The organism is Burkholderia sp. CCA53 (genome assembly GCF_001685525.1).
Classification (GTDB): Bacteria; Pseudomonadota; Gammaproteobacteria; order Burkholderiales; family Burkholderiaceae; genus Burkholderia; species Burkholderia multivorans.
This window is the reverse complement of sequence record NZ_BDDJ01000002.1, coordinates 746,986-977,671: the sequence shown is the minus strand read 5'-3', so window position 1 is coordinate 977,671 and position 230,686 is coordinate 746,986. Positions and strand designations below refer to the sequence as shown.

Genomic DNA, 230,686 nt, shown 5'->3' with positions numbered 1-230,686 from the left:
ATCTCGGCCGCGCAAAGCGCGTCGAGGTGCGCAAGGACGACACGATCATCATCGACGGCGCGGGCGATCCGGCGCGCATCGACGCGCGCGTGAAGGCGATCCGCGTGCAGATCGACGAAGCGACGAGCGACTACGATCGCGAGAAGCTGCAGGAGCGCGTCGCGAAGCTCGCGGGCGGCGTCGCGGTGATCAAGGTCGGCGCGGCCACCGAAGTCGAGATGAAGGAGAAGAAGGATCGCGTCGACGATGCGCTGCACGCGACGCGCGCGGCCGTCGAGGAAGGGATCGTGCCGGGCGGCGGCGTCGCGCTGTTGCGCGCACGCGCGGCGCTCGCCGACCTCAAGGGCGCGAATGCCGACCAGGATGCCGGCATCCGGATCGTGCTGCGCGCGCTCGAAGCGCCGCTGCGCGTGATCGTGTCGAACGCGGGCGAAGAGCCGTCGGTCGTGATCGCGAAGGTGCTCGAAGGCAAGGGCAACTTCGGCTACAACGCGGCGACCGGCGAGTATGGCGATCTCGTCGAAGCGGGTGTCGTGGATCCGACCAAGGTCACGCGCACCGCGCTGCAGAACGCCGCGTCGATCGCCGGCCTGATCCTGACGACGGACGCGACCGTCGCCGACGCGCCGAAGGACGAAAGCCCGGCGCCGGCGCCGTCGCCCGCCCTCGACTACTGAGCGGCGGTCTTACCGCCCGGTCTCGGCCCGCCGGCCTGTCGCCGGCCGGCGCGGCTCCCGTTCGGCGCACGCGGCGTCACACCCGCGCTGCGCCGTTTTTTTTCGTCTCGCGTCGCATCGATATCTCACACGTCGTGCCGCGACGCGGGCGCGCCGGCCGGCACGTCCGCCGCGCGATCCGCGAGCCGTTCGAACTCGGAAGGATCGTGGCTGCTGAACACCAGCACGCCGTTGCGGCGCTGCGCGAGCGCGCGCAACGCAGCCTGATTCGCGAGCCGCGCGCGGCGGTCCTTCTCCAGCATCCACTGATACATCCGCAAGCCGACATGGCATTGCGGATTCGCGTTCATCTCGCGCGCGTCGAAGTACGCGTCGGCCGCGTTCAGCAGCCAGCCGTGCGCGGTCTCGATCGCAATGCCGGCATGCCCGAGTGTATGGCCGCGCAGCGGCACGAGCAGGATCGACGGCGGCAGGCCCGCGAGCGCCTTCACGCCAGCGAAGCCCTGCCATGTCTCGCCGCCGTCCGGATAGGTGCGCCACTTGCCGGACGTCGACCACTGCTGCGGACGGAAGCGCTGCCGATCCATCCACGTACGCTGCGCGGCCGCATACGCGCGCTCGGTTTCGAGCAGATGCACGGTCGCCTCGGGGAAATCGTCGAGTCCGCCCGCGTGATCGAAGTCGAGATGGCTTAGCACGATATGGCGGACGTCGCGCGGATCGTAGCCGAGCCGTTCGATCTGCCGGATCGCGGTCATTTCCTCGCGAAACGCGGGACTCACGAGCCCGAGAAAGAACCGGCTAAGCCGCGAACGCGGATCGGCGACGTCGCGCAAGCCGAAGCCGGTATCGACGAGCACCAGCGAGTCGCGCGTCTCGATCAGCACGCAGTGGCATGCGAGCGAGCCGCGTTCGAAGATGCCGTGGCGGCTGCCGTTCATCAGGCGCCCGCACAGCGGGCACGTCGAGATGCAGTTCAGGTGATGGATCACCATGACGGGAGGCTCCGCGCCGGATGCCGGCGGACGGCCGAGCGCGCGGGCCGTCCGCCTCGGCGCACGTGTCAGCTGCGGTCGGGCTCGTCGGCGTCCGGCGACCGCTCGACCGGCGCGCCGGCGCCGAGCTCGGCACCGGTCGTCGGGTCGCAGTTCGGTTCCGAACGAAGCCGCTGCGCGAGCGCGTCGATCGCCTCCGCCTGCTGCGCTTCGAGCATGCCCTCCGCGATGCCGGTGCCGCCGTCCACCGCCGGCTCGGCCGGCCGCACTTCCAGATCGCCGCCGTGGTTCCACGGTCCAATCAGCGGTTCGACGTCCGGTTGCATCCGGAAGTACACGCGATCGTACGGCTCCATCGGCGGCAGCTTGCCGGGCGGGAAGTTCGCATCGATCGCATACAGCGCCTTCTCGAACGACTTCTGGTGCGACACTTCGCGCGTCATCAGGAAACCGAGCGCATCGCGCACGTTCGGATCGTCGGTCACGTTGATCAGTCGCTCGTAGATGATCTTCGCGCGCGCCTCGGCCGCGATGTTCGAGCGCAGGTCGGCGGTCGGCTCGCCGATCGTGTCGATGTAGGCCGCGCTCCACGGCACCGCGCCCGAGTTCGTCAGCGGCGAACCGGCACCATACAGCAGCTGCGTCACGTGACTGTCGTTGCCCGCACCGTTCAGCTTGCGGTACAGCTCGGCCTGCTCGTCGACCGCTTCCGCGAGCTCGCCCTTCGCGCCGCGGTTCAGCATCGCGACGAGCGATCCGATCACTTCGAGGTGGCTCAGCTCCTCGGTAGCGATATCCAGCAGCATGTCCTTGCGGCCCGGATCTTCCTCGGTGATCGCCTGCGTGAAGTAGCGCATCGCGGCGGCGAGTTCGCCCTGCGGCCCGCCGAACTGTTCGAGCAGCAGGTTGGCGAGACCGGGGTTCGGTGCGTCGACACGCACCGTGTACTGCAGTCGGGTGTTGTGAATGAACATGGCATCTCCGTGTGAGTGGTCCACGCGTTTCGCGACGCCGATGCAGCACGAAGCGGTCCCGTTGCGAGCGGGCATACGGAATGCTCGCGTGACAACGATGCGCCGACCCGGGCTCGGGCAGCAGTCGTCACCGCTGCCGAACCGTATCGGAGCGCGGCGCACGGTGCGTCGCGGGCGGAAGTCGCGAGGGGCGAATGCCGCTGCTTTACGACCCCCGTCGATGTGCGTCGCGCGGCACTGCCGTCGCTACGTCGTCGTCGTGCTGTCGTGCCTTTCGCGGCGGATTTTTCAAGTGCCTTGCATTTCCGGCGCATCGTCAGTTCCCGTTCGCGGCCGCCGCGTGCCGCCACCCATTCCCGCAGGAGGGACGATGTCGACTGTCGGCCGTAATCCACTGACCGAGCGCACTGCGTCGGGCATCCGCGACGTGTTCGCCGGCAGGCGGCGCGGCCCCGGCACGCTGTTCCTGTTCGCGGGGCCGGCCGTGATCGCGTCGGTCGCGTATATGGACCCCGGCAATTTCGCGACCAACATTCGTGCGGGCGCGCAGTTCGGCTATGCGCTGCTATGGGTCGTGCTGCTCGCGAACGTGATCGCGATGCTGTTTCAGTCGCTGTCGGCGAAGCTTGGCATCGTGACGGGCCGCAACCTCGCGGAGCTGTGCGCCGAGCATTTCCCGCGGCCGATCGTCTATGCGATGTGGATCGTCAGCGAACTGGCGGCGATGGCGACCGATCTCGCGGAATTCCTCGGCGGCGCGATCGCGCTCGCGCTGCTGTTCGAGCTGCCGCTGATCGTCGGGATGTTCGTCGTCGCAGTCGTCACGTACGCGATCCTGCTGTTGGACCGGAACGGTTTTCGGCCGATGGAGATCATGGTCGGCGTGCTGGTCGGCCTGATCGGACTCTGCTATCTCGCGGAGATGTTTATCGCGCCGGTGGACTGGGGGCAGGTCGCGATGCACGCGGTCATGCCGCAGATGCCGCGCGGCGACGCGCTGCTCGTGTCGGTCGGGATCGTCGGCGCGACGGTGATGCCGCACGCGCTTTATCTGCACTCGGGGCTCACGCAGCGCCGCGTGCCGGGGCTCGATGCGGCGCAGCGCCGGCTGCTGGTGCGCTATTCGAACCTCGAGGTGATCGTCGCGCTGTCGCTGGCCGGCGCGATCAACATGGCGATGGTGATCATGGCGAGCGCCGCGTTTCATGCGGGCTTCAGCGACGTCGCGGAGATCGAGACCGCGTATCACACGCTGACGCCGCTGCTCGGCACGACGGCCGCCGCATTCTTTCTCGTGTCGCTGATGAGCTCCGGCATTTCAAGTTCGGCGGTTGGCACGCTCGCCGGACAGATGATCATGCAGGGCTTCGTCGGCTTCCGGATGCCGGTGTGGCTGCGGCGGCTCGTGACGATGGTGCCCGCCTTCATCGTCGTCGGGCTCGGTGTCGACGCGACGCAGGCGTTGCTGATCAGTCAGGTCGTGCTGTCGTTCGTGCTGCCGGTGCCGATGGCCGCGCTCGTCTACTTCACCGCGCGCCGCGACATCATGGGCGAGTTCGTCACGCGTCCGGCGATGCGCTGGACCGCAATCGCGGCCGCGGTCGTCATCGCCGTGTTGAATCTCGGCTTGGGTGTCGCGATGGTGCAAAACGCGACGTCGACGGACGCGGCCGCACCTGCTGCTGCGCACGGCGGCGCGTCGTCCTGATGGCGGGATGAAGCGGAGTCGGTGCGGCGTGCACGCCGCGTGACGACCGACCTCGGCGGCGTGCTCAGTGCACGCCGGCCGGCGCGATCGCGCGCACGGTGTCGGTGATGCGCATGCAATGCGACAGCCCGAAATTCTCGGCTTCGCGGCGTTCCGGTTCGCTGCTCGCGAGGGCGGCGGCACGCTCGGGCGGCACGCCGAGGGCCTGCAGCGCGACGTCGAACGGATGCTGGTTCGCGGCGCGATCGGGCTGATCCGCGTCGCTGACCACGACCGAGAAGCGGTCGAGATTCGCACGCCCGAACTGACCTTCGAACATGTCGCTGAGTCGCGCGGCCGGCAGCGTCGTGACGAGCCCGAGCCGATAGCCGTGCTCCGATGCACTGTCGAGCCACTGGATGATGGCATCGCGCTGATGACGCGCTTCGCGCGAATCGGGTGTCGCTTCGATTTGTTCGAATGCGGCGTCGAGTCGGGTGACGATGGCTTCGATGACCACGATGATTCCTCTCCAGAGACGTGACGGTCCGTTCGCTGACGGGAATGCCGAACACCTTAGCGTCGAACCGAAACGCCCAACCAATTAATCTTTTTACCCGACTCATAGGGTTCGGCTAATGAATGCCGGGCAAACGCAATGCCCGCGTGCCATGCGGCCGAATCGCGTGTGCGACCGCGCCGTGCCTCGCATTGACGGGGTTCAATGTGATGCACGCGAATCGTGCATGGCAACGGGGTGGGGAATTCGCCATGCGAAAAAAAGGCGGCGTACCGTGCGACAGTCGCGGTACGCCGCTTTTTTCGCATCGCGCACGTCGGCGCCTCAGTGCAGCTTGATCGACGGCTGATTGCGGCTTTGCAGCCAGTGGCTCAGCGACTGGAACAGTGCGCGCTTGATGCCGTACACGCTGAACAGGTGCATGCGATACAGGAACTTGTACAGCCCGATCGCGGCGAGCCCGTCGACGATCAGCGAACGCGAGCGCACGCCGAGTTCGGCCTGATAGACGGCGCCTGCATGTCCGAGCGACACGACCGTGCCGGCATCGCGGAATGTGAAGCCGGCGACCGGCTTGCCGGCGATGCGGCGCGCGAACGCCTGGCTCAGATAGACGGCCTGCTGATGCGCAACCTGCGCGCGCGGCGGCAGACAGCCGCTTGCGCCGTTCGACGGACACGCGGCGCAGTCGCCGAACGCATACACGTGCGGATCGTCGGGCGTTTGCAGCGTATCGGTGACGATCACCTGATTCGACCGGTTGAGTGCGATGCCGTCGAGTTCGCGCAGGATCGCCGGCCCCGCGACGCCGGCGGCCCAGATCGTGATGTCGCTCGCGAGCCGTTCGCCGCTCGCGATCGTCACCGCATCGGCGCCGACTTCGGCGACGCGCGTATCGGTCAGCACGTCGACGTTCAGCGCGCGCAGCTGCGCGTGCATCTTGTCCGACAGCCGTGCGTCGAGCGCCGGCAGAACGCGCGGCGCGCCTTCGATCAGGCGGATACGCACGTCGCGCGCGGCGTCGAGCGCCTTGAACCGATACGTCGTCAGCTGCTGGACCGCGTGACGCAGCGCGGCCGCGAGTTCGACGCCCGTCGCGCCCGCGCCGATCACGCTGATGCTGACCGGCGCGGCAGGCTGCGCCGGCTGCTGCTCGGCGCGATGGTTCGCCTTCGTGCAGGCCGCGAGAAATTTGCGGCGGAAGTCCTCGGCCTGATCGAGGTTTTCGAGCGGCAGCGCATGGCGCGCGGCGCCCGGCACGCCGAAGAAGTTCGTGACGCTGCCGACCGCGAGCACCAGATCGTCGTAGGCGAGCGTGCGCGCCGGCAGGATTTCGGTGCCGTCCGCGTCGTGCACCGCGCCGATCGTCGCGATGCGCACCGCGCGATCGACGCGTTGCAGCGCGCCCTGCACGAAGCGGAAGCCGTGCCGCTTCGCCTGCGCCGCATATTCGATCGTGTGCGACGCCGGATCGCGATGGCCCGATGCCGCTTCGTGCAGCAGCGGCTTCCAGAAGTGCGTCGGATAGCGGTCGACGAGTACGACTTCGGCGTGGCCGCGGCGGCCGATCGTGTCGCCGAGGCGCGTCGCGAGATGCAGGCCGCCGGCGCCGCCGCCGACGATGACGATGCGCGGCACACGCGGTGCGGCGGGCGCGGCAACGAGAGGCGTGGTGTTGTCCATGTTCGGGCTCCTGCCGATGACGAATATCGGGATGACATTGCTCAGGAACCGACGATATAGTTTGGCAACCCATCGAACAATTCAATGTTTATAAGCGACTCATATGTATTCACTTATAGGAAAGACCGCGACGTTCCGGCAGCTGAAGGCGCTCGACATGATTGCGCGGCTCGGCAGCGTGTCGCGCGCGGCCGAAGAACTGAACCTCACGCAGCCGGCCGTGTCGCTGCAGGTGCGGCTGCTCGAGGAGGCGGTCGGCGCCGCCTTGCTGCAGCGCGTGGGGCGCGGTGTGCAGCTGACGGCGGCCGGCGAGATCGTCGCGCGCTATGCACGCGAGATCCTGCATCTGTGGAGCGAAGCCGGCGACGAAGTCGCCGCGCTGACCGGCGATCTAGGCGGCACGCTGCGGATCGGCGCGATCACGACGGCTGAATACCTGATTCCGCCGTTGCTCGTGAAATTCACTGCGACGCGGCCGCACGTGAAGACGTACTTCAAGGTCGGCAACCGCGACGACATCATCCGGATGCTCGCGACGCATGAAATCGATCTGGCGGTGATGGGCAGCGCGCCGAAGGAGCTGCGCACGCATGCGGTCGAATTCGCGAAGCATCCGATGGTGTTCGTCGCGGCGCCCGATCATCCGCTGATGCAGCGCAAGCGCGTCGCGCTGAAGGATCTCGAATCGGCGCACCTGCTCGTGCGCGAGCGTGGCGCGGGCACGCGCTCGACGGTCGAGAGCCTGTTCAAGACCTCCGGCTACCGCTTCCATGTGGGCTCCGAACTGTCGAGCAACGAAGCGATCAAGCAGATGGCCGAGGCGGGCCTCGGCGTCGCGTTCCTGTCGCTGCATGCATGCGCGCTCGAACTGCGTACGGGGCTGCTCAAGCAGTTGCCGTTTCCGGGCAACCCGATCGAGCGCGAGTGGTACGTGGTCACGGTTGCCGATCGCCGCATCTCGCAGGTGACAGGGCTGTTCCGCGATTTCCTGATCCGGCAGGGCGCGCCGGTGATCGACGGCGCGACGAGCGCGTCGCACGAGCGGCGACGCAAATGACGGGCGGGCGGCGGCGCGGGTTCCGTGTCAGCCGAGGCCGAAGTCGTCGTTGCTATCGGGGATCGATGCAAGCAGCCGTTCGAGCCGATGCCAGCCGACGACGCGCGCACACCATTTACCGATCCCCGCAAGCGGGCCGCCGATGCGCGGCGCGGCGGCGCGCGATCGTGTCGCACAGGCGGCGCGGGACAGGCAACATTCACGCATGACGCTCTCCTTGGATGCCGGATGCCGGATGCCGGATGCCGGATGCCGGATGCCGCGATCGTAAGCGGCACCGCGCGCGCTCGCGCGCACGCGTGGATGCTCCGAGCAGAAACGGATGATTTTTTTCGGCGCGCGCCGAGCGGGCCGTGCAGGCCCGGCACGCGTTCCGAAAACGCGTCACAATGCGCGATCGACATCCGTTCCCGGGAGAGCCGCCATGAGCGACCCGATCCACACGGCAGCGCCGGACGACGGCGTGCCGGTCAGCCTGCGCTCGAGCCGCGGCCGCGGCTGGCGCGGTTTCGGCGCCGCGCTGCTCGGCATTCGCGCGGGCACGTACCGGATTCCGGCGGCGGATCATCACCGGATCGGCGTGCATGTCGGCGCACCGGTGCGCGCGGACTGCGCGTGCGACGGTCAGCGCATGTCGCGCATTCAGGCGCACGGCGACATCGACGTGATTCCGGCCGGGCTGCCCGGCCGGTGGACGGACAGCGCCGACTGCCGGATCCTGCACATCACGCTCGACGACGCGTTCGTGCGCCGCACGGCCGAGCAGCTCGAACTGACGCCGTCGCGCGCGCAGATCCGCCGCCGGATGCAGGTGCGCGATCCGCGGCTACAGCACATCGCGTGGGCCATGGCGGCTGAACTCGAAGCGGAAGATGCGTCGGATCCGCTGTACGCGGAGAGCCTGTGCACTGCGCTCGTCGCGCGGCTGATCGATGCGCAGCCGCAGTTTCGCGAGCGGCGCCGGATGCTGTCGCCGCAGGCGGCCGCACGTGTCATCGACTATGTCGACGCGCATCTGGACCGTCGTCTGACACTGACCGAACTCGCGGCGCTCGTGTCGATCAGCGTGCCGCACTTCAAGGTGCTGTTTCGCGAGACGATCGGGATGCCCGTGCATCAGTACGTGGTGCGCCGGCGCGTCGAGCGCGCGAAGGCGCTGCTGCTCGAAGGGCGGCTCACCCTCAGCCAGATCGCGCTCGAGGCCGGCTTTGCGCATCAGAGCCATATGGCGAACTGGATGAACCGCGTGCTCGGCGCGACGCCCGCGGAAATCGCGCGATCGGGCGTGCGCGCGACGACGTTGCGGCTCGTCGGCGATCGCGGCGGCGAAGAAGCCGCAGAAGCGAACGCGCCGCAACGGTAGCGTTCGGCGCGGCCGGCGGTTGGCTTCGGGCTTCGCCGCCGCGCCGCCCGCTGCGACGATCCGCATCCGACATCGTCATCCTTTCCTGTCGCGATCATCCGTTCATGCGCGCCACGCGCGCCACGCGGCCCGACAATCGCCGCATCTTCTCGCGACAGGAGCGAAACATGTTCGTGATCTTCGGTGCATCGGGCCATGTCGGCCAGGCGACGGTAACGGCGCTGCGGGCGGCCGGCCATCCGGTGCGTGCGGTGCTGCGCGATTCGCGCGACCGCGAGCGCTTCGCGCAACTCGGCTGCGATGTCGCGATCGCGGATCTCGCCGATCCGCGCGCGGTGGCCGCCGCGCTCGACGGTGCGCATGCGGTGCAGATGCTGTGTCCGGTGCCGACGCGCGACGCCGATCCGGCCGCGACGATGGCGCGCACGATCGAGGTCGCCGTGGAGGCGCTCGGCGCGCATCCGCCCGACGTGCTGCTGGCACTGTCCGACTATGGCGCGGAACTCGAGGGCAACACCGGCATCACGCGCGTGTTCCGCGATTTCGAGGCGCGACTGAAAACGGTTCCGACGCAACTGACGCTGCTGCGCTCGGCCGAGCATCTGCAGAACTGGGCGCGCATGCTGCCGCTGGCGCTCGCGACCGGCGCGCTGCCGAGCCTGCATCATCCGGTCGATCGCATGTTTCCGGCGGTCTGGGCACCGGACGTCGGCGAGATCGCCGCGCAATTGCTGACCGAACATGTCGAGCGGGCGAGCACGCTGCGCATCGTCAGCGTCGAAGGGCCGTGCCGCGTCAGTGTGCGTGACATCGCGGCGGCGCTCGGCGCGGCGGCCGCACGCGACATCGCCGCGCATCCGCTACCGCGCGACGCTTGGACGCCGACGCTGTTGCGCGCGGGGCTCAGCGCGCGTCATGCGGAACTGATCGTCGATTTATACGACGTGCACAACGCGGGCCGGATCGACGTCGAACGCGGTTCGGAGCGGCGCTTCGGCACGACGATGCTGGCCGATGCGCTCGCGGCGCTGCTGCATATGCATGCGCGAGCGCAGGCAGCGCGCACGTAAGGCAACCCGTGCCGCCCGTATCGATGCGGCGGCGCGGGCCTATCGGCGCATGCGGTTCAGCACCGCATACGACAGCGAGCCGATCACGATCCCCCAGAACGCGGAGCCGAGCCCGAGCCACGTCATCCCTGACGCCGTCGCGAGAAATGTGATCAGCGATGCCTCGCGATGGCTTTCGTCCTCGAAGATGCCGTGCACGTTCGCGCCGATCGCACCGATCAGCGCAAGCCCGGCGAGAATCGCGACGAACGCCTTCGGCAGCGCGAAGAACATCGCGACGATCGAGCCCGCGAAAATCCCGGCGATCAGATAGATCACGCCGTTCGCGATGCCGGCGACGTAGCGGCGGTCCGGATCCTCGTGCGCGTCCTTGCCGGTGCACAGTGCGGCCGTGATCGCCGCGACGACGATCGTGATGCCGCCGAAGCACGCGACGACGAGCGACATGATGCTCGTCGCGGTGATGATCGGGCGAGCGGGCGTCCGATAGCCGGACACGCGCAGGATCGTCATCCCCGGCAGGAACTGGCCCGTCAGGCTCACGACGACGAGCGGCAGCGCGAGGCTCAGCGTCGTGCCGAGCGTCCATTCGGGCGCGATGAATATGGGCCGCGCGATGCTCGGCGACCCGAGCGTAGGATGCGTCATCCCGAGCAGCATCGCGAGCGCGGCGCCCGTCAGCAGCACGAGCACGATGCTGTAGCGCGGCAGCAGCCGCTTGAAGATCACGTACGCGGCGATCATCCCGAACGCGAGCACCGGCTGCGCGGAGGCCGCCGCGAACGCGTGCATGCCGAACGGCAACAGGATGCCGGCCATCATGCCGCACGCGATGCCGCGCGGGATGTGGCGCACGAGCCGGTCGAAGTAGCCGCTGATGCCGATCAGCAGGATGATCAGCGCGGCCGTGATGTACGCGCCGACCGCCTGATTCAGCGTCAGCTGCGGAAATAGCCCGACGAGCAGCGCCGTGCCCGGTGCCGACCACGCGGTGACGACCGGTACTTTCAGCTTCCAGCTCGCGAACAGCCCCGACACACCTGCGCCGATCGAGATCGCCCATACCCACGACGTGACCATCGCGTCGGACGCATGTGCGGCCTGCGCCGCCTGAAAGAAGATCGCGAGCGGGCCCGCGTACGAGATCAGTACCGCGAGAAAGCCGGCGGTCACGGCGGAAACGGACCAGTCCTGGCCGATCGCGCGCGGCGCGCTGGTCGGGGTATTCGGTTGCATTGTCGTCGGGGAAATGGCGGCTCGGCGCGTGGAAGGCGATCGGACCGATCGTGGCGGGTGCGACGAGGTGCCGTCATTCTGGGCGCTGCCGCCGAAATTGACAATTCCCGACTGCGCTTACGTGCTGATCTGCAGATACCCGTCGACGGCCGCGATTCGGGCGCCACTGCCCGTCGACAGCGACGCCGTGCCCTGATCGAACGGATGGACCGGCGCATCGGTCGGCCGCCACGCGTGGCGCAGCAACAGTTCGGCATAGCCGCGGCGGATCACGAATCCGTCACACTTTTGCCGGTACGCGTCGCGCCGCATCCGGTAGGCGTGCGGCAGGTCGTACCACGGCAGCGCCGGCAGATCGTGATGGACGAGATGGTAGTTGTTGTTCAGGTACAGCAGCCGCATCGCGAAACCGGCCTCGTTGATCGCGATGCGCGCCTTCGGATTGCGCGCGGCGCGATGCTCGTAGAGCGAGCGGATCATCGCGAGCGACTGCGCGGGCCACGTGACCGCAACCAGGTAGTACCACCACGGCACGCCGATCGTGCGGTCGAGCCAGACGAGAAGTGCCGCGACGCATGCGACGTGGGTCGCCCACATCGGCAGGTCGCGCCATTCGCCGCGCCGAAACGCGGCGCACGCGTCGCCCAGCATCGCCGCGACGCTCGTCGGCGGCCCGACCAGCAGCCTGCCGGCGAACGTATTGCGTGCGCTCGACAGCACGCGGCGCCAGCGCGGCAACCGCGCCCAGCACGCGCGCGACACGTAGTTCGTTTCGGGGTCGATGCCCGGCACGGTGAGATCGTCGTCGCGATGATGACGCAGATGCGTCTCGCGATAGACCGTATACGGATACCAGACCGTGAGCGGCGGATAGCCGAGCAGTTTGTTCACATGGATCGAACGCGTCGGATGGCCGTGCAGCAGTTCGTGCTGCAGCGACAGATGCCATGCGCCGAGCAGGATCAGCGGCGGCGTCGCGGCCGCGAGCGACAGCGCGTGCGCGCGCACGGCGAGCAGCACCGCGAGCCAGCCGCCGTAGACGGCCACGATCAGCAGCCAGGTCGGCCATTCCGTGCGGGCAGTGAAACGTGTGCGGAGCGCGGCAATCGCGCGCGCGTGGTCGACGTCGAAATATTCGGCCATGGTGCTGAAGCGCAGCGGCCGCGAAGCCGGCTGCGCGCGATGGCGCGGCCCGGGCGGCCGAACGAAATCATCGGAAGGACGGAACGGGACAACGTCGTCGTGCACCGCCGTGGTGCGCGAGCGCGCGTCCGCAAGGTTCCGAACGTAACGCGGCGAACGTTGCGTGGCCAACCAATCGATTTGCATTTGCTTATCGCGGCAAGCGCGCAAAGCTTCGCACCGCGGCCGCGCTCCGCGCGCGGGATGCACCTGCAAATGCACCCCGTGCATCGAAATTCGGGATCGCACGTAGTCTCGCGACGTATCGGTGTGCGTAGAATGCCCGCATGAGCCAATGGACCGCCGCACTGCCGATGTATAACGTGACGCCACACCACGCTGCGCTGTGGCTTGCATTGCTGCGCGATGCGCTCGACGCCTTCGCGAAGGCCGGTGGCCCGGCCGACGTCCGCGTGCTGCACGAACCGTTCGGCGATCTGCTCGCGCTATGGCGGCGCGGCGATCTGCTGCTGTCGCAGACTTGCGGGTTTCCCTATCGGATGCTCGGGCTGCGCGACGCGGTGCAACTGATCGCGACGCCCGCTTTCGACGCCGACGGCTGCAGCGGCGCCGAGTATCGCAGCGTGCTCGTCGTGTCGGCGCGCGTACATGCCGGCGGCGTGACGACGCTCGCCGCGTGTCGCGGCCTGCGTGCGGCGTGCAACGGAGCGGATTCGCACAGCGGGATGAACGCGTTCCGACACGCGGTGGCACCGCATGCGCACGACGGCCGGTTCTTCGGTTCGGTCACGTCGTTCGGTTCGCATCTGAACGTGCTGCGTGCGCTCGGCGCCGGCGAAGCCGATTGCGCGGCGATCGACTGCGTGACGTTCGCCTATGTGCGCGATGCGCTGCCGGCGCTGTTGAACGACGTGCGCGTGATCGACATGACGGCATCCGCGCCGGGGTTGCCGTTCATCGCGTCGCGCGCGCTCGGCGAAGCGCAGGCCGACGCGTTGCGCGACGCGCTCGCGAGTGCGGTGAAGGCCGATGCCGCGCGGGCGCGTGCATTGCGGCTGCGCGGTTTCGAACGGTTGTCGCCGGGCGATTACGACGTGATCCAGCGCTTCGCGCAGGACGCGGCCGTGCACGGCTATCCGGCGCTCGCCTGAGCGCCGGCCGCGCGGGCGGCGCGGCGCTTACTCGTCCATCAGTCTGACTTTCACGCGCTTGCCCTTGATCTTCCCCGCATTGAGCTTGCGCAGCGCGTCATGGGCGATACCGCGCTCGACTGCGACGTAGGTCGAGAACTCGGTCACGTTGATCTTGCCGATCTGCTTGCCGTCGAATCCCGCATCGCCGGTCAGCGCGCCGAGCACGTCGCCGGGACGGATCTTGTCCTTGCGTCCGCCGAGAATCTGCAGCGTCTCCATCGGCGGCAGCAGCGGCGCGTCGCTGGCGGGCGTCAGCTCGGACAGCGGCCGCCATTCGACGTCGCGCTTCTGCGCCTGCTCGATCGCGCCGACGCGGCCCATCTCGTCCATGCTCGCAAGGCTCAGCGCCCAGCCTGCCTGATCGGCGCGGCCCGTGCGGCCGATCCGGTGCACGTGCACCTCGGGGTCGGGCGTCACGTCGACGTTGATCACCGCTTCGAGCTGCGCGATGTCGAGCCCGCGCGCGGCGACGTCGGTCGCGACGAGCACCGAGCAGCTGCGGTTCGCGAACTGGATCAGCACCTGGTCGCGTTCGCGCTGTTCGAGCTCGCCGTGCAGTGCCAGCGCGTGGAAGCCCTGCGCGTGCAGCACGTCGATCAGGTCGCGGCATTGCTGCTTGGTATTGCAGAACGCGATCGTGCTGACCGGCCGGTAATGGTTCAGCAACATGCCGACCGCATGCAGCCGCTCGGTTTCGGTCACTTCGTAAAAGCGCTGACGGATCTTGCTGTCGTCGTGGCGCTCTTCGAGCTTCACTTCCTTCGGGTTGCGCAGGAACTGCTGGCTCAGTTTCGCGATGCCTTCCGGGTAGGTTGCCGAGAACAGCAGCGTCTGCCGCGTCGGCGGACATTGGCGCGCGACCTTGGCGATGTCGTCGAAGAAGCCCATGTCGAGCATGCGGTCCGCTTCGTCGAGCACGAGCGTGTTCAGCGCATCGAGGTGCAGATTGCCGCGATCGAGGTGATCCATGATGCGGCCCGGCGTGCCGACCACGATATGCGCGCCGTGCTCGAGGCTTTGCGCCTGCGGACGCATCGGCGTCCCGCCGCAGAGCGTCAGCACCTTCACGTTTTCCTCTGCGCGTGCGAGGCGGCGCACCTCCTGCGCGACCTGGTCCGCGAGTTCGCGCGTCGGGCACAGGATCATCGCCTGCACGTCGAAACGGCGGGCATCGAGGCGCGACAGCAGCGCGAGCGAGAACGCGGCGGTCTTGCCGCTGCCCGTTTTCGCCTGCGCGATCAGGTCGTGGCCGGCGAGCGCGATCGGCAGGCTCGCAGCCTGGATCGGCGTCATGTCGACATAGCCGAGCTGCTCGAGATTGGCCAGCATGGCGGGCGTCAGCGGCAGCGCGCTGAACGGCGTGGCGGTCGGTTGCGTCAAGACAGGTCTCCGAGGTAGGGGCGGCCTTCCATTTGCTCGTAGACGACATTGCCTTCGTCGTCTTCGAAGCGTTCGACATAGTTGCGGGCGCCGCACAGCGGGCAGCGGAACAGCAGGCCCTGGCCTTCGTCCTTGATCACGACGTCGGACGTCTCCCACTGCGTGCCGCAGCTCTGGTTTCGGCAGGTAAACACGGTCTTTCTCCAGCTGAATTCGGTTGAGGGCGCCCGGGCGGGCGTGGCAGCGAAGCGCGGCACTCGCGCGGCTCGGGCGCGGGCCGCACCGGCGGTCGCGCGGACCGCGTCGATGCAGAGGGTGGATCGGGTGGCGACGGTGTCGCACGTGCCCGCAATTCTAGCGGATGCCGGGGGCGGTAGCGGGGGAACGGTGCCTCACGAGCGCGCGGGGACGATCGGTCGTGTGCGGCCGAGGACCGGCGAATCGTCGCGGGCGGCGGGCTTTCCGCTTCGTGCCGTCGTTCGGCACGATCGCGCGGATCCGCTGCTGCTGTTCAGGCTGTTGCCTCGGAGAAGGGCATCGCGCGCCGCGACGACCCGGCGCAGTGCGTCGAGCGACGAGCCGGCAGCCTCGGAGGCGCCCGGCGGGCCGCGATGACGCGATCCGCCGGACGTCCGCTATTACAGCTTCGACTTGCCCGTTGCAGCGGCGGCCTGCTGCGCAGCGGTGGCCGGATCGAGCGTGGCGAGCGTCTGCTCGGTGAATTTCTCGTACAGCCAGTCCATGCGCATGCTGTCGATGCCGGCGATGCCGCCGAGCGCGTACGATGCCGACACCTTGAAGCGGTCGACCGGACGATTGTCGGCATCGGCGAGCGTCACGGTGCCGTTCACATGATCGTTGCCGGCCATGAAGCCGAACATGACCGCGGAAAAGCTCGACCGCACGCGAATGCCGGTGACTTCGACGTTCAGGTGCATCGCATCGGGCGAATCGGCTTTGGCGAGCAGCTTGCGCGCGTCCAGGGCGGTTTCGAGTTTCTCCTGCAGCTTTTTCGCGTCGAACTTCAGGTTGTCTTTGAGTTCTTCCCGCGCGGTGTCGTCGAGCGTGACGTTCACGATCACGGGTTTCGTACCGAAGTGCGCCGTCGACGCGGTGACGGGCGCCGTGGCCGAGCTGCTCGCGTCGCGCGTCACGCTGCTTGCGCAGCCCGACAGGAAGCCGATCGTTATCCATGCCAGCGCGGCATGACGGAAAAGGGTTTTCATCGTTTGGTCTTCTGGTCTTGTGATTGGGATTGTTTGAACAGGCTGGGTAGCCGGAACTGAACCTAACACGCCGCGATTCGATTCAATTCGTCGAAAAGACGGGGAAGTTCGGCGCTGGATTCGGCATTCGCTTATCGCGGTGCGAATGTGCTGCGCGTTCGGCAGTGACGATAGGACGACGTTCCGCGGCTCGACGGCGATCGGCTCGCAGGCCGGGCAGACCGCCGCGCAGATCGGTGCCGGGCTTGTCGCGCAGTGGACGAAGCGCGGCAGTATGTATGCGGCGGTCAGCTACCTGACGAACCTCGGCGGCGAGCACCGGCGCACGATCATCAGGCATGCGGGCGTGCGATGGACGTGGTGATGCCGGGCCCGTCGCTCACGGGCGGGCGCTCGACGCTCGCATGAGGCAGCGTCGGCAGACGCCGGCAAGCGATGCGCGCAGCAGCGCATGCGCCCGCGCCGATGCGGGGAAAAATAGCCGCGCCGCCGGCCATCGTCGCCCGTCCGCATCTGAGCCGGCGCGCGGCGATCGCGCTTTCGAGGGGATCGCCGCACGCCTCTCGGACGGGACCGGAGCCTGCCGGCGGGCGCGTGTCCGCCGCAGCGACTGCCCGTTCAACCGAGCGGCCAGTTCAGGATCGCGATCCCGTCGTTGTAGTCGCCGTCCGTGCCGTCTTCCGAAGCGACCAGTCCGAAGTACGCCTTCTTGAAGATGTCGACCTGGCGCGAGCCGATCTTCGACGGCTTGCCGTTCACCGTGACCACCACGCGCACCTTGCCGTTGCCCGAGTTCACGATCTGCGTGTTCAGGTTCGTGTTATGCGTGCCGGCGCCCTGGAATGTCGCGGCTGGCTTCGGGTCGTCGTCGTCGAAGACCTCGATCGTCTGCTGTGCGGACGAGTTGACCAGCGCGGTCACGCCGAATGCGATGTTCGGCGGCAGATTGAACACGCCGTCGCGTTCGCCGCCGCCGGCGGTCGCGGTATCCGGCTGCGCGGGTTGCGGCTGCGGCGTCGCTTTCGAGAAATAGTTGACTACCGCGCCGACGCCGAACTTCGCCGCTGCGCCCGGCAGCACGCCGGGCGCGCCGGCCCACGTGACTGTGTATGCGACCACCTGTCCGGCCGCGTCGGTCTTCACCTTGTTCTGCCAGCTGCCGACGTCGAAGCTGTACGGAACGGTCGCGATGTCGACGAACACGTCGTACTGCGGCAGCTTCTCGACGAGCTGCGCGGTCATGAACTGGCGCATCCGGTCGAGCACCGCCTGGTCGCCGTTCGCTTGCACGGCCTTGGCATCGTTGCCGGCGAGTTGCAGTAGCGCGTAAAGATCGTCATGGGTAAACGGTTGTTGCATGTCGTTCTCGTCTTGATGGTCTCGATGGAATGTCGGTGTGCATGCGGATGTCACATGCACGATTGCTGCGCCGCGTGCGCGCAGGTGCGCAGGATGCAGGAGAAGCTGCGTGGAATCCGGCTTCGCTGCGCTCGGCCCGGTCGCGACGGCGATGCCGGCGGCCGGCTCGTCAGCCGATCGGCCACTGCAGCACGACGATGCCGTCGTTGTAGTCGCTGTCGTGGCCGTCCTCCGACACGACGATCCCGAAGTTGACCGTGTACGGCGAGCCGTCCGATTTCTTGCCGGTGATCGGCGCGAGCCGCGCGTCGGTGGCCGATGCCTTTCCGTTGACCGTCACCTCGAAGCGCAGCTTGCCGTTGCCCGAATTCAGCGTGGCCTCGCGCGGGCCGTCGCGCGTGGTGAGCTTGTAATACGCGGCCGGTTCGTTGCTGTCGCCGATGAACAGCTTGATGTGCTGCTGTTCGGCCGCATTCGCGAAGAAAATCGCGCGGAAATCGGTGTTCGGCGGGATCGAGAATTCGCCGCCACGATTCGAGGACGTTTGAGAGTCGGCCATGCTTTCCTCCTGGAGATCGATGAATGAGATGTTTCACCGTGTTGCGCAAACGTTTGCCTTTTGAAACACGGTTAAATCAGCATGGCAAAAAATAAATAAGAAAATATTTGGCCGGGAATGGAAGTCATTCAGAAAATCGAAAACAGAAACGATCCGAATCAATAAACACATTTCAATTGGAATGACGCGATATATTCGAGAAACGATATCGTCGTGTGTCGCGCTTTCATCAACAATGAACGTACGCGTGAGCGGGAACAGCGCTACGCGTTCCGTCGGGCGTCAGGGCGCACTTGGGTTGATAAAGAGGCCGTCGCGCAGCCTGACGATCAGGTCGCCGCAGCGTCGCCGAGCGAGCGTGACGGGCGCTGGGTTATCGCGCTTGCCTTGCTGAATCTTGCGCGCGTCATCGCCCGTTAGAGCGAGTCCCGCAACACCGCGAAGGCGATCCGCGCGCAGGATTTCGGCCCGGCCAACGGTGCGTGGGTGCGGGCCCATCGATTGCGCCGCCGTCGCCGGCCGAAGCCGATCTGCAGACCGACTGTCCGGCCCGTGCGTTGCACGCCATGCCGCGCGACGCGTCTGCCCCCGTGTCCGTGCGCCGACGTGTATCACGCGCCGTCGCTGTCTCCGTCTGCGCCACCCCTGAACACATCCGCCGCCGCCTTCAAACAGTCGATCAACCTCAGCGCGGCCGGCGTCAGCAGCGCGTGCCGCCGCATCACGATCGCGACGGTCAGCGCCGGCAGCGGCTCGACGAGATCGAGCACGACGAGCCGGCGCGAGCCGCGCTCGACGTCCGCGAGCGGCCGCGCGAAGACGCCGAGTGCGTCCGTCCGCGACACGAGCCCGAGCGTCGCCGCGAACGACGGGCACTGCACGATCCGCTTCGGCATCTCGATCCCGCGCGGAACGAAGATCGACCGGATCAGATCGTCGCCGCCGTCCCCATAGCGCGGCACGCACCAGCGCGCGTCGCCGAGCTCGCGCAGCGAACGCGCGCGGGCCAGCCGATGCCGGCTGCGGGCGACCACGACGAACGCGGTGCGGAACAGCGGAATGCTCGCGAATTCGTCGGCGTCCGGCAGCGCGTCCGACAGCTGATGCGTGACGATGAAATCGAGCGAGCCGTCGCGCAGTCGCGCGAGGTCGGTCGCCGTCAGCGCGTCGTCGATATTGACCGCCGCGCCGGGCAGCGCGCGCGTGAACGCATCGAAGGCGTGCGGCAGGATCGTCAGCGCGACGGTCGGGCTGACTGCGATCGACACCGAGCCGGTCGTGCCGAGCCGCAACTGCTCGATTTCGTCGCGCGTGCGCTGGATCTCCTCGACGATGCGCCGCGCGCGGATCGCGAAGGCGCTGCCGTAATCGGTCAAGGCGACGCCCTTGACGCTGCGCATCACGAGCGGCACGCCGAGCTCGCCTTCGAGCTCGCGCACGATGCCGCTGACGGCCGGCTGCGTGACGCCGAGCGCGCGGGCGGCGCCGCGGATCGTGCGGTGCTCGGCGACGGCGAGGAATGCACTGAGCTGCTTGAGCTTCATCGGAGTGACAAGAAGAAGTTATCGTCTGCAAGAAAATCTTGGATTTTCCTTATCGGACCGAGTGTATATGCTCGGGGCTTTTCAGGAGCGACGGCGATGATGCGCGTCAACCGGCAACGACTGTGGGATTCGCTGATGGAGATGGCGACGATCGGCGCGACCGCGCGCGGCGGCAGCTGCCGGCTCGCGCTGAGCGACGACGAGGTGCGCGGCCGGCGCCGCTTCATCGCATGGTGCGAGGCGGCCGGCTGCGAGATCCGCATCGATCCGATCGGCAACCTGTTCGCGCGGCGGCCCGGCACGGAGCCGGATGCGCCGGCCGTGATGTGCGGCAGCCATCTCGACACGCAGCCGCTCGGCGGCCGCTTCGACGGCGTCTATGGCGTGCTCGCGGGCCTCGAGGCGATCCGCACGCTGAACGAGCACGGCATCGCGACGCGGCATCCGATCGACGTCGTCGCATGGACGAACGAAGAGGGTTCGCGCTTCACGCCCGGCATGATGGGTTCGGCCGTCTATGCGGGCAAGCTGGACCTCGACGACGCGCTCGCGCGGCCCTGCATGCACACCGGCGTGCGGCTCGGCGACGAGCTCGAACGCACGGGCTTCGCGGGCCCTGCGCGCGAGCGGCAGATGCCGAAGGCGTACTTCGAAGCGCATATCGAGCAGGGGCCCGTGCTCGAGAACGCGGGCGTGCCGATCGGCGTCGTGACCGGCGTGCAGGGCATCGTCGAGCTCGACGTCACGGTGACCGGTTTCGAGTCGCATGCCGGCACGACGCCGATGAGTGTGCGCAAGGACGCAATGGGCGTCGCGGCCGCGATGATCGCCGCGATCGTCGAGCACGGGCACGGCTTCGACGCCGATGCGCGCGTGACGGTCGGCCATCTCGCGTGCCAGCCGAACTCGCCGAGCACGATACCGGGGCAGGTGCGCTTCAGCGTCGACGTGCGTCATCCGTCGCGCTCGGCGCTGCAGCGGCTCGTCGCCGATATCGGCGCGATCTGCACGGAGCGCACCGCGCTGCGCGGCACGCACGTGGACGTGCAGCGCATCGCCGAGTACGACCCGATCGCGTTCGACGCGGCATGCATCGAACGTGTGCGGCAGGCAACGATCGCGGCCGGCTATCCGTATCTCGAGATGTTCAGCGGCGCCGGGCACGATGCGGTGAACCTGTCGTACGTCGCACCGAGCGCGATGGTGTTCGTCCCGTGCAAGGCCGGCCTCAGCCACAACGAGGCCGAGGACGCAGATCCCGTCCATCTCGCGCAAGGCGCGTCGGTGCTCGCGAACCTGCTCGTCGACTGCGCGCGCTAGCACGCGGCCGCATGCCGCCGGCGGCGGTGGCGAACGGGAGGTCGCGACGCGCACGAGAAAATGGCGGACAATCGTCGGCCGGCCGGCGCCATGCCGGCCGGTTCGTTCAACCGCTGCATTCCCGACGCTTGCGAGATCCCCATGTCGACGACACCCCCGCGGGAGCTGCTGAAGGCTGCCGACATCGCGAAGATGGAACCGACACGCGCGGTTCATCCGCTCAATCCCAATGCCGTACGGCTGCGCAAGGCGCTCGGCGATCTGACCGGCATCACACAGCTCGGCTTTCATCTGATCACGTTGATGCCGGGCCACGAGTCCGCCGAATATCACCGGCATCTGTACGAGGAAGAGTGCGTCTACGTGCTGTCCGGCAACGGCACCGTGACGATCGGCGAGCGCCGCGAAGCGGTCGGACCGGGCGATTTTCTCGGCTTCGCGCGCGGCGGCGAAGCGCATACGCTGCAGAACACCGGCGATACGCCGCTCGAACTGATCGTCGTCGGGCAGCGGCTCGAGCACGACGTATGCGAATACCCGCGGGTCGGCAAGCGGCTGTATGTCGCCGGGCCGCTCGAAGACTTCGTCGACTTGCCGACACAGCCGTAACGCGCTCGCGCGATGGCGGCGGCCGCACGATGTGCGATGCGCGCGCTGCCGCGATCGCGCGCAGGATTCGCGCGGCGGTGCGCGTCGCGCTTATGATGCGGAATCGCCATCCGCAGGGTTCCGCCATGGACACGCCCCACCCGCCGACGCACGCCCCGATCCCCGACACCGAACTCGAAGCCGAAGTCGACGCCGAAGTCGAAACCGCCATCGAGCCGCGCGCGTCGCGCGTGCATCGGCCGGTTGCGCTCGTCACCGGATCGACGTCGGGGATCGGCGCGGCGATTGCACGGCGCCTCGCCGCGGACGGTTACGCGGTGATCCTGCATTCGCGGCGGTCGGTCGAGACGGGGCGCGCGATGGCGAGCGAACTCGGCGCGGCATACGTGCAGGCCGATCTCGCCGACGATGCCGAACGCGTGAGGCTGATCCGCGATGCGCTCGCGGTGCACGGCCGCCTCGACGTGCTCGTCAATAACGCGGGCATCAGCCGCACGATCGCGCACGACGATCTGGCAGCCGCGACGCCTGAGGTATGGCGCGAGCTGTACGAGATCAACGCGATCGCGCCGTTTCGGCTCGTCGCCGAAGCGCAGCCCGCGCTGCTCGAAGCGGCGTCGCACGGCCGTGCCGGCTGCGTCGTGAACGTCAGTTCGCACGCCGGTGTGCGGCCGAAGGGCGCGTCGATTCCGTATGCGGCCGCGAAGGCGGCGCTCAACCACACGACGCGCCTGCTCGCGCGCACACTGGCGCCGGCGATCCGCGTCAATGCGGTTGCGCCCGGGCTCGTCGATACGCCGCTGACGGCCGACTGGACCGACGCGCAGCAGCTCTGGCGCGAGCGTGCACCGATGCGCCGCGCGGCGACGCCGGACGACGTCGCGCAGACGGTCGCGATGCTCGTCGCGTCCGACTACGTGACGGGCGAGATCGTCATGCTCGACGGCGGATTGAATCTGACGTAGCGGGGCGCCGCTGGCTGCCGGTCCGCTGATCGGGGGCGTAGCGCTGTCTGCTGCGGCCAGGATCGCCGGCTGCGTCTCGCTACGGTCGGTGAGCCCTCGCCCTCACCCTCGCCCGGCCGGCGACTCAGCCGATGCTCGAGCGCAGCCGCGCGAGCGCGTGATCATGCGTGCGTTCGAACTTCAGCGGCGTGACGGAAATGAAGCCTTCGCCGAGCGCGACCGTTTCCGAATCGGCGTCGTCGTCGCGCGGGGCGCGCGCGAGTTTCAGCCAGTGATACTCGATGTCGCGCGGATCGCGCCCCGACACGATTTCGACGCCCTGCAGCGTGCCGGCGCCCTGATTCGTCGCCTTCAGGCCGCGCACGTCCTGCGCGGGTCGCGCGGGGAAGTTCACGTTCAGGCACACGTCGCTGTCCCAGCCGGCCGCGACGAGCCGGCGGATGACGTCGGGCGCATGCGCAAGCGCGGTGTCCCACGGCACCGCGTGCCGATCGGTGAAGGCCTGGCTCAGTGCGATGGCCGGTACGCCGAGCAGCATGCTCGTCATCGCGGCGCCGACCGTGCCCGAGAACACGGTCTCGGTGCCGAGATTCGCGCCGCGATTGACGCCCGACAGCACCGCGTCGGGCCGCGCGTCCTTCATCAGATGGCTGACGGCGATCGCGACGCAGTCTCCGGGCGTGCCGCGCACCGCGAAGCGGCGTTCGTCCTTGCGATGCACGCGCAGCGGCTCGTGCAGGCTCAGCGAGTGCGACGTGCCGCTCTGGTCCTCGGCCGGCGCGACGATCCACACTTCGCGCGCGAGCTGCGCGGCGACGCGTTCGAGCACGGCGAGACCGGGGGCGTCGAATCCGTCGTCGTTGGTGAGCAGGACGCGATCGAACAGCGGGCGGGTTTCTTGCATCGGAACGTTCCTCGTGGAGATGGGGCTGCGGATATCGTCGCCGCGTGCGCGGGCGGCCGGCCGGGGCCGCGCGCCGCGCGCGCGGCGAAGCGACGGATTGCCGAAGAGTATGACGCAGCGCGCGCAGGTCCGGCGTGCGGCAACACGCAGCGCCTCGTTGCGCGCCGGGGCGCGCGCGTCTCGGCGCGCATTCGGCGCGATCTCGCCGATGTGAAAACGGGCGCTTGCGCGCCCGTCGTCGAATGGACCGCTGGACCGCTGCACCGCTGCACCGACGACCGGCCGCGGCGGGCCTGCGTTCGCTAGCCGAGCAGGTGCCGCAGCACGCCGGCCGACACGACGCCGATCGCGACGGTCGGGAGGATCGACAGGCGCGTGGCCGCGACGATCGTGATGGCGAGCGCGAGCAGATCGGCCGGACGCGTCGACACGAACGCGGGCGCGATCACCGAGATCAGCACGCAGCCCGGCACGTTCTCCATCACGGCGGCCATCCGCGGGCTCAGCGGGCGGTTGCGCAGCATCACGTAGCCGAGGATGCGCGACAGGTAAGTCGTCGACGCCATCAGCACGATCGTCGCGACGGTGCTGAAATCAGGCATCGCGCGGCTCCCACCACAGCGCGGCGATCAGCCCCGCGCACGCGCCGGCCGCGACGTACCAGGCGCCCGGCACGGCCAGATGCGTGGCCGCCGCGACGACGAGGCTCACGAACCACGGCCGGCTCGCGCGCAGGCCCTTCCACATCCCGCGCAGCAGCACGAGAAACACGGCCGTGAACGCCATGTCGAAGCCGTACTGTTCGACGTTGCCGATCGTCGGTCCGACGGCCGCGCCGAGCGTCGTCATCGAGATCCATGTCAGGTAGAGCCCGGCGCAGATCCCCGCGTAATACGGGACGCTGATGTGCGTGTCGGCGCGCGAGCGCGTATCGGCGAGCGACATCGCCCAGCTCTCGTCGCACATGAAGAACAGCGCGGCGAACGCGCGGCGGCGCGGCAGGCGCCGGATATACGGCGCGAACGCGGCGCCCATCAGGATGTGACGCGAATTGACGAGAAACGACATCGCGACGATCAGCGCGATGTGCGGCGGCGACGTCCACAGATGGATCGCCGCGAATTCCGAGCCGCCGCCGAAGTTCAGGCCCGTCATCATCGGGACCTCGAACAGGCTCAGCCCTTTTTGCGCGGCCTGCGCGCCCAGCACGAGCGCGAACGGCACGAAACCCAGCATGACGGGCAGCGCCGCGCGCAAGCCGCGGCCCATCTCGGCGACATAGGCGGGCCGCTCGCGCAGCCCGGACGACGTTGAAACGCTACTGCTCATTACTCCTCCTTCGGGGGAGGGATTGTCTGCTTTTTTGACTCGAATCGGGTTGCGTTGTCGCCATGTTTTTCGCAGAATTTGGCATCGAACGTGCAATACGCAAATTTTTTGGAATCGGGTGCCAATGAAGCTTGACGCAATCGACCGGCGGATCCTGACCGCGCTGCAGCGCGACGGCCGCATGCAGAACGTGGAACTCGCGCAGGAGGTCGGGCTGTCGCCGTCGCCGTGCCTGCGGCGCGTGCGGCTGCTCGAGGAAGCGGGCGTGATCGAGAAATACGTGGCCGTGCTGAACCCGGCGAAGGTCGGCAAGGGGCTGACGATCTTCACGCGCGTGTGGCTGAAGGGGCAGGATGCTGAGACGGTGAACCGCTTCGCGGAGGCGGTCCAGCAGATGCCGGAAGTCGTCGAATGTCATCTGATGGCGGGCGACTGCGACTTCCTGCTGCGCGTCGTCGCGGCCGACATCGACGACTACCGTCGCTTTCAGATGGAGTATCTGACGCGCATTCCGGGCGTGCTCAGCGTGAAGACCGACATTCCGATGCAGAAGATCAAGCTGACCTCGGCGCTGCCGACGTAGCGGCGCGCGGCGCGTTCACGGCAAGTGCGACGAACGCCCGATACACTGATGCAACGCGACGCCGCCGCGCCGATGCCGCGCCGATGCCGCGCAGGCGCCGCCCGGTAGCGAAACGCCCCTGCCTTTTCCTGTCGAGCGAAACATGCAGCCCGTCAACAGTCCGTGGAATTCGCTGGAAATCGTGAAGCTGGCGCTCGGCGTGCTGACGCCGCTGTCGGTGGCCGGCCTCGGCTGGCTGGTCGCGCGGCGGCTGAAGCGGCTCGAGCTCGTGCAGTGGACCAACCAGAAGCTGATCGAGAAGCGGCTTGCGCTGTACGACGTGGTCGCGCCGCAACTGAACGCGCTGCTGTGCTTCTACACCTGGATCGGCTACTGGAAGGACATCTCGCCCGACGACGTGATCCGCGCGAAGCGCGAGCTCGACCGCACGTTCCATCTGTATCGCTATCTGTTCGACGACGACGTGTACGACGCGTATCACGCGTACATCCACGCGCTGTTCGAGATGCATACGGGCGCGGGCCGCGATGCCTGGATCCGTTCGCTGATCCATGGGCCGGACGGCGATCGCAGCGTGCACGGCACGTACGACTGGAAGCCCGGATGGTCCGAGCGTTTCGCGACGGACAACGTCGAAGACAAGGCCGACGTGCTGCGGCACTACACGCGGCTGATGGAGCGCCTGCGGGTCGCGCTCGGTGCGAATCGCTGATCGGGATGGCGGTGCGCGGCAAGCGGCGATCGGTGCGCGGCGCGCGGCGAGTGGCGAGTGGCGAGTGGCGAGTGGCGAGTGGCGAGTGGCGAGTGGCGAGTGGCGCGGCCCGCGGCTCCGCACGGCACGCGCCGCGTTCCTGCGTTCCGGCCGCCGCAGTGCCGCGACGCCGCGTCGCTCAGCCCTTCGCGACGACGTCGATGCGCAGCGCTTCGCCGCCCGCGACGATTGCGAGCAGACGATCGACGTTCGGATGCGCGCCCGGGCGATTGCGTGCGTCGGCCGTATGTTCGGCGAATACCGCGAGCCCGTGCTCGGCCGCTTTCGCGTCGAGCGTGCCGAACGTCTGCTTCAGGTAGTGGTACACGGCGAGCGAGCCCTGCTTGCCCGGCTGGTTCTCGATGCTGGCCACCACGTCGCCGTTCGCGGCGACGAGATCGATGCGTGCGATGCCGTCGATGGCCGGCAATTGCGCGAGATTGTCCTTGAAGACTGCGGTCGGTTGAATCACTGAAACACTCCGTCGGTTCATGAGGGGCAACGCGGGCCGTATCTTATCCGATCGCACGCGACGCGCGCGCGGGCGCGCGGCCGCGGCCGGACGTGCGCCACGCGAGCGCCGCGCAGCCGAGCTGCACGATGCTGCCGGCGCCCATCGCGATCCGCAGGGCGGCTGCGCCGCCGCCGAACGCGTCGTACAGCGCGCCGAGCACGGCGACGCCGAGCACCGCGCCGATCATCCGCATGACGTTCATCAGCGAGGCGGCCGTGCCGGCGCGCTCGGCGTCGACCGCGCCGACGGCCGTCGCGGCCAGCGATCCGACCGCGAGCCCGAGCCCCGTGCCGGTCAGCACGAGCCCGCAAGCGGCCCACGCGAGCGTCGGCGCGTGCGCGTCGGTCGAGCCCGCCGCGCCGATGCCGATGACCGCGAGCCCGAGCCCCATCAGCGCGACGCCGCCTGCGCCGGCCGTGCGTGCACCGACGCGCGCCGCGACGGCGCCGGAGCCGAACGACACGAGCGCGAACGGCACCGACATCGGCAGCAGCGCCACGCCGGCACCGGCCGCATCGAGCACACGGTGGCTCTGCCATGCGAGCGGCAGCACGAACAGCATCCCGTAGCCGCCGAACGTCATCGCGCCGTTCGCGATCAGCATGCCGCGAAACGGACGGTTCGCGAGCAGGTCGAGCGGCACGAGCGCGGTCGTGCCGAGCCGCCGCTCGACACGCACGAACAGCGCGACGGCGACGCCGCTCGCCGCGACCAACAGCGCGGTGTGCAGCGGAGCGTGACGCGCATCGATCGTCGCGAACACGATGCCGCCGATCGCAAGCGCGCCGAGCACCTGTGCGACGACGTCGAAGCGGCGGCCCTGCGGATCGGCCGACTCGCGCACCGCGACTGCCGCGAGCACGACGGCCGCGGCGCCGAACGGAATCACGATCGCGAAGATGCTCGGCCAGCCGAACGCGCGAATCAGCACGCCGCCGAGCGTCGGCCCGACGATCATCGCGATGCCGCCGCATGCCGCCCAGATGCCGAGTGCCCGCGCGCGCTCGGCCGGATCGCGCCAGGTCACGCGCACGATCGCGAGCGACGCGGGAATCAGCAGCGCGGCCCCGGCGCCCGCGAGCGCGCGGCCGGCGATCAGCACGCCGAGCGTCGGCGCGAGCGCGCAGACGACCGACGCGCCGCTCAGCAACGCCGCACCGGCGACGAATGCGCGGCGCCGCCCGTAGAGGTCGCCGATCAGGCCGCCGGTGAGCAGCAGCACCGCATAGGCGAGGTTGTACGCATCGATCACCCATTGCAGTGCGCCGACGCGTGCGCCGAACGTCGCGCCGATCGCACCGGTCGCGAGATTGACGATCGCGGTGTCGATCTGCGCGATCAGCACCGCGATGCAGAGCGTCGGCAGCATGAGCCGGTGCCGCGCGGCCCGCGCCTCATCGGCAGCGTCGCGCGACGCCGCGCGGGTCGGACGCATCATCGCGGATCTCCCGGCAGGCTGCCGTCGTGCACGGCGTCGGCGGCGTGCAGCGCGTCGCGTGCGCGATCGATGTCGCGGCTGCGGTAGGCGCGTTCAGGAATGTCGGCGAGCCGCGACGGATGGACCTGCTGCGCGTCCAGTCCGTAGAACTTCTGGAAGCTCATGATCAGAGGCGACCATTTGTCGGGATCGATGCGATCCGGTTCCCCGTCGACCAGCAGATCGGGATGCACGTGCACGCGCTGCACGCGCACTTCGAACACGCGAATGCGGCCGCGCAGATCGGGCGCGTCGTCGCCGATGCCGTGTGTCGCGACGACGACCGCTTCCAGATGAACCGGACATTCGAGCGCACGCGGCGGCGCGACGGTGTGCGATGCGGTTTCGGTCAGTCCGGCCGTGCCGAACTTGTCGGCTTCGTACACGTAGCCCTTCGCGTGCTTCGATTCCGGCACGGGGTACGTGCCGGTCGTGCGCGCGATCCGATCGACCGCATGCGCCTGCGCGGGCGACGGCAGATTCAGTACGCATTCGCGCGTGCGCAGCAGATTCTGCGCGGTCTGCGAGCTGTTCGCGAGTCCGAGCACGCCGCGCCAGCCGAGCCAGAACGCGGACGACATCGGCGCGAGATTGGCGGTGCCGTCGGCGTTCAGCGTGCTGATCAGCACGACGGGCGTGCCGAAGTACAGGATGTTCGGTTCGGTGACGCGATGCGGCGCATGCATGGGCGGATTCCTCTCGACGATCAGCCTGCATGCTGCGCGCGCGGCGGCCGCACGGCGCTCCGGATCTTGCCGTGTCATCCGGCCGGCGGGCGCCGGCATCGGCGGGGCTTTTCCGCTACAGTAGGAAATCGCAGGTCGCGCAGCCCGGTATCCGGCGGCGCGACCAGGTTCGAGAATTGCTGACGAGGAACCCGATGCTCACTCCGCAACGCTATACCTCCAACGCGCCGACGCGCGCGGAAGTCGAAGCGCTGACCGGCGCGACCGTGATCGAATTCGGCGCCAACTGGTGCGGGATCTGCGCGGGCGCGCAGCCGTCGATCGTCGCGTCGCTCGCGGCGCATCCCGAGGTCCGCCATCTGAAGATCGAGGACGGCCCCGGCCGGCCGCTCGGCCGTTCGTTCGGCGTGAAGCTGTGGCCGACGCTCGTGTTTCTGCGCGACGGCGTCGAAGTCGCGCGCGTCGTGCGCCCGATCGACGCGCGGCAGATCGAAGCCGAAGGCTTCGCGGCGCTCGCCTGATCCGCACGGGACGACAAGCCATGCAACAGGCCATCCAGCACGTCGGCGTCGATACGCGAGGCCGCGGCCTCGTCGAGTTCACCGCGCGCGTGCGCGCGTTCGTCGATCAGCAGACGATCCGCACCGGGCTGCTGACCGTCTTCTGCCGGCACACGTCCGCGTCGCTGCTGATCCAGGAGAATGCCGATCCGTCGGTGCAGCGCGATCTCGAGCGCTACTTCGAGATGCTCGCGCCCGAGGATGCGACACGCTACGAGCACGACACCGAAGGCGCGGACGACATGCCGGCGCATCTGCGCACCGCGCTCACGCAGGTGCAGCTGTCGATTCCGGTCGAAAACGGACGGATGGTGCTCGGCACCTGGCAGGGCATCTATCTGTTCGAGCATCGCCGCGCCGCGCATCGGCGCGACGTCGTGCTGCATCTGATCGGCGAGTGAGCCGCACGCAGGCGCGCGTCGGCGGCGGGCGGCGTGCGATGGACGCGCGCGGCGGCGTCAGCCGAGCAGCCGTTCGATCGCCGCGCCGAGTTCGCGCAGATGCACGGGCTTCGGGACGTATTCGTCGAAGGCCTGCCGGTTCTCGCCGAGCGCCAGCGACTCGTACGCCGTGACGCCGAGGATCGCCGGACGCTGCGCGCCGGGCGCACGCGTCGAGCGCAGCCGGCGCGCAACGTCGACACCGCTGATGTCGGGCAGCTCCAGATCGAGTATCACGACGTCGTACGCGATCTCGGCCGCGCGCGCGAGGCCTTCGCGGCCGGTGCCGCACAGATCGGCGGCGATGCCGAGCGTCGTGAGCATCGCGCCGAGCGTTTCGCGCGCGTTGTCGTTGTCGTCGACGATCAGCGCGCGCGTGTCGCGCAGCGCGGCCGGCGCCGCACCGGCCGGCGCTTCGTGTGCGCTCTCTACCGCGTCCGGCACGTCGACCGGCACCGTCACGACGAACTCGCTGCCCTGGCCCGCGACGCTGTGCACGTCGACGCGCCCGCGCAGCGTCGTGACGATTTCGCGCACGACGGCGAGCCCCATCCCGATGCCGTCGACGCTGAGCCCGACCGCATCGTTCGCGCGATAGAACGGCTCGAAGATCTTCGACAGATGCGCCTTCGCGATGCCGACGCCGGTGTCGCGCACCGCGATCCTCAGCTGCGGGCCGGCCGGCGCGTCGGCGCGCGTGATCGACACGGCGATCGAGCCGCGGTGCGTGTACTTGACCGCGTTCTCGACGAGATTCGCGAGCACCTGCCGCAGCAGCTTCCGGTCGGAGCGCACGGCGAGATCGGTCGGTGCGACGTGCGACGAGAGCGCGAGCCCTTTCGCGTCGATTTTCGGGCGCAGCGGATCGAGCACGTCGGCGAGCAGCGACGCGATGCGGACCGTTTCCGCGTCGGCGAGCCGTTTCGTCGAGCGCAGCTTGATGTAGTCGGTCAGATCCTTGACGAGCGCTTCGAGCGACGCCGCCGAATTCTGCAGCCGCCGGATCGTCTTCAGGTTCGCGTCGGACTGCGGGCGCGCAAGGAGGATCTCGATCGACCCGCAGATCGCCTGCAGCGGCGTGCGCAGTTCGTGGCTGACCATGCCGAGAAACGCGTTTTTCGCCTCGATCATCTCGAACGCGCGATCGGAGGCTTGCCGCTCGGCGTCGAGTGCCGCGTTCTGCCGTTCGAGCAACGCATCGCGCGTGCGCATCGTGTAGAACAGCAGCGCGAACAGCGCGAACAGCGCGCACAGCAGCACGCCGAGCACACCGCCGAGCAGCAGGATCGTCCGCTGCTTCGCACGCAGCTGATGGAACGTGAAGTCGCGCTGTGCCATCTCGATCGCGCGGAAGTCGTTGGCGAGACCGTTGACGCGCGGCCAGTATGCGTCGACGTCGGCCAGCACGCGCGGTGCTTGCTGCGGCGCGTCGCGCAGCTTCGGCACGTCGCGCTTCAGCTGCGCCATGAAGGCGCCGAGCGTCGCGATCTCGTCGCGCGCGCTCGGGATGCGCAGCCAGTATTCGGACACTTCGGACGGCCGCTCGAGAAAGCCGAACGACACGGAGAGGCTGTCGAGCTGCATCTGCAGCTTGTCGAAATCGTCGTCCTGATGCGTTGCGTAGAGGATCAGCTGGCGGTTGAAGCGCGTATAGACGTTGCGGTATTGCGCGGCCGTCCAGAACACGCCCTCGCGCGGCCCTTCGAGCACGCCTTCGTTGACCGACGTCGCGAGCAGGTCCCACAGCAGGAACGCCCACGCGGCGAACCCCAGCAGCCAGACGGAGCCGAGAACGAGGATGACTTTCCGGTTACGCCATCGGCGGCGTGTCATTTCACCGTCAGCCCGACGACCTGCCACGCGAATTTCGCTTCGCCGAGCGGCGTCTTCAGCTCGTCCGGAAACTGGTCGCGCGGATACATGATCCACAGCGGCCCGTAGTTGTCGTTGCCGAGCACCTTGCCGTTCATCGTCCGCGCGAGGATCACGCCGTAACGATCGGCGTCGGATGCGGGAATCGTGAACGTGTATTCGTCGATGCAGCGGAATTCGATCTGCTCGCCGTGCGCGCCGACCGCCTTCAGCACGTCGGAGAGCCGCGGGCCCGTGAACGTCGAGACCGGCGTCCAGCTCGTCGAGGTGCGGATCGTATGCTGGGGCAGCGCCATCAGCGCCGCCTCGGAAAACACGTACGCGTGCCGGCCGGACTGGTTGCTCTTCGCGATCTTGCCGTCGACGGTGAACGTGAACGGCGCGGCCCAGCATGCGGCGGCGAGGCCGAGCAGATACACGGTGAGCACGCGCTTGAGCCAGAGAGTCGTAGCTTGCATGTGGTTGGTCTCGTTGGGGTGGCGACGATGCGCGGCGCTCAGGTCCCGGCCGGCGCGACGGGCGGCACGATCTTCAGTTCGCGCGCCACCTCGGCGAACAGGATCGGCAGGCGCACCGGCTTTTCCTCGCAGCGCGCGTTGTAATGCGACACGATGTGCGCGATTTCGTCCTCGCTTGCTTCGCCGGTCGAAATCTTGCCGGTCAGCAGGAAGATCGGCGCATCGCCGTTCTCGCTCGCGCGGATCCCGCGCACCAGATCGGCGGCCGTTTCGTCGCCGAGCATCCAGTCGAGGATGTAGCCGTCGAAGTCCTCGATCGCGAGCGCTTCGCGGAACGCGTGGCCGTCATGATACGGAATCGCGTGCACGCCCTTTTCGATGAAATACTCGCATACCGTTTCGGCGACGTCCGGCGAATCGTCGACGACGGCGATCCGCGCGGCATACGCGTTCGGCCGGCTCGAACGCAGCTCGATCAGCTCGACGGCATGCGTGCGGCCTTCGCGCGCGTGCCGGCGTTCGGTGACGATCCATTCGCCCTGCCACTGCAGCGCGACGAATTCGGTGTCGATCTGGCTGCTCGCCTTCGTCGAGATCGCGGCGCGGCAGCGAAAACGCCGCGATTCGATCACGAGCGTCGCGTCGATCATCTCGGCGTCGGCGGGCTGCGCGCCCTTGTCGTCGAGCAGGATCGCGGGCGGCACGCCGAAGTGCGTCGCGATGTCCTGCAGTTGCGACAGGTTCCAAGGAATCAGCCCCTTCATCTTGCGCGTGACGACCGAGAAGCTCAGGCCGAGCACGTTCGCGATCGTCGTGTTGTGGCTGCGCGGCGCGATGCCGTTCCGGTTCAGCAGATCGCGCACCTTGTTCGCGGTGATCAGATCGACGTTGGCCTGCTCGCTGTTGGACATCGTGGTGAGGTTTCCGGTAGTTGGCGACGGAGAGCATAGCAAAAGTGACGCGTCATGCAAGCTTACGATGAGCGGTCGCCTTGACATATGCTGTATCTCGATTATTATTGCGCACCACGTCACGATTGTTTGTCGCGTCATGTTTGCGCACGACGGCGACGACGTCGACACCGCCACCCACCGTGGGGCGATGCCGTAACGGAACGTTTCCGGCAGAGAACCTGAGAGAGCCCTGGACTGCGTGCCGGCGCCGGCGGATTGCGATTCGCCGCGCCGCACGCAAACCGGCCAAGCGCCGTCTGCCGGTCATGCCACGCGCGATTCGCGTTCCGTCTTCCCTATCCCGCGCGCCACCTTTCCGCACGCTATTGCCTCCATCGGCGCGATCACGAGATTCGCAAAGCAGCGCTATTACCGCTCGCCCAACCGCCGCGCGCGCTGCCGTTTGCATGCCATCTGCACGGCCGCGTTCGCCCGATCCCGCGATCGCGATTCGATGCGCGCGCCCTACGTCGTCCGTGCACGATGTATCGTTCAAGTCCGAACTAGGCTTTCCAGATAATCAGACGAGTACTAAACCGTTGATTCAGAACTGTTTTTCCCGGCGCCGTTTGGCATGATCGACCCGTTTTCGTTTTTGTACGGTTTCGTTCATGCGATGCACGGCGACCCGGAATGCGCGCATTCCAGGTGGCGTGCCGCCCGCGCTGTGTCATGCCTTACAGTTCGCTCCAATCGATTCGACGCTATCAGAACATTTCGATGTTCGGCGGCGGCATCGTCGTCACGGTCCTGATCCTGATCGCCTGTGCGCTCGGGATGGCGTCGATCGTCTACGGCTATCTCGACGGCGAGCGGCGCAATTACCTCGCGGGCTTCGTACAGACGCTGAACGAAATCAAGGTCAGCGAGACGTCGTTCCGCAACGGCGTATCGAACGCGCAGCTGATCTGGCGGGACATCGACCGCGCGCCGGACGGCGTCGTCGATGCGTTCTACTCGAGCGATCAGCAGATCGCGATTACGCCGTATCCGTCGGTCGTGTTCGGCGTGCCGGGGCAGACCGCCGACCGGCGCGAAGTCGCGCGCTACCTGTCGCTGTCGGTGCTGCTCGCGCGGATCTGCGCGGCGAGTTCGATCAATCGCGGCTATGCGCTGATCGGCTATCACTACAGCACGCGCACCGCGATGTTCGGGCTCGTGCCGAACTCGCGCGGCGACGGAGCCGGCCTCGCGACGCCGGACGAGCGGGCACGCACGCTGGACGCGCTGCGCATCGATTTCGGCGATGCACCGCCGAGCGCCGGCCACGGCCGTCCGCACGTGCGCTGGCTGCCGCCGTTCATCGATCCCGTGTCCGGCGAACGCCGCATCCGGATCGCCGCGCAGGCACAGGTCGACGGCGAGCCGTTCGCCGTGCTCGTGACCGAATACGCGCCCGATTACCTGCTGTCGTGGGTGCCGTCGAATGCAGCCGACGGCACGTTCTTCGTGACAACGGCCGACAACCGGCTCGTGACGGCCGGCCCCGGCGTCGCGCACGACGACGCGCGGATCGCCCGGCTGCTCGATCTCGACGTCGCGCGCGAGCCCGGCGATGCCGACGAGCCGGTGTTCCGCGGCGGCCACGTCGTGTTCCGCGGCACGCTCGACAAGACCGGATGGACGCTCGCATATGCGCTGTCGTGGACGCACATCGCCGCCACCGTCGCGTTGCGCGCGGGCCTGCTGCTCGGCGCGTCGCTGCTGACGATCGCGATCATGTGGGTGCTGCTCGTGCGTTTCCATCATCGTGTGCTCGCGGGCGTCTATGCGCGCTCACAGCGCGTGTTCGACAGCGAGTCGCTGTGCCGCAGCGTGATCGAGATGTCGCCGATCGGGCTCGGGCTCATCTCGCGCGCCGACGGGCGCTTCATGCTCGTCAGTCCCGTGCTCGCCGAACGTGTCGCGCGACTCGGCTGCGATTGCGGCACGCTGTCCGCGCAGATCCTCACGCAGTATCGCGCCGGCGCATCGAATGCGCCGTTTCAGATCGAACTCGTGCTGCCCGATGCGCAGGCCGCGGCCGGCGCCGATGCGCCGCCGCTGCATCTCGAAGTGATCGCACGCGATGCGCGCTATCAGGGGAGCGACGTGCTGATCGTCGCGGTCGTCGACGTGACCGCGAAGCGGCAGCTGGTGCAGAAGCTCGAAGAAGCGGTGCGCGCGGCGGACTCCGCGAATGCGGCGAAGTCGTCGTTCCTCGCCGCGATGAGCCACGAGATTCGCACGCCGCTGAACGTGATCCTCGGCAATCTCGAACTGCTCGAGCGCTCGGTGCTCGATCTGCCGCAGCGCAGCCGCGTGCAGACGCTGCGCAACGCGGCGTCGGGGCTGCTCGAGCTCGTCAGCGGCATTCTCGATTTCACGAAGGTCGAGGCCGGCGCGATGCCGGTCGAGTCGATCGAATTCGATGCGATCGGCGTGATCGCGCGCGAGTTGGGCGCGTACGCACCCGTCGCGAAGGCGAAGGGGCTACCGCTGTTCTGCGAGATCGCGGCGAGCGCGTCGCAGCGGATGCGCGGCGATCCGACGCGGCTCGCGCAGGTGTTCGGCAATCTGCTCAGCAACGCGATCAAGTTCACCGCGCACGGACACGTGACCGCGCGCCTGCGCGCGGTGCGCGGCGAATGCGGCACGGCGGAGCTGGCGATCGCGATCGAGGATACGGGCATCGGCATCGGCAGCGCGGATCTGCACAAGCTGTTCCGTGCGTTCTCGCAGGTCGACGCGACGATCGCGCGCCGTTACGGCGGCACGGGCCTCGGGCTCGCGCTGTGCGATCGCCTCGTCACCGCGATGGGCGGCCGGATCGCGGTGACGAGCGCGCCGGGCGCCGGCAGCTGCTTCACGGTGCGGCTGCCGCTTGGCCTCGACGTCGAGCCGATCGCCGCGCCCGTCGCGCGCGACGCAGGCACGCTGCTGCTGGTCGCGCGTCAGGCGGAGTGGCGGCAGTTCGCGCTGCCGCATCTGGCCGCGTGGGGATTCGACGTGCGCGTCTACGCGTGTCCGACGCAGATACCGGCCGCGCGCTGCATGCGCGCGAGCGCGATCGTGCTGTTCGGCGATGCCGACGAGTGGCCCGGCGACGCGCTCGATCGGCTCGCCGGCAGCGCGCCGGTCGTGCTCGCGACGCCGGACGGCCCGCTCGAGCCCGGCCGCGTCGGCCGCATGATCCGCGTGTCGAGCTATGCACTCGGCGCGCTGCGCGCGGCACTCGTGCCTGCGCGCGGCGGCGCGGCGGCGATCGTGCCGATCGATCGCGCGGCCGAGCCGGCCGCCTGCGGCCGCACGACGATGCGCGTCCTGCTCGCCGACGACGCATCGGTGAACGGCACGATATTGCGCGAGCAGCTCGACGCGCTCGGCTGTGCAGTGCACGTCGTCGGCCTCGCGGGCGCGGCGCTCGACCTGCTGTACCGCAGCGACTGGGACCTGCTGCTGATCGGCACCGATCTGCCCGACATGGCCGCATGCGCACTTGCCGAAGCCGTGCATGCGCGCGGGATGCCGTGCAGCGTCGCGATCGTCACGACGCATCTCGCGCCGGACGAAGCACGCCGCTGCGCGGCCGCGAACGTGTACAGCATATTGACGAAGCCGGTGACGCTCGGACGTCTGCGCGGCGTGCTCTCGGGCGTGGCGCGACGTCGCGGCAAGCACGTCGACGGCGAACAACGACAAGAACAGGACATCGCGCAGCTATCGCACGACGGCGTCGCATGACGTGCCGTCGCGCGCGCGCTGCCGCGAATGTCCGAGGTATCGAAGGCAGACCGTTGCCGCCGCCCGCGTGCGGCACGGATTATTTTGAGGTGGAGAGAGACCGTGCACCATATGGAGAAAGTCATCGCATTGCTGCTCGATTTCGCGATGCTTCCAGAGAAGTCTCGGCGAGACTTTCTGGCGAGCATCAACGAGTTTCTGATCATGTCGCCGTTGCAGCGACGGCATGCGATCGACGCGTGGAAGCAGGTCGCCGAAAACGGGCGACGCGAAGCCGGCATGGCCGGCGAGGGCGCGAACGGCCATTGAAGGTGCGTACGCAGCGAATGCCGCCGGCGCACCAGCACCAGGCGGCGCGCGGCCCTCCCGCGATGCCGCGCGCGCGCGATGCGGGCGCACGGCGCTCGCGCGATCGCGGCGATCTGCGCCGCTCGGCCCGTTGCGCGTGGCGCGCAAGCGGTTCACCGATGCTATTGTCTGGATATTTGATGCTGCTTGCCTGTCCGATCCGTCGAACCGGCGGAGCCGCCGAACGGGTCAGGCCGCACGGCGCGCGGCCGATGACGGCCATGAGCGAGCACATCGTCGAAGCCGGGGAGAACAGAGACCATGGATGAATTCTGCGTGCGGGTGATGGTGGCGGACGACCACCCTTCGTCCGCGATCGGCATGTCGAGGGTGTTGGCCGAAAGCAGCACGATCGAGCTCGTCGGGACCGTGTCGAACTCGACCGATCTCGTCGCGGCACTGGAAGAAAACCCGAGCGACGTGCTGGTGCTCGACTACGTGATGCCGGGCGGCAAGTTCGGCGACGGGCTCGTGCTGCTGTCGTTCCTGCAGCGCCGCTATCCGGCGCTGCGGATCGTGACGATCACGATGATCGACAACCCGAGCGTGCTGCATGCGATCCGCCGGCAAGGCGTCGGCTGCATTCTAAGCAAGTCCGATGCGATCTCGCATCTGGTCGGCGCCGTCCACGCGGCGTTCGTGTGTGCCGATTATCAGTCGCCGCACATCCGGCATCTGCTCGACAGCGCCGGCTCGTCGGTCACCGAGCGGCGGCTCACCACGCGGGAAATCGAAGTCGTACGCCTGTACGCCGCGGGCATGACCGTCGGCGAGATCGCCGCGCAACTGCATCGCAGCAAGCAGACGATCAGTTCGCAGAAGGCGAGCGCGATGAAGAAGCTCGGCATCGTCCGCGATGCGGATCTGATCCGGTTCGCCGATGAAGGCATGCTGCCCGATCCGGCCGGCAATACGCAGCAGAAGGCCCGGCCGTGATCGCGCCGCGCCGCTGCGTCATGCATGTCGCAGCGGCATGCGCGTGCGCGGCGATCGTCTCCACCGCCCCGGCGCCCATGCGCCTCCCTCAGCAGCCGAGCGTATGCCCAAGGAACTGAAAAAGCTCGCCGCGCGCAGCGCGTCCGCCACCGTCAAACGATTCGAGCCGGCCCGCGTGCGCCGTCAGCAGCGCGCGCTGCTGTACGGCGGCGGCGCGGCCGTCACCGTGTTTATCCTCGCCTGCGCGGTGTTGATCGTCTTGCTCGACGTGTCGGACTTCCTCGCGCGGGCGCGCTCGGCGTTTCTCGGGCGCGAGGCCGAGCTGCATGCGGAGCTGCAGGTCGCGAACGCGCTGCTCACGCATCACGCGGACAGCATCGAGATGTTCGAGCGCACCGATCCGCGCGCGACGCCCGCTCAGCTACGCCGGCTCGACGACGCGCACGGCCGGCTGATCGTCAGCGGCCGCGCGGGGATGCCGTCGACCGCCGTGCTCGCGGACCTTACGCACGATCGCGGCGCCGCAGCGTACTCGCGGTACGTCGCGCTGCTGTTTCAGCAGACCGACATGATCGCGGTGTCGATGCCGCACACGATCAACGCGGGGCTCAGCGCCTATCTGATCGGCACGGGGGGCGACTTCATCGGCATCGTCGGCGTTCAGCCGGTCGGCCGGCTGACGGGCCGGCTCGATGCGATCGACATGCATGCGCTGATTCGCAGCGTCGAGCCGCACCGCGGTATCGGCGTGCCGCTGCGCACGATCGACGGCCGCGACGACGCGCTGCTCGACACGCGCGACGATACGCTGCTCGGCCGCCCCGTATGGCGACTCTCGCGGCCCGTGCGCGGTGCGTCCGGGCAGCCGATCGCCTGGCTCGTGATCAACACGCGCGCGCAGGTCGGCGCGATCATGAAGCCCGACTATGCGGACGACACGCATGCGCTCGTCGACGCGCGCGGAACGGTCGCGATCGGCGCGCCGGTCCCGGCGGTGCTCGTCGAGCGTGCGCTTGCGTTCGCGCGTGCGCCGGGCGACGTGCGTGCGGCCGTGCATCGCGTCGGCACGCGCTTCGTGATCGGCGATCGTCTGCCCGAATCCGATCTCGTGTTCGTCACGACGTTCTCGTGGCGCAGCGTCGTCGAAGCGCTGGCGGTGTCGCTCGGTGCGACGGCCGGCGCGGCGCTGTTCGCGATCGCCGCGCTGTGGCTCGCGGTCGTCGCGTTCGATCGGCGCGCGCTGCGTCCGGCCTATCGCCGTGCGATCCGGCTGATCGAAAGCGATGCGCTGAACCGCGCGTTGATCCGCACCGCGCCGGCAGGCCTCGCGCTGTTGTCGCTCGCGGACGGCGACGACATCGTCTGCAACGAAACGATGACGCGCTACGAGCGGCTGACGTCGGACGCGCCGCTCGGCAAGCGGCTGTGGCGCGCCTATCGCGAGCATCGCGACGCGAGCGGCTACGCGAAGGTCGTCACGTGCGAGCTGCCGATCGCTCCGGACCGGCCCGATACGCCGCATGTCGTCGCGAACATCATGCGTACGCGCTATCGCGGTGTCGACGCGCTGCTGTGCACGCTGACCGACATCACCGCGCGCAAGCAGATGGAGCAGAAGCTGCACGAGGCGCGCGTCGCCGCGGAGTCCGCGAACAAGGCGAAGTCGACATTCCTCGCGACGATGAGCCACGAGATCCGCACGCCGCTGAACGCGATCGTCGGCAACCTCGAGCTGATGGCGCGCGCGCCGCTCGCGCCGACCGAGCGGCGGCGGCTCGACACGATCGCGTCGTCATCGGACGCGTTGCTGCGGATCATCGACGACGTGCTCGACCTGTCGAAGGCCGAGTCGAACCAGATGACGATCGAGCGCATCCCGTTCGACGTGCGCGACGTACTGGACGACATCGCCGCGTTCTATCGCCCGCTCGCGAGCGCGAAAGGGTTGGAGCTGACGTGCCGCGTGGCGCCCGAGCTGGCCGACGGATACGTCGGCGACCCGGTGCGGCTGCGTCAGATCGTGTCGAATCTCGTCGACAACGCGATCAAGTTCACGGAGCGCGGCTGCGTGTCGATCGATGTGCGACGGGTGGTGCGCGGCGCGGGCGGCGCGCGCGTCGAGATCCGCGTCGCGGACACCGGGATCGGGATACCGGCCGACAGCGTGCCGACGCTGTTCGACGTGTACATCCAGGCCGACGCGTCGATCTACCGCCGCTTCGGCGGCACGGGGCTCGGGCTGCCGCTGTGCCGGCGCATCGCGATGCTGATGCACGGCGATCTCACCGTCGACAGCCGCGAACGCGAAGGCACGACGATGTGCGTGACGCTGCCGCTGCCGGAAGCGCCGCCGAACTGGCGCGCCGCGCAGCCGGGCGCGATGGCGCAAGCGGCGCCGGGCAGCGTCGACGTCGCGCGCGACGCGACGCCGATTCGCGTGCTGGTCGCCGAAGACCATCCGGCGAGCCGCGCGCTGCTGCGCGATCAGCTGGAAGCGCTGCATCACAGCGCGACGATCGTCGAGAACGGCATCCAGGCGATGCGCGCGTTCTTCGAAGCGCCGTTCGACGTCGTGCTGACCGATCTCGGGATGCCGGAACTCGACGGTTATGCACTCGCGAATTTCCTGCGCGAGCAGCGTGCGGGCGTGCCCGTGATCGCGATGACCGCGCACGCGACGGAGGACGACTATCGTCGCTGCGAGCAGGTCGGTATCGCGGAGCTCGTGCTGAAGCCGTTGTCGATCGCGGTGCTCGATGCGGCGCTGACGCGGCATGCCGGCCAGCGCGCCGCATCGGCGCGCGATACGGCGGATGTCGCGTACGACGCACCGTCCGTGTTGTCGGACGACGTGCGCGATACGCTGCGCGCGGCAACGCGCCGCTCGATGGCATTGCTCGACGACGCGGCGGCACGCGGCGATGTCGCGACGCTGCGGCTCGAACTGCATTCGATGCGAGGCGGTTTCGCGCTTGCCGGCGATACCGATGCGTGTGACGCCTGCGCGGCGATGGAGCGCGCGGTCGAGGCGGGGACCGTCGACGCGAACTGGCCGGACTTCCAGCACGCTATCGCGCGTGCGCTGGCCCGGCTCGACGCCGACGCGTAACGCGTCCCACGTATCGGGCAACGCGCATCGCGCCCGCGGCCGGATCGCGTCAACCGTCCGCGAAGATCGCGCTGTATGCGCTCAACGCGGGCACACCGCCGAGATGCGCATACAGCACCTTCGCTCCCGGCTCGAATTCCCCACGCCGCACCTTGTCGATCATGCCGTGCATCGATTTCCCTTCGTAGACGGGATCGGTCAGCACGCCTTCGAGCCGCGCGCAGAGCCGGATCGCTTCCAGCGTGCCTTCGTTCGGCAACCCGTACTCGGGGCCGGCATAACGCGTGTCGAGCACGACGTCGGCGTCTGTCATATCGCGGCCGAGGTCGACGAGCTCGGCCGTATGACGCGCGATGCGGGTGATTTGCTCGCGCGTGCGCGCGGGCGTCGCCGACGCGTCGATGCCGATCACGCGGTCCGCGCGTCCGTCGGCCGCGAAGCCCACGACCATCCCGGCCTGCGTGCTGCCCGTGACCGAGCAGACGACGATGTAGTCGAAGCGTATGCCGAGCTGCGCCTCCTGCGCGCGCACTTCTTCCGCGAAGCCGACGAAGCCGAGGCCGCCGAGCGGATGTTCGGAGCAGCCGGCCGGAATCGGATATGGCCGCCCGCCCGCCTGTCGCACGCTTTCGAGCGCTTCCTCCCAGCTGCGGCGAATGCCGATGTCGAAGCCGTCCGGCACGAGCCGCACGTCGGCGCCCATCATGCGCGATAGCTGAATGTTGCCGACGCGGTCGTAGACGGGATCGTCGTAGTTCACCCAATGCTCCTGCACCAGCACGCACTTCATGCCGAGATGCGCGGCGACGGCCGCGACCTGCCGCGTCTGGTTCGACTGGACGCCGCCGATCGACACGAGCGTATCCGCGCGCTGCTCGAGCGCGTCCGGAATCAGGTATTCGAGCTTGCGCGTCTTGTTGCCGCCGAACGCGAGACCGCTGTTGCAGTCCTCGCGTTTCGCGTAGAGCTCGACCTTGCCGCCGAGGTGATCGCTCAGGCGCCTGAGCGGCTGGATCGGCGTCGGGCCGAACGTCAGCGGATAACGAGGGAAGCGTTGCAGGTTCATCGGCGTGCTCCGGGGACGTAGAGAGAGAGGCGGGATCGCTCGCGCATGGCCGGCGGCCGCGCAGCCCGTCGGAAAATGATACGAACGTGGACACGAAATGAGCTTGCGAAATAAATCGCGTCGGCCTACGTTGCGGAAGACGATCACGTCGATTCAGAAATTTCAGTTCGTCGAATTGGAGAAACACGCAATGAAATTAGACAGGAAGGCTGCGTCGCCCGGCGATGTCGCGCCGACGCTCGATCGCATCGACCGCGCGATTCTTCGGCAACTGCAGCGGGACGCGTCGATCTCGAACGTGAGCCTCGCCGCGAAAGTGAAGCTCAGTGCGCCCGCATGCCTGCGGCGCGTCGAGCGGTTGAAGGAGATGGGGCTGATCCGCGGGATCGTCGCGCTGCTCGACCCGAAGCCGCTCGGGGCCGGCATGCTCGTCGTGATCGGCTTCGTGCTCGACCGCTCGACGCCCGAAGCGTTCGCTGCATTCGAGACGGCGGCGCAGGAAGTGTCGGGATGCGTCGAATGCCATGTCGTGACCGGCGAATTCGACTACTTCATGCTGGTGCGCACACGCGACAACGAGAGTTTCAATCGGCTGCACGCCGAGCAATTGCTCTATCTGCCGGGTGTGCGTCAGGTGAGGTCGTTCATGGTGCTCAAGGAAATTCTTTCGACGCATGCGTTGCCGGTTTAGCGCGAGTCGTTCGGTGCGTCGGCGGCGCCCGCCGGTTTCGTTTGCCTGTCGGCATCTGACGAATCGATACGGCTGCTCGATGCGCCGGTTCTGGATGCAGCCGGATCGGCGCCGACGCGTCTCGTGCGCCGATCCGCACCGTGATGCGCGGTCCGCCCGTTCGTGACGACCAGTGCACGTTCGCGGTATTTGAAATGTGAAAAAAGCGTGACGTTTCGTTGTGGAGAACGAAGCGAGAGCAAAAAGAAAGAGAATTTCGCGCTCGTCCTATCTCCCATCCCGCAATTATAGGAATCATCCTATTTAACGTTCCTTCTGATCAATTCACTATTTCGTCCGTGGAGTCCAATTCCACATGTCGGGCGAAATGCCTCGGTTTCGGAAAACCATTTTTCTAGAGAAATATAGATATGAAAGTTAGCCAACTCGTCGTAGCTCTGGGTGTGAGCGGTGCACTGATCGGTCTCGCTCACGCTGCGCCCGCGAACGACAATCAAGTGTCGAAGAAGATCACGCTGACCGCGCAGATCAACGACGGCATTTTCGTCTCGAAGCCGGATGGTTCGTCGTGGTACTCGACGGAAGAGCTGGAAGCGACGGACTACAAGCAGGCGAAGTTCCAAAAGACGCTGCCGATCCGCGTGTGGACCAAGGGCGCGGACTTCAACGTGTCGCTGGCACAGGAGCTGAAGCTGTCGTCGGGCAACGGCTATTCGATGGCGAACCCGGTCGTGACGCTGGCAAGCGCCGCCGGCAACAAGACCGTTGCTTTCGGCAAGCAGGAAAAGATCACGCAGGTCGTCACGGGCAACGGCGGCTATGACGAATTGCACGATCTGACGATCGCCGTCGACGCACCGACGAAGGTCGGCAACCGCAGCACGAACGGCAGCTACAGCGGCGATCTCGTGATGCTCTTCGAGCCGGTGGCAGCAGCAGGCGGCGGCTCGGGCGGCTCGGGCGGCTCCGGCCAGTAAGCCAGCTTTTCGGCCCCGGGCTCACCGGGGCCGTTTTCCCCTCATCGAATCATTCCGATTTCCATAGCCGATTCGAATTCAGATCCCATTTCATAGAAAAAAGCGTGTCTGCCTTTCAAGCCCCGTTTCAATTCAACAAGCTGTGGCTGGGTGCATTCCTGTTGTTTGTTTCTTCGCACTCGTACGCAGAAGTAAAGGTATCGTATGGCGTACCTGAAGGGTTCACTGCGGCTGAAATGGACGATAGCGCAAACTATGTCGCGACGTTCAAGGGCAGAACGCTTCCGGGGTTTATTCGATATTCGGCAACCGCCGCATCCCTCGAATTCGATGCGCAGAAATATGCGGCGAACGGCATCTCGCCGGACGACGTCGATACGATCCGCGGTGTCGTGTCGCAGCTCGACTACAAGCGTTGCCGCAACGGTTGCGATGTCGAAATCGCCGGCTACTACGTCACGATCGACAAGCTGAGGCGGTCGATCTCGATCCGCGATACGCGCGAAGACTATCTCGTGCCGAAAACCGCGTTCGGGCTCGTCAACAACCAGTCGGTCGACGTGCGCGCATCGACGGACAGCTATCGCGCGTTCAACGTGAACGGCACGACGTGGGTCGGCTTGCCCTCGCAGAGCTTCGGCTATCTGAGCTGGTATGTGAACCACACCGAGACGCGCGGCAACAGCATCGGTACACAGGGCGTCTCGTCGTACTACCTGCAGAAGAACTTCGCCAGCACGTATGTTCGTGCGGGCAAGCAGAACAGCATCGACTATGCATCGGGGGCGGTCAGCACGCTGCTGTCGCCGGGCTTCGACCACTTCGTGACGGTCGGCAGCCAGCGCAATCTGCAGGTCAACCGTAGCGTGGGCTCGCTGATCCTGTATGCGACTGCCGAAGGGAACTACGAGTTCTATCGCAGCGGACGCCTGATCCTGAAGCGGCCCGCCGCGCTCGGCCGCAACGAAATCAGCTTCGCGGATCTGCCCGGCGGCTACTACCCGGTGGAGGTGCGCCTCGTCGATCGCAGCGGCCACGTCGTGAGCCAGGAAGTTCGCGAGATCAACAACGTCAACTTCGGCAGGACCGCCGGCAATGCGTGGCGCTTCACGGTCGGCAAGGAGATGCGCGAGCAGGGCGGCTTCCTGATGGAAGCCGCGATGAGCCGCAATTTCCGCCAGTTCTACATGAACGCGTCGACGCTGGTCGGTCACGGCGGAGACTGGGCGGCCGAAATCAACGTCACGCGGCCGACGATGCTTGCCGGCATCGATCTTTCGCCAACGCTCGGCGTGCTGGGCGGCGAGCGCGGTGCGGGCGGCTACGTGACGCTGGCCGCGAGCAACGAAGTGCTCGGCAACGTGATGGTCAGCCGGTATCTGAACAACGACGTGTCGCGCTTCTACACGGGCACGTCGAGCACGAGCGTGTCGTACAGCCGGAACATTCGTCGCGCGACGGCCAGCTACAACTACCAGCGCTCGCCGTTCAACCAGACGCACCAGGCCGAAGTGCGCTGGAACTATCGTCCGAACGGCCTGTGGGCGACCTTTGCGCTCGGCGTGCAGAAGGGCAGCTTCGTGCGTAACTCCGGCAGTGGCGGCTACGGCGTCTATTTCAACATGACGATGCAGCTCGACAGGACGCAGGCGAGCTTCAACGCCGCGCATTCGGGCGGCCAGACGCAGTTGAGCGGTGACTACCGGAAGGATTTCCGGGACGGTTTCGGCACGACCACGCTGGGCGTGACGGGCAGCCGGGTTGGCCGCGACTATGGGATGAACGTCTATGGCACCCGTTCGGGCACGCGCGGCGATGCATCGCTGAACCTCGGCTACAACGGCGACGCCGCGAATCTCGACTTCAACTATCGGGGCATGTTCGCAGCGAGCCGGGAAGGTATTGCATTCGGCCGCTACAGCGGCAGCGGCAGCGCGATGCTGCTGCGCACGCCGAACATCGACGGGATGAAATACGGCTTCAACGTCGAAGGCAACCCGGTCGGCGGCAACAGCACCTATGCGGTGCCGCTCAACGCATATAGCGACGTGCCGTTCGCCCGCGTGCTGAGCAACAGCAGCAAGCTCGACATGAACATCGAGGTGCCGGCGAACATCCTGCGCGCACATCCGGGCCAGGTGTATTCGGCCAGCGCGAAGGTCGATATCAACATGATCTACAGCGGATTCCTGACCGACCACGGCGGCAAGCCGATCAGCGGGAAGATCGCCGAGACCGGCGATACCGTCTACCGCAACGGCTTGTTCTCGATCGTCAGCAAGAAGATGTTGTCGGACCTCACGGTCGCCGGCGACGGTTATCAGTACACGTGCAGCCTGAAGGATGCGAGCGGGTCGTACTACCGCTGCAGCGCGGGCGTCGCGCAGTAACACGAAGGATGAAAAATATGACGTTCAAACCGACAGGCATGTTGTCGCTGGTGGCAGGACTGTTAGCCGCCGTGGCGATTCCGGCATTTGCGGCCGGCGAATTGATGGTGACGCCCGCGACGACACGTGTCGTCAGCGAGCACGACCAGCGCGTGACGGTCAAGAACATGGGCGACGAGCCGATGTATCTGTCCATTTCGGTCCAGAAGGTGATGAACCCCGGCATCACGCCGGAACAGAAGGTCGATCTCGGCGATCTCGAGCGGCCCGGCCTGATCGCAAGCCCCGACAAGCTGACGCTGGGTCCGAACCAGTCGCGGCAGATCACGCTCCAGTCGCTGACGGAAGTGCCGCACGAAGAGCTCTATCGGCTCTATATCATCCCGGTCAAGTCGCTGAAGGTCGACGAGGCGCCGAAGGACAAGATCACCGCGCCGCTGTCGGTGTCGATCGGTTATGGCGTACTGGTTCGACATTTGCCGAAGCCGTTGAAGCAGCATGCAGCGTGGACGCATCGCTGCGAGAACGGGGGGATCACGCTGGAAAGCACGGGCACCGTCCGCTCGGTGTTCCACGACGTCACCGTCGGCGACGGCCAGCCGGCGCAGACGGTCGCCGTATTCCCCGGCATGCCGCAGTACTTCGCGACGAAGCAGATCAAGCTGGATGCGGGCGACAAGCCCGTGACGCTGACATGCGAATGACGGTGCGCATGCCGGCAGCACGCGCGCTCGCCGCCGGTGCGCGACGTTGTGCCGCCGGCGTGCTGATCGCCGCGTACTGCGCGAGCAGTGTCGCGGCCGGCATTCTGAAGCTGTCGCGGCCGGAATTGACGCTCGAGCCTGACAAGCTGCCGGGCGAATTGTGGGTCGAGAACGTGGGCGACACGCCGCTTTACCTGACGGTGTCGCAGGAACTGGTGACGAATCCGGGCCACATGCCGGAACAGCGTGCGCCGATCGACGAGGTGCCGCATCCCGGCTTGCTGGTTACGCCGAACCGGCTGTCGCTCGCGCCGGGGCAGAAGTACCGGATGACGTTGAAGGCGTTCGCCGTACCGGAGGAAACGCAGGTCTGGCGCGTGACGTTCCGGCCGAACGAACGGATCAGGATTGAAGGGCGCGATGCCGAGCACGGTCCCGCGCCGCTTTTTGTCAGTGTGGGATACGGTGCGGTGATTTATCACCTGGGCCGCGAAAAGCGATAACAGTGTCGTCGCGGTAGCGACGTACGCGAGCGCGAGGGCGCGTCGGCGAGAGAGGCAAGGAGCTTATGTTGACCATTATTTCAGCGGTAATCAGGCGTGCGACGGAAAGAATGCGATGGATCGCGTTCACACTCCCGATGCTTGCATTTTTCGTTGTCGATCACGCGTATGCCGTGTCTGTCAAATACGACCTGGTGGAAATCGATATCATCGACCGATATCACTCGTGTTCGTGGACCGATAACGGAAACGGAACCAGCACGCTCCGCGTATCGATCGATTTCAAGGCCACAGAGGGTCGAACCTACGGGCAGGCATTCCTCTCGCGCGGGATAATGGTTTACGGGTACGACAAGAATGGCACCATGCTTCAAAGCAGTGACGTTGCACAGGCGGTTTTCATGGGTAGCGTTCGGCATTCGATCGTGTACTTCGGGAAGGGCTACGTCATGTATAACGGGTACATAGTAGGCTCCGGCATTGAGCCGCCGCGCTATTCCGAGTGGGGGGTTACCAGGGCGTTCACGGCATCCGTCAGGGTGATCGTCGACAATGCCAACGTGGAAGACTGGCCCGCGTTGTCCATTCGCGCCGGAAACTACGCCACTGCGGCCGGTAACCCCGGCTACCTCCCCGGTACGGGCATGAGCGGCTACGATGTCGCCGATGTCAGAGGCGCGGCGTATATCACGCGTTATGGTGGACCGGGCAGCTGCAACGTCGTGAATCCGACCACGCCACCGGAACCGCCGCGGTCGGTCGCGATCGACGTCACTGCCCCGAACTGGGATCTTGGCGAATTGCCGCGCGGCGAGGCAAAGAAGTCCTTTTCCAATATCGAGGACGCTCTCTGCTTCAAATATTCGGGCAGCGCGGTCAACGGCAAGCGCTTCGTGATCGATGCGACCAGTGCGGCAGGTACGGTTAACGGCCGCTATCGGCTTAAGAATGGAACGGACACCATTCCGTACGCCGTGGAGTTATCCAACGGAGCGGTGAATGTACCGTTGCCGAATACCGGCGGCATGACCGTTCCGCTGGATTCGAGCGGGCTATCGTGCTGGATGCCGACGTTCACGACCAACGTGCCTGCCGATGCGAAAGTCGGGCAATACCACGATGTCCTGACGTTTACGGTCGTCACTAAAACCTGACGGCGCGCCAGTGTGCCAGTTCGGGTCACCAGAGCATGGGAGTCAATATGACAAAACGCATCGCCGGATACGGGCTGATTGCCGCGTGTATGCTGCCGGTTTTCGCGATGGCGCAGGAGGTCACGCTTAGCGGCAAGACGAGCAGCACGATCACGGCTACCGTCGTGCCGCGCGACAACTTCGACGTCACCGACGAAAAGGGCGGCTGGTTCGACAGCGGCCTCGAAATGAGGCAGTTGGGCGGCTGGGATGCGCCCTACGAAGTGGAAGCGCGGCTGCGCGTGCTGTCGACGAGCGGCACGTTTCAGGTTCGCCTGGACACGCCGCTCGAGATCCGCAATCAGGCAGACACGCAGAAGATGTTCCAGCGGCCGTCCGTCACGCTGGCACCGGACGGCGGCCAGCCGAAGTCGATCGTGACGGGGCAGGGCACGACGTTCAGCAATCCCGTGCCGCCGGTCGCCGGCGAGGATTCGGTCGGGTACTACACGCTGGCGGTTGCCGCGTATCCGCCAGCGGGCGACTTCAAGGCGACCGCCGGCACATACAGCGGCGTGCTGTCGCTCACATTCGAGCCCACCATCAAGACGCGCTGACGCGCTTGTAGCCGTCGTCGTGCGCGCGCCGCGGCTACGGCACACCCGCCGCCTGTTCGGCCTTCCTCTCCGGCACGCGCGACGCGTTGCCGTCCGGGTGCCGCTTCGGGCTGCGATGGCCGCTTGCAGCGCGAACCTCCGTCAAATCGTTCACGATGAATCTATCCGTGCTTGCCCGCTTCTTCGCAACGTTCACCGCGTACCTGATGATGCCGGCATCGGTGCTGGCCGCGATCGATCTGATACCGAAGGAAGTCGTCGTCGACGGCCAGGAAACTGCCGTCCAGATCGTCAACAACGGCGATCGCCCGGAATACGTGAGCATTTCGCTGTCGCGCCTGATGAATCCCGGTGTGCCGCTGGCCGAAGAAAAGGTCGAACCGGTTGGCGAGAGCGACCAGCCAGCGCTGTACGCGTTCCCGTTCAAGATCAGTTTGGCGCCCGGCCAGAGCAAGACGATCACGCTGAAGTCGCTGCGCGCGGTGGAAACCGAGACGGTGTATCGCCTCGACGTGAAACCCGTGTTGAAAGTCTCCTCCGGAGAAAAGGCGAGCGCGACCGGGACCGTGCTCGTCAGCCTGGCGTTCAGTGGGCTGGTGCGCCAGTTGCCGAACCGCACCCGCGCAGGACTCTCGATGACCTGCGATGCGACGGGCGCACGCCTGACTGCAACCGGCAACGTTCGACATACGGTCAAGGGCGCGCAAGTGGACGGGCGCGTGCTCGACGATTTCAACGTCTATCCGGGCGTGCCGTTGCCGCTGAAAGGGCGTGTCGTGTCGGTGCCGGGGCAGGCGGCCTGTCCGGAGCAGGCTGGTGCCGGCACGTCGTGACATCGTCGCGTATTGCATATCGCGATTTCGGCGAAGGCCCGATCGATCTTCCACATGGAGAGCGCTCGCGCGGACGGGGAGGCGATTCGGGTATATCCGTCGCGTCGTTGCCGATCGTCATGGTGCTCAAGGAAATTGTTTCGGCGCAGGCGTTGCCGGTTTAGCGTGGACATGCCCGCCAGTTTCGTCTGCTTGTCGCCGATCTGACGAACCGATGACGGCCGCCGCGAACTTCCCGCGCGGCGGAACGATGCGCACGGATTCGCGTTCAGGACGCCGATTCCGGCGTTTGTCTATCATGCGCAGAGGTGCCGCGCCGGCACGCACGACGAGCCGGCGCGCGCGGAAACCGGCATGTCGCGCAACCCAACCTGCGAGCGAGGGCATCATGGCAAGACAGACGATGGCGGAATATCTGGCGAAGACGCTTGCGGCAGCGGGCGTCGAGCGTATCTGGGGCGTGACCGGCGACAGCCTGAACGGGCTGTCGTTCAGCCTGAGCCAGATCGGCTCGATCCGCTGGATGCATACGCGGCACGAGGAAAGCGCGGCGTTCGCGGCCGGCGCCGATGCCGCGTCGACCGGGCGGCTCGCCGTGTGTGCGGGCAGCTGCGGCCCCGGCAACCTGCACTTGATCAACGGGCTCTACGACTGCCATCGCAATCATCAGCCGGTGCTCGCGATTGCCGCGCACATTCCGTCGACCGAGATCGGCCTCGGCTATTTCCAGGAAACCCATCCGCAGGAACTGTTCCGCGAATGCAGTCACTTTGCGGAACTGGTGACCAACGCGTCGCAGTTCCCACGGCTGCTGGCGCGCGCAATGCGCACCGCGATCGAAGCGCGCGGCGTCGCCGTGATCGTGCTGCCGGGCGACATCGCGCTCGGCGACGGGCCTGACGAAGCGCCGCGCTGGCACGACGCGGCGCCGCCGTCCATCGTGCCGGCCGACGCCGATCTCGACCGGCTCGCGGCGCTGCTGAACGCGTCCGACGCCGTCACGCTGCTGTGCGGCAGCGGCACGCAAGGCGCGCACGACGAAGTCGTCGCACTGGCGGACACGCTCGGCGCGCCGGTCGTGCATGCGCTGCGCGGCAAGCAGTTCGTCGAATGGGACAACCCGTTCGACGTCGGGATGACGGGGCTGATCGGTTTCAGTTCCGGCTATCACGCGATGGAGTCGTGCGACACGCTGCTGATGCTCGGCACGGATTTTCCGTACCGGCCGTTCTATCCGTCGAATGCAAAGATCGCGCAGATCGACTGGAAGGGTTCGCAGCTCGGCCATCGCACGCCGCTTGCGCTCGGCCTGGTCGGTACCGTGAAGGAGACGATCGCGGCGCTGCTGCCGCGCCTGACGCGCAAGACGCAACGTCGCTTCCTCGAGAACGCGCTGAAGCACTATGCGTCCGCGCGCAAGGGGCTCGACGATCTCGCGGTGGCCGAGCCGCCCGGCCGCGCGATTCATCCGCAGTACCTGACGAAGATCGTCGACGAAGTCGCGGCCGACGACGCGATCTTCACGGCCGATGTCGGCACGCCGACGCTATGGGCCGCGCGCTATCTGACGATGAACGGCAAGCGTCAACTGCACGGCTCGTTCAATCACGGCTCGATGGCGAACGCGATGCCGCAGGCGCTCGGTGCGCAGGGCGCGCATCCGGGGCGGCAGGTCGTGTCGCTGTCCGGCGACGGCGGGCTGTCGATGCTGCTCGGCGATCTGCTGAGCGCGCGCCAGCTCAATCTGCCGATCAAGATCGTCGTCTATAACAACAGCCTGCTCGGCTTCGTGTCGATGGAGCTGAAGGCGGCAGGGTATCTCGATACGAACGTCGATTTGAGCGCGACGGATTTTGCGGCGATCGCGAAAGGCGCGGGCATTTTCAGCGTACGCGTCGAACATTCGGAGAACGTCGAGCACGCGCTGCGCACGGCGTTCGCGCACGACGGGCCGGCCCTCGTCGACGTCGTCACGTCGAAGTACGAACTGGCGATGCCGCCGAAGATCGAACTCGCGCATGCGAAGGGGTTCAGCCTGTTCATGCTGCGCGCGATCCTGAGCGGACGCGGGGACGAGATCGTCGAGTTGGCGAAGACCAATTTGCGGTAACGCGCCCGCGGGCGGCAAAGATACGGGCGCCGCGCGGCCTTCCCCAGGCGACCCGCGCGCGCCGCATCGCGCCCCGCTGCGAGGCCGTGGCGGGGCCCGATCGCACGCCCGTTCGACGCTCGCATGCGCCGCATCGGTCGTCATGCTTGCCGTTTTTGCACGAGCACGCCGCTTTTTTGCACGGCCTTTATGTCGGCTGTCGCAAGCTTGCTACATCTTCAACAGCCGACCTTCTGCATCGGTCGACCGCCGCCATATGTCCCTTTCCTGCCGACCGAATCGCCGTCGCGGTTTTTGCCGTGTGGTGCAGTTGCACGACCCATGCCCAGCCCCGCCGGAGCGTGCCCGGCGAGGCCGGCCGCCACGCGCGACGGCGTTCGCCCTGAGCCCGTACCCGACCCGAAAAACGCTTTTCGGCCGCCGGCGAGGCGCACGCACGGTCCTCCTGCGCGCCGCACCGGCGCCGGCCGGGGAGGAACGGCAATTGCTGTCTATCCATTCGCCGCCCGCGCGTCGCATGTCGCGTCAGCCGGCGGCTCACGTCGGTGCGCCGCGGCGTGCGCGGCGCTGGCCCAAATAACGGAGGGTTCATGTACCTCACGGAAGAAGTGCATATTGCGCGCCCGGTCAGCCGCCGCGCGCGTGTCGAGGCGCTGCCGTCGGGCAGGCAGCTTGCCCGGCAGATCATGATGACGGTTCGCGCGGCGGACGTGCTGCTACGCCAGGCGATCCGGGTGCCCGAGCGGCACCAGTGGTCGGTGGATACCGAACGCGTCGACGCAGCCGGCGGCCCGCTTGCCGCGTGGGACTCGCACGTTACGTTCCGCGTCGCGAAGGCATTCGAGCCCGGCGTCGACGCGAACGCGCGTGCGGCGGACCCGCATCAGGTCGCCGTCGAGATCCGGCTGTTTCTTCCCGAGCAGGCGTATGTGGCCGAGCGACGCATCGGCGTGTTCGGCCGTCGCCACGGCAACCACTTCGGCGCGACGCTGTCGGTCACGGCCGGCTCGCAATGGGGCGGCCGCCGCGTCGAGTTCGTGCCGCCGCCCGGACGGCACGTGCGCGGCGACACGCTCGAAGCGCTCGTCGACGCGGTCGCGCCGATCGTCAACGCGGCGCTCGCGATGACCGGCTTCGGCGTGCCGAAGTGACGGCGCACCACACGCAACGGCGTCGCACGGCAGGCTGCCTTGCCGCCGTGCCGCGCATCGCGGGGCCGCGCCGCATGCGAGACGGCGTGCGGCCTCGCTACGCGTCGCCGGCCTGCCCGGTCTGACGCTGCAGATCCTCCATCAACTGTTCGGCGAGAAAGTCGCACGGCGGACGTTTCGATTTGGTGCTGCGCGCGAGAATCAGTTCGAGCGGCGGCAGGTCCGGCAATCCGTGCGAGCGGCCGAGCATCGACAGCTGCGCGGGAATCGCGCAACGCGCGAGCGGCGCGACCGCGAGACCCGCTTCCACCATGCTGAGCAGACCGAGCAGGCTCGGGCTTTCATACGACGTCCGGTACGGCACCTTCGCGCGTTCGAGGCTGCGGATCGCGTTCTCTCGCGCGACGCTGCCGGGCATGAACACCGCGATCGGCAGCGGCCGTTCTTCCCACACGCGCGGGCCGTTCGTCATCGCAGCCCACGCCATCGGCTCGTGGCGCACGAAATCGCCCGACAGCCCCTTCACGCGCGTGCCGCACACGAGATCGACGGTGCCGTCCTTCAGCAGCGGCGCGAGCGCACTGCTCGGCAGCCCGATCACCTGGATCTCGACCTTCGGATAGGTCGCCGAGAATTTCTTCAAGACCGACGGCAACAGCGACGACGCATAGTCGTCCGGCACGCCGATCACCACCTTGCCGGTCACCTCCGGCCGCACGACGGCCGCCCACGCCTCGTCGCGCAGCGCCAGCATTCGTCTGGCGAAACCGAGCAGCACCTCGCCTTCGCGCGTGAGCACGATGCTGCGCGGCTTGCGCACGAACAGCGGACGGCCGATCGCGTCCTCGAGGCTCTTGATCTGCATGCTGACAGCGGACTGCGAACGGTTCACGGCCTCGGCCGCGCGCGTCATGTTGCCGGTCTCCGCGACGGCGACGACGGTGGCCAGCACGTCGTGATCGAGCATCTTCATCGGTATCAGGAAAATTGAAGGTAACGATCAACATTATGCGTTTTTATTGTTGCTATGTGTCTGCCATAGTGGAATCAAGCCGGCCGTATCGTCCCGATGCGGCACGGCATGCAGCACTGAACAGGAAAGCGTGGTGTATCGATGATCGACCATCCGTTGCGCGCCGCACTGGCCGCCGAATTGCATGCCCGGCCGTTTCTGCGGATCGCCGAGGCCGTGTCGCTCACCCATTACGCGGTGTACGCGGACGGGCAGCCCGATCTGCACGAAACGCTGCTGCACGCGCTGTGTCGCGACACCGGCATGGCCGCGCCGCATGAAGGCGCGACGCACCACGCGGCGCAATCGCGTTGCGGCTGGTATCTGAAGTGGGAGCGCCACACCGAGTTCTCGACGTTCACCTTCGTCGCGCCGCGCCGCGATACCGGCTATTTCGACGATCTTGCGATCGAAGGCATTCCGGCCGCGTGGTTCGCGCGGCTCGCAGGCATCCGCTTCGTCGCGGTGCGCATGGAACTGCTGTCCGGCGACGCCGCGCGGCTCGTGTGCACCGATCTGCGGCGCTGGATCGACGGGCCCGTCCTCGTCGGCAGCAACGTCCTCGGCGGCGGCAAGGTGTTCTGCGACTGGCACGTGCGCGACGACGGCTTCATGCGCCTTCTCGTCGTCGACGATGATTTCCGCGAGGAGCAGGGCGGCCGGCTGCTGCAGCGGCTATACGAGATCGAGACGTACCGGATGATGGCGCTGCTCGCGCTGCCGGTCGCGCGCCGGATGAGCGGCGAGCTCGACGAGATCCACGCGGCGCTGCACGCGCTGATGCAGCAGATGGATGCGGGCGGCGCAGGCGACGACGATGCGTCGCTGCTCGTGAAGCTCACGCATCTCGCGGTGCGCGTCGAAGCGCTGTCGGGCGCGGGCGGCCGGTTCAGCGCGTCGCGCGCCTACGAGAAGCTCGTGCTCGCGCGCATCCAGGAATTGCGCGAGGAGCGCATCGAAGGGATGCCGACGATCGCCGAATTCATGGAACGGCGCTTCGCGCCCGCGATGGAGACGTGCCGCAGCGTATGGGCACGTCACGAGCAGATCGCCGCGCGCATCGCGCGTGCGGTCGATTTACTGCGCACGCGCGTGAATCTCGCGCAGGAGAAGGACGTCACGCGGCTGCTCGCCGGCATGGAGCGCACCGCACGCAATCAACTGCATTTGCAGCATGCGGTCGAAGGGCTGTCGGTCGCTGCGATCTCGTACTACGTGCTGTCGCTCGCCACCGCCGCCTTCAAGGCGCTGCACGTGATGAAGCTGCCGGTCGATCCCGAGCTCGCCGAAGGCTTGCTGATTGCACCGGTGGTGTTCGCGGTGATCCACATTACGCGGCGCACGCGCGCGCAGCTCGCGCACGCGGAAGCCGCACACGACGGCGGCGCCGTGCGAGTCGCCGCACTGAAGCAGGCAAGCTAAAACAAACGACTACGTATCAAAGGAACGGAGATGACTTTTTCGCTGAACCCATCCGAATTGTTCGACGGCTTCGATGGCTTCGATGGCTTCGACGGTTTCGACGAGCCGATGCACGATCACGCCGGCGCGCCCGATGAAGCGCACGTGACCTCGTATCAGGCCGTGCTGCAGGAGCCGATGGTGTCGCTCGTCGGTAGCGTCGATCGGCCCGAGGTCGCATCGGTCGCGATTCTCGGATACAACTGACGCGCGGCGTATAGCACGCATCGCGCGCACCGCGACGGCGACGCTGCGCGGGCGTCCGCAAGACGGACGCCCGCGTGGCGATGCTTTGCTTTTCGCCTGCGGTTCTCATGCGGCTTGCTTCGTCGTCCGCGCGGCGGCAAGCGTGCCCCGTCAATGACCGCATCGAATGAGGTCGCCGCGCGGCACGTCGTGCTTCGACCGCCGCGCGACGACACCGTCAATCGACCGCGCGCATCGCGTGCCGCAATTCCTGATAGCTGCGCAGCCCCGCGACGCCGAGTTCGCGTCCGATGCCGCTCAGCCCGAAGCCGCCCCAGCAAACGTGCGGATAGATGAGCTGCGGCGCGTTGATCCACACGAGCCCCGCGCGCACGCGTGCCTGAAACTGGCGCGCGGCTGCCGCGTCGCGCGTTACGACGGTCGCGACGAGCCCATAGCGCGTGTCGTTCGCGAGCGCGATCGCCTCTTCGTCGGTACGGAACGATTTCACGCACGCGACCGGGCCGAATACTTCATCGGTCCACAGCACGTTGTCCGCGGCCGGCTCGGCGATCACGACAGGCGCCATGAAATAGCCGTCGCCGCCCGTATCGGCCACGCGTCCGCTGAAGGCGACGCGTGCGCCGGTGTCGATGCCCTGTTGCAGCAGCGCTTCGACCCGGGCGCGCTGCGCGGCCGAAATCAGCGGCCCCATCGCGACATCGGCGACATCCGGCGGCGCGACGACGAGCGCGCGCACGGCCGTCTCGAACGCGGCCATGAAGCGGCGATACACGCTGTCGTGCACGAGGATGCGCGCGGTGGCCGAACACATCTGCCCGGCGTTCGTGAACGCACCGGCGACGGCCAGCGAAATCGCGAGTTCGAGATCGGCATCGTCGCGCACGATCAGCGCGGACTTGCCGCCGAGCTCGAGCGTCACGCGCTTCATGTCCGCGGCCGCGGCACGCATCACATGACGGCCGGCGGCGGTGCTGCCCGTAAACGAAATCTTGTCGATCAGCGGATGCGCGGTCAGCGCCGCGCCGACGTCGGCGCCGCCGTTCACGACGTTGACGACACCGGCCGGCACGCCGGCCGCGGCGACGATTTCGAGCAGCGCGTGCTCGGCCGGCGAGGTCAGCTCGGACGGCTTCAGCACGACCGTGCAACCGGCCGCGAGCGCGGGCGCGAGCTTCCACGCGGTCGTCACCATCGGGAAGTTCCACGCGACGATCAGTGCGGCGACGCCGACCGCGTCGTGAAAGCGCTCGGCCGCGAACGACTCGTTCGGCAGCGCGACCGGTTCGGCGGCGAACGTCGCCGGGTCCGCGCACAGCGACGCGTAGTACGCGAACGTGGCGGCGACGTCGCCGACATCGGCGTCCGCTTCGAACGGCGGCTTGCCGCTGACCTGCATCTGCAAAGCCGCAAGCCGCGCGCGTTCGGCTTCGACGCGTTCGGCGATCGCCGCGAGCATCCGGCCGCGCTCGGCGGGCGACGTGTCGCGCCAGCCCGCCAACGCGTCGCGCGCGGCGCGTACCGCGTCGTCGACGTGCACTGCCGTCGCGAATTCCTGCCAGCCGATCGTCGCACCGGTCGACGCGTTGCAGATCGGCGCGCCGGCCGTGTCGGAATGCGTGCGAACCGCACGGCCGGCGATCTGCGCTGCGGGCAGCACGAGCGTCGCGGCGGAAGGGGAGCGTTCAACGGTGGACATGAGGTTCATCCTCTCGGTCGGTGTTCGGTTTCAGGTCAGCGGTACGCGACGCCGGGCATCACGCACAGCATCTCGAACGCGAGGTTTGCGCCGACGAGCGCCGTGGTGCCGGCCGGATCGTAGGGCGGCGACACTTCGACGAGATCCGCGCCGACGATGTTCAAGCCTTTCATCCCGCGCACGATTTCGAGTCCCTGCTGGACGGACAGCCCGCCGATCTCCGGCGTGCCGGTGCCGGGTGCGAACGACGGATCGAGGCCGTCGATGTCGAAGCTCAGATAAACGGGCGTGTCGCCGACGCGCTCGCGCACCTGCGCCATCAGCGGCGCAAGCGACTTGTTCCAGCATGCTTCGGCCTGCACGACGGTGAAACCCTGCTCGCGGCACCAGTCGAAATCGTCGGCGTGATAGCCGGTGCCGCGCAGGCCGATCTGCGTGACCTTGTCGCATTGCAGCAGCCCGTCTTCGACCGCGCGGCGAAACGGCGTGCCGTGCGCGATCTTCTCGCCGAACATCGTATCGTTGACGTCCGCGTGCGCATCGACATGCACGACGGCGACCTTGCCGTACTTCCGATGCAGCGCGCGCAGGATCGGCCAGGCGATCGTGTGATCGCCGCCGAGCGTGATCGGGCGGCAGCCGTTCGCGACGATCCGGTCGTACGCCGCCTCGATCCGGCGCACCGAATCCTTCAGGTCGTACGGGTTCGTCGCGACGTCGCCGATGTCGGCGACTTGCAGCGAATCGAACGGCGCGGCGCGCGTGGCCATGTTGTAGGGGCGCAGCAGCACCGATTCGGCGCGGATCTGGCGCGGGCCGAAGCGCGACCCCGAGCGGTTCGACGTGCCGAGGTCGAGCGGCACGCCGACGAAGCATGCGTCGAGGCCGTCGGTCGTGTCGGCCTGCGGCAGGCGCATCATCGTGGCGATGCCGCCAAAGCGCGGCATCTCGTTGCCGCCCATCGGTTGATTCAGTTCGCGGTGCATGGGGCGTCTCCTCTGGTCGATCGAAAGCGATCGGCCGATGGTAGAGGAGAACGCATGCGCGAAGATTTTGAAGTCGCAACGTTCACATCGACGACATTCGATGCAACGGGCGCCGCCGCATCGAGTGCGCGCAACGCGGCCGTGCGTCAGTCTGCGGCGGCGCTCGGCGCTGCGTCGTCACCCGGCACGACATCGTGCGCGTCGCCGCGCGCGGCGGCCGGCAGCGGCGCGGCCGCGCCCCACGCGACGAGCTCGCGCTTCGTGCGCACGCCAAGCTTTGCGAACGCGCGCTTCACGTACGACTCGGCCGACGCGACGCGCACGCCGAGAATCTCGGCCGTCTCGGGCACGGTCTTGCCCGACAGCAGATGCTTGCAGGTTTCGTATTCGCGCTTCGACAGCTTCACGCCGTCGGCCGCGATGCGCGCATCGAACTGCGCGAGCGGATGCACGTCGGGCGCCGGATGCGCGACGCGCCGCGCGGCGGTGGTCGACGCATGCAGCTCGAGCAGCGGAAACAGCACGTCGCTGATGCTGCGAAAGCGGTTCATCTCGGCGAGCGTGAACGGCGGCCGGTCGCGGCCGCGTTCGAGCGCGATCGAATGCTGCGCGTAGCGCGTGCCGCGCGCGAGTACGCATTCGTGGCCGATCCGCACGTCGTCGAATAGCCGCTGCCGGAATTCGCCGGGCGGAATCGCCGCGATGTCGCGCACGACGAGCATCGTGCCGGTCTTGCCGCGCAGCCCCGCGAACAGCGGATCGCTGTCGAGAAAGCGCTCGTAGTAGAGCGTCATCACGTCGGAGATTTCGGCACTCGCGGTACCGATCCCGCTGCTGCCGATCCATTCGCAGCGATAGCCGGTCGGCATCGCGCCGTCGACGCGCGAGCGTTCGACGTGCAGCACGTCGAGCGGCACCACTTCGTTCAGCAATTGCGTGAGACGCGGCACGAAATGCGGCGTGCCGACCGTTTCGATCAGCTCGCCGAGTGCCTTGAACGACACGTTGAAGCGGTCGTCGTCGCGATGGAAGGGGTTCACGTTCAGCAGCATGCGGTCCCCCGATGAAAAGCCTGCGGAAAAAGCGCGCGGATTTTAGCGTCCGCCGCGCGAAACGTCAGTAAGGGGAAATACCGGCGCGCGCGATCGGCGTGCGCGCCGCAAAACGCGGTTTGTCCCCCCTGCAGGGGGGCATACCGGCGCAGTGTAAATCGGTAACTTCGTCTCTGCTTTTTCAAACGAGAGACGAAAGATTCAGATGACCAAACTGATCAAGGACATTCTGCCGCTCGGCGCAGGCGTAGGCGAATTCACGAAGCTCGACTTCGGGATGGACGAAAGCGACTGGCGTGCGGCCGAAGGCAAGGGCGGCAACTACATCGTCGGCTGGTGGGAAGGGAAGGTCGGCGCGGTCGACTTTCCCGAAACCGCCGCGGACGAGGCCGTATGGCTCGTCGAAGGCCGCATCGCGCTGACCGACGTCGAAGGCAACCGCAAGGAGTTCGCGCGGGGCGAAGGCTATCTGCTGCCGGCCGGCTTCGCGGGTCGCTGGGAGACCCTCGAGGACGCCAAGAAGTTCTACGTGCTGCTCGAGAAGTCGTGATGTCCGCATCGGTCGCCGCGTGGCCGTCGTCCGTGTGACGCGCGCGCGGCGGCCGATGCATTTTCGATCGTCCGCACTGCGAAGTGGGTCGCGCCCGGGGCGGCAGCGGCACGCGCGTACCGCGTGCGGGACGACACGGGCGCAATCGCGCGGGAGCGCTGGAATCATGGAAATGGAAGTCAACGAAGCAAAACGGACCGTGCCGGAACCGCCGCACGCGAGGCGCGGCGCGCCGGCCGCACTGAGCGTCGAACAGGCGCTCGAGCACACGAAGCTCTCTCCGTACTGGCTCGACAACCCGGCCGCGCCGGCGGCGGAGCCTGCATTGTCGGGCGACGTGACGGCCGACCTGCTGATCGTCGGCGGCGGCTTTACGGGGCTGTGGTCGGCCGTGCAGGCGAAGGAGCAGATGCCGCATCTGAACGTCGTGCTCATCGAGGCGGGCAAGGTTGCGCACGGCGCGTCGGGGCGCGCGGGCGGAATCATCTCGACATCCGTGATGCACGGGCTGCCGAATGCGGTACGCGTGTTTCCGAACGACATCGCGCAGCTCGAGGCGTTCGGCCATCGCAATCTCGACGGCTTCGAGGAAACGCTGAAGCGCTACGACATCGACGCCGACGTCGAATGGAACGGCGAGATGACGGTCGCGGTCGATCCGGACCACATCGCGCATCTGCAGGGCGACTACGAGCTGCATCGCGCATACGGCCACGATGTCGTGCTGCTCGATCGCGACGAGACGCTCGAACAACTGAATTCGCCGCTGTTCGCGGGCGCGCTGTGGTCGCGCAACCGCAGCGGGATCGTGCATCCGGCGAAGCTCGCATGGGGGCTCAAGCGCGCGGCGCTGTCGCTCGGCGTGAAGCTGTACGAGCACACGCCGTTGACGGCCGTGACCGACGAAGGCAGCACCGTGTACGTGAAGACGCCGAACGGCAGCGTGCGCGCGCCGCGCGTCGTGTTCGGCAGTGGCACGGCGAAGGTCGGGATTGCCGACATCAATCGCCGCGTGATGCAGGTGCGCGATCACGTGCTCGCGACCGAGCCGCTCACCGACGAGCAGCTCGCGCGGATCGGCTGGAAGAACCGGCAGGGCGTATACGACACGCGCACGCAGCTCAACTATTTCCGGCTGACGAAGCACAACAGCATCATCTTCGGCGGGCTCGTCAGCTATCACTTCGACGGCGATCCGAATCCGCAGCAGGACGGTCGGCGCGAAACCTACTACCGGCTCGCGCAGGCGTTCTACCGGACCTTCCCGCAGCTGAGCGACGTGTGCTTCTCGCATGCGTGGGGCGGCCCGATCGACTACTGCTCGCGCGGCTCGGTGTTCGCGAAGCGCTACCTCGGCGGCAAGGCGGTGTTCGTCGCCGGCTATACGGGCTTCGGCGTCGCGGCGAGCCGATTCGGCGCATTCATGGGGCTGAACATCCTGTTCGATCGCGACAGCCCCGAGCGCAAGCTCGACATCGCGAACCAGAGCCCGAGCTACATTCCGCCCGAGCCGATGCGCTGGATCGCCGCGAAGATCACGTTCCATGCGTTCGACGGCGCGGATGCCGAAGGCGGATGGAAGCGCGCGTGGATCAACGGCATCAAGGCGATGGGCTTCCCGATGTAACGACCAAGCGCGGCGGCGCGCGCCGATGCCGATGGCGGCGCGCGGCCGTTCTCATGGCAACGCATGCGTGCTCTCTATGTAAGCAGGCTCCAGCATGTTCTCGAATACCACCGATCTCGATCTCCGGCTCATCCGGGTTTTTCTGGCCGTCGTCGACGCGCGCGGCATCACGGCTGCAGAGGCGTCGCTCGGCGTGCGCCAGTCGACCATCAGTACGCAGCTGTCCGCGCTGGAAGCGCGCGTCGGCTTCAAGCTGTGCGACCGCGGGCGCGGCGGCTTTCGGCTCACGTCGAAAGGCGAGCGCTTCGCGGCGACGGCGCGCACGCTCGTCGCCGCGACGTCCGAGTTCGTCGCGCGCGTGCGCGACATCGATCGCAAGCTCGTCGGCACGTTGTCGATCGGATTGATCGGCCAGGCGCCGCTCGTCGAGAACGCGCGTCTTGCCGAAGCGATCGGCGCGTTCCGCAAGCGCGACCAGGCGGTCACGTTTTCGATGAAGGTCGCGTCGCCGCAGGAGCTCGAGGAAAGCCTCGTGAACAACCAGCTCGATCTCGCCATCGGCTATTTCTGGCATCGCGTGCCGGGGCTCGTCTATACGCCGCTGTTTACCGAGCAGCAGGTGATCTACTGCGGGCGCGGGCATCCGCTGTTTCATGCGTCGCGCGCGGTGACGGCCGACGATCTGCAGGCGCACGACTGGGTGTGGCGCACCTATCCGGTGCCGGAGGAACAGTATCCGCTGCCCGAGCGCCGCGTGACGGCGAGCGCGGACAGCATCGAGGCCGCGACGATCCTGATCCTGTCGGGCGGCCATCTCGGCTATCTGCCCGCGCACTACGCGGAGCCGTTCGAGCAGCGCGGGCTCGTGAAGGCCGTCGGACGCGCGACGTTCAGCTTCGACGTGCCGATGCATCTCGCGATGAAGCGCAGCACGTCGGAGAAGCCGATCGTCGACGCGTTCTGCGACGATCTGCTGCGCGCGTTCGACATCAAGGCCGTCGCGCTCGCCGCGTGACGGCCGCGCTCATGCGTCGATGCGTTCGACCTTGCCGACCAGCAGGCCGTACGACAGGCTGCCGGCGAGCGCCATCGCCGCGATGTAGGTGATCGCGCGCGAGAAGTCCGCGCCGTCGACGAGCAGCCCGATCACGATCGGCGTCGCGATCGCCGACAAGTTGCCGATCAGGTTGAACACGCCGCCCGTCAGGCCGAGCAGCCGCGCGGGTGCGAGCCCCGACACGAGCGACCACGTGATCGACGCGAAGCCGTTGCCGAAGAACGCGAGCGTCATGAACGCGATCACCCAGCCCGTCGACGTGACGTAGTTCGCGCCGATGATGCACGTCGAGATCAGCAGCCCGGAGATGATCGGCAGCTTGCGCGCGAAGCCCTGCGACGCGCCGCGGCGCATCAGCCAGTCCGACAGCAGGCCCGAGCACAGCACGCCGACGAATGCGGCGAGAAACGGCAGCGACGCGAGAAAGCCCGACTTGATGAAGTCCATCCCGCGATATTTGACAAGGTAGGTCGGGAACCAGGTGAGGAAGAACCACAGCGTCGAGTTCAGCGCGAACTGACCGAGATAGATGCCCCACAGCTTGCGCCGGCCGAGCACGATCCCGAGATCGCGCCACGTCGACGGCGCGCGCTCGCGGCGCGCGGCGACGCGATCCTCGAGATCGACGAGGCCGCCGCCGTCGCGGATCAGCGCGATCTCGGCTGCGTTCACGCCGCGAAACGCGCGCGGCTCGCGATACACGGCGTACCAGATCGCCGCCCAGACGATGCCGGCGAGGCCCGTCGCGACGAACACCATGTGCCAGCCGAGATGCACCTGCAGCCACGCGAGCACCGGTGTCAGAAACGCGAGGCCGACGAACTGCCCCGACGTATAGCCGCCGATCGCGCTCGCGCGTTCGCGCGTCGGAAACCACGTCGTGACGACGCGATTGTTGATCGGATACGCGGGCGCTTCGAGCGCGCCCACCGCGAGCCGCAGCACGATCACGCCGACGAACGAACCGGCGAAGCCGAGCAGCAGCGTCGCGGCCGACCAGAGCGCGAGCGCGCCCGCATACAGCACGCGCGGCGACACCTTGTCGACGAGCCAGCCGCCGGGAATCTGCATCAGCGCATAGGTCCAGCCGAATGCGGAAAACACGAGCCCCGCGTGCACGGGATCGATGTTCAATTCGCGAAACAGCTCGGGTGCGGCGATCGACAGATTGCTGCGGTCGAGATAATTGATCACGACCGTGACGAACAGCAGCACGAGGATCAGCAGCCGCTTGCGCGACGGCGTCGCGTCCGTGGCGCGCGATGCGGATTCGATGGGCAGGGCGGAGCTGGCGTGCGCGTGCGGCGGCCGCTCCGGTTGACTGGCGTGCGTGCGCGACGCGGATTGGGTCACGGTTGTCTCCTGTGTGCCGTGCGGCCGGCGCACGGGTTCGGGCGCGGCCGCATTCGATGACATTCGGCCGAACGTTAGAGCGGCGGCGCGACGTGCGTCAACATTTGGACAGGCATCCCGATTGATGGGACGTTGCGTGCTCAACATGTGGGAATGCGCTGCCGAATTACATCGGCCTGTCGGCCGGTTACCGAAAACTGTCATCGATCGACGCTAAGCTTTCGCGATCCTTTACAACCGGGATCCCGTGATGCGCTCGACTCTTCGCCTGTTTGTCCCGCTGCTGCTGTTGCCCGCGCTTGCCGCGCCGGCGCTCGCCGTCACCGCCGCGCCCGTCAGTGCGAACTGCGGCGGTAGCGCGACGCCGATCGCCGACATCCAGGGGCCCGGCGCGCCATCGCCGCTCGCCGGCCAGAACGTATCGATCGAGGCCGTCGTCACTGCCGATTTCGGCGGCACGGACGGCTTCGGCGGCTTCTTCGTGCAGCAGGCCGACCCGCAGCGACGCAACCAGCCGGGCGTGTCCGAAGGGCTGTTCGTCTATGCGCCGAAAGCGCGCGCGAAGGCCGGCGATCTCGTTCACGTGACGGGCAAGGTCGAGGAGAAGTACGGGCAGACGCAGCTCACGCTGTCGGGCGCGATCGCCGTCTGCGCGAACGGCCAGACGGTCACGCCGGCGACGCTGACGCTGCCGGTCGACAGCCCGAACGCGTTCGCCGCGTATGAAGGGATGCTCGTGCGCCTGCCGCAGACGCTGACAGTCACCGACAACTACGAGCTCGGCCGCTACGGCAGCGTGCTGCTCAGCAACGGCCGTCTGCGCACGCCGACGAGCGTCGTGCCGCCGTCGCAGGCGCAGTCGCAGATCGACGCGAACGCGCGCAACCGCCTGATCCTCGACGACGGATCGAACAAGCAGAACCCGGCGAGCGTGCCGTATCCGGTGCCGCAACTGTCGGCGGCGAACACGCTGCGTACGGGCTACACGGTGCGCGACGTGCAGGGCGTGCTCGAAGTGCGCTACGGCGCCTGGCGCGTGCAGCCGGTGCCGGGTGCCGCCGCGCCGACGTTCGATGCGCGCGCGAACCCGCGCACGAACGCACCGGCGCGCGATCCGCACGCGAACCTGCGCGTCGCATCGTTCAACGTGCTGAACTATTTCAACGGCAACGGTCTCGGCGGCGGCTTCGACGATCCGAACAATCGCGGCGCGAAGACCTATCAGGAATTCCAGCGCCAGGAAGCGAAGATCGTCAGCGCGCTGAAGGCGCTCGATGCGGACGTGATCGGCCTGATGGAAATACAGAACAACGGCTACGGCGAACTGAGCGCGGTCCGCCAGCTCGCGGCGAAGCTTGGCGGTGCGTGGCGCGTCGTCGATCCGGGTACGTCGCGGCTCGGCGGCGACGCGATCGCGGTCGCGATGATCTACGACAGTCGCAAGGTCGAGCCGGTCGGCCGCGCGGCGACGCTTGCGATCGACGACAAGAATCGCCAGCCGCTCGCGCAATCGTTCCGGCGCATCGGCGGCAAGCAGGCGCTGACGATCGTCGTCAATCATCTGAAATCGAAGAACTGCCCGGATGCGACCAACGACGATCTCGACCAGGGCGACGGCCAGGGTTGCTGGAACCCGACGCGCACGCGCGCGGCCGCGAAGCTCGCCGACTGGCTGGCCGGTACGCCGACCGGCGTCGCCGGGCAGGGCGTGCTGCTGATCGGCGACTTCAACAGCTACACGTACGAAGATCCGATCCGCCTGCTCGAATCGCGCGGCTATCGCAACCTCGTGTCGCGCTGGATCGGTGCGAACGCGTACAGCTACGTGTACAACGGCGAAGCCGGCTATCTCGACCATGCGCTCGCATCGCTGCCGCTCGCCTCGCACGTGAAGGCCGTGCACGAATGGCACATCAACGCGGACGAGCCCGTCGCGCTGCAGTACACGCTCGCGTACAAGTCGGCCGAGCAGCAGCAGACGTACTACGCGCCGGATGCGTATCGCTCGTCGGACCACGATCCGGTGCTGATCGACATCGCGCTGCCGGGCGGCGGCCGATAGCCGCGCGGCGACGCGTTCGCGGCAGACGACGGGCGGCGCGGCCGCCCGTTGTCGTTTTCACGGCGGTATGCGCGCGCGGCCGATCGTGTAAATAATGCCGGCCATTGCGAAACGAATTAAAAGAATCGGTATTTTCTTTCCGACTCGGACGAAAGCGCACGGCGAGATTCATTCGCGCGAATCAATCGTGCGTATCAAACAATCGGATATGCGGAAAACACGTCAATTAGCCGATTATCGAAATTTAAATGAAAGAAATAATATAGCGATCTGAATGCTTTCACTCGCGCTGAAACGGCTTTCCGTGCTGTCGCAGCCAGGTTGGATCGTTAAAGAGAAAGAATCGCGTTGAAGCGACGAAAAACCCGCGTTATTCCCGAACAATCGCTACGCGCGCCCGCATTCGGCAACTGATCCGGATGCGCATTATCGCGATCTCCTTAATATCCGAATGATCTTTGACAACGCAGCGCAGCACCGCCTATTTTTGTGTTGTCGTAAATTTCGGTAATAAAAGGAAGTCATCACGGCAGGGGGCGTTCCAGTATCGATCACGCCAGCAGTCGCTGTGTCTGTATCACGTTCAGTCTCTTGAAGCAGTCGATCCCAACCGCCGTATGCCGACGTGCACGCGCGTGGCGGGTATGCGCGCGCGTGTCGCCGGCGCAGGCGGCCCTTTGTGAAGCGGTATTTCACCCAACACCAAGGACAGAGATGAAACCAGACAGGAGCTGTACCGGCAACCGCATCGGCCGTCGCGGCCGGTTGGCCGGGCTAGGTGTGCTGACCATCGTGACACTCGTGCTCGCGGGCTGCGGCGGCGACGATTCGTCGTCCGTCGGCGTGTCGAGCCTCGCGCAGGCGACGACGAGCCGACAGGCGAGCGCGCAGCAGGCTGCCGACGGCGCGACGCCGTCCGCGAACCAGCCTTATGTCGATCCGGTTGCGTATTCGATGAACGCGACGGACGGGCTCGACCCGACGCAGGTAGCCGAGAAGGCGGCCGTCATGCATTACACGTGGAAGTCCGGCGGCACGACCGTCAACTACACGACGACCACCGGCCACCTCACGGCGGCCGACGCGCAGGGCAATCCGGAAGCGTCGATGTCGTACGTCGCCTATACCGCGCCGAGCACGAACGGCAAGCCGCGGCCCGTCACGTTCGTGTACAACGGCGGCCCCGGTTCGTCGTCGATCTGGCTGCGCCTCGGCTCGTTCGCGCCGACGCGCGTCGCGACGCCCGATCCGCTGTTCGGCACGAACTGGCCGAACTATCCGCTCGTCGACAACCAGGAGAGCCTGATCGACACGACCGATCTCGTGTTCATCGATCCGCCGGGCACGGGCCTGTCGGAAGCGGTGCTGCCGAACACGAACCAGAAGTTCTGGAGTTCGGACGCCGACGTCAACATCATGCGCGACTTCATCCAGCGCTATCTGGCCGTCAACAATCGCAGCAGCTCGCCGATCTATCTGTACGGCGAATCGTACGGTACGCCGCGCACCGACATGCTCGCGCTGGCGCTCGAATCCGCCGGCGTGCATTTGACGGGCATCGTGCTGCAGTCGTCGATCCTGAACTACTTCGCCGATGCGATCGAAGCGGTTGCGATCACGCAGTCGACCGAAGGGCTGCTGCTCGACACCGACACCGTGGCCGGCTATCTGCCCGGCTATGCGGCGGTGGCGGCGTACTTCAACCAGGTGTCGCCGGCGCCGGTCAACCAGGGGCTGTATGCGCTGCAGACCGAACTGTTCACGACGCTCATCTACCAACAGCTGCAGAAGTATTCGCAGTCGTGGGTGCTGAGCCAGCTCGGGATCCCCGATGCGCTCGGCACGCCGGTGTTCCCGAGCGATGCGACGCTGCGGCTGTGGTCGTTGCCGTCCGGCCTCACGCAGCAGGCGCTGCGCGGCTACTTCAACGCGAATCCGTTCGGCACGAGCCTGCTGCCGGGCACGACGATCGGCCGGTATGACGGACGCGTCTCGCTGCCGAATTCGGATCCGCGTTTGCAGACCGACGGCGATCCGTCCGACATCCTGATTTCGCAGCCGTTCACGAACGCGCTCGCGACGCAGTTGCCCGACTATCTCGGCTACAGCGCGCCGAACGCGACTTACGTACCGCTGAACGACAGCATCATCGAGGTGTGGGACTTCTCGCACGACGGCCAACCGATGCCGGATACGATCCCCGATCTGCTCGGCGCGCTGCAGCTCAATCCGCAGCTGCAGGTGCTCGCGGAGAACGGCTATCACGATCTCGCGACGCCGTTCTTCAGCACCGAGAAGGAGCTCGCGCGGCTGCAGACGGTGAAGGGCCTGAACCCGAAGCTGCAGGTGAACTTCTTCCAGGGCGGGCATATGATTTATCTGGACGACGTAGCACGTCCGCAGATGAAGCGGGACCTGAAGCGCTTCTATCAGGGCAGCCGGATTCCGACCGCGCTGACGTTGCGCATGCTGCCGCCGCCGTGGCCCGACCAGAGCCCGGCCGGCACGCCGACCGGCAGCACGCCGGCCTCGGGCGCGGCGACGGCGGTCGCGGCGGCTTTGTGAGCGACGGACGCCTGCGTTGCAGGCGATCCGCGGGAATCCCAGTTCATCCATTGAATGCGAGCGATCATGTCCCTAATCCAATTGATGCGGCGTATGTCTCCGTTGATCGTCGTCGCCGCCACGATCGGCAGCGCGCACGCGCTGCCGCCGCAGCCCGTCGCGCCCGTGAAGCTGCCGCACGGCACGCGCGGCGTCGACGGCCCGTTCTTTCCTTCGCACCGCGTGGCGCCGGTCTTGCCGTCGACCGGCACGACGCTGCAGCAGCAGGCGCAGCGGCGCGTCGATGCACGGCTCGGCGGCAATACCGTGCTGAGCAACGGCGCGGCCGTGACGAAGGCGCAGGCGCAGAGCAGCGGTCTCGGCTATATCGCCAAGCACTTCGACGAGATCGATGCGAAGCATACCGGACGCGTGACGATGAGCGACGTGCGGCAGTATCTGCAACAGCGGCAACTGCAGCAGCAACAGGAGCAGCAGGAGTGAGGTAGCGGTGACGGCGACCGGATGCGTCCGGTCGCCGTTCGATCAGCGCGCCGCGGAGCGACGGCGGCGGTTCGCGGTACGTGGTGCGTGGGAGCGCCGCGGCGGGGCGCGCGGCGCATGCGGGATGCGCGCGACGTGCTGAACGTGTGTGATTACGCGGCGCGGCGCATCGTCAGCCGATGCCACAGCATTCCGGCGCGGCTGCCGCTTCGGCAATACGCGAGCACGGGTTTCGGCAGCGCGTCGACGAGTGCCGCGAACGCTTCGACGTCCGCGTCGCCGATTTCGTCGCGGCGTACCGGCAGATAGCGTGCATCGAGGCCCAGCGCGCGTGCCGCTGCCGCGATTTCGGCGAACGCGGGTTGATCGGCTTCTTCGCCGTCCGGGCGGTTGCAGATGACGGCGCGATAGCCCGCGTCGCGGATCGCGGGCAGGTCGGCCGGCGCGATCTGGCGCGCCGCGGTGAAGCCGCTCGATGCGGCGGCGCGGCACTGTTCGATCGCGCGCCGGAAGCACGCGATCGCGGCGTCGATGTCCTGCTCGGTCGTGAAGCGGCCCAGGCTGACGCGCACGGTGCGGCTCGCGGCGCTCGCATCGAGGCCGATCGCGGTCAGCACATGCGAAGGTGCGCCGCTCGTCGAATTGCATGCGGACGTCGACGACACCGCCAGCGTGTCGCCCAGCATGAACGGCAAGAAGCCCGGGGCGTCGACCGTCAGGCTCAGCGTGTGCGGAATGCGCGCGGCGGCGGCCGCATTGTGCGTGACGTCGCCGAGTGCGAGCACCGCATCCTTCAGGCGCGCGGCGAGCGCTGCAATGCGCTCGGCTTCGCTGTCGAGCTTTGCTGCCGCGAGTTCGCAGGCGACGCCCATGCCGACGATCTGATGCGTCGCGAGCGTGCCCGAGCGCAGCCCGCGCTCGTGGCCGCCGCCATGTATCTGCGGCGCGATCCGCTCGGCGATGTCGCGGCGCACGTACAGCGCGCCGATGCCTTTGGGACCGTAAACCTTGTGTGCGGACATCGACATCATGTCGATGCCGAGCGCGTGCACGTCGATCGGCGTCTTGCCGAGCGCTTGCGCGGCATCGACGTGCAGCAGCGCGCCAGCCGCGTGGACGATGCGCGCGATCGCGCCGACGTCGGTCAGCGTGCCGAGCTCGTTGTTCACGAGCATCAGCGAGACGAGGCCGGTATCGGGGCCGATCGCCGCGGCTACGGCGTCGGCCGTGATTTCGCCGTCCGGCGTGGGCGACAGATAGGTGACCGTCATCCCGCGTTTCGACAGGTTCGCCATCGTGTCGAGGATCGCCTTGTGCTCGATGCGGCTCGTGACCAGGTGGCGGCGGCCGCTCGCGGTGTCCGCGTAACCCTTCAGCGCGAGGTTGTTCGATTCGGTGGCGCCCGACGTCCAGACGATTTCGTCTGCGTCTGCGCCGATCAGCGCGGCGACCTGTTCGCGTGCGTGCTCGACTTTCTGTCTTGCGAGGCGGCCTGCGATGTGCGAACTGGAGGCCGGATTGCCAAAGATGCCGTCGAAGCCGAGGCAGGCGGTCATCGCTTCAATGACGCGGGAATCCGCGGGCGTGGTGGCGGCGTAGTCGAGGTAATGGAACAAGGTGCTGTCGCTCATGGTTTTCTGTTGCGCGTCGGAACGGCGAAATGATACGGCGCGCGCAGTGGAAAATGGCTCCAAAATGAGCCGTGCAATGGCGCGGATGTGGAAAGTGAATCTTTAAAGATGGGAATTTGGGGAATTTGGTTCTCTTGGCGGTCCTGCCATGCCTGTCTGCCGCGCGTTACGGCCGCGCGACCACGGCGCCGCAGGTATTGCCGGTCTCGGGAACGCGCTTCGACTTGCGCTGCTGACGCTGCGTCGGTCGCTGCTCGGCCCAAGTCAGCAGCGCGTCGAGGGCAGGGCAGAGTGACTTGCCCCTCGAGCACTGAGGCAGTGCGGCTATTGCTGCGTGGAATGCCGAAGTCATTGGCAAGTACGAATGCACGACCGAGCCGGTCTCGTGGCAGACCATCTGCGCGCAGAGGACGGTGATCGCAAACGTCAGCGGCAACTTCCCGGGTAGTCCTATCCGCCTTCGCTTTCGCTTTACCGTCGCGGGCGATCTCGTCATCCGACTGCGAATTTGGCCATGAGCTTCGATCTTGAACTCACGCGCCTGGCGGGCATCGCCATCGTGGTGAACGTGCTGGCGCGTCGAGCGCGCCCGCCGGTGGCTTTGCCGCGCCGAGTGACGACGAGTGGCAGAAGGAGCTCGGCCTGAACCTGATGCCGGCCGTCAGGCTTGATCGCGCGCTTCTGCTCGTCGATGCTCGCACAAGGGTCGGGCGTCAGCGTGCATGTCACATCGATTCGGCATGTGCTGCCGCTTCCCGGGCCTTTGCTGATGTACATTAATTCTGGTTACGCGCCACCGCTAGTTTCCGTTACGCCAGGAACTTTCTCGGCAAATCAATGACTTGGGTGACCGCCCCGATATCGTCGAATCCGACGGATGTTTGTGTGTCCATCATCAACATCCAAACACTCGCTTTCCAACAGTTTCGGTTACGTACGTTGCCAGTGGGACCCGCACTGGCGCTTCTCTTACTGATGTGCAGGTGGAACGCTGTGCGCGTCTGATTTCTGAGTTATTGCTTCGGTGTCCGCTTTTGCGTTATCGCAGAGTGACGACTGGGAAGTCCGCTATCACTAATCCTGAAGCAATCTTCGTGCGACGCGGCGGACACTCCCGCAAACGCTCGCTTGGCGAGCGCTCAACACGAACCCAGTCGGCTGAGGACAGCAGAAGGCGGACTCCTCGCGGCAGCGTTACGCGGACGCGCGAGCCTCGAGCAACCGTGCCCTCCAGGTCGACGAGCTGCGCGCCAGGGGCACGTGCAGGCAAACATGGACCTGGCGCAGCTGCTCGAGACCGAGCGCAACCCCGAGTGCATCGACGTCTTCGCCGAAGCCCACAACCTCGGCCAACCGGGTAGCCCGCTTGAGCTGTCGAAGACGTTTCTCAAGGCCGACGACGTGGGCCAACGGCGTCTGTTGCTTCCCTGCCGTCAAACTACTTCAGGTCGCCGCCGTGACGAAATCGACGAGCAGTCGGAAAGAATCGGAAGTCGTCGTATTTCTGACCGTAGATGTAGGGAACGTGTGCCGCGCGGTCGGAGAGAACGTCGAACCACGGAACTGTCCACGAAGACTCGCCCTGTGAATAGTAGGCCTTGCCGACCTTGACCACGGGAATCGTATGAAGGGGGGCCATTTCATTCCCATTGAATTTCAGGCTGACGTTACCTTCGCGACGCACCCGATACGATTCCCGGTTCTTCATGCAGGTGAGCACTACGTCGTCCTGCAAACCAAAGCCGCTCCCGTGCAGCGTGGCCTTCAGTTCAAAGTCGAGACCTTCCATCTCAACGGGCCCAAGGTCCGGTCCAAATTCGCCGTCGACTTCGATGAGACGCACCCCATCGCGTTCGCCGTAGCCATGCATCTGATGACCGTCGACGTAGAGTTGCGCGAAACCGGTCTTCTTCGGCTCTCCCCACATCTCGCGTCCAATGGAAACAGGCATGTCGCCGCTGACCAGGATGTAAAGCATCGTCGTGCCTTCATATTGCTTATCCCACATCTACAAGCGGCTGGTGGCGGTGCCTTCGTTGCGGTAAGCTCTGACGCAGGCGTGCGCGGTGCATCCGGCTACGGAAGTTAGATTCTGAACTGCGAGGTACTGGACAGTGCTTTCGATAGAACGACCAGAACTTTATCGAGAGGTCCTCGGCTATCCCGGGGGTATCCATTGTGTACGTGCGCCGGAAGAGGGCACGCTGCGGCTCGTCTTGAAGATGCCGGTGTCTTATCTCCTCCCGGCGAAGATGAATCGAGGATTCAAGATTTACGTCGTCCCTGTTGAACTGAACGGGCAGTCAACGGTAGGGTTGATGAGCGCATTTTTTGACGACGAGGATTGTCCGCTGACGTTATGGCGTCTTCTGGTGGATGACGGGCCATCCCTCGACATTCTGCATCTATTGAGCAGGCGTGAGAGTCTGGTCCACATATTTGATGAACAGAATCGTGAGCTGTTAGGTTATAGAGCCGAGGTCGATGTTCCTCTGATGGCGCAGATGCGCTTAGAGCACGCGAGGTTTCCTTCGCTAAGCGACTCAAGCTTCGGTCATGCACATGAGCAGGCGAACATATGGTTTGGCCTCAGAACAGCGGCCGACGACGCTGACGCGATTTCCGTGCGATTCGAGGAACCTTTGTTTCCGGAAGACTTGACGATAACCGACACACGCCCACAGATGTACCAGTTTCACGGCGGCCAAGGGTACGCAATCACGTCGCTGGAGCGTGAGGAGCCAGGAGCATTTCAGGAGCTTGACATCATTTTGATGCTCCAGCGGGTCTTCAAGCCTGAGCAGATTTACCACGCGCCGAGGCGTCACTACGACAACGAAGAAATTGCGGACGTCATCGTCATAACCGACGACCTGTGTCTGATTGTGCAGGCGAAGGACTCACCGAATACAGAGAAAACGCTACAGCGCACCTTGAAAAGGAAGAAGCTGATGTCGGTGCATCAGGTAAACGATGCCCTGAAGCAGGTAGTAGGCGCAGTGGGTTACGCGAATGCCACACGACCGTTCCGCATGATTGTTGGTGAACGCGAGGTCTGTGTAGACATCAGCAAGCACTATCTTCTGTCGTTGGTTATTGTTCGAGAACTATTCATCGACACCTATGCCGAGTACAGCAAGTCTTTGTTCAGCGCGTTCGACCAGACGAAGCTGCCATGTATAGCGCTCGACTATGCCGAGTTGCATAAATATACGATTTTTTGCCCAAATCAAGGCAGTTTCCTTGGAGCCTATTTTCAGGTCTTCGACGCCGCGCGCGCACTCGGCGAGTTTCCGCGACTGCGCTTCGGCGCTCGTGACGTTCGTGCGTTATGGGAGCAGGGGGAAGGGGATTGAAGCGCATTCGGCATGGCGAAACCGTAGCTGTTGCGTAAAATCATGCTCCGACCGCAAGCTATGCAATACGACATGTCGCATAAATTTGCCAACGAAACATTCAGAAACGCCGAACCGTCCTGGGCGAATGCTTGCGTAGGGGACAACGGCTCGCCTGACATCGTGGATTATGCTGAAGGCTTTGCAAACGCTGCGCAGGTGCTGCTCGAGCAGGTGCTGCGTCACCGAGGCCTGAAGTATCCGACAGACACCTTTGTTTACCCTATCTGCTTTAACATGCGCCACGCGATAGAACTGTACATAAAGGCGGCTATCGAATCGTTGCGCCCACTGGTTCATCATGATTATCGCCTGCCGGACATCGACGTCCAGACATCGCACGATATCGGCAAATTGTGGCGTCATTTCAAAGAGCACGCAATCGCACTCGACTCGCGCTATAAGACGGTCATAGAGCCGCTGGACACGGCCATATCGGATTTTGCAAAGATAGATGCCACTGGGCAGGTTTTTCGCTATCCGTTTGGGCGGGAGAATCAAAAACACCTCACGGAGCTTGCGATAATCAACCTTGGAGTTCTCTGGGAGAAATTTCCCGTGCTGATTGATGGCTTGAAAACGTTGAATTACCAAGGAAATGTCCTTGGTGATGAGTATCGGCACGGGACTTACACTGCGCGCCTCTCGCGATTCGACCTTGTATGCATCGCCTATCAACTACCTCCGAGAGCTGCGTGGGGTACAGAGGAGCTCGATGTAGCAAAGGCCGAGATTCGAAAACGCTTCAATATCAGTTCCAACGAGTTGTCTCGAGCGGTGAAAGTCATCGAGGGAAACATCGAGATGGCTGCGATTATTGAGGCCCCTCTGCCGCTCGCTCATGTGAAGACAACGCAGCTCACTCTCTATTTCGATTCGTGGTGCAAATTTATTGATCTTGACGATTTGAAGAAACGTTACGTTCGGGCGTCCGACGGGAATGACGCCTTACTCGATGCAGAAGTCGGCAACGACGATTCAGGTATCCTGGCGGAAATACGTGCGCGCGCCGCATTGCGGGCCGAAATTTGGCCGAGACTCATGACTGATATGTCCCCAGAGGCGCTCGGTGAAATCAGGGCTTTGTACTACTTCTCGAGGAACAACTTGAGGCATACCGAGGAATTTGAACGAGAGCGTGAGCTATCTATTCGCGACCTCGTGGCAGACCGTGATGCCGGCGAAGCGAGATGGCGTCAATCTGCCTTCTACCTCATGGATAAGCCACTGGCGTTGGAGCACGTACTGAACTCATTGCTATTTTTCGGACATATCGACGTGGCGAATGAGATGCTGCAACGTTATAAGCTGTCATCCTACGCGAGCGAATTGCTCAAGCATACTCTTCGACGGTTCAGCTACCGTCATCGTCAGGCCTCGGAGGCAATGAACCGTGACTTAAGACATCCGGCAAACGAATTGTTCGCGCACTGAGGACAGTGAGGACAGCTAGGCCGAGTAAAGTGTCTCGTCTCTCCTGAACCCGGCCGGCCTGTAACAACAGGCTCCGTATCAAGCGAGTCACAGATGCGCTGGCGCGGGAAAGGCGGCCGGAGCGCGAAAGCGTAAGCGATGAAGCGGGGACCGAGATGCTCACGAAACCCATAATACAAGCCATTATGATGTCCTGGTCTGCAAGGCGCTGTGGGTAGTCGACGTGCATAGCCGGGCGTTCGCCTGGAAACGGAGGAGCGCAGACGAACAAGCCTCGGCATCACCATTTCGTCCCGCGTTTTTACCTCGAAGGTTTTTGTGTCGAAGACGCCCCAGGGCTTGCTGTTTATGACCGCGTTCGGAATGCATATCGCACTCAGCGACCTGCAGAAGTCGCTCATCGGCGCGATTATTACGCTTACGAAGATGAACAGGGCAACCGATTCTTTGACATTGAAGTGGCGCTCAGCGAGGTCGAGACGGCAGCCAGCCGCTCGATTCAGCGTGTCGACAACGGCGGCGACTTGAGTGACGAAGACCGGATGGTGCTGGCAACGTATGTGGCGTTTCAGCACACGCGAACACCCGCGCATGCAGCTTGGCTGGAGGCTTTTCGGGCGCATGGAGCCGGACGTGAGGAGGTGGAGGCACTACCAGAACCACCGGACGCAGCAGTTGGCCGGGTCGAGGCCATTGGCGTGATGCTGCGACATGCGCCGAGATTTGCTCACGTTTTCCTGCAGCTGAACTGGACTATCTAGCGTCGCGAATCGGAGCGCACCTCCTTTGTTACTAGCGATAGTCCGGTTTGCAGGGTTTGGCGGGACCAGCCGCAAGAGGACGTATATGCCGGCGCAGGCTTCCTCTCCCCGGAGGTGATAACCATCCTTCCATTGTCGCAAGCGTCAGCGCTGGCAATGTCTGGCATCGGTGATCAAATGACGCAGAGGCCGTTTACCCGTGACCAGGTGCGACGCGTAAACCTTGCGGTGGTCAACCAAGCACAGCACTACGTTTTCGGTAGAGACTCGATGCTTGTCGAGAACCTCGTCCGCCGGACGCGAATCAACAGGCGTCAATGGCAGCCCCCGTTGCGCGTCGGCTAGCGTTCTCGATTGTTGCATCCTATGCTTATCGCGCGGCGAACGAGCGCGGTTGATTGGGACGCTCTGGGTTACCGTAAATTGCAAAAAACAACCGAAATTGCCCGGGGGCAACTGTGGACGCAAAGACAACTTTTTTTTCGGCAGACGCAGCTTTACCGGAGTCTATCGAGAAGCACGTCGGTGGTTTCGTTGAACTCGGCCGAAGATTTCAGCGTTATCGCGATGAAGAGTCGATTGCTGACATCGCGAATCAAAGCTATGTTTCGGCATACGTTAGCCATTATTCAACACTGGACTGGCAGGAACTTTTGTGCCACCGCTTAATCGTTATACTTGGTGAACCGGGCAGCGGGAAGTCGGAGGAGTTGCGCGCTCAACAACGCCGTCGTCCCGATGGTTTTTTCTTGCGTCTCGAACAATTAGTGACCGAAGACATCAACGCTATCCTGTCTGACGAGGAGTTAGCCAGACTCGAGCGATGGAAGAAGTCGACCGGTACGGCGCTCTTCCTGCTTGACTCAGTCGATGAGTCAAAGTTAAAGCGCGACGATGATTTCATCGCCGCGCTTGACCGGCTTGGAAAAGCGCTCGGTCCTGCTCGATTTCGGGCGCAGCTGGTAGTGAGCTCGAGAATTAGTGAATGGCGCCCGCAGACGGACCGCAACGCCATAAGAGAGCGGTTCGTAGCTCCGCCCGAAAAGCCGGAAGCGACGCCGGAGGAGGTTCTCGTTACCACAATCCTTCCGCTCACACCGGACCAGGTTCGCATTTACGCCCAGAGCAAAGGCATTCTGAATGCACAGGAATTTCTGGAAGCGTTGAGTAAGCACAATGCTTGGCCTTTTGCTGGTCGTCCGCTCGATGTCGCAAGCCTGTACAGCTATTGGAAGGAAAATCGGCAACTGAGCGGTCTGACGGCATTGACGGAATACATGGTTCGGAAGCTACTTGCCGAAGTATCCAACAAAGAGCGGAGTGACCCTCTGACGCCCGAGCGTGCGAGGGCAGGCGCCGAATATCTCGCGGCGGCAGCAGTACTTTGCAAGAACCTAAAGTTCGCTGTCCCTGACGACGCTCATATTTCCGGTCAAAGGCACATCGCGGCCGACCTTGTTCTTCCGAGCGATTGGACATCACAGGAAAGGCGAGCGTTGCTCGACCGAGCGTTATTCGATTCGGAAAGCCGCGGTGCACTTTCTTTCCACCATCGGTCACACGTAGAGTACCTCGCGGCGTCCTGGTTTGAGCGCCTGATGGAACATAACTGTCCGTTTGAATCTCTGCGGGAACTACTGTTCGCTCAGTCTAACGGTACAACGACGCTGCGCGCTTCGATGAAGCCCGTTGCTGCTTGGCTGGTGAAGCCTGATGCCTCTGCATGGCGTGGTCGGCTTGAAAACCTATTGTTAGAGACGGCGCCGGAAATTCATCTTCAATGGGGGGACCCGGCGGCGCTGCCGATTCACTATCGCAAACGAGTTCTTGCGGCCATTGTAAAAAAGTACCGTAGCCGCGAGTACGTTCCAATCGAAGTAGACCTCGAATCTCTTGCTCGAATTGCAGACTCCGGGCTTGCAGCAGATATTTCCACCCACCTTCTTGACAACGAAGTCTCAGATGGTTTGAAGGCCCGATTGTTGATGATAGTCATGGAGGGCAAGCTCACGGAATGCGTCGAAAGCGTCGTCGCGCTATTCGAAGGCGCTACAACTTCGGAGGATATACGCCGCTATGCGGTTCTAACGGTTCGCGATGCGGGGACGGAAGCCCATAAACTTAGGCTCGCAGACGGTTATCGGCTCGTCGAGAACATTGACAATAAGACTCTTGGTTATCTCTTTGAGACGCTTTTCCCGACTTGCATATCCGTCGATGGCGCTCTCGAGCTTCTTCAAAGGGCTACGTCCGTAAGCCGCCATGAAATAGAGTTCCGGAATTCGATTAAGTCTAAGCTGGCGGAGTCTCTCGACAACAGCAACGCGATGCCATTTCTGGAAGGCGTCGTCGCTATGTTGGCGCGGGAGCCACTTAGTACGTCGCGCCGCATATCCGAACATTACTACTGGGTCTCAGAGCTTATCGCGCCAGCACTGGCCGCTGCTTTAGAAAAATTTTCATACTCCGATACAGAAATCGATGCGATATTCAAGGCCATCTTGCAAGTCGAACATAGGACTATGTTTGAGGGCGCAGGCGATTCCGACGAGAAGCTGGAGCTGGAGAAAATTCGGGGTGCACTGGAAAGCAATCTTGGGATGCGTCGAGCTATTTTTTGGCGACGTGTTGCTCACTTTCGCGCAACTGAAAAAAAGGAGCCACCAGCGCATAGGCTCGACCCTTATCACAGCGTGCTCCCATGGAGTCGCGCGGATTTGGAGTGGATGATTTCTGATAGTCTCAATTGCACAGACGCAGGTGACAGGCGGGTCGCTATCGAGGCGGCGCTCTTACTGTCATGGAGGACGCATAAGTCCCTATCAGCTGTTGTATGGCAGCTACGTCGGACATTGACTCACGAGGACCTTCGTCCATTTGTCCTCTCGCATCTTAAGAACCGAGTGATAGCGCCATTTCATAGGCGATATGATAAGTATGTGCGTCAACGCTTCCTCGATGCACACTGGTGGACAATGAGGAAAATGACGTGGGAGCGTCGACGAAACGAAATTCGATGGAAGCTGTGGTTGTGGACTCATCTTTCAGGAATTCGTTCGGGCCAGTACCCACGTGCTATTCGCTACCTGGTTGAAGTAATGCACGATAGCAGTGCGACGAAATATGGCGTGGTGGCTTGGGAGAAAGTTCGCGCCAAGTGGGGGCGCGCGCCGGCTGCGGCTGCTGAAGCGGGGTGCCTCAATTTCTGGCTGACCTATTCTCCAGAGCTACCACACGAACGGAAAGAAAAAAATTCTGTCGATGTTCGGTCGACCTTTGGTCTGATTGCGCTTCAATCGGAATGGGAGGCCGGCCGTCTAACGTTTGCCGACTTTAGAGAAGCCGATGTGACGCGTGCGGTGAGGTTTGCTTGTTGTGAACTCAACGGCCTGCCGGCATGGTTCGAAGCTCTCGCGCAAGCGTTTCCAGACGAGGTGGCGGACGCTCTGTCTCCTGCTATAGATGCCGAATTCAAATATGCTGCTGACCTGCCGCACGTCTATGAGGTGACCTCCAAGCTGGCCGCAGCGAAGTCGCCAACTAGAGCGTCTGCTATTGCCGTCTGGCGCACCTTGTCGAGTGTTGACCCACTGCACAATGACGTTCTCAAGCAGGCTACAACGGCGCTGCTGCGAACGAGTGATGCATACTATGACGACCTTGCGAGCCTCGCGCAAACCCGAGTGAAGCAATATGTACCCTCCCACAGCCGCTGGCGGACATGGATGAGTGTGTGGCTCAAATTGGACGCCTTGCCGGCGATTGCGCATCTCGAATCCGTTGTGGCGGGCTGCCCCGCTCAGGGGGAAGCCGACGACCTGGTCATTTCGCTCTGTGCGAGTCTAGGTGGCCGCTTCGGCGGAGAGGTACCGGTGGGGCGCGCTTCGTATCTGTCGCCAGCGTCCTTGGCCCGCCTGCTTCCTTTGGTCTGCCGGCATGTTCGTCGAGAAGATGATATTGACCGGACAAACCAGGGAGCGTATTCGCCTGTCGCTCGCGACGACGCACAGGACTTCCGAGCGAGGCTGTGGGAAGTGCTGCGCACATCGGATTCGCCGGAATGCGACTCAGTATTGCGAAGTTTCCTTGAGAACAGAACTCTGCCAGACGACATTGAATGGATTTGGAGCATACAGGACGAGAGAAATGGTAAGCAAGCTGACCCCACGGCCTGGTTCCCAGAAGACGTACGGTCATTCGGCACCCACTATCGGCACAAGCCTCGCTCGAACTACCAGCTATACGAGCTGGCGACTCGTCTCCTCGTCGAGATTAAGGCCAATGTAGAGATTTCTGAGAATGCGACTGACCGACTGCAGGTACGTGCCGACGACAAAGAAGCGCACTTTCAGGGATTCCTCAAACGGCAACTCGACGACCGGTCCCTGAGCTGGTTTGCGGTTACCCAAGAATCCACGGTAGACCTGAACCAGCGACCAGACCTTCGCATCGAGGTTCCTGGGCTTAATGCTGTTCCAGTTGAAGTGAAGTTAGCGAACCTTGGTTGGACGGTCGAGCAGCTGCTGGAACGTTTGGAGATACAGCTCGTTGGCCAGTATTTGCGGGCCGAAGGTGTCAACTATGGCATCTATGCTGTTGGCAACACTGAACCGACGCGAAAATGGAGACGTCCAAGTGATAACGCGCTTATCCGTTTCCCAGAACTTATCTCGCTTCTTCAGGCAAGGGCGAGCGAGTTGCTTTCACTGTTCCCGGACAACGTCCATGGATTGACAGTCGTCGGCATCGACTTTTCTGACCCTCGACACCGACAAGGATGAGTCAGGTGGTCATGACGGAATGGTATCGCAGCGGAATCCTTCTGATAAATCGCCCGCCTTGACGACGCAATACCGCTACGGTCCCGATACGTCTTCAGCGTTCGGGAATCGCCCAGACACCCGGCAATGCAGCGGCCGAAACGTCGAGGTCGATGTCCAGCGGATAGTGCCTGAGCAGGCGTATCGCCATCGTTTGAACGCCTCGGACGGTTACCTCCTCGGCAGAAGCGAGCATCAGCAAGAATTCTCGCGTGCCGACAACGGCTTTCGTGCGCTCACGTGGGGTCGTCATCGTCAGCACCGTCAAGCAGACGTTTGGTGACGTCGGTGTATGACGTGACCTCGTTCAGTTCGCACCATCTCTTCCAGACGTACTCAGCATTCAAAGACGAACCGTTCTTGCCGACCAACTGATAGATGCGTCCGCTCCGGGTTGTACCCTGCAAAGTTACCGGGTCGAACCGCACTATCGCGGAACTGACACGCCCCGACGAATCCAACATGTCCACGCCGACAAAATGCCGGCTCCCCTCCACCGTCTCGAATATGGCCCATCGAGACAGCGGAATCCTCGGTAGTTCGGTGGAGGAGCGTAGTTTCCAGACGGGCATTGCGGCCTCCTGCTTTCGACACCCATTCCACGAAGACGCGCGAATTCTGATTGAACCGTTCGTGCTGTCGACGGATGCGCTTTCGGCAAACGGACCCTACAGCGCCAGAGTCCGGTGGCATCCTGCTGGGCTATCGGAGGGGCATGCATCTTCACGTGTCGACGGTAACGACTCCGCAATCAGGTGATACCCAACACCGTTACGGTTTTCGACGACAGGCACATGGGCAGCAGAAAATAGCTCTTGACCTCTGGAAAGCCGACCGCGAGACAATGGACTACCTCGGCGAGTGGCATACCCATCCGGAAGCTGTCCCTACACCGTCGTCAATCGATACCGGGGAATTGCGAAAGATTTGCGCAAAAAAAGCGACTTCATGATGTTTCTGATTCTAGGTACTCGCAACGTGCTGTGGGTCGGAGCGGGCCGACGTGGCGAACTGCGTGGGGAAACCGCCGACGTGCCTAGCGAAAGTTGAAATGAATAGCGGACGAATGCTCCCCGCAACCGTGAAGCCGCAGGACGCCCCGCAAAGTGGAACAATGATGGCCGGAGGGCATTCGGGCCATGTGATGGCATTCCTCCTCGTCCATCGCTGCTTAAGCGTCTAAAAGGCATCGCTTATCGCGCGCCAACGCTTCAAACCTTCCTCCATGGGCGCAGCTGCTGAAGACATAGCCTCGGTTGGTGTCGCTCGCCGAACGGCTCGCGTGGAGCCCTCTTGACTCGACGGCGGCTTCCAGGGGCCGATGCGTCGTGAAGGCGAAATCCGAGGTGCCGCGCGCAAACGACGGGCGCTAGAAAATGCTCCAGCGCCCCCCGAGGCATTAGTTTTGGTTACCGCTTGCCAGGTGCGGCTCAGCGGCCGGAAAGAGCCGCGTAACCAAAACTGAATCGGGGCTTCGTAACCGAAATTAATGCACCTGAGCACCTTTGCAATGCCCACCGCCCCCCTCACTCCACCGTCACCGACTTCGCCAAATTCCTCGGCTTGTCGATATCCGTCCCTCTCGCCAGCGCCGCGTGATACGCGAGCAGTTGCATCGGAATCGTATGCAGGATCGGGGACAGCGGCCCATAGTACTCATTGAGCCGAATCACCTCGATCCCCTCGCTCGGCGACAACCCGCAATCCACATCCGCGAACACGAACAGCTTTCCGTTGCGCGCGCTGACCTCGTGCATGTTCGACCGCAGCTTCTCGAGCAGCGTGTCGTTCGGCGCGACCGCAATCACCGGCATCTCGTTGCTGACGAGCGCGAGCGGCCCGTGCTTGAGTTCGCCGGCCGGATACGCCTCCGCGTGGATATACGAAATCTCCTTCATCTTCAGCGCGCCCTCGAGCGCGATCGGGTAATGCATCCCGCGTCCGAGGAACAGCATGTCGTCGCGCCGCGCGAGCAGTTCCGACCAGCCCATGATCTGCGGCTCCAGCGCGAGCACCTTCGACATCGCGTCGGGCAGGTGGCGCAGCGCGCGCAGATGCGCGTGCTCGTCGTCGTCGCTCAGCCGGCCGCGGACCTGCGCGAGCGACAGCGTCAGCAGGAACAGCGCGACGAGCTGCGTCGTGAACGCCTTCGTCGATGCGACGCCGATCTCGATCCCCGCCCGCGTGACGAATTGCAGCGCGCATTCGCGCATCAGCGCACTCGTCGCGACGTTGCAGATCGCAAGCGTGTGCATCATCCCGCGTTGCTTCGCGACGTGTACCGCGCCGAGCACGTCGGCCGTCTCGCCGCTCTGCGATACCGCCACGACCAGCGTGCGCGGATTCGGCACGCTGTCGCGATAGCGGAATTCGCTCGCAATCTCGACGTTCGTCGGTAGCTTCGCGATGCTCTCGATCCAGTACTTCGCGGTGAGCGCCGCGTGGTAGCTGCCGCCGCAGGCGAGCAGCAGCACCGAATCGACGTCGTTGAACACGCGCCATGCGCCGTCGCCGAACAGCTCGGGCATGATCGACGCGACATCGAGCAACGTGTCCGCGACGGCCTGTGGCTGCTCGAAAATCTCCTTCTGCATGTAGTAGCGATACGAGCCGAGATCGGCCGCGCCGCTGTGCGCAGCCACCCGTTGCACCGGGCGTTCGACGCGCTGCCCGGCTGCGTCGACGATCCAGTAGCGATGCAGTTGGATATCGGCGACGTCGCCGTTCTCCAGATACGTGATGCGATCGGTGATGCCCGACAGCGCGATCGCGTCGGACGCGAGGAAGTTCTCGCCGTCGCCGACGCCGACGACGAGCGGCATCCCGTCGCGCGCGCCGACGATCCGGTGCGGCTCGTCGCGGCACATCACCGCGATCGCGTAGCTGCCGCGCAGACGTGCGGCGGCGCGCTGCACGGCATCGAACAGATCGCCGTCGTACAGATGATCGATCAGATGCGCGATCGCCTCGCTGTCGGTCTGGCTCGCGAACACGTAGCCGTGCGTTTCGAGTTCCGCGCGCAGTTGATCGCAGTTCTCGATGATCCCGTTGTGCGACAGCGCGATGCGTGCGTCGGTGTCGCTCGGCGAGAAATGCGGATGCGCGTTCAGCGTGACGGGCGCGCCGTGCGTCGCCCAGCGCGTATGCGCGATGCCGGTGTAGCCGGACAGTGCCTGCGCGGCGATGTCGCGCTGCAGGTTGGCGACGCGATCGACGCTACGCGCCCGCGCCAGCGCGCGGTCGCGGTAGACGACGACACCGCACGAGTCGTAGCCGCGGTATTCGAGCCGCTTCAGGCCGTCGACGAGGTTCGGCAGGATGTCCCGCTGGGCCACCGCCCCGACAATTCCACACATATCGCGCTCCCTAAAAGTCGTGTCTGAATCCGTGACAGCGATGGTAGGGGCGACATTGTGGAATTAAATTTCAAAATACAAGCGAAAATGAAATGACATGGCGACGCGCTATCATGTTGAAATTGAATTTCACGTAGAAGACAGCAAGGAGCCGCCGATGCCCGGCATCACCCTCGACGATCTCGACCTGCGCATTCTCGCGATCCTGCAGGACGATGCGTCGGTGTCGAACCTGCAACTCGCCGAACGCGCGCTGTCGTCGCCGCCTACCTGCATGCGCCGCGTGCGCCGCCTGACGGAAGCGGGTGTGATCCGCCGGCAGGTCGCGATGCTCGATCCGGTCGCGATCGGCACGGCCGTCACGGCAATCATCGAGATCAGCCTCGACCGGCAGACGGCCGAAGACTACGACGCTTTCGAAGCGTACGTCTGCGCGGAGCCGGCGGTCACGCAGTGCTACCGCGTGTCGCCGGGGCCCGATTTCGTCGTGATCGCCGATCTGGCCGACGTCGCCGAATACGATGAATTCGCTCGCCGGCTGTTCACGGGCGCGTCGAACGTCCGCAATGTGCGGACGTTCTTCTCGACGCATCGCGCGAAATTCGAGACCAATGCGCGCGTCGGGTATGCGATGCGCAAGCGCGGCGGGGAGTAGGGGAACACTCGCGGCGAGCGACGAGCGGCGACCGAAGCAATCAGAAAGCCAGCACCTGCTGCCCCGAATACCACCCCCCATGCCCCAAGCCCGCACCTTCAAGCGACAGCAACGCGCGCTTGCGTTCGATGCCGCCCGCATAGCCGGTCAAGCTCCCCGAGGCACCGACGACGCGATGGCACGGCACGATGATCGACACGGGGTTCCGTCCGACCGCGCCACCGACGGCACGCGCGGCACTCGCCGGTAGTCCGACGCGCGCGGTCAGCTCGCCGTACGACACGAGCGTGCCGAACGGAATCGCGAGCAGTTCTTTCCACACGCTTCGCTGAAACGCGGTACCGCGCAGATGGACCGGCACCGAGAACGTCGTGCGTGCGCCGGCGAAGTATTCGGCTATCTCGTCGGCGACCGTGCGCGCAATGGGCGACGTGCGGTACACGTCTGCGCCCGACGCGATCGCGAGCGACGGATAGTACTTCTGCCCGACGAAGAACAGTCCGGTCAGCGCATCGTCCTCGATACGCACGGCGATGTCGCCCAATGGGCTCGGAATCAGATGAGCGGGCGTCATCGCAAAGCGTCTCCATGAAGGCGCCACACATGCAGCGCCGCATACGCGCGCCACGGCGCCCAACGGCTCGTACGCCGCAAAGTGAATACAGCAGCCGCGCGGTCGTCGGCCTGCGTCGCGAGCAACAACGGTTCATCCGCGGGAAACGCATTCGGCCACGCCATCGCGCGCATCGCAACGTACTGCACCGCGTGCTCGTCGAAGCCCGGCATCGCGCGCAGCGCGGCGAGCGTCGCGTCGAGCGGCGCCATCGGTTCTAGGGCGAGCGTGCCTACGGCAACCGCCCGCGCGAGCGACACGATCGCGTCTGCCGCGTCGCGCGCGACGCCGATCGACCGAAGCGCCGCGGGCAGCAGCGCGGCGAGCGTCGATGCAGCAGGCATCGCGTGTGCGAGTGTCGGCGGCGCGCCGTCCACGCGTGCGCCGAAATGCGCGGCGAGGCGCGCGAGCACCGCATCCGCATGCGTCGTCGCGAGATGTTCGCCGACGATCGCACGGATCGCGATCTCGACGCCGTCGAACGCGCCCGGCACGCGCAGGCCCGGCGAGCCGTCGGCGAGTTCGCCGAGATGCGGGTCGATCACGTCGGGACGGCTGTCGAGGTCGAACAGCCGCCGCACGCGCGCGAGCACGGTCGGCACGACCGGCGTCAGCGCCGGCGACACGGTGACGGCGAGCGCGAACCGGTGCGGCACGTGCGAGACGGACACCCAGCCCGTCACGCGGCCGGTACCGCGCGGCGCCGGCAGGTCGACGGCGCGCAGATAGCGCTGCGCGTCGATCCATTCCACACCGTCGATCTGCCGCTGCGCGAGAAAGCGCATCAGCTCATGCCAGGCGAACGGCGGGCGGTACGGCAGCGGGAATGTCATGTCCTCGCCGGCCGACGCGCCCGCCGCAGCGCTTTTGCGCAAGCGCAGCGGGTTCAGCCCATAGCGCTGCAGGAACAGATCGTTGAAGCGGCGGACGCTGCCGAACCCGGCCGTCGACGCGACGACGGCCACGGGCAATGCGGTGTCGGTCAGCAATCGCTTCGCCATCAATAGCCGCTGCGTCTGCGCGAATTCCACAGGCGATACGCCGAACCGCGCGGCGAAGATCCGGCGTAGATGGCGCTCGGTCACGCCGACGCGCTGCGCGAGTGCGTGGACGGAGCGGCCGTTCAGGAACCCGTCGTCGATCAGCGTCGCGGCGGCATTCGCGAGATTGCCCGACACGTCGAGCAGGCCGTGGCCCGGCGCGAGCTCGGGGCGACAACGCATGCACGGACGGAAGCCGGCCTTCTCGGCGGCCGCCGCGGTCGGAAAGTAGCGGCAGTTCTGCGCTTTCGGCGGCTTCACGGGGCAAACGGGGCGGCAGTACACGCCGGTCGTGCGCACGCCGACGAAGAACCAGCCGTCGAAACGGCGGTTTCGCGCCAGCAGGGCGTCGTAGCAAATGTCGGGATCGAGGCGCATGCGACGACTGTAAACCATCCGCCTCGTCGCTTCTGGCTGAAATCGGACATGTGTATCCGTCCTCCGGGCAGGCCGCGCGCACCCCGGAAAACCGCCGAAAAAACGGTTAATGCCACACTGCGAAACAGTCGTCTCTTTTCGGCGCCGACAAATTGAGATGACTCATCGAAATCCCCGACTGACAGCGCGCCGCCCGACGCCCTATTCTTTGAAAAACGTTTTCCCAACATCGATCGGCGACCGGCCGCGCCGTGCAAGCGATGCGCCGCCGCCCGCCCCGGCGCCTGTCGCCGGTCAGGTCATACCGTGCGGCCCGACAGGCGCGGCCGCGCATGGAGACATTCATGCAATCTGCCGTCGTCGGCGTCGTGCGCGCCGCCAGCCGCTACCGCTGGACTGTCTGCGCGCTGCTGTTCTTCGCGACCGTCATCAACTACATGGATCGGCAGATCCTCGGCCTGCTCGCACCAATGCTGCAGCACGACATCGGCTGGACGCAGGTGCAGTACGGCCGGATCGTCATGGCGTTCTCGGCGTTCTATGCGATCGGCCTGCTCGGGTTCGGGCGCATCGTCGACTGGCTCGGCACGCGCATCTCGTATGCGGTCGCGATGCTGGTATGGAGCATTGCCGCGATGCTGCACGCGGCGGTCGGCTCGGTGGCCGGTTTCGCGTTCGTGCGGGCGCTGCTCGGCATCGGCGAGGGCGGCAACTTCCCGGCCGCGATCAAGACGACCGCCGAATGGTTTCCGCGCCGCGAACGCGCGCTCGCGACCGGCATCTTCAACTCCGGCGCGAACATCGGTGCGGTGTTCGCGCCGGCGATCATTCCGGCGATCGCGGTCGCGTACGGCTGGCGTGCGGCGTTCGTGATCGTCGGCGCCATCGGCATCGTCTGGCTCGCGGTGTGGCTCGTGTTCTACCGCGCGGCCGATACGCGTGCGCTCGCCGCCGAATACGACGAGCCGCGCGACGAGGCCGAGGCGCTCGACGCCGCGAACGCCGACGCCGGTGCGCCGCGCTGGCGCGAACTGATCCGCAAGCGCGAGACGTGGGCGTTCCTGATCGGCAAGTTCCTGACCGACCCGGTCTGGTGGTTCTATCTGTTCTGGCTGCCGAAGTGGCTGAACGAATCGCGCGGGATGGACATGCAGCACATCGGCCTGCCGCTCGTCTGCATCTACGCGCTGACGACGGTCGGCAGCATCGGCGGCGGCTGGATTTCGTCGATGCTGCTGCGCGCGGGCTGGAGCGTGAACCGCGCGCGCAAGACGGCGATGCTGATCTGCGCATGCTGCGTGCTGCCGATCGCATTCGTGTCGCAGGTGCAGAACCTGTGGGCGGCGGTGCTGATCGTCGGTCTCGCGGCTGCCGCGCATCAGGGCTGGTCGGCGAACCTGTTCACGACGGCGTCCGATCTGTTTCCGCGCCGCGCGGTGGCATCGGTGGTCGGGATCGGCGGGATGGCCGGCTCGATCGGCGGCGTGCTGTTCTCCGAAGTGATCGGGCAGGTGCTGCAGCGTACCGGCCACTACTGGGTGCTGTTCGCGATCGGCGCGCTCGCGTATCTGCTCGCGCTCGCGATCATGCATGCGCTGACGCCGAAGATGAAGCCGGCGAAGCTCGATGCATGACGGTAGTCGTTCGCGCGTGCGCGCCGCGATAGGCGGCGCACGCGCCACTTCACGCGGCCGGCGCCGTCGATGCGCGCACGATCAGCCGCGGCTCGAACGTCGAGTAGCTCGCGTCGGTGCGGCCCGCGAGCGCATCGATCAGCTTTTGCATCGCGAGTTCGCCCATGTTCTCGCTCTGGATGTCGACGGTGGTCAGCGCGGGCGCCGCGTATTCGCCGTACGGCACGTTGTCGACGCCGGTGACGGAGACGTCCTGCGGCAGCCGGAAACCGAGCGACGCCGCTTCCTTCATGAAGCCGAGCGCGATCAGGTCGTTGTAGCAGATCACGGCCTGCGGCCGCTGCGGCCCGAGCATCACGCGCGAGCAGGCGCGCTCGCCGGCTTCGGCGGTCGGCGCGTGCGCATCGTAGACGTCGAGCGTCAGGCCGGCTTCCGCGAGACAGTCGCGTGCGCCTTCGATCCGCTCGTCGTTCACGCGCGCGGGCCCGAAGCCGAGATAGGCGATACGCGTGTGTCCGAGGTTCAGCAGATGACGCGCGAGCATGTACGTCGACAGCCGATTGTCGATGCCGACGCTCGGAATCGGCAGGCCCGGGCTGCGCCGCAGCAGCACGAGCGGCTTGTGCAAATCGAGCATCCAGCCCGCTTCTTCGTCGGGCATTCGCGTGCTGACGATCAGCCCGTCGACGCGCTGCGCGAGCGCCTCGATCAGCGAGCGTTCGCGCGCCTGGTTTTCCTCGGTATCGACGAGCAGCAGCGTGTAGTCATGCTGCAGGGCGACGCGGTTCGCGCCTTTCACGACGTTCGTGAAGTGCGGGTTGCTGATGTCGAGGATGACGAGGCCGATCGTGCGCGTGCGGCCGGTGATCATCGAGCGCGCGAGCGGATTCGACCGATAGCCGAGCCGCTCGATCGCTTCCTTGAGCCGCGCCTCGACGCTCGGCGAAAAGCGCTGCGTGCCGTTCACATACTTCGACACCGTCGCGACCGATACGCCGGCTTCCGCGGCGACGTCCCGGATCGTCGGGGAAACTTTTTTCATTCGAAGGGTAACGTTTTCTTGCGATAACGCGGATTGTGGCAGAAAAAATGCGTGCAAGACACGCCGCGCCCGCTCGGGAAAATGCGGATGCGGCCGAACCGCATTCGCCATTGACGCGCCGAATTTGTCCCGCGTATAGTTGGAAAACGTTTTCCGCCTCAAAGCGATTCAACCGCAACAACCGATTCAAGGAGATTCGATGAACGCCTCAACCACCGGTACGCGCAAACCGTTCCGGCGCCTGCTGCTGACGGGCGCGGCCGGCAACCTCGGCCGCCAGCTGCGCGGCGCGCTCGCGGAATGGGCCGACATCGTGCGCGTCAGCGACATCGCGTCGCTCGGCGAAGCCGCTGCACACGAAGAAACGCAGGTCGTCGACCTGGCCGACCGGCCGGCCGTGATGCATCTCGTCGAGGGCGTCGACGCGATCGTGCATCTCGGCGGCATCTCGGTGGATGCGCCGTTCGACGATCTGGTCGGTGCCAACATCACCGGCACGTACAACATTTACGAAGCCGCGCGCCGGCACGGCGTGAAGCGGATCGTGTTCGCGAGCTCGAACCATGCGATCGGCTTCCATCCCGTCACCGAAGTGCTCGACGCCGATGCGCCGCAGCGCCCGGACAGCCTGTACGGCGTGACGAAATGCTTCGGCGAGGCGCTGTCGCGCTACTACTTCGATCGCTTCGGGATCGAGACGGTGTGCCTGCGGATCGGTTCGTCGTTCGAGGAGCCGAAGAATCCGCGCATGCTCGTCACGTTCCTCAGCTATCGCGACTTCATCGAGCTCGTGCGCTGCTCGCTGCTGACGAACCGCGTCGGACACGCGATCGTGTACGGCGTGTCCGACAACCCGGTGAAGTGGTGGGACAACACGAAGGCCGGCTTTCTCGGCTTCCGGCCGCGCGACAGCTCCGCGCAGTTCGCCGGCCTGTTCCCGATCGCCGCGCCGACGGCCGATTACGACGATCCCGCGCAGCGGTTCCAGGGCGGCGCGTTCGTCGTCGGCGAGCCGATGGAGCGGCGCGCGTGAAGCCGCGCCGATAAAGCGGCCGCGGGGTGCGCGATCGCTGCGCTGCCGCGGCGATCGGTGCAGCGCGTCAGCGCAGGATGTCGGTCGCCTTGTGATGTTCGTCGACGCCGTCGATCAGGATCAGTGGCCCGCTCGCATGTCGTGCGCGCAGCGGCTGGATCTGCCGATACGCGTCCGACTCGTACCACGCGCGCGCGGTTGTCATGTCCGCGAACGCGATGGCGATCAGGTCGCCGTGCCACGTGCCCTCGCGCACGTCGGGCCGTGCGCCGTGAATCGCGAAGCGGCCGCCGAACGGCGCGAGCGTGTCGTCGATGCGCTCCAGGTATTCGACGATGTCGTCGCACATCTCGACGTCGTGCAGGTGAGCGATGGCATAGGCGGTCATGAGGGGCTCCTTCGCATGATGCGGTTCGGTGGGCGATGGAGCGATGATCGGCCGCGCGGCGTCGCGCGTCGATTACCTGCGACGTAATGAGAATGCACCCGGTTCAGACCGGATAGGCGTCGTCGACTTTCAGGTTGGCGAGCCGGAACAGCGTGCGCAGCGTCTGCGGATGGATGTCGCGGCGCGCAGCGAGCGACGTCAGGATGAAGTCGAGCACCTTCGAATAGCGCAGCAGCACGAGGCAGCGTGCGAGATCGGTGCTGCCGCGCAGGCTTTCCGCGAGACGCACCATCTCGGTCGACAGCGCGCGCGCCATCTCCAGTTCCATCTGCTGTTTCTCGGTCCACTCGGGCAGCGGCTGTTCCAGCAGTTTCGCGAGAAAGATCTGGAACGATGTATCGGACGAATTCGGCAGCGCATCCATGATGACCTCGTTGCTGGCTCGGATCGACGGCACGCGGCGCATGGCGGCGGCGCGCGATCGCGGGATCGCACCGCGCGCGGTGGCGGCGCGGCGTTTCCTTCAGCAGGATGCAGATTCCGTACCAGCGTCGCGATACGCTGGCGGCGCGACGCGCGCAAGCCGTGCGCGAGCGGGCTGCGCGGCCCGCCCGGCGCGGGTCGCGCGCCGAAACGCGCGTACACGGCCGTGCGCGACGAGGCGCGTCGTTTGACGCGCGCGTGCGTGCGACATCGCGAAATGCTTCACGCATGTAACGTAACGTCGACACGAGAGGCACGCGACGTTTCGGCACGGACGCACACACGCGCAACCGGTGCCGTATCGACGCGCGTACGCTGCGGCGCAGACGCCGCGATGTTTCATCGGCGAGACGGCGCGTGTGCAGCGAACGGCGCCGCGCGTCGCCGCATCCGTCGGACAAAAAAAATCCGCAGCACGCGGCGTGCAGCGGATCGGGTGCGCGCAAGACGACGCGCGCGTCGGAGTCAGAAGATGAAACCGGTGTTGATGAACTTCGAGTGGTGATCGGACACGATCGTATCGAGCAACTGCTTGCTGCTTTCCGTTTGCTTCGCGGCGACCATCGAGCGAATCGAGAATGCGCGCAGCGCGTCGGTCACGGACAGCGTGCCTTCGGCCGAATCCTTGCGGCCGGCGAACGGGAACACGTCGGGGCCGCGCTGACACTGGCAGTTGATGTTCACGCGGCACACCTGGTTCACGAGCGGATCGACGAGTGCGCCGATCTGTGCCGGGTCGGATCCGAAGATGCTGACCTGCTGGCCATGCTCGGACGTCGTCACGTAGTCGAGCGCCGTCTCGACGTCGTCGAACGGCGCGACCGGAATGATCGGCCCGAACTGCTCCTCGCGATACAGCTTCATCCCTTCGGCGACCGGATAGACGACGGCCGGATAGAACAGCGTCTTGCAGAACACGCCGCCCGATTCGTTGACGACCTGCGCGCCCTTCGCCTTCGCATCGTCGATCGCGTCGGTCATGTAGGCGGTGCGATGCATGCCCGGCAGCGGCGTGATCGATACGCCTTTCTCCCATGGCATGCCGATCTTCAGCTGCTCGAGCGCGGCGGTGAAGCGCTTGAGGAATTCGTCGACGATCGAGCGGTGCACGAGCAGCATCTTCAGCGCGGTACAGCGCTGCCCGTTGAACGACAGCGCGCCGAGCAGGCATTCCTTGACGGTCAGGTCGAGATCGGCGTCGGGCAGCACGATCGCCGCGTTCTTCGCGTCCAGGCCGAGGATCGCGCGCAGCCGATGCGATTTCGGATGCTGTTTCTTCAGATGGTCGGCGACCTTGCTCGAACCGATCAGCGCGAGCACGTTGATCTTGCCCGACGCGAGCATGTGCGGCACGACCACCGCGCCCGGTGCGTAGATCGTGTTGATCACGCCCTTCGGGAACGCGTCGCGGAACGCTTCGAGCAGCGGCTCGAACAGCAGCGTGCCGTACTGCGGCGGCTTGAACACGACGGTATTGCCCATCAGCAGCGCGGGGATCAGCGTCGCGAACGTCTCGTTCAGCGGATAGTTGTACGGCCCCATGCACAGCACGACGCCGAGCGGCGTGCGGCGGATCTGGCCGATCGTGCCTTCGGCGATCACGAAGCGCGAGTTCGCGTTGTCGAGCTCCTTCAGCGCCTCGATCGTCTGCGTCATGTACGTGACGGTGCGATCGAATTCCTTCTGCGAGTCGGCGAGGCTCTTGCCGATTTCCCACATGATCAGGTTCACGACGAGCTCGCGCTGCGCGACCATCCGCTTGATGAAGTCCTGCATGCACGCGATGCGCTGCTCGACCTTCATCGTCGGCCACTCGCCGCGGCCGGCGTCATACGCACGCACGGCGGCGTCGAGCGCCGCGTCGCTTTCCGCTTCGCCCATCACCGGATAACTGCCGATCTCGACCTGCTCGACGCTGCCGTCCGGCTGCCGGGCGCATACCGGCGACAGCACGGTTTTGGTCGCGCCATCCCACGGTCGCAGCTCGCCGTCGACGAGCGACACGCGCTGGTGGATCGGCGCACTCGGCCGGAATTCGGCGGGAATCTGGTCGAGGGCGGGAAACAACTGCTGCAGGGAAGCGGAATCGGGCATGACGGTCTCGTTTGACGGGTGTCCGGAAGGACGGGCGATGCGGAATCCTGAGCTGAACGATCCTCGATCCTGAATCGGCATGATGACGCGCGCAGCGTGGCGCGTCACGCGAAACCTCGGCCGAAACACGGAATGGAACCAGTTCCATTAAAAAGGAACGTCACATCGAATGCAAGCCGCGCCGCGCGGATTCGCATCTCGCGAAAGAAAAATGTAAGAGTGTGTCGTCATGCCGGGGATAAGGCGTTTTTGCGGTGCGCAAACGTTTGACATTGCCCGATTTGGGGCGATAATGGCGCCGCGCGGCCAAGTAAAAAATGCACGGAACCTGAGAGAAAAGACGCAGTGAACGACGAAAGTGCCGCCGCGCTGCCGAAGCGAGGTCGGCTGCCCGGAGCGCCGGGTCGGGATTACCCGGCCCGGCGCGCGCCGGACCAGGGGCGCGCCGGCTGGTCCGGATGCCCGCGCATCGCGCTGCTACTCGACATCCTCGTCATCCTCCGCATCGGTCTCCACCGTCACGGCGTCGTGCCGCGGCGCCGCATAAGCGCTCGCCTGTTCGAGCAGCCATGCGCGAAACAACTCCAGCGGCTTGCTGTGACTGAACTCCGTCGGATATACGAGGTAGTACGCCGAGTCGCCCACCGTCGCGGCGTCGCACGGCACGACGAGCCCGAGCTGCTGCAGCTGCCCTTCGACGAAGAACTTCGGCACGAGCGCGACGCCGAGGCCCGCCGCCGCGGCGCTGATCAGCATCGTATGCAGTTCGTAGCGCACGCCCTGCATCGTGCGGATGTCCTCGACGCCGTGCGCCTCGAACCACTGCGCCCACGCGCCGGGGCGCGTCGTCGAGTGCAGCAGCGGATACGCAAGCAGGTCGTCGACACGCGTCACGGGCCCGTCGAGCAGCGCCGGCGAGCAGATCGGCACGACTTCCTCGCCGAACAGATAGTCGGACGACGTGCCCGGCCAGGTCGGCTTTCCGTAGTGGATCGCCGCTTCGAAATGGGTGTCCTCGAACGAGAACAGATCGGTGCGGCTGCCCATGTTCACGCGCACGTCCGGCGTGCGATCGTAGAAGCTCTTGATGCGCGGAATCAGCCAGTGCGACGCGAACGTCGGCAGCACGGCGAGTTCCAGATACCCGCCGCCGCTGCCGTGCGCGATGATCGACAGCGTGTCGCGATCGAGCGCCTCGAGCGCGCGCCGCACCTGCGTGCCGTAGAGCTTGCCCGCGCGCGTGAGTACGACGCGCTGCTTCACGCGTGCGAACAGCCGCACGCCGAGGCTCGATTCGAGCGTCGCGATCTGCCGCGAGACGGCGCTTTCGGTCAGGAACAGTTCCTTGGCCGCGTGCGTGAAGCTTTCATGACGCGCGGCCGCTTCGAAGGCCACGAGCGCGCCCATGTTCGGGATCTTGAATTTGCGCATGATGCTCGATTCGTCTGATCGACGGAAGCGCCCCGAACGACAGGGCGGCGGCCCGCGAATAATTCCAAAAACTCATTACGTGTCAATTTAATCTCGCTTTACGCACCGCTGCAACCCTTTGAATAATGCATCCCACGCAAGGCCCGGCGCCCGCGCGGCTGCCGGCCCGCCCCGTTTTGCCGGCTGCGCCGCGCCGGCCGATCCGACACGAGAGATCCTGATGCGCAATCCGAATATCGACAGCCTGCTGACGAAGCTGCTGGGACAGGCGAAAACCGACGCGCTGTTCGCGACCCTCAACATGCCGTCCATCTTCGACGAATGGGAAACCGGCGTCGTCACGCGCGCCGAAATCGCGCAGGCGATGAACATGGCGCTGTTCGAAGGGCTGCTCGAGCGTTCGCCGAACGGCCGCGCCTACACGGCGGAAGCGGTCGAAAAGGGCGGCTCCGTGTATTTCGATCACGGCGCGCTGCGCACGGTGCGCTGGCCGCACAACGGCGCGTTGCCGCCGGGCGAAGCGGCGTTCACGCGCATTCTGCGTCCGCTCGGCTTCCGGCTGAACGGCCGCTATCCGCTCGACAAGCTGGGGATGACGGGGCGCGCGTATGCGCACGAGGACGCGCCCGACGAGATCGCGCAGTTCTTCGTCAGCGAACTGCATCCGGAGCGTTTCTCGAAGGAGTTCCAGCAGGCTGTGACAAACGTGATCGGTTCGTCGCGCGATCCGCTGTCGCCGGCCGCCGTCGCGCTGCTGTGGGAAGTCGAGCGCGAGGGCTGGCTGCCGCTCGACGCCGCGCACGACCTGCTGCCCGCGATCGTCGGCGCGTTCGCGCGCCAGCACGACGTGCCGAGCGAGCTCGACTACGAGACGCTGCTGCTCGAATCCGCCGAGATGGCGTGGATCGCGACGGAAGGCAACGCGTTCAACCATGCGACCGATCGCGTCGCCGACGTATTCGCGCTGTCCGACGAAGAAAAGGCGAAGGGCCGGCCGATGAAGCCGGAAGTCGAGCGCTCGCGCTCGGGCCGCGTGTTCCAGACCGCGTACCGCGCCGACATCGTCGAGCGCGAGTTCCGCACGCGCGACGGCGGCATCGTCAAGCGCAACGTGCCGGGTTCCTTCTACGAATTCATCACGCGCCGGCGTACGTTCGATCAGGCGCAGCGCCGCTGGGTCACCGACCTGCGCTTCGATGCGGGCAACGCGCAGGGCATCTTCAAGATGACGGCGAACGCGTCGCGGTAAACGCGAAACGCGCGCCGCGTGGCGCGCGAGCGGCCGCGTCGGCGGCGGAAACGACGCTATCGCATACGCGGCCGCGTCGTCAGAACAGGTGCGTGAACAGGTAGAACAGCACCAGCAGTCCGGCCGGCACGCCGAGCAGCCACGCGATCAGGTATTTGCCCATCTCGTCCTCCTGACGAATGACCGCGGCGCTCACGGCGCCGCGGCCGGTTTGTTTCAACGCGCGATTACAGCTCGCGGTCGAAATCGGTCAGCTGGCGTTCGGCTTCGTCGCGCGCGATCCCGTAACGCTCCTGGATCTTGCCGACCAGATAGTCGCGATTGCCTTCAGCGACCGCGAGATCGTCATCGGTCAGCTTGCCCCACTTTGCCTTCAGCTTGCCGGTGAGCTGCTTCCATTGACCCTTGATCTTGTCTTCGTTCATCGTGCGCTCCTTGGTGTCGTGGCGGAAAAAAGGCGCGGCCGCTCGCCGCGCGGAGGTCAGGCCTTCGCCTTCAGGCCGGATGCATCGACGTGCTTGACGCCCTTGATCGAACGCGTGACGGCAATCGCCTTCTTCACCGCGATCTTGGTCGGCAGCACGCCGGTCAGCGTGACGACGCCGTCGACCGTCTTGACGTCGATATCCATGCTCTTCACGCCATCGGTCGTCGCGAGTTCGCTCTTCACCTTCGTCGTGATCCACGTATCGGTGACGGGCTGATTCGACTCGGCCTTCGTGTCGCCCGTGGCCGAAGCCTGTGCGTACGCATTGCTCAGCGGCGCAGCGCCGAGCAGAAAGGCCGCGCTGGCGGCGAGCAGCGTCGAAAGGTGTTGGGGCTTGTTCATTGATGTTCTCCCTTGGTTGACGTGAAAAAAACGTGACGGCAGCGTGACGCGCAACGCGTCATTGCGCGATCGGCGTGTCGTAGCCGGGCTCGCGCGGCGGCATGTCCGGCCGCGGAATGTCGGGCGGCAGCGGGACCGGCGGGTCGGTGCCCGGCGCCGGCTCGGGCGGATGATCCGGCGGTTCCTGCGGCGTCGGATCGGGTGTCTGATGCAGCTTCATCGTCGTACTCCTCTCCTTGAATGTCGGGTGGCAGCGCGTGAGCGCCGATGCAACTCCAGCGTACCGATGCGCGAACGGCCCGGCATCGCGCAAATTCACCTGATCGACTAGTGCGTTTGCACGGGAAAAGTGCCTGGCCCCGATGCGTCGTGCGCGGCCGATCGGTGCGTCGGCGCGCCGAACGGCGGACTGCCGCACGGTCCGTGCGCCGCGCGCGGTTACTATTGCGGCTACGCCTGTTCATGCCGATGACGGGCTCGCGAACGCGCGTCTGCCCAACCGATGTCGGCGCAGACGACGCGCACGGCCCGTGTAGCGACGGCCGCGACAAACGACGCGGCAATGCAGTCGCAAGACGCGTTCCTCCTGTTTCGCAAATTTCATGCGTGGCGACGAGCGAGCGGAAAGAGGCGCGGCGCATCGCCGCTGCGGCCGACGGCTGCGCGGTCGCCGCGCAGGCCGTCATCGGCGTGAACAGACACGCGTGTATCGCGCAGGCTGCGCTGCACGCGAACGCCGCCGCATGCGCCGGCCTGCGCGTGCGGCAACAGGCGCCGGCCGATGGCCAGGCTGACGACGGGATAACCATTCGATGAACGAGCAAGTAAACGAACAGGCGCTGAAGTCGCATACCGACAGACGCCAGCTGCATCAGATCATCGCGGGCCTTACCGAGGGCGTGATTCTGATCGAACCCGATCAACGCATCGTCTGGGCGAACGAGGCCGCCCTCGCGATGCACGGCGTGACCGAGCTGAAGGCACTCGGCGACAACGTCACCGAGTATCGCGAGCGTTTCCGGCTGCGCTACCGGAACAATCATCCGGTACGCGACGGCCACTATCCGATGGACCGCGTGATCGCCGGCGAAGAATTCAGCGACGTGACGGTCGAGGTCGAATCGGCCGCCGACGACAACGTTACCTGGGTACACCGGATCCGCAGCCTCGTGCTGACGAATGCGGCGGGCGAGCCCGACTGTCTCGCGCTCGTGCTGCACGACGCGACCGAGTGGGCGAGCGCGGAGGAGCGCTTCGAGCGCACGTTCAACGCGAACCCGGCGCCGGCCGTGATCTGCCGGCTCGAGGATCTGCGTTACGTGAAGGTGAATCAGGGCTTTCTCGACATGACGGGCCATACGCGCGACGACGTGCTCGGGCGCTCCGTCTACGAAGTCGACGTGCTCGAGCAGGCCGAGCGGCGCGAACTCGCGATCGAGCGCTTGACCGAAGGCGCGACGATTCCGCAGATGGAGGCCGTGCTCAAGCGCGCGGACGGCACACCGAACGCGGTCGTCGTGGCCGGCCAGCCGATCGACATGAACGGCGAAGCGTGCATGCTGTTTACGTTCATGGATCTGGAGCCGCGCAAGCTCGCGGAGCGCGCGTTGCGGCAGAGCGAGGAGCGCTTCGCGACCGCGTTCCGGATGGCGCCGGTCGCGACTGCGATCGTCACGGCGGACCGCTTCGAACTGCTCGACGTGAACGATGCGTTCGTTGCGATGACGGGCCATCCGCAGGAGGAACTGCTCGGCAAGGCCGCGGACGAGATCGGTCTGTGGGCCGAGCGCGGCGCGCGGCAGCGCATCGACGCGCAGCTCGCGAAGGACGGCATCGTGCGCAACGCGGACGTGCAGATCCGCACGCGCGACGGCGACGTGCGCGATTGCGTGGTCTCCGCCGATTCGGTCGCGATCCACGGACAGGACTGCCTGCTGATCGCGCTGCTCGACATCAGCGATCGCAAGCGTACGGAAATGGAGCTCGTCTATGCGATCGAGACCGCGATGCAGGACGCGTCGTGGTTCAGCCGCACGCTGATCGAGAAGCTCGCGAACGTGCGCCGCGCAAATGCGCCGGACGCCGGCGCGCAATTGTCGGATCTGACCGCGCGCGAGCGCGACGTGTTCGATCTGTTGTGCCACGGCCTCGCGGACAAGGAGATCGCGGGCCGTCTCGGGCTCGCGCCGAACACGGTGCGCAATCACGTCGCGACGATCTACGCGAAGCTCGACGTGCATAGCCGCGGCGAAGCGATCGTCTGGGCGCGCGAACGCGGGATCGTCGGTTCCGTCGACATGAATGGCGCGCGCGGCGACAAGGGCGCGAAGCGCGACGACGACTGAGCGACCGCGCCGCGCCGCGCGATGCCGGCGCGCGGTCCGCGGTGCCGTGCGCACGGTGCGCGGCGCCACGGTCGGGTGCGGATGCACCAGACGCGCTGGTGCATCCGCATCTGACGCAGGCGGCGGGCGTTTGCGATCCTGTCCGTTCGACGGCGCGGCGCCGGCGTGCCGCGCCCGTCGGCTCTAGGTCGAACATTACGGGAGACGACGATGGATAGAAATCGCATCGAAGGCAGGCGCAAGCAGATTCGCGGTTCGGTCAAGGAAGCGCTCGGCAAGGTGACCGGCGACCGCGAGACCGAAGCGCAAGGCGTGGCCGAGCAGAAGGCCGGCCGCATGCAGGAGCAGGCCGGCGAAGCGGCCGATGCGCTGCGCTCGCGCGCGAATCGCGAACGCGACTGATGCGCAGGCGTGACCCGCGGCGCCGCGCGCGGCTCACGCTCGTGCGCGGCGACGCGGCGCGGCTCGATGCCGCGTTCGCATGACCGGCGCGATTCGGCACCGCTGCGCAGCCCGGCGCCGGCGCGCGGCAGGCGTTTCGTCGATTCGTCGGCAGTCAGCCGACGCGTGCCGCGCGGGCGGTCGCGCCATCGTGACTTGATGACGATTACGCACAACATAGTTCCGATATTTCGTTTGCCGCTCGGGTATTGGCTACCCACAATCCTTTCACCTCCCTCGCGGTGAAAGGTCCCCGGAGACCGGACCGCAGACCGCTCGGTCGACGCGCGGGAGGCGCGCCGACGCGCAGCCGCGCGTCGCATTTCGACGCTCAGAACAAGAGGACTGCCCCGATGACGTTCCGCCTCCGCCTGCTTTCCGCCGCCGCGCTGACCGTTGCGAACCTCGCGCTCCCGACGGGCGCGGCCCATGCGCAGGAAGCGATCGTCAAGGTCGGCGTAGCCGTGCCGCTGACGGGCGGCGGCGCCGCATACGGGAAGGACCTCGAGAACGGCGTGCGGATGGCCGTGGACGAAGCGAACGCGGCGCGCACGACGATCGGCGGCAAGCCGGTGAAGTTCGTCGTGACGTCGCAGGACGACCAGAGCGATCCGCGCATCGGCGTACAGGCCGCGCAGCAGCTGACGGACGGGCAGGTCGCGGTCGTGATCGGCCACTTCAACTCGGGCACGACGCTGCCCGCCTCGAAGATCTACGCGAAGGCCGGCATTCCGATGATCACGCCGTCGGCGACCAATCCGGACATCACGCGCGCGGGCCTCGGCACCGTCTATCGCGTGATCGCGACCGACACGCAGAACGCCGGCAACGCGGGCGCGTATGCGGCGAGCATCACGAAGGCCAAGCGCATCGCGATCATCGACGATCGCACCGCGTTCGGCCAGGGCGAGGCCGACGAGTTCGAGAAGGCCGTGAAGGCGAACGGCGGCACGATCGTCGCGCGCGAATTCACGAACGACAAGGCCGTCGACTTCAGCGCGCAGCTCACGAAGATCAAGAGCGTGAACGCCGATCTGGTGTTTTTCGGCGGATTGGACGCGCAGTCCGCCATGCTGGTGAAGCGGATGCGCCAGCTCGGCATTCGCGCGCAGTTCCTCGCGGGCGGCGGCGTGATGAACGCGAACTTCATCAAGCTCGCCGGCAGTGCGGCGGAAGGCGCGGCCGTGTGGGAGTACGGACAGCCGCTGTCGCGACTCGCGAAGGGCAAGCTGTTCGAGACGAAATTCAAGCAGAAGTACGGCGTCGACATGCTCGCGTATGCGCCGTTCGCGTACGACGCGACGTGGATCGCGATCAACGCGATGCAGAAGGCGAACTCGACGAAGCCGGCCGATTTCAATGCGGCGCTCAAGCGCACGCAGTACGACGGCATCACCGGCACGATCGCGTTCACCGAGACGGGCGACCTCAAGAATCCGAGCTCGACGCTCTACGAAGTGAAGAACGCCGCGTGGCAGCCCGTCACGACGAAATCGGCGGACTGAACGCGCCGCGCGCCGCTTTCGCGGCGCCGACGGACATGCTGAAATACCGTCGGCGACCGGACGCGGACGCGAGCTCAACCTCTTTCGGGCGCGGCCGGCCGGTCGCGCCTTTTACGTCAAACCGGAGTCAGTCGTGAGTTCTCAAATCGTCATCGTCGGCGGTGGCGTGATCGGCAGCTCGATCGCCTACTTTCTGCGCGCCACCGATCCGACGGTCGCCGTGACCGTCATCGAGCGCGATCCGTCGTACGCGAAGTCGTCGTCGGCACTGTCGGCCGCCTCGATCCGGCAGCAGTTTTCGACGCCGCTGTCGATCGAGATGTCGCTGTTCGGGATCGAGTTTCTGCGCACGCTCGGCGAGCGGCTCGAAGTGGACGGCAACCGGCCGTCGATCGATCTGCACGAAGGCGGCTACCTGTTTCTCGCGACGCCGGCCGGCGACGCGACGCTGCGCGAGAACCATGCGCTGCAGACGCGCCTCGGCGCCGATATCCGGCTGATGGACCGCGACGCGCTGCGCGCGAAGTTCCCCTGGCTGAACGTCGACGATCTCATGTCGGGCGCGTACGGCGCCAGCGGCGAAGGCTGGTTCGACGGCTACGGGCTCGTGCAGGCGCTGCGCAAGAAGGCGCAGGCGCTCGGCGCGCGCTACGTCGCCTCCGACGTGACGGGCGTCGTGCGCGACGGCCGCAGGATCACGCACGTCGTCACGAACGACGGCGAGCGCTACGCGTGCGACACGCTGGTCAATGCGGCCGGCGCGTGGACGCGTGCGCTGTCCGCGATGATGGGGATCGACATCCCCGTGTACGCGCGGCGCCGCAGCATCTTCAACGTATCGTCGCCGGCGAAGCTCGCCGACTGCCCGCTGCTGATCGATCCGACCGGCGTGTATTTCCGGCCGGAAGGGCGCACGTATATCTGCGGCACGTCGCCGAGCGCGGACAACGATCCGGACGATCTGCCGCTCGACGAGGTCGATCACGCGCTATTCGACGACGTAATCTGGCCGACGCTGGCGCATCGCGTGCCCGGGTTCGAGGCGCTGCGCGTCGAAAACTGCTGGTCCGGCTATTACGAATACAACGTCTTCGATCACAACGCGATCATCGGCTATCACCCCGATCTGGACAATGTCGTGTTCGCGAATGGCTATAGCGGCCACGGCTTGCAGCAGGGCCCGGCGACCGGCCGCGGCGTCAGCGAACTGATTCTCGGCGGCCGCTATGCGACGCTCGACCTGTCGCCGCTCGGCTGGTCGCGCGTGCTCGAAAACCGGCCGATCGTCGAAAAGAACGTCGTGTAGTGCGGCGGGAACGCCCGGTGTGGCGGGCGGGATTCTCCTTGTTTCTACCCATTGGCCCGACTGTGTCGGGCTTTTTTTCTGTGGGTTCGCGGGCAGCGGGAGGGGCGGTTGGCGACGCGCGGCGGCGTGTGGCACGCTAGCGTTGGTTCTGCGATTGCGCCGGACGTCGTCGGCCGACGCAATCGCCGACGCACGACCATACAGCGAGAAACGCATTTGTCCGACGGCAACGGACGAGAACGGAGGGCAAGGTGGGGCGCGGACCGCTATACGCGAAGACATTCCGGTACGTTCGGCAAAACGCACGCCGGCTACCCTATGACATCGGCTATTCGCTGACCCGGCGCGACGACGGCACGTACATCTACGGCTACGAGATCGTCCGCGAGTCGTATTCTGGCCGCGCGGGCGCCGGAGCCGTCGTGCTCGATTTTTTCGGTTCGCCCGACGATGCGGAGCGTCACCTGATCAAGAAGCTGGAACAGATCGTCGAAACGCTGCCCGAGGCCCTGTGGGAAGCCGACCGCGAGGCGGCCGACGATGAAACCGACGAGCGGGCGGTCGTCAATGCGAGCGACGTCACGCGAATCTTCGGCTATTGGCCGCGGTTCCACGACGCCGAGTTGATCGCGGTCGCGTTGCGGCGCGTCGAATCGGCCGGCGGCGCCCACACCGATATGGAATTGACGGTTCGGGCGGTCGTTCGCCGCGATGACGATGACCGCGCGCGGCAATGGCGGATCACGTTCCTTTTCGAGCACGTCGATGGAAGTGAACTCTCGACGGAAGACGTCGCGTGCCCGTCGTGGATCCATCATCTGCGGTTTTCCCGTTGCGACGACGGCCGTGTGCAGATCGATCTGTTTCCGTCCACCGGCTTCGACATTCGACTCAATTGCCGTACTGCGTCGGTGACGCGCGTCGATCCATACTGACCGACGAGTGGCGATGCAAGGGGCCGCCGCCCGTTGCTGCGCGCCGCTCACCGGCAGACGCGGCTACCCCCGCTCCGCCCCCATTCCCCCGAACCCCGCAACGACCCATTGCGCCCGGCGCAGTTTCCGCCGGCTTTCAACTCTTATATAAGACATAAGACATTTGACGCTCCCCGCCATTGCGATTAGAATCGGCGTCGATGCAGTGCCCGGAACAGCCTCGGAGCGCCTGAAAAGCCTTCCCCTGAAACGCAACATCAGCAGGTCCCCCCATGCTTGAAAACTTTCGTGCTCACGTGGCCGCCCGCGCCGCGCTCGGTATTCCCCCCCTGCCGCTGACGGCCCAGCAAACCGCCGAACTGGTGGAACTGCTGACGAACCCGCCGGCCGGCGAAGAGCAGACGCTGCTCGATCTGATCACCCATCGCGTGCCGGCAGGCGTCGACGAAGCGGCGCGCGTGAAGGCCGGCTTCCTCGCGGCCGTCGCGAAGGGCGAGACCGCTTGCCCGCTGATCTCGCGTGCGCGTGCGACCGAACTGCTCGGCACGATGCTCGGCGGCTACAACATTCAGCCGCTGATCGAGCTGCTGTCCGACGCCGAAGTCGGCGCGGTCGCCGCCGATGCCCTGAAGAAAACGCTGCTGATGTTCGACCAGTTCCACGACGTGAAGGAACTGGCCGACAAGGGCAACGCGAACGCGAAGGCCGTGATGCAGAGCTGGGCCGACGCCGAATGGTTCACGAGCCGTCCGGAAGTGCCGGAAAGCCTCACGGTCACCGTGTTCAAGGTGCCGGGCGAAACCAACACCGACGATCTGTCGCCGGCGCCGGATGCGACCACGCGCCCGGACATCCCGCTGCACGCGCTCGCGATGCTGAAGAACGCGCGCCCCGGCATCACGCCGGAAGAAGACGGCAAGCGCGGCCCGGTCAAGTTCATCGAATCGCTGAAGGAAAAGGGCCATCTCGTCGCGTACGTCGGCGACGTGGTCGGCACGGGCTCGTCGCGCAAGTCGGCCACCAATTCGGTGCTGTGGTTCACCGGCCAGGACATTCCGTACGTGCCGAACAAGCGCTTCGGCGGCGTGTGTCTCGGCGGCAAGATCGCGCCGATCTTCTACAACACGATGGAAGACGCCGGCGCGCTGCCGATCGAGCTCGACGTGTCGAAGATGGAAATGGGCGACGTCATCGAGCTGCGTCCGTACGAAGGCAAGGCGCTGAAGAACGGCGAAGTGATCGCCGAATTCCAGGTCAAGTCCGACGTGCTGTTCGATGAAGTGCGCGCAGGCGGCCGCATTCCGCTGATCATCGGCCGCGGGCTCACGGCGAAGGCGCGCGAAGCGCTCGGTCTGCCGCCGTCGACGCTGTTCCGTCTGCCGCATCAGCCGGCCGACAGCGGCAAGGGCTTCACGCTCGCGCAGAAGATGGTCGGCCGCGCATGCGGTCTGCCGGAAGGCAAGGGCGTGCGTCCGGGCACGTACTGCGAACCGAAGATGACCTCGGTCGGCTCGCAGGACACGACGGGCCCGATGACGCGCGACGAACTGAAGGATCTCGCGTGCCTCGGCTTCTCGGCCGATCTCGTGATGCAGTCGTTCTGCCACACGGCCGCGTATCCGAAGCCGGTCGACGTGAAGACGCACCAGACGCTGCCGAACTTCATCAGCACGCGCGGCGGCATTTCGCTGCGTCCGGGCGACGGCGTGATCCACTCGTGGCTGAACCGCATGCTGCTGCCCGACACCGTCGGCACCGGCGGCGACTCGCACACGCGCTTCCCGATCGGCATCAGCTTCCCGGCAGGTTCGGGCCTCGTCGCGTTCGCGGCGGCCACCGGCACGATGCCGCTCGACATGCCGGAATCGGTGCTGGTCCGCTTCAAGGGCAAGATGCAGCCGGGCGTGACGCTGCGCGATCTGGTCAACGCGATTCCGCTGTACGCGATCAAGCAGGGCATGCTGACGGTCGCGAAGCAGGGCAAGAAGAACATCTTCTCGGGCCGCATTCTCGAGATCGAGGGCCTGCCGGATCTGAAGGTCGAACAGGCGTTCGAGCTGTCGGATGCGTCGGCCGAGCGTTCGGCGGCCGGCTGCACGGTGCGTCTGAACAAGGAACCGATCATCGAGTACCTGAACAGCAACATCACGCTGCTGAAGTGGATGATCGCGCAGGGCTATCAGGATGCGCGCAGCCTGCAGCGCCGGATCGCGGCGATGGAGCAATGGCTCGCCGATCCGAAGCTGCTCGAGCCGGACGCGGACGCAGAATACGCTGCCGTGATCGAGATCGACCTCGCGGACATCCACGAGCCGATCGTCGCCTGCCCGAACGATCCGGACGACGTGAAGACGCTGTCCGACGTCGCCGGCGCGAAGATCGACGAAGTGTTCATCGGTTCGTGCATGACCAACATCGGCCACTTCCGTGCGGCATCGAAGCTGCTCGAAGGCAAGCGCGACATTCCGGTCAAGCTGTGGGTCGCCCCGCCGACCAAGATGGACCAGAAGCAGCTGACCGAGGAAGGTCACTACGGCGTGTTCGGCACGGCCGGCGCGCGTACCGAAATGCCGGGCTGCTCGCTCTGCATGGGTAACCAGGCGCAGGTGCGCGAAGGCGCGACGGTCATGTCGACGTCGACCCGCAACTTCCCGAACCGTCTCGGCAAGAACACGAACGTGTATCTCGGCTCGGCGGAACTGGCGGCGATCTGCTCGCGACTCGGCCGGATCCCGACGAAGGAGGAGTACATGGCCGACATCGGCGTGATCAACGCGAACGGCGACAAGATCTACAAGTACATGAACTTCGACCAGATCGAAGACTTCAAGGAAGTCGCCGACACCGTGCAGGTCTAAGCACGCAGTCGGGCTGCGGCGACGCAGGTTCGCCGCAGCGTCCGCGACAGGGCGCCGCCAGGGAAAACGGGCGGCGCCTTCTTTTTTTGGGGGACGCGTCGACGTTTTGCCGCCGACGTCGCGTGTCGCCGTGCGCCGCGCGGAAGGCGCGGCAGCGCAGATCCACCGACGCGGATCGCGAAGCGCTTCGACGATCGGCGGCAGCGCCCGCGGCCGCACCGCGTTTCCGAACGCCGCGCCACCGCGACGTGATGACCAAAGCGCAAGACCTAGTGCATAGATATCGTTTGCGGCGGCCTTAATGACTGTCGACAATCGTGGCTCGAATTCGCCGTCCGCGGCGCGCGATGCGCCGCGCCGGCCGGCGCGCGGCGGCCATCCCGGCCGTTCGCCGCCATTGAGCCCACGACGACATGTACGCGTTCACTCCCTCGTTTCAGCATCCCGCCGGCTCGCCGATTCGCGAGCTGTTCAAGTATCTCGCCGAGCCGGGGATGATCTCCTTCGCGGGCGGCTATCCGGCCAGCGACCTGTTCGATACGGACGGCCTCGCCGCGGCCGCCGCACGCGCGTATGCAGAGCCGGTGCGCTGTCTGCAGTACGGGCCGACCGACGGGCTCGCCGAACTCAAGCAGCAGCTGATCGCGCTGATGATGCGGCGCGGCGTTGCTTGCACGCCGGCCGAATTGCTCGTCACGACCGGCTCGCAGCAGGGGCTCGACCTGCTGCTGCGCGTGCTGGTGTCGCCGGGCGACGTCGTGCTGACCGAACAGCCCGCCTATCCGGCGACGCTGCAGGCCATGCGTCTGCAGCAGGCGCACATCGTCACGATTCCGGTCGACGGTGAAGGCGTCGACGTCGATCGGCTCGCCGCGCGGCTCGCCGACGGCACGATCGCGCAGCCGAAGCTGCTCTACACGGTGCCGACCTTCGCGAATCCGACGGGCGCGACGCTCACGCGCGAGCGTCGCCTGAAGCTGCTGCGCCTTGCCGTGCAGCACCGGTTCCTGATCGTCGAGGACGATCCGTACGGCGACCTGCGTTTTGCCGGCGAAGCGGTGCCGTCGATGCTCGCGCTCGCCGCCGAAGTCGACGGCGCACGCGACTGGATCGTGCATTTCGCGAGCCTGTCGAAGATCGTCGCGCCGGGGCTGCGTGTCGGCTGGACGATTGCGCCGCCCGAAATCGCGCGGCGCTGCGTGATCGCCAAGCAGACGGTCGACCTCTGCAGCACGCCGTGGACGCAGGCGAGCGCCGCCGAGTATCTCGCGGACGGCGCGCTCGAACGTCATCTGCCGCGCATCGCCGCCGCATATCGGCGCAAGTGCGACGCGATGTGCGATGCGCTGCGCGACGGCTTCGGCGACGCGATCGAATTCCACCGGCCCGAAGGCGGGATGTTCGTCTGGGCGCGGCTCGGTGCGGTGTCGTCGGCGGCGCTGCTGCAGCAGGCGATCGCGAACAAGGTCGTGTTCGTGCCGGGCAACGCGTTCTTCGCGGACAACCCGGACGACGCATCGCTGCGCCTGTCGTTCGCCGCGCCGGACGTCGAGGCGATCCGGGAAGGCGTCGCGCGTCTCGCGCGCGCCTATCGCGCGGCGCTGGCCGCTTGAGGAGAACAGCATGAACGTCATCGTCGACGACACCGCCACCGCCAACGTGCGCCATTCGGCCTGCCCGCGCCCTGTCGAGCATCGGTCGTCGCAGATCAGCGCGGGCCCGCAGTACGTCGCCGACGTGCTCGGCCGTTTCGGCGCCGAATCAGCCGACGCGGGCGACGCGGGCGACGCTGCGCCGGCCGTGCTCGGCTACAACTGACGCGACGGCGCGACCGCGCGTTCACTCGCGCGGGTCCGACGCGGCCGCGCCGATCATCCAGTCGCGCATCACTGCGATCGCGTCGTCGTCGCGCCGCTCGGCCGGGTACACGAGATAGAACCCGACCGACAGCGGAAACGCGAAATCGAACGGCTTGCACAGTCGTCCGGCGGCGACGTCGCGTTCGACGAGCGGATCGGTCGCGAGCGCGATGCCTTGCCCCGCGACGGCCGCATCGATTGCGAGCGACGTCTGGTTGAAGCGCAGCCCTTTGTGCGGATCGACGTCGACGGGCTCGGGCAGCGCCGCGATGAACGCGGGCCACAAGTCGTGCGCATCGTGCAGCAGCACGTGGCCGGCCAGCGCGCGCGGCGACGCAGGCGCGGCGAGCAGCGCGGGGCTGCATACGGCGCATACGTCGAGCGGAAACAGCGCATGCGCGGCGAGGTGCTTGCCGAACGGCGGCTTTCCATAGCGGATCGCGAGATCGACGCCGTCGTGACGGAACGTCGCGAGTTGCTGATCGGCGATCACGCGCACGTCGATATCCGGATGCGCGTCGGTGAACTGCGCGAGCCGCGGGATCAGCCACTTCGACGCGAACGACGGCGTCGTGCTGATCGTCAGCGTCGCGCGGCGCTTCACGAGCCGGTCGGTCGCGTCGGCGATCGCATGCAGCGCGCGCTGCACGTCCGAGAAATACGCGGCGCCGTCGTGCGTGAGCGCGAGCCCGCGCGGCAGGCGCTCGAACAGCTTCAGCCCCAGCACGTCCTCCAGATGGCGCACTTGCTGCGCGACCGCGCCCTGCGTGACGCCGATCTCGTCGGCGGCTGCGCGGAAATTCAGATGGCGCGCCGCGACTTCGAAGGCGCGAAGCGCATTGAGCGGCGGCAGACGGGAAATGCGGGGCGGCATCGAATGACTGTAGAAAATCTATTGGCGGTGCGCAGAAATACTGGTTCGACAGCGATGCGCGATGCGCCTACATTACCACCGAGGCGCGCGGGCTGGCGGCTGCGCGGCGAAAGCATCGTGACGAGGAGCACATCGTGACTGTAGAAAAAGTGGCGCTGATCACGGCGGCGGGCAAGGGCATGGGCGCGGCGATCGCGCGCGAACTGGCGGCGGGCGGGTATCGCGTCGCGCTGATGTCGCCGTCCGGCAGCGCGGTCGCGCTCGGCGACGAACTCGGCGGCTTCGGAATCCGCGGGTCGGTCACCGAGGAAGCCGATATCGAACGGCTCGTGCAGGACACGCTCGCGCGCTATGGCCGGATCGACGCGGTCGTGAACAACACGGGCCATCCGCCGAAGGGCGATCTGCTGTCGATTACCGACGACAACTGGCATGCGGGGCTCGACTTGATCCTGCTGAACGTCGTGCGCGTCATGCGCCGCGTGACGCCGGTGTTCCAGAAGCAGGGCGGCGGAGCGGTCGTCAATATCTCGAGCTTCGCGGCCGATGCGCCGGAGCAGCCGATGCCGGTGTCGTCGGCATTGCGCGCGGCGCTGAGCGCGTGGACGCGTCTCTATGCGGAGCGCTACGCGGGCGACAACATCCGCATGAATGCCGTGCTGCCCGGCTTCATCGACAGCTGGCCGGAAACGCCGGAGATCGTCGCGCGGATTCCCGCCGGCCGCTTCGGCAAGACGGCCGAGATCGCGAAGACGGTCGCGTTCCTGCTGTCCGACGGCGCCGGCTACATCACCGGCCAGAACATTCGCGTCGACGGCGCGATCGTGAAGGCGCTCTGAGCGCAGCGGCCGCGCCGGCTCGTGCGCGAGCCGGCACCGTGCCGATTCTCCGGAAAGCGTCGTTTCGCCGCGATTTTTGAATCGCTGTGTGTCGTGCGCAAAGCCGGATACGGTGAGATACAAACCGTCCGGATCGTTCGGATATAAAACCGGTGAAGCGTCGTGCACGCCTGCCGCGGTCGCTCGGCGACGCGGCGGCGAACGACGCAGTCGACGCGTTCGCAGGACGCCGCCGACCCTTTCCCGACCGATCGACCCTGGAGAACGAGTGATGTCCGACACCGTGAACACCCGCCGCCGCCTGATCCTCGGCACGGCGCTCGCGAGCCTGAGCCTGGCCGACCTTGGATTCGGCGACTTCGCGCATGCGCAGGGCGCGCCCGACTCAGCCGCGCAGCCGCGTGCGGCGGGCGGCGCCGCGTTCGGCCCGATCCGTCAGATCGACGCCGGTTTGCTGAACGTCGGCTATGCGGACGTCGGCCCCGCAAACGGCCCCGTCGTGTTTCTGCTGCACGGCTGGCCGTACGACATCCACAGCTACGCGGAAGTCGCGCCGCTGCTCGCGGCTGCCGGGTATCGCGTGATCGTGCCGTACCTGCGCGGTTACGGGTCGACGACGTTCCGCTCGGCGGACACGATGCGCAACGGTCAGCAGGCGGTGACGGCCGTCGACATCGTCGCGCTGATGGATGCGCTGAAGATCGACCGTGCGGTGTTCGGCGGCTACGACTGGGGCGCGCGCACGGCGGACATCATCGCTGCGCTGTGGCCGCAGCGCGTGAAGGCGCTCGTCTCGGTGAGCGGCTACCTGATCGGCAGCCAGGACGCGAACCGCAAGCCGTTGCCGCCGCAGGCCGAACTGCAGTGGTGGTATCAGTTCTACTTCGCGACCGAGCGCGGCGCGCAGGGCTACGCGGCGAACTGCGATGCGTTCAACAAGCTGATCTGGCAGCTCGCATCGCCGAAGTGGGCCTTCTCGGACGACACGTTCGCGCGCAGCGCCGCGTCGTTCCGGAATCCCGATCATGTGGCCGTCGTGATTCACAACTATCGTTGGCGGCTCGGCCTCGCGAACGGCGAGGCGCAATACGACGAGATCGAGCGGCGCCTCGCGGCAGGGCCCGCGATTACCGTGCCGACGATCACGATGGAAGGCGACGCGAACGGCGCGCCGCATCCTGCACCGGCCGCCTATGCGAAGAAATTCACCGGCAAGTATCAGCATCGGACGATCACCGGCGGCATCGGCCACAACCTGCCGCAGGAAGCGCCGCAGGCATTCGCCGATGCGATCCTGCACGTGGAGCGTCTGTGATGCGCGCGGCAGCAGGCACGTCGCGGCGCGGCCGCGCGATCGCCGCACGGATGCTGATCGCGGCCGCGTGGGCGGCGAGCGCGTCGGTTGCGTGCGCGGAGCAGACCGTCCCGTCGAAACCGGCCGCGTCGCCGATCTACGGCGTGACGATTCCGCCCGGCTATCGCAAATGGGAAATGGTCGCGCCGGCCGAGGAAGCAGCGCCGCTCGACGAGTTGCGCGTCGTGCTCGGCAATCCGGTCGCGATCCGTGCGCTCGAGCGGGCGACGCTGCCGTTTCCGGACGGCACGATCCTCGTGAAACTCGCCTACAAGCGCAAGCAGTCCGACGAGTTCGCGCCCGCGACGGTGCCCGGTCAGGCGACGACCGTGCAGGTGATGGTGAAGGATTCGCGCCGCTACGCATCGACGGGCGGCTGGGGCTTCGGACGCTTCATCGACGGCGTGCCGGCCGACATTGGCCAGCACCAGACGTGCTTTGCGTGCCATCAGGCGCGCGTGAAGCAGCATGACTACGTGTTCACGCGGCTTGCGCCTTGACGCGATTCGATGCGAGCAGTCTCGCGTAACGGCCCGGCTGCGCGCGGCACGTTGCTTTCATTGCGTTGCGACGGCGCGCCGCGAGCGAACGGCTCGCGAGCTGCCGCCGCATCGCGCAGCGCGCAGCGTCGCGGAACGCGCGCGCCGCACCGCGCCGTACGTCATCGCCCGGCCAGCATCTTCCCGCCGAGCCCCATCAGCAGCACGCCGGCCGTCGTATCGAGCACGGCCTTGCGCCGGATCAGCAGCCGGCGCACCGTCGGATGCGACGCGAGCAGCGCCATTGCGCCGTACCATGCGCCCGAGATCGCAATCGAGATGCCGACGACGGCCGGCGCGAACCACGCCGGCGCGTGCGCGGGCACCATCAGCGCAAACACGCTCCCGTAGAACGCGACGGCCTTCGGATTGGTCATGCTGACCACGTAGCCGTTGCGCGCGGCGCGCCAGCCCGAGCGGCCGGGCTCGGACGACAGGGCGAGCGGCCGCCGCGCGGTCGCGATCATCTTCGCGCCGAGCCACAGCAGATAAGTTGCGCCCGCGATCCGCAGCGCGGTATGCACCCACGCGACATGCGTGACGAGCAGGCTCAGCCCGGCGATCGCGATGGCCGCCCACGTGCCGGACGCGGCCGCGAGGCCGACGCTCGTCATCACGCCCGCGCGTCGCGATGCGACGGCCGTCGACGTGACGATCACGAAGTTCGGTCCGGGGCTGACGACGCTCAGCAGCAGCACGCCGGCGAGCGGCAGCAACAGGTGGAGGTGGGCAGGCATCGGAACTCCTCGGCGGACGCGGGCAAGGCTTCCATCTTAACCGTTCGGTGGCGCGTCAGATCAGCAGCGACACGGTCTTGAACAGCGCGAGGTCTTCCTTGCGCGCCGACCGCGCATGCCGCCGGATCACGTGCAGCAGGCACTCGATGAAGCAGCGCGCGGCCTCGCTGAGCGTACTGCTGCGGCGCGTGACGACACCGAGCTCGCGCGGCTCGAAGGTCTCCTTCAGCGACAGCGCGCGCATCCGTTCGCCGAACGACGGCACCGCGGCGAGGATCGTCGGGCACCACGTGCACATGTCGGCCTGCTCGAGCATCGTCTGCAGCATCGACACCGACTGCGCGCGCACGATGCGCCGCTCGTCGATGCGCGCGCCGTGCCGCGTGAACAGATAGTCGACGAGCGCCGTCTGACCGTCGGCCGTCGAATTGAGCACCCAGTCGTCGTCGAGCAGATCGTGGATCGAGCGTGCGCGCTCGCGCGGATGCCCCGCGCGCACCATCACCGCCGTCTCGTAGCGCAGCATCGGCTCGAATGCGAATTCCTGCGCGCCGCTGCCGGGGTGGACGTGGCCCAGTGCGAAATCCATGCTGCCGTCGCGCAGCAGCGGTTGCGCGACGGCCATCAGCGCTTCGTAGAGTTCGAGACGCACGTCCGGCATCCGTTCGCGAAAGCGCAGCACCGTCTCCGCGAGAAACGTCAGCGTGAGCCACGGCGTCACGCCGATGCTCAGCCGCCCGTCGACGCGGCCGCGCATCCGCGCGAGATCGTCGTGCGCCTGCTCGAGCTGTTTCAGTACGAGTTTCGCGTGCGTGAGCAGCGCCTTGCCGTATTCGGTGAAGCCGATCCCTTCCGGCGCGCGCACGAGCAGCGGCAGCCGCTCGGCGGCCTCCAGCTCGCGCAGCGCGCGCGTGACTGCGGCCTGCGACAAGCCGAGCGTGCGCGCCGCGCCGCGGATGCTGCCGGCCTCGGCGCTCGCGACGAGCGCCTGCAACTGATGCAGTTTCATGGTCCGACACCCGATACCCGACAACGAAAGGTTGTCATCATAACGAAACCGCGGCTGTTCGCCGGGATTTTCGCTGCATACGATCGCGCCACGATCCGTCATCCCGGCGATCGGCAACGACACGGCATCGAGGAGTATCCAGGGTGAATCCAGCACGCATTCCACCGGAAATGGCGGCGATCGAGGCGGAGATGATCGCGCTGCGCCGCCGGCTGCACGCACATCCGGAGCTCGGCTTCGAAGAGCATGCGACGAGCGACCTCGTCGCGACGTGCCTGACAACGTGGGGTTATCGCGTGACGCGCGGGCTCGGCGGCACGGGCGTCGTCGGCACGCTCGCGCGCGGCGACGGGAAGCGGCTCGGCCTGCGCGCGGACATGGACGCGCTGCCGATCGTCGAGACCACCGGGCTGCCGCATGCGAGCCGGCACGACGGCGTGATGCACGCGTGCGGTCACGACGGCCATACGGCGATGCTGCTGGCCGCCGCGCGCTGTCTTGCGCAGCGCGCGCGTTTCACCGGCACGCTGAACCTGATCTTTCAACCGGCCGAGGAAGGGCTCGGCGGCGCGAAGCGAATGATCGACGACGGGCTGTTCGAGCAGTTTCCGTGCGATGCGATCTTTGCGATGCATAACGTGCCGGGCCTGCCGACCGGCGTGCTCGGCTTCTGCGACGGCGCCGCGATGGCGTCCGCCGACGAAGTGCGCGTACGCGTGACCGGCCGCGGCGGCCACGGCGCGGCGCCGCATACGACGGTCGATCCGGTCGTCGTCTGCGCGTCGATCGTGATGGCGCTGCAGACGGTCGTATCGCGCAACGTGAATCCGCAGGAGCTGGCGATCGTCACGGCCGGCTCGATCCATGCAGGCACCGCATCGAACGTGATTCCGTCGCACGCGGAGCTGGCGTTGAGCGTGCGTGCGCTGTCGCCGGACGTGCGCGCGCTGCTGGAGCGGCGTATCCACGAGATCGTGCACGGGCAGGCCGCGAGCTACGGCGCGACGGCCGAGATCGATTACCGGCACGGCTATCCGGTGCTCGTCAATCACGCGGAGGAGACGGCGTTCGCGCGCGAAGTCGCGCGCGAATGGGGCGGCGACGGCGCCTTGATTCCGCATCTGCGACCGATCGCGGCGAGCGAGGACTTCGCGTTCATGCTGAATGCGTGCCGCGGCAGCTACCTGTCGATCGGCAACGGCGAGGGCGCGGCCGGCTGCGCGCTGCACAACTCCGGCTACGACTTCAACGACGCAAGCCTCGCGATCGGCGCGAGCTACTGGATCGCGCTCGCCGAGCGCTATCTGGCGTGATGTCGCGCACGCGCGGCAGCCGGGCCGCCGATGCGGCCGCACGATTTCGGTTCATACAAGGAGACTGGCAATGAAGAAGTGGACGATGGCGCTCGTGGCGGCGCTGGCGGCGGGCGCCGCGCATGCAGGCGACTGGACGGGCAAGGAGATTCGGCTCGCGGTCGATCCGACCTATCCGCCGCTCGAGTACAAGCTGCCGGACGGCACGTTGACCGGCTTCGGCGTCGACATCACGAATGCGCTGTGCGCCGAGCTGCATGCACGATGCGTCTGGGTCGAGTCGAGCTTCGACGGGATGATTCCGGGGCTGCTCGCACGCAAGTTCGACGTGATCGCCTCGTCGATGACGATCACGCCGAAGCGGATGCAGCAGATCGCGTTCACGAACCGCATCTCGAACGCGCCTGCGCGGCTGATTGCGCGCAAGGACTCGCCGCTGCTGCCGACGGCCGCAGCGCTGAAGGGCAAGCGCGTCGGCGTCGAACAGGGCTCGGCGCAGGCCGACTACGCGATCGCGAACTGGCAGCCCGCCGGCGCGCAGATCGTGTCGTACCAGAACCAGGATCAGGTGTACGCCGACCTCGTGACCGGGCGGCTCGATGCCGCGTTCCAGGCGTCGATCGCGGCCAGCGACGGCTTCCTGAAAAAGCCGCAGGGCAAGGACTTCGCGTTCGTCGGCGCACCGATCGACGACGCGAAGTACTTCGGCCAGGGCGACGGCCTCGGGCTGCGCAAGCAGGACGCCGAACTGCGCGAAGCGTTCAACCGCGCGCTCGCGACGATTCTCGCGAACGGCACGTATCAGCGGATCAACCGCAAGTACTTCGACTTCGACATCTACGGCGCGAAGTAAACGAAGGGGCGCCGCGCGGCCACGACGCGCGGCGCACCGCAACGCCGCAGACGACGCGACGCCTCGCATCGCGCGCTCGCATCGCGTGCGGCATAACCACACCCATAAGGAAAAAAGATGAACTGGAGATCGGCTTTCGTCGCGATTCCGGCGCTGTGCGCCGCACCCGCCTTCGCGTTCGCGCAGAGCAGCGTGACGCTGTACGGCCTCGTCGATGCGGGGATCGACTATACGAACAACGTCGGCGGTCATGCCGCATGGCAGATGGCGAGTGGCTTCGCGCAGGGCAGCCGGTGGGGGCTGAAGGGTAGCGAAGAGCTCGGCGGCGGCTACCGCGCGCTGTTCCAGATCGAGAACGGCTTCAACGTGAACAGCGGCACGCTCGCGCAGGGCGGCCGGATGTTCGGCCGGCAGGCATACGTCGGGCTCGCCAGCACGCGCTTCGGCACCGTGACGCTCGGCCGCCAGTACGATTCGCTCGTCGACTATCTCGCGCCGACGACCGCGAACGGGAGCTGGGGCGTGTATCCGTTCTCGCATCCGCTCGACAACGACAACACCGGCAACACGTTCCGCGTGAACAACACCGTGAAATACGCGAGCCCCGAGTTCGCGGGCTTCTCGTTCGGCGGCACGTACAGCTTCAGCAACGAGACGGGCTTTGCGCGGAGCCGGCAGTGGAGCGTTGGCGCGCAGTACGAGCAGGGCGGGCTGCTGATCGGCGCGGCGTTCCTGAACGCGAACGACCCCGGCGCGACGTCTGGCGGCGCGATTGCGGGTTCCGGTTCGGTCGGCGCCGATGCGAACTTCGCGTCCGCGCGGCTGCGGATCTTCGGCGCGGGCATCAACTACACGGCCGGGCCGGCGACGGTCGGGTTCGCCTACACGAACAGCAACGTCACGCGGCCGAGCGCGAACGTCGGCTACCTGTTCGGCGACGAGACGATCCAGCCGGTGACGGGGCCGCTCGCGGGCGGGACCGTCACGTCGATCAAGTATCAGAACTTCGAAGTCAACGGCAAATACCAGTTCACGCCCGCGTTCTTCGTCGGCGCGCAGTACGTGTACACGACGGTGCGCTACGACGCGACGACGGGCAGTGCAAAGCCGAAGATCCATTCGGTCGGCTTGATGGCGGACTACAACCTGTCGAAACGCACGGACGTCTACGTGATGGGCGCGTACCAGCGCGTGGCCGGCGACGCGACCGGCTCGTCGCTCGATCAGGCCTATATCCCGGGCGCGGCCGATTTGTCGTCGACGTCGAAGCAGGTCATGGTGCACGCGGGGATTCGACACAAGTTCTGACGAGCACACGCGGCAGTCGAGCACGGGGTGGGCGGCGCGAGTCGTCCGCCCCGTTCCGCTTATCGCTTTATTGCGCGACGCGGATCACGACCTTGCCGAAGTGCTGTCCCGACTGCAGATGCGCATAGGCGGCCGGCGCCTCGTCGAAGCCGAACACGCGATCGACGATCGGGCGGAGCTGCTTTCTGTCGAACAACTGCACGACTTCGTCGAGCATCGAGCGGCTGCCGACCATGATGCCGTGCAGCCGGCGGATGCCGCCGATCAGCGACAGCAATCCGAGGTCGGGGCCGCCGAAGCCGCTGACGCCGCCGATCACCGACACGACGCCGCCCAGCCTGGTCGCCGCGACCGAGCGCGGCAAGGTGTCCTTGCCGCCGACTTCGACGACCAGATCGGCGCCCGCGCCGTCCGTGAGCCGCAGCACTTCGTGCTGCCAGTCGGGCGTCGCGCGATAGTTGATCGTCTCGTCGGCGCCGAGCGCGCGGGCGCGCTCGAGCTTCGCGTCGCTCGAGGACGTGATGATCGTGCGCAGCCCCGCCGCGTGCGCGAGCTGCAGCGCGACGATCGATACGCCGCCGGTGCCGAGCAGCACGACGGTCGAACCGGGCGTCAGGCCGCCGTCGGCGAACAGCGCATTCCATGCGGTGATTCCCGCGCATGAAAGCGTCGATGCCTCGCCGTAATCGAGATGTGCAGGGATCGCGACCAGTGCGGCTTCGTCCGTGACGAAGCGCTCGGCGAGCACGCCATCGAACTGCGCGCCGGGCGAACCGGCGACTTTCGACGGCGTGGGCGGGCCGTCGATCCAGCGCGGGAAATACGTGTTGATCACGCGATCGCCGGGCTTGAAGCGCGTGACGTCGCGGCCGATCTCGACCACTTCGCCGGCGCCGTCCGCGACCGGAATCAACGGTGCGTCGCCGATGCCGACGTAGTCGCCGCGCGCGAACATCAGATCGCGATAGTTCAGCGATACCGAATGGATCTTCACGACGACGTCGGTCGGTCCGACCGGCCGGTGCGTCGCATCGATGCGGCGAAGTCCGGCGAGGCCGTCGCCCGGTGCCTGTTGCCATGCTTGCATGTCGACTCCTTGTTCGTGAGTGTCCGGACTATCATAGTGTTGCTTGACGGGACGCATTGACGAGAATCGGGACACTGACTGTCGCCAATGCGGAAACAAATGCGCGCATGCAACGGAGTGACATCGCATGGACGAGCGGTTAAGGGGTGTCGCCGAATTCGTCGAGGTCGTGGAATCGGGTAGCTTCGCCGCGGCGGCGTTGCGCATCGGCGTCACGCGCTCGGCGGTGGCGAAGGTCGTCGCGCGGCTCGAACGCCGGCTCGGCGTGCGGCTGTTGCAGCGCACGACGCGGCAGCTCAACCTGACCGACGAAGGACATCTGTACTACGAGCAATGTCGGCGGCTGCTGGCCGAACTCGGCGACACGGAAGCCGCGCTCGACGCGGGCCGCCGCGAGCCGGCCGGGCGGCTGCGCATCAGCGTGCCGGTGCTGTTCGGCAGGCAATGCGTGGCGCCCGTCATGCGGCGGCTCGTCGAGCGTCATCCGCGGCTCGAGGTCGACATGTCGTTCAGCGATCGCGTCGCCGACCTGATCGACGACGGTTTCGACATCGCGGTGCGCATCGGTGTGCTCGCGGACACGACGGCGCTGGTCGGCCGGCGGCTCGGCGTGCAGCGGATGGGCATCTGCGCGTCGCCCGCGTATCTCGACCGGCACGGCTGGCCGTCGGGGCCGGACGCACTCGCGTCGCACGTCGGCATCGCCTATGCGCGCGGCGGCCAGCCCGTGCCGTGGCGGATCATCGGCGCGGACGGCGAGGTGCGCGAGCATCGCGTGGCCGGCCGCCTGCGCTTCGACGACCTGCAGGCGATCGCGGAGGCCGCGGCGGCCGGCGCGGGCCTCGCATGGCTGCCGTGCTGGCTGATGGCGCCGTACCTGCGCGACGGCCGTCTCGCGCTCGTGATGGACAGCAACAGCGTGTCGGGCGCCGACGTGTCGGCGGTGCGGCCGAAGGCGCGGCACGTACCGTCGAAGGTGCGTGTGGCGATCGATGCGCTCGTCGACGAGATTCCGCGCATGCTGGCGTCGGACGGCGTTGCGCCGCCGGCGCCGACACCGCCGCGTTCGCGTGCGCGACGTGCGCGTTCCGCCGCCTGACGTGCGGTTGCGCCGGCGCGTATGATGGCCGCATCGTGAGCGTTTCGGACAATCCATGAGCGTGATCGGCGCGTCGGATCGCGGTGGCAAGCCCGGCTGGCTGCGGGCGGCGCCCGCGCTGTTCCTGCTGCTGTGGTCGAGCGGCTTCGTGTTCCTGAAGCTCGGCTTGCGCGATGCCGATCCGCTGACGTTTCTCGCGCTGCGCTATGCGTGCGTGGTCGCGCTGCTCGCCGGGCCGTTTCTGTGGCTGCGGCCCGCGATGCCGCGTACGCGCCGAGCATGGCTGAATCTGATCGTCGTCGGCCTGTTGCTGCAGGCCGGCTATTTTTCGTTTACGTATCTGAGCCTGAAGCTCGGCATGTCGGCCGGTGCGGTCGCGCTCGTCACGTCGCAGCAGCCGATCCTCGTCGGCCTGCTCGCGCCGGCGCTCGCCGGCGAGCGCGTCGGCGCGCTGCGCTGGGTCGGACTCGCGCTCGGCGCGGCCGGCGCGGTGCTCGTGATCCTCGCGCGCGGTTCGGTCGCGATCGCATCGCCGTGGGCGCTCGCGTTCGCGCTGCTGGCGCTCGCGTGCATCACGGGCGGCACGTTGTGGGAAAAGCGCTTCGGCACCGACGTCCATCCGGTCGGCGCAAATCTCGTGCAATATGCGGTCGGCCTCGCGGTGAGCGCGCCGCTCGCGTTCGCGCTCGAACCGATGCATGTGCACTGGAGCGCCGGGCTCGCCGGCTCGCTCGCGTATCTCGTGATCTGCAATTCGCTGATCGCGATCTCGCTGCTGCTCGCGATGGTCCGGCATGGCGAAGCGTCGCGCGTGTCGGCGTTGTTCTTCCTGATTCCGCCGGCCACCTCGTTGATCGCGCTCGCGGTGCTCGGCGAGACGATCGGTGCGCTTGCCTGGCCCGGCATGGCGCTGGCGGCCGCCGGACTGTATCTCGTGATGCGTTACTGAGCGCTATGCATGCGGTGCGCGTGCACATAGGCCGGCCCTGCACGGCGGCGGGTCGATATCTCACATATCGAGACGGCTTCCCGATAATTGACGCTGTTTTCGCGCGACTGCTACGGTGTATCGGACAGACAGAAGCGTCGCGCTCACGCGGCGCAACGATGCCGCGCGCCGTGCAACGCGTGCGCGCGGCAAGCGACTCGATCCAGGAGACATGCCGATGACCGCTGCCGCCCCGCCGTTGCACGCCGCGACGATGCGCCGCCTGAACCTGCGGCTGATACCGTTCCTGATGCTGCTCTATCTCGTCGCGTACATCGACCGCTCGAACATCTCGGTCGCCGCGCTGCAGATGAACGCCGATCTCGGCCTGAGCGCGGAAATGTACGGGCTCGGCGCGGGGCTGTTCTATGTCACGTACATTCTGTTCGAGGTGCCGAGCAACCTGTTCCTTGCGCGGGTCGGCGCGCGCCGCTGGATCGCGCGCATCATGATCACGTGGGGCGTGATCGCGGCGGGGATGAGCGCCGTGCATACGCCCGGACAGCTGTATGCGATGCGTCTGCTGCTCGGTGCGGCCGAGGCCGGCTTTACGCCGGGCATCATCTACTACCTGTCCGCGTGGTATCCGGCGAGCGATCGCGCACGCGCGATGTCGTTCTTCTATATCGGCGCGACGCTCGCGTCGGTGATCGGGCTGCCGCTGTCCGGCGCGCTGCTGAACCTGAACGGCGTGTTCGGCGTCGAAGGCTGGCGCTGGCTGTTCCTGCTCGAAGGCCTGCCCGCACTGCTGCTCGGCATCGTCGTGCTGCGCCGCCTGCCCGATACGCCGGCCGATGCGCGCTGGCTGCCGGCCGACGAGCGCGCGTGGCTCGAAGCGACGCTGCGCGATACCGCGCCGCGCGAGCATCTGTCGCATGGCGCTGCGCTGCGTCGCGCGTTCGGCGATCGCAACGTGTGGGCGCTCGCGGCGTTCTGGCTGCTGCAGGCGTTCGGCACGATCGGCCTCACGCTGTTTTTGCCGCTGCTCGTGAAGAGCCTGTCGGGGCAGTCGAGTTTCGCGGTGGGCAGCTTGTCCGCGTTGCCGTTCCTGTTCGCGTGCGTCGCGATGTATGTGAACGGCCGGCATTCGGATCTCGGCGGCGAGCGCGCGCTGCATCTCGGCGTGCCGATGCTGCTCGCGGGCGCGCTGCTCATCGGCGCGATCTATGTGCATGTGCTGCCGGTCGCGTATGCGCTGCTCGTGCTCGCGGTCGGCTTCAACTGGGCCGCGACGCCGGTGTTCTGGGCCGTGACGACCGAGTACGTGTCGGGGCTGACTGCTGCGGCGTCCATTGCGCTGATCAATGCCGTCGCGAATATCGCGGGGCTCGCGTTGCCGCCGGTGATGGGGCGGATCAAGGACGTCACGCATTCGTACGATCTCGCCCTGCTGCTCGTCGCGGTCGCGCTGCTCGTCGGCGGCGTGCTCGGGCTGCGGATCGCGTCGCGTCGGCGCGCGATGCCGATGGCCGCGCGGCGGGCGGGATAGCTCGGCGTGCTTCCGTGCCGCGTGCGGCGGCGCTTGGACGAAGCGCGCGACGCGTGTGCGATAAGGCGCATGCGTCGCGCGCGGTGCGTTCGCCGCGAATCGTGGTCGGCGGTGGGCCGACTATCGCATGCGCGTGATCAGACGCGCGATGCCAGCGTGAGCGAGAACGCCGGCATCGGCGCGAACACCGTCGGTCGCGGGATCATGCCGAATGTCGGCAGCGCGGGCGGCGCGATCGGCGAAAACGCAAACGTCGGGAAGCCGATCGGACGAATCGGCGCGATCGTGATCGACGGAATCGTGATCGGCGGAATGAAGATCGGCGCAAAGGCCGCGATCGTCGGCGGGAACGGTTTGGCGGCGATCGGTGCGGTCGGCCGGGCGGGCCGAGGCGGTTTGTTTTCCGCGACGACGGGTGCGGTCGGTGCGACGGGCTTTTCCGTAACCGGCTTAGGAACGTCGGGCTGAGTCGGCTTGCTTTCTGCGATAACGGGTACTGTCGGCGGGACAGGCTTCCCGGTGATCGGCGTCGGAACGTTCGGCCGAGTCGGTTTGTTTTCCGCGACGACCGGTGCGGTCGGTGCGACGGGCTTTTCCGTGACAGGCGTCGAGACTTCAGGCACAACCGGCTTGTTTTCCACGATGATCGGTGCGGTCGGAGCGACGGGCTTCTCCGTGATCGGCGTCGAAAGTTCAGGCAGAGCCGGCTTGTTTTCCGCGACGACGGGCGCTGTCGGCGCGACAGGCTTCTCCACAACCGCCGTCGCCCCTTCCGATGCACCCACGCCGTTCCCCGCAACACCCGCCGGCGCCGTCGACGCCGGCTTATCCTCCACCGGCGTCACCGTGGGCCGCGGCGCGAACTGAACGAGTTCTCCCGCATTGCTCACGTGTCCCATCTGATTGATCCGTCCGTAGCTGCTGATGCGCGCGCCGCGCTCGTTCGTGAGCGCGCCCATCAGCGACATCGCGGCGTCCGCATGCAGCGTGCCTGCATTGCGCACGCTGCCCATCGACGACAGCGTGCCGCCGCTTTCGATGCGGCCGCCCGCACGGTTGTGCAGCGTCCCCATCGCGCTCAGCGCGCGCCCCGCCCGCACGCTGCCCGCGTTGTCGAGGTTGCCGTTGATCGACAGACGGTCGGCCGTCAGGCTGCCGCCGTCCTGCACCTTCACGATCCCGCCCGACGAAATCGCGATGCCGCCGGTGACCGCATCGACCTTGCCCGCGAGATTCACGCCGACACCGGCCGACGAACCGTGCATCGTGATCGCCGACGCGTGCATGCTGCCGAGCTTCGACACGTCGATCGCGACGTCGGGCATCGCGCCGTCGCCTTGACCCGACAACTGATGACTGCCCGGCCGCTCGACGTTCGCGGTACCGCGCTGCGCGACAGCCGTCACGCGGCGCGCGTGCAGCGCGGCATTGACCTGCAGCGTGCGCGACACGAGATCGAGCTGGTCGACGTCGCGCGCATCGAGCCCCGCGCCGTCGATCGCGATGCGGCCGTGCTCGGTGCGGAACTGTCGGATCGCACCCTGCTCGTCGAATTCGACGGTACCGGCGACGAGCGACACGTGATTCGCGTTGATGAAGCTGCCGCCGTTCACGCCGATTCCGTTCGGATTCGCGACGATCACGCGCGCGGCCTGCCCGGCGACTTCCGTCGCGCCGGCCAGCATCGACGCGTTGCCGCCCGTCACCTGGTTGAGGATCACCGACGCGGGCCTGCCGCCGAGCAGCGTATTGCCGTCGATGCGGCCTGCGAGCTGCGTGTCGACCGCGTGCACGCTGTTGTTCAGCACGAGGCCCGCGGCACCCACGTTGTACTCGGTGAAGCGGTTGTGCGAGAGGCCCGCGCCGTCGGGCGCCGCGATATTGACGATCGGCGTGCCGTTCGCGCCATTCGCGAGCGTCGGACGATGGGCGGCCGACGGATCGACGATGAGCGGCGCGTTCTGCGCATGCGCGGCGAACAGCGGCATCGCGCACGCGAGTGCCGCGACGAGCGCGCGACGCGCGCATGGCTGCGCGGGAGGGAGATGGGGTTGACGAGTGTGTTGCATGATCATCCCGATGATGAGGGTTCAAAACGACGGCACGGCGCAGGCCGCGCCGGAACTGGCCGCGATGCGGCGCGGCCGTGACGGGCGAACGATTTACATGGCGTGATCCTCCATGACGAACGGCGCGTGCGGACGCGCACGCGCATCAGAAACGGGCGGTCAGCGATACGTCGAGCGCGACCGCCGCCGTGTTCAGCAGCGCGGGCTTGTGCAGCGGCGCGCCGAGCGCGACGTCGTAGCCGACGAGCCGATAGCCGCCGCGTACGCCGACCGACGTGCCGACGAGCGTGCGTCCGCCGCGGCCTGCGCCTTCGGCCGCTCCGGCGCCCGACACGCGGCCGGCGTCGAGCGCCGCATAGATTTCGTTCGCGCCGAACGCGCCGGTGGCGAGTTCGTTGCGCCAGATCCAGCCGTTCGCGCCCGCGAGCGTCTGATTGCCGTCGAAGCCGCGCACCGTGTAGCGGCCGCCGATCTGGAGAAACTCGGTGGACGGTGCGGCGCCCGGTGCGTGCTGCACGCGCAACGTGCCGCGATAGCCGAAGCGACGCGCGCCGATACGAAAGCGCGCGTCAGCCGCGAGCGTCGCGGTGAAGAGGCGATAGCGGCCGTCCCACGCGGGCCGATCGTTGACGCGCCCCGGATGCGCGCTGAGCGCGGAGATGCTGCCGCGCATGCCGAAGCCGGCGTCGAGCGCGCTGTCGGCGAGCTTCTCGCGATGCGCGATGCCGAGGTCGTAACCGACGATGTCGCGCCGATACACGTCGAGTTCGGTCGAACCGAGCCGGCTCCGGTCGTCGCGGCGCGACAGCGTGAAGCGCAGCGTCGTCTTGCCGTGGCTCGTCCGGTACGGCACGACGCGCAGCGCGGCCTCGTAGCGCCGCGTGCGCTGTGCGAGCGACAGCGCGGCTTCGCCGCCGGCAGTGGCGGGCAGTGTCTGCCGCGACGTCCATTCGCTGATGCCGACCGACACCGACGCATAGCCGATCGGCACGTTCCACGCGGCGCTTCTGGCTTGCGAGCCGAGCGTCTTGTTGCCGCGCGCGGCATCGGTGTTGTACGTGACGACGAGCTGATCGTAGAGATGGAGCGGCGAATCGACCGCGACGATCGCGCCGAGCTGGTTGCGTCCCGTTGCATCGAGACCGGCGTTGTCGGCGGTCGCGAGTACGCGCACGCGGCGCGCCTCCGCCGGATGACGGACGACGATGTCGGTGTCGCCGAGCGCCGCGCCCGGTATGAGATCGAACGCGGTCGCGGCCTGGCCCGGCAGACGCCGCACGTTTTCGAGCGCCTGGTCGAGATCGCGCACGTTCAGCAACCCGTGCGCATGCCGCGGGAACAGCGGCGCGGGCCAGCCGATGCGGCCGCCCGCGTCGCGAATCGTGCCGACGCGGCCGGGCACGATCTCGACGACGAGCCGGCCGCCGGACAGATCCTGTTCGGGAATGACGGCGACGGAGGTGATATAGCCGCGTGCGATCAGCCGGCGCGTGGCCCAGTCGCGCAGCGCCCGCAAGCCTTGCGGCCCGATGCACGCGCGCTCGACGGCCGCTTCGCGCGGCAGCCAGGGAAACGCTTCGGCGTGCCGCCATTCGATCGTATGGATCGCAAAACAATCGGCTTCGGCCGGCAGCGACAAGCGGTCCGTCGCGTGCGGCGGCCGTGCGGACAGCGCGTCGATGGGCGGCGCGAGCTGCTCGCGCAGATGATCGATCTGTTCGGCCTGGCGATGGGCGGTGTCGGTAGGCGGCGCATAGGAACGCGTGTCCTGCGCGATGGAGATAACGCAGCGCAACAGCAGGGCGACAGTGCATAGCGTTCGCACTGCATAAATCGGGTTGCGCATGTCCGGATCGATTGAGGCGGTGAAATCGACCGGATTCTATATGCGTAAAGGGAGTTTGAACGGCATCTGCTTTTGTCGATTAAATCGAGATAATTTCGTATGTCGATGAATCGGATGGAATTTGTGCGTGATATAGAGATTGGCGGCGGTCCGGAGTGTTGTATTTATGCGAGTATTTTGGCGAGCGTGTCGATACGCGAAACGCGCCGAGTTTTTATGACAAATTCGGAACAACATCGCGAATATGGCAAATACACCTTCGTTCAATGACGAATTATTGAGGCGATCAAATAAGACAAATACGAATTAACACCGCCCACCGAAAATCCGCCCGCCGCGTCCGCGATCCGTTATCCCGATATTCCGCCTGCCTGTTAGCTTGTGACGATTTCGACTTTGGACCCCGCGTGCCGGACGCTACCATCGCCGCTCCGTCCCTCAGGTGATAAAGCATGAGCATGTCCGCGTCACGTTCGGTCCCGTTCCGTCTTCGCGTCGTATGCGCGATCGCTGCCGGTGCGCTGTCGCTCGCGTCGTGCGGCGGCGTCGACGGCAACCCGCCTCCGCAGGCCGACGCGACGCCATCGGCGAAGCGCCCGAACATCCTCTACATCATGGCCGACGATCTCGGCTATTCCGACATCCACGCGTTCGGCGGCGAGATCAACACGCCGAACCTCGACGCGCTCGTCGCGTCGGGCCGCATCCTGTCGAACCACCATACCGGCACCGTGTGTGCGATCACGCGCGCGATGCTGATTTCGGGCACCGATCATCATCTGGTCGGCGAAGGGACGATGGGCGTGCCGACCGACGAGCGGCGCGGGCTGCCGGGCTACGAGGGCTATCTGAACGATCGCGCGCTGTCGTTCGCGCAGCTGCTGAAGGATGCCGGCTATCACACGTATATCGCGGGCAAGTGGCACATCGGCTCGGGCATCGTCGGCAGCGCGACGGGCAGCGGGCAGACGCCCGATCAATGGGGCTTCGAGCGCAGCTACGTGCTGCTTGGCGGTGCGGCGACGAATCACTTCGCGCACGAGCCGGCCGGCTCGTCGAACTACACGGAGGACGGCCGCTACGTGCAGCCGGGCCAGCCCGGGCAGCCGGGCGGCGCGGGCGGCAATCCGACGGTGTTCTATTCGACGAATTTTTATACGCAGAAGCTGATCCAGTACATCGATTCGAATCACAGCGACGGCAAGCCGTTCTTCGCATATGCGGCGTACACGTCGCCGCACTGGCCGCTGCAGGTGCCCGATCCGTGGCTGCACAAGTACGCGGGCGTCTACGACGCCGGCTACGACGCGATCCGCAACGCGCGGATCGCGCGGCAGAAGGCGCTCGGCCTGATTCCGGCCGACTTCAAGCCGTTCGACGGATTGCCCGAGACGACGGTCGCGTCGCCCGCGACGGCGAACGACGGCACCGCCAACGCGAAATACGTCAGCGCCGTGCATTCGGCGGCCGACGGCTACCGCGACTACGGCGCGGGCAAGGTCGACAAGCTGTGGTCGAGCCTGAGCCCGGCCGAACGCAAGGCGCAGGCGCGCTACATGGAGATCTACGCGGGGATGGTCGAGAACCTCGACTACAACATCGGCCTGCTGATCCAGCACCTGAAGGACATCGGCGAATACGAGAACACGTTCATCATGTTCCAGTCCGACAACGGCGCCGAAGGCTGGCCGATCGATTCGGGCGCGGACCCGACCGCGACCGATACCGCGAACGCGCAGGAACCGACGTATTCGGCGCTCGGTACCGACAACGGCAAGCAGAACGCGCAGCGGCTGCAGTACGGGCTGCGCTGGGCCGAGGTGAGCGCGACGCCGTTCCGGCTCACGAAGGGCTATTCGGCCGAAGGCGGCGTTTCGACGCCGACGATCGTTCATCTGCCGGGCCAGACGCAGCAACTGCCGACGCTGCGCGCGTTCACGCACGTGACCGACAACACGGCGACGTTCCTCGCCGTGGCGGGCGTGACGCCGCCGTCGCAGCCGGCCCCGCCGCTGATCAACACGCTGACGGGCGTCGATCAGAACAAGGGCAAGGTCGTATACGGCAACCGCTACGTCTATCCGGTCACCGGCCAGTCGCTGTTGCCGGTCCTGACCGGCGCCGCGAACGGCGAAGTGCACACCGCGCCGTTCGGCGACGAAGCCTACGGCCGCGCGTATCTGCGCAGCGCCGACGGCCGCTGGAAGGCGCTGTGGACCGAGCCGCCGCTCGGGCCGCTCGACGGTCACTGGCAGCTGTACGACCTCACGACGGACCGCGGCGAGACGACCGACGTGTCCGCGCAGAATCCGTCGGTGGTCAGCACGCTGATCGATCAGTGGAAGGCGTACATGAGCAACGTCGGCGGCGTCGAGCCGTTGCGTCCGCGCGGCTATTACTGAGGATTCGGCGATGCGGTTCTGGACGATCGGCGCGGCGCTCGCGGCCGCACTGTTCGGCGCGGCGTTCGCGGCCGGCTATACGCACGGGCCGGCGGCGCCGGACAGCGCGTTCGACGACGCGAATCGCGACCGACCGCTCGCGGCGCTCGGCTCCGAGCAGCAGTGCGCGCGCTATTCGGGGTTGCCGGCGAACTGGCGCGACGATCCGAAGGCGGGGATGGTGCACCTGCGCGGCGGCACCTTCGTGTTCGGCAGCACGCGCGGCTATCAGGACGAACGTCCGGCCGGCGACGGCCGCACGCGCGTCGGCGGTTTCTGGATCGACCAGACCGACGTGACGGTCGCGCAGTTCGCCGCGTTCGTGCAGGCGACGGGCTACGTGACCGAGGCCGAGCAGCAGGGCGGCGCGGCGGTGTTTCACGTGCCGACGCGCGATGAGCTGAACGCGCGTGACCTCGCCTGGTGGTCGTGGGTGAAGGGCGCATCGTGGCGCCATCCGCGCGGCCCCGGCAGCGACGTCGACGGGCGCGGCAACCTGCCCGTCACGCTCGTCACGCAGCGCGATGCGCTCGCGTATGCGCGCTGGCTCGGCCGCGACCTGCCGACCGAAGCCGAATGGGAATACGCGGGCAAGGCCGGCCGCGACGATGCGTCGCTCGACGCGGCGCCGCGCGATGCGCGCGGCAAGCCGGCCGCCAATTACTGGCAGGGCCCGTTCCCCGTGCTCGACACCGCCGAGGACGGGCACGCGGGGCTCGCACCGGTCGGCTGCTACGCGGCGAACGGCTTCCGGCTCTACGACATGATCGGCAACGCCTGGCAGTGGACGAAGGACGTCTACACCGGCCCGCACCAGTCGCATACGAACGGCGACACGGCGGCCGTCGCACCGGCCGCACGCCGTCACGACACGCCGATGGTCATCAAGGGCGGCTCGTTCCTGTGCTCGCGCGACTACTGCGTGCGCTATCGCGCGTCGTCGCGCGAACGGCAGGAAGCCGATCTCGCCGCGTCGCACATCGGATTCCGCACGATCCTGAGGGATCCGGCATGATCCGCGTCGCGCGTTTCGTGACGGCCGTCGCGCTCGCGGCGGCCGGCTTCGCCGGCATGCACGGCGCATGCGCGGCCGACGGGCCGGCGCTGCGCGTCGGCGTCACGCGCGGCGTGCATGCGCAGATCATGGACGAAGTCCGGCGCGTAGCCGCGTCGCGCGGATTGAACGTCGACGTCGTCGTGTTCGACGACGCATCGCGCATCGATGCGGCGCTGGCCGGCGGACGAATCGATGCGGCCAGTTTCGAGGATGCGCAGCAACTCGCGGCAACGCGCGCCGCGCACCGCTATGCGCTGACGCCTGTCGCGCCGACCGTGACGCTGCCGATGGCGCTCTATTCGCGCAAGCTGAGGAATCTCAACGCGCTGCAGCCCGGCGCGACGATCGCGATTCCGGCCGACGCGCGCGGGATGGCGCGTGCGCTCGTGCTGCTGCAGAACGACACGCTGATCACGCTGCGCGAACGGGCCGGGCTTCATGCGACGCTGCGCGACGTGACCGGCAACCGGCTCGGGCTGAAGATCGTCGCGTTGCGCGGCGATCGGCTCTACGCGGCGCTCGATACGGTCGCCTTCGCGGCGATCGACGACGCCGCCGCCGCGCGCGCGGGCCTGCAGCCGGCACGCGACAGCATCGGCATCGAGGATGCGCGTTCGCCGTATGCGGGCGTGTTGACCGTGCGCGATGCCGATCGCATGAAGCCGTGGGTCGCGCAGCTGGTCGCCGCGTATCACTCCGACGACGTTGCGCGCTTCATCCTGACGCGCTACCAGGACTCGGTGCGACGGCCGTGGTAGACACCTACGCGCTGGCCTGCAACGCATGCGGGCGCTGCTGCAACAGCGCGCCGACGCTATCGCTGCGCGAACTGTTCCGGCATCGCGAGCGCTTCGTCGGCGCGCTGACGATCCATCGCGTGCCGAAGCGGCAGATCGGCGAGCGCTGGCGCGCGGGAGAACGCGAGCACGTGCTCGATGCGGACGACGTCGCCGCATGCGATGCGCTCGCCGAGCGGCTGTTTCACCGATTCGGCGGCGCGAGCGGCGACTGGGCGGTGCTGACGCTGCAGGGCTACGACTATCCGTCGCTGGGCCGGTGCCCGGCGCTCGCGGACGACGGACGGTGCAGCGTGCACGCGGACAAACCGTCGATCTGCGGCGCGGTGCCGCTCGATCCGCTGCTGCCCGACCGCCTGCAAGCGCGTGTGCTGGCCGCGCGGCGCGACGACGCGGTGTGGTTCGGCAGCCGCTGCATCGTCGACGAGACGCAAGCGCAACACGCTGCCGCACACGCGGTGCCGTCGATCATGCTCGTGCGCGCGACGGAGGTCGTGGACCGCGCCGCGCTCGATGCGTGCCGCGACGCGCTCGCGTACGAGCGCGCGGTGTGGCGCGATGCGGCGTTCGCGTCGCTGATCGACGGCGGGCAGCCGATGCGCGAAGCATGGTCGCGGCTCGCACCGGGCGCGTATCTGACGCTGCCGATCGCCCCCGTGCTGCTGATCGTCGCGTCGCTTTCCGCGCATTGCCGCGCGCTCTGCCTTAATTTCATCGACGCGCAGCTTGCGTTGATCGACGCACGCATCGAAGCGGCGCTCGCACGCCGGCGTCTCGACGATCGGCCGGCGACGCGCGAGCTGCGCGGTTTCGCGCAGGCACTCGAGCGCGCGCGGCAGGTGCTGCTCGCAACGCCGGCACGATCGACGCATACGCACCGTGACGCAGCGGCAATCGAGGCCTGGCTCGACGGCCGACCGGCAACCGATCTGCAACCTGCCTGACTCGTCGCGCGGCATCGCGTCGCGCGATTCCGCCGTTCGCCGCACGAGCCGGCGCGACCGCGCACCGCCTCAAAGCGCCTCGACGAGCCGTCGGTGACTCTTCTCGCAATACTCGTGACACGCGGCACGCGCGGCGATCGACGCACCGTGCACGAAGCGCGGCGCATCGACGCGCCGCGACATCGACACGACGATCGACGGCGGCGACGGCTGTAGCGGCAGCTCGACGACTTCGCCGCTTTCGATCAGCGCATCGACGAACAGGCTCGGAATCGCGGCGACGCCGAAGCCGTCGCGCACGAGCTGCACGATCACCGAGATCGACGGCGAGCCGGTGATCCGCGTCTCCGACAGCGGCACGCCGTGCGCATGCGCGAGCGTGCGCACGATGTCCTCGAGCGCGCGGTGCGGCGCGGTCCCGCGCCCGTACGTGAGGATCGGCTGCCGCAGCACCTGGCGCGCGAGGCCCGTGCGCGTGGCCGGCAGCAGCCCCGCGCGCGCGATCCAGCGCACGGGATAGTTCGCGAGCGCATCGCAGACCACCGCCGGCTCGTCGCTGCCCTCGACGCGAATGATCAGATCGAGTTCGCCCGCCATCAGCCGGCGTTGCAGCACGACGCTGACGTCGACGGTCAGATCGACTTCGAGTTGCGGATAGTCGGCCGCGAGTCGGCGCAGGTAGTGCGGCAGCCAGCTGTGCACGACGGTCTCGATCACGCCGAGCCGCAGCTTGCCGCGCAGCGCGCTTTCGCCGGCCGCGGCCGCCTGCAGCTCGTGCGTCGCTTCGACGACTGCCTGCGCATACGCAAGCAGATACTCGCCGTGCGGCGTGAGCCGGAATTCGCGGCTGTCGCGATCGACGAGCACGGTCTGCAGCTCGTCCTCGAGCGCCTTGATGCGTTGCGAGATCGCGGCCGGCGTCGCGTGCAGCGCGGCGGCCGTCGTGCGGAAGTTGCGCAGCTTCGCGAGCGTGACGAAGGTTTCGAGAAATCGCGTGTTCATGGGCGGCGGACGGGGCGGGGCGCGCAAAGCTTGCCCGTTACGAAAACTGAACGGGACCGGGGAAAACCCGGTGATACGTTAAGAAATTCTATACACCGGCCGTAAAAAAACTCGTTGGCGGCCAAAATTTTTCTTTTCTATTCTTCGGCGTATCCCATCCACGCGACACCGTCGCTCGCCTGCTTCCCGATCCGCCGATGAACCCGATCACGCCTTCCGAATTCCGTCAGTCCGTGCGCCGCGGCGCATTCCGCGGCCCGACCGCCGGTCACTGCGGGCCGTTCGCGCAAGCGAACCTCGCGATCCTGCCCGACGCGTATGCGCACGATTTCCTGCGCTTCTGCCAGGCGAACCCGAAGGCGTGCCCATTGCTCGGCGTCGGCGAGCCCGGCGCGTTCCGGCTCGACGTGCTCGGCGACGATCTCGACATCCGCACCGACGTGCCGAGCTACAACGTCTATCGCGAAGGACGCCTGACCGAGCGCGTCGACTCGCTCGAAGCGCTGTGGCGCGACGATTTCGTCGTATTTGCGATCGGCTGCTCGTTCTCGTTCGAGGACATGCTCGCACGTGAAGGGATCGCGCTTCGTCATGTCGAGGAAGGCCGCAACGTGCCGATGTATCGCACGTCGATTCCGAACCGCCGTGCGGGTGTGTTCGGCGGCCAGCTCGTCGTATCGATGCGGCCGATGCGCGGCGCCGACGCGATACGCGCGGTGCAGATCACGAGCCGGTTTCCGGGCGTGCACGGCGCGCCGATCCATCTCGGCGATCCGCGCGAACTCGGCATCGCCGATCTCGGCGCGCCCGATTTCGGCGATGCGGTGACGATCCGCGAAGGCGAACTGCCGGTGTTCTGGGCGTGCGGCGTGACGCCGCAAACCGCGCTGATGGAAGCGAAGCTGCCGCTCGCGATCGCGCATACGCCGGGCCACATGCTGATGACGGACATCACGAACGCGTCGCTGGCCGTGTTCTGACGCAACGCGGCGGCCCGCCGGCCGCCGGCTCGATACCGTCGCGGCCGATGCCGCGACCGACCGACGATCCGCCCCTGCCGGAGGGCGGCGCGCATCCGCGCAGCGTGCCGCGCGGTTCGGCGCGGCACGACTTTGACGGCGCTTAACGACAGGAGCCACACCATGGAAAGCAAGACCCTCGCGGCGGGAACCGCCGAGCCCGAGCGCCCCGCGCGCAGCGGCCTGTTCTCGTGGTATGCCGACGCGCAGCCGCGCGAGCGCCGCGCGTTCTGGAGCTGCAAGGTCGGCTACATGCTCGACGGGATGGACACGCAGATGCTGTCGTTCGTGATTCCGACGCTCGTCGCGACCTGGGGCATCTCGCTCGCCGATGCAGGCTTCATCGGCACGATCACGCTGCTCGCCTCGGCGGCCGGCGGCTGGCTCGCCGGGCTGCTGTCCGACCGGATCGGCCGCGTGCGCACGCTGCAGCTCACGGTGCTCTGGTTCGCGGTGTTCACCGCGCTGTGTGGGCTCGCGCAGAACTATCATCAGTTGGTCGCCGCGCGCGCGCTGATGGGCTTCGGCTTCGGCGGCGAATGGACGGCCGGCGCGGTGCTGATCGGCGAAGTGATCCGCGCGCGCGATCGCGGCAAGGCGGTCGGCCTCGTGCAGTCGGGCTGGGCAATCGGCTGGGGACTCTGCGCGCTGCTGTATGCGCTGCTGTTCTCGGTGCTGCCCGCCGAGCTCGCGTGGCGTGCGCTGTTTCTCGTCGGGCTCGCGCCGGCGCTGCTCGTCGTCGTGATTCGCCGCTACGTGAAGGAGCCGGACGTCTACCAGAAGGAGAAGGCCGCGCAGGCACGCGAAGCCGATGCGCCGCGGTTCACCGAGATCTTCGCGCCGAAGCTGATCACGACGACGCTGCGCGCGGCGCTGCTGACGACTGGCGCACAAGGCGGCTACTACGCGATCACGACGTGGCTGCCGACGTTTCTGAAGACCGAGCGCCATCTGACCGTGATGGGCACGGGCGGCTATCTCGCGATGATCATCCTCGGCTCGTGGGTCGGCTATCTGACGAGCGCGTACCTGACCGACCGCCTCGGCCGCAAGCCGAACTTCATCCTGTTCGCGCTCGGCTCGATGGCGATCGCGTTCGCGTACACGTCGCTGCATCTGACCGATACGTCGATGCTGTTCCTCGGTTTCCCGCTCGGCTTCTTCGCATCGGGCATCTTCTCCGGCATGGGCGCATTTCTCACCGAGCTGTTCCCGACGCGCGTGCGCGGCTCGGGGCAGGGCTTCTGCTACAACGTCGGCCGCGCGATCGGCGCCTTGTTTCCGTTCCTGATCGGCGCGCTCGCGAAACACTACGGGCTCGGCGCGAGCATCGGCATCTTCGCGGTCGCCGCGTACGGCGTGATGATCGTCGCCGCGCTGACGCTGCCCGAGACGCGCGGCCGCGAACTCGACGCCGCGTAAGCGGCACACCGCCCGCCCGTTCGTTCTTTCCCGTTTTCACCGCTTCGTCACACGGCGCGCGATGCGCGCCGTGCGGCGGCGCTCGTCCTCCGATTCAACGACGCATCGAGTTCATCGCCATGACTGACCGACAGACTTTCCCCGTTTCCTCCGACGCCGCGCGCTGGCAATTCTGGATCGACCGCGGCGGCACGTTCACCGACATCGTCGCGCGCCGGCCCGACGGCACGCTCGTCACGCACAAGCTGCTGTCGGAGAACCCCGAGCAGTATCGCGACGCGGCCGTGGCCGGCATCCGCCATCTGCTCGGCCTCGCCGACGGCGAACCGATTACGCCCGAACGCGTCGACATGGTGAAGATGGGCACGACCGTCGCGACCAACGCGCTGCTCGAGCGCAAGGGCGAACGCACGGCGCTCGCGACGACGCGCGGCTTTCGCGACGTGCTGCGCATCGCGTACCAGAACCGGCCGCGGCTGTTCGATCTCGACATCGTGCTGCCCGATGCGCTGTACGAGACCGTCGTCGAGATCGACGAACGCGTCGGCGCGCACGGCGAGGTCGTGTCGCCGCTCGATCTCGCCGGCGCCGAGGCGGCGCTGCGCCGCGTGTTCGACGACGGCGTGCGCGCGCTCGCGATCGTGCTGATCCACGGCTATCGCTACACCGCGCACGAACGCGCGCTCGCGCAACTCGCGCGGCGCATCGGCTTCACGCAGGTGTCGGCGTCGCACGAGGTGTCGCCGCTGATGAAGATGGTGTCGCGCGGCGACACGACGGTCGTCGACGCGTATCTGTCGCCGATCCTGCGCCGCTACGTCGAACAGGTCGCGCACGAGATGCCGGGCGTGAACCTGCAGTTCATGCAGAGCAGCGGCGGTCTCACGCGCGCCGATGCGTTCCAGGGCAAGGACGCGATCCTGTCGGGCCCGGCGGGCGGCATCGTCGGCATGGTGCGCGCGGCGCGCGCGGCCGGCTTCGAGCGCGTGATCGGCTTCGACATGGGCGGCACGTCGACCGACGTGTCGCACTACAACGGCGAGTTCGAGCGCGTGTTCGAGACGCAGGTGGCCGGCGTGCGGATGCGCGCGCCGATGATGAGCATCCATACGGTCGCGGCGGGCGGCGGCTCGGTGCTGAGCTTCGACGGCGCGCGGCTGCGGGTCGGTCCCGAATCGGCCGGCGCGAATCCGGGGCCGGCCGCGTACCGGCGCGGCGGCCCGCTGACCGTGACCGACTGCAACGTGATGCTCGGCAAGATCCAGCCCGACTATTTCCCGCGCGTGTTCGGCCCGCATGCCAACGAGCCGCTCGATCGCGACGGCGTGGTCGCGAAGTTCCGCGCGCTCGCCGACGAGATCCATGCGGCGACCGGCCGGCGCGAGACGCCCGAGGCGCTCGCGGAAGGCTTCCTCGAGATCGCGATCGGCAGCATGGCGAACGCGATCAAGAAGATTTCGGTGCAGCGCGGCCACGACGTGTCGCGCTATGTGCTGACGACGTTCGGTGGCGCGGGCGGCCAGCATGCGTGCGGCGTTGCCGACGCGCTCGGCATGACGCAGGTGTTCGCGCATCCGCTTGCCGGCGTGCTGTCGGCCTACGGAATGGGGCTCGCGGATCAGACCGCGATGCGCGAGCGCGCGATCGAGGCCGTGCTGTCGGACGACTCGCTGCCGGCGCTGAACGCGGCGCTCGACCGGCTGACCGACGAGGCGGTCGGCGCGCTGCTCGAACAGGGCGTGCCGCCCGAGCGCATCGCGATCGAACGGCGCGTGCATCTGCGCTATCAGGGCACCGATTCCGCGCTCGACGTACCGGCCGGCAGCGTCGACGCGATGCAGCGCGCGTTCGAAGTCGCCTATCGGCAGCGCTATGCGTTCCTGATGCCGGGCACGCCGCTCGTCGTCGAACTCGCGTCGGTCGAGGCGATCGGCCGCTCCGACGCACCGGTCGAGATCGCACCGCTCGCGCCGCGCGGCGACGGCGACGGCGACGCGCCGCGCGCCGATACCGTCGCGCGCTTCTATTCCGGCGGCGCGTGGCACGACGCCGCGCTGTACGTGCGCGATACGCTGCTCGCCGGCGACGCGATCGACGGCCCCGCGATCATCGCCGAGCGCAACGGCACGACCGTCGTCGAGCCCGGCTGGCGCGCGCAGATGACGGCGCAGGGCAATCTCGTGCTGACGCGCACGACGCCGCTGCCGACGCGTCGATCGCTCGGCACCGACGCGGACCCGGTGCGGCTCGAGATCTTCAACAACCTGTTCATGTCGATAGCGGAACAGATGGGCCTGCGGCTGCAGAACACCGCGTACTCGGTCAACATCAAGGAGCGGCTCGACTTCTCGTGCGCGATCTTCGACCGCGACGGCAATCTGATCGCGAACGCGCCGCACATGCCCGTGCATCTCGGCTCGATGGGCGAAAGCATCCGCACGGTGATCGAGCGCAACCGCGGCCGCATGCGCGACGGCGACGTGTTCATGCTGAACGATCCGTATCACGGCGGCACGCACCTGCCGGACGTGACCGTCATCACGCCGGTATTCGCGGACGGCGCCGACGAACCGCTGTTCTACGTCGGCTCGCGCGGCCACCATGCGGACATCGGCGGCACGACGCCGGGTTCGATGCCGCCCGATTCGACGCATATCGAAGAGGAAGGCGTGCTGATCGACAACTGGCTGCTCGTGTCGGCCGGCACGCTGCGCGATGCCGAAACGCGCGCGCTGCTGGCGTCCGGGCGCTATCCGGCGCGCAACGTCGACCAGAACATGGCCGACTTGCGTGCGCAGATCGCGGCGAACCAGAAGGGCGTCGACGAACTGCGCCGGATGGTCGCGCAGTTCGGCCGCGAGGTCGTGCTCGCGTTCATGCAGCACGTGCAGGACAACGCCGAGGAAGCCGTGCGGCGCGTGATCGGCGCGCTGCAGGACGGCGCATACCGCTATGCGCTCGACAACGGCGCCGAGATTCGCGTCGCGATTCGCGTGAACCGTGCGGCGCGCTGCGCGCAGATCGATTTCACCGGCACGTCGGCGCAGCTCGACAACAACTTCAACGCGCCGAAGGCGGTGTGCATGGCGGCGGTGCTGTACGTGTTCCGCACGCTCGTCGGCGACGACATTCCGCTGAACGCCGGCTGCCTGAAGCCGCTGACCGTGATCGTGCCCGCGCATTCGATGCTGAATCCCGACTATCCGGCCGCGGTCGTGTCGGGCAACGTCGAGACGTCGTCGGCGATCACGAACGCGCTCTATGGCGCGCTCGGCTGCGTCGCGTCGAGCCAGGGGACGATGAACAACTTCACGTTCGGCAACGCGCAATACCAGTACTACGAGACGATCGCGGGCGGCAGCGGCGCGGGCCCCGGCTTCGCGGGCGTCGGCGCCGTGCAGACGCACATGACGAACTCGCGGCTGACCGACCCCGAAGTGCTCGAATGGCGCTATCCGGTGCGCGTCGATTCGCACCGGATCCGCGCCGGCTCGGGCGGACGCGGGCGCTGGCACGGCGGCGATGGTGCGGTGCGGCGAATCCGCTTCCTCGAGCCGATGACCGCGTCGATCCTATCGAACAACCGGATCCACGCGCCGTTCGGCGCGGCCGGCGGCGAGCCGGGTGCGCTCGGCCGCAATACGATCGAGCGCGCGGACGGCACGATCGAGACGCTCGACCACATCGCCCGCGCGCAGATGGCGCCCGGCGACGTGTTCGTCGTCGAGACGCCGGGCGGCGGCGGCTACGGCGCGGCCGGCTGAGGCCGGCGAAGGCGGGCGGCGCCATGAACGCGCGCGTCCGCCCGATAAAAAAGAAAAAATCCAAAGCGTTATTGCGCGCCGATTGAAAAAGCCGCTTAATGAAAAGCGGTTATTCGACGGAATTCGCAATGAAATCGCGCGTTACGCGACAAATCGAGCCGATTCGATGCGTGCGCACCGGTTTCATGAGTATTCCGTCCCCAAAACACCCAAACCTGCCGCAAACGCCCGCCGGACGGGGCGATGCACCGTTTTAGTCCACGCCGATTCTTGCCGTCGCAACCACTTCGCGACGCGTTGCACGATCAAAAAAGTGCATTCCCCAATCGAGTGCCGGTTCCTTGACACCCCATTTGAAATGTGAGTGCCAATCGTCATCGTCATTTGATAAGATGGGTCCGTCATTCGTGCGGCGTGGCCGCCCGCATGATCGCGAATGCCGGGTCGCATCAGCAGGAACAAGTACCGGACGAGGATCGCTGTCACGACATCACGGCCGCCGGGCCCGCACGCGTCGCGCGTGCGCGCCCGGCGGGCGGCGTGCTCGTCTCCGTCTACACTGTGCGTTTTTTTTGGGTCGGGGCGTGTCATGGATGACGAAAACGATAGCGCAGTGCTCGAGGCGCATGTCGGAACGCGCAGCCCGTGCTGGCGGCTCGGCAGCGACAGCAATGCACTCGAACTCGCCGCCGTGCGCGGGATGACCAACGTCAGCATCGCGCTCACCGGCGAGCAGGCCGCGCGTATTCGCGCGCTGACCGGCGTCACGTCGCACCTCGTGCTCGACATCGTGCTGTTCGGCGAGCGCGTGCCGCTTCACCTCGTCGGCAGGAAGGTCGACACCACCGATTGGGCCGGCACTGCGTCGGCGTACACCGATACCGCGTCCGTGGCCGGCGATCTCGCACACGGGCTCGCGTTCGCCGAGCAGGTCGTGTCCGAAGTGAATTCGCTCGTCGTGATCCTCGATCGCAACGGCATGGTGCAGCGCTTCAACCGGCTCTGCGAGGAAGTGACGGGCAAGCGCGAGGTCGACGTGATCGGCCGCAGCGTGTTCGAGCTGTTCATGAGCCCCGAGCAGGGCGCGCAGTCGCGCAGCAACATCACGGGCTTTTTTGCGAGCAACCGTGCGTTCTCGGTCGAGCGCTACATCAACACCGTGAACGGGCCGCGGCTGTTCCAGTTCCGCAACAAGTTCGTGCAGAGCGGCAGCGGCGCGGACGAGCAGTATCTGATCTGCTCCGGCATCGACATCACCGAGGAGCGCAACGCGCAACAGCGGCTCACCGAGCTCGCGAACACCGACGTGCTGACGGGGCTGCCGAACCGCCATGCGATCAGCGAGCGCATCCGCACGGTGATCGCCCAGCAGACCGGCGACACGCCGGGCCAGGTCGGCATCCTGTTCCTCGATCTCGACAACTTCAAGCGCGTCAACGATCACTACGGCCATATCACCGGCGACCGGCTGCTGCAGGACGTATCGGCGATCATCAACGGCTGTCTGCCGTCCGGCGCGACGCTCGCGCGGCTCGGCGGCGACGAGTTCCTCGTGCTGTTCGAGCAGGGCACGCGCGCGCTGCTCGAGGCGACCGCGCAGATCATTCTCGAACGGCTGCGCACGCCGATCCATCTCGGGTTGATGGAGGTCTACACGAGCTGTTCGATCGGCATCGCGATGCATCCGCAGCACGGCGACTCGCTCGAAACGCTGATCCGCAATGCCGATACGGCGATGTATGTCGCGAAGGAAGCGGGCAAGCATACGTATCGCGTGTTCTCGCTCGAGATGAACCAGCGCGTCGCGAAGTACATGTGGCTCGACACGAACCTGCGCAAGGCGCTCGAGGAAGAGCAGTTCGTGCTGCACTACCAGCCGGTCGTCGATATCGCCACCGGCGACGTGCATGCGGTCGAAGCGCTGATCCGCTGGCAGTCGCCCGATCGCGGGCTCGTCGCGCCGGTCGAGTTCATTCGTTTCGCGGAGGAGTCGGGGCTGATCGCGCCGCTCGGGCGCTGGGTGATGCGCACGGCCGCGGCGCAGGCCGCCGCGTGGAAGGCGAAGGGGCTCGGCGTGCGGATCGCGGTGAACGTGTCGGCGCGTCAGCTGCAGGACATGAACATCGTTCATCAGTTCGCATCCATCGTCGATGCGGCGGGCCTGAAGCCGGGTCTGCTCGACATCGAGCTGACCGAGAGCTGCTTCATCGACGACGAGCATGGCGCGCACGGGCTGATGAAGCAGTTTCGCCAGCTCGGCGCGAAGATTCATCTCGACGATTTCGGTACCGGCTATTCGTCGCTGTCGCAACTGTCGCGGCTGCCGCTCGATGCGATCAAGCTCGACCGCAGCTTCATCACCGGCATCGATCGCAATCCGCGTTCGCAGGCGCTCGTGCGCTCGGTCGTGTCGCTCGCGAATGCGCTGAACTTCTCCGTGATCGCGGAAGGCGTCGAGACGCACGCGGAAGCCGAGTTCCTGAAGCAGATCGATGTCGGCCACGCGCAGGGCTACTACTTCGCGCGGCCGATGCCCGCCCACGCGTTCGAGGCGTGGCTCGCGGAGACGAGAAAGCTCAGGCTGATCGCCTGAGCGTTCCGAACCGGCTGTCGCCGAATGGCGACAGCCGTTCCATCACACCGTGCGCAGCTTCGACACGCGGCGGTTCTGCAGCATCACGAGGCGTTCCATGTAGGCGAGATCCTTCGGCTCGATCGTGAACGCCGAATGCACCCAGTCCTCGGTGATGTCCATCAGCTCGGAACGCGTGAGCTGGAACACGCGCTCGCGCGCGCGCAGCATCGCGCGGATCCCGTTCAGCTTCGGCTTCATCACGTCGATGAACGTGCGCGTCGCGAGATACGCGTCGCCGGGCTCGAACGTGTGATCGATCAGCCCGCGATCCTCGTACCACTCGGCCGCGTGCGCTTCGCCGGTCGCGATCAGCGCTTCGGCGAGACTGCGGTCCGCCTTGCGCGCGACGAGCGAATAGCCGCCCATCCCCGGAAAGAGGTTGAACGCGATTTCCGGGAAGCCGAGCTTCACGCCCTTCTGCGCGAGCACGTAGTGATGGGCGAGTGCGGCCTCGAAACCGCCGCCGAGCGCGCTGCCTTCGACCATCGCGATCGAGATCGCGCCCGTGCCGAAGCCGGTGTAGATCTCGTACACGCCGTCGATGCACGAGCGCGCGTACGCCATCAGCAGATCGCGCCGGCCGCTGCGGATCGCGTCGACGAAGAAGCTCAGATCGCCGCCGACGTTGAACAGCTCGGGCACGAGCGAGCCGGTAACCCAGAAGTCGAATCGCAGGCCCGAGTCGCGGGCGACGCGTGCGAGATGGATGATGTCGGTGACGAGTTGCTGGTTGAAGCACGGCCGCGGTTCGGATCGGAGCATCATCCACATGATGTTTCTGCCTTCCTCATAAAAAGCGGTGAGCTGCGTGAGTTCGCCGGCTTCATAGAACGGGCGGCAGGCGGGATGTGATTGGAGCTGCATGGCAATCCTCGTTGAATGTGGTTTTTGAAAGACCACGCGTGCGGCGCCGTGCGTGGCGGAGCGGCCGCGCCGGGCGCCGCACGCGAGGCATCGCCATTGTTGCGCGCGCACAAAAGTCGAAATGCGGGGAATAACGCACGAATCGGACGTCGAACGCGATTCGCGGGGCTCGGTTGTAAGGAATGACGGCGAAGCGCGTCGCGGGTAGGTGCCGGGCGGCGAAAACGAGCGTCCGCTTACGCGGCGAAAGCGGTGTCGGGCCGGCAGACGGCGACGACGCGGTGCGGTTCGTGCGGTGCGTCGCTGCGGTGCGGCACGTGTGTGCGCGAGGTGACATAGGGATACGTCAGCCGTCGTATCCGCTGTTCCTTCTTTTATGAGAAAACGTTTCAACGGGCGTCTGCGGGCTTGAATACATCACGTCGTGACATAAAATCGAAGCAGGCTTCGCGTCATCGGGCACAGATGCCGCGGACGGAACCCGACCGCGTGTGGCGCGCGTTCTCGCCGGATGACCGCCCGGTTGACGAGAACCGGGCGGCGATCACGCGCGTGCGACAGGGCGAGTGGAGCCGCGCGCAAACGTATGCGCGCGCGCCGGGCCGGCTTGCGGCGGCGTAAGGGGAAACGACGATGCTGGTGACTTTTCGATCATCCGCGGCGCCCGACATCGTGATGCTGCGCGATCTGGCGCAGTATCTGCTGGGGCTCATCGGCAAGGGGCTCGACGTGCGCGGCGTGATCTCGACGGACGAATTGCCGGGCGCGATTGCGCGGCTCGAGCAGGCGATCGGTGACGATGCGGCGCAGGCGCGCGCACACGCGCATTCGACGCCGGCGCTGCACGCGGAGGCATCGCCGCACGCCGGCGGGCTCGCGCAGCGCGCCTGGCCGCTGCTCGACATGATGCGCGCGGCGCGCGATCAGGGGCGACATGTGATGTGGGGCGTGTAGACGCGCGGCGCGCGTCTTCCGCCGCAGGGCCGGACCTCCGCTGCAAGGCCGACGGTCGCGCGTCGAACGACGCGGCGGCCGTCGGCCGATTTTTTGCATGCGCGTTACGGGTGGCGATGCCGCGATGTGCGTCGCGACGATCGGTGCAGCAGCCTGTCGCGCGTGCGGTCGCGGCTGCGCCGTTCGGCAAAGAACAGCACCGCGAACACGAGGATTGAGAGCAGGATGACGATCCTGACGATACCGTGGTCCATATCGCCTCCGGCAGTGAGTGGGCCGATGCGCGTGGCGGCGAACCTCAGCCTGCCGGCATGAAGGTGCCGACGAGCTTCGTGTCGATGAAGCGTTTGGCCAGCGCAATGGAGATCCTGAGCGCGTCCGTGTCGTCGCGGAACACGTGATGCTTCGGATCGAGCAGGTGGGCTTCGTGGCGCCCTTGCGCATCGCGCCAGCACACGACCGCGAGCGGTCGATACAGCGCGCCGAGTTCGAGGCCTTCTCCGGCCGCCGCGTCGACGAGCGCGCACGCGCGGATCTCACATTGACGATAGCGCAGGCAGAGCGGGGATTCCATCGTGTTCTCCTCGGACGGCGCACGTTCCGGCCCCGCGCTCACCCGCACGCGCGGAGAGGCATTTGATCGGACGAATCCGTGGCGTGGCGCGTGTGCCGGCCGCGATCACGTCAGCATCGGCATCGCTTCGATCAGCGCGATGCCGATCAACGCGCCGATCGCTGCGCCGACCAGCTTCGGATGACACCGTTCGAGATGCAGGGCCGTCAGCAATGCGCCGACCAGGATCACGCCCAGCAGCGCAAATGCGACGACGAGGTAACCGATTTCGAAATCGTTGTTGATCACCATGATGCCTCCTTCTCCATGTCGGGCGCGTCGCCTCCGACGAGGCGGCGCAGGCGTACCCGCGCGACTGCGCACGCTTGACGGGATGCCTGAATTATATGTCACAACGTGATATATATGGCGCGCTGCGCGCGGTGCGAAGGGGCAACGGCGCCATCGTGCGGGCGGCCGCGCATCGGCGTGCCGCATGCCGTTGCGCCCGGCTTGACGCTCGCGAACGCGGCGCCCACACTGGGCCGCATCACGGTCACGGATGATGCGCAAAGTGTTCGACGTGCTGCTTTTTTCTTCCCGACTCGCCGGCTGCGCGGCGCTCGCCGCCGGTGCGGCTTCGCTCGGCATCGGCGCGGCCGCGCACGCGCAGCCGGCCGACGCCGCGAGCGGCAACGAAGCGCCGGTGACGCTCGAACGCGACGTGCACGAGTTCGTGCTGCAGCACGACGGCGCGCTCGTCGAACACGACGATTCGACGCTGCGCGCGAACGATGCGAACGGCATCGACGCGATCGCGCAGCGCTACGTCTGGTTCGACAAGCATCTGGAGAAGGTCGAGCTGCTCGCGGCGGAGACGATCGATCGCGATGGCGTCGCACATCCGGTCGGCCCCGACGGCATCCGCGACGTGCAGGAGCCGCGCTCCGCCGGCGCGCCGACGTTCCAGGACGGCGTGCTGCGTACCGTCGTGTTCCCGGCGGTCGCAGCCGGTACGCGCACGCGCATCGCGTTTCGCAAGACACGCACGAAACCGGTCAACCCCGGCTACTTCGGCTACACCGTCGAGCCGTCGCGCGAGCCGGTCGACGAGCAGCGGCTGATCTTCGACGTGCCGGCCGACATGCCGCTCGTCGCCGATGCGCGCGGTTACGTCGCGCTGCCGCCCGTCACCGAGAACGGCCGCACGCGCTACACGTTTACGTATCGGCACGGCCCGTATGCGCGCATCGAAAAGGGTTCGGTCGGCTATCCCGATTACGGCGATCACCTCGTCGTGTCGACGCTGCCCGACTACGCGGCGTTCGCCGCGCGTTACCGGAACGCAGCCGCCGATCCGGGCGCGAACGATCCGGCCGTCGTGCAGTTCGCGCAGTCGCTGACGGCCGACGCGCCCGACCCGCGCGACAAGGCGCGCATCCTCTACGACTGGGTGCAGACGAACGTGCGCTACGTCGCGCTGTTTCTCGGCGAAACGGCGGCCGCGCCGCATCGCGTGACCGACATCCTGCGCAACCGCTACGGCGACTGCAAGGACCACGTCGCGCTGTTCGGCGCGCTGCTCGGTGCGGTCGGCATCCGCAGCGAACCGGTGCTGCTGAACCTCGGCGCGGTCTATACGCTGCCGTCCGTGCCGGGCTACGGCGCCGGCGCGATCAATCATGCGATCACGTGGCTGCCCGACTTAGGGTTGTACGCGGACACGACGACCACCGGCATCGCGTTCGGCTATCTGCCGCCGATCGTGATGGATCGCCCCGCGCTGCTCGTCGATTCGGGCGTGCTGTCGCGTACGCCTGCCACGCAGCCGCGGCGGCGCACCGCGCGGCTCGACATCGATGCCGCCGTGCGCGGCGACGCGCGTTTTCATGCGTACGTCGAGGACGACGGCTGGACCGCCGAGCTCGAGCGCTCGGTGTTCCGTCGTGCGACGCCGGATCGCATCGGGCAGCTCGCGAACGAGCGTCTGATGCAGACCGGCCTGCGCGGGCGCGCGCAGTTGACGACGAGCGATCGGCGCACGCACGCGGGGCCGTTTGACGTGACGATGTCCGGCACGCTCGATCATCCGGTCTGGCCGGACGGCACGACCGCGGTGCCTGCGCTGTCGAGCGTCGCGGGCGGCATCGCGACGCAGGTCCAGGCGTGGTTGCAGGAGCCGGTGCGCACGCAGCCGTGGGTCTGCATCGGCGGCACGTTCGACGAGACCGCGCAAATCGCGCTGCCGCCCGACGTCGCGGTGATCGACGTGCCGGCCGACAAGGCGGTGCGCGACCGCTTCGTCGATTTCACGTCGCACTACGTATTCGATCCGGTCGCGCGCGTCGTGCAGATCACGCGACGGCTGAATGCGACCTTCGATAGCCAGGTGTGTTCGCCCGAAACGTTCGCGACGCTGCGCGCATCGCTCGAGCGGATCGAGCGCGACACGCAGGCACAGATCGTCGTGCGCGCACGGCCACGTTGAGCGCCGCGCGCGATCCGCGAACGCGGACGCGGCGGCAACCGCAATCGCGTGCGCCGGCGGGCACACGCACAGGAGAGAGACGATGACGGAACGAGACTACGAAATCGCCGATCTGTCGAAGGAACTGCTCGTCAGGATCGTGCAGGGTACTGTGACGAACGGTGCGACGGTGGATCCGCAGCAGTGCGCGACGCTCGCGGTGCAGTGCGCGACCGTGCTGATCGACACGCTGGAGGCGCGCACCGGCGCGGGCGGCTGAACGGCAGCGCGCGTTCACGCAGCCGCGCGAGCCGCGCTGCGTGAAGACGGTCGACGTGCCGCACGACCGCGACTCGATCGCCGACGACGACGTGATCCGGCGGCGACCGCGGCCTGCCGACCCGGTCATGCCGCGGCGTCTGCGTCGGCGCGCACCGCGCCCGGCGGCCGCCCGACGACGCGCTTGAACGCGCGGCTGAACGCGGCGAGCGACCCGTAGCCGAGCCGATACGCGACCGTCTCGATCGCCTCGCGATCGCGCGCGATCCAGCGTGCGGCGAGCCGCATCCGCAGTTCGGTCAGGTAGCGCACGGGCGTCATCCCGGTCGCGGCAAGAAAACGTTCGGCGAACACCGAACGCGACACGCCGGCCTCGGCGGCGAGTTCGGCAACGCTCCAGTTGCGGCCGGGATCGCGATGCAGCGCGACGATCGCGCGGCCGAGCTTCGGCTCGCGCAGCGCCTGCACCCAGCCCGACGCGTCGCCGCATCCGCATTCGACCCAGCCGCGCACGATGAACGCGGCGACGACGTCCGCGAGCCGCGCGAGAATGCCCGCGAAGCCCGCGCGCTCGGCGCAGGATTCGCGCTCCATCGCGTCGAGCATCGGCCGGATCTCCGGATAGCGTGCGAGCAGCGTGCCGACGTGCATGAACTCGGGCATCGTGCCGACGAGCGGCTGCATCCCGCCGAGATCGAGTTCCATGCACGCGCTGAAGATCAGCGCATCGCCGCCAGCGGAATCGGCCGCGGCGCCGTCGGCCGCCGCGCCCGCCGATGCGACCGACGCGACCGAATCGCAAATGCGTGCGACTTCGAAGCCGCCGATCTCGCGGCACGGCACGTCGGGGTCGGACATGAGCGTATGCATGCTGCCGTGCGGCAGCAGGATCGCATCGCCGGCCTCGAGCTGCATCGTCGCGCCGGCCGCGTCGCGCAGCAGCACGGGCCCGCGCCCCACGAAATGAAACTGCGCGCGGCCGGGCACCTGCCCGAAGCTCAGGCCGAACGGCCGCGCGACCTGGATGCGGCGGTACTGGACGCCGCTCAGGCGCATCCCGAGCAGCAGCTCGCTGACGAGATCGTGCGCATCGGGCATGACGGGAGGCAGCGTGTCGGGCATCGCATTCTCGGACGTTTGATCAACAAAGGCGGATTGTATGTCATAGACCGTCCTGCCGCCGCTCCTTACGATACGCCGTCATCGACCTTTTACGATACGGAACGACGGATGAATCCCGGAATTTCCTCCACCGCCTCGCAGGCGGCTCCCCGCGAACCGGCCTGGGGCGCGGTGTTCGCGATGGCGCTCGGCGTGTTCGGCCTCGTCACGGCCGAATTCCTGCCCGCGAGCCTGCTGACGCCGATGGCCGACAGTCTCGGCGTCACCGAAGGCGTCGCCGGTCAGGCGGTCACCGCGACCGCGACGGTCGCGCTCGTGACGAGCCTGCTGATCGCCGCCGCGACGCGCACGATCGACCGCCGACGCGTGCTGCTCGCGTTCTCGCTGCTGCTGATCGCCTCGAATCTCGCGGTCGCGTTCGCGACGAACCTGACGACGGTGCTGATCGGCCGCGTCGTGCTCGGCATCGCGCTCGGCGGCTTCTGGACGATGGCGACCGCGACCGCGATGCGGCTCGTGCCGGCCGCGATGGTGCCGCGCGCGCTGTCGATCATCTTCAGCGGCGTCGCCGTCGCGACGATCGCGGCCGCGCCGCTCGGCAGCTACTTCGGTCACCTGATCGGCTGGCGCAACGTGTTCCTGATCGCGGCCGCGCTCGGCGGCGTCGCGTTCCTGTCGCAGGTCGCGACGCTGCCCTCGATGCCGCCGAGCGGCACGACGCGGCTGCGCACGCTGATCGACGTCCTGCGCCGGCCGGGCGTCGGCCTCGGGATGTTCGCGACGACGCTCGTCTTCACGGGTCACTTCGCCTTTTTCACGTATCTGCGGCCGTTCCTCGAGCAGGTCGCGGGCGTCGGCGTGAATGGGCTGTCGGCGATCCTGCTCGGCTACGGCGTCGCGAACTTCGTCGGCACGTCGCTCGCGGGCCGCGTGCTCGAACACCGGCTGCGGCCGATGCTGATCGCGATGCCCGCGCTGATGGTCGTGCTCGGCGTGCTGCTGGTCGTGCTCGGCCGCGCACCGGCGATCGATGCGATCCTCGTCGCGTTGTGGGGGATGGCGTTCGGCGGCGTGCCGGTCGCATGGTCGACGTGGGTCACGCGCACGGTGCCGGACGAAGCCGAGAGCGCGGGCGGCCTCATCGTCGCGGCCGTGCAGCTCGCGATCGCGACGGGCGCGGCGGCGGGCGGCGTCGTGTTCGATGCGACCGGCGCCGGCGGCGTGTTCGTCGGCGCGGCGGTGGTGCTGGCCGTCGCGGTCGCGACGATCGTCACCGCGGTGCCGAAGCGCGTCGAAGCCGTGTCGTAACGGGTCCGGTGTGCGGTGCCGGTTCGGGCACCGCGCCGATTCGTCGACGGGTATGTCTCGTTGCGCGCGCGCCGGCCGGCGCAACGGTGGCGGTGCGCAGCAACACGCGCGCGCCGCGCGGCTGCGCTTCGATGCGATCGCGCCGACGCGCGCGGCACCGGCGTTAGCGTCAACCTCAGCCTCAGCCGCGCGGCGGCACGAGCGCCGCAAGCGCCTTCATCGCCTGAATGTACGGATACGGCCCGTGGCTGATGCGCGCGACGCCGCATGCGGCGAGTTCCGCGATCGTCGGCGTCTCCGCCACGCGCATCACGTTCACCGGCAGCGGCGATGCCGCCGTCAGCTTGCGGATCAGCGCGGGCGACTTCAGGCCCGGTACGAACAGCCCGTCCGCACCCGCTTCCGCGTAGGCGCGTGCGCGCGCGAGCACCGCGTCGATCAGCGCCTCGTCGTGCGTGTCGGCGGGGACGACGAAACAGACGTCCGTGCGCGCATTGATGAAATAGCCGCTGCCGTTCTTGTCGGCGGCGCGGCGCGCTGCGGCGATGCGCGCAACCGCTTCCTCCACGCTGCGCACTTCGCCGGTCGCGGGCACGCTGTCCTCGAGATTGCAGCCGATCGCGCCGGCCTCGATGCTGAGCGCGATCGTATCGGCGACGTCGTCGGGCCGCTCGCCGTAGCCGCTTTCGAGATCGGCGCTGACCGGCAGGTCGGTCGCGGCGACGATGCGGGCAAGCAGCTCGATGGCCAGCGCGCGCGGCATGTCTTCGCCGTCCGCGTAACCGTTGGCTTTCGCGATCGACCAGCTTCCGGTCGCGAGGGCGGGCGCGCCGGTGTCGGCGACGGCGCGCGCGCTGCCCGCATCCCAGACGTTGAACAGCACCAGCGGATCGCCGGCGCGATGCAGTGCGCGAAAGCGGGCATGCTTGTCAGCAGTTGTCATATGCGTGTCTCCTGGTTGGCGGATCGAGTGCCGCGATGAAGGATACGCTTTCGCGCCGCGCGCGCACGCACAATCGCGCGGTGGCTCAGTCGTGCGGTGGCGGTGCCTCGGACAGCATGCGCAACTGGCCGCGCAACGCGTCCATATCGCCCGGCGCGAACGGCTTTTCGATGTCCGCATGCGTCTGCTGCCACAGCGGAAATGCCTCGGCGAGCAGGCGCTCGCCGGCCGGCGTGAGTGTCAGTAGGCGACTGCGCTTGTCGTGCGGGTCCTGCTCGATCGCGACGAGGCCGCGTCGCTCGAGCGGCTTCAGCGCGGCCGTCAGCGTCGTGCGATCCATCGCGAGCAGCGACGCGACCGCTTTCATCGGCGCCGGCTCCGGCCGGTTCAGCGACATCAGCAGCGAGAACTGCCCGTTCGTCAGATCGAGCGGACGCAGCGCGTCGTCGAACACGCGCGCAAGATGACGCGCCGCGCGCTGCATGTGCAGGCACAGGCAGCAGTCGCGCACCATCAGCGTCGTCTCGAAAGGAAGCTTTTCTTTTCGTGCCATGTTGCAATTGTGTTGATACCAACCTATTGTGTCAAGGGCGATCTGCGGCACGGTGCCGCGCGCGCACTCGGACGGAGGACACATGAGCAGTCGACAGCAGTTGTATCTCGCGGTTTTCCTCGGCAGCAAGGATAGCCCGCGCATGCAGGCGTGGATCGCGCAGCCGGAACAGGCGCGGCGCGCGAAGGAGCAGGAAGGGATCGCCGCGTGGCGTGCGTGGGCCGATCGGCATCGCGACGCGATCGTCGAGATGGGCGGCCCGCTCGGCAAGACGAAGACCGTCAGCGCGCGCGGCATCGACGATACGTCGAACGCGCTCGGCGGCTTCACCATCGTGCGCGCCGCGTCTCACGACGACGCCGCGCGGATGTTCGAAGGGCATCCGCATTTCACGATCTTTCCGGGCGAGACGATCGACGTGATGCCCGTACTGGAGATTCCGCGCGGATGATCGCCGTCGCGGCGGCGGGCGGGCGTCGCGACGGCGCTGCGTCGCCGTCCGCGGTCGGCGGTTGTTTACGCGTTTCCGAACCGAAAGGAGCGTAACGATGAAGCTTTACGGATTTGCCGGCACGCGAACGCAGCGCGCGCTGTGGGGACTCAAGGAACTCGGCGTGGATTTCGAATTCGTGCCCGTCAACCTGCTCGAGGGCGAGCACCGCCGCCCCGATTTTCTGCGCATCAATCCGGCCGGCAAGGTGCCGGTGCTGATCGACGGCGACCTCGTGATTCCGGAGTCGGCGGCGATCGTGCTGTATCTGGCGGACAAGTATCCGGACAAGCACCTGCTGCCCGTCGATCTCGCGCAGCGTGCGCACGCGTATCGCTGGATCATGTTCGCGGTGACCGAGCTCGAGCAGCCGTTGTGGCGCATCGCGCGCCACACGATGCTGTATCCGCCCGACAAGCGGCTGCCGGCCGACATCGCGCTCGCGCGCGACGATTTCGCGTCGATGGCCGTCATTCTCGAGCGGCATCTCGACGGGCGCGCGTTCATCGTCGGCGATACGCTGACGGTGGCCGATTGCGTGACGGCCTATCTGATCGACTGGGCGGGCGAGTACGGGTTGATCGACACGTTCCCGAATCTGCGCGCGTATCTCGAGCGGATGTATGCGCGGCCGACCGCGCCGCAACGGATCGCGCAGGCGACGAAGGCCGCGTGATCGGCCGATCGCGCGAGCGTTCGGACGCCGGGTAGCCGGCCGTGTGTGCGGTCATCGCGGTCATCGCGGTCATCGCGAGCGGCGCGATCGGCGCATGGCGCGGCGAGGGCGCCCCGTCATCGGTGGCGCGGTCGCGCTCGGTTGCCGGGCGCGACATGCCGATCGCCGACCTGCGTGCCGACGCTCGATGCTGTCTCGAGGTCGCGAGTACGCGGCCGACGCGGCGCGGCGCCGCGCCGCGCCGCGGGCGCGAGTGCGCATCGCGCGCCTATGCACGGCCTATCCGCGAATCCACCCCGGCGCGCCGTCGCCCGAGCCGTACCGCCTGTTCCCGAGACGACCGCCGCGCCCGGCATGGTCTGTCCCCCGACTTCTGTCCCGGTTCGCCCGCCACAGGGCAAAATACGGGTTTTCCGCACCCCGCGAGGGGGCCAGAATCGCGCTCCGGGCGACGGGCGCGCGCGTCGTGACGCGCGCCGCCGGCCGGGGCCAGGCAAGACGCTCGCCGTGCGGCGAGCCCACAGGAGTCCAGACCCCATGCCCGAATCCAACCTGTCCTTCTTCGGCCGGCTGTCGCTCGCCGTCGGGACCTTCTTCTCCGTGCTCGGCAATCGCGAGTTCGCCGCGAACGTGCTGCGCCTGCGCGACGGCGCCGCGGCACCGGTCGCGCCGACGCCCGCCGCAGCGCCCGCACCGGCGGCTGCGCCGGCACCCGCGCCCGCGTCCGCGGCGAAAGCCCCCGCGCCCGAGCTGCGCGAAGCGAGCCCGCAGGCCGCCCTGCAACTGCTCGGCCTGCTGCAGCGCGATGCGCGCTTCATCGATTTCGTCGAGGAAGACATCGCCGGCTACTCGGACGCCGACATCGGCGCGGCTGCACGCCTCGTGCACGACGGCTGCCGCGCTGCGCTGCGCGAACATTTCACGATCGTGCCGGTGCGCGACGAGGCGGAAGGCAGCCGCGTGACGCTGCCGGCCGGCTTCGATGCGACGGCCGTGCGCGTGACTGGCAACGTCGTCGGGTCGGCGCCGTTTACGGGCACCGTCAGCCATCGCGGCTGGCGCGTCGCGGACGTGCGTCTGCCGAAGCTGACGGGCAGCCACGACGCGTCGGTGATTGCGCCGGCGGAGGTGGAACTGTGAGCGATCCGCGCTATTCGATCGGTATCGATCTCGGTACCACGCACTGTGCGCTGTCGTATGTCGACAGCGCGGCCAGCGACGGCGAAAAAATCGCACAGCACGTGCTGCCGATCACGCAGCTCACGGCGCCCGGCGCGCTCGAATCGCGCGACCTGCTGCCGTCGTTTCTCTATCTGCCGCATCCGAGCGAACTCACGCAGGGCGACCTGACGCTGCCGTGGACCGCGTCGCGCGACTTCGCGGTCGGCGAGATGGCGCGCAGCCGCGGCGCCGGCACGCCGATCCGGCTCGTGTCGAGCGCGAAGAGCTGGCTGTGCCATCCCGGCGTCGATCGCCGCGCGGCGATCCTGCCGAGCGATGCGCCGCCCGAGGTCACGCGCGTGTCGCCGCTCGAAAGCTCGATCCGCTATCTGACGCATCTGCGCGAAGCGTGGGATCACGCGCATCCCGACGCGCCGTTCGTCGAGCAGGACGTCACCGTCACGATCCCCGCCTCGTTCGACCCGGCGGCGCGCGAACTGACGGCCGAGGCCGCGCGCGCGGCCGGCTATACGCGGATGACGCTGCTCGAGGAGCCGCAGGCTGCGCTGTACAGCTGGATCCAGAAGAGCGAAGGCGGCTGGCGCAAGCAGGTGAAGGTCGGCGATCTGATTCTCTGCGTCGACGTCGGCGGCGGCACGACCGACCTGTCGCTGATCGCGGTCGTCGAGCGCGACGGCAATCTCGAGCTGCATCGCGTCGCGGTCGGCGAACACATCCTGCTCGGCGGCGACAACATGGATCTCGCGCTGGCGCACGTCGTCGCGCGCAAGCTCGCGCAGCAGGGCACGCAGGCCGATCCGTGGCAACTGCGCGCGCTCACGTACGCGTGCCGCAGCGCGAAGGAAACGCTGTTGTCCGACCCGACGACCGACGCGGTGCCGCTCGTCGTGCCGAGCCGCGGCTCGAAGCTGATCGGCGGCTCGATCCGCACCGAGCTGACGCGCGCGGAACTGACGCAGACCATACTCGAAGGCTTCTTCCCGCAGGTCGACGCGGCCGCGCGCCCGATGACGCGCGCGCGCGTCGGCCTGACGCAGCTCGGCCTGCCGTATGCGCAGGACGCGGGCATCACGCGTCATCTCGCGGCATTCCTCGGCCGGCAGGTCGCGGCGCTCGACGCGCTCGAAGGCGTGCAGCATACGCTGCCGGCCGGCGCGACGTTCCTGCATCCGACCGCCGTGCTGTTCAACGGCGGCGTGTTCAAGTCGACGCTGCTCACGCAGCGCGTGCTCGACACGCTCAACGGCTGGCTCGCCGCCGAAGGCGCGCCGCCCGCGCGGCTGCTCGAAGGCGCGGATCTCGATCTCGCGGTCGCGCGCGGCGCCGCGTACTACGGCTACGTGAAGCGCGGCCGCGGCGTGCGGATTCGCGGCGGTACGGCGCGTGCGTACTACGTCGCGATCGAATCGGCGATGCCGGCCGTGCCGGGGCTCGAACCGCCGGTGCAGGCGCTCTGCGTCGCGCCGTTCGGGATGGAGGAAGGCACGAGCGCCGCGCTGCCGCCGCAGGAATTCGGCCTCGTCGTCGGCGAGCCCGTGCATTTCCGCTTCTTCGGCTCGTCGGTGCGTCGTCAGGACGAAGTCGGCACGCTGCTCGATTTCTGGTCGCCCGACGAACTGCAGGAACTCGAGGAAATTCAGGCGACGCTGCCGGCCGAAGGACGCACCGTCGGCGAGATCGTGCCGGTCAGGCTGCATGCGCGCGTGACCGAGGCCGGTACGCTCGAGCTCGAAGCGATCCCGAGCGGCACCGACGAGCGCTGGAAGGTCGAGTTCGACGTGCGCGGCACAGCTTGAGCGTAATGAAGCGCTATACGGTCGGCATCGACCTCGGCACCAGCAATACGGTCGTCGCCTACGTCGAGCCCGGCTCGGACGCGATTCGCGTGTTCGACGTCGAGCAGCTCGTCGGCGCCGGCGCGGTCGCCGCGCAGCCGCTGCTGCCGTCGGTGCGCTATCACCCGGCGCCCGGCGAACTGGCGGCGGACGCGTTGCGGCTGCCGTGGCAGGCCACCGGCGCGCCCGCGCAGGCCGGCCGCGACGATGCGCCGCCGCCCGTGATCGGGCGGTATGCGCGCACGCTGGGCGCGCAGGTGCCGGGCCGGCTCGTCACGAGCGCGAAGAGCTGGCTGTCGCACGCATCGGTCGATCGCCTCGCGCCGATTCTGCCGTGGGGCGCTGCCGAGGGCGTCGACAAGGTGTCGCCCGTCGATGCGAGCGCGAGCTATCTCGCGCACGTGCGTGCGGCATGGGATGCGCACTTTCCCGACGCGCCGCTCGCGCAACAGCATGTCATCCTGACCGTCCCAGCTTCGTTCGACGACGGCGCACGCGCGCTGACCGTCGAGGCCGCGCGACGCGCGGGGCTGCCTGCGCTGCGGCTGCTCGAGGAGCCGCAGGCCGCGTTCTACGACTGGCTGTACGGCCAGCGTGCGACGTTGCGCGACACGTTCGCTGCGCCGCGACGCGTGCTGATCTGCGACGTCGGCGGCGGCACGACCGATCTGACGCTCGTCGACGTCGCGCCCGGCGACGACGGCGAGCCGACGTTTACGCGCGTCGGCGTCGGCAATCATCTGATGCTCGGCGGCGACAACATGGACCTCGCGCTCGCGCGCCTCGTCGAGACGCGCTTGACCGAGCCCGGCACGCGGCTGTCGGCCGCGAGCCTGTCGCAGCTCGTCGAGCGTTGCCGCGCGGCGAAGGAGCGCCTGCTCGGCGACGACGCGCCCGAATCGGTGACCGTCACGCTGCTCGGTGCCGGCAGCCGGCTCGTCGGCGGCGCACGTTCGGCCGAGCTGACGCGCCGCGAGGTCGAGCAGATCGTCGTCGACGGCTTTTTTCCGCAGGTCGCGGCCGACGAGCTGCCGCAGCGTGCGCGTGCGGCGATCGTCGAATTCGGCTTGCCGTACGCGAGCGATCCGGCCGTTACGCGGCACGTCGCCGCGTTCCTGAACCGTCACGCGGAAGGTCCGCTGCCCGACACGCTGCTGCTCAACGGCGGCGTGTTTCGTGCGCACGCGCTGGCGGGCCGCCTCGCGCAGACGCTCGGCGCGTGGCGCGGCGCGCCGCTCGACGTGCTGCACAACGCGCATTCGGACGTCGCGGTCGCGCGCGGTGCGGTCGCATACGGTCTCGCCCGCGCCGGGCATGCGCCGCGCATCGGCGGCGGCTCGGCGCGCAGCTATTTCCTCGTGCTCGACGACGGCGCGGCCGACGGGCGGCCGCGCGGCGTGTGCCTGCTGCCGCGCGGTGCGGAAGAGGGCCGCGAGATCCGGCTCGAGGATCGCACGTTTGCGCTGCAGCTCGGGCAGCCGGTGCGCTTTCACCTGATGTCGACAGTTGCCGATACGGCGTACCGGCCGGGCGATCTCGTCGATCTCGACGGCGGCGACTTCGTGCGGCTGCCGCCGATCGCGACCGTCGTCGACGGGCAGGCCGACGGCGGCGCGCGCGAGACGCCGGTGAAGCTGACCGCATCGCTGACCGAAGTCGGCACGCTTGAAATGCACTGCATCGCGACCGACGATGCCGCGCGCCGCTGGCGCCTCGAATTCCAGCTGCGCGGCGACGCGCCGGCACAGCAGGACGGCGCCGCGCCGGCGCGGCATCCGCGTATCGACCAGGCGCTCGAACTGATCGACCGGTCGTTCGGCAGCCGCGCGGCGAACGTGACGCCGAAGGATACGAGACGGTTGCGTGCGCAACTTGAGCAGGTACTTGGTCCGCGCGAAGAATGGGACGTCGCGCTCGCGCGCGAGCTGTTCGACGCGTTGCTCGCGCGGGCGCGCCGACGCCGGCGCTCGGCCGATCACGAACGGGCATGGCTCAATCTCGCCGGCTATTGCGTGCGGCCGGGCTTCGGTCATCCGCTCGATGCCTGGCGCATCGAACAGCTGTGGCCGCTGTTCGACGACGGCATCCAGTACGTGAACGACGCGCAGGTATGGTCCGAATGGTGGACGCTGTGGCGGCGTGCGGCCGGCGGCCTCGACGACGACGCGCAGATGCAGGTGCGCGACGCGATCGCGTTTCTCGAGCCGTCGCCCGACGACAAGCGACGCAAGCTGCCGTTCGATCCCGACAAGGTGGGGCCGGCCGACATGATGCGGTTGTCGGCGTCGCTCGAACGGCTGCCGATCGAACGCAAGATCGAACTCGGCGAACGGCTGATCGCGCCCGCGCAGAAGCCCGCCGAGCGCGCGCTGCGCGCCTGGGCGCTCGGGCGCGTCGGCGCGCGACGTCCGTTCTACGGCAGCGCGCACAACGTCGTGCCGGCCGACGTCGCGTGCCGGTGGCTCGACGCGCTGTTCGCGCTCGACTGGAAACAGGTCGAGCCTGCCGCGTTCGCCGCCGCGCAGATCGCGCAGCTGACGGGCGACCGCGAACGCGATCTGCCGGACGATACGCGCGACGCGGTGATCCGGCGGCTGTCGGCCGCGAACGTGTCGCGGACGTGGATCGATCGTGTACGCGAGGTCGTCGCGTTCGATGAGGCCGATACGGTGCGGGTGTTCGGTGAGACGTTGCCGGCGGGGTTGAAGTTGTTGGGGGATTGAGGGGGCCAGGTCGCTCCGTCGCACGAGTCGCACATCGTGATCTCGTCGCACGCTCGCGGCCAGGCGTCTCGTGCTGCGCCGCGCATCAAGGGCCGGGACATCATGAAATCGGCGGGAATCTGCTCGGCGTCGATGCGCGACGATGATTCATCCTCGTCTACGTCCGGTTCGATTCGGATACCGATATATTCGCCCGAGGGGATCGGTTGCCGAGCACGGATTTCGGCGTGCGCCCGAAGAAGCGCGTGAACGCGGCGCTCAGATTGCTCGGGTGCTGATAGCCGACGCGGTAGGCTGTTTCGGCGACTTGGTGGCCGGCTTCGAGCAACTCCTGCGCACGATACATCCGCAGTTCCAGCAAGTATCGCGCGGGGCTCGTGCCGTACGCCTGCCGGAAGCACTCTTTCAGCTTGTATTCGCTGATGCCGAGCGTGGCCGACAGGTACGCGTTGTTGAGCGGCTTGTCGAGATGCGCACGCATGAACGCCTCGACGTGCGCAAGCCTGTCGAGATCGCGCGCGCCGAGCCGGCCGCAGCGCGCAGGTTCGGGCGCGATCATGCTCAGTTGATCGGCCAAGAGGCTTAGCGCGTGGATGCGCAGGCTGAGGCCGTCCTGTTGCAGCAGATCGGGGCTGCAGAAGAAGCGCAGATGAGGGTTCCCGCTGTTCGCGGTGAACGCGAGCTGTCGGAAGCCTTCGAAGTGCCCGAGCGCCGGCCCGAGCAGTTCGCGGCTGCGCGCTTCGCCGACGAAGTTTGTCAGCGCGCTTTCCGAGACGACGAGCCGCAGTTGGCGTACCAGCCGGTTTGCCCCATGGCGACGCTCGCCCCCGCCGCTGCGGAAGACCGACACCGTCGTGTGGCCGGCCGAGAACGGCAGGCGTTCGCCGCGCCGGTCACGGAATTCCGAATCGCCGTCGAGCGCGATCGCGACGATGAGCTGCCGCTCGACACCATCGTGGCTGCACGCCTCGGCCAACGTGCGCTCGGAGAGCACGCTGGAGCGCACGACTGAGAAGCCGGACTCGCAATTCAGGCGTTCGATCGCGTAGCTGCTCCCCTCTGCGCTTCCGCGGGCGACGGTCCATGTATGACTCGTGGCGACGCCCGTCGCGGACACGCCGGGTACTGTCAATGGATGCATACGCACAACTCCTGTCATCTACTTCACGGCAGTTGCGGCGATTCGGACGTGACCCACGCTCCTCGATGGCCGCAAGACTAATCGCAAATTTTTCGGGATAGAGGTGATTTCACCGGACCCGCATATGGAATTCGCCGACATTCATACGAAATGAGAATGAGTCGCATTCCCAATAAAAATATCATTGCGGATGTTGGCGGATCAAGGAGGTGAACCCTATGCAACGTCATTTATGGCGGCTCGCGGGAGTCGTCTATGCCGATATCGCGATCAGCGTCGCGATCGGCCTCGCGGTGACCGCATGTTACGCGGGACAGGCGTTATGTCTTGCGCTCGGGATCGCGGCCATATGGTCCGGCGCGTCGCTGCGCGGTCTATCCGGATGGGCGTTCGGCTTCGCTGCGTTCGCACTGGCGCGCATCGCGCTGATGTGGGCCGGCGAAGTCGCCGCGCTGCGCACCGCGAGCCGCACCAAGGCGCGGCTGCGCGCGCGGTTGCTCCCTCAGGCACTTGCACTCGGCGCGCATGGCGGTGCAGGACGCACCGCCGAATTGCAGCACGCGATCGTCGGCGGTGTCGAAGCGCTCGAGACGTACTACGGACGCTACATTCCGGCCGTGTGCGTCGCGCTTGTCGGCTGCGCTGCCGTGATCGGCGCGGTCGCGTGGATCGATCCGCTGTCGGCGAGCGTGCTGGCGGCCTGCGTGCTCGCGGTGCCCGTCATCGATCGCGTCTGGCTGCGCCTATGCCGGCCGCGGGCCTCGGGGCTGATGGCGTCGATCGGGCGTTTCGGCGCGACGATGCTCGACAGCCTGCAGGGCATCGCGACGCTGAAGGCGTTCGATGCGGCCGGCTCGCGCCGAGCGTCGCTCGTCGCGGCGGCAGCAGGGTTGCGGCGCGAGGCGATGGGCATCCTGTACGCAACACTGATGCGCAACGGCGTGACGGGCCTGTTCGGGCTCGGCTGCGTCGCGGCCGTCGCGGCGCTCAATGCTTCGCGCGCCGCCTCCGGTGTGCTGCCCGCGACGACGGCGCTGATCACGCTGTTTCTCGCACGCGAGGCATTCCGGCCGGTTGACCGGCTCGACAAGACGTTCCATATCGCGTGGGGCGCCGCGAGCGCCGCCGGGCCGATCGCCGCACTGCTCGACGCAGAACCGCCAGTGCGCGAACCCGTGTCGCCGCGCGCGCCCGGAGAGCACGCCGATGTCGTATTCGACGACGTGACCTTCACGTGGCCGGGCAGCGACCGGCCCGCGCTAAAGCACGTGTCGCTCACGATCGGGCAGCGCGAGTTCGTCGGGATCGTTGGCCCGTCCGGCGCGGGCAAGTCGACGCTCGGCGCGCTGCTGATTCGGATGGCTGACCCGCAGCACGGTTCGGTGCGGATCGGCGGCGTCGATCTGCGCGACCTGCCGCTCGCGGCGATGCGCGAGAAGGTGGGCGCCGTGTTCCAGGACATCGTGCTGTTCGACGGCAGCATCGAGGACAACCTGCGGTTCGCTCGGCCCGACGCCGATGCAGACGCGATTCGCGACGCCGCGCGCGTCGCGCATGTCCACGACTTCATCGAAGGTTTGCCGCAGGGGTATGCGACGCCCGTCGGCGAGCGTGCCGCGCAGCTGTCGGGCGGCCAGCGCCAGCGGCTCGCGATCGCCCGCGCATGGCTCAAGGGCGCGCCGATCCTTCTGCTCGACGAAGCGACCTCGAACGTCGACCCGTCGAGCGAGCAGGCGATTCAGGCGTCGATCGAGGCGTGTGCCGGACAACGTGCGCTCGTCGTGATCGCGCATCGTCTGGCGACGGTGCGACACGCGGACCGGATCGTCGTCGTCGACGACGGGCGGATCGTCGAGGAGGGCGATCACGACACGCTGAAGGCGCGCGGCGGACTATATGCGCGCCTGCTGGCCGCGCAGGCCGGCGAAACAGGGGAGGAAAGCGTATGAGCACGACGACGACTACGACGACGGCCGCGCATGGCCGAGACGGTGCGACGCACGCGCGCGACGCGGCGCTAGCCGGGCGCAGCGGCTGGGCGGACCTGCTGCAGCTCGCGCGCGGCCAGGAGCGGCTGATGCTGTTGACCATCGTCGCGACCGTGCTCGCGCAGGGCGGAATGGTTGCGACGCTCGCGATCTGCGCTTGGCTCATCGGCATCGCGATCGCTGGCGCGGCGGCCGACGCATGGCTGCCGGGCACATGGGCGCTTGTCGTGGCCGTGGCCGCCGGCGCGGGCGGGCGCTGGTGGCAGGCGCACGTCTCGCACGAATTCGCGTTCTCGCTGATCGAGACGATGCAGATTGGCATTTACGACGGCCTCGAACGCGCGGCGCCTGGCTACGTGGCCGGGCGTCGCACCGGCGAGCTCGCGGCCGTCGCGACGCGCGACGCCAACGAAATGGAGCACTTTTTTGCGCATACGCTCGCCGATGCGATCGCCGCCGGCATCGTCCCGTTGCTGGCACTCGTCGCGCTCGCGTTCGTGCAGCCGTGGCTGACGCTCGCGCTGCTGCCATTCCTGCCGCTGCTCGCTTCGGTGCCGTTCTGGCTGGGCGATCGCGCGCATCGGCAGGGGCGCGCGCTGGCTCAGGCCGCTGCGAAGCTCGACGCGGACGTGATCGAAGGCATTCAGGGAAGAAAAGAGATCGCGTCTTTCGGTCAGGCGCAGGCGTGGCTCGACCGCGTTGCTGCGCGCGTGCGCACGATGGAGCACGAGCAGCGCCGCTACGGCACGCGCGCCGGGCTCGAGCAGGCGGCCATCGAATTGCTGCAGGCCGGTGCGCTGCTTGCGGCCCTGGTGACGGGGGCCGTGCTCGTGCAGCACGGCTTGCTGGCCGTCGCATGGTTGCCGTGCGCGGTCGTGCTCGTCGGCGCCGCGCTGATTCCCCTCGCAGAAGTCGCGCAGGCCGCGCGCAAGCTGGGCGAACTGAAGGCGGGCGTCGAGCGAATTCTTGCGATTCAGCGGCAGCCCGCGCAGGTCGTCGACCGCGGCACCGCGGAGCCGGCCGATGCGACGGTGCGTTTCGAGCAGGTCGGGTTCGCCTACGACGACACGCGCGTGCCTGCATTGCGCGGCGTCGATTTCGACGTGAAGCCGGCCGAGACCGTCGCGCTCGTGGGCGCGTCGGGTGCGGGCAAGAGCACGTGCGTGAGCCTGCTGCTGCGCTTCAGGGACGTACAGGCAGGCCGCGTGATCGTCGGCAGCGTCGACGTGCGCGACATGCCGCTTGCGCGGCTGCGGCAATACGTGTCGGTGGTGCCGCAGGACGTCTATCTGTTCGACGACACCATCGCGAACAACATCCGGCTCGGCCGGCCCGAGGCGGACGACGCAGCGGTCGAGCAGGCCGCCCGCGACGCACAGGCACACGACTTCATCGTCGCGCTGCCGGACGGCTACGGCACGCGCTGCGGCGAGCGCGGCGCGCGTCTGTCGGGCGGCCAGCGCCAGCGGATCGCGATCGCGCGCGCGTTGTTGCGCGACAGCCCGGTGCTGGTGCTCGACGAGGCGTCGTCGAGTCTCGACACCGAAAGCGAGCGCGCGTTTCACGACGCGCTCGCGCGGCTGCGTCGGCACCGCACGGTGCTGATGATCGCGCACCGTCCGTCGACGATTCGGCAGGCCGACCGCATCGTCGTGCTCGACGACGGGCGCGCGGTCGAGCAGGGCACGCATGCCGAGCTCGTCGCGCGCGGCGGACGCTACGCGCGCCTGCTCGCACGTGATGCCGGGCACGCGTGAGCGCGGCCGTTCGATTTCATCGCAGTCACCATTACCACGCTTCACGAGGTTCGCGACGAGGCCGCCTGCGGCCCGCTGCGAACGGGGCACCAGCAGAGGAAGGCTTCATGAGTCGTCGTTACTGTCGTACCGCCAACGCGAACCGGGCGGCATCGCGTGCTGCGCGATCGGATCGGTCCGCCCATCAATCCGCCCTTCAAGTCGTTGTCTCATCGCGCGACGCCGTGCATGGGCGCGCCCGTCGGCCGGGGCGGCCGCTCGCGCCGCTGTCGCTCGCGCTGGCCGCGGCGCTGGCGTGGCCGCCGCTTGCCGAGGCGGCTGGCGATGACGCGTCGGCGCCGGTTCCGGCATCGACGCCGACGGCGCCTGCCGAGCCGCTCGTCGGCACGCAACTCGAAGCCGTGACCGTTACCGCACGCCGTCACAGCGAATCGCAGCAGAAGGTGCCGGTCAGCGTGACGGCCGTGAGCGGCGCCGATCTCGCAGTCGATGCCGCGCCGTCGGCCGGAAACGCGGGTCTCGCGCGCGCAGTGCCGAACCTCGCGTTCGCCGATATCGGTGCGACCTACGCGAACGTGTTCAGCATTCGCGGCGTGGGCTCGTTCATGCCGTTGGCGGCCGACGACGCATCGGTCGTGATGTACGTCAACGACGTACCGCGCGCGACCACCGGCGCGCCGCCGACCTTCATGGACATCGATCGCGTCGAGGTGCTGCGTGGCCCGCAGGGCACGCTGTTCGGCCGCAACACGCAGGGCGGCGCGATCAACGTGATCACGAAGCAGCCGACCTTCAAACGCGAGTTCACGGCGACAGCGGAAGCCGGCACGCATGGCCGCTGGCTCGGCGAAATGATCGGCAACGGCCCCGTGTCCGACGATGTGGCCGCGCGGGTCGCGGTGCGCATGTCGAACCTCGACGGTACCGTGCCGAACCTTGCGACCGGCGGCAGCGACGGGCGCGTGAAGGTGGGCGCCGCGCGCGGCACCGTGCTGTGGGTCCCGGACGATCGCACATCGGTCACCGTGTCGGGTTTCGTCGACCAGACCGAAACGACCGCGCCGCGCTTTGTCCTGATGCAGAACGGCGATTTCCCGCAGATTCGGTTGAACCCGCCCACGTACGGCCGCTGGCGCGACGCGGGCAGCAGCGTGCGGGTCGACCGCGATTTCGACCGCTTCAGACTGACGTCGCTGACGAGCTATCAGGATTCGCGCAACGTGCAACGGTTCGACCTGACCGACGGGCTCATCTATTCGGCGCTGTCGAAGCGGCCGGCGAGCCTGTTCGACGTGCCGGGCGCGGACCAGACGGAGATGCGCTTCGGCGAATCGACGTTCCAGCAGGAAGTGCGGCTGAATTCGCGCGACAACAGCCCGGTGATGTGGACGGCCGGGATCAACTATTTCCATGCGCATTTCACGAACGACACGAACGCCGTTGCATCACCGGCCGCGTTCAACTTCGTGACGACGCAGAACGGCCAGCAGCACAACCGCATCAACACGGACAGCGTGTCATGGTTCGGCGAGGCGAGCTGGCCGCTGACGACGCGGCTGAAGGCGATCACGGGGCTGCGCGCGACCTACGAACGCAAGGACGCACGCTACGCATTCGACGGCAACGGCAACCCGAAGGTCGTCACCCGGTTCCGCCAGGACGACAGTCTGAGGGACACGTTCGTCACCGGGCGCACGGGTCTGACATTCGACTGGACCGACACGCTGATGACCTATGCGACGGTGTCACGTGGCGAAGCGTCGGCCGGCTATCCGGCCGTCACCGTGAACGGACCGCAGGGCCGGCGCGAGTCGTCGTTTCCGGCGTCGACGAGCTGGACCTACGAACTCGGCTTCAAGTCGCTGTGGCTCGACCGGCGGCTCAGCGTCGACGGCTCGGTGTTCTACAACGACGTGAAGAACGGCCACCTCGTCGCATTCTTCCCGTCGAGCGGACTGTTCATGCCTGCATCGCTCGACTACCGAACCTTCGGCGCGGAACTCGAACTCGGCGCGAAGGTGTCCCGCTATCTGCGGCTGACCGCAGGGCTCGGCTATACGCAGGGCGAACTGCGGTCCGTGCCGGTCGGCGACGTGACGGGCGCGCAGTCGGGCAACCGCCTGCCGAACGTGCCGCGCATGACCGGCAATCTCGGCGCGCACGGCGAGCTGCCGGGGACGGTAGTCGGCCTGCCGGGACGCTTCAATGCGGATGCGTCGTGGCAGTACGTCGGCTCGCGCGCGGTCGACGTGCGCAACAGCTTCGATCTCGCCGCCTACAGCGTGGTCAACCTGCGCTTCGGCTGGACGTATCGGAACTGGACGCTGTACGGGTTCGCGGAGAACCTGTTCGACCGCCGCTACGTCGTTGCGGGGCAGGGCTGGGCGCCGGGCGTCGGCTCGGTGCGCGTCGGCCAGCCGCGCGTCGTCGGCATCGGTCTCACCACGCAGCTTTGAAGGAGGCGACGATGAGCGAACCGCTTCGTGTTGCCGGCGATCGAACGCCGACCGTCGCCCCGGCGCACGGCGTCGCGCGCGTGCTGACGGTTGTCGCGATCCTCTACGTGGCGATCGGCAGCGTGCTGGGCTTCGTGCAGGGCGGCCTCGCGCCGATCCTGCGCGCGCAGGGCGTGACGCTCGCGTCGCTGCAGTGGGTCTATGCGCTGTATCTGCCGTTCGGCGTCGCGTTCCTGTGGGCACCATGGCTCGATGCACGGAGGCTGCACTGGCTCGGGCATCGCACCGGCTGGATCGTCGCAGCGCAGCTCGTCGCGGTCGCGGCGACGCTTTGCATCGCGGCGCGACCGAGTGCGCCCTTTGCATGGCTGTTCGCGCTCGGCATCGTCGCCACGACGGCCGTTGCGACGATGGACCTGTCGCTCGACGCGCTGAGCGTCGAACAGACGCCGCCGTCGGGCCGCACGTTGGTTGCCGCCGCGAAGATGGGCGGGATGGCGGTCGGTTTGCTGCTCGGCGGCGGCATGCTCGTATGGGGGTATCCGTGGCTCGGCTGGCGACTTGTGTTCGTGGCGTTGGCAGCGATCCTCGCGGTCTCGGTACTCTCCGTTGCGCTGCTGGTCGAGGCCGACCGCGCGACGCCGCGCGGCGCGGGCCGGTCGCTGTCGGGCTGGCGTGAGGCGTGGAGTGACCGTGCGATGCGCGCGCGGCTGATCGCGACGATCGCGCTGACCGTCATGCTGATGATGCTCTTCAACTTCAACCGGCTGCTGCTCGTCGATCTGGGCATGACGTTGCAGCAGATCGGCGCGTTGCTCGGCACGCTCGTGCCGGCCGCGAACCTTGCGGCGTCGGTGGCGGCCGGCTGGGCTGCGCGCCGCTGGCGGCCGCCGGCGATCTGCGCGACGGGCGCGCTCGCGTGCATCGCGAGCGTCGCCGTGCTGGCGGTCGCAGCGTCGCGCGGGGATGGAACGCTGGCCGCGACGGGCGCGGTGCTGGTCGGTGCGGCCAGCGCGTGGACCTTCATCGGCATGGGCGGCGCGATTCTCGGCTGGGCAGCCGGCAGGCAGCCGGCGACCGTGTATGCGCTGTTCTACAGCAGTGGGCGTCTCGTCGGAACGTTCGGCCTGCTCGGCGTGCCGGGCCTGATTGCGGCGACGGGATGGCCGGCGTTCTATGCGGGCGCCGGCACCCTGTTCGCGGTGGCGGCGGCCGTGTTCGTCGCGATGCTGCCGAGAGGCGGTGCGGTGCCGGTGGAGTGCGGACGGCAGGGCACCGCATGAGCGTGTTCCACAGGGGCCGACGGCAAAGACAGACGACACATCCACCCGCCACATCGCCCCTGCTACCGTCCTCCCGCCTCCGCAAACACCGGTTCCCCCAACGTCAGCATCAACCGATTCGCCCATGCGAAGATCGCGACCGCATGCGACAGGTCGAGAATTTCCTCGTGCGTGAGCCCCTCGGCTTCGAGCGCTGCGATATCGTCCGCGCCGACCGCATCCGGCCGCTCGGTCAGCGCGATCGCATAGCGCACGATCGCGCGTTCGCGCGCCGTCGTGCCGGCCGTCGCCGGATCGTCGAACACCTGCTCGATCGCGTCCGTGCGTTTCGCGAGTTGCGCGAAGCGCTGCGCATGCACGGACGCGCAGTAGACGCAGCCGTTCACGCGCGACACGGCCGTGCTCGCCAGTTCGCGCTCCGCACGCGACAGCCCGCCGGGCCCGTACATGATCGCGTTGAACACGCCCGAGCGCTGCCGCAGGATTTCGGGCAGGTGTACGAGCAGCAGATAGTAGTCGGACGTCTTGGCCTGCGGATGGCTCGCGTCGAGCACCGCAAGCTGTTCGGGCGTCGCCGTGTCGAGCGGCACGGTGTCGAGCCACGCACGCCAGCCCAGCGTGTCGAACGTGAAGCCGTGAGCATGCGTCGTCATGCGGCCTCCTTCGCGACGCGCGCCTGCACTGCCCGTGCGGCCGCAGCGACGCGCAGTTGATAGGCAACGAACGCGACGAGCTGCGACAGCGCGACGATCGCGGGCGTCGTGAGGCCGGCCGCTTTCAATGCATCGAGATCGGCTCGCTGCGCAGCGGCGGGAGACGTCGTCAGAAGCCGTGCATGCACGAGGATTGCGGCGAGCCGCGCGGGCAGCGCGTCGAACGCATCGGCGTCCGCCCGCGCGATGTCGGCGTCGCTGCCGCCGGCGTCGATCAGTCGCGCGCGATAAAGCGACGCAAGGGCCGGCGCGTTCGACCGCTGCGCGACATATCGCGCCGCATGCAGACGCTCGACCGGCGACAGGCCGGGCAGCGCGGGATCGAACAGCGCCGCTTCGCCGAGCTGCGTATGCAGCCGTACCTTGTCGCGTGAGCGACGCAGTACGGCCGTGGCATCGTCGTCGCGCAGGCCGGCCACGCGGTCGATCGTATCCGGCGCAGCGGCCGGCGTGAGGGTATCGGTCATCGTTTCGGTATCCGTCATCGTCAATGGAACAGGCGCTTACGCATCGGCGTCGCGCCATTCGTCGCCTTGCAGCTCGGCGTTGGAGAACGCGACGAGCGCGTCGTAGTGGCGATCGCGGTCCGCGTCGAACAGCCGGCTCGCGATGCCGCGCGCCAGCCGCTCGGCGCCGGCGCTGATCGCGGGAATGTCGCCGGACAGCTTGCCGTGGCTCAGGCTCGCCGCATGGTTGAAGCAGTGGATGCGCGTCACGGCCGGGCACGCACCGCGCTCGCGCTCCTGGAACGCGAATGCGGGGCCCAGATCGGGCGACTCGGCCAGCTCGTCGAGCCAGGTGCCGGGCGCGGGACGATAGCGATCCTTCCAGCGCCGCACGTGCGCAGCGAACGCCGCGAATTCCGTGCGCGTCGTCCAGTCGGAATGGAAACCGGTCGCGAAAATCAGGAAGTCGACGACGTAGCGGCCGCGCGGCGTCGTGACTTCGAGCCCGTCCGCATGCTCGGCAAGCGTCTCGATCGGGCTGCCCGCATGAAAGAAGGCATGCGCGTGGCGCGACACGCGCAGCACGCTGTCGCGCGGCGGCGGCGTCTGCGATGTCAGCGCGTAATGCATGAAGCGCCACTTGCTGGCGTCGTCGAGGTCGGCATAGCCGTGCACGAGGCCCGGGCTGCCGATGCCCGTCAGCTTGTTGATGCGCGGAATGTCCGTGCGGCGGAAAAACAGGTCGACGCGCGCGGCGCCGGCCTCGAGCGCGGTGCCCGCGTTGTCGAACGCGGACGCGCCGGCGCCGACGACGCCCACGCGCTTGCCGGCCAGCGCCGCGAAGTCGATCGGCTCCGACGAGTGCGCCCAGCGCGTGCGCGGCGCGCGTTGCGCCACGGGCGGCACGTACGGGCCGCCGAGCCCGTCGCGGCCGGTGGCGAGCACGACGTGGCGCGCGAGCAGCGTCTGCGCGTGGCCCTGCGTGTCGAGATCGAGCGCGAGCAGGCCGTCGTCGCGCGGGCGCAGCGCGACGAGCATCGTGTCGTTGCGCACGTTGAGGTCGAGCACGCGCCGATACCAGCGCAGATAGTCCATCCATTGTGTGCGCGGAATCTTGTAGAGCGCGTCCCACGCGTCGCGGCCGTATTGCGCTTCGAACCAGGCGCGGAACGTCAGCGCGGGCAGCCCGAGCGCGGGGCCGGCAAGCTGCTTCGGCGAGCGCAGCGTATCCATGCGCGCGAACGTGACCCACGGGCCTTCGTAGCCGGCCGGCGCGCGATCGATCACGCACTGATTGTCGATGCCGAGCAGCCGCAGTTCGGCGCTGGCCGCGAGCCCCGCCATCCCGCCGCCGACGATCGCGACGTCGAGCACGCGCATGCCGTCGACGTCGCGCGGCGGCACCCACGACGGCGCGGGCAGGTCGAGCCAGCGCAGATCCTCGGCGAGCCGCAATTCGAGTGCGTCGAGTGAGGTCGTCATGCGAATTGTTCGTCCATCGTATCGTTAGTCGAAAGGCTGCGGAAAGCCGTCATGCGACAACCTCCCGGCGCGTACCGCGCGCCCGCGCCCGTGTGCGCGGGCGGTCGCTGCGAAGCAGCGCATCGTGTGCGGACGCGTCGTGAAAGACCGCATCGTCGAACAACGCGCGCGTCGTGCGATGCAACGCGTTAAGCAGCGCATCGACGGCCGCCGTGCGTGTCTTGCCGGCCGGCGTCGCGACGCCGAACGCGAACGGAATGTCGACGTCGAGCGGCCGCGCGACGACGCCGTCCACCGGCAGCGCGACACCCGTCGCCGGATCGACGATGCCGATCCCGACGCCGGCGCGCGCGGCCATCACCGCGTTGAGCGACGCATTGGTCTCGATGAAGACGCGCGGCTCGACGCGCGCGGCGGCGAATGCCGCGTCGATCCGCTGGCGCAATCGATGGCGGTTCGCGACGGTCACGATGCGGCGGCGCGCGAGATCGCGCAGCGCGATGCGCGGCTTGGCCGCGAGCGCATCGCCGGCGGCCAGTACCGCAACGCAGGGCGTCTGCGCGATCCAATGCACGTCGAGCCCCGCATGCGCCATCGGCAGTGTGACGACGCCGACGTCCGCGGTGCCGGCCAGCACTTCGTGCACGACGTGCTCGGCCGATTCGCTGCGCAACTGGTAGTGCGGTGCGTGCGCGTCGTCGGGCAGCGCCGCGAGCGCGGCCGGCACGATCGTGGCCGCGAGCGCGGGCGTTGCGGCGATGCGCACCGGTTGAGCGATTTCGCTGCCGATTGCGCGGGCGCGCGCGTCGATCGCGCGCAGGCCGATCAGCGAACGCTCGACTTCCTCGTAAAGCAGGAACGCGCGCCGCGTCGGCGTGACACGCGGGCCGTGACGATCGAACAGCGCATAGCCGAGGTCGGCCTCGAGCTCCTGGATCTGCCGCGTGACGGCCGGTTGCGAGCGGCCGAGCAATTCGCCCGCGCCGGTCACGCTGCCGGCCGACATGACGGCGGAAAAAGCCTCGAGTTGATGCAGCTCCATGACGCGTTCCGATGATGCGATTTGCGCATTGTAGGAGCGTGAGCATGCGCGATTCTTATAATGATTTTTGCTATCGACAGCGCGAAAAATGCGAAGGACGCGCGTGTCGTCATCGCCGGCTATGCGCCGATGCGCATGTCGCACGCGCGCTGCCGAACCGGAAACGGCAATCGAATCAACACGATGAGTGCGCCTCGTCGCGGCTGCGCGATGCGGCATGCGAAGGCCGGCGTCGAAGCGCACGATGCGCTACGCGTGCGCCGCGATATCGATATGCACAAAACTTCGTTGGATCGTCCGGACCCCGATGGTTTCATGCCCTCACTCTTTTCGATTGACTGACGTTGGGGGATCCATGAACGTTTCGGGGAACGACGCGCGCGGCGCATGGCGGCGCGTGCTGGGCACGGTGGCGGCGCTTGCGGCGGCCTGGGGCTTGTCGACGGGCGCCGCGCTCGCGGCAGGCGTCTCGGGCGAGCCGGTCGTCGTCGGCGTGAGCGGGCCGCTCACGGGGCAGGACGCGCAATACGGCGAGCAGTGGAAGCGCGGCTTCGACCTCGCACTCGACGAGATCAACGGCAGCGGCGGCATACACGGCCGGCCGCTCGCGATCGACTTCCAGGACAGCCGCAGCGATCCGCGCCAGGCGGTGGCGATCGCGCAGAAGTTCGTCGCCGATCCGCGCGTCGTGATCGAGCTCGGCGATTTTTCGAGCGCGACATCGATGGCCGCGTCGCCGATTTATCAGCGCGGGCAACTGATCCAGTTCGGCTTCACGAATTCGCACCCGGACTTCACGAAGGGCGGCGACTATCTGTGGAGCACCGCGCTGAGCCAGGCCGAGGAACAGCCGCTGCTCGCGCGCTACGCCGTGAAGGAACTCGGCTTCAAACGGATCGCGGTGCTGTATCTGAACACCGACTGGGGCCGCACGAGCAAGGACATCTTTGCGAAGGCCGCGTCGGCGCTCGGCGCGCAGGTCGTCGCGGCCGAAGGCTATCAGCCGGCCGAAAAGGATTTCCGTTCGACGCTCGTGCGGATCGGCGAGTCGAAGCCCGACTCGATCGTACTGATCTCGTATTACGCGGACGGCGCGCAAATCGTGCGGCAGGCACGCACGTCGGGCATCGCGCTGCCGATCGCGGCGGTCGGCTCGGTGTATTCGCCGAAGTTCCTCGAACTGGGCGGCACGGCCGTCGACGGCGTCTACACCGAATCGAACTTCTTCCCGGCCGAACCGCGCCCCGAGGTGCAGGCGTTCGTGCAGCGCTATCGCGCGAAATTTCACGCCGATCCCGACTCGTTCGTCGCGCGCGCCTACGACGCATTGATCCTGTCGGCCGAGGTGCTGCGCCGCTACGGCACGACGCGCCAGGCGGCGCACGACGGCTTCGCGAAGATCAGCGACGTGCCGAGCGTGATCTTCGGCAAGGTGCGCTTCGATCCGCAGACGCGCCGCGTCGCGGGCGCGCGCACCGTGTATCTCGTCGTGAAGCAGGGCCGGTGGGCGCTGTGGGACGGCGCCAAGCCGCAGCTCGCGGCGCGCTGAACCGTACCGGACGCATCGCGATGGCATCCTGGCTCGACTACACGCTCAACGGCCTCATCGTCGGCAATATCTACGCGCTGCTCGCCGTCGGGCTCGCGCTGATCTTCGGCGTGTCGCATCTGATCAACTTCGCGCACGGCTCGGTCTATATGGTCGGCGCGTTCATCGGTTGGCTGTGCCTCACGCGCTTCGGGCTGCCGCTGCCGGTCGCGCTCGCGGCGGTCGTCGTCGGCTGCGGCGCGCTCGGCGTCGCGATCGAACGGATCGGGCTGCGGCCGTTGCGTCATGCGGCGCGCATCGCACCGCTGCTCGCGACAATCGGCATCAGCTTCATCCTCGACCAGCTCGCGCAGCTCGCGTTCGGCGCGGACCCGCGCGCGGTGCCGACGCCGCTGCCCGACTGGCATCTGCGGCTCGGCGGCGCCACGCTCGGGTCGCTCGATCTGCTGATCGCCGGCATCGGCATCGCGGCGGCCGCGCTGCTGTACGGCTTCCTGCGCTTCACGCGGCTCGGCTGGGCCGTGCGCGCGACGGCACAGGATCGCGACGCGGCGCTGCAGATGGGCGTCGACGTCGACCGCGTGAATCAGACGGTGTTTGCGATCGCATGTGCGCTCGGCGGCGTGAGCGGGCTGCTGGTCGGCATGTACTACAACAGCATCGATCCGGCGATGGGCTTCCAGGCGACGCTGAAGGGCGTCGTCGCGCTGCTGATCGGCGGCCTCGGCAACGTGCCGGGCGCGATCGCGGGGAGCCTGCTGCTCGGGCTCGTCGAAAGCTACGGCGTCGCGCTGTTCGGCACGAGCTATCGCGACCTGTTCGCGTTCGGGCTGCTGATCGTGTTCCTCGTCTGGCGGCCGAACGGCTTGTTCAGTGCGAACCGCGCGCTGCCGCCCGAGCCGATGACGGGCACCTTTCTTGCGGCCGCGAAGGCGCTGCGCGTGCCGCGCCCGGCGATCGTCGCGCTGATCGCGCTCGTGGCCGTGCTGCCCTGGCTCGGCGCATCGCCTTATGTCCTGCAGACGCTGACCAACGCGTGGCTGTACGGCCTGCTCGCGCTGAGCCTCACGCTCGTCGCCGGCACGGTCGGGCAGATCTCGCTCGGCCATGCGGCGCTGCTCGTGATCGGCGCGTATGCGTCGGCGTTGCTGTCGTCGGATCTCGGCTGGTCGCCGGCCGTGACGATTCCGTGCGCGGGTGCGATCACGGCCGTGCTCGGGACGCTGCTCGTGTATCCGGCGTTCCGGTTGCGCGGTCACTACGTGTCGATCGCGACGCTCGGCATCGGCGAAGTGGTGAGCCTCGTGATCCTGAACTGGGACGGTCTCACGCGAGGGCCGCTCGGCATCACGGGCATCGCGCCGCTACCGTGGGCATCGACCGCACAGGCTGCGTACTGGTTCACGTTGACCGTGCTGATCGCGTTCGCACTCGTGCAGGTGCGGCTGCTGCGTTCGCACCTGGGCCGCACGCTGCGCGCGGTGCGCGAGGACGACGTCGCCGCGCGCGCGCACGGGATCGCACCGAACCGCTACAAGGCGATCGCGTTCGCGGTCGGCGGTGTCGCGGCGGGCGTGAGCGGCGGTATTGCGGCACACCTGTACAGCTACATCAATCACCAGACCTTCGATTCGCAGGTGTCGATCCTCGCGCTGACGATGGTGATCCTCGGCGGGCTCGGCAACGTGCTCGGCGGCATCGTGGGCGCGCTCGCGCTGATCGGCCTGCCCGAAATGTTCCGCTGGGCGGCCGACTACCGGATGCTGATCTATGGTCTCGTGCTGCTGCTGCTCGTCCGGTTCCGGCCGCAGGGCTTGCTCGGCACGGTGTGAGGAGGAATGCGATGACCACCACGCAACCGCCCTTGCTCGACGTGCAGGGGTTGACGCGCCGCTTCGACGGCGTCACGGCGCTCGACGGCGCGAGCCTGACGCTTGCCGAAGGCGAGCTGCTGAGCGTGATCGGACCGAACGGCGCGGGCAAGTCGACGCTGTTCAATCTGATCGCGGGCGCGGACCGGCCCGATGCCGGGAGCGTGACGTTCGACGGCCGCGACGTCACGGGCGCGGCGCCCGAACGGCTCGCCGCGCTCGGGCTCGCGCGCACGTTCCAGCATGGCCGCGTGTTCGGCAACCTCAGCGTGCTCGACAACGTCCTGATCGGCGCGCATGCACGACTGCGCGCGGCACGGCCGGGCTGGCCCGTGCTCGGCGCGGCGGCCGAAGTCGTACGCGCGCTGCTGCGCCCGGCGTCGGTGCGGCGCGAAGAAGCGGCGCTGCGCGACGAGGCGCGCGAGATCGTCGCCGGGTTCGGCGAGCGGCTCACGCCGCGCATCGATCATCCGGCGCACAGCCTGTCGTATGCGAACCGGCGGCGCGTCGAGATCGGCCGCGCGCTCGCGCTGCATCCGCGCCTGCTGCTGCTCGACGAACCGACGGCCGGAATGAACGAGACCGAGACCGCGGAGATGCTCGAGCTGATCCGCTCGCTGAAGGCGCGCGGCCTGACGATCCTGCTGATCGAGCACAAGCTCGAACTCGTGATGCGCGTGTCCGATCGCGTGATGGTGCTCGACAACGGCGTGAAGATCGCCGAAGGCGCACCGCGCGACGTGCGCCACGATCCGCGCGTGATCGAAGCCTATCTCGGCCGCCGCCACGCGGGCGGTGCACCGGCGGTTCGAGCGGCGCAGGCGGCCGCATGAGCGCGCTTTCTTCGGGATCCGATACGACCATGACCGACGCCTTGCTGAAACTCGAACATCTCGACACGTTCTATGGACCGGTGCAGGTGCATTTCGACGTGAACGTTGCGGTCGGCCGCGGGCAGATCGTCAGCCTGCTCGGCGGCAACGCGAGCGGCAAGTCGACGACGATGAAGCTGATTCTCGGACTGATGCGGCCGCGCCGCGGCGTCGTGCGCTTCGACGGCGACGACGTGACGGGCCTCGCGACGCCGCAGCGCGTGCGACGCGGCATCGCCGCGGTGCCGGAGGCGCGGCGGCTGTTCGGCGACATGAGCGTGCGCGAGAACCTGCTGATGGGCGCGTACACGCGCGGCGATCGCGCGGCGGTGGCCGACGACTACGAACGCGTGCTCGACCTGTTTCCGCGCGTGCGCGAACGGCTCGCGCAGCGCGCCGGCACGCTGTCGGGCGGCGAGCAGCAGATGCTCGCGATGGCGCGCGCGCTGATGGCGCGGCCGAAGCTGATCTGCATGGACGAGCCGACGATGGGGCTGTCGCCGCTCTACGTCGACAAGGTGCTCGAGCTGATCGATACGATCAACCGGCAGGGCGTGACGGTGTTCATGGTCGAACAGAACGCGAGCCTCGCGCTGGAAATCGCGCACTACGGCTACGTGCTGCAGACCGGGCGCGTCGTGCTCGAAGGCGCGGCCAGGACGCTGCTCGACGACGAGCGTGTGCGCGATGCCTATCTGGGCGGCGAGGCAGTGACGGCGTGAGCGCGGTGCGCGCCGGCGTCGACATGTCGTGCCGCGTGTTCAACGCGTTCAACGCGCAGACGTATGACGAACGGAATCGACCGGCGATGCACAACGGCGACGATCGTCGATTCGCGAGTAGACGCTAGCCCGTTCGCGCCGCCTTCGGAAACGTCAGCACGACCGCAAACCCGCCCGCATCCGGAAACGCGAACCCGACGCGCCCGCCGTGCGCCTTCATCACTTCCTGCACGATCGCGAGACCGAGCCCCGAGCCCGTGCGGCGCTCCGTCCCATCCGGCGCGATCCGCACGAACGGCTGCAATGCCGCATCCCAATGCTCGCGCGGAATGCCGCGCCCGTTGTCGGTGACGGTCAGCGTCACCGCATCGTCGGCATGGCCGGACGTCGCGACCGACACGACGATGTCGTCCGCATGGCCGTGCAGCAGCGCGTTGTGCAGCACGTTCGACAGCGCTTCCTGCAGGCTGATCGCATCGCCGTCGATCCAGGCGTGCGGCGCGTCGCTCGCGAATGCGACGGCGACGTCGCGCGCGCCGGCGAGCGGAATCGCGCGGCCGAGCACGTCCTTCGCGAGCGCGACGAGATCGACCGGCTGCAGCGGCACGGCCTCGGTGCGATGGATCACCATCGCGTGATTGAGCAGCTGCCCGGTGAGCCGGCCGACATCGGCGCAGGTCGCGCGCAACGCATCGAGCCGTGCCGCATGACGCGCGGGATCGTCGTCGCCGTCTAGCAGTTCGATCTGCGCATCGAGCCGCGCGAGCGGCGTGCGCATCTGGTGCGCGGCGTCGGCGATGAAGCGCTGCATCGCGTTGATGCGCTCGGCGAGCCGGCGCATCAGCCCGTTGATCGCGCCGATGATCGCGTCGATCTCGCTCGGCGTATCGACGGCCACCGGCCGCAAATCCGCCGGATCGCGCGCCGCGATGATCGCGCCGATCTGCGCGAGCGGGCGCAGCCCGCGTCGGATCGCCAGCCCGCTTGCGCCGATCGCGAGCACGCTCATCAGCAGGATCAGCGTCCACACCTTGATGCTCATCTCGTTCGTGAGCTGCTGCCGTGCATTGGTTGTCTGCGCAACGGTCACGAGCGCCCAGCCCGGCGTGCTTTCTTCCGGCATGTAGCGCGCGATGGTCGCCGTGCGGATCCGGTGCCCGTGATAGACGGCGTTCGTGAACGCCGGCCCCTGTTTCGCGGCCGCGAGCGTCGCGGAGCTCGCCAGATCGTTGTAGCCGGCCACGACGACGCCGCGCGAATCGACGACCTTGTAGTAGACGAGGTCGTAGCGCGACAGCGTCGACAGCGCGGCGACCGGCGGATTCAGCGCGAGCACGCCGCCCTGCACGTAAAGATTCTCCGCGACCTGGATCGACGCGCCGGCGAGCAGCTGATCGTAGGCACGCTCGGCCGCGACGCCCGCGTAGTAGCGCGCGATGGCGGCGAGCGCGAGTGCGCCGGTCGCGACGACGAGCGCGATGAACAGCAGCGTGCGCCCGAACAGCGTCTTCGGGAACCAGTCAGTGCGCGGCAATCTGATACCCCATCCCGCGCGCGGTGCGGATCTCGACCGAGCTGCCGTGCAGCTTTTTGCGCACGCGCGTCACATACTGCTCGACCGCGTTCGCGCTCGGCTCGTTGCCGAAACTGAACAGCTGATTCAGCAGTTCGTCCTTCGAGAAGATCCGCTGCGGGCGGCTCGCGAGAATCTCGAGCAGCGCGAACTCCTGGCGCGACAGCGAGAGCGGCTTGCCGTCGAGTTCCGCGAGGCGGCTGCTGCGGTCGATCACGAGGCCGCCGAGCGTCAGCACGTCGCTCGCATGGCCGCTGTTGCGGCGTAGCAGTGCCTGCACGCGCGCGTCGAGCTCGCGGTAGTCGAACGGCTTCACCAGATAGTCGTCGGCGCCGAGGCCGAGACCGCTGACGCGATCGTCGATCGCCGAACGCGCGGTGACGAGCAGCACCGGCGTCGTGCTGCCCGCCGCGCGCAGGTTGCGCAGCACCGCGAAGCCGTCGAGGCCGGGCAGGTTGGCGTCGAGTACGACGAGGTCGAAGCGCTCGACGCGCAGCAGGCTGTTCGCGGTCGAGCCGTCGGTTTCGAGATCGACGGCATGGCCGAGCCGCGCGAGGCGGCTGCGGATCGCCGCGCCGATCTCCGCATCGTCCTCCACGACGAGAATGCGCATGGTGCCGTTTGCAGGTAGGGGTTACGGGTTTTCCCGAGGCCGGGATGTCAGCATTTTCTCAGACTCGCTCGATAACCTGTGTCGAGCCGTAGCATGAAGACGGCATTAATACCAGAGGAGACGCCAACATGCAGCAGGTCACGAGCACGACGAACGCACGGCGCGGCACGCCGCCGCCTGCGGATCGCCGCGCGAGGGTGTGCGCATGACGTCGCGCCCGCGCCGCCGCGCGTTGATCGCGGCCGGCCTCGGCATGCTGGGCGCGCTCGGCGCGCCGTCGCTCGTGCGCGCGAAGCCGCGCACGGTGCGGATTTCGAAAGGCTATGGCGTGCTGTATCTGCCGCTGCTCGTGATGGAGAAGCAGCGGCTGTTCGAGCGGCACGCGGCGCGGCACGGAATGCGCGACGTCGCGGTCGACTGGGTGCTGCTCGACGGCGGCAACTCGGTCAACGACGCGATGATGGCCGGCACGCTCGACTTCGCCGGTGCCGGCGCGCCGGGTTTCATCGAGCTGTGGGCGCGCGCCCGCGGGATTCCGAACGTCGAAGTGATCGGCATCAGCGGGCTGTCGACGACGTCCCTGTCGCTGAACGCAAACCGCCCGGGCCTCACGTCGCTGCGCGACTTCACGCGGTCCGACCGGATCGCGGTGCCGGGCATCCGCACGTCGCTGTCGGCGGTCGTGCTGCAGATGGTCGCGAGCCGCCAGCTCGGCGCCGCGCATTTCGCGCAGCTCGATTCGATCACGGTGAACCTGCCGCATCCGCAGGCGATGCAGGCGCTGATCCGCCGCGAGAACGGCGTGACCGCGCACTTCACGTCCCCGCCGTTCTCGACGCTCGAGCTGCGGCAGCCGGGCATTCATCGCGTCGTGAATTCGGTCGACGTCCTGGGCCCGATGACGCTCGACGTCGTGTTCGCGCCGAAGCGGCTCGTCGACGCGGAACCGGCGCTCGCCACGGCGTTTCTCGGCGCGCTCGACGAAGCGAACCGGCTGATCGCACGGGACCCGCGTGCGGCGGCGGCGCTCTATGCGGCGGCGTCGGGCGTCGGCGTGTCGCACGACGACGTGATGCAGATGCTCGCCGCGCCGGAGACGCGCTTCTCGGTCCGCCCGAATCAGCTGATGGACTACGTCGACTTCCTCTACCTCGCCGGCACGATCAAGGCGAAGCCGCGCGCGTGGCACGAGATGTTCGCGCCGATGCTCGACGACTACCGGTCCGGCTGAGCGAAGCCGGCCATTCCCGTCATGCCGCGATCGCGCGCCCGTCGCGCGCGGCGCACCGCATTTCAACGATACGCAACCGTTTCACGGAGGTACCTGCAGTGAATTCCATCGCCTATCCGGACGCCGCGTCCGCCGACGAACAGCGCATCATGTCGAAGATGGCGCGGCGCCTGCTGCCCATACTCGTCGTGATGTTCCTGATCGCGTTCATCGACCGGCAGAACGTCGGTTTCGCGAAACTGCAGATGGTGCACAGCCTCGGGCTGACGGAGGCCGCGTTCGGGCTCGCGTCGTCGCTGTTCTTCATCGGCTATCTGCTGTTCGAAGTGCCGAGCACGCTCGCGCTGCATCGCTACGGCGCGCGCGTATGGCTCGCGCGCATCATGCTGACGTGGGGGCTCATCACGGTGCTGATGGGCTTCACGACCTCGATGCCCGCGTTCTGCGCGCTGCGCTTTCTGCTCGGCATCGCCGAGGCCGGGTTCTATCCGGGCGTCATCTACTATCTGACGCTGTGGTTTCCGCAGAGCTATCGCGCGAAGGTGCTCGGCATCTTCACGCTCGGCAGCGCGCTCGCGAACATGCTCGGGTCGCTGGTCGGCGGCGTGCTGCTGAGCCTGAACGGCGTGTGGGGCCTCGCCGGCTGGCAATGGGTGTTCGTCGCGACCGGTATTCCGGCCGTGCTCGTCGCGATCGTCGTGTTCCGCGTGCTGCCGGCGTCGTTCCGCGAGGCGCGTTTCCTCGACGAACGCGAAAAGCAGATCGTCGCGGCCGCGCTCGAGCGCGAAAAACCCGCGCAGGCCGAGCATGCGCAGCCGTGGAAGGCGCTGCTCGATCCGCGCGTGATGCTGTTCGCGGCGACCTACATGCTGATGTCGACGTCGCTCTACGGCGTCACGTACTGGCTGCCGACGCTCGTGAAGTCGTTCGGCGTGTCGAGCAGCACGAACGGCTTGCTGAGCATGCTGCCGTGGGCGCTCGCGGTGCTGCTGCTGTTGTGGCTGCCGGCGAAGCTGCGCCGCGCGAAGAGCATTCTGCGCACGATCTCGATCGTCGCGGCGCTCGGCGCGCTCGGCTTCCTGCTGAGTCTCGTGCTGCCGTCGACGCCGCTGCGCTTCGTCGCGCTCGTGCTCGGCGGCGCCTGCATTCCGCTGCTGTATCCGTGCTTCTGGTCGATGCCGCCGCGCTACTTCACCGGCGCGCGCGCAGCGGCGAGCGTCGCGGCGATCAATTCGATCGGCAACCTCGGCGGTTTCTTCAGCCAGAACCTGATGCCGTTCGCCGGCAAGGTGACGGGCACCGCATTCGGCCCGATGATCGTGCCGATCGTGTGCCTCGCCGTGCTCGGCATCGGCGCGCTCGTCGCGTGGACGCGTAGCGAGCGCGCGATGGTCGCGGCCGGCGCATGAGTGCATCGCCGCACCGCTGGGCGCGATGCCTGAGCCGGTGTGCGCCGGCGCGCAAGCGGTGCGCGCAACGATCGACGCGCGTGACGGCGATGCGCTGACGAACGGCGCCGCGCGCGATGCGCGGGCTTGCCGCGCTGCGCTGCGCTGCACTGCGCTGCGCTGCGACACGCCGCGCGGCCGTGCCGCAGGCATTCCCCGCACATGCGCGATTGCTGCGATGCAGCGGCTTGTGCGCCGCCCTACGCATCGCGCCTGGCGCCTCGCGAACGCCCCCGGTTCGGGACTACACTGGTGCAGGATACGGCCGCGCCACCAGGAGAGTTCGCGATGATCGATCTTGCCGACGTACTGTCGTCCGCGCTGCCTGACGCAATCGCATGGGCCGAAGCGCAGGCCGCGCGCGGCCTCGTGGACGGCGCGCCGCTGACGCGGCCGCAGCTCGACGATGCGCGCGCGGTCGGCGTCGCGCGGCCCGAACGGATCCGCATCGCGACGGTCGAGCGCATGCCGTTTCCCGACACGCCGGCGCTCGCGGCGCTCGCACGCGACACGGGGTTGCTGCCGCCCGGCACGATCGGCCTGACGCTCGGCCACGCGGTGTTCGTGCTGCGCGGGCACGGCACGCGGCGGCTGCTCACGCACGAGTTCCGGCACGTCCATCAGTACGAGTCGGCCGGATCGATCGGTGCGTTTCTCGCGCGCTATCTGCACGAGATCGCGACGGTCGGCTACGGCGACGCGCCGCTCGAGGCCGATGCGCGCCGGCATGAGCGCGACTGACGCGCGCGGCCCGACCGGCGGCGCGCGGGCGCGGATCCGGTTCTCCTTTCCCTTTGCCCGGCGCTGCGCGTGCGAACGGCGCCACGCCGCGTCGCGGTGCGGGAGCGCGCGATGAGCGCCGCCATTCACGCCTGGCTTGCCGAGATCGGCGCGCATCCGGCGCTCGCGCTCGCGATCGTGTTCGCGACCGCATGCGCGGAGGCGATCGCGCTGATCGGCACGGTCGTGCCGGCCGGCGCCGTGATGTTTGCGGCCGGCGCGCTCGCGGGCGCGGGCGCGCTCGATCCGTGGACGACGATCGGTGTCGCGGCCGTCGGCGCGATCGTCGGCGACGGGATCAGCTACGAACTCGGGCGGCACTACCGCGGAATGATCCGCAACGGCTGGGCGCGCTTCGGGTATGCGGCCGTCTACGCGCGCGGCGAGCAGTTCGTGCTGCGTCACGGGACGAAAAGCATCGTGCTCGCGCGTTTTCTCGCGCCGGTGCGCGCGGTCGTGCCGGTCGTGGTCGGCTGCGCGACGCTGCCGCGCCGGTCGTTCTATCCGGTCAACATCGTGTCGGCGCTGATATGGGCGCCCGTGCATATCGCGCCGGGGATGCTGTTTGGTGCGTCGGCCGCGCTTGCCGCCGCGCTCAGCGTGCGCATCGCGGCGATCCTGCTCGTCGTCGCCGCGCTCGTGCTCGGCGTCTGGTACGGCGTGCGCCTGCTGCTGCGGCGCGGCTGGCCGCTGCTGCACGCGGCGTTCGCCGCTGCGCTGCATGCGTGCGTGCGTCACTGGCCGCGGTTCGGCGCGCGGTTGCATGACAGCCTCGTGCATCTGCGCCGGCTGCCGGGCGCCGTGCCGGTGCTTGCGCTGCTGTTCGCCGCGAGCGTATGGCTGTTCGGCCGGATCGTGCAGGACGTCGTCGCGAACGCGCCGCTGATGCATGCCGACGTCGCGCTGTATGCGTTCCTGCAGAACCTGCGCACGCCGCCGGTCGACGCCGCGATGCGCGCGCTCGTCGTGCTGCACGGCCGCGACGCGGGACTCATCGTGTCGGCCGCGTTTCTCGCGTGGCTCGCGATTCACCGCTGCTGGGCGAGCGCGGCATGGTGGCTCGCGACGGTCGGTATCGCGGTCGTGCTCGTGCCCGCGTTCGGCGTCGTGCCGCCGGGGGCGACGCCGGCGGCGCTGCCGCCTGGTGCGGCGCACATGCCGCTGCCCGATGCCGACGCGGCGTTCGCGATCCTCGCGAGCAGCGGGATCGGCTGGCTGCTCGCGCGCGACCGGCCCGCGCGCTGGCGCACGCCGGTCGTGACGGCGGTCGTGCTGTGGATCGTGCTCGGCGGCTTCGCGCGGCTCTACGTCGGCGATACGTGGCTGTCGGGGCTGGTCGGCGGCTGGAGCCTCGGGCTTGCGTGGTTCGCGCTGCTGGCCGGCGCGCATGCGTACTGGCGCGTGCGCGAGCACGTGCAGCCGGTCGGCGCGACCGTCGCGCTCGCGGTCGTGCTCGCGACGGTCGGCGTGTGGCTGGTTCCGGCGCAATGGGACGCCGATCGCGCTGCGCGTCCGCATGTGGGCGACGTCGTCGCGATGACGGTCGACCAGTGGATGCGCGGCGGCTGGCAGCGCGTGCCGACGCGCCGCACCGAGATCGGGGGCGATCGCGAGGAATACTTGCCGCTGCAGTGGTGCGCGACGTCCGACACGCTGGACCGCCATCTCGCGCAGGCCGGCTGGCAGCGCGCGACGCCGTGGACGCTGCAGACGGCGCTGCGCTGGCTCATGCCGCAGGGGCCGGCCGAGTCGCTGCCGGTGCTGCCACGCTACACGCACGGCGAGAGCACGCGGCGCGTGTTCGTGCGCGCGGATCCGGCGCACGCGGATAGCCGTCTCGTGCTGCGGCTGTGGCGCTATCCGTACGCGCTGTCGGATGCGCGCGGCACGCGCGCGCTGTGGTACGGCGCGCTCTATCGCGAGGCGCTGCATCGGCCCGCCCGGCTGATGACGGTCGTACGCTCGACGCCGATCGACGATGCGCGGACGCTCGCGCAAACGCTCGCGATCGATCCGACGATCGTGCATGCGCCGCGCGGGCTGGCTGCCGCGCCGGGCGGTGTGCTGCTCGTGTGGTCGGCCGTGCCTTGAACGTACCTGATGGTCCGGCGGATGACGGGGCACTCAGGTTGATGTGCGCACGGTGTCGATGGGATGCATTGTGCGGCGCGCGCGCCGTGCAAATAAAAACGAGCGGCGGCTTTTCGATGCACGATGATGCTGCCGCAAGCGGCAAGCGGCAAGCGGCAAGCGGCAAGCGGCAAGCGGCAAGCGGCAAGCGGCAAGCGGCAAGCGGCAAGCGGCAAGCGGCAAGCGGCAAGCGGCAAGCGGCAAGCGGCAAGCGGCAAGCGGCAAGCGGCAAGCGGCAAGCGGCAAGCGGCAAGCGGCAAGCGGCAAGCGGCAAGCGGCAAGCGGCAAGCGGCAAGCGGCAAGCGGCAAGCGGCAAGCGGCAAGCGGCAAGCGGCAAGCGGCAAGCGGCAAGCGGCAAGCGGCAAGCGGCAAGCGGCAAGCCGCAAGCCGCAAGCAGGCAAGCGGCAAGCAGGCAAGCAGGCAAGCAGGCAAGCAGGCAAGCAAGCGCCCAAGGGCGTCGCCATCCGTCGCCTGCAGTCCCGAACACGGTGCACCGGCACGCGCGTGCCGCGCGCGTTTCTGGCACCATCCGGTGATGTCGGCGGCGGCGCGTAACGCGGCGTCGCCCGTTCGCCGTCCGATCCCTTCTCTCGAGGACCCGCATGATCACGCTTCGCCCGATGACCGAAGACGACTTCGCGCGCTTCTGGCCGACCTACCGCGCGGTGGTCGCCGCCCAGGAAACGTACGCGCTCGATCCCGCGCCGACGTTCGACGCCGCGCGCGCGCTCTGGCTCGACGCGCCGCTTTGCACGTGGGTCGCCGAAGAGGACGGCGTGCTGCTCGGTTCGTATTACCTGAAGGCGAACGCGGCGGGGCCCGGCAATCACGTGTGCAACTGCGGATATATGGTCGGCGAGGCCGCGCGCGGACGTGGCGTCGCGCGCCTGATGTGCGAGCACTCGCAGCAGGTCGCACGCGAGCGCGGCTTTCTCGCGATGCAGTTCAATTCGGTCGTCGCGACGAACGAAGTCGCGGTTGCGCTGTGGCAGAAGCTCGGCTTCGAAATCGTCGGGCGGCTGCCGCGCGCGTACCGCCATGCGCGGTTCGGCTTCGTCGACTGCCTCGTGATGTTCAAGTGGCTCGGCGGCGACGCGCAGGCATGAAGCCGCCGCGCCGTTCGACCACGCACGGCGACGCGCCCACGCACGCCGCTGCGCCGGCGCCCGATGCATCGGCACACGCGGCGGACCGCAGCCGCATCGCCGCGTGGCGGCTCGCGATCGGCCTGTCGCTCGGCAGCGCGATCGCGCTCGGTCTCGCGCGCTTCTCGTATGCGCTGCTGCTGCCGCCGATGAAGGCCGATCTCGGCTGGAGCTTCGCGCAGGCCGGCGCGCTGAACACCGCGAACGCGGCCGGCTATCTGTGCGGCGCGCTCGCGTTTCCGTGGCTGTCGCGCCGCTGGCGCGCCGGCACGCTGCTCGCGGCGGGGTGCGTGCTGACCGCCTGCCTGATGGCCGCGTGCGGCGTCACGGTCGGCATGCAGGCATTGCTCGTGCAGCGGCTCGCGACGGGCATCGGCAGTGCGTTGATCTTCGTCAGCGGCGGCGTGCTGGCCGCGCGTCTCGCGTCGGCGTCGCAGCGCGATGCGGGGCTGCTGCTCGGCCTCTATTACGGCGGAACGGGCTGGGGCATCGTCGCGTCGTCGCTGCTCGTGCCGGCGACGCTCGTGCATCGCGCGCACGGCTGGCAGCCGGCGTGGTTCGCGCTGGCGCTCGCCTGCGTGCTGTGCGCAGCGATCGCGGCGTCGGCCGCGCGCCGCATCGAGCACAACCATCGTCCGCCGCCCGCACGCGTCGACGATGCAGCGACTGCCCAAGCGAGCCCTGTGCGCTTCGCGTTTGCGCTCGGCGGCTACGGGCTGTTCGGCGTCGGCTACATCGGCTACATGACGTTCATCGTCGCGCTGCTGCGCGATGCGGGGATGAGCGGCACGGTCGTGTCCGCGTTCTACGTGATGCTCGGCGTCGCGACGATCGTCTCGGCGCGGCTGTGGTCGGGGCTGCTCGACCGCATGCGGGGCGGGCAGGCGCTCGCGGTGCTCAACGCACTGCTCGGCATCGCGACGCTGATGCCGGCGCTGATCGTGCATCCGGCCGCGGCGTTCGTGTCGGGCGTACTGTTCGGCGCGACGTTCCTGTCGGCGGTGGCGTCGACGACCGCCTTCGTGCGGCACAACCTGCCGCCCGACGGCTGGCCGAAAGGCATCAGCGCATTTACGACGATCTTCGCGTTCGGGCAGATCGCGGGTCCGGTCGCGATCGGCTGGGTGTCGGACAGCGCGGGGCTCGCGCGCGGGCTCGTGTATTCGGCGCTGACGCTGTTCGCCGGCGCGGCGCTGGCGGCGGGGCAGCGCGCGCTGCGGCGCGCCGCGTAACAAGCGCCCTCAGCGCACGCAGGCGCCGCGCGACACGCGGTGAAACGCGCGGCCGAAGTAGATGAGGCTGTCGCCGTCGTCGCGCACGCGGATCGACGTCGCCTCGATGAACATCACCGAATGCGAGCCGACCGTCTGCATCCCGGCGATCGTCCCTTGCAGGCTCGCCAGCGCGTCGCGCAGCACCGGCACGTCGTGCGCGCCGCGGTCCCAGACGGGCAGCGCGAAGCGCCGCTCCATCGGCAGCTCGGTGAGGCCCGCGAAATGCCGGGCGAGCATTTCGTGTTCGGCCGGCAGCACGTTGATGCATACATGGCGATTGCGTTCGAAGATCGCGTGCATCGCGCTCGCACGGTTCAGGCAGACGAGCACGGTCGGCGGCGTATCCGTGACCGAACAGACGGCGCTCGCGGTGATGCCGCAGCGGCCGTGCGGGCCGGCGGTCGTGATCACGTTGACGGCCGCGCCGAGATGGGCCATCGCGTGCCGGAACGCCTTCTGCGCGTCGGAAGGCTCGGCGTGCACCGCGGGGGCGGAACCGATGGTCGGGGACGTGGCGGACATGAGTGCTCCTGATCGAATGAAGTCGGCGATTCGCCGGACAGGATCGAGCGTACGTCGAGAAAAAGCGGACGGACATTCGCACGATTGACGCACGACATGGCGTTCCCGCCAACCGCGCTAAAGGTTCTACCTAGTCGCGCCGCGCAGCGTTCGAAAAAAGGTGCGACACGGCACGCACGCGCTGCACGCAGGGGTTTTCAGCGTATTTTCGGCTCGCTATGATGTGCCGCACGTGTGCTGCGCCCGACGTGCGCACGTGCGCCATCGCCGATGTACGGCGCGCAATCATCCCCCAATCATGCGAGACACCCCGATGACGTCACCCGCTCCGATCGTATATATCGTCGACGACGACGGCGGCATGCGGACCTCGCTCGCATGGCTGCTCGAATCGGTCGGCATCGCGTCGGAAGGATTCGCGAACGCGGCGGATTTTCTCGCGCGCTTCGATCCGAACCTGCCCGCGTGCCTCGTGCTCGACGTGCGGATGCCGGAAAAGAGCGGGTTCGACGTGCAGGCCGAGCTGAACGCACGCGGTGCGACGCTGCCGGTGATCTTCGTCAGCGGGCACGGCGACATTCCGATGTCGGTGCGCGCGCTGCAGAACGGCGCGATCGATTTCGTCGAGAAGCCGTACAACTCGCAGCAGATGCTCGAACGCGTGCAGCGCGCCCTGCGCCTCGCGCAGCAGCGGCATGCGGCCGACCAGCGCCACCGCGAACTGCGCGAGCGGCTCGCGGCGCTGACCGCGCGCGAGAAGGAAGTGCTGCGGGGCGTCGTCGACGGCAAGGGCAGCAAGCAGATCGCGTCGGATCTGTCGATCAGCGTGAAGACCGTCGACGTGCATCGCGCGAGCATCAAGGAGAAGCTCGGCGCGACCTCGATCGCCGCACTCGTGCGCGACGTGATGGTCGTCTGGGGCGACGAACGCGAGCGGCCGCGATAGCGGCCGACGAAACGGCTGCGGCCCGCGGCGCGGGACGCGCACCTCGTGCGCTCAGCGCATGTACAGGCCGCCGTTGATGTCCCAGCACGCGCCGTTCGCGAAATACGCGTCGCCCGACGCGAGCAGCACGGCCGCGTCGGCGACGAAGCCGGCCGAGCCGAGCCGGCCGCCCGGCAGGCTCGCGAGCACCTGACGCAGTTTTTCGGGCGCGACGCTTTCATGGACGATCGGCAGGTCGAGCGGGCCGGGCGAGATCGCATTCACGGTCACGCCGTGCGCGCCGAGGTCGCGCGCGAACACCTTGGTCAGCGTCAGCGTGCCGCCTTTCGCGGCCGCGTAGTGCGCGCCCGTCGCGGAGCCGCCGTTCTGGCCGGCGAGCGACGCGATGTTGACGATGCGGCCGGCACCGCGCGTCGCGAAATACTGACCGAATACCTGACACCCGAACAGCACGCTGCGCAGGTTCACGTCGATCACCTGATCGAACTGTTCGGCGGTGATCTCCATCGCGGGCACGACCTTCGATGCGCCCGCATTGTTGACGAGCACGTCGACCGCGCCCCAGCGCGCGACGAGCGCATCGCGCGCCGCTTCGAAGTCGCGTTTCGACGTGACGTCGAGCGGTATCGCGATCGCGCGCGTGCCTTCCGGATCGAGGTCGCGTGCGTGTGCGCGGATCGCGTCGGCCGCGATGTCGGCCAGCGCGACGCGATAGCCGGCGGCATGAAAGCGTTCGGCAATGACGGCGCCAAGCCCGCGGGCGGCGCCGGTGACGAGTACGACTCGGTCTGACATGGTGCGTGATTCCGTGGTTCGCATGCGCGTGCGCGCACGCATCGTGGTTCAGGCGGCGAGCGCCGCGGCGACATGCGCGGCGAGCGCGCACACCTGTTCGTCCGCGCCCTTGCGTCCGACGATCTGCAAGCCGGCCTTGAGCGGCGAGCCGTCGAGCGGCAGCGGCACGCTGAGCGCCGGATGGCCGCTCAGGTTGAACGGCCGGATCAGCGACGACATCGCGATCACCGACACGCCGTTGCGCGCCTCATCGAGCGTGATCGGCAGCGCGGGCAGCGTCGGCAGCACGAGTGCGTCGGCGTGTGCGAGCGCCGCGTCGATCTGCGCGGTGAAACGCACGCGCACGGCCTCGGCCGCGTCGAGCGCGGCGGCGGTCGTCGTCGCCGCCGCGCGCAGCCGCGCATCGAGATCCGCGCCGAGCCGGCCGGTCGCGACCAGATGGCCGAACGCGCGCGACGTTTCGGCGTTGATGACGACGAGCCCCGCGTCGAATGCCGCGCGCAGATCGTCGAGCACGAGCGTGTGCGTGCGCAGGCCGGCCGCATCGAGCGCCGTACGCAACGCGCGGGCGATGGCCGGCTCCGCGTCGACGACGACCTGCGCGACCGTGCATCCGGCGGCCGACGCCGCCGCGCGCACGCGGTCGAAGCCCGGCGCGATAGCGGCCATCGCGGCGCTCAGTGTATCCATGTCGCGCGCGAACGGCCCGACGCAGTCGAGCGTCGTCTCGGCAGGCGCGACGCCGCGCCGCGACACGCGGCCGAACGTCGGTTTCAGCCCGAACACGCCGCAACATGCGGCCGGCCCGCGAATCGAGCCGCCGGTGTCGGTGCCGAGCGCCGCATCGACGGCGCCGAGCCCGACGAGCGACGCGGAGCCGCTCGACGAACCGCCGGGAATGCGCGACGCATCCTGCGGATTGATCGGCGTGCCGGTGTAGTCGTTGATGCCCGTCATGCCGAACGCGAGCTCGTGCATGTTGGCCTTGCCGGCGATCTGCCAGCCGGCGTCGAGCAGCAGACGCACGACGTCCGCGTGCTGTGCGGCGGGCGGTGCGTCGGCGAGCGCGCGGCTCGCCGCGCGGGTCGGATAGCCCGCGATGTCGATCGTGTCCTTGATGGCGATCGTCGGCCCCGGGCCGCCGAGCGTGAAGGTGTCGATGAAGCCTGTCATATGCGATGTCGCGCGAGCGCGGTGGAGAAGTTCAGGGCCGTTGCGCGGCAGCGAGCGGCCACGGGCCGTCGAGCACGCGCTCGGTGCGGAAATGCCGGATCAGCCATGCGCGGCCGTCCTGCGCCGGTGCGAAATCGACGGTCAGCCGCGCGCCGATCAGCTCCGCGGCGCCGTCTGCGTAGCGCGACGCCTGCAGCATGATCCAGCGGCCGCGCGCAGCGGTGGCGTCGGCCGCGACGTCGATCGTCTCCGAGGTCAGAAAGTGCAGGTTCGCGCCGAAGTGAGGATCGGGCGGCAGATAGCGGCGCAGCATCGCCACGATCTCGGCCGGCCCTTCCAGGCGGCCGAACTTCTGCGCGTACTGCGGGCCGATGCCTTCCCATACGGCGTCCGGCGTAAACAGCGCGTCGAGCGCCGGACCGTCGCGGGCCGCTTCCGGTACGTCGCACAGTGCCATGTAGCGCGCGATTGTCGCGCGCACCGCGCGCTCTGCTTCGAGCGCGGCCACGCGGCGCGCGAGCGCGTCGAGCGTATGTGCCGCAGCGCGTTCGATCGTTTCGCTCATCGTCGCGCTCCTGACGATGCCGGCCGTGCGGCAGGTGGCACGGTCAGCGCGCGACCGACGCGCGCCTCGATCTTCCCGTAGCGCCACAGGTTGTATTCGCCGACGGGCGTCGTCCGATACAGGTTGCAGACGGCGACCGCCGTATCGAAATCGGCGACGTCGGCCATGATGTAGAACGTCCACGGCGCACCGTCCGCGTGGCCGACGACGAGCCGGTCGTCATCCATGACGCCGAGCACGCGCACGCCGGGCATCGCTTCGACGGCCGCCAGCATCGCGCCGTAGGCCTGCCACACTTCGCCGATTTGTTCGCGCGGCAGGTCGAAGAAGTTTTGCGATACGCCGCAGCAGAACAGCACGCGCAGCGGCAGCGGATTCGAATCGGACATGTGAAGGCCTCCAGAAAAGTCGGTCGGGCGCCGCGACGCGGCGCGCATTACAGATAGCCGGGAAACGGTGCGACGCCGGTGAACACGGCGCCCGCGCCGTCGAAGTTGCCTTCGGCGAGAAACGCGTGCTGCGTGACGACCATCGCGTCGCGCAGCAGCCGCTGCAGCGGATGCGTGCGGTAGATCGCCGGCGTGCCGCCGAGCCGGTACGCGCGTTCGACGACGCTCGCGCCTTCGCGCGCGATATGCGTGGCCGCGAGGCGCAGCAGGCTGACCTGATCGGGCGTCACCGCGTTGCCGGCGAGAATCGACTGCCATACCGTGTCGGTCGCGTCGTAGAAGAACGCGCGCGCCGAACGCAGCTGCGCCTCGGCCTTCGCGAGCTCGATGCGGAAGTACGCGCGGTCGGCGAGGCGCGGCGCGCCCGTCGTCGTCTGCCGGCCGCCCGACATGCGGTTCACGACGTCGAGCGCTGCGCGCGCGAGGCCGAGGTTCACGACGGCCAGCACCTGCGCCGCATAGGCGATCGTCGGATACCGGTACAGCGGCTCGTCGACGGTCGGCTCGCCGCCGCGCACGAACGTCCACGCTTCGGCGACGAAGCGGTCGTTCACGCGCAAATCGTGGCTGCCGGTGCCCTGCATGCCGACCACGTTCCAGTTCTCGACGATCTCGACGTCTGCCGCGCGAAACACGGCCGTGCGCGGCTTGTTCGGCGCCGCGTCCTGTGCGCCGGGCACCGCGATGCCGACGCCGAGCCAGTCGGCGCCCTTGCAGCCGCTCGCGAATTTCCACGTGCCGTTGACGCGCCAGCCGCCCGTTGCGGGCTGTGCGGGCTGCACCGGAAACAGGCCGCCGGCGAACACCTGATCGGGGCCGCTCGCGTACAGCTCGGCCTGCGTGTCGAGCGGCAAGGCGGCGAGATAGACGTTCGCGGAACCGAAGCTCGCGACCCACGCGGCCGAGCCGTCGGCCGTCGCGATCCGCTCGATCGTCTCGAGAAAGGCGCCGGGTGCGAGCGCATCGCCGCCGAAGCGGCGCGGCGTGCCCGCGCGATAGATGCCGGCCTGCTTGAACAGCGCGATCACGTCGCGCGGCACGTGCGACAGCCGGTCGAATTCGTCGCGTCGCGCGGCGACGGTCTCGATCACGGCGTCGAGTGCCGAGAGCCGCGCGTCCGGCACGCAGGCGGGCGGCGCCGGGCGAGGGGCAGTGTCGATGGCAGCGGCGGCGTGTTGCATGATCGTCTCCTGGGCGGATAGCGGTTCGAAAAGGGCAGGCCTCAGTCTAGGAACGCCGAAAACGCGCAGCAATTGGTGCGCTAGGCCGCGCGACTGGTGACGTTCCGTGCCGTCCTAAAGAAATCTTCAGATGCGATCGACGCGGGCCGGTGCTATGTTGGGCGTCCGCCCGTGCGATGCCGCGCGGCTCGTTCCGGACCCGACCATGCGCTTTCCCGACGAAGACGATTTCCACCGGCTGCTCGACGCGTTGACGACCTGCGTGCTGCTGCACGACGCACAGACGAAGGCGATCGTCTGGGCCAACCGTGCGGCCTGCATCGCGCTCGGCTTTTCCGTCGAGGAGCTGCTGCCGCTGAAGGCGCCGGACATGACGCGGCCGGAGCCGAAATACCGTCGCGAGATCGGCGTGGGCGCGATGGACCGCGCGATCGTCGAAGGCCCGCAGGTGTACGAGTGGTGCTACCGGTCGCGTACGGGCGTCGACATGCTGTCCGAGGCGATCGCGACCTACGTGCCGCTGCGCGGGCGCGACGTCGTGATGGTGCAGTTTCGCGACATCAGCGCCGAAGAGGCGATCCGTCAGCAACTGCGCCGCTACGAGGCGCGGCTGCGCGAGTTCATGCAGGATCTCGACGAAGGGATCGCGGTCGTGACGCCGCATGGCGGCGTGCAGTTCATCAGCGAGTCGGGGCGCCGCGTGCTCGGCCTCGCGGCCGACGAGGCGGTCGGCGACGTGCTCGACTACTGCAGCGCGGACGATCGCGCGCGGCTCGTCGCGCAGTTGCGCGATGCGCCGTCGACGTGTCCTTCGGAACCGCAGCGCTACCGGTTCGTGCGGCGCGACGGCTCGACCTGCTGGCTGCGCGTCGCGTGCCGGCAGGTCGAGATCGAAGACGATCTCGACGGGCTGCTCGTGCATTTTCGCGACGTGAGCGACGAAGTCGCGATCGAGGAGGCGCGGCGCGCGGAAGCGCGGATGCTCGAGTACGCGGGCCGCTACAACGCGATGGGCGAGATGGCGACCGTGATCGCGCACGAGCTGAGCCAGCCGCTCGCGGCCGTGCGCAACTTCATCGAGGGTGCGGTGCAGCGGCTCGGCGCGCGCGGCAACGTCGACGACGCGATCTGGGGGCTGCGCAGCGCCGACCGGCAGGCCGAGCATGCGGCGCTGATCATCAAGAGCGTGCGCGAATTCATCGTGAAGCGCGAACCGGTCGTCGTGCTTGCCGATCTGCGCGACATCCTCGCCGACGTCGCCTACTTCATCGAGCTGCGCGCGCGCGAAGCGGGCGTGACGGTGTCGATCGTGCAGGCGGACGTGCCGCTGCCGGTCCGCTGCGAACGCGTGCTGATCGGACAGGTGATCCTGAATCTCGCATTCAACGCGATCGAGGCCTTCGCCGGCTGCGAGCGCGCGATACCCATGCTGACGCTCGGCACCGCGCAGGTCGGCGCGCTCGCGGAGCTGCGCGCGGTCGATAACGGGCCCGGTGTGGCCGACGATGCTCACGATCGGCTGTTCGACGGTTTTTCGTCGTCGAAGGCCGGCGGCAACGGCATCGGACTGTCGCTGTGCAAGAGCATCGTGACGCGTCACGGTGGCCGCATCGCCGCGCGTCGCGCCGAGGGAGGCGGACTCGACTGCCGCGTGACGCTGCCGCTCGCCGACGCGCGCGCGTAGCGCAGGGCACGTGTTGCAGGCGGCCGGCGGCATGCGTGGCACGATCAGCGCCCCAACGCGCGTGCGGTCTGGCCGCCGATCCCGAAGTCGGTGTTCGGGATGTCCTTGATGATCACGCGCGTCGCCTGCAGCGGTGCGTCGAGCACGTTTGCGCCGGCATCGGAGAGCGCCGCGATCAGCGCGCGCTTTTGCGTGTCGGTGCGGCCGGCGATCAGGATCGCGACGATCACCGGTAGCGCGGGCGGCGCGCCGTCGGCCGCGCTGCGGCCGCCGAGGCCGATGTGCGTCGCGGGCAGTTCGGTCAGCAGCACGCGTACCGATTCGGCCGGTGCGCCGATCGCGTCGACGGTCGCGTGCGTGAGGCGCGCAATCAGTTCGGCCTTGCGTGCATCGTCGTGGCCGGCCGGCAGAAAGACTTCGAGTGTGGGCATGGTGGTTCGCGGAATCGAGGCGGGTAATTGAGGCGTGTAAGCGGATGCGCGCATTCGCGCACGGCCGGTGCACGGCGCGACTGCAGCCGCGCACCGGCATCCGCGTTACAGCAGGAAGCCGATCGCGCTCAGCGCTCCCGTCGAATCGATCAGCCGCACGACCTTTTCGGCGATCCGCAATTCGCCTTCCGCATCGACGTGCAGGCGGTGCGTGACGTCGGCCGCGAACAACGTCGTCGTGCCGCGCTTGTACGCGACGACGACCTGCGCGGACTTCAGCTCCACGGTATCGGCGCTGCTGCTTTCGAGCGTGAAGCGCGACACGGTGCGCACGGTGCGCGCCGCATCGGACGCGGACGCCGAGTAGCCCGACAGCATGCGCTGCACGCGCTTCTCGCGCATGTCGCGATCGTCGAACACGTAGTTCAGCGTCGCGGCGAAGTCGGTCGTCTGCGGATCGATCGGCACCACGTAGTGGCCGGCCGGATCCCACAGGTCGAGCCATGCGCGATAGTCGCGGCGGTCGAGCATCTCCGCTTCGCGCCATACGAACTCGACCGCGCGCGTGAAGGTCTGCTGCGAAAAAAGTGCGTTGCGGTCGTCCATCATGCTTGCTCCATCATCGTGCGCCATTGCCGATACGCTTCGCGCATGCCCGTTTCGTCGGTCGCGTGCGCGGTCTTTTCCCCGTTTGCGGCGGTGGTCTCGCGGTTCAGCCCGCGGTTCACGAGGATCGGCACGTCGGGGCCCGCGTACGCGCCGCGCTGCACGCGCTCCCACGCTTCCGCGTCGTCCGGGCTGCCGAAGCCGAACGGACCCTGAAAGTGCTCGTGGATCCGCAGCCGCTCGCGGTTCGCTTCTTCGGGGCCGCCGTCCATCGCGAGCGCGACGTGACGGATCTCGGTCTCGGTCGCAGAGATCGGCCGCAGCACGCGGAAGAACGCCATCGACAGTGCGAGATTCGGAAACAGATTCAGGTTGAAGCCGACGCCCATCAGCGAACGTACGATGCGCCGCACTTCGTCCGGCGTGTGCCGCTCGGCGAGCTTCGCGGCGAGCGGCGCAAAGCGCTCGGGCAACGGTGCGCCGTCGTCGTCGTCGAGATCGACGAGCTCCGGCATCAGTACCGCGAGGCTGTGGCCGTTGCCGAGCGAACGGCAGAACGCGGCGTCGCTCGTCATGAAGCTCGTGATCGTGGCGGCCGTCTCGTCGTCGATCGACTTCATCCACGACTTGTGCACGACCGGGAAGTGATAGAGATCGGTCGTGTTCTCGAGCTGGATCTTCCAGTTGCCCTTGAAGCGGAACTTGTGTTCGCCGTTGGCCTTGATCGGATAGCCGGCGCCCTGCTTCATGAACAGGTCGATCCACGGCTTTGCGCCGCCGAGAAAGTCCTCGAGCGGCTCGATCCCGTCGTTGAAGCTCGCGAAGATCAGCCCCTGATACACGCCGACGCGCAGCTTCACGAGCGGCAGATCGCCCTTGTCGCACACGCCTTCGTAGCCGTCGCCGTACGGCAGCGCGCGCAGCGTGCCGTCGAGTGCGTACGACCAGCTGTGATACGGGCACGTGAAGCCTTTCGCGTTGCCCTTGTGCGCTTCGCAGACGGTCGCGCCGCGATGGCGGCAGCGGTTCTGCAGCACGTTCACTTCGCCGGTCTTGTCACGCACGACGATTACCGGCTGGCGGCCGATCGTCGTCGTGATGAAGTCGCCGGGGCGCGGCAATTCGCTATCGTGCGCGACCCAGATCCAGGTGCGGTAGAAGATGCGGTCGAGCTCGGCTTCGAACAGTGCCGGGTCGTGATAGAGCGCGGGTGCGATGCGGTCGGGTTGCGCGAGACCATGCAGCGCACGCGTGTCGATCGTCTGATACGGAATGTCGTTCATCGTCGTCGTGGGGAAAGAGTGCGAGGGACCGAGACGTCGGCATACGTGCCTCGGGCGGATCACGAAGCCAGTTTCGTCGCCGCCTGCGCATCGGTCAAATCGATCTAAAAACGGCAGTCGGATAAATCCCGTGGATAACGCGATGGCGGCGTTCGCCGCGCGGCGACCATGCACGCGATTCATGACGGGCATTTTTGGCGGTAATTTGACCGCGATCGGGGGCCGCTCTTATCGTGGGTCGCACGCAGCATCGACTCGATCGCATGGCTGCCGCCGACTGCCGGTTCAGCAGGATCCCTGACATTCTTTTCGGAAACCTCCGATGAACTCATCCGCACCCACCTCGACGGTCACGCTATCCGTCTCCCGCCAAGCCGGTTCGGTTCGCCGTGCGGTCACGACCGCGGTGGTCGGACAAGCGCTCGAATGGTATGACTTCTTTCTGTACGGCACGGCCGCCGCATTGCTGTTCGGCAAGCTGTTCTTTCCGGTCGGCACCGATCCGCTGACCGGCACGATCGCCGCGTTCGGCGGCTTCACGGTCGGCTTCGTCGCGCGACCGATCGGCGGCCTGCTGTGCGGCCACATCGGCGACCGGTACGGCCGCAAGACCGTGATGATGCTGACGATGCTGACGATGGGCGTCGCGACTGCCGGGATGGGGTTATTGCCGACCTATCGCGAGATCGGGATCGCCGCGCCGATCGCGCTCGTGCTGCTGCGCGTGCTGCAGGGGCTCGCCGCGGGCGGCGAATGGAGCGGCAGCATCCTGTTGATCCACGAGAACGCGCCCGCCGAGCGGCGCGGTGCGCTCGCCGCGTGGAGCCCGTGCGGCGCCGCGTTCGGCTTCGTGTTGTCGACCGCCGCGTTTCTGCTCGTGCAGCGCTTGCCCGTTGCCGACATCGAAAGCTGGGGCTGGCGCATCCCGTTTCTCGCGAGCATCGTGCTGGTCGGCTTCGGCCTGTGGATGCGCCGCTCGGTCGGCGAAAGTGCGGCGTTCGAGCACGTGCGTTCCGAGCAGCACGCGAGCGCGGCACCGCTCGTCGACGTGCTGCGCGAGTGCCCGCGCGCGGTCGCGACCGTGTTCGGCTTGCGCTTCGGCGAAGGCGCGGTGTCGTACCTGCTCTTCTCGTTTTCGCTCGCCTACGGCAAGTTCATCGGTCTCGACGCGTCGTGGCTGCTGAGCGGGCTCGTGATCTCGATGCTGCTGATGATTCCGGTGACGCTCGCGGCCGGGCGGCTCACCGACCGGATCGGCCGCAAGCCGGTGTACCTGTTCGGCGCAATCGCCGTCGTGCTGATCGCTTACCCGTATTTCGTGCTGCTGCAGTCGGGCCGGTTCGAGTATGTGCTCGTCGCGCTGATCCTCGCGAACAGCGTCGCGATCGGGATTCTCGAAGGCGCGCAGCCCGCGTTCATCAGCGAGCTGCTGCCGGTGCGGCTGCGGTTCTCGGGGCTCGGCATCGGACGCGAGATCGCGTCGGTGCTCGGCGGCGGCCTGTCGCCGATGATCGCGACCGCACTGCTTGCGCACTACCGCAGCGCGGCGCCGATCGTCATCTATCTGATCGTGCTCGGCGCGATCACCATCGTCGCGACCTGTATCGCGCCGGAAACCTATCCGAAGGCGGCGCGCGACGCGCACCGCGTGCGCTGAACGCCGCTTGCCTCTTCGCTTTCCCTTCGTCAATTCAGGATCAGGACATCGCCATGCAAACTTCCACCGTCGTTCGCCCATTCGAGCCGGCCGCGCCTTCCGGGCTGGCGCCGCAAACCGACGACACGTCGCCGCTGCCGCTCGATGCGGTGATTGCCGAAGTCGAGCGGCGGCGCGACGAGTTCGACCGGCTGTCGCATGTGCCGCGCGACGTGATTGCGCTGATGAAGCGCGCGGGCATCTTCCGCGCCGGCACGCCGAAGCAGTTCGGCGGCGATGCGCTGCCCCCGCATGAGTTCGTCGCGATGCTCGAGCGGATCGCCGTCGCGGACGGCTCGGCCGCGTGGGTCGCCGCGTTCGGCTCCGCGAACACGTATCTCGCGGCGCTGCCGCTCGACACGCAGCGTACGATCTATGCGAGCGGGCCGGACCAGGTGTTCGCGGGCGGCCTCTATCCGCTGCAGCCCGCGCAACGCGTGCCGGGCGGCTATCGTGTGTCGGGGCGCTGGCGTTTCGCGAGCGGCTGCAAAGGGGCCGACTGGATCGGCGTCGGCATCGGCGGTGCCGCGGGCGAAGGCGGCGGCGCGCCGGGCAAGCCGTTCACCGCGGTGTTTCCGGCCGCCGAAGTCGAGATCGTCGAGAACTGGCGCGTGGTCGGCATGCAGGGCACCGGCAGCCACGACCTCGCGCTCGACGACACGTTCGTCGCCGATGCATGGACCTTCGTGCGCGGCGGCGAGCCGACCGTTGACGAACCGTTGTACCGCTATCCGGCCGTCGCGTATCAGGCGCAGGTTCATGCGGCCGTCAACGTCGGCCTCGCGCGCGCGGCGCTCGATCTGCTGACCGCGATGTCCGGCGCGACGAAGACCACGACGGGCGCGCCGCGCCTCGGCGACCGGCCGTACTACCGCGCAGGCCTCGCGAAGGCCGAGGCCGACTGGCGCAGTGCGCGCGCCTTTTTCTACGAGACTGCGGAACAGGTGTGGGCGTCGCTCGTCGCGGGTCGGCCCGTTTCGCCGTCGCAGGCGAATCTGCTGCGCCTGAGCGCGACGCATGCGGCACAGGTCTGCGCGAAGGTCGTGATGCAGGCCTATCAGCTCGCGGGAACGGCGGCGATCTACCGCGAAAACCGCCTGCAGCAGCTGGTGCGCGATTCGATCGTCGTCACGCAGCACGCGTTTCTCGGCGAAGCGACCTACGACGGCTCGGGCGCGCTGTTCGCCGGCGTCGATCCCGTCACGCCGTATCCGTGAACGCCGCCGCTATGCGTTTTGACGAACAGGAGCCATCGATGAGTCATTCGACCCCCCTCGACGACGTCCGGCGAAACTTTCGCGAGGCGATGTCGCGCCTGCCGGCCGGCGTGAACGTCATCACGACCGACGGCGCGCGCGGCCGCTGGGGCATCACCGCGAGCGCGGTCTGCTCGGTGACCGATGCGCCGCCGACGATGCTCGTCTGCATCAACCGCGGCAGCCGCGCGCACGACATCATGCGCGGCAACGGGCGCGTCGCGATCAATCTGCTGCCGTCCGGGTGCGAGTCGATCGCGCAGGCGTTTGCCGGCATGACGCAAACGCCCGGCGACGCGCGCTTCGACGATACGCGCTGGGTCGACGGCGCGACCGGCGTGCCCGTGCTCGCCGACGCGAACGTCAGCCTGGAAGGGCACATCATCGACAGCAAGGCGGTCGGCTCGCATTCGGTGATGTTCGTCGAGATCGACCATATCGCGCTGCGCTCGCCCGGCGACGGACTGATCTATTTCGGCCGCGCGTTTCATCGGCTCGCGCATCCGCTTGCCGTGCACGCGGGGTGACGCATGGAGGTGTGCCTGTTCCTGATTGCCGAGCACGGCGACTACGACGCGCACGCGGCGTCGCCCGACGTCGCGCCGGCACCGGACGCGTTGCGCGGCATGCGCGGGCTCGCGCGATGGATCGTGCACCGGCCGGCCGCATTCGCGGCCGATCGCGCCGATCCGGTGCCGCGTCCGCGTTCGCCCGCATGCGTGCTGCAATGCTATTTCGACGATCTCGACGCACTTGAAGCGATGCTCGCGCCGGCCGGCGCGGCGCGCGCGTTCGTCGAACGCTGCGCCGCCGCCGGGCTGCGCGTCGCGCAGCAGGCGATGGCGGTGCGCCGCGTGCCGCTGGCCGGCACACGCGCGGGCGCGCAATGCTGCACGTACCTCGTCAGCTACGAGGGCGAGGCCGCGGACGCGAACGCGTGGCTGTCGCACTATCTCGACCATCATCCGCCGCTGATGGCGCAACTGCCCGGCATTCGCGAGATCGAGATCTATACGCGCATCGACTATCGAAGCGCGCTGCCGGTCCCGCGCGCGCGGGCCATGCAGCGCAACAAGGTCGTGTTCGACGATGCAGGCGCGCTGGCCGACGCGCTCGCATCGCCAGTGCGCATGCTGATGCGCCGCGACTTCGAGGCCTTGCCGCCGTTTACCGGTGCGACGCCGCACTTCCCGATGGCGAGCCGCGTTTGTGAGATAACATGCGCCGAATAGCCCGCGCGCTGCGCGGCGCCGGCCGTCCGCGGTGACCTGCACGCGACACGGCGGCCGGCGCGCGGCGTCGCGCATCCTACCGGCGGTTCACGAGCGCCATGAACAAGTCCCATCCGGTCGTCACCGATCTCAATCTGCTGCGCGTGTTCCTCGCGATCTCGGAGCTGCGCAGCCTGACCGCGGCCGGCGAACGGCTCGGGCTGACGCAGCCGGCCGTCAGTCACGCGCTGCGGCGGCTGCGCAATCTGTTCGACGATCCGCTGTTCGTGCGTACGCCGGCCGGCATGGCGCCGACCGATGCCGCGCGCCAGTTGCACGGGCCGCTGACGCGCGCGTTCGACATCATCGACCTCGCCGTGCAGCAGGTCGCGCATTTCGATCCGGCCACCGCGAGCCGCGTGTTCCGCATTTCGATGTCGGACATGTCGGAGTTCTACTTCCTGCCGCCGCTGCTCGCGAGGCTCGCGGAAGTCGCACCGGGCGTGCGCGTCGAGATCGCGAGCGCCGCTGTGGAAGCGGTCGGTGCCGCGATGCGCAGCGGTGAGATCGATCTCGCGCTCGGCTATGTGCCGGATCCGGGCCCCGGATGCGTGAGCGAGCCGCTCTTTACGGACGAGCACGTGTGCATGGTGCGTGCCGGGCATCCGCTGCGCAAGCGCACGCCGACGCAGGCCGACCTGGCCGCGCTGCGCTATATCTATGCGAGCAGCGACGCGACCGGGCACCGGATGGTCGAAACCTGGCTCGACGAGCTGCAGGTCGAACGCACCATCGTGCTGCGCCTGCCGCATTTCATCGTCGCGCCGGAGATCGTCCAGCATACCGATCTCGCCATCATCTTTCCGCGCAGCGTCGCGGAGCGCTTCAACCGCGGCCGCGCATTCCGGATCCTGCCGTTGCCGTTCGTGCTGCCGCCTATCGAAATCGACCTGCATACGCACGCGCAGTTTTCGGCGGATCCCGGTATCGCGTGGCTACGCGCGCTGATCGTCGACATGTTCCGCCGCCCGGTCGCGTAACGGCGCGCCGCGCGCCGGCTGCGCAGCCGTCGGTCGTCGCATCCGCTTCACTGATTTAGAATGCGTTCACGCATCAATTTGACGAATAGCGGAGGGTGCATGACGTCGGTCGATCATCTCGATCTGAACCTGCTGCGGGTGTTCCAGGCGATCGTCGAGGAACGCAACCTGACGAAGGCCGGCGAGCGGCTTGCGCTGTCGCAGCCGGCCGTCAGCTATTCGCTCGGACGGCTACGCACGCTGTTCGACGATCCGCTGTTCGTGCGCACGCGCGCGGGCATGCAGCCGACACCCGTCGCACTCGAACTCGCGGGCATCGTCGGCAAGGCGCTCGACATGGTGCGCGTCGCGCTGCGCTATGCGGAGCGCTTCGATCCGGCGACGAGCACGCGCACGTTCCGGCTGTCGCTGTCGGATGCCGGCGAGATGGCGTATCTGCCCGCGATCTGCCGCGCACTGCGCGAGCGTGCGCCGCGCGTGACGCTCAGCGTGCAGCCGATGCCGGTCGAGGCGATCGAGGAAGCGCTGCGCGCGAGCCGGCTCGATTTCGCGATCGGCAATCTGCCGGAGCTGATGCCGCGCACGCGCCATCAGCTGCTGTTCGAGGAAACCTACGTCTGCATGACGGGCCGCCGGCGCGGATTGCCGAGCGGCGCGGCACTGACGCTCGAGCAGTTCGTGCGGGCCGCGCACGTCAACGTGAAGTCGGTCGAGCACAGCCATCACGCGCTCGACGACGCGCTGCGCGCGCAGAGCGTCGGCCGCAACGTCGCGCTCGAAGTGCCGCACTTCGTCGCACTGCCGGGCGTGCTGCAGGTAACGGACCTGTATGCCACGCTGCCGAAGCGGCTCGCGCAGATCCTGAACCGCGACAACGCGTTCCGGCTTTACGCGCTGCCGGTGCCGCTGCCGCCCGCCCCGGTGACGATGCACTGGCATGAGCATTTCCACGAGGACGAAGGCATTACGTGGATGCGTGCACTGCTTGCGGAGATCGTCGAACGCTTCGACGGCGCGTGACGCGCTCGCGGCCGCGCGCCGTTTATAGATCGAGCACGAGCACCGGCGAGCGCGCGCGCGACACGCAGCAGCAGATCACCGAATTGCTCGCGCGTTCGGCCTTGCTGAGGCAGTGATCGCGGTGGTCGGGCTCGCCGTCGACGACCGGCACCATGCAGGTGCCGCACACGCCTTCGCCGCACGACGTGTCGACTTCGATGCCGATACGCGCGAGCGCGTCGACGATCGACGTGTCGGGCGCGACGCGCACGGACTGACCGCTGCGTTGTAGCCGCACCTCGAAGCCTTCGGATGCGCTTGCGTTCGCGGCGTCGCTGGCGACAGCCGGTTCGGCCGCGAAGCGCTCGAGATGGATCGCGTCGTCCGGCACGCGCGTCGCGGCGGCGGCAATCACCGCGTCCATGAACGGCGCAGGGCCGCAGGTGTACACGTGTGCCTGCGCGTCGACCGATTCGACGCAGCGACCGAGTTCGCGCGCAAGCGCGTCGCGCTCGACGCCGTAATGGAACGTCACGTGCGATGCGAACGGTTCGGCCGACAGTTCGTCGACGAACGCCGCATGGTCGCGGCTGCGCGCGAAATAGTGGAGCCGGTAGCGGGCGCCGCGCTGCGCGAGCGCATACGCCATCGACAGCAGCGGCGTGATGCCGATGCCGGCTGCGATCAGCACGTGTTCGCTCGCGTCGTCGACGAGCCGGAACAGGTTGCGCGGCGTGCCGATTGACAGCTCGGTGCCGACGCGGACGTCGTCGTGCAGCGAACGCGACCCGCCGCGCGACTGCGTTTCCTTCTTCACGGCGAACAGATAACTGCCGCGCTCGTCGGGGCGGCCGCACAGCGAGTATTGGCGCGTGATGCCGGACGGCGCGGTGACGTCGATATGGGCGCCCGGTTCGTATGCGTCGAGCGGCTGGCCGTCGACGCGCGACACGCGGAAACAGCGGATGTCCTGCGCCGCGTCGATCAGCGCGTCGATCCGGACCTGGTGGCGATTGGCTTGCATGAGTCGATTCCGTGGGGATCGGGAAAGCCGGCGCGACACCCGTCGCGCCGTGATGCGATCGAGAATAGGGAGCGGCATCGCATAAATCAAATCGATTAAAAAACGATGCCCTAATCAATCGGGTGGATAACTGGCGGGTGTGAGCGGGCTCAGCGCGCGGCGCAGTTAGGCGCGGGGATCGCGCCGGGCGCGCTATCGCCGGCGGGTGCGGCCGCCTGGACGTGGCCGCGCTCGCGCTCGAGGCTGCGGCGATAGTGGCGGCAGCCGGCGCCGAGCAGCAGCGCTGCGAGCGCGGCCGCCGCGACGTTGACGATCGACATCGAGTGACCGACCGCCGCCGGCGCGCCGAACACGCGATCGGTGAACAGCGCGACGACGGTCGTGCCGATGCCGAGCGCGATCAGGTTCGAGACGAGCAGGAACAGCGCGGAGATTTGCGCGCGCATCTGGTTCGGTGCGAGCGTTTGCATCGCGGCGGTCGACGTCGGCATCGGAAACGACGCAAAGAACATCGCGATCACGAGCATGGCGAGCGACGCCGGCAGCGCGTCGAGCTGCGTGAACAGCGTGGCGGGCACGATCATGCACGCGGCGCCGATTGCGCCCGCGCGCATCGGCGCATCGACGCGGCCGCGACGCAGCAGCCAGTCGTTGAGCCAGCCGCCGCAGAATACGCCGGCCGTGTTCGCGACGAGCAACACGATGCCGAGCGTATAGCCGGCTTCGACGGCCGTCATCCCGAAACGGCGGATATAGAACGCGGGCGTCCAGCTGAGCAGGCAGTACAGCGTCATCGCATAGAACGAGAAGCCGAGATAGTGGCACGCGAACGTCGCGCGATGCGTGCCGACGAAACGCAGCGAATCACGCATCGATACGCGCCGCACGGCGCCGGAGCGGTCCTGCGCGAGCCCCTTGCGCTGCGGGTCGCGCACGGTCGCGACGAACAGCAGCGCGACGAGCAGGCCGGGCAGCCCGACGATCAGGAACGTGACCTGCCACGCATGCACCTGTCCGACGATCGGCAGCGTGAACGCGCTCGCATGCTTGAGCAGCGCGATCACGTAGCCGCCGATCAGGAACGCGACGCCGCCGCCGATGAACGAGCCGAGCGAATACACGGCGATCGCGCGGCCGAGCTTCTCCTTCGGAAAGTAGTCGGCGAGCATCGAATAGGCGCCGGGGGACAGCGCGGCTTCGCCGACGCCGACCCCCATGCGCGCGACGAACATGTGCACGAAGTGCTGGCTGAGCCCGCACAGCGCGGTCGCGATGCTCCACAGCGCGATGCCGAGCGAGATGATGCGCGGGCGCGCATACCGATCGGCGAGATAGGCGACGGGCAGGCCCATCACGGCGTAGAACAGCGAGAACGCGAAGCCGTTCAGCAGACTGAACTGCGTATCGGTCAGATGCAGGTCGCGCTTGATCGGCTCGATCATCAGCACGAGCACCTGGCGATCGACGAACGAAAAGACATACGCAAGCATGCAGATGACGACGACGTACCACTCGTACGTATAGCGCTTGCCGTCGGCAGCGCGGGGCAGGGATGCGGACATGCGGATTCTCCAGCAGCGGGCGAGGGGAATGCGCGGCGCCGGTCCCGCTGGCGGCCGCCGTCGCGGTGCGAAAAGGTCGAACAGGTCGAAAAGCTCGGGGATCGCACGATCGGACACGCAGCGTAGTCGGCCAATTTCGGTTGCCATAGCCGGAGTGACAGCGGCGCGACACGGACATTCACCGACACGAATAAAGAAAACACCAGGGTCGCGCGCGCGATGCGCCGCGTGCGGCGCGTCGGGCGGGGCTCACGCGCATCATGCGGCGCATCTATAAGCGTTATAGAGCGCGTTGCGTCGACGTCCGAAATTGTCGTTCCTAGACTCGGGCCGGTTTTGACCGATGCCGTTCGCCAGCGACTGCGAACGCGTTTCACACGATGCGTCGCATGGCATGCGTGCGCCGCACTTTCTACGGGACGACGAAGATGACTGATTCGAACGGGCGCGCCGGCAGGCTCGCCGTACTGCTGGCCGCGCTCCTCGCCAGCGCGGCGCTGCCGGCGGCTGCGCAATCGAGCGTGACGCTGTACGGGCGCATCGACACCGCGATCGAATACGCGAATGCGGGGCCGAACCATGTGACCCGGATGGGCAGCGGCAATCTGTGGGCGTCGCAGTGGGGATTGAAGGGCGTCGAGGATCTCGGCGGCGGCTACGCCACGATCTTCAAGCTCGAAGACGGCTTCAACGCCGCCAGCGGCGCGCTGTCGAACCCGAACGCGCTGTTCGGTCGCGAAGCCTGGGTCGGCATCACGGGCCCGTTCGGCGGCGTGCAGTTCGGCGAGCTCTATACGATCCTGCACACGACGCTCGTCACGTACAGCCTGCCCGGCCTCGGCGCGGGGCTCGCATGGGGCAACGCGACGAACAACTTCGTCGGCCCGGCGTTTTTGCGCGTGCGCAACTCGCTGCGCTATACGTCGCCGCGCTACGCGGGCTTCATGCTGCGCGCGATGGCCGCACGCGGCGCGAACGGCGCGGCCGGGCAGCCGTCGACGCTTGGCGATACCTATGGCGCGGGCATCAACTACGTACGCGGCGGCCTGTCGATCGATGTCGACTACATGCAGCAGAAGTTCAGTCCGGTCGCCGCGTCGACGCTCGGTGCGACGAGTCGCGCCGCGAACGGCAACTACACGCTCGGCGCGATCTCGTACGACTTCCGCGTCGTGAAGATCGCCGCGCTCTATCTGCGGCATCGCGGCGGGTCGGACGTCGCGGCCGCGATCGATGCGCAGAGCGCGTATCCGCACAGCGACATCGTCGAACTCAGCGCGACGGTGCCGATCGGGCGCGCGTCGCTGCTGCTGAGCGCGGGCCATTACCGGAAGGTCGCGGACAGCGACGGCAATGCCGACTCGTACGGCATCCGCCTCGACTATCCGCTGTCGAAACGTACGGTGCTGTACACGGGCGCGGCGATGGTGCGCAATGGCGCGCATGCGCGCTTCGTCGTGAACGGCGCGGCGGGCGGCGGCGTCGCGGTCGCCGCAGCGGGCGCGACCGCGAGCTCGCTCGTCGCCGGCATCGTCACGTCGTTCTGAACGCATGGCGGCGCGCACGGGGGCGCAGTCCCGCGCGCTCACGCGCACGCGGGCGGCTGTGGCGCGAGCCATGCGTCGAACGGTGCGAGCGTGCCGATGCTGAACAGTTCGAGCAGCAGCGCACGCAGCCAGCGATGACCGGGATCGGCATCGAAGCGCCGGTGCCAGTACGCATTGACCGCCCATTCGCCGGCGCCGGCGACAGCGTGGAGCGTGCACGGCTGCTGCGCGGCGAACGTGAGCGCGATCGTCTCCGGCAGGATCAGCGCGTAGTCGCCGCGCTGCAGCAGCGCGGGCACCACCATGAAATCGGGCAGCGCCACGCGCACGCGCGGCATCAGACCGTGCCGGTCGAGCAGCTGCATCGATTGCGGATGCGAGGTGACGGCGACGAAGCGCAGCGTGTCGGGTGCATCGCCGTCGAGCACGAAATCGTCGGGCAGCGCGACGCGCCGCGCGGTGCGACGCGGCATCAGCAGTACGCAGCGTTCGTGCAACAGCGCGGTGCGCTGGAAATGGCTCGACGCGTCGGCGAAGTGACCGAGCGCGAAATCGATGCGGCCCGATTCGAGCGCGACGTTCAGCTGGCATTCATCGACGTGCAGCGTCTCGATCACCGCGCCCGGCGCGCGGCGCTCGAATTCGGCGAGCAGCGTCGGCAGGAAGGCGCTCGCCGCGAAGTCGCTCATGTGCAGCCGGAACACGCGCTGCGTCGTGTCGGGCGCGAAACGGCACCCTTCGTCGAGCACGTGCTGCAGGATCGCGAGCGCCTGATCGACCGATACGGCGAGCCGCTGGGCGCGCGGCGTCGGTTCGACACCGGTGCCGGTGCGCACGAACAGCGCGTCGCGGAACATCAGCCGCAGCCGGCCGAGCGCATGGCTCACGGACGGCTGCGTGACGCCGAGCTGCAGCGCCGCGCGGCCGACGTGCCGCTCCGCGTAGACGGCGCGAAACGTCTTCAGCAGATTCAGATCGAGGTCCTGCACGCGCAATCCGTCGCACGCGTCGGCATCGGTCGGCGGCGGGCGGCCGGGAACGGAAGGCGTCATCGCGGTTGCCTCGCAGTGACGGAAGGCGGATGGCCGTAACGCCGCGCATACGCCTTCGCGAAATGACCGAAACCGTGAATGCCGTGCGCGAGCAGCACGTCGGTCACGCTGCGCGCGTCGCCGCGTTGCAGCGCCGCGTGCACGGCGGCGAGCCGGCGTTCGCGTACGTACGCGGCCGGCGTGGTGTTCAGGAAGGTGCGAAACGCGTGCTGCAGCGTGCGCGGCGCGACGCCCGCGACGCGCGCCAGGGCGGCGAGCGCGAGCGGCTCGCCGAGATGCGCATCGACGTGCGCGCATGCGCGGCGCACCGGCGCGGGCAGCGGAGGCGTGCCGCGCACGAGCGCGTCGCTGTACGAATGCGGCAGATGCGTGAGCAGCAGCGACATCAGCCACGCGCTGAGATCCGCGCGGAACGTCGCCGCGGCCGCGCCGAGTGCGGGCTGCGTACCGAGCCGGCACAGATAGTCGAAGGTCGGTAGCACGAGCGCGGCGCCGGCGCGGTGGCGGCCCGCATCGACTTCGAACTGGAGCGGCCGCGCGAGCGTCGTGCCGAGCATGTCCTGCAGCTTGCGTTCGAGCGCGCGGCGTTCGAGCCGCAGCACGAGGTTGCGGCAATCGCGGCTCGTGCGCAGCCGGCTCGCGCGCGCCGGCGACGACACGGTCAGTTCGCCGGGCCCCGCGTGCACGATCGCTTGTCCCGCCTGCAGTTCGCACCTGCCCGACAACGTCAGCCGGAACAGGAAGTGGTCGGCATCGTCGCCGAAGTCGATACGCGTCTCGCGGCCGTAGCAGAGCTCGAGCAGCGCGCCATGGTGCAGCGGCACCTCGTACAGCTCCGCGTGAAACGGATCGCGACCATGTGCGGCCATCCGGTGCGGGCCGAGCCGGTGCGCGACCGCGCGTTCGACTTCGTCGGGTGCATGCAGCGTGCCGAGCCGGTTCGGTGCGTGTCGGGAAAGGGCGATGTCCATACGCGGGCCTCGTGTCGGGTAGGGCTGCGCAGCGGCCGGCTGCACACGTACGCGATTGCGTTGCGCGATCGGGCGCGCCGTTGCGCGTTTTGAAGCGACGCGGCACGGGCGGCCGCGTAGTCTCGGAACCACTCATTTACCGGGAGACGACGATGAAGGTTTGTGTACTGGGCGGCGGCCACGGGTGCCATGCGGCCGCGATCGATTTGTTCGAGAAGGGGCACGACGTCGCGTGGTGGCGGCGCGATCGCGCGCCGCACGCGCGACTGCGCGCGCTCGGCGCGCTGACGGTGACGGACGCGCGCGGCACGCGCACCGTGCCGGTCGACGACGCGCGCGGCGCGATTCGCGCAACCGACGATCTCGGCGCCGCGCTGCGCGGCGCACAGCTCGTCGTCGTGCCGTTGCCCGCGACATCGCACGACGCGCTGGCCGCCGACGTCGCGCCGCTGCTCGAGGACGGCCAGGTCGTGTTCCTGCCGCCCGGCACGTTCGGCAGCTTCGTCTTCGCGCGTGCGGCGGCGCGCGCGGGCAACCGTGCACGCTTCGCCTTCGCGGAGACGGGCACGCTGCCGTATCTGGTGCGCAAGCATGGCGACGGCAACGTCGTGATCAGCGCGTATGCGACGCGCCTGCCGACGGGCGTGTTTCCCGCGCGCGAGGCAAGCTGGGCGTTCGACGTGCTGCGCGCCGGCTATCCGTCGGTCGAGCCGCTCGACGACGCGCTGTCCGGCGCGCTGATGAATGCAGGGCCGGTGATCCATCCGCCGCTGATCCTGATGAACGCGGGGCCGCTCGAACACTTTGATGCGTGGGACATCCACAACGAAGGCACGCAGCCGTCGATCCGCGCGGTGACGAACGCGCTCGATGCGGAGCGGATCGCGGTGCGCGAGGCGCTCGGCTATCGCGCGCCGCACTTTCCGCTCGCGGATCACTACGCGGCCGACGGCGACGAATGGATGTACGGACGCGGCGCGCACGGCAAGCTGACCGACAGCGGCGACTGGCGCGAGAAGATCGATCTGCGCGCGCATCGCTACATGCTCGAGGACACGCGGCTCGGCCTGTCCTTCCTCGTGTCGTGCGGACGCTGGGCCGGCGTGCCGACGCCCGTCGCACAGGGGCTGCTCGCGATCGCCGGCGCCGTGGCCGCGCGCGACCTGTATGCGGAGGGCCGCACGCTGGAGCGGCTCGGGCTCGCGGCGCTGTCGGGCGACGCGATGCGCACGCTGCTCGAGACGGGAGACGCCGCATGATGCCGGCCGCCGAACTGACGCGCGTGCATGTGCTCGGTGCGGGCCGCATGGGGCAGGGCATCGCGCTCGCCTTCGCGTTCGCGGGGCTCGAGGTGACGCTGATCGACTTCAAGGCGCGCGATGCGGCGGGCCGGCTTGCATTCGACCGGCGTACGCGCGACGAACTCGCACGGCCGCTGCACGCGCAGGTCGCGCTCGGCCGCATCGATGCCGCGCAGGCCGACGCCGCGCTCGCGCGGATCGCGCACGTCGCGCGCGACGGCGCGGCCGACGCGATCCGCGATGCGCAGGTCGTGTTCGAGGCGCTGCCCGAAGTGCTCGATGCGAAGGCCGACGCGTTGCGCTGGCTCGAAGCGCATGTCGATGCCGATGCGACGATTGCGTCGACGACGTCGACGTTCGTCGTCACCGAACTGCAGCGCGACGTCGCGTGGCCGGCGCGTGTGCTGAACGCGCACTGGCTGAACCCGGCGCTGCTGATGCCGCTCGTCGAGATCAGTCGCAGCGACGCGACCGCGCAGCACGTGGTCGACGAACTCGCCGCGCTGCTGGTGCGGATCGGCAAGAAGCCGGTGATCTGCGGGCCGGCGCCCGGCTATATCGTGCCGCGCATCCAGGCGCTCGCGATGAACGAAGCCGCGCGGATGGTCGAGGAAGGCGTGGCGAGCGCGGCGGACATCGATACCGCGATCCGCACCGGCTTCGGCCCGCGCTTCGCGGTGCTCGGCCTGCTCGAGTTCATCGATTGGGGCGGCTGCGACATCCTCTATTACGCGTCGACGTATCTGGCGGGCGAGATCGGGCCGCGCTTCGCTCCGGCCGACGGCGTCGTGCGCAACATGAACGCCGGCCGCGACGGCGTGCGCACGGGTTCCGGGTTTCACGACTATGCGGACGTCGACGTCGCCGCCTACATGCGGCAGCGGCTCGGCGAGTTCGCGCGGCTGCTCGAGCATCTCGGGCTGGCACCGACGTTCGACGGCGCGCGCCGTCGCGAGGATACGAGCGCATGAGCGGCCCGCCGCGCGGTCGACGCGGCGCATACGACCGCCGCCGCGCGCGACCGGCGGCCGCGCGGTCACGCGTCGCCGCCGCGCGCGTCAGCCGCGCGCACGACGTGCGTCTCGCGCATCGCGCACAGCGTCGCGACGGTCACGAGCCCGAGCGCGACGAGAAACAGCGAGACGGGCCAGGACGCCTGATAGCGCTGCAGCAAGGCGGTTGCGATCAGCGGCGACATCCCGCCCGCGAAGATCGACGCGACTTCATGACCGAGCGCGACGCCCGAGTAGCGCACTTCGGTACTGAACAGCTCGCCGACGAGCGCCGGCAGCGTGCCGATCATCGCGCCGTGGCTGACGGCCGTGCACACCGTCAGCGCGAGCCAGACGAGCGGCGTCACGCGCGTGTCGAGCAGCCAGAAGAACGGAAATGCGCAGGCGACGAGGCCGAGCGCGCCGATCAGGTAGACGGGCTTGCGGCCGATCCGGTCGGACAGCCGGCCCCACGCGAGCATCGCGCCCATCTCGACGATCATCGCGATCATCACGCCGGTCAGCATCACGCCGTTCGGGATGCCGACGTATTTGCCGTAGACGAGCGAGAACGCGAGGAAAATGTACGCGCCGCCGTTCTCGGCCACGCGCAGGCCCATCGCGAGCAGGATTTCCTTCGGATGACGCCGGATGCACTCGACGATCGGCAGATGCGCATGCGCGCCGCGCTTGCCGGCCTGCTCGTAGTCGCGGCTTTCCGGCAGGTGGCGGCGAATGTAGATGCCGATCGCGAAGATCGCGATGCTCGCGAGGAACGGCAGCCGCCAGCCCCACGTCATGAACATGTCGTTCGGCAGCGTCTGCGCGGCGAGAAACGCGGCGGACGACAGCACGAATCCGCCGCCGACGCCGAGCTGGCTCCATGCCGCGTAGTAGCCGCGCTGCTCGGGCGGCGCGTTCTCGCTGATGATCAGCACGCCGCCGCCCCATTCGCCGCCGGACGCGATGCCTTGCAGCAGGCGCAGCACGACGAGCGCGGCCGGCGCCCAGATGCCGGCCTGCGCGTAGGTCGGCAGCAGCCCGATCGCGAACGTCGACGCGCCCATGATCAGCAGCGTCCAGACCAGCGACGCCTTGCGGCCGTAGCGGTCGCCGACATGGCCGAACACGATGCCGCCGAGCGGCCGCGCGACGAAGCCGAGCGCGAACGCCGCGAACGCGGCGAGGCTGCCGGCGAGCGGCGACGCGCCGGGCGGAAAGAACACGTGGCCGAACACGAGCGCCGCGGCGGTGCCGTACACGAAAAAGTCGTACCACTCCATCGCGTTGCCGGCGACGGAGGCGATGACGATCCGGCGAAGCTGCCGGTCGGCGAGCGGCCGGGTGGCGCTCGGGGACTGCACGGTGTCGGTTGAATACATGGCGGACTCGGGTGGGGAACGCGAATGCGTGCCGTCTCGGAACCGGTGCGGCACTCGCGACGAGTGTTGTCGGCGCTGCCGCTCCGGTCAAATCCGCAAAAAAAGAGGAGTGTCATCACTCCGGCAAATGATGGTCGCGCCGCACGCGGCCGGGCCCGCACGCGGCGTGTCGGTCACCGCTCGATCTGCCGGTTCCAGCGCGTATCCCACTGCGCGCGGTGCGCGTTGATCGCGGTCCAGTCGACCACCGTCACCTTGCGCACCAGATCGTCGATGTTGCCGAGGCTCTGCTGCATCGCGGCCGGCATCTTCGCGAGCCGGTTGGTCGGAATCTGCTTGCCGGCCTCGGCCGCCTTCGTCTGCGCGGGCGCGGACAGCAGGAACTGCGCGAGCTTCTGCGCGAGCTGCGGGTCCGGATTGTTGGCGACGACGCAGAGGTCGACGAGCAGCAGCACCGGCCCTTCCTTCGGGTTCGCGTATGCGACCGGGATGCCCTTGTCCTGCAGATCGCCGACGCCGGTCGGCGTGAGCGGGAACAGGCCGGCTTCGCCGGTCTGCACCATCTCGGAGATCTTCGCGGAATTCGGGATGTATTCGACGACGTTCGGGCCGACCGTGCTCGCCCACTTGCTGAAGCCCGGCTCGACGTTCTGTTCGCTGCCGCCGAACAGCCGGTTGATCGCGAGGAAGCCGTGCAGCCCGAACGTGCTGCTCGACGCCGACTGGAACACGACCTTGCCCTTGTACTTCGGGTTCGCGAAATCCATCCACGAGGTCGGCGGCGCCCAGCCCTTCTCCGCGAACAGTTTCTTGTTGTAGGCGATGCCCGTCATCCCGAGCTGCACGCCCGCGCCGACGTCGTCCTTCATGCGCGCGAACGGGTAGAGCTCCTTCAGCACCGGCGAATCGTCGAGCTTCTGGCACACGCCGAGGCTGACCGCGCGCGCCATCACGCCGTCGTCGAGGAACGCGACGTGGATCTGCGGCTTGCTGCGGTTGGCGAGCAGCTTCGCGAGCACGTCCGACGACGTGCCGGGCACGACGACGACCTTCACGTTGTTGGCCTTCTCGAAGTCGGGCAGCACCTGGCTCGTGTACGCCTTTTCCATCGGGCCGCCGTTCATGCCGACGTAGATCGTTTTCGTTTGCGCGAACGCAGGCGCGGACGCGGTCGCGCTTGCGATGCAGAGCGCGGCGGCCGCCGCGATCGTTCCGGTCAGTTTCATCGTTGGGTCTCCTGTTGACGGCAAGGGATGGTCGGTTCGGCTTGCGGCGCGAAGCGGCCGATCGAAAACGCATCGAGCGGCGTGACGGTTTCGCCGGTCGTCACGAGATCGGCGAGCACGTCGCCGACACCGGGCGCGAGCAGAAACCCGCCGCCCGAAAAACCGAACGCGTGCAGCAGCTTCGGCGTCGTGCGGCTCGCGCCGACGATCGGATTGTGGTCGGGCGTGCAGCCTTCGACGCCGCTCCACGTGCGGATCAGCAGCGCGTCGCGCAGTGCGGGCAGCAGCGCGCATGCGTCTCGCATCACGGCGCGCGTCGTGTCGACGGACGGCTGGCCGAACTCGCCGTCGCCGTGTCCGCGTCCGCCGCCGATCACGCAGTTGCCGCGCGCGACCTGCCGCGCATAGACGCCGCCGCCGTAGACGCCGAGGTTGTGCTCGATGAACGGCGGCAGCGGCTCGGTCACCCACATGTTCGGGTAGATGGGCTCCATCGGCACCGCTTCGCCGAAGCGTGCGGCGATCGCGTTGGCCCAGGCGCCGGCCGCATTGACGAGCCAGGTCGACGTGCAGGTGCGGCCGGGCGCGTGGATCCGAAAGCGCGTGCCGTCGTGCCGGACGTCGTCGACCGGCGTGTGCTCGCATACGTCGGCGCCGGCTGCGCGCGCCGCACGCGCGAAGGCCGGCGACACGATGCGCGGGTTCGCGTGGCCGTCGGTCTCGCAGAGCGAACCGCCGAGCGCCGCGCGGCCGAGCCACGGATAGCGGCGGCGGAACGCGTCGCCGTGCATCACGCGCAGCGGCAGCCCGTGTTCGGCCGCGAGCGCCGCGTAGGCGTGGAGCGCCTCGAGATCGGCGTCGCTGCGCGCGAGCCGCAGGTGGCCCGACACGACGAATTCGCCGTCGATGCCGATCCGTTCCGGCAGACGATCCCAGATGCGCCGTGCGCGCAGCGCGAGCGGCAGCTGTTCGGCGGGACGGCCCTGGCAGCGCACGCCGCCGTAGTTCACGCCGCTCGCCTGTGCACCGCAGTACCGACGCTCGAACAGCGCGACGCGCAGCCCGCGCCGCGCGAGCGCGAGCGCGGTCGATGCACCGACGAGGCCGCCGCCGACGATCGCGACGTCGTAATGACCGGTCTCACTCATCGCGCGCCTCGTCGGGAATCGCGACGACGTCGTCGCCGGCAAGTGCCGCCGCGATCGGGAACGGCTTCACGGGCGGTTGCGCGCGCAACCGGCCGACGTCAGCGAGAGGCCGGCCGGTCTCGGCCGCCAGCACGAGCGCGGCGGCATCGCCGCACATGCGGCCCTGGCAGCGCCCCATGCCGGCGCGCGTCAGCGCCTTCAGGCGGTTCAGCTCGGTCGCTTCGCCGCCGCGAATGCAGCGCCGCAGCGTGCCGGCGTCGATTTCCTCGCAGCGGCACACGATCGTGTCGTCCGGGCACTGTGCGGCCAGTGCGGGGGGCGGCGCGAACGCCGTTTCGAGGCCCGCGCGGAACGCGCCGATGCGTGCCAGCGTGCGCTCGAGCGTCGCCGCATCGGGCTTGCCGGCTGCGCGGTGCGGCGGCGCGACGATCCCGGCATCGTCGAGCAAGGCGAGCGCCGCGCGTCGTCCGGACGCCTCGGCCGCGTCAGCGCCCGCGATGCCGGCACCGTCGCCTGCGACGTAGAGGCCGCGCACCGACGTGCGTCCGGCTGCGTCGCGCTCGGGCAGCCAGGCGCGATTGAGCGGGTCGAAGCGGAACCGGCAGCCGGCGAGATCGGCGAGCTGCGTTTCCGAACGCAGCCCGAAGCCGAGGCCGATCGCGTCGCAGTCGATCGTTCGCCGCGCGTCGCCGCGCGCGGCGCGCCACGCGAGCGCGGCGACGTGCCGCTCGCCGACGATGCGCTCGAGCGTGACGCCCGTTTCGATCGCGACGCCGTGCGCGCGCAGCCAGCCGATGTAATAGAGCCCCTTCGCGAACGTCGACGGCAACCGCAGCAGTGCGGGCGCACCGGTGAGCTGGCGGCGCAGCGGGCTCGTGTCGAGCACGGCGGCGACCTGCGCGCCGGCCTTCGCGTACTGATACGCGACCAGATACAGCAGCGGCCCGGTGCCCGCGAACACGACGCGCCGGCCGATCGCGCAGCCCTGTGCCTTCAGCGCGACCTGCGCGCCGCCGAGCGTGTAGACGCCCGCGAGCGTCCAGCCGGGCACCGGCAGCATGCGGTCGGTCGCGCCGCTCGCGACGATCAGATGCGAGTACGGCACGGTCGTCTCGCGGCCGTCCTGCAGCGTGTCGACGCGGCCCGCGCCGCACGCCCACGCGAGCGTGTTCGGCCGGTAGTCGACGTGCGGCAGCAGCGCGGCCATCGTCCGGTGGACGGCGTCGGCCTTCGCGGCATCGAAGCCGTACAGCGCGCGCTTGCCGCGCACGAACGCGCCGTCCGCCGGCGGCTGCCGATAGATCTGGCCGCCCCAGCGCGCGTTCTCGTCGATCACCACAGGGCGCAGCCCCGCGTCGACGAGCGCTTCGGCCGCGCGCACGCCGGCCGGCCCCGCGCCGACGATCACCGGTCGCAGCGCGTCCGTCATCGTGCGTCTCCGGTGGCGGCCGGCGGCGCGCCGGTGACGATCCGCATGCCTTCGACGAGCGGCGTCGAGCACGCGCGCACGCGCGCGCCGGCCTCCGTGCGCACCCAGCAGTCCTGGCACGCGCCGATCAGGCAGAAGCCAGCGCGCGGCCGGCCGCCGAATTCGCTGACGCGCACGCGACGCTGCGCGACGAGGATCGCGGTGAGCACGGTGTCGCCGGCGAGCGCATGCGCGGGCCGGCCGTCGAGCGTGAACGCGATGCGCGCGCGGTCGCGTTCGGCGAGGCGCACGAACTGGGCGCCGTCGTCCGCGGCATCGAGGGAACGGGAAGCGGGAATGGACATCAGTGTTGGCCGATCAGAATGCGGTTCAGGCCGTAGACGCGATCGAGCAGCAGCATCGCGCCGGCGGTAATGAAGATGACGAGCGTCGATACCGACGCCATCATCGGATCGATCGATTCGGTCGCGTACATGTACATGCGCACCGGCAGCGTGACCGTCTGCGGCGACGTGACGAAGATCGACATCGTCAGCTCGTCGAAGCTGTTGATGAACGCGAGCAGCCAGCCGCCGGTGATGCCGGGCACGATCATCGGCAGCGTGATGCGGCGAAACGTCGTCCACGGATCGGCGCCGAGCGAGCACGCGGCCTGTTCGACGCTGCGGTCGAGGCCGGCGACCGACGCGAGCACGAGACGCATCACGAACGGCGTGATCACGATCATGTGCGCGACCACGAGCCACGCGAACGAGCCCGTCGCGCCGATCAGCGCGAAAAACCGCAGCAGCGCGATGCCGAGCACGAGGCCGGGAATCACGAGCGGCGACAGCAGCAATCCGTTCAGGAACGCGCGGCCGGGAAACGTCGCGCGGCCGATCGCGAGCCCGGCGGGCAGCGCGATCGCGAGCGACAGCGTCGCCGAGGCGAACGCGAGCTTCACGCTGTTCGCGAACGCGGTGACGAAGTCGGGGTAGTCGAGGATCGCGCGGAACCAGCGCAGCGACGGGCCGCGCGTCGGCAGCGTCAGCGTTTCGTCGGGCGTGAAGGCGACCAGCACGACGATCGCGAGCGGCGCGAGCACGAACAGGATCACGAGCGTATGGAACGCAAGCGCGAACGGGCCGTTCTTTCTCATCGGGAAGCGCCTCCGAGGCTGCGCGCGTAGCGGCGTTCGAGCACGCGGTAGTAGGTGAGCATCACGACGAGGTTCGCGACGAGCAGCAGCACCGCGATCGTCGCGCCGAGCGGCCAGTTCAGCGAGCCGAGGAATTCGTCGTAGACGGCCGTTGCCGCGACCTTGAGCCGGCGCCCGCCGAGCAGGCCGGGAATCGCGAACGCACTCGCCGACAGCCCGAACACCATCAGACTGCCCGACAACACGCCGGGCATCAGCTGCGGCACGACGATGCGGCGCAGCGTCGTGAACGGCGACGCGCCGAGCGACAGCGCCGCGTATTCGGTTTGCGGATCGAGCCGCTGCAGCGCCGTCCAGACGGGAATCACCATGAACGGCAGCATCACGTGCACGAGTGCGATCACGATCGCGAACGTCGTGTATTCGAGCTTGTACGGGCCGAGACCGACGAGCGCGAGCGTGCGGTTCACGAGTCCGCCGGTGTTCAGCAACATGCTCCAGCCGAATGCACGCACGACGACCGATACGAGCAGCGGCGCGAGGATCGCGAGCAGGAACATCGAGCGCCACGGGTCGCGCATTTTCGACAGCACGTACGCTTCGGGCGTGCCGATCGCGACGCAGATCGCGGTGGTCAGCGCCGCGATGCCGAACGTGCGCGCGAAGATCGTATGGAAGTAGGGCGAGCCGAGCACTTCGGCGTAGTTGCCGAACTGGAACGCGGCGATCGGGCCGGTGGCCGGGTCGAAGCGGTAGAACGTCAACGCGAACGTCATCGCGAGCGGCACGAGCACGAGCGCGGCGAACAGCGCGAACGCCGGCGCGCACATCAGCCACAGCGGCGCATGCGCACGCCAGCGCGCGCGCCATGCGCGGCCGGCGGCCGCGCGCGCCGGGACGGGCTCGGCCGCGCTGCGCGGCGCGACGCCGGCCGGTGCGCCGTCGGCCTGCAGCGGGCGGGTAGGCTGTCCCATTCAGGCCTCCCGGCGCATCACGCGCACCGCGTCGCTGTGCCAGTCGATGCCGACCGGCGCGCCTTCCGCGAGCGGCTCGGCGCCTTCGTTCTGGCAGCACACGAGCACTTCGCCGAGTGCGCTGTCGACGCGATACAGCCATTGGCTGCCGAGGAAGAAGCGGCTCGTGACGGTCGCGGCGACGCGGCCTGCGCCCGGCGTGCAGAGCCGCAGCTTTTCCGGACGGATGCAGACCGAGACGGGATCGCCGACACGCACGTCGCGTTCGTGCGCGGGCAGGTGCGCGGTGCGGCCCGTCTCCGCGAGGTCGTGCCCGAGGTCGATGCGGATCGCGTCGCCGTCGTGCGCGACGATCGTGCCCGGCAGCAGGTTGGCCTTGCCGATGAACTGCGACACGAACCGGTTTTCGGGCCGTTCATAAGCGTGATACGGCGTGTCGATCTGCGTGATGCGGCCGGCTTCCATCACGACCACGCGATCGCTGATCGACAGCGCTTCCGACTGATCGTGCGTGACCATGATCGTCGTCGTGCCGATCTTGCGCTGGATCGCGCGCAGCTCGAACTGCATCTCCTCGCGCAGCTTCGCGTCGAGATTCGACATCGGCTCGTCGAGCAGCAGCACCGGCGGTTCGATCACGACCGCGCGCGCGATCGCGACGCGCTGCCGCTGGCCGCCGGACAGCTCGCGCGGAAAGCGATGCGCGAGCGCATCGAGGCGCACGAGCGCGAGCGCCGCGCGGATGCGCTCCGCGCGCTCGGCCTTGTCGACGCCGCGCATGTCGAGCCCGAAGCCGACGTTCTCCGCGACGCTCATGTGCGGAAACAGCGCGTAGCTCTGGAACACGATCCCGAGCCCGCGGCGGTTCGGTTTCATGTGCGTGATGTCCTGGCCGTCGAGCGTGATGCGTCCGCGCGTGACGTCGACGAAGCCCGCGATCATCTGCAGCGTCGTCGTCTTGCCGCAGCCGGACGGGCCGAGCAGCGACACGAATTCGCCTTGTTCGACGGAGAGGTTCACGTCGGCGACGGCGGTCAGCTCGCCGAACGATTTCGTCAGGTTCGTCAGCGTGAGAAACGACATGGGGAACTCCCGATTCGCACACCGGATGGCGGTGCGTCATTGACGCGGACTCTAGCCAGCCATATTTCGGACCGTCAATTTAGAATTCTGCTGAACGAGAGGAATTTCCGAAAAATTCCGGTCAATGGAACGAGATGACGAAGCGCGAGCAAATCGTTCCGGTGAATGAAGGCCGAGCGGCCCGCGAAAGACGCCCGTCAATCCCGTGCACACCCGGATGCCGGGCGCGTCCGCATGCGGCGACAATGGCGGCTCCGTATTCCGTTCAATGAAATCGTCGAGGAGAGCCGGCATGCACGAACCGCATTCGCCCGGAACGTCGCGCGCCGCGCCCGCCGACGGCGACGCCGCCGACACGGGCGGCGCGCCGGGCACCGGCATGCTGCAGCGGGCGTTCGCGATCCTGCGCGCGCTGGCCGGCATGCAGCAGGACGGCGTGCGCGTCACGCATCTCGCGAAGGCGGTCGGCCTCACGCAAGGCACCGCGCATCGGATCCTGCAGTCGCTGATCGCCGAAGGCATGGTCGAGCAGGACGAACGCTCGAAGCTGTACCGGCTCAGTGTCGACTTCTTCGCGCTCGCCGCGCTGGCCGGCAACCCGAGCAGCATGCGCACGCTGTGCCGGCCCGCGCTGCTGCGGCTCTGCGCGAGCCTCGGCGAGACGATTTTCCTGCTCGTGAAGAGCGGCTTCGACGCGGTGTGCCTCGATCTCTGCGAGGGGCCGTTTCCGATCCGGTCGTTTACCGGCGACATCGGCGGGCGCGTCGCGCTCGGCGTCGGGCAGGGCAGCCTCGCGATCCTCGCGTTCCTGCCGGAAGCCGAGCGCGAGGAGGTGATCCGCTTCAACGTGCCGCGCATTCGCGGCTACGGCGTGCTCGACGAGGTCTATCTGCGCACCGAGATCGACCGCGTGCGGCAGCTCGGCTACGCGGGCCGCAACAGCGGCGTGCTCGACGGGATGGCCGGCGTCGCAGTGCCGATCCTCGATCGCACCGGCTATCCGGTCGGTGCGCTGAGCGTCGGTACGCTCGCGTCGCGCCTCGGCGACGACCGGATGCCGATGGTCGTCGAACTGCTGCGCCGCCAGGCCGAGGCGATCGGCCCGCGCACGAATCCGTTCGACGCCGCGCTGCGGCGGCCGATGCACGGGCTGTCCGGGAAAGCCGGATAGGCGCGGCAGCGTCGGGCGCCACCGTGCGGCGCTAGTGCATCGGTAGCTACGGCGGGCCGTCCCCTGCGTTCAACGCGTCGAGGAACGCGTTCAGCTTCGCGCATGATCGATCGCTGCGTCGGTACACGATCCGAACGCACGCGCGACTCGCATCATTCGACCGGATGCAGATCCTGCAGCAGCGTCGGCAGCAGTTCCGACACGGTCGGGTGAATATGCATCGCGCGGCTGATCGTCGTATAGGGCGCCCCGGCCGTCATCACGTCGAGCAGCGTATGCACGACCTCGTCGCCCGTCACGCCGAGGATCGATGCACCGAGAATCGCGTGGTTGTCCGCATCGACGATCACCTTCATGAAACCCTGGCTTTCGCCCTTTTCGACCGCGCGGCCGACGCGCGTCATCGGCCGCGTGCCGACCAGCAGCTTGCGTCCGCTTCGTTTCGCTTCCGCGAGCGTCATGCCGACGCGGCCGAGCGGCGGATCGATATACATCGCATAGGCGGGGACGCGATCGGAGACCTTGCGCGGATCGTTGTCGAGCAGATTCGCCGCGACGATCTCGTAGTCGTTGTAGGCGGTATGCGTGAACGCGCCGCGGCCGTTGCAGTCGCCGAGCGCCCAGATGCCGTCGACGTTCGTGCGCAGCTGCTCGTCGACCTTGATGTAGCCGCGCTCGTCGGTATCGACGCCCGCGCGGTCGAGCCCGAGATCGTCGGTGTTCGGCACGCGGCCGACCGCGAGCAGCAGATGCGAGCCCGTCACTTCGCGGCCGCTGCCGCCGCAGTCCAGCCCGATCGCGATGCCGGCGCCGTCGGGCCGTGCGCTCAGGCAATTTGCGTCGAGCTGCACGTCGATGCCTTCGTTTTCGAGAATCTCGCGCACCGCGTCCGAGACGTCTTCGTCCTCGCGCCGGATCAGCCGCGGGCCTTTCTCGACGATCGTCACCTTCGAGCCGAAGCGGCGATACATCTGACCGAACTCGAGCCCGACGTAGCTGCCGCCGACGATCACGAGATGATCGGGCAGGAAGTCGACGTCCATCATCGACGAGTTGGTCAGATAACGCACGGTGTCGAGGCCCGGCATCGGCGGTATTTGCGCGCGTCCGCCGACATTGATGAAGATGCGGTCCGCTTCGAGCAGCGCGTCGCCGACGCGCACCGTCTTCGCGCCTTCGAAGCGCGCGTGCCCCTGGAACACGGTCGTGCGCTCGAGCCCGCGCACCCATTGCTCGACGCCGTGGTTCGAGCGGCCGGCGATCCGGTCCTTGCGCGCCTTCACGGCCTTCATGTCGACGGTGACGGCGCCGCCGACCGACACGCCGTATTCGCTTGCGCGCCGCGCGAGCTGCGCGGCGTACGCGCTCGCGATCAGCGTCTTGGTCGGAATGCAGCCGGTGTTCACGCACGTGCCGCCGAAGCGGCCGCGTTCGACGATCGCGACGGTCATGCCGGCTGCCGAGAGCCGTGCGGCGAGCGGCGGCCCGGCCTGGCCGGTGCCGATCACGATCGCGTCGAAGTGTTGCGTCATGGCGTTCTCCTGCGCTGGTGGATCGGGAAAGTGCGGGCGGGCGAGCCCGCACGCGACGGCGGCGTCCGTCCGCCCGACGATGTCCGGGCGGCGCGCACGCAGTTTTCATTCCTTGCGGCGCCACTGCGCGAACGGCACCGGCCGGTGCGGATCGGCGCGCGTGACGGTGACCTGGTCCGGCTTGTCGTCGACCGGGAACGACTCGGTGTCGACTCGGTTCGCGAACAGCCAGCCGTGCGTGCGCGCGTCGTAGCGGAACGTCACGTAGTCGCTCCAGTGCTGGCCGCATGCGACCTCGTTCTGCACGGTGAAATAGCGCCCCTTGACTGCGAGCCCGTGATCCGCGACGTCCTCCGGGTCGAACGGATCGCACTGCGGCGCATCGTTCGCGCGCAGCACGACGCTGTCGTTGCGCGCGGCGAGCCGATAGCCGTGATCGGGCCGTTCCTCGTAGATCAGCAGCGGGCGCGGGGACGGCTGCGCGCGCGTGTCGACCGCCCGATGCACGACGACGAGAAAACTGCGCAGCCCGTTGCCGAGCGCAGGCCCTTCGCGCGCGATCATCGGCTCATAGCCGGGCGGCAGCTGCGCGGCGATCGCCGGCGGCAAATCGTCGGCGAGCGTGGGGCCGGACAGCGCGGCGAGAAGCGGAAGCAGCAGGCGAAGCGGTCGCATGGCGGTGGGCGGGCAGGCCGTCGGACAACGGGAACGGACGCGGAACGCGCGCGGCGAGGCGCACGCGGGCGCGCTCGTCGCGCGGCGCGTGCCCCTACGAGCATAGCAGCGCCCGTCGGCCTTTGCGTCGCGCTTTCGGCCGCGCGCAAGGCGTGCCAGAATCGGCGGCTGGAGCGCAGGAGCGCGCGGCGTTGTCGCGGCGGCGTTCCGTTCGAGGAGACTTCGATGACTGCAACGGCCGCCGTATTCGCGATTCTCGCCGCGCTGTGGCTCGGCGCCATGATTCCCGGCCCCAGTTTCGTGCTGGTGGCGCGCAATTCGATCGGCCTGTCGCGCCGCGACGGCCTCGCGACCGCGCTCGGCATGGGTGTCGGCGGCATCGCGTTCGGCGGCGTCGCGCTCGCCGGGCTCTATACGCTGCTGCAGACCGTCGAATGGCTCTATGTCGGGCTCAAGATCGCGGGCGGCGCGTATCTGATCTACATGGCGTCGAAGATCTGGCGCGGCGCGGATCGCCCGATCGCGATGGACGACTCGCGGGCCGCGCCGGCCGGCAGCGCGCGCAAGTCGTTCCTGACCGGCCTGACGACGCAGCTCAGCAACCCGAAGACGGCGATCTGGTACGGCAGCATCTTCGCGGCGCTGCTGCCGCAGCATCCGCCGCTGTGGTGCTATCTCGCGCTGCCGCCGCTCGTGTTCGGCGTCGAATTCGGCTGGTACACGATCGTCGCGCTGTGCTTTTCGACGCGGCGGCCGCGCGAACTCTATCTGCGCGCGAAGAAATGGGTCGACCGCGTCGCGGCCGGCGCGATCGCGCTGCTCGGCTTGCGGCTGATTCTGAACGCGCCGAAGGTGGGGATCTGAGCGGTTTGGGTGCTGCTGGGTTGTTCGGCCGGCGGGCGCTGTGGCTGGCGGCGTCGGTCGCAGCGGCGGACGTTGTGCGGCGCGATGCACGGTGCTGCTTTTGCGCGTCGCTGCTGGCGCAGCGAGCTTGATCGTCGCCGCTTCGGCTTCCCTCCTTGCCGCTCGCGACGCGATACGGCGTCCCGCCGGTGGCGCGTCACGGCGGCGCGCGATGCGCGACGGCTCGACCTGGCCGCGCCGTACCTCGTCCGGCGGGCGAGCGCGTACTCGTCCCGTCTCCGATTCCGCTTTCAATCCTCGTCCTTCCCGGTGGCCATACCGCATCCCGCCCATCGCGCTCCAACCCGACGCCCGATGCGCGGCGACTCGACCTCGCCGCGCCATCCCTTGCCCGACGGGCGTTCGCGCGTATTCACGACTTCGGTTCGCACGCCGCTTCCGCGATTCTCGCGGTCGACCGCGCGTCGGCGTGTAAACTGCTGCCTTTTTTGACTGTCTGCAGCATGGTGCAAGCTCCTCCACGCGCTACGCTGAGCGGTCCGACCCTCGTTCGGCTGCTTGCGCGCATCGTCGATGCCGACGTCGCGGCTTCGCCGCAGACGCTGTCGGACCGGCTGAGCCAGTGGCTCGGCTGGACCGACGCGATCACGCTGTCGTCCGCGCTGAACGCGAGCCCGCCCGGCGTCGCGGCCGGCGTACGCGGCCACGACGCGGAGCGCGACTGCGCGCGCGTGCGTCACGACCTCGCGCAGGCGATCACGGCGCTGAACCGTCCGCGCGCGCGACGCCGTCCCGGCGAACTGCCGCCGCCCGCCGCCGACACGGCCGATTTCGCGGATTTCCGGCAGCGCTATCTGCAGCTGCAGCAGGAGATGGAAACGGCGATCGGCCAGTTGCGCGGCCGGCTGCGCGTCGCGCTCGCCGCGCGCTCGTCCGGGATGGCGCGGCTCGCGACGCTCGACGCCATCATGGAGCGCGTGCTCGGCGCGCGCGAGCGCAGCCTGCTGTCGACCGTGCCCGCGCTGCTCGGCACGCGCTTCGAGCGGTTGCGCGAAGCGGAACGGCAGGCGCTCGCCGATGCGTCCGTCGAGCCGGATGGCGACGCGCCCGCCGATGCGAGCGTCGCGGCGCAGCCGCGCGCGGCCACGCCCGGCGCATGGCTCGACGCGTTCCGCGACGAGATGCAAAGCGTGCTGCTCGCCGAACTCGAAGTGCGGTTTCAAACGGTGGAAGGGCTGCTCGCGGCCCTTCGTACCTGCTAGGTCTGTCTACATATGTCCAGAATTCGTATTGATCTCGTTGTCTTCGCTGCCGGTCTGCTCGCCGTGTGCTGGATCGCCGCCGGCTATGTCGGATCGAATCCGCTCGCGTCGGCCGTCACGCTGCTGATCGGCGCATGCTACGTCGCGGGCGCGTGGGAACTGCTGCGCTACCGGCAGGCGACCGCAGCGCTGTCGCGCGCGGTCGCGGCGCTCGCCGAACCGCCGGCGCGGCTCGATGCGTGGCTCGACACGTTGCCGGCCGGCCTGCGCGGCGCGGTGCGTGCGCGCATCGACGGCACGCGCGTCGCGCTGCCGGGCCCGGCACTGACGCCCTATCTCGTCGGTCTGCTCGTGCTGCTCGGCATGCTCGGCACGCTGCTCGGGATGGTCGTCACGCTGAAGGGCACGGGTGCCGCGCTCGAAAGCGCGACCGATCTCGATGCGATCCGCGCCTCGCTCATTGCGCCCGTGAAGGGGCTCGGGTTCGCGTTCGGCACGTCGATCGCCGGCGTCGCGACGTCCGCGATGCTCGGGTTGCTGTCGGCGCTGGTGCGCCGCGAACGCAGCGAGGCCGCGCAGCAGCTCGACGCGCAGATCGCGACGACGCTGCGCGTGCATACGCCCGCGCATCGGCGCGACGAATCGTTCCGCCTGCTGCAGCAGCAGGCCGACACGATGCCCGCGCTCGTCGACCGGCTGCAGACGATGATGACGACGCTCGAGGCGCGCAGCGTCGCGCTGCACGAGCGTCAGCTCGAAAGCCAGCAGGCGTTCTTCGACCGCACCGAGCAGGCGTATGCGCGTCTCGCGTCGAGCGTCGGCGCATCGCTGCAGGAAAGCGCGGCCGAAAGCGCGCGCGTGGCCGGTGCCGCGCTGCAGCCGGTCGTCGCCGCGACGATGACAGGGCTCGCGCAGGAAATGGCGGCGCTGCGCGACACGGTGTCGGGCGCGGTGCAGCGTCAGCTCGACGGCCTGACGAACGGTTTCGAGGCCGCGACCGCAAACGTGACGGCCGCGTGGCATCGCGCGCTCGACGCGCAGCGCAGTGCCGGCGATGCGGTCGCACAGCGGCTCGACACGACGCTCGGCCAGTTCGCCGACACGTTCGCGCAGCGCTCGGCGGACTTGCTCGACGGCGTCGCGACGCGCCTCGAATCGACCGAAGGCCGTCTCGCGGATGCGTGGCGCGATGCCTTGTCGCGTCAGGAGCAGGTCGGCGAAACGCTGGCCGGCCAGCATGCGCGCGCATTGAGCGACGCGGCAGCGACGTTCGAGCGCCATTCGGCGTCGACGCTCGCCGCGATGCGCGACGCGCACACGCATCTGCAGACCGAACTCGCCGCGCGCGATGCGCAGCGGCTCGCCGCATGGAACGAATCGCTCGCCGCGATGGCCGCGAAGCTCGGCGACGAATGGCAACGCGCGGGCGCGAAGAGCGCCGACCGTCAGCAGGAAATCTGCGACGCGCTCGCGCAAACGACACGCGATCTCGCTGCGCAAGCCGCCACCTTCGAACAACGCTCGAACGATCTGCTGACGACGATTCGCGACTCGCACACCGGTCTGCAGACGCAGCTCGCCGCGCGCGACGAAGAGCGTCTGTCCGCATGGAACGAATCGCTGGCCGCGATGGCGGCGAAGCTCGGCGACGAATGGCAGCGTGCGGGCGTACACAGCGCCGACCGTCAGCAGGAAATCTGCGATGCACTCGCCCAAACGACGCGCGATCTCGCTGCACAGGCCGCCACCTTCGAACAACGCTCGAACGATCTGCTGACGACGATTCGCGACTCGCACACCGGCCTGCAGACGCAGCTCGCCGCGCGCGACGAAGAGCGTCTGTCCGCATGGAATGAATCGCTGGCCGCGATGGCGGCGAAGCTCGGCGACGAATGGCAGCGCGCGGGCGTACACAGCGCCGGCCGTCAACAGGAAATCTGCGACGCGCTTGCACAAACGACGCGCGATCTCGCCGCACAAGCTGCCACCTTCGAACAACGCTCGAACGATCTGCTGACGACGATTCGCGACTCGCACACCGGCCTGCAGACGCAGCTTGCCGCGCGCGACGAACAACGACTGTCCGCTTGGAACGACTCGCTCGCCGCGATGGCCGCCGCGCTGCGCGACGAATGGCAGCAGGCGAGCGCACACGCAGCCGCGCGTCAGCAGGACATCTGCGATACGCTCGCGCGCACCGCGAACGACATCGCCGCGCAGGCGCAGGCACAGGCGAGCGACACGATCAACGAGATCGGGCGGCTCGTGCAGGCCGCATCGGAAGCGCCGAAGGCGGCGGCCGACGTCGTCGCCGAACTGCGTCAGCGGCTCTCGGAGAGCATGGTGCGCGACACCGCGATGCTCGAAGAACGCAGCCGTTTGCTCGCGACGCTCGAAACGCTGCTCGGCGCGGTCAACCACGCGTCGACCGAACAGCGCGCGGCGATCGACGCGCTCGTCAGCACCTCGGCCGATCTGCTCGACCGGATCGGCGCGCGCTTCAACGACACGGTCGACGCGCAAAGCCGCAAGCTCGATGCAGTCGCCACGCAGGTGACGGCCGGTGCGGTCGACGTCGCGAGCCTCGGCGATGCGTTCGGCGCGGCCGTGCAGGTATTCGGCGAGTCGAACGACAAGCTGCTCGCGCATCTGCAGCGCATCGAGGCCGCGCTCGAGAAGTCGCTCGCGCGCAGCGACGAACAGCTCGAGTACTACGTCGCGCAGGCGCGCGAGGTGATCGATCTGAGCATGATGTCGCAGAAGCAGATCGTCGAAGATTTGCAGCAGATCGCCGGGCGGCGCACTTCCGTCGGAGCGTAAGCGATGCACGAGGAAATCGACGGCGGCGCGGAAGCCGCGCCGGTCTGGCCCGCGTTCGCCGACCTGATGTCGGTGCTGCTCGGCGCGTTCGTGCTGATCCTCGTCGGCGCGATCGGCATGCAGCTGCAGCTGACGTCGAAGCTCGAGGAAGCCGTGCGTGCGCGCCAGCAGGAAGCGCAGCAGCGCAAGACGCTCGAACTGGCGCTCGCGGGGCCGCTTGCGGCCGGCCGCGTGACGCTCGTGAACGGGCGTATCGGGATCGCCGGCAACCTGCTGTTCGCGCTGAACTCCGACCAGCTGCAGCCGGACGGCCGCGAACTGCTGAAGACGCTCGCCGGCCCGCTCGCCGCGTATCTGAAGACGCGCGATCAGATCCTGATGGTCAGCGGCTTCGCGGACGATCAGCAGGTGCGCGCCGGCAACCGGATGTTTGCGGACAACTGGGAGCTGTCGGCGAAACGTGCGCTGACGGTCACGCGCGCGCTGATCGATGAGGGCGTCCCGGCGTCGTCGGTGTTCGCGGCCGCGTTCGGATCCGAGCAGCCAGTCAGCTCGAATGCCGACGACGAAGGCCGCGCGAAGAACCGCCGCGTCGAGATCGCGCCGGTCCCGCGCAAGTCCGCCTCGAACGGAGGGCCGGCGCGGTGACGATCGACGCGACGCAGGTGCGCACGATGCTCGATGCATGGCGCGAGCAGGGCGCGGCGCGGCTCGATCCGGTGCGCTTCCATCGGCTCGACGCGCTCGAACGGCGCGCGGCCGCACTCGACGGCGACGCGCGCCGGCTGCTCGACGCGCGGCTCGCCGCGCTGGCCGACGAATACGCGCAGCTCGTCGCCCGCACACCGGTGCCGGCCGAACCGGACGCGCCGCAAGCGCATGCCGCGCCCGCGCGCGCCTCGTCGCGCGGCGTGCTGGCCGGACTCGTCGAGCGGCTCGCGCGCGACGCGCAGGCGGACCGGCGTGGCATCGATCCCGAACTCGTCGACTATTTCCGCGCGACCTGGGCGAAGGTCCGCACCGAACAGCAGTATCGGCAATCGCTCGACCAGGTCCCGCGCAATGCGGGGCCGCTCAATTCGAACAGCCTTGTGCACCGGTCGCTGTCGACGATGCGCGAGCTGTCGCCCGCGTATCTGCAGCAGTTCCTCTCGTATGTCGATGCGCTCGCGTGTCTCGAGGATCTCGTCGGCGCCGGTGCGCAGCCCGACAAGGAGGCGGCGCGCACGAAGACGGCGAAGCCCGCGAAGCCGGCGAAGAAGGGCACGCGCACGCGCGTACGCTAGCGCCGCGACGGCAGCGCTAACGGCATCGCATTGCTGCTGTCCGGCGCGCCGCATACGGCATTCGTCATCGCGGTCGCGCGCGCCAGTTCGTCGAGCGTCCATCCACGGCCGAGCAAGAGGCGCCGCGTGTGCAGCGCATCGTGTACCTGCGTCGCAACGGCTTGGCCGAGATAGCGCAGCGCGCGGCCTTCGACGTCGACGAAGCCGTGCCGGTACTCGTGTGCGAGCGCGTTCCACAGCTGCGCCGCGCCGACCGACTGCCGCGCGCCGCTGATCAGGCACTGCCCTGCGTCGAGCGCCCATCGATAGAGCGCGGTCGCGAGCCCGCGGCGCTGCATCGATCCGCGCAGCCGCGTATGCGGCGCGCGCAGATGGCGATCGGCGCGACGCGGGATTTCCGGCAGCCGGTTGAACACCGTGTAGCCGGCCAGTTCGCGCGCGGCCGGATTTTCCACATAAAGAAAGTATTCGCCGTCCGCTTCGCGGTGGCGCACGATCAGGCCCGAGTCGCCGAGCGCGACGGCCGGCAGGCCGTGCAAGCGGTGGCCGCGCTCGTGCAGACGCGCGTAGAGCGCGTCGAGTTCATCGTCGATGTCGTGCTGGGCATGCTGTACGTCGATGCGCATGGCAAAAGGCGCCCGTCCCGGGCGTATCGAGAAGGTGGTTCATCGCAATAGGGAAAACGGAATGGAAGCGGCCCCCGTGCTCGACGCGCGAGCCGGGGCCGCGAATCAGCTGGGGATGTGCTGGAAACCGGCGGCGATCGCGGCGAGGCCCGCGATGCAGAGTCCGAACAGGATCACGATTTTGTGGATCACGCCTCTCTCCTCAAGAACGCGCGGCGCGCAACGGCGGTGCCGCGGAGACGGTGACGACGGGCGACGCCCGTGCGGCCATCGTACGTAGCGATGGTCGGTGTCCGCGCATCGGTTGCGCGCGGACGGTCAGCACCATACGCGACGCGACCGGCGCGGGCAACCGGCTCGACGGAGAAAGGCGACGAAAACGGCGCAAACGCGCGGTTTCGCGACGATCGGTCGCAACCGCGTGCGCCGGGAAGCGGTGTCGTGCTCGAACGAATGGGCGGGCGTCGGCGCGCGATCGCCCCGACGCCCGACGCCCGCGAGCGCGTGCGTCAGGCCGGCTGCCGCGCGCCGAATGCTTGCCTGATCCGCGCGAACAGCCCGTGCTGCGCGATCCATTCGGCGTACGCGCGATAGTCGGGGTCGCGCATGAGATGACGTTCCTCGGTCTTCGCGCGCACGTAGTAGATGAGATTCACCGCGACGAGCCCCGCGCAGTGCATCAGCCCGACCTGCCAGCCGAGCGGCTCGACGAACGGCACCGAGACCATCCAGTACGACAGGTTCTTCGTGATGTAGGCCGGATGCTTCGTGAACCGGTATGGGCCCGACGTGATGATTCCGCGGTTCGTCAGGTTCGAGAAGCGCAGCCCGAACGAGATCGTCGACAGCGCGTACGTCAGCAGCAGCAGGATGATCACGGTGCCCCAGATCACGCGCAGCGTCGGCGCGGACAGCAGCCAGTTGTCCCAGAACAGCGAGCCTTCGTAGCGGATGTAGTTGTTCGAGATCAGCGACCAGAACGGCTGGTAGCAGATCAGCGCGGCGACCCAGCCGAGCGTCGTCGGCTCGACGGTACGCACGTGGCTGTCGAGAATGCGGAACGTGCACAGATAGCCGACCGTGCCGAACATCAGGTCCATCGTGAACGACAGGTCGTAGAGGAAGACGAACGTCGCGAGCGTCATCGGCGCGTGCAGCGCATTCGCGAGCGATGCGCTCAGATGATCGGCGTCCTTCGACAGATAGACGGTCATCAGCGGCAGGAAGAACGCCTTCACGCCCCAGCCGGCGAGCATTTCTCGCACCGATTGCCAGTTCGCAGGCTTTTCGCGGCGAAACAGGAAGCGGCCCCACAGCAGGTAGGCATCGTCGGTTTCGCGCTGATGGCGATCCATCCACGCGAAGTAGAACGGCGCAGCGACGATCACATACGGCGCGAGCGAGCGCAGCAGCGACCAGAACGGCAGATAGAACGCGCCGTGATACTCGGGCAGCAGCCAGTAGATCGCGCCGATTCCGGCGTAGATCGACGCGAGCGCGCCGAGCCGCGTCGCGACGCGCGCGATGCCGAGCGGCCGCACGGCCTGGCGCGACAGCCCCGCGCTCGGGCGCAGATAGACACGGGAAATCAGCAATTCGTACAACGCGATCGTGCCGATGATCGACAGGCTCGCGACGACCGCGCGGGTCGCCGCGTCGAGGTCGGGACGATCGCGCGTGATCCAGAGCGCGAAGAGGCCGGCCGCGATGCCAAGCAGGCCGGCGCGGAACGGGGTGGCGGAACGGGGCGGGCGGTCCTGGACCGCGGCGATGCCGTCGAGCGTGGAATTCATGATCGGATCCTCGTCAGGATGGGGGCCGGCGTCCCCGCGCGGCGGGTGACGCCGGCCGTCGGCCGGGCTTTGGAATGATGTGTGCCCGGCCATTGGCCTTTGGTTCTAGTGCGTACCGCGTTACTTCTTCGTGCCGCCCAGCAGACCGCCGAGCAGGTTCGTCACCGGCGACAGCAGGTTGCCCGTGCCGCCCGCGGCCGCCCCGCCGTTCGAACTGCCGCTCAGCCCGGCCGACACGGTGCCGCCGCCGGACGGCGTCGTCGCCGCGCCGCCGGCGCCGCCGGTTGCACCGGCGCCCGCACCGCCACCGACGCCGGCCGTGGGCGGCGTCAGCGTGCCGGTCAGGACGCCGCCGACCGCGCCGGTCAGGCCACCGGCCGGCGTCGTGATCGTGCCCGTCAGGCTCGCGCCGAGCGGCGTCAGCGTGTTGACGAGGTTCGTCACGGGCGCGAGCAGGCCGCCGACACCGGTGCCGCTGGTTCCGCCGGTGCCGCTCGTTCCGCTCGTTCCGCCAGTGCCGCTCGAGCCGCCGATGCCGCCGATGCCGCCGATGCCGCCGAGCGTGCCGGTCACCGTGCCGAGCAGCCCCGTGATCGGGCCAAGCGGGCTGCCGCTCGTTCCGCTGGTGCCGCTGGTGCCGCTCGTTCCACCGATGCCGCCGAGCGTGCCGGTCACCGTACCGAGCAGCCCCGTGATCGGGCTGAGCGGACTGCCGCTCGTTCCGCTGGTGCCGCTGGTGCCGCTCGTTCCACCGATGCCGCCGAGCGTGCCGGTCACCGTACCGAGCAGCCCCGTGATCGGGCTGAGCGGGCCGCCGCTCGTGCCACTGGTGCCGCTCGTTCCGCCGGTGCCGCTCGAGCCGATGCCGCCGAGCGTGCCGGTCAGCGAGCCGAGGAGCCCCGTGATCGGGCCGAGCGGGCCGCCGCTCGTTCCGCTGGTCCCGCCGGTGCCGCTCGACCCGCTGGAGCTGCCGCCGCCGATGCCGCCGAGGCCGCCGGTCAGCGAACCGAGCAGGCCCGTGAGCGGTGCGAGCG

General features: G+C 67.8%; 203 protein-coding genes and 2 pseudogenes (2 of these 205 running past the window's edge). 115 read left to right on the top strand and 90 right to left on the bottom strand.

Translation table 11 applies throughout. The features are described 5' to 3' along the window. A protein-coding gene (gene groL / locus BCR55_RS20830; protein ID WP_053298036.1) for a chaperonin GroEL crosses the window boundary here: on the top strand, positions 1–677 show its end. It extends 946 nt beyond the left edge of the window; 677 of the gene's 1,623 nt are visible here — the last part of the coding sequence; its start codon lies beyond the left edge, outside the window; its stop codon occupies positions 675–677. Positions 678–802: 125 nt separating this feature from the next. Here groL and BCR55_RS20825 read toward each other — a convergent pair whose 3' ends face one another. After that, the gene (locus tag BCR55_RS20825; RefSeq protein WP_006404524.1) at positions 803–1,672 is read right to left on the bottom strand and encodes an MBL fold metallo-hydrolase; all 870 of its coding nucleotides are present in this window, start codon (positions 1,670–1,672) and stop codon (positions 803–805) included. A gap of 68 nt (positions 1,673–1,740) precedes the next feature. Next, entirely contained in the window at positions 1,741–2,646 is a 906-nt protein-coding gene (locus tag BCR55_RS20820; protein ID WP_065495762.1) for a manganese catalase family protein, read from the bottom strand. 370 nt (positions 2,647–3,016) lie between these two features. Here BCR55_RS20820 and BCR55_RS20815 point away from each other — a divergent pair, with 370 nt between their 5' ends. Continuing rightward, positions 3,017–4,354, top strand: coding sequence for an Nramp family divalent metal transporter (locus BCR55_RS20815; RefSeq protein WP_006404522.1), 1,338 nt, complete (start codon positions 3,017–3,019; stop codon positions 4,352–4,354). Between the two features lie 64 nt (positions 4,355–4,418). Here the strand turns inward: BCR55_RS20815 and BCR55_RS20810 are convergent, their stop codons facing one another. Together BCR55_RS20810 and BCR55_RS20805 are read right to left on the bottom strand one after the other, a co-directional pair. Beyond that, a complete protein-coding gene (locus tag BCR55_RS20810) occupies positions 4,419–4,853 on the bottom strand; it encodes a hypothetical protein (RefSeq protein ID WP_006409400.1) in 435 nt (144 codons plus the stop codon). Between the two features lie 324 nt (positions 4,854–5,177). Continuing rightward, positions 5,178–6,536, bottom strand: coding sequence for an NAD(P)/FAD-dependent oxidoreductase (locus BCR55_RS20805; RefSeq protein WP_065495758.1), 1,359 nt, complete (start codon positions 6,534–6,536; stop codon positions 5,178–5,180). Between the two features lie 103 nt (positions 6,537–6,639). On the opposite strand from BCR55_RS20805, the gene BCR55_RS20800 reads away from it, so the two are divergent. After that, positions 6,640–7,593, top strand: coding sequence for a LysR family transcriptional regulator (locus tag BCR55_RS20800; RefSeq protein ID WP_006397631.1), 954 nt, complete (start codon positions 6,640–6,642; stop codon positions 7,591–7,593). A gap of 27 nt (positions 7,594–7,620) precedes the next feature. Here BCR55_RS20800 and BCR55_RS20795 read toward each other — a convergent pair whose 3' ends face one another. Next, entirely contained in the window at positions 7,621–7,890 is a 270-nt protein-coding gene (locus BCR55_RS20795; protein WP_244104619.1) for a hypothetical protein, read from the bottom strand. A gap of 127 nt (positions 7,891–8,017) precedes the next feature. Here BCR55_RS20795 and BCR55_RS20790 point away from each other — a divergent pair, with 127 nt between their 5' ends. Both BCR55_RS20790 and BCR55_RS20785 read left to right on the top strand, forming a co-directional pair. After that, positions 8,018–8,956, top strand: coding sequence for an AraC family transcriptional regulator (locus tag BCR55_RS20790; RefSeq protein ID WP_065495756.1), 939 nt, complete (start codon positions 8,018–8,020; stop codon positions 8,954–8,956). 167 nt (positions 8,957–9,123) lie between these two features. Next, positions 9,124–10,026: an NAD(P)H-binding protein gene (locus BCR55_RS20785; protein ID WP_065496702.1), complete on the top strand. Its 903-nt coding sequence runs from the start codon at positions 9,124–9,126 to the stop codon at positions 10,024–10,026. 39 nt (positions 10,027–10,065) lie between these two features. On the opposite strand, the gene BCR55_RS20780 is transcribed toward BCR55_RS20785, so the two are convergent. Together BCR55_RS20780 and BCR55_RS20775 are read right to left on the bottom strand one after the other, a co-directional pair. Beyond that, positions 10,066–11,262 (bottom strand): benzoate/H(+) symporter BenE family transporter, encoded by a 1,197-nt coding sequence (locus BCR55_RS20780; protein WP_065495752.1) that lies wholly within the window; start codon positions 11,260–11,262, stop codon positions 10,066–10,068. Between the two features lie 117 nt (positions 11,263–11,379). After that, entirely contained in the window at positions 11,380–12,405 is a 1,026-nt protein-coding gene (locus BCR55_RS20775; protein WP_065496698.1) for a fatty acid desaturase, read from the bottom strand. A 326-nt stretch (positions 12,406–12,731) separates the two neighbouring features. Between BCR55_RS20775 and BCR55_RS20770 the strand changes: the two genes are divergently transcribed. Further along, entirely contained in the window at positions 12,732–13,556 is an 825-nt protein-coding gene (locus tag BCR55_RS20770) for a phosphate/phosphite/phosphonate ABC transporter substrate-binding protein (RefSeq protein ID WP_006409408.1), read from the top strand. Between the two features lie 27 nt (positions 13,557–13,583). On the opposite strand, the gene dbpA is transcribed toward BCR55_RS20770, so the two are convergent. From dbpA to BCR55_RS20755, 3 genes are all read right to left on the bottom strand, one after another. Further along, positions 13,584–14,978 (bottom strand): ATP-dependent RNA helicase DbpA, encoded by a 1,395-nt coding sequence (gene dbpA, locus BCR55_RS20765; protein WP_006409403.1) that lies wholly within the window; start codon positions 14,976–14,978, stop codon positions 13,584–13,586. Beyond that, positions 14,975–15,172 carry a hypothetical protein gene (locus tag BCR55_RS20760; RefSeq protein WP_006397660.1) on the bottom strand — a complete coding sequence of 66 codons (198 nt, stop codon included), beginning with the start codon at positions 15,170–15,172 and terminating at the stop codon, positions 14,975–14,977. The genes dbpA and BCR55_RS20760 overlap by 4 nt, the downstream gene beginning before the upstream one ends. A gap of 444 nt (positions 15,173–15,616) precedes the next feature. Continuing rightward, complete coding sequence (locus BCR55_RS20755) at positions 15,617–16,204, bottom strand: DUF4410 domain-containing protein (protein ID WP_006404509.1); 588 nt, start codon at positions 16,202–16,204, stop codon at positions 15,617–15,619. A 145-nt stretch (positions 16,205–16,349) separates the two neighbouring features. On the opposite strand from BCR55_RS20755, the gene BCR55_RS20750 reads away from it, so the two are divergent. Next, entirely contained in the window at positions 16,350–16,568 is a 219-nt protein-coding gene (locus BCR55_RS20750) for an autotransporter outer membrane beta-barrel domain-containing protein (RefSeq protein WP_006409394.1), read from the top strand. Positions 16,569–16,822: 254 nt separating this feature from the next. Here the strand turns inward: BCR55_RS20750 and BCR55_RS20745 are convergent, their stop codons facing one another. The 3 genes from BCR55_RS20745 to BCR55_RS20735 form a co-directional block, all read right to left on the bottom strand. Beyond that, positions 16,823–17,563 (bottom strand): fucose-binding lectin II, encoded by a 741-nt coding sequence (locus BCR55_RS20745; RefSeq protein ID WP_065495750.1) that lies wholly within the window; start codon positions 17,561–17,563, stop codon positions 16,823–16,825. Between the two features lie 169 nt (positions 17,564–17,732). Continuing rightward, entirely contained in the window at positions 17,733–18,122 is a 390-nt protein-coding gene (locus tag BCR55_RS20740; RefSeq protein WP_006404505.1) for a fucose-binding lectin II, read from the bottom strand. A gap of 611 nt (positions 18,123–18,733) precedes the next feature. Further along, complete coding sequence (locus BCR55_RS20735; protein ID WP_006404504.1) at positions 18,734–19,666, bottom strand: LysR family transcriptional regulator; 933 nt, start codon at positions 19,664–19,666, stop codon at positions 18,734–18,736. A gap of 96 nt (positions 19,667–19,762) precedes the next feature. On the opposite strand from BCR55_RS20735, the gene BCR55_RS20730 reads away from it, so the two are divergent. The 3 genes from BCR55_RS20730 (at position 19,763) to BCR55_RS20720 (ending at position 22,560) form a co-directional block, all read left to right on the top strand. Continuing rightward, positions 19,763–20,986 carry a Zn-dependent hydrolase gene (locus BCR55_RS20730; RefSeq protein ID WP_053298024.1) on the top strand — a complete coding sequence of 408 codons (1,224 nt, stop codon included), beginning with the start codon at positions 19,763–19,765 and terminating at the stop codon, positions 20,984–20,986. A gap of 141 nt (positions 20,987–21,127) precedes the next feature. Then, positions 21,128–21,595, top strand: a complete 468-nt coding sequence (locus BCR55_RS20725; protein WP_035946191.1) for a cupin domain-containing protein — start codon at positions 21,128–21,130, stop codon at positions 21,593–21,595. 125 nt (positions 21,596–21,720) lie between these two features. Continuing rightward, a complete protein-coding gene (locus BCR55_RS20720; protein ID WP_053298032.1) occupies positions 21,721–22,560 on the top strand; it encodes an SDR family NAD(P)-dependent oxidoreductase in 840 nt (279 codons plus the stop codon). Positions 22,561–22,684: 124 nt separating this feature from the next. On the opposite strand, the gene surE is transcribed toward BCR55_RS20720, so the two are convergent. From surE to BCR55_RS20705, 3 genes are all read right to left on the bottom strand, one after another. Then, positions 22,685–23,464, bottom strand: a complete 780-nt coding sequence (gene surE / locus BCR55_RS20715; RefSeq protein ID WP_006404498.1) for a 5'/3'-nucleotidase SurE — start codon at positions 23,462–23,464, stop codon at positions 22,685–22,687. 302 nt (positions 23,465–23,766) lie between these two features. Continuing rightward, on the bottom strand, positions 23,767–24,066 hold the full coding sequence (locus tag BCR55_RS20710) for an AzlD family protein (protein WP_006404497.1): 300 nt from the start codon (positions 24,064–24,066) through the stop codon (positions 23,767–23,769). Beyond that, complete coding sequence (locus BCR55_RS20705; RefSeq protein ID WP_006413319.1) at positions 24,059–24,793, bottom strand: AzlC family ABC transporter permease; 735 nt, start codon at positions 24,791–24,793, stop codon at positions 24,059–24,061. The genes BCR55_RS20710 and BCR55_RS20705 overlap by 8 nt, the downstream gene beginning before the upstream one ends. 124 nt (positions 24,794–24,917) lie before the next feature. Here BCR55_RS20705 and BCR55_RS20700 point away from each other — a divergent pair, with 124 nt between their 5' ends. Next, positions 24,918–25,376 (top strand): Lrp/AsnC family transcriptional regulator, encoded by a 459-nt coding sequence (locus BCR55_RS20700; RefSeq protein WP_006397674.1) that lies wholly within the window; start codon positions 24,918–24,920, stop codon positions 25,374–25,376. 142 nt (positions 25,377–25,518) lie between these two features. Beyond that, a complete protein-coding gene (locus BCR55_RS20695) occupies positions 25,519–26,088 on the top strand; it encodes a hypothetical protein (RefSeq protein ID WP_065495746.1) in 570 nt (189 codons plus the stop codon). A 178-nt stretch (positions 26,089–26,266) separates the two neighbouring features. Here the strand turns inward: BCR55_RS20695 and BCR55_RS20690 are convergent, their stop codons facing one another. From BCR55_RS20690 to BCR55_RS20680, 3 genes are read right to left on the bottom strand one after another with little or no spacing between them, the layout of a single operon-like run. Next, complete coding sequence (locus BCR55_RS20690) at positions 26,267–26,599, bottom strand: DUF2322 family protein (RefSeq protein ID WP_006397676.1); 333 nt, start codon at positions 26,597–26,599, stop codon at positions 26,267–26,269. A gap of 43 nt (positions 26,600–26,642) precedes the next feature. Continuing rightward, positions 26,643–28,079, bottom strand: coding sequence for an MFS transporter (locus BCR55_RS20685; RefSeq protein ID WP_065495744.1), 1,437 nt, complete (start codon positions 28,077–28,079; stop codon positions 26,643–26,645). Then, a complete protein-coding gene (locus BCR55_RS20680) occupies positions 28,076–28,804 on the bottom strand; it encodes a flavin reductase family protein (RefSeq protein ID WP_053298020.1) in 729 nt (242 codons plus the stop codon). The genes BCR55_RS20685 and BCR55_RS20680 overlap by 4 nt, the downstream gene beginning before the upstream one ends. 194 nt (positions 28,805–28,998) lie before the next feature. Here BCR55_RS20680 and BCR55_RS20675 point away from each other — a divergent pair, with 194 nt between their 5' ends. Together BCR55_RS20675 and BCR55_RS20670 are read left to right on the top strand one after the other, a co-directional pair. Further along, positions 28,999–29,325 (top strand): thioredoxin family protein, encoded by a 327-nt coding sequence (locus tag BCR55_RS20675; RefSeq protein WP_006397679.1) that lies wholly within the window; start codon positions 28,999–29,001, stop codon positions 29,323–29,325. A gap of 20 nt (positions 29,326–29,345) precedes the next feature. After that, positions 29,346–29,765 carry a secondary thiamine-phosphate synthase enzyme YjbQ gene (locus BCR55_RS20670; protein WP_065495742.1) on the top strand — a complete coding sequence of 140 codons (420 nt, stop codon included), beginning with the start codon at positions 29,346–29,348 and terminating at the stop codon, positions 29,763–29,765. Positions 29,766–29,822: 57 nt separating this feature from the next. On the opposite strand, the gene atsR is transcribed toward BCR55_RS20670, so the two are convergent. From atsR to BCR55_RS20655, 3 genes are read right to left on the bottom strand one after another with little or no spacing between them, the layout of a single operon-like run. Next, positions 29,823–31,637, bottom strand: coding sequence for a hybrid sensor histidine kinase/response regulator AtsR (gene atsR / locus BCR55_RS20665; RefSeq protein WP_065495741.1), 1,815 nt, complete (start codon positions 31,635–31,637; stop codon positions 29,823–29,825). Then, the gene (locus BCR55_RS20660) at positions 31,634–32,134 is read right to left on the bottom strand and encodes a molybdopterin-dependent oxidoreductase (RefSeq protein WP_006404491.1); all 501 of its coding nucleotides are present in this window, start codon (positions 32,132–32,134) and stop codon (positions 31,634–31,636) included. Before BCR55_RS20660 ends, atsR begins: the two co-directional genes overlap by 4 nt. 38 nt (positions 32,135–32,172) lie before the next feature. Then, positions 32,173–33,045, bottom strand: coding sequence for a helix-turn-helix domain-containing protein (locus tag BCR55_RS20655; RefSeq protein WP_053298017.1), 873 nt, complete (start codon positions 33,043–33,045; stop codon positions 32,173–32,175). A 714-nt stretch (positions 33,046–33,759) separates the two neighbouring features. On the opposite strand from BCR55_RS20655, the gene BCR55_RS20645 reads away from it, so the two are divergent. From BCR55_RS20645 to BCR55_RS20630, 4 genes are all read left to right on the top strand, one after another. Continuing rightward, positions 33,760–36,810, top strand: a complete 3,051-nt coding sequence (locus tag BCR55_RS20645) for an ATP-binding protein (RefSeq protein WP_258178732.1) — start codon at positions 33,760–33,762, stop codon at positions 36,808–36,810. A gap of 102 nt (positions 36,811–36,912) precedes the next feature. Continuing rightward, complete coding sequence (locus BCR55_RS20640; protein WP_006404487.1) at positions 36,913–37,119, top strand: hypothetical protein; 207 nt, start codon at positions 36,913–36,915, stop codon at positions 37,117–37,119. Between the two features lie 300 nt (positions 37,120–37,419). Continuing rightward, positions 37,420–38,094, top strand: a complete 675-nt coding sequence (locus BCR55_RS20635) for a response regulator transcription factor (RefSeq protein ID WP_006404485.1) — start codon at positions 37,420–37,422, stop codon at positions 38,092–38,094. Between the two features lie 103 nt (positions 38,095–38,197). Then, entirely contained in the window at positions 38,198–41,203 is a 3,006-nt protein-coding gene (locus tag BCR55_RS20630) for a hybrid sensor histidine kinase/response regulator (protein WP_065495737.1), read from the top strand. A gap of 49 nt (positions 41,204–41,252) precedes the next feature. Here the strand turns inward: BCR55_RS20630 and BCR55_RS20625 are convergent, their stop codons facing one another. Further along, complete coding sequence (locus BCR55_RS20625; RefSeq protein WP_065495735.1) at positions 41,253–42,269, bottom strand: 1-aminocyclopropane-1-carboxylate deaminase; 1,017 nt, start codon at positions 42,267–42,269, stop codon at positions 41,253–41,255. A 190-nt stretch (positions 42,270–42,459) separates the two neighbouring features. On the opposite strand from BCR55_RS20625, the gene BCR55_RS20620 reads away from it, so the two are divergent. The 10 genes from BCR55_RS20620 to BCR55_RS20575 all read left to right on the top strand — a co-directional run bounded on the left by BCR55_RS20620 (position 42,460) and on the right by BCR55_RS20575 (position 53,378). Then, positions 42,460–42,960 carry an Lrp/AsnC family transcriptional regulator gene (locus BCR55_RS20620; RefSeq protein ID WP_035488207.1) on the top strand — a complete coding sequence of 167 codons (501 nt, stop codon included), beginning with the start codon at positions 42,460–42,462 and terminating at the stop codon, positions 42,958–42,960. A 410-nt stretch (positions 42,961–43,370) separates the two neighbouring features. Further along, positions 43,371–43,937, top strand: coding sequence for a CS1 type fimbrial major subunit (locus tag BCR55_RS20615; protein WP_035488015.1), 567 nt, complete (start codon positions 43,371–43,373; stop codon positions 43,935–43,937). A gap of 236 nt (positions 43,938–44,173) precedes the next feature. Beyond that, entirely contained in the window at positions 44,174–46,327 is a 2,154-nt protein-coding gene (locus tag BCR55_RS20610; RefSeq protein ID WP_065495733.1) for a TcfC E-set like domain-containing protein, read from the top strand. A gap of 17 nt (positions 46,328–46,344) precedes the next feature. Next, positions 46,345–47,031, top strand: coding sequence for a pilus assembly protein (locus BCR55_RS20605; protein ID WP_065495731.1), 687 nt, complete (start codon positions 46,345–46,347; stop codon positions 47,029–47,031). 8 nt (positions 47,032–47,039) lie between these two features. After that, entirely contained in the window at positions 47,040–47,534 is a 495-nt protein-coding gene (locus BCR55_RS20600; protein WP_175403837.1) for a hypothetical protein, read from the top strand. Between the two features lie 65 nt (positions 47,535–47,599). After that, on the top strand, positions 47,600–48,688 hold the full coding sequence (locus BCR55_RS20595) for a hypothetical protein (protein WP_244104620.1): 1,089 nt from the start codon (positions 47,600–47,602) through the stop codon (positions 48,686–48,688). Positions 48,689–48,735: 47 nt separating this feature from the next. Continuing rightward, positions 48,736–49,284 (top strand): hypothetical protein, encoded by a 549-nt coding sequence (locus BCR55_RS20590; RefSeq protein WP_065495723.1) that lies wholly within the window; start codon positions 48,736–48,738, stop codon positions 49,282–49,284. 155 nt (positions 49,285–49,439) lie between these two features. Further along, positions 49,440–50,117 carry a hypothetical protein gene (locus tag BCR55_RS20585; protein WP_065495722.1) on the top strand — a complete coding sequence of 226 codons (678 nt, stop codon included), beginning with the start codon at positions 49,440–49,442 and terminating at the stop codon, positions 50,115–50,117. Between the two features lie 388 nt (positions 50,118–50,505). Further along, entirely contained in the window at positions 50,506–52,227 is a 1,722-nt protein-coding gene (poxB, locus tag BCR55_RS20580) for a ubiquinone-dependent pyruvate dehydrogenase (protein ID WP_053298007.1), read from the top strand. A 590-nt stretch (positions 52,228–52,817) separates the two neighbouring features. Beyond that, positions 52,818–53,378 (top strand): hypothetical protein, encoded by a 561-nt coding sequence (locus BCR55_RS20575; RefSeq protein WP_006404469.1) that lies wholly within the window; start codon positions 52,818–52,820, stop codon positions 53,376–53,378. A gap of 97 nt (positions 53,379–53,475) precedes the next feature. Here BCR55_RS20575 and BCR55_RS20570 read toward each other — a convergent pair whose 3' ends face one another. After that, positions 53,476–54,351 carry a LysR family transcriptional regulator gene (locus BCR55_RS20570; protein ID WP_006397730.1) on the bottom strand — a complete coding sequence of 292 codons (876 nt, stop codon included), beginning with the start codon at positions 54,349–54,351 and terminating at the stop codon, positions 53,476–53,478. Between the two features lie 141 nt (positions 54,352–54,492). On the opposite strand from BCR55_RS20570, the gene BCR55_RS20565 reads away from it, so the two are divergent. Both BCR55_RS20565 and BCR55_RS20560 read left to right on the top strand, forming a co-directional pair. Continuing rightward, positions 54,493–55,812 carry a DUF3422 family protein gene (locus tag BCR55_RS20565; RefSeq protein WP_065495721.1) on the top strand — a complete coding sequence of 440 codons (1,320 nt, stop codon included), beginning with the start codon at positions 54,493–54,495 and terminating at the stop codon, positions 55,810–55,812. 30 nt (positions 55,813–55,842) lie between these two features. Further along, positions 55,843–56,058, top strand: a complete 216-nt coding sequence (locus BCR55_RS20560) for a hypothetical protein (RefSeq protein WP_065495719.1) — start codon at positions 55,843–55,845, stop codon at positions 56,056–56,058. Positions 56,059–56,275: 217 nt separating this feature from the next. Here BCR55_RS20560 and BCR55_RS20555 read toward each other — a convergent pair whose 3' ends face one another. From BCR55_RS20555 to BCR55_RS20545, 3 genes are all read right to left on the bottom strand, one after another. After that, positions 56,276–57,757: an aldehyde dehydrogenase family protein gene (locus BCR55_RS20555; RefSeq protein ID WP_065496696.1), complete on the bottom strand. Its 1,482-nt coding sequence runs from the start codon at positions 57,755–57,757 to the stop codon at positions 56,276–56,278. Positions 57,758–57,792: 35 nt separating this feature from the next. Then, on the bottom strand, positions 57,793–58,743 hold the full coding sequence (speB, locus tag BCR55_RS20550; protein WP_006404464.1) for an agmatinase: 951 nt from the start codon (positions 58,741–58,743) through the stop codon (positions 57,793–57,795). 146 nt (positions 58,744–58,889) lie between these two features. Beyond that, on the bottom strand, positions 58,890–59,795 hold the full coding sequence (locus tag BCR55_RS20545; protein WP_006404463.1) for a helix-turn-helix transcriptional regulator: 906 nt from the start codon (positions 59,793–59,795) through the stop codon (positions 58,890–58,892). A 205-nt stretch (positions 59,796–60,000) separates the two neighbouring features. Between BCR55_RS20545 and BCR55_RS20540 the strand changes: the two genes are divergently transcribed. From BCR55_RS20540 to BCR55_RS20530, 3 genes are all read left to right on the top strand, one after another. After that, a complete protein-coding gene (locus BCR55_RS20540) occupies positions 60,001–60,345 on the top strand; it encodes a cupin domain-containing protein (RefSeq protein ID WP_006404462.1) in 345 nt (114 codons plus the stop codon). A gap of 166 nt (positions 60,346–60,511) precedes the next feature. Continuing rightward, positions 60,512–61,972: an FAD-binding oxidoreductase gene (locus BCR55_RS20535; RefSeq protein WP_065495717.1), complete on the top strand. Its 1,461-nt coding sequence runs from the start codon at positions 60,512–60,514 to the stop codon at positions 61,970–61,972. Between the two features lie 94 nt (positions 61,973–62,066). Then, positions 62,067–62,987, top strand: a complete 921-nt coding sequence (locus BCR55_RS20530) for a LysR family transcriptional regulator (RefSeq protein WP_006397741.1) — start codon at positions 62,067–62,069, stop codon at positions 62,985–62,987. 9 nt (positions 62,988–62,996) lie between these two features. Here the strand turns inward: BCR55_RS20530 and BCR55_RS20525 are convergent, their stop codons facing one another. Then, on the bottom strand, positions 62,997–64,382 hold the full coding sequence (locus tag BCR55_RS20525; protein WP_065496692.1) for an MFS transporter: 1,386 nt from the start codon (positions 64,380–64,382) through the stop codon (positions 62,997–62,999). 250 nt (positions 64,383–64,632) lie between these two features. Here BCR55_RS20525 and BCR55_RS20520 point away from each other — a divergent pair, with 250 nt between their 5' ends. The 3 genes from BCR55_RS20520 (at position 64,633) to BCR55_RS20510 (ending at position 69,492) form a co-directional block, all read left to right on the top strand. Next, on the top strand, positions 64,633–66,444 hold the full coding sequence (locus BCR55_RS20520; RefSeq protein WP_065495715.1) for an ExeM/NucH family extracellular endonuclease: 1,812 nt from the start codon (positions 64,633–64,635) through the stop codon (positions 66,442–66,444). Between the two features lie 714 nt (positions 66,445–67,158). Next, entirely contained in the window at positions 67,159–69,009 is a 1,851-nt protein-coding gene (locus BCR55_RS20515; RefSeq protein ID WP_065495712.1) for a peptidase S10, read from the top strand. Between the two features lie 93 nt (positions 69,010–69,102). Then, positions 69,103–69,492, top strand: coding sequence for a hypothetical protein (locus BCR55_RS20510; protein WP_006404456.1), 390 nt, complete (start codon positions 69,103–69,105; stop codon positions 69,490–69,492). 152 nt (positions 69,493–69,644) lie between these two features. Here BCR55_RS20510 and BCR55_RS20505 read toward each other — a convergent pair whose 3' ends face one another. After that, entirely contained in the window at positions 69,645–71,123 is a 1,479-nt protein-coding gene (locus BCR55_RS20505) for an aminotransferase class V-fold PLP-dependent enzyme (protein ID WP_065495710.1), read from the bottom strand. 547 nt (positions 71,124–71,670) lie between these two features. On the opposite strand from BCR55_RS20505, the pseudogene BCR55_RS33550 reads away from it, so the two are divergent. After that, positions 71,671–71,898: pseudogene (locus BCR55_RS33550) on the top strand (short-chain dehydrogenase); the annotation flags it as partial. A 663-nt stretch (positions 71,899–72,561) separates the two neighbouring features. Here BCR55_RS33550 and BCR55_RS20485 read toward each other — a convergent pair. Then, a complete protein-coding gene (locus BCR55_RS20485) occupies positions 72,562–73,101 on the bottom strand; it encodes an acetoacetate decarboxylase family protein (protein ID WP_217491748.1) in 540 nt (179 codons plus the stop codon). Positions 73,102–73,351: 250 nt separating this feature from the next. On the opposite strand from BCR55_RS20485, the gene BCR55_RS20480 reads away from it, so the two are divergent. The 5 genes and pseudogenes from BCR55_RS20480 (at position 73,352) to BCR55_RS32625 (ending at position 81,494) form a co-directional block, all read left to right on the top strand. Next, entirely contained in the window at positions 73,352–74,479 is a 1,128-nt protein-coding gene (locus BCR55_RS20480) for a hypothetical protein (protein ID WP_139094065.1), read from the top strand. Positions 74,480–74,539: 60 nt separating this feature from the next. After that, the gene (locus BCR55_RS20475) at positions 74,540–75,952 is read left to right on the top strand and encodes a hypothetical protein (RefSeq protein WP_065495698.1); all 1,413 of its coding nucleotides are present in this window, start codon (positions 74,540–74,542) and stop codon (positions 75,950–75,952) included. Between the two features lie 227 nt (positions 75,953–76,179). Then, positions 76,180–76,713 carry a DUF4238 domain-containing protein gene (locus tag BCR55_RS33960; protein ID WP_083211855.1) on the top strand — a complete coding sequence of 178 codons (534 nt, stop codon included), beginning with the start codon at positions 76,180–76,182 and terminating at the stop codon, positions 76,711–76,713. A 24-nt stretch (positions 76,714–76,737) separates the two neighbouring features. Then, positions 76,738–77,058: pseudogene (locus tag BCR55_RS33955) on the top strand (hypothetical protein); the annotation flags it as partial. 113 nt (positions 77,059–77,171) lie between these two features. Further along, positions 77,172–81,494, top strand: a complete 4,323-nt coding sequence (locus tag BCR55_RS32625; RefSeq protein ID WP_139094064.1) for an NACHT domain-containing NTPase — start codon at positions 77,172–77,174, stop codon at positions 81,492–81,494. Positions 81,495–81,588: 94 nt separating this feature from the next. Here BCR55_RS32625 and BCR55_RS20460 read toward each other — a convergent pair whose 3' ends face one another. After that, positions 81,589–81,786: a BPSL0761 family protein gene (locus tag BCR55_RS20460; protein WP_065495692.1), complete on the bottom strand. Its 198-nt coding sequence runs from the start codon at positions 81,784–81,786 to the stop codon at positions 81,589–81,591. Beyond that, positions 81,770–82,105, bottom strand: a complete 336-nt coding sequence (locus tag BCR55_RS20455; RefSeq protein ID WP_065495688.1) for a hypothetical protein — start codon at positions 82,103–82,105, stop codon at positions 81,770–81,772. The genes BCR55_RS20460 and BCR55_RS20455 overlap by 17 nt, the downstream gene beginning before the upstream one ends. A 74-nt stretch (positions 82,106–82,179) precedes the next feature. Here BCR55_RS20455 and BCR55_RS33950 point away from each other — a divergent pair, with 74 nt between their 5' ends. Continuing rightward, entirely contained in the window at positions 82,180–82,485 is a 306-nt protein-coding gene (locus tag BCR55_RS33950; protein WP_083211854.1) for a Mov34/MPN/PAD-1 family protein, read from the top strand. Between the two features lie 574 nt (positions 82,486–83,059). Here the strand turns inward: BCR55_RS33950 and glmS are convergent. Further along, on the bottom strand, positions 83,060–84,889 hold the full coding sequence (glmS, locus tag BCR55_RS20450) for a glutamine--fructose-6-phosphate transaminase (isomerizing) (RefSeq protein WP_065495686.1): 1,830 nt from the start codon (positions 84,887–84,889) through the stop codon (positions 83,060–83,062). A 157-nt stretch (positions 84,890–85,046) separates the two neighbouring features. On the opposite strand from glmS, the gene BCR55_RS20445 reads away from it, so the two are divergent. Beyond that, on the top strand, positions 85,047–85,544 hold the full coding sequence (locus tag BCR55_RS20445) for an Lrp/AsnC family transcriptional regulator (protein WP_065496691.1): 498 nt from the start codon (positions 85,047–85,049) through the stop codon (positions 85,542–85,544). Between the two features lie 40 nt (positions 85,545–85,584). Here BCR55_RS20445 and BCR55_RS20440 read toward each other — a convergent pair whose 3' ends face one another. Continuing rightward, the gene (locus tag BCR55_RS20440) at positions 85,585–86,118 is read right to left on the bottom strand and encodes a methylated-DNA--[protein]-cysteine S-methyltransferase (protein ID WP_006404451.1); all 534 of its coding nucleotides are present in this window, start codon (positions 86,116–86,118) and stop codon (positions 85,585–85,587) included. Further along, positions 86,115–87,593, bottom strand: a complete 1,479-nt coding sequence (locus BCR55_RS20435; RefSeq protein ID WP_065495684.1) for a DNA-3-methyladenine glycosylase 2 family protein — start codon at positions 87,591–87,593, stop codon at positions 86,115–86,117. The genes BCR55_RS20440 and BCR55_RS20435 overlap by 4 nt, the downstream gene beginning before the upstream one ends. Before the next feature lie 326 nt (positions 87,594–87,919). Here BCR55_RS20435 and BCR55_RS20430 point away from each other — a divergent pair, with 326 nt between their 5' ends. Continuing rightward, positions 87,920–89,209 (top strand): MFS transporter, encoded by a 1,290-nt coding sequence (locus tag BCR55_RS20430; protein ID WP_012217659.1) that lies wholly within the window; start codon positions 87,920–87,922, stop codon positions 89,207–89,209. Positions 89,210–89,258: 49 nt separating this feature from the next. Here BCR55_RS20430 and BCR55_RS20425 read toward each other — a convergent pair whose 3' ends face one another. After that, positions 89,259–90,362 (bottom strand): LacI family DNA-binding transcriptional regulator, encoded by a 1,104-nt coding sequence (locus tag BCR55_RS20425; RefSeq protein ID WP_006411614.1) that lies wholly within the window; start codon positions 90,360–90,362, stop codon positions 89,259–89,261. Positions 90,363–90,450: 88 nt separating this feature from the next. Here BCR55_RS20425 and BCR55_RS20420 point away from each other — a divergent pair, with 88 nt between their 5' ends. Then, entirely contained in the window at positions 90,451–91,284 is an 834-nt protein-coding gene (locus tag BCR55_RS20420) for an NAD(P)-dependent oxidoreductase (protein WP_006411618.1), read from the top strand. Positions 91,285–91,351: 67 nt separating this feature from the next. Here BCR55_RS20420 and BCR55_RS20415 read toward each other — a convergent pair whose 3' ends face one another. From BCR55_RS20415 to BCR55_RS20400, 4 genes are all read right to left on the bottom strand, one after another. Next, entirely contained in the window at positions 91,352–91,672 is a 321-nt protein-coding gene (locus BCR55_RS20415; RefSeq protein WP_006404446.1) for a DUF1330 domain-containing protein, read from the bottom strand. Between the two features lie 103 nt (positions 91,673–91,775). Then, entirely contained in the window at positions 91,776–92,096 is a 321-nt protein-coding gene (locus tag BCR55_RS20410) for a hypothetical protein (RefSeq protein ID WP_006397763.1), read from the bottom strand. 524 nt (positions 92,097–92,620) lie between these two features. Continuing rightward, positions 92,621–94,249 carry an NADP-dependent glyceraldehyde-3-phosphate dehydrogenase gene (locus BCR55_RS20405; RefSeq protein ID WP_065495682.1) on the bottom strand — a complete coding sequence of 543 codons (1,629 nt, stop codon included), beginning with the start codon at positions 94,247–94,249 and terminating at the stop codon, positions 92,621–92,623. 477 nt (positions 94,250–94,726) lie between these two features. After that, entirely contained in the window at positions 94,727–95,680 is a 954-nt protein-coding gene (locus tag BCR55_RS20400) for a LysR family transcriptional regulator (protein WP_006404443.1), read from the bottom strand. A gap of 220 nt (positions 95,681–95,900) precedes the next feature. On the opposite strand from BCR55_RS20400, the gene BCR55_RS20395 reads away from it, so the two are divergent. Next, complete coding sequence (locus tag BCR55_RS20395; protein ID WP_006411605.1) at positions 95,901–96,929, top strand: DUF1338 domain-containing protein; 1,029 nt, start codon at positions 95,901–95,903, stop codon at positions 96,927–96,929. 227 nt (positions 96,930–97,156) lie between these two features. Here the strand turns inward: BCR55_RS20395 and BCR55_RS20390 are convergent, their stop codons facing one another. From BCR55_RS20390 to BCR55_RS33125, 3 genes are read right to left on the bottom strand one after another with little or no spacing between them, the layout of a single operon-like run. Next, entirely contained in the window at positions 97,157–97,354 is a 198-nt protein-coding gene (locus tag BCR55_RS20390; RefSeq protein WP_006397770.1) for a CsbD family protein, read from the bottom strand. 56 nt (positions 97,355–97,410) lie between these two features. After that, positions 97,411–97,758, bottom strand: coding sequence for a BON domain-containing protein (locus tag BCR55_RS20385; RefSeq protein ID WP_006397771.1), 348 nt, complete (start codon positions 97,756–97,758; stop codon positions 97,411–97,413). 58 nt (positions 97,759–97,816) lie between these two features. Continuing rightward, complete coding sequence (locus tag BCR55_RS33125) at positions 97,817–97,978, bottom strand: hypothetical protein (RefSeq protein WP_006404440.1); 162 nt, start codon at positions 97,976–97,978, stop codon at positions 97,817–97,819. Between the two features lie 386 nt (positions 97,979–98,364). Between BCR55_RS33125 and BCR55_RS20380 the strand changes: the two genes are divergently transcribed. The 9 genes from BCR55_RS20380 (at position 98,365) to BCR55_RS20340 (ending at position 108,966) form a co-directional block, all read left to right on the top strand. Next, the gene (locus BCR55_RS20380) at positions 98,365–98,574 is read left to right on the top strand and encodes a hypothetical protein (RefSeq protein ID WP_065495680.1); all 210 of its coding nucleotides are present in this window, start codon (positions 98,365–98,367) and stop codon (positions 98,572–98,574) included. Further along, positions 98,571–100,103, top strand: coding sequence for a helix-turn-helix transcriptional regulator (locus tag BCR55_RS20375; RefSeq protein ID WP_059940656.1), 1,533 nt, complete (start codon positions 98,571–98,573; stop codon positions 100,101–100,103). The genes BCR55_RS20380 and BCR55_RS20375 overlap by 4 nt, the downstream gene beginning before the upstream one ends. Positions 100,104–100,313: 210 nt before the next feature. Beyond that, positions 100,314–100,505: a CsbD family protein gene (locus BCR55_RS20370; RefSeq protein WP_065495678.1), complete on the top strand. Its 192-nt coding sequence runs from the start codon at positions 100,314–100,316 to the stop codon at positions 100,503–100,505. Positions 100,506–100,897: 392 nt separating this feature from the next. Next, entirely contained in the window at positions 100,898–102,049 is a 1,152-nt protein-coding gene (locus tag BCR55_RS20365) for a branched-chain amino acid ABC transporter substrate-binding protein (protein ID WP_065495676.1), read from the top strand. A 133-nt stretch (positions 102,050–102,182) separates the two neighbouring features. Further along, positions 102,183–103,355, top strand: coding sequence for an FAD-binding oxidoreductase (locus tag BCR55_RS20360; protein ID WP_065495675.1), 1,173 nt, complete (start codon positions 102,183–102,185; stop codon positions 103,353–103,355). Between the two features lie 251 nt (positions 103,356–103,606). After that, complete coding sequence (locus tag BCR55_RS33945; RefSeq protein WP_065495673.1) at positions 103,607–104,290, top strand: Imm50 family immunity protein; 684 nt, start codon at positions 103,607–103,609, stop codon at positions 104,288–104,290. A 272-nt stretch (positions 104,291–104,562) separates the two neighbouring features. After that, on the top strand, positions 104,563–107,148 hold the full coding sequence (acnB, locus tag BCR55_RS20350; RefSeq protein ID WP_006397781.1) for a bifunctional aconitate hydratase 2/2-methylisocitrate dehydratase: 2,586 nt from the start codon (positions 104,563–104,565) through the stop codon (positions 107,146–107,148). A 413-nt stretch (positions 107,149–107,561) separates the two neighbouring features. Further along, positions 107,562–108,761, top strand: coding sequence for a PLP-dependent aminotransferase family protein (locus tag BCR55_RS20345; RefSeq protein ID WP_059940654.1), 1,200 nt, complete (start codon positions 107,562–107,564; stop codon positions 108,759–108,761). A 10-nt stretch (positions 108,762–108,771) separates the two neighbouring features. Further along, positions 108,772–108,966, top strand: a complete 195-nt coding sequence (locus BCR55_RS20340; protein ID WP_065495671.1) for a hypothetical protein — start codon at positions 108,772–108,774, stop codon at positions 108,964–108,966. A 21-nt stretch (positions 108,967–108,987) separates the two neighbouring features. Here the strand turns inward: BCR55_RS20340 and gcvA are convergent, their stop codons facing one another. Next, positions 108,988–109,881, bottom strand: coding sequence for a transcriptional regulator GcvA (gene gcvA / locus BCR55_RS20335; RefSeq protein ID WP_006411619.1), 894 nt, complete (start codon positions 109,879–109,881; stop codon positions 108,988–108,990). Positions 109,882–110,015: 134 nt separating this feature from the next. Here gcvA and BCR55_RS20330 point away from each other — a divergent pair, with 134 nt between their 5' ends. From BCR55_RS20330 to BCR55_RS20320, 3 genes are all read left to right on the top strand, one after another. Continuing rightward, positions 110,016–110,720: an SDR family oxidoreductase gene (locus BCR55_RS20330; RefSeq protein ID WP_006404426.1), complete on the top strand. Its 705-nt coding sequence runs from the start codon at positions 110,016–110,018 to the stop codon at positions 110,718–110,720. Positions 110,721–110,991: 271 nt separating this feature from the next. Continuing rightward, complete coding sequence (locus BCR55_RS20325) at positions 110,992–112,035, top strand: alpha/beta fold hydrolase (RefSeq protein ID WP_053297975.1); 1,044 nt, start codon at positions 110,992–110,994, stop codon at positions 112,033–112,035. Beyond that, positions 112,035–112,574: a cytochrome P460 family protein gene (locus tag BCR55_RS20320; protein ID WP_053297974.1), complete on the top strand. Its 540-nt coding sequence runs from the start codon at positions 112,035–112,037 to the stop codon at positions 112,572–112,574. The genes BCR55_RS20325 and BCR55_RS20320 overlap by 1 nt, the downstream gene beginning before the upstream one ends. Before the next feature lie 161 nt (positions 112,575–112,735). Here BCR55_RS20320 and BCR55_RS20315 read toward each other — a convergent pair whose 3' ends face one another. Next, complete coding sequence (locus BCR55_RS20315) at positions 112,736–113,350, bottom strand: LysE family translocator (RefSeq protein WP_006411064.1); 615 nt, start codon at positions 113,348–113,350, stop codon at positions 112,736–112,738. Between the two features lie 55 nt (positions 113,351–113,405). Then, entirely contained in the window at positions 113,406–114,359 is a 954-nt protein-coding gene (locus BCR55_RS20310) for a LysR substrate-binding domain-containing protein (RefSeq protein ID WP_035487990.1), read from the bottom strand. A gap of 143 nt (positions 114,360–114,502) precedes the next feature. Here BCR55_RS20310 and BCR55_RS20305 point away from each other — a divergent pair, with 143 nt between their 5' ends. From BCR55_RS20305 to BCR55_RS20295, 3 genes are all read left to right on the top strand, one after another. Further along, positions 114,503–115,672: a M20 aminoacylase family protein gene (locus BCR55_RS20305; RefSeq protein WP_006411065.1), complete on the top strand. Its 1,170-nt coding sequence runs from the start codon at positions 114,503–114,505 to the stop codon at positions 115,670–115,672. A gap of 70 nt (positions 115,673–115,742) precedes the next feature. Next, a complete protein-coding gene (locus BCR55_RS20300; protein ID WP_065495669.1) occupies positions 115,743–116,525 on the top strand; it encodes an ABC transporter substrate-binding protein in 783 nt (260 codons plus the stop codon). Positions 116,526–116,642: 117 nt separating this feature from the next. Continuing rightward, positions 116,643–117,833, top strand: coding sequence for a porin (locus BCR55_RS20295; RefSeq protein ID WP_065495667.1), 1,191 nt, complete (start codon positions 116,643–116,645; stop codon positions 117,831–117,833). A 67-nt stretch (positions 117,834–117,900) separates the two neighbouring features. Here BCR55_RS20295 and BCR55_RS20290 read toward each other — a convergent pair whose 3' ends face one another. Further along, positions 117,901–118,920, bottom strand: a complete 1,020-nt coding sequence (locus tag BCR55_RS20290; protein WP_053297971.1) for an NAD(P)-dependent alcohol dehydrogenase — start codon at positions 118,918–118,920, stop codon at positions 117,901–117,903. A 127-nt stretch (positions 118,921–119,047) separates the two neighbouring features. On the opposite strand from BCR55_RS20290, the gene BCR55_RS20285 reads away from it, so the two are divergent. The 3 genes from BCR55_RS20285 (at position 119,048) to BCR55_RS20275 (ending at position 122,496) form a co-directional block, all read left to right on the top strand. After that, positions 119,048–120,019 (top strand): LysR substrate-binding domain-containing protein, encoded by a 972-nt coding sequence (locus BCR55_RS20285; RefSeq protein ID WP_006411050.1) that lies wholly within the window; start codon positions 119,048–119,050, stop codon positions 120,017–120,019. 55 nt (positions 120,020–120,074) lie between these two features. Further along, the gene (locus BCR55_RS20280; RefSeq protein WP_053297970.1) at positions 120,075–120,968 is read left to right on the top strand and encodes a DMT family transporter; all 894 of its coding nucleotides are present in this window, start codon (positions 120,075–120,077) and stop codon (positions 120,966–120,968) included. 217 nt (positions 120,969–121,185) lie between these two features. Next, the gene (locus tag BCR55_RS20275; protein ID WP_006404412.1) at positions 121,186–122,496 is read left to right on the top strand and encodes an MFS transporter; all 1,311 of its coding nucleotides are present in this window, start codon (positions 121,186–121,188) and stop codon (positions 122,494–122,496) included. Positions 122,497–122,633: 137 nt separating this feature from the next. Here BCR55_RS20275 and BCR55_RS20270 read toward each other — a convergent pair whose 3' ends face one another. Beyond that, a complete protein-coding gene (locus tag BCR55_RS20270; RefSeq protein ID WP_065496689.1) occupies positions 122,634–124,565 on the bottom strand; it encodes a filamentous hemagglutinin N-terminal domain-containing protein in 1,932 nt (643 codons plus the stop codon). A gap of 145 nt (positions 124,566–124,710) precedes the next feature. Then, the gene (locus BCR55_RS20265; RefSeq protein WP_065495665.1) at positions 124,711–126,411 is read right to left on the bottom strand and encodes a ShlB/FhaC/HecB family hemolysin secretion/activation protein; all 1,701 of its coding nucleotides are present in this window, start codon (positions 126,409–126,411) and stop codon (positions 124,711–124,713) included. A gap of 452 nt (positions 126,412–126,863) precedes the next feature. On the opposite strand from BCR55_RS20265, the gene BCR55_RS20260 reads away from it, so the two are divergent. Genes BCR55_RS20260 through BCR55_RS20245 form a run of 4 tightly spaced genes read left to right on the top strand, consistent with a single transcriptional unit; the run spans position 126,864 to position 131,650 of the window. Beyond that, positions 126,864–128,813 (top strand): arylsulfatase, encoded by a 1,950-nt coding sequence (locus BCR55_RS20260; RefSeq protein WP_053297967.1) that lies wholly within the window; start codon positions 126,864–126,866, stop codon positions 128,811–128,813. A gap of 10 nt (positions 128,814–128,823) precedes the next feature. Then, complete coding sequence (locus BCR55_RS20255; RefSeq protein WP_053297966.1) at positions 128,824–129,867, top strand: formylglycine-generating enzyme family protein; 1,044 nt, start codon at positions 128,824–128,826, stop codon at positions 129,865–129,867. After that, on the top strand, positions 129,864–130,667 hold the full coding sequence (locus BCR55_RS20250; RefSeq protein ID WP_053297965.1) for a MetQ/NlpA family lipoprotein: 804 nt from the start codon (positions 129,864–129,866) through the stop codon (positions 130,665–130,667). Before BCR55_RS20255 ends, BCR55_RS20250 begins: the two co-directional genes overlap by 4 nt. Continuing rightward, a complete protein-coding gene (locus BCR55_RS20245) occupies positions 130,661–131,650 on the top strand; it encodes a YkgJ family cysteine cluster protein (RefSeq protein ID WP_065495663.1) in 990 nt (329 codons plus the stop codon). Before BCR55_RS20250 ends, BCR55_RS20245 begins: the two co-directional genes overlap by 7 nt. 69 nt (positions 131,651–131,719) lie before the next feature. Here BCR55_RS20245 and BCR55_RS20240 read toward each other — a convergent pair whose 3' ends face one another. Beyond that, positions 131,720–132,652, bottom strand: a complete 933-nt coding sequence (locus tag BCR55_RS20240; protein ID WP_065495662.1) for a LysR family transcriptional regulator — start codon at positions 132,650–132,652, stop codon at positions 131,720–131,722. Positions 132,653–132,858: 206 nt separating this feature from the next. Between BCR55_RS20240 and BCR55_RS20235 the strand changes: the two genes are divergently transcribed. The 4 genes from BCR55_RS20235 (at position 132,859) to pdeR (ending at position 141,450) form a co-directional block, all read left to right on the top strand. Continuing rightward, positions 132,859–133,632 (top strand): putative hydro-lyase, encoded by a 774-nt coding sequence (locus BCR55_RS20235; RefSeq protein WP_065496687.1) that lies wholly within the window; start codon positions 132,859–132,861, stop codon positions 133,630–133,632. 162 nt (positions 133,633–133,794) lie between these two features. Further along, entirely contained in the window at positions 133,795–135,093 is a 1,299-nt protein-coding gene (locus BCR55_RS20230) for an MFS transporter (RefSeq protein ID WP_006404401.1), read from the top strand. 119 nt (positions 135,094–135,212) lie between these two features. Further along, on the top strand, positions 135,213–138,857 hold the full coding sequence (locus tag BCR55_RS20225) for a hydantoinase B/oxoprolinase family protein (RefSeq protein WP_053297963.1): 3,645 nt from the start codon (positions 135,213–135,215) through the stop codon (positions 138,855–138,857). 589 nt (positions 138,858–139,446) lie between these two features. After that, the gene (pdeR, locus tag BCR55_RS20220) at positions 139,447–141,450 is read left to right on the top strand and encodes a cyclic di-GMP phosphodiesterase (protein ID WP_053297962.1); all 2,004 of its coding nucleotides are present in this window, start codon (positions 139,447–139,449) and stop codon (positions 141,448–141,450) included. 42 nt (positions 141,451–141,492) lie between these two features. On the opposite strand, the gene BCR55_RS20215 is transcribed toward pdeR, so the two are convergent. After that, positions 141,493–142,356, bottom strand: a complete 864-nt coding sequence (locus BCR55_RS20215; protein WP_006397815.1) for a crotonase/enoyl-CoA hydratase family protein — start codon at positions 142,354–142,356, stop codon at positions 141,493–141,495. Between the two features lie 633 nt (positions 142,357–142,989). Between BCR55_RS20215 and BCR55_RS20210 the strand changes: the two genes are divergently transcribed. Further along, a complete protein-coding gene (locus BCR55_RS20210) occupies positions 142,990–143,310 on the top strand; it encodes a DUF1840 domain-containing protein (RefSeq protein ID WP_035947577.1) in 321 nt (106 codons plus the stop codon). A gap of 104 nt (positions 143,311–143,414) precedes the next feature. Here BCR55_RS20210 and BCR55_RS33120 read toward each other — a convergent pair whose 3' ends face one another. The 3 genes from BCR55_RS33120 to BCR55_RS20200 form a co-directional block, all read right to left on the bottom strand. Next, complete coding sequence (locus tag BCR55_RS33120) at positions 143,415–143,564, bottom strand: hypothetical protein (RefSeq protein WP_175403835.1); 150 nt, start codon at positions 143,562–143,564, stop codon at positions 143,415–143,417. A 44-nt stretch (positions 143,565–143,608) separates the two neighbouring features. Beyond that, the gene (locus BCR55_RS20205) at positions 143,609–143,884 is read right to left on the bottom strand and encodes a hypothetical protein (protein ID WP_006404394.1); all 276 of its coding nucleotides are present in this window, start codon (positions 143,882–143,884) and stop codon (positions 143,609–143,611) included. Between the two features lie 105 nt (positions 143,885–143,989). Continuing rightward, entirely contained in the window at positions 143,990–144,175 is a 186-nt protein-coding gene (locus BCR55_RS20200; RefSeq protein WP_006397821.1) for a hypothetical protein, read from the bottom strand. Between the two features lie 250 nt (positions 144,176–144,425). On the opposite strand from BCR55_RS20200, the gene BCR55_RS20195 reads away from it, so the two are divergent. Both BCR55_RS20195 and BCR55_RS33115 read left to right on the top strand, forming a co-directional pair. Beyond that, the gene (locus BCR55_RS20195; RefSeq protein WP_065495660.1) at positions 144,426–146,351 is read left to right on the top strand and encodes a DUF3857 and transglutaminase domain-containing protein; all 1,926 of its coding nucleotides are present in this window, start codon (positions 144,426–144,428) and stop codon (positions 146,349–146,351) included. A gap of 82 nt (positions 146,352–146,433) precedes the next feature. Next, positions 146,434–146,610: a hypothetical protein gene (locus BCR55_RS33115; protein WP_006404391.1), complete on the top strand. Its 177-nt coding sequence runs from the start codon at positions 146,434–146,436 to the stop codon at positions 146,608–146,610. 125 nt (positions 146,611–146,735) lie between these two features. On the opposite strand, the gene BCR55_RS20190 is transcribed toward BCR55_RS33115, so the two are convergent. After that, positions 146,736–147,731 carry an AraC family transcriptional regulator gene (locus BCR55_RS20190; protein WP_065495658.1) on the bottom strand — a complete coding sequence of 332 codons (996 nt, stop codon included), beginning with the start codon at positions 147,729–147,731 and terminating at the stop codon, positions 146,736–146,738. A 108-nt stretch (positions 147,732–147,839) separates the two neighbouring features. On the opposite strand from BCR55_RS20190, the gene BCR55_RS20185 reads away from it, so the two are divergent. Then, positions 147,840–149,039, top strand: coding sequence for an MFS transporter (locus BCR55_RS20185; RefSeq protein WP_035947573.1), 1,200 nt, complete (start codon positions 147,840–147,842; stop codon positions 149,037–149,039). 181 nt (positions 149,040–149,220) lie between these two features. Here the strand turns inward: BCR55_RS20185 and BCR55_RS20180 are convergent, their stop codons facing one another. Both BCR55_RS20180 and BCR55_RS20175 read right to left on the bottom strand, forming a co-directional pair. Continuing rightward, complete coding sequence (locus BCR55_RS20180; protein ID WP_065495656.1) at positions 149,221–149,982, bottom strand: isocitrate lyase/phosphoenolpyruvate mutase family protein; 762 nt, start codon at positions 149,980–149,982, stop codon at positions 149,221–149,223. 85 nt (positions 149,983–150,067) lie between these two features. Further along, entirely contained in the window at positions 150,068–150,535 is a 468-nt protein-coding gene (locus BCR55_RS20175) for a MarR family winged helix-turn-helix transcriptional regulator (protein WP_053297958.1), read from the bottom strand. Positions 150,536–150,617: 82 nt separating this feature from the next. Between BCR55_RS20175 and BCR55_RS20170 the strand changes: the two genes are divergently transcribed. The 5 genes from BCR55_RS20170 to BCR55_RS20150 all read left to right on the top strand — a co-directional run bounded on the left by BCR55_RS20170 (position 150,618) and on the right by BCR55_RS20150 (position 157,441). Continuing rightward, positions 150,618–150,986, top strand: a complete 369-nt coding sequence (locus BCR55_RS20170) for a YciI family protein (RefSeq protein ID WP_006411044.1) — start codon at positions 150,618–150,620, stop codon at positions 150,984–150,986. A 97-nt stretch (positions 150,987–151,083) separates the two neighbouring features. After that, on the top strand, positions 151,084–151,701 hold the full coding sequence (locus tag BCR55_RS20165) for a glutathione S-transferase family protein (RefSeq protein WP_065495654.1): 618 nt from the start codon (positions 151,084–151,086) through the stop codon (positions 151,699–151,701). A 537-nt stretch (positions 151,702–152,238) separates the two neighbouring features. Continuing rightward, positions 152,239–152,841: a DUF2760 domain-containing protein gene (locus tag BCR55_RS20160; protein ID WP_065495651.1), complete on the top strand. Its 603-nt coding sequence runs from the start codon at positions 152,239–152,241 to the stop codon at positions 152,839–152,841. Continuing rightward, positions 152,838–154,679 (top strand): Hsp70 family protein, encoded by a 1,842-nt coding sequence (locus tag BCR55_RS20155; RefSeq protein ID WP_065495649.1) that lies wholly within the window; start codon positions 152,838–152,840, stop codon positions 154,677–154,679. The genes BCR55_RS20160 and BCR55_RS20155 overlap by 4 nt, the downstream gene beginning before the upstream one ends. A 5-nt stretch (positions 154,680–154,684) precedes the next feature. Further along, entirely contained in the window at positions 154,685–157,441 is a 2,757-nt protein-coding gene (locus BCR55_RS20150; protein ID WP_065495644.1) for an Hsp70 family protein, read from the top strand. Between the two features lie 157 nt (positions 157,442–157,598). On the opposite strand, the gene BCR55_RS20145 is transcribed toward BCR55_RS20150, so the two are convergent. After that, positions 157,599–158,558 carry an AraC family transcriptional regulator gene (locus tag BCR55_RS20145; protein WP_226823173.1) on the bottom strand — a complete coding sequence of 320 codons (960 nt, stop codon included), beginning with the start codon at positions 158,556–158,558 and terminating at the stop codon, positions 157,599–157,601. A gap of 242 nt (positions 158,559–158,800) precedes the next feature. Here BCR55_RS20145 and BCR55_RS20140 point away from each other — a divergent pair, with 242 nt between their 5' ends. The 4 genes from BCR55_RS20140 (at position 158,801) to BCR55_RS20125 (ending at position 166,066) form a co-directional block, all read left to right on the top strand. After that, positions 158,801–160,531, top strand: coding sequence for an ABC transporter ATP-binding protein/permease (locus BCR55_RS20140; protein ID WP_006408813.1), 1,731 nt, complete (start codon positions 158,801–158,803; stop codon positions 160,529–160,531). Then, positions 160,528–162,327, top strand: coding sequence for an ABC transporter ATP-binding protein (locus BCR55_RS20135; protein ID WP_065495641.1), 1,800 nt, complete (start codon positions 160,528–160,530; stop codon positions 162,325–162,327). The genes BCR55_RS20140 and BCR55_RS20135 overlap by 4 nt, the downstream gene beginning before the upstream one ends. Before the next feature lie 224 nt (positions 162,328–162,551). Next, positions 162,552–164,783, top strand: a complete 2,232-nt coding sequence (locus tag BCR55_RS20130; RefSeq protein ID WP_006408810.1) for a TonB-dependent receptor — start codon at positions 162,552–162,554, stop codon at positions 164,781–164,783. Positions 164,784–164,794: 11 nt separating this feature from the next. Further along, positions 164,795–166,066 (top strand): MFS transporter, encoded by a 1,272-nt coding sequence (locus tag BCR55_RS20125; RefSeq protein ID WP_006408814.1) that lies wholly within the window; start codon positions 164,795–164,797, stop codon positions 166,064–166,066. A 62-nt stretch (positions 166,067–166,128) separates the two neighbouring features. Here the strand turns inward: BCR55_RS20125 and BCR55_RS20120 are convergent, their stop codons facing one another. The 4 genes from BCR55_RS20120 to BCR55_RS20105 are packed head-to-tail and all read right to left on the bottom strand — an operon-like array spanning position 166,129 to position 169,749. Beyond that, positions 166,129–166,719, bottom strand: a complete 591-nt coding sequence (locus BCR55_RS20120; RefSeq protein ID WP_065495637.1) for a peroxidase-related enzyme — start codon at positions 166,717–166,719, stop codon at positions 166,129–166,131. After that, positions 166,716–167,246 carry a CMD domain-containing protein gene (locus BCR55_RS20115; protein WP_053298000.1) on the bottom strand — a complete coding sequence of 177 codons (531 nt, stop codon included), beginning with the start codon at positions 167,244–167,246 and terminating at the stop codon, positions 166,716–166,718. Before BCR55_RS20115 ends, BCR55_RS20120 begins: the two co-directional genes overlap by 4 nt. 36 nt (positions 167,247–167,282) lie before the next feature. Continuing rightward, positions 167,283–168,707, bottom strand: a complete 1,425-nt coding sequence (locus BCR55_RS20110; protein WP_065495635.1) for an NAD(P)-binding domain-containing protein — start codon at positions 168,705–168,707, stop codon at positions 167,283–167,285. A 49-nt stretch (positions 168,708–168,756) separates the two neighbouring features. Further along, entirely contained in the window at positions 168,757–169,749 is a 993-nt protein-coding gene (locus BCR55_RS20105) for a LysR family transcriptional regulator (RefSeq protein WP_006408825.1), read from the bottom strand. Between the two features lie 60 nt (positions 169,750–169,809). Here BCR55_RS20105 and BCR55_RS20100 point away from each other — a divergent pair, with 60 nt between their 5' ends. The 5 genes from BCR55_RS20100 to BCR55_RS20080 are packed head-to-tail and all read left to right on the top strand — an operon-like array spanning position 169,810 to position 174,763. Next, positions 169,810–170,091, top strand: coding sequence for a hypothetical protein (locus BCR55_RS20100; RefSeq protein ID WP_065495633.1), 282 nt, complete (start codon positions 169,810–169,812; stop codon positions 170,089–170,091). Between the two features lie 13 nt (positions 170,092–170,104). Then, complete coding sequence (locus BCR55_RS20095; protein WP_065495631.1) at positions 170,105–171,298, top strand: ABC transporter substrate-binding protein; 1,194 nt, start codon at positions 170,105–170,107, stop codon at positions 171,296–171,298. 20 nt (positions 171,299–171,318) lie between these two features. Then, a complete protein-coding gene (locus BCR55_RS20090; protein ID WP_065495628.1) occupies positions 171,319–173,130 on the top strand; it encodes an ABC transporter permease in 1,812 nt (603 codons plus the stop codon). A gap of 11 nt (positions 173,131–173,141) precedes the next feature. After that, on the top strand, positions 173,142–174,002 hold the full coding sequence (locus tag BCR55_RS20085) for an ABC transporter ATP-binding protein (RefSeq protein WP_035945743.1): 861 nt from the start codon (positions 173,142–173,144) through the stop codon (positions 174,000–174,002). Further along, on the top strand, positions 173,999–174,763 hold the full coding sequence (locus tag BCR55_RS20080) for an ABC transporter ATP-binding protein (protein ID WP_006404373.1): 765 nt from the start codon (positions 173,999–174,001) through the stop codon (positions 174,761–174,763). The genes BCR55_RS20085 and BCR55_RS20080 overlap by 4 nt, the downstream gene beginning before the upstream one ends. A gap of 124 nt (positions 174,764–174,887) precedes the next feature. On the opposite strand, the gene BCR55_RS20075 is transcribed toward BCR55_RS20080, so the two are convergent. Together BCR55_RS20075 and BCR55_RS20070 are read right to left on the bottom strand one after the other, a co-directional pair. After that, positions 174,888–176,297 (bottom strand): sensor histidine kinase, encoded by a 1,410-nt coding sequence (locus BCR55_RS20075; protein ID WP_065495626.1) that lies wholly within the window; start codon positions 176,295–176,297, stop codon positions 174,888–174,890. Next, the gene (locus BCR55_RS20070; RefSeq protein ID WP_006404370.1) at positions 176,284–176,949 is read right to left on the bottom strand and encodes a response regulator transcription factor; all 666 of its coding nucleotides are present in this window, start codon (positions 176,947–176,949) and stop codon (positions 176,284–176,286) included. The genes BCR55_RS20075 and BCR55_RS20070 overlap by 14 nt, the downstream gene beginning before the upstream one ends. Positions 176,950–177,154: 205 nt before the next feature. Between BCR55_RS20070 and BCR55_RS20065 the strand changes: the two genes are divergently transcribed. The 7 genes from BCR55_RS20065 (at position 177,155) to BCR55_RS20035 (ending at position 184,915) form a co-directional block, all read left to right on the top strand. After that, complete coding sequence (locus tag BCR55_RS20065; protein ID WP_065495624.1) at positions 177,155–178,180, top strand: ABC transporter substrate-binding protein; 1,026 nt, start codon at positions 177,155–177,157, stop codon at positions 178,178–178,180. 149 nt (positions 178,181–178,329) lie between these two features. Beyond that, on the top strand, positions 178,330–179,589 hold the full coding sequence (locus BCR55_RS20060) for an MFS transporter (RefSeq protein WP_105774493.1): 1,260 nt from the start codon (positions 178,330–178,332) through the stop codon (positions 179,587–179,589). Between the two features lie 327 nt (positions 179,590–179,916). After that, positions 179,917–180,369, top strand: a complete 453-nt coding sequence (locus tag BCR55_RS20055; protein ID WP_006404366.1) for a hypothetical protein — start codon at positions 179,917–179,919, stop codon at positions 180,367–180,369. A gap of 111 nt (positions 180,370–180,480) precedes the next feature. Next, the gene (locus BCR55_RS20050; RefSeq protein WP_065495621.1) at positions 180,481–182,499 is read left to right on the top strand and encodes an LssY C-terminal domain-containing protein; all 2,019 of its coding nucleotides are present in this window, start codon (positions 180,481–180,483) and stop codon (positions 182,497–182,499) included. 123 nt (positions 182,500–182,622) lie between these two features. Beyond that, positions 182,623–183,093: a hypothetical protein gene (locus BCR55_RS20045; RefSeq protein WP_065495619.1), complete on the top strand. Its 471-nt coding sequence runs from the start codon at positions 182,623–182,625 to the stop codon at positions 183,091–183,093. 47 nt (positions 183,094–183,140) lie between these two features. Next, on the top strand, positions 183,141–183,644 hold the full coding sequence (locus BCR55_RS20040) for a GNAT family N-acetyltransferase (protein ID WP_006404363.1): 504 nt from the start codon (positions 183,141–183,143) through the stop codon (positions 183,642–183,644). Beyond that, entirely contained in the window at positions 183,641–184,915 is a 1,275-nt protein-coding gene (locus BCR55_RS20035; protein ID WP_053297937.1) for a YbfB/YjiJ family MFS transporter, read from the top strand. The genes BCR55_RS20040 and BCR55_RS20035 overlap by 4 nt, the downstream gene beginning before the upstream one ends. Positions 184,916–184,924: 9 nt before the next feature. Here the strand turns inward: BCR55_RS20035 and hpaC are convergent, their stop codons facing one another. Then, positions 184,925–185,479, bottom strand: coding sequence for a 4-hydroxyphenylacetate 3-monooxygenase, reductase component (gene hpaC / locus BCR55_RS20030; protein ID WP_006410567.1), 555 nt, complete (start codon positions 185,477–185,479; stop codon positions 184,925–184,927). 313 nt (positions 185,480–185,792) lie between these two features. Between hpaC and BCR55_RS20025 the strand changes: the two genes are divergently transcribed. After that, positions 185,793–186,425: a response regulator transcription factor gene (locus BCR55_RS20025; RefSeq protein WP_006410569.1), complete on the top strand. Its 633-nt coding sequence runs from the start codon at positions 185,793–185,795 to the stop codon at positions 186,423–186,425. A gap of 51 nt (positions 186,426–186,476) precedes the next feature. On the opposite strand, the gene BCR55_RS20020 is transcribed toward BCR55_RS20025, so the two are convergent. Genes BCR55_RS20020 through BCR55_RS20000 form a run of 5 tightly spaced genes read right to left on the bottom strand, consistent with a single transcriptional unit; the run spans position 186,477 to position 190,588 of the window. Further along, entirely contained in the window at positions 186,477–187,220 is a 744-nt protein-coding gene (locus BCR55_RS20020; protein ID WP_039223065.1) for an SDR family NAD(P)-dependent oxidoreductase, read from the bottom strand. A gap of 48 nt (positions 187,221–187,268) precedes the next feature. Next, positions 187,269–188,393, bottom strand: coding sequence for an amidase (locus BCR55_RS20015; RefSeq protein WP_053297936.1), 1,125 nt, complete (start codon positions 188,391–188,393; stop codon positions 187,269–187,271). A 31-nt stretch (positions 188,394–188,424) separates the two neighbouring features. After that, on the bottom strand, positions 188,425–188,958 hold the full coding sequence (locus tag BCR55_RS20010; protein ID WP_053297935.1) for a nuclear transport factor 2 family protein: 534 nt from the start codon (positions 188,956–188,958) through the stop codon (positions 188,425–188,427). Continuing rightward, positions 188,955–189,347: a hypothetical protein gene (locus BCR55_RS20005; RefSeq protein ID WP_006404355.1), complete on the bottom strand. Its 393-nt coding sequence runs from the start codon at positions 189,345–189,347 to the stop codon at positions 188,955–188,957. Before BCR55_RS20005 ends, BCR55_RS20010 begins: the two co-directional genes overlap by 4 nt. A 47-nt stretch (positions 189,348–189,394) precedes the next feature. Continuing rightward, entirely contained in the window at positions 189,395–190,588 is a 1,194-nt protein-coding gene (locus BCR55_RS20000; protein WP_006404354.1) for an acyl-CoA dehydrogenase family protein, read from the bottom strand. Positions 190,589–190,718: 130 nt separating this feature from the next. On the opposite strand from BCR55_RS20000, the gene BCR55_RS19995 reads away from it, so the two are divergent. After that, complete coding sequence (locus BCR55_RS19995; RefSeq protein ID WP_053297934.1) at positions 190,719–192,272, top strand: sensor histidine kinase; 1,554 nt, start codon at positions 190,719–190,721, stop codon at positions 192,270–192,272. 44 nt (positions 192,273–192,316) lie between these two features. Here the strand turns inward: BCR55_RS19995 and BCR55_RS19990 are convergent, their stop codons facing one another. The 3 genes from BCR55_RS19990 to BCR55_RS19980 all read right to left on the bottom strand — a co-directional run bounded on the left by BCR55_RS19990 (position 192,317) and on the right by BCR55_RS19980 (position 194,592). Then, on the bottom strand, positions 192,317–192,703 hold the full coding sequence (locus BCR55_RS19990; protein WP_006404352.1) for a tautomerase family protein: 387 nt from the start codon (positions 192,701–192,703) through the stop codon (positions 192,317–192,319). 105 nt (positions 192,704–192,808) lie between these two features. Next, complete coding sequence (locus BCR55_RS19985; RefSeq protein ID WP_053297933.1) at positions 192,809–193,312, bottom strand: aromatic-ring-hydroxylating dioxygenase subunit beta; 504 nt, start codon at positions 193,310–193,312, stop codon at positions 192,809–192,811. Beyond that, positions 193,309–194,592 (bottom strand): Rieske 2Fe-2S domain-containing protein, encoded by a 1,284-nt coding sequence (locus tag BCR55_RS19980; RefSeq protein ID WP_006404350.1) that lies wholly within the window; start codon positions 194,590–194,592, stop codon positions 193,309–193,311. Before BCR55_RS19980 ends, BCR55_RS19985 begins: the two co-directional genes overlap by 4 nt. 322 nt (positions 194,593–194,914) lie before the next feature. Here BCR55_RS19980 and BCR55_RS19975 point away from each other — a divergent pair, with 322 nt between their 5' ends. The 6 genes from BCR55_RS19975 to BCR55_RS19950 all read left to right on the top strand — a co-directional run bounded on the left by BCR55_RS19975 (position 194,915) and on the right by BCR55_RS19950 (position 200,815). Beyond that, a complete protein-coding gene (locus BCR55_RS19975) occupies positions 194,915–196,249 on the top strand; it encodes an MFS transporter (RefSeq protein WP_053297932.1) in 1,335 nt (444 codons plus the stop codon). A 53-nt stretch (positions 196,250–196,302) separates the two neighbouring features. Beyond that, complete coding sequence (locus BCR55_RS19970) at positions 196,303–197,505, top strand: acyl-CoA dehydrogenase family protein (RefSeq protein WP_081068951.1); 1,203 nt, start codon at positions 196,303–196,305, stop codon at positions 197,503–197,505. A gap of 38 nt (positions 197,506–197,543) precedes the next feature. Beyond that, complete coding sequence (locus BCR55_RS19965) at positions 197,544–198,071, top strand: flavin reductase (RefSeq protein WP_065495616.1); 528 nt, start codon at positions 197,544–197,546, stop codon at positions 198,069–198,071. Between the two features lie 3 nt (positions 198,072–198,074). Next, complete coding sequence (locus BCR55_RS19960) at positions 198,075–198,776, top strand: ethyl tert-butyl ether degradation protein EthD (protein ID WP_065495614.1); 702 nt, start codon at positions 198,075–198,077, stop codon at positions 198,774–198,776. Positions 198,777–198,874: 98 nt separating this feature from the next. After that, entirely contained in the window at positions 198,875–199,795 is a 921-nt protein-coding gene (locus tag BCR55_RS19955; protein WP_006409635.1) for a LysR family transcriptional regulator, read from the top strand. A 99-nt stretch (positions 199,796–199,894) separates the two neighbouring features. Next, on the top strand, positions 199,895–200,815 hold the full coding sequence (locus BCR55_RS19950) for a LysR family transcriptional regulator (RefSeq protein ID WP_053297930.1): 921 nt from the start codon (positions 199,895–199,897) through the stop codon (positions 200,813–200,815). Between the two features lie 22 nt (positions 200,816–200,837). Here the strand turns inward: BCR55_RS19950 and BCR55_RS19945 are convergent, their stop codons facing one another. Both BCR55_RS19945 and BCR55_RS19940 read right to left on the bottom strand, forming a co-directional pair. Then, complete coding sequence (locus tag BCR55_RS19945; RefSeq protein ID WP_053297929.1) at positions 200,838–201,818, bottom strand: PDR/VanB family oxidoreductase; 981 nt, start codon at positions 201,816–201,818, stop codon at positions 200,838–200,840. A gap of 149 nt (positions 201,819–201,967) precedes the next feature. Beyond that, complete coding sequence (locus BCR55_RS19940; RefSeq protein WP_065495612.1) at positions 201,968–203,380, bottom strand: MFS transporter; 1,413 nt, start codon at positions 203,378–203,380, stop codon at positions 201,968–201,970. 428 nt (positions 203,381–203,808) lie between these two features. On the opposite strand from BCR55_RS19940, the gene BCR55_RS19935 reads away from it, so the two are divergent. Beyond that, positions 203,809–204,927, top strand: a complete 1,119-nt coding sequence (locus tag BCR55_RS19935) for a porin (RefSeq protein WP_035946378.1) — start codon at positions 203,809–203,811, stop codon at positions 204,925–204,927. A gap of 38 nt (positions 204,928–204,965) precedes the next feature. Here BCR55_RS19935 and BCR55_RS19930 read toward each other — a convergent pair whose 3' ends face one another. Beyond that, on the bottom strand, positions 204,966–205,979 hold the full coding sequence (locus BCR55_RS19930; protein ID WP_006409633.1) for a LysR family transcriptional regulator: 1,014 nt from the start codon (positions 205,977–205,979) through the stop codon (positions 204,966–204,968). After that, a complete protein-coding gene (locus BCR55_RS19925) occupies positions 205,976–206,950 on the bottom strand; it encodes an AraC family transcriptional regulator (RefSeq protein WP_053297926.1) in 975 nt (324 codons plus the stop codon). Before BCR55_RS19925 ends, BCR55_RS19930 begins: the two co-directional genes overlap by 4 nt. A 152-nt stretch (positions 206,951–207,102) precedes the next feature. On the opposite strand from BCR55_RS19925, the gene BCR55_RS19920 reads away from it, so the two are divergent. Together BCR55_RS19920 and BCR55_RS19915 are read left to right on the top strand one after the other, a co-directional pair. Continuing rightward, positions 207,103–208,209 carry an NAD/NADP-dependent octopine/nopaline dehydrogenase family protein gene (locus tag BCR55_RS19920; protein WP_065495610.1) on the top strand — a complete coding sequence of 369 codons (1,107 nt, stop codon included), beginning with the start codon at positions 207,103–207,105 and terminating at the stop codon, positions 208,207–208,209. After that, positions 208,206–209,222, top strand: coding sequence for a 3-hydroxybutyryl-CoA dehydrogenase (locus BCR55_RS19915; RefSeq protein WP_065495608.1), 1,017 nt, complete (start codon positions 208,206–208,208; stop codon positions 209,220–209,222). The genes BCR55_RS19920 and BCR55_RS19915 overlap by 4 nt, the downstream gene beginning before the upstream one ends. A gap of 65 nt (positions 209,223–209,287) precedes the next feature. Here BCR55_RS19915 and BCR55_RS19910 read toward each other — a convergent pair whose 3' ends face one another. The 8 genes from BCR55_RS19910 to BCR55_RS19875 all read right to left on the bottom strand — a co-directional run bounded on the left by BCR55_RS19910 (position 209,288) and on the right by BCR55_RS19875 (position 217,623). Further along, a complete protein-coding gene (locus tag BCR55_RS19910; RefSeq protein WP_065495606.1) occupies positions 209,288–210,625 on the bottom strand; it encodes an MFS transporter in 1,338 nt (445 codons plus the stop codon). A 173-nt stretch (positions 210,626–210,798) separates the two neighbouring features. Then, entirely contained in the window at positions 210,799–211,851 is a 1,053-nt protein-coding gene (locus BCR55_RS19905; protein WP_065495604.1) for an ABC transporter substrate-binding protein, read from the bottom strand. Continuing rightward, complete coding sequence (locus BCR55_RS19900) at positions 211,848–212,999, bottom strand: FAD-binding oxidoreductase (RefSeq protein WP_065496682.1); 1,152 nt, start codon at positions 212,997–212,999, stop codon at positions 211,848–211,850. The genes BCR55_RS19905 and BCR55_RS19900 overlap by 4 nt, the downstream gene beginning before the upstream one ends. Continuing rightward, a complete protein-coding gene (locus tag BCR55_RS19895) occupies positions 212,992–214,428 on the bottom strand; it encodes an NAD(P)/FAD-dependent oxidoreductase (RefSeq protein ID WP_065495602.1) in 1,437 nt (478 codons plus the stop codon). The genes BCR55_RS19900 and BCR55_RS19895 overlap by 8 nt, the downstream gene beginning before the upstream one ends. Next, entirely contained in the window at positions 214,425–214,772 is a 348-nt protein-coding gene (locus BCR55_RS19890; protein WP_053297920.1) for a (2Fe-2S)-binding protein, read from the bottom strand. The genes BCR55_RS19895 and BCR55_RS19890 overlap by 4 nt, the downstream gene beginning before the upstream one ends. Further along, positions 214,772–215,566, bottom strand: coding sequence for an ABC transporter permease (locus BCR55_RS19885; protein WP_065495598.1), 795 nt, complete (start codon positions 215,564–215,566; stop codon positions 214,772–214,774). Before BCR55_RS19885 ends, BCR55_RS19890 begins: the two co-directional genes overlap by 1 nt. Further along, complete coding sequence (locus tag BCR55_RS19880) at positions 215,563–216,540, bottom strand: ABC transporter permease (protein ID WP_006404329.1); 978 nt, start codon at positions 216,538–216,540, stop codon at positions 215,563–215,565. Before BCR55_RS19880 ends, BCR55_RS19885 begins: the two co-directional genes overlap by 4 nt. Beyond that, complete coding sequence (locus tag BCR55_RS19875; RefSeq protein ID WP_065495596.1) at positions 216,541–217,623, bottom strand: ABC transporter ATP-binding protein; 1,083 nt, start codon at positions 217,621–217,623, stop codon at positions 216,541–216,543. It lies immediately after the preceding gene. 292 nt (positions 217,624–217,915) lie between these two features. Between BCR55_RS19875 and BCR55_RS19870 the strand changes: the two genes are divergently transcribed. Further along, positions 217,916–218,794 carry an IclR family transcriptional regulator gene (locus BCR55_RS19870; protein ID WP_006404326.1) on the top strand — a complete coding sequence of 293 codons (879 nt, stop codon included), beginning with the start codon at positions 217,916–217,918 and terminating at the stop codon, positions 218,792–218,794. 152 nt (positions 218,795–218,946) lie between these two features. Here the strand turns inward: BCR55_RS19870 and BCR55_RS19865 are convergent, their stop codons facing one another. Together BCR55_RS19865 and BCR55_RS19860 are read right to left on the bottom strand one after the other, a co-directional pair. Continuing rightward, the gene (locus tag BCR55_RS19865) at positions 218,947–220,326 is read right to left on the bottom strand and encodes an FAD-containing oxidoreductase (RefSeq protein WP_006411206.1); all 1,380 of its coding nucleotides are present in this window, start codon (positions 220,324–220,326) and stop codon (positions 218,947–218,949) included. A gap of 105 nt (positions 220,327–220,431) precedes the next feature. Next, positions 220,432–221,001, bottom strand: a complete 570-nt coding sequence (locus BCR55_RS19860) for a hypothetical protein (RefSeq protein ID WP_006404324.1) — start codon at positions 220,999–221,001, stop codon at positions 220,432–220,434. Positions 221,002–221,226: 225 nt separating this feature from the next. On the opposite strand from BCR55_RS19860, the gene BCR55_RS19855 reads away from it, so the two are divergent. The 5 genes from BCR55_RS19855 to BCR55_RS19835 all read left to right on the top strand — a co-directional run bounded on the left by BCR55_RS19855 (position 221,227) and on the right by BCR55_RS19835 (position 227,233). Further along, a complete protein-coding gene (locus BCR55_RS19855; protein WP_006404323.1) occupies positions 221,227–221,865 on the top strand; it encodes a LysE family translocator in 639 nt (212 codons plus the stop codon). A 503-nt stretch (positions 221,866–222,368) separates the two neighbouring features. Beyond that, positions 222,369–223,127: a DUF3348 domain-containing protein gene (locus BCR55_RS19850; RefSeq protein ID WP_053297917.1), complete on the top strand. Its 759-nt coding sequence runs from the start codon at positions 222,369–222,371 to the stop codon at positions 223,125–223,127. Between the two features lie 12 nt (positions 223,128–223,139). Continuing rightward, a complete protein-coding gene (locus BCR55_RS19845; protein WP_065495594.1) occupies positions 223,140–225,947 on the top strand; it encodes a DUF802 domain-containing protein in 2,808 nt (935 codons plus the stop codon). Between the two features lie 3 nt (positions 225,948–225,950). Beyond that, positions 225,951–226,595 carry an OmpA family protein gene (locus tag BCR55_RS19840; protein WP_065495592.1) on the top strand — a complete coding sequence of 215 codons (645 nt, stop codon included), beginning with the start codon at positions 225,951–225,953 and terminating at the stop codon, positions 226,593–226,595. Next, positions 226,592–227,233, top strand: coding sequence for a DUF2894 domain-containing protein (locus tag BCR55_RS19835; RefSeq protein WP_065495590.1), 642 nt, complete (start codon positions 226,592–226,594; stop codon positions 227,231–227,233). Before BCR55_RS19840 ends, BCR55_RS19835 begins: the two co-directional genes overlap by 4 nt. Here BCR55_RS19835 and BCR55_RS19830 read toward each other — a convergent pair. The 3 genes from BCR55_RS19830 to BCR55_RS33940 all read right to left on the bottom strand — a co-directional run. Next, positions 227,230–227,859 (bottom strand): acetyltransferase, encoded by a 630-nt coding sequence (locus BCR55_RS19830; RefSeq protein ID WP_065495588.1) that lies wholly within the window; start codon positions 227,857–227,859, stop codon positions 227,230–227,232. The genes BCR55_RS19835 and BCR55_RS19830 overlap by 4 nt on opposite strands. Before the next feature lie 509 nt (positions 227,860–228,368). Further along, entirely contained in the window at positions 228,369–229,652 is a 1,284-nt protein-coding gene (locus BCR55_RS19825; RefSeq protein ID WP_006404315.1) for an isoprenylcysteine carboxylmethyltransferase family protein, read from the bottom strand. A gap of 120 nt (positions 229,653–229,772) precedes the next feature. Continuing rightward, positions 229,773–230,686 carry the 3' end of a collagen-like triple helix repeat-containing protein gene (locus tag BCR55_RS33940; RefSeq protein ID WP_065495586.1) on the bottom strand. It continues 1,786 nt past the right edge of the window, so the window shows 914 of its 2,700 coding nt (coding positions 1,787–2,700); its start codon lies off the right edge, out of view; its stop codon occupies positions 229,773–229,775.

Coding starts and splice junctions, on each gene's coding strand:
- BCR55_RS20825 (WP_006404524.1), bottom strand. CDS start 1,672: ATGGTGATCCATCACCTGAACTGCATCTCGACGTGCCCGCTGTGCGGG.
- BCR55_RS20820 (WP_065495762.1), bottom strand. CDS start 2,646: ATGTTCATTCACAACACCCGACTGCAGTACACGGTGCGTGTCGACGCA.
- BCR55_RS20815 (WP_006404522.1), top strand. CDS start 3,017: ATGTCGACTGTCGGCCGTAATCCACTGACCGAGCGCACTGCGTCGGGC.
- BCR55_RS20805 (WP_065495758.1), bottom strand. CDS start 6,536: ATGGACAACACCACGCCTCTCGTTGCCGCGCCCGCCGCACCGCGTGTG.
- BCR55_RS20800 (WP_006397631.1), top strand. CDS start 6,640: ATGTATTCACTTATAGGAAAGACCGCGACGTTCCGGCAGCTGAAGGCG.
- BCR55_RS20790 (WP_065495756.1), top strand. CDS start 8,018: ATGAGCGACCCGATCCACACGGCAGCGCCGGACGACGGCGTGCCGGTC.
- BCR55_RS20785 (WP_065496702.1), top strand. CDS start 9,124: ATGTTCGTGATCTTCGGTGCATCGGGCCATGTCGGCCAGGCGACGGTA.
- BCR55_RS20780 (WP_065495752.1), bottom strand. CDS start 11,262: ATGCAACCGAATACCCCGACCAGCGCGCCGCGCGCGATCGGCCAGGAC.
- BCR55_RS20775 (WP_065496698.1), bottom strand. CDS start 12,405: ATGGCCGAATATTTCGACGTCGACCACGCGCGCGCGATTGCCGCGCTC.
- BCR55_RS20770 (WP_006409408.1), top strand. CDS start 12,732: ATGAGCCAATGGACCGCCGCACTGCCGATGTATAACGTGACGCCACAC.
- BCR55_RS20755 (WP_006404509.1), bottom strand. CDS start 16,204: ATGAAAACCCTTTTCCGTCATGCCGCGCTGGCATGGATAACGATCGGC.
- BCR55_RS20750 (WP_006409394.1), top strand. CDS start 16,350: ATGTGCTGCGCGTTCGGCAGTGACGATAGGACGACGTTCCGCGGCTCG.
- BCR55_RS20745 (WP_065495750.1), bottom strand. CDS start 17,563: ATGCAACAACCGTTTACCCATGACGATCTTTACGCGCTACTGCAACTC.
- BCR55_RS20740 (WP_006404505.1), bottom strand. CDS start 18,122: ATGGCCGACTCTCAAACGTCCTCGAATCGTGGCGGCGAATTCTCGATC.
- BCR55_RS20735 (WP_006404504.1), bottom strand. CDS start 19,666: ATGAAGCTCAAGCAGCTCAGTGCATTCCTCGCCGTCGCCGAGCACCGC.
- BCR55_RS20730 (WP_053298024.1), top strand. CDS start 19,763: ATGATGCGCGTCAACCGGCAACGACTGTGGGATTCGCTGATGGAGATG.
- BCR55_RS20725 (WP_035946191.1), top strand. CDS start 21,128: ATGTCGACGACACCCCCGCGGGAGCTGCTGAAGGCTGCCGACATCGCG.
- BCR55_RS20720 (WP_053298032.1), top strand. CDS start 21,721: ATGGACACGCCCCACCCGCCGACGCACGCCCCGATCCCCGACACCGAA.
- surE (WP_006404498.1), bottom strand. CDS start 23,464: ATGCAAGAAACCCGCCCGCTGTTCGATCGCGTCCTGCTCACCAACGAC.
- BCR55_RS20710 (WP_006404497.1), bottom strand. CDS start 24,066: ATGCCTGATTTCAGCACCGTCGCGACGATCGTGCTGATGGCGTCGACG.
- BCR55_RS20705 (WP_006413319.1), bottom strand. CDS start 24,793: ATGAGCAGTAGCGTTTCAACGTCGTCCGGGCTGCGCGAGCGGCCCGCC.
- BCR55_RS20700 (WP_006397674.1), top strand. CDS start 24,918: ATGAAGCTTGACGCAATCGACCGGCGGATCCTGACCGCGCTGCAGCGC.
- BCR55_RS20695 (WP_065495746.1), top strand. CDS start 25,519: ATGCAGCCCGTCAACAGTCCGTGGAATTCGCTGGAAATCGTGAAGCTG.
- BCR55_RS20685 (WP_065495744.1), bottom strand. CDS start 28,079: ATGATGCGTCCGACCCGCGCGGCGTCGCGCGACGCTGCCGATGAGGCG.
- BCR55_RS20680 (WP_053298020.1), bottom strand. CDS start 28,804: ATGCATGCGCCGCATCGCGTCACCGAACCGAACATCCTGTACTTCGGC.
- BCR55_RS20675 (WP_006397679.1), top strand. CDS start 28,999: ATGCTCACTCCGCAACGCTATACCTCCAACGCGCCGACGCGCGCGGAA.
- BCR55_RS20670 (WP_065495742.1), top strand. CDS start 29,346: ATGCAACAGGCCATCCAGCACGTCGGCGTCGATACGCGAGGCCGCGGC.
- atsR (WP_065495741.1), bottom strand. CDS start 31,637: ATGACACGCCGCCGATGGCGTAACCGGAAAGTCATCCTCGTTCTCGGC.
- BCR55_RS20660 (WP_006404491.1), bottom strand. CDS start 32,134: ATGCAAGCTACGACTCTCTGGCTCAAGCGCGTGCTCACCGTGTATCTG.
- BCR55_RS20655 (WP_053298017.1), bottom strand. CDS start 33,045: ATGTCCAACAGCGAGCAGGCCAACGTCGATCTGATCACCGCGAACAAG.
- BCR55_RS20645 (WP_258178732.1), top strand. CDS start 33,760: ATGCCTTACAGTTCGCTCCAATCGATTCGACGCTATCAGAACATTTCG.
- BCR55_RS20635 (WP_006404485.1), top strand. CDS start 37,420: ATGGATGAATTCTGCGTGCGGGTGATGGTGGCGGACGACCACCCTTCG.
- BCR55_RS20630 (WP_065495737.1), top strand. CDS start 38,198: ATGCCCAAGGAACTGAAAAAGCTCGCCGCGCGCAGCGCGTCCGCCACC.
- BCR55_RS20625 (WP_065495735.1), bottom strand. CDS start 42,269: ATGAACCTGCAACGCTTCCCTCGTTATCCGCTGACGTTCGGCCCGACG.
- BCR55_RS20620 (WP_035488207.1), top strand. CDS start 42,460: ATGAAATTAGACAGGAAGGCTGCGTCGCCCGGCGATGTCGCGCCGACG.
- BCR55_RS20615 (WP_035488015.1), top strand. CDS start 43,371: ATGAAAGTTAGCCAACTCGTCGTAGCTCTGGGTGTGAGCGGTGCACTG.
- BCR55_RS20610 (WP_065495733.1), top strand. CDS start 44,174: ATGGACGATAGCGCAAACTATGTCGCGACGTTCAAGGGCAGAACGCTT.
- BCR55_RS20605 (WP_065495731.1), top strand. CDS start 46,345: ATGACGTTCAAACCGACAGGCATGTTGTCGCTGGTGGCAGGACTGTTA.
- BCR55_RS20600 (WP_175403837.1), top strand. CDS start 47,040: ATGCCGGCAGCACGCGCGCTCGCCGCCGGTGCGCGACGTTGTGCCGCC.
- BCR55_RS20595 (WP_244104620.1), top strand. CDS start 47,600: ATGTTGACCATTATTTCAGCGGTAATCAGGCGTGCGACGGAAAGAATG.
- BCR55_RS20590 (WP_065495723.1), top strand. CDS start 48,736: ATGACAAAACGCATCGCCGGATACGGGCTGATTGCCGCGTGTATGCTG.
- BCR55_RS20585 (WP_065495722.1), top strand. CDS start 49,440: ATGAATCTATCCGTGCTTGCCCGCTTCTTCGCAACGTTCACCGCGTAC.
- poxB (WP_053298007.1), top strand. CDS start 50,506: ATGGCAAGACAGACGATGGCGGAATATCTGGCGAAGACGCTTGCGGCA.
- BCR55_RS20575 (WP_006404469.1), top strand. CDS start 52,818: ATGTACCTCACGGAAGAAGTGCATATTGCGCGCCCGGTCAGCCGCCGC.
- BCR55_RS20570 (WP_006397730.1), bottom strand. CDS start 54,351: ATGAAGATGCTCGATCACGACGTGCTGGCCACCGTCGTCGCCGTCGCG.
- BCR55_RS20565 (WP_065495721.1), top strand. CDS start 54,493: ATGATCGACCATCCGTTGCGCGCCGCACTGGCCGCCGAATTGCATGCC.
- BCR55_RS20560 (WP_065495719.1), top strand. CDS start 55,843: ATGACTTTTTCGCTGAACCCATCCGAATTGTTCGACGGCTTCGATGGC.
- BCR55_RS20555 (WP_065496696.1), bottom strand. CDS start 57,757: ATGTCCACCGTTGAACGCTCCCCTTCCGCCGCGACGCTCGTGCTGCCC.
- speB (WP_006404464.1), bottom strand. CDS start 58,743: ATGCACCGCGAACTGAATCAACCGATGGGCGGCAACGAGATGCCGCGC.
- BCR55_RS20545 (WP_006404463.1), bottom strand. CDS start 59,795: ATGCTGCTGAACGTGAACCCCTTCCATCGCGACGACGACCGCTTCAAC.
- BCR55_RS20540 (WP_006404462.1), top strand. CDS start 60,001: ATGACCAAACTGATCAAGGACATTCTGCCGCTCGGCGCAGGCGTAGGC.
- BCR55_RS20535 (WP_065495717.1), top strand. CDS start 60,512: ATGGAAATGGAAGTCAACGAAGCAAAACGGACCGTGCCGGAACCGCCG.
- BCR55_RS20530 (WP_006397741.1), top strand. CDS start 62,067: ATGTTCTCGAATACCACCGATCTCGATCTCCGGCTCATCCGGGTTTTT.
- BCR55_RS20520 (WP_065495715.1), top strand. CDS start 64,633: ATGCGCTCGACTCTTCGCCTGTTTGTCCCGCTGCTGCTGTTGCCCGCG.
- BCR55_RS20515 (WP_065495712.1), top strand. CDS start 67,159: ATGAAACCAGACAGGAGCTGTACCGGCAACCGCATCGGCCGTCGCGGC.
- BCR55_RS20510 (WP_006404456.1), top strand. CDS start 69,103: ATGTCTCCGTTGATCGTCGTCGCCGCCACGATCGGCAGCGCGCACGCG.
- BCR55_RS20505 (WP_065495710.1), bottom strand. CDS start 71,123: ATGAGCGACAGCACCTTGTTCCATTACCTCGACTACGCCGCCACCACG.
- BCR55_RS20485 (WP_217491748.1), bottom strand. CDS start 73,101: ATGCTTTACATCCTGGTCAGCGGCGACATGCCTGTTTCCATTGGACGC.
- BCR55_RS20475 (WP_065495698.1), top strand. CDS start 74,540: ATGCAATACGACATGTCGCATAAATTTGCCAACGAAACATTCAGAAAC.
- BCR55_RS20460 (WP_065495692.1), bottom strand. CDS start 81,786: ATGACGACCCCACGTGAGCGCACGAAAGCCGTTGTCGGCACGCGAGAA.
- BCR55_RS20455 (WP_065495688.1), bottom strand. CDS start 82,105: ATGCCCGTCTGGAAACTACGCTCCTCCACCGAACTACCGAGGATTCCG.
- BCR55_RS33950 (WP_083211854.1), top strand. CDS start 82,180: ATGCGCTTTCGGCAAACGGACCCTACAGCGCCAGAGTCCGGTGGCATC.
- glmS (WP_065495686.1), bottom strand. CDS start 84,889: ATGTGTGGAATTGTCGGGGCGGTGGCCCAGCGGGACATCCTGCCGAAC.
- BCR55_RS20445 (WP_065496691.1), top strand. CDS start 85,047: ATGCCCGGCATCACCCTCGACGATCTCGACCTGCGCATTCTCGCGATC.
- BCR55_RS20440 (WP_006404451.1), bottom strand. CDS start 86,118: ATGACGCCCGCTCATCTGATTCCGAGCCCATTGGGCGACATCGCCGTG.
- BCR55_RS20435 (WP_065495684.1), bottom strand. CDS start 87,593: ATGGTTTACAGTCGTCGCATGCGCCTCGATCCCGACATTTGCTACGAC.
- BCR55_RS20430 (WP_012217659.1), top strand. CDS start 87,920: ATGCAATCTGCCGTCGTCGGCGTCGTGCGCGCCGCCAGCCGCTACCGC.
- BCR55_RS20425 (WP_006411614.1), bottom strand. CDS start 90,362: ATGGCGAATGCGGTTCGGCCGCATCCGCATTTTCCCGAGCGGGCGCGG.
- BCR55_RS20420 (WP_006411618.1), top strand. CDS start 90,451: ATGAACGCCTCAACCACCGGTACGCGCAAACCGTTCCGGCGCCTGCTG.
- BCR55_RS20415 (WP_006404446.1), bottom strand. CDS start 91,672: ATGACCGCCTATGCCATCGCTCACCTGCACGACGTCGAGATGTGCGAC.
- BCR55_RS20410 (WP_006397763.1), bottom strand. CDS start 92,096: ATGGATGCGCTGCCGAATTCGTCCGATACATCGTTCCAGATCTTTCTC.
- BCR55_RS20405 (WP_065495682.1), bottom strand. CDS start 94,249: ATGCCCGATTCCGCTTCCCTGCAGCAGTTGTTTCCCGCCCTCGACCAG.
- BCR55_RS20400 (WP_006404443.1), bottom strand. CDS start 95,680: ATGCGCAAATTCAAGATCCCGAACATGGGCGCGCTCGTGGCCTTCGAA.
- BCR55_RS20395 (WP_006411605.1), top strand. CDS start 95,901: ATGCGCAATCCGAATATCGACAGCCTGCTGACGAAGCTGCTGGGACAG.
- BCR55_RS20390 (WP_006397770.1), bottom strand. CDS start 97,354: ATGAACGAAGACAAGATCAAGGGTCAATGGAAGCAGCTCACCGGCAAG.
- BCR55_RS20385 (WP_006397771.1), bottom strand. CDS start 97,758: ATGAACAAGCCCCAACACCTTTCGACGCTGCTCGCCGCCAGCGCGGCC.
- BCR55_RS33125 (WP_006404440.1), bottom strand. CDS start 97,978: ATGAAGCTGCATCAGACACCCGATCCGACGCCGCAGGAACCGCCGGAT.
- BCR55_RS20375 (WP_059940656.1), top strand. CDS start 98,571: ATGAACGAGCAAGTAAACGAACAGGCGCTGAAGTCGCATACCGACAGA.
- BCR55_RS20370 (WP_065495678.1), top strand. CDS start 100,314: ATGGATAGAAATCGCATCGAAGGCAGGCGCAAGCAGATTCGCGGTTCG.
- BCR55_RS20365 (WP_065495676.1), top strand. CDS start 100,898: ATGACGTTCCGCCTCCGCCTGCTTTCCGCCGCCGCGCTGACCGTTGCG.
- acnB (WP_006397781.1), top strand. CDS start 104,563: ATGCTTGAAAACTTTCGTGCTCACGTGGCCGCCCGCGCCGCGCTCGGT.
- BCR55_RS20345 (WP_059940654.1), top strand. CDS start 107,562: ATGTACGCGTTCACTCCCTCGTTTCAGCATCCCGCCGGCTCGCCGATT.
- BCR55_RS20340 (WP_065495671.1), top strand. CDS start 108,772: ATGAACGTCATCGTCGACGACACCGCCACCGCCAACGTGCGCCATTCG.
- gcvA (WP_006411619.1), bottom strand. CDS start 109,881: ATGCCGCCCCGCATTTCCCGTCTGCCGCCGCTCAATGCGCTTCGCGCC.
- BCR55_RS20325 (WP_053297975.1), top strand. CDS start 110,992: ATGTCCGACACCGTGAACACCCGCCGCCGCCTGATCCTCGGCACGGCG.
- BCR55_RS20320 (WP_053297974.1), top strand. CDS start 112,035: ATGCGCGCGGCAGCAGGCACGTCGCGGCGCGGCCGCGCGATCGCCGCA.
- BCR55_RS20315 (WP_006411064.1), bottom strand. CDS start 113,350: ATGCCTGCCCACCTCCACCTGTTGCTGCCGCTCGCCGGCGTGCTGCTG.
- BCR55_RS20310 (WP_035487990.1), bottom strand. CDS start 114,359: ATGAAACTGCATCAGTTGCAGGCGCTCGTCGCGAGCGCCGAGGCCGGC.
- BCR55_RS20300 (WP_065495669.1), top strand. CDS start 115,743: ATGAAGAAGTGGACGATGGCGCTCGTGGCGGCGCTGGCGGCGGGCGCC.
- BCR55_RS20295 (WP_065495667.1), top strand. CDS start 116,643: ATGAACTGGAGATCGGCTTTCGTCGCGATTCCGGCGCTGTGCGCCGCA.
- BCR55_RS20290 (WP_053297971.1), bottom strand. CDS start 118,920: ATGCAAGCATGGCAACAGGCACCGGGCGACGGCCTCGCCGGACTTCGC.
- BCR55_RS20285 (WP_006411050.1), top strand. CDS start 119,048: ATGGACGAGCGGTTAAGGGGTGTCGCCGAATTCGTCGAGGTCGTGGAA.
- BCR55_RS20280 (WP_053297970.1), top strand. CDS start 120,075: ATGAGCGTGATCGGCGCGTCGGATCGCGGTGGCAAGCCCGGCTGGCTG.
- BCR55_RS20275 (WP_006404412.1), top strand. CDS start 121,186: ATGACCGCTGCCGCCCCGCCGTTGCACGCCGCGACGATGCGCCGCCTG.
- BCR55_RS20270 (WP_065496689.1), bottom strand. CDS start 124,565: ATGCAACACACTCGTCAACCCCATCTCCCTCCCGCGCAGCCATGCGCG.
- BCR55_RS20265 (WP_065495665.1), bottom strand. CDS start 126,411: ATGCGCAACCCGATTTATGCAGTGCGAACGCTATGCACTGTCGCCCTG.
- BCR55_RS20260 (WP_053297967.1), top strand. CDS start 126,864: ATGAGCATGTCCGCGTCACGTTCGGTCCCGTTCCGTCTTCGCGTCGTA.
- BCR55_RS20255 (WP_053297966.1), top strand. CDS start 128,824: ATGCGGTTCTGGACGATCGGCGCGGCGCTCGCGGCCGCACTGTTCGGC.
- BCR55_RS20250 (WP_053297965.1), top strand. CDS start 129,864: ATGATCCGCGTCGCGCGTTTCGTGACGGCCGTCGCGCTCGCGGCGGCC.
- BCR55_RS20240 (WP_065495662.1), bottom strand. CDS start 132,652: ATGAACACGCGATTTCTCGAAACCTTCGTCACGCTCGCGAAGCTGCGC.
- BCR55_RS20230 (WP_006404401.1), top strand. CDS start 133,795: ATGGAAAGCAAGACCCTCGCGGCGGGAACCGCCGAGCCCGAGCGCCCC.
- BCR55_RS20225 (WP_053297963.1), top strand. CDS start 135,213: ATGACTGACCGACAGACTTTCCCCGTTTCCTCCGACGCCGCGCGCTGG.
- pdeR (WP_053297962.1), top strand. CDS start 139,447: ATGGATGACGAAAACGATAGCGCAGTGCTCGAGGCGCATGTCGGAACG.
- BCR55_RS20215 (WP_006397815.1), bottom strand. CDS start 142,356: ATGCAGCTCCAATCACATCCCGCCTGCCGCCCGTTCTATGAAGCCGGC.
- BCR55_RS20210 (WP_035947577.1), top strand. CDS start 142,990: ATGCTGGTGACTTTTCGATCATCCGCGGCGCCCGACATCGTGATGCTG.
- BCR55_RS33120 (WP_175403835.1), bottom strand. CDS start 143,564: ATGGACCACGGTATCGTCAGGATCGTCATCCTGCTCTCAATCCTCGTG.
- BCR55_RS20205 (WP_006404394.1), bottom strand. CDS start 143,884: ATGGAATCCCCGCTCTGCCTGCGCTATCGTCAATGTGAGATCCGCGCG.
- BCR55_RS20200 (WP_006397821.1), bottom strand. CDS start 144,175: ATGGTGATCAACAACGATTTCGAAATCGGTTACCTCGTCGTCGCATTT.
- BCR55_RS20195 (WP_065495660.1), top strand. CDS start 144,426: ATGATGCGCAAAGTGTTCGACGTGCTGCTTTTTTCTTCCCGACTCGCC.
- BCR55_RS33115 (WP_006404391.1), top strand. CDS start 146,434: ATGACGGAACGAGACTACGAAATCGCCGATCTGTCGAAGGAACTGCTC.
- BCR55_RS20190 (WP_065495658.1), bottom strand. CDS start 147,731: ATGCCCGACACGCTGCCTCCCGTCATGCCCGATGCGCACGATCTCGTC.
- BCR55_RS20185 (WP_035947573.1), top strand. CDS start 147,840: ATGAATCCCGGAATTTCCTCCACCGCCTCGCAGGCGGCTCCCCGCGAA.
- BCR55_RS20180 (WP_065495656.1), bottom strand. CDS start 149,982: ATGACAACTGCTGACAAGCATGCCCGCTTTCGCGCACTGCATCGCGCC.
- BCR55_RS20175 (WP_053297958.1), bottom strand. CDS start 150,535: ATGGCACGAAAAGAAAAGCTTCCTTTCGAGACGACGCTGATGGTGCGC.
- BCR55_RS20170 (WP_006411044.1), top strand. CDS start 150,618: ATGAGCAGTCGACAGCAGTTGTATCTCGCGGTTTTCCTCGGCAGCAAG.
- BCR55_RS20165 (WP_065495654.1), top strand. CDS start 151,084: ATGAAGCTTTACGGATTTGCCGGCACGCGAACGCAGCGCGCGCTGTGG.
- BCR55_RS20160 (WP_065495651.1), top strand. CDS start 152,239: ATGCCCGAATCCAACCTGTCCTTCTTCGGCCGGCTGTCGCTCGCCGTC.
- BCR55_RS20150 (WP_065495644.1), top strand. CDS start 154,685: ATGAAGCGCTATACGGTCGGCATCGACCTCGGCACCAGCAATACGGTC.
- BCR55_RS20140 (WP_006408813.1), top strand. CDS start 158,801: ATGCAACGTCATTTATGGCGGCTCGCGGGAGTCGTCTATGCCGATATC.
- BCR55_RS20135 (WP_065495641.1), top strand. CDS start 160,528: ATGAGCACGACGACGACTACGACGACGGCCGCGCATGGCCGAGACGGT.
- BCR55_RS20125 (WP_006408814.1), top strand. CDS start 164,795: ATGAGCGAACCGCTTCGTGTTGCCGGCGATCGAACGCCGACCGTCGCC.
- BCR55_RS20120 (WP_065495637.1), bottom strand. CDS start 166,719: ATGACGACGCATGCTCACGGCTTCACGTTCGACACGCTGGGCTGGCGT.
- BCR55_RS20115 (WP_053298000.1), bottom strand. CDS start 167,246: ATGACCGATACCCTCACGCCGGCCGCTGCGCCGGATACGATCGACCGC.
- BCR55_RS20110 (WP_065495635.1), bottom strand. CDS start 168,707: ATGACGACCTCACTCGACGCACTCGAATTGCGGCTCGCCGAGGATCTG.
- BCR55_RS20105 (WP_006408825.1), bottom strand. CDS start 169,749: ATGGAGCTGCATCAACTCGAGGCTTTTTCCGCCGTCATGTCGGCCGGC.
- BCR55_RS20100 (WP_065495633.1), top strand. CDS start 169,810: ATGATTTTTGCTATCGACAGCGCGAAAAATGCGAAGGACGCGCGTGTC.
- BCR55_RS20095 (WP_065495631.1), top strand. CDS start 170,105: ATGAACGTTTCGGGGAACGACGCGCGCGGCGCATGGCGGCGCGTGCTG.
- BCR55_RS20090 (WP_065495628.1), top strand. CDS start 171,319: ATGGCATCCTGGCTCGACTACACGCTCAACGGCCTCATCGTCGGCAAT.
- BCR55_RS20085 (WP_035945743.1), top strand. CDS start 173,142: ATGACCACCACGCAACCGCCCTTGCTCGACGTGCAGGGGTTGACGCGC.
- BCR55_RS20080 (WP_006404373.1), top strand. CDS start 173,999: ATGAGCGCGCTTTCTTCGGGATCCGATACGACCATGACCGACGCCTTG.
- BCR55_RS20070 (WP_006404370.1), bottom strand. CDS start 176,949: ATGCGCATTCTCGTCGTGGAGGACGATGCGGAGATCGGCGCGGCGATC.
- BCR55_RS20065 (WP_065495624.1), top strand. CDS start 177,155: ATGACGTCGCGCCCGCGCCGCCGCGCGTTGATCGCGGCCGGCCTCGGC.
- BCR55_RS20060 (WP_105774493.1), top strand. CDS start 178,330: ATGTCGAAGATGGCGCGGCGCCTGCTGCCCATACTCGTCGTGATGTTC.
- BCR55_RS20055 (WP_006404366.1), top strand. CDS start 179,917: ATGATCGATCTTGCCGACGTACTGTCGTCCGCGCTGCCTGACGCAATC.
- BCR55_RS20050 (WP_065495621.1), top strand. CDS start 180,481: ATGAGCGCCGCCATTCACGCCTGGCTTGCCGAGATCGGCGCGCATCCG.
- BCR55_RS20045 (WP_065495619.1), top strand. CDS start 182,623: ATGATGCTGCCGCAAGCGGCAAGCGGCAAGCGGCAAGCGGCAAGCGGC.
- BCR55_RS20040 (WP_006404363.1), top strand. CDS start 183,141: ATGATCACGCTTCGCCCGATGACCGAAGACGACTTCGCGCGCTTCTGG.
- BCR55_RS20035 (WP_053297937.1), top strand. CDS start 183,641: ATGAAGCCGCCGCGCCGTTCGACCACGCACGGCGACGCGCCCACGCAC.
- hpaC (WP_006410567.1), bottom strand. CDS start 185,479: ATGTCCGCCACGTCCCCGACCATCGGTTCCGCCCCCGCGGTGCACGCC.
- BCR55_RS20025 (WP_006410569.1), top strand. CDS start 185,793: ATGACGTCACCCGCTCCGATCGTATATATCGTCGACGACGACGGCGGC.
- BCR55_RS20020 (WP_039223065.1), bottom strand. CDS start 187,220: ATGTCAGACCGAGTCGTACTCGTCACCGGCGCCGCCCGCGGGCTTGGC.
- BCR55_RS20015 (WP_053297936.1), bottom strand. CDS start 188,393: ATGACAGGCTTCATCGACACCTTCACGCTCGGCGGCCCGGGGCCGACG.
- BCR55_RS20010 (WP_053297935.1), bottom strand. CDS start 188,958: ATGAGCGAAACGATCGAACGCGCTGCGGCACATACGCTCGACGCGCTC.
- BCR55_RS20005 (WP_006404355.1), bottom strand. CDS start 189,347: ATGTCCGATTCGAATCCGCTGCCGCTGCGCGTGCTGTTCTGCTGCGGC.
- BCR55_RS20000 (WP_006404354.1), bottom strand. CDS start 190,588: ATGCAACACGCCGCCGCTGCCATCGACACTGCCCCTCGCCCGGCGCCG.
- BCR55_RS19995 (WP_053297934.1), top strand. CDS start 190,719: ATGCGATCGACGCGGGCCGGTGCTATGTTGGGCGTCCGCCCGTGCGAT.
- BCR55_RS19990 (WP_006404352.1), bottom strand. CDS start 192,703: ATGCCCACACTCGAAGTCTTTCTGCCGGCCGGCCACGACGATGCACGC.
- BCR55_RS19985 (WP_053297933.1), bottom strand. CDS start 193,312: ATGATGGACGACCGCAACGCACTTTTTTCGCAGCAGACCTTCACGCGC.
- BCR55_RS19980 (WP_006404350.1), bottom strand. CDS start 194,592: ATGAACGACATTCCGTATCAGACGATCGACACGCGTGCGCTGCATGGT.
- BCR55_RS19975 (WP_053297932.1), top strand. CDS start 194,915: ATGAACTCATCCGCACCCACCTCGACGGTCACGCTATCCGTCTCCCGC.
- BCR55_RS19970 (WP_081068951.1), top strand. CDS start 196,303: ATGCAAACTTCCACCGTCGTTCGCCCATTCGAGCCGGCCGCGCCTTCC.
- BCR55_RS19965 (WP_065495616.1), top strand. CDS start 197,544: ATGAGTCATTCGACCCCCCTCGACGACGTCCGGCGAAACTTTCGCGAG.
- BCR55_RS19960 (WP_065495614.1), top strand. CDS start 198,075: ATGGAGGTGTGCCTGTTCCTGATTGCCGAGCACGGCGACTACGACGCG.
- BCR55_RS19955 (WP_006409635.1), top strand. CDS start 198,875: ATGAACAAGTCCCATCCGGTCGTCACCGATCTCAATCTGCTGCGCGTG.
- BCR55_RS19950 (WP_053297930.1), top strand. CDS start 199,895: ATGACGTCGGTCGATCATCTCGATCTGAACCTGCTGCGGGTGTTCCAG.
- BCR55_RS19945 (WP_053297929.1), bottom strand. CDS start 201,818: ATGCAAGCCAATCGCCACCAGGTCCGGATCGACGCGCTGATCGACGCG.
- BCR55_RS19940 (WP_065495612.1), bottom strand. CDS start 203,380: ATGTCCGCATCCCTGCCCCGCGCTGCCGACGGCAAGCGCTATACGTAC.
- BCR55_RS19935 (WP_035946378.1), top strand. CDS start 203,809: ATGACTGATTCGAACGGGCGCGCCGGCAGGCTCGCCGTACTGCTGGCC.
- BCR55_RS19930 (WP_006409633.1), bottom strand. CDS start 205,979: ATGACGCCTTCCGTTCCCGGCCGCCCGCCGCCGACCGATGCCGACGCG.
- BCR55_RS19925 (WP_053297926.1), bottom strand. CDS start 206,950: ATGGACATCGCCCTTTCCCGACACGCACCGAACCGGCTCGGCACGCTG.
- BCR55_RS19920 (WP_065495610.1), top strand. CDS start 207,103: ATGAAGGTTTGTGTACTGGGCGGCGGCCACGGGTGCCATGCGGCCGCG.
- BCR55_RS19915 (WP_065495608.1), top strand. CDS start 208,206: ATGATGCCGGCCGCCGAACTGACGCGCGTGCATGTGCTCGGTGCGGGC.
- BCR55_RS19910 (WP_065495606.1), bottom strand. CDS start 210,625: ATGTATTCAACCGACACCGTGCAGTCCCCGAGCGCCACCCGGCCGCTC.
- BCR55_RS19905 (WP_065495604.1), bottom strand. CDS start 211,851: ATGAAACTGACCGGAACGATCGCGGCGGCCGCCGCGCTCTGCATCGCA.
- BCR55_RS19900 (WP_065496682.1), bottom strand. CDS start 212,999: ATGAGTGAGACCGGTCATTACGACGTCGCGATCGTCGGCGGCGGCCTC.
- BCR55_RS19895 (WP_065495602.1), bottom strand. CDS start 214,428: ATGACGGACGCGCTGCGACCGGTGATCGTCGGCGCGGGGCCGGCCGGC.
- BCR55_RS19890 (WP_053297920.1), bottom strand. CDS start 214,772: ATGTCCATTCCCGCTTCCCGTTCCCTCGATGCCGCGGACGACGGCGCC.
- BCR55_RS19885 (WP_065495598.1), bottom strand. CDS start 215,566: ATGAGAAAGAACGGCCCGTTCGCGCTTGCGTTCCATACGCTCGTGATC.
- BCR55_RS19880 (WP_006404329.1), bottom strand. CDS start 216,540: ATGGGACAGCCTACCCGCCCGCTGCAGGCCGACGGCGCACCGGCCGGC.
- BCR55_RS19875 (WP_065495596.1), bottom strand. CDS start 217,623: ATGTCGTTTCTCACGCTGACGAACCTGACGAAATCGTTCGGCGAGCTG.
- BCR55_RS19870 (WP_006404326.1), top strand. CDS start 217,916: ATGCACGAACCGCATTCGCCCGGAACGTCGCGCGCCGCGCCCGCCGAC.
- BCR55_RS19865 (WP_006411206.1), bottom strand. CDS start 220,326: ATGACGCAACACTTCGACGCGATCGTGATCGGCACCGGCCAGGCCGGG.
- BCR55_RS19860 (WP_006404324.1), bottom strand. CDS start 221,001: ATGCGACCGCTTCGCCTGCTGCTTCCGCTTCTCGCCGCGCTGTCCGGC.
- BCR55_RS19855 (WP_006404323.1), top strand. CDS start 221,227: ATGACTGCAACGGCCGCCGTATTCGCGATTCTCGCCGCGCTGTGGCTC.
- BCR55_RS19850 (WP_053297917.1), top strand. CDS start 222,369: ATGGTGCAAGCTCCTCCACGCGCTACGCTGAGCGGTCCGACCCTCGTT.
- BCR55_RS19845 (WP_065495594.1), top strand. CDS start 223,140: ATGTCCAGAATTCGTATTGATCTCGTTGTCTTCGCTGCCGGTCTGCTC.
- BCR55_RS19840 (WP_065495592.1), top strand. CDS start 225,951: ATGCACGAGGAAATCGACGGCGGCGCGGAAGCCGCGCCGGTCTGGCCC.
- BCR55_RS19830 (WP_065495588.1), bottom strand. CDS start 227,859: ATGCGCATCGACGTACAGCATGCCCAGCACGACATCGACGATGAACTC.
- BCR55_RS19825 (WP_006404315.1), bottom strand. CDS start 229,652: ATGAATTCCACGCTCGACGGCATCGCCGCGGTCCAGGACCGCCCGCCC.